Raw genomic sequence first — 230,686 nt, 5'->3', positions numbered from 1 at the left:
GTCAGCAAGAAACATTCTTAAACGTACGTGGTTATGACAACATCATTGTTGCAATCAAACACGTATTCGCATCGCTATTTAACGACCGTGCAATCTCTTACCGCGTGCATTCTGGTTATGACCACCGTGGCGTGGCATTATCTGCGGGTATTCAACGCATGGTTCGTAGTGATGAAGCATCATCTGGTGTGATGTTCTCTATTGATACTGAATCTGGTTTTGAAGATGTTGTATTCATTACTTCTTCATATGGTCTTGGTGAAATGGTAGTACAGGGCGCAGTTAACCCTGATGAATTCTACGTTCATAAACCAACACTAGCTAAAGGTAAACCAGCTGTTGTACGTCGTAACATCGGTAGCAAACAGATCCAAATGATCTACTCTGCTGACGAAGAACATGGCAAGCAAGTTCAAATTGTTGATGTTGAAGCAAGCAAATCTCGTGAGTTCTCTATTACAGATGAAGAAGTAATGGAACTAGCGAAACAAGCTGTTATTATCGAAAAACATTACGGCCATGCGATGGATATCGAATGGGCGAAAGATGCAATCGATGGCAAAATTTATATCGTTCAAGCACGTCCTGAAACAGTACGTAGCCGTGAAGATAAGCAAGTAATGGTTCGTTTCCACCTAGACGCTAAATCAGCAGTCATCTCTGAAGGCCGTGCAATTGGCGGTAAGATTGGTGCAGGTCCAGCTAAAGTTATTTCATCTATTGAACAAATGGATGAAGTACAAGAAGGCGACGTATTAGTAACTGACATGACAGACCCTGATTGGGAACCTATCATGAAACGTGCTTCTGCAATCGTAACAAACCGTGGTGGCCGTACATGTCACGCTGCAATTATTGCACGTGAAATGGGTATCCCTGCTGTTGTTGGTTGTGGCAACGCAACAGACCTAATTGAAAATGGCCAAGAGTTAACAGTATCTTGTGCTGAAGGTGATACAGGCTTTATTTACGAAGGTATCTTACCGTTCCGTGAAACGTCATCAAAAGTAGATAACTTACCGGAAATTCCTGTAAAAGTGATGATGAACGTGGGTAATCCTGATCGTGCATTTGATTTCGCTGCATTACCAAACGAAGGTGTTGGTCTAGCACGTCTTGAATTCATCATTAACCGTATGATCGGTATTCACCCGAAAGCATTGCTTAACTTTGATAAGCAATCGCCAGAGCTACAAGCTGAAATCAATGAAATGATCGCAGGTTATGCATCACCAGTTGAATTCTACATCGCTAAATTACAAGAAGGTATTTCAACGCTAGCAGCTGCGTTCTACCCGAAAAAAGTAATTGTGCGTATGTCTGACTTTAAATCTAACGAATACGCTAACTTAGTAGGCGGTGAATTCTTCGAACCTGAAGAAGAAAACCCAATGTTAGGTTTCCGTGGTGCATCACGTTATATCTCTGAAGATTTCCGTGACTGTTTCGCGCTAGAAACTGAAGCAATCAAACGTGTACGTAATGACATGGGTTTAACTAACGTTGAAATCATGATCCCATTTGTTCGTACATTAAGTGAAGCGGCTTCTGTGATTGATTTACTGGCTGAGCATGGTCTGAAACGTGGTGAAGACGGATTACGCGTTATCATGATGTGTGAAGTACCATCAAACGCATTACTTGCTGACAAGTTCCTACAGTACTTTGATGGCTTCTCAATCGGTTCAAATGATTTAACGCAACTGTCGTTAGGTCTAGATCGCGATTCAGGCATCATCTCTCATCTATTTGATGAGCGTAACGAAGCGGTTAAAGTATTATTGGCTATGGCAATTCAAGCGGCTAAGAAAGCAGGTAAATACGTAGGTATTTGTGGTCAAGGTCCATCGGATCACGAAGACTTTGCTGCTTGGTTAGTTGAACAAGGCATTGATAGCGTATCGTTAAATCCTGATACAGTATTAAGCACTTGGTTATATCTAGCAGACAAGCACGCTAAATAAAGTAGCGTAAGCGACCCCGTATTTAAGTCTTGTTATTTGAATGCGGCTGTTGAAGTTAAAAGCCCCAAATCAGTGTTGATTTGGGGCTTTTTGTTTATGCAGCGTGTTTATCGGTACTTGCTGATGTGTATAGCTGGTATTCGACGTTATTGAGTTGGTTATCAAAGCTAGTTAAAATCATATCGATAGACTCTGTCGCAATATTAAAAAAACGATCTGCTTTGATGGTTGGTCGGTTAATAATAATTTCATTATCAATAACTTTCAGTAAATAAGATATTTTTAATAAATAGTCCGGATTATTTTGAATATTAATACTTTGTTCTAATGACTGACACAGGTAGTTAAGTCGGATTCGCTCTGCGCGTGTACATACTTTTGCTGCCGCAATTCCTGTTCCGAGTGCACGTATTTGTGCGATACTTTCAGCCGTAAATAACAATTCCTGCCATAAAAATTGGATTGATTCGCTATTATTATTGCTGAGTTGATGCAGCTTATTATCAAACGCAATGTCATTAATAAGATAGAGTAAATTCAAGACAAGTTTATTATGCTGTTCAAGGTTATTACGAATATTAAGGTTGAAGTAATCAGCCGCTAAACGCTGCCAGTGATCACGCATTGCTTGCCAGCGATCATTTTCAGACAAGTCTGGGTACATATCGGTTATTTCAATATTAAGCTGATTAATCTTTTCTGTGACCGCGATTAAACGTGATTTAAGCTCAATTTCCCCATGCAAGATACCATTTGATAAGCCTCGGTGCTGCTGCATACGTGTTAATAGTTTACGCATTACATTGAGTTTAATTAAACCATCGAGTTGTAACTGTCGGCGGCTTTGTTGCTGTTGCTGCATTTGCAGTAATAAAAAACCGAGTCCAAGCAAGGTGCAGAGCAACAATGCGCCGCTAAGTACGAAGGTTAATAATTGATTCATCATGCATACCTTAATATCCGTATAGGGTATCTAACTATTCAGGGTATATAACACTAAGCAAGTATAGTACCAATCCTAAGAGGGGGTAATGGGGTTTTCATGCACCAATTTTGGGAAATATACAGGTTAACTCCCTATATTGGTGAGTGGTTATAAGTGAGATCAATTTAGACTTTATCTATAGAGGAGGAATTAAGTCACTCATGTTACACTGCATTTAGTTGAAAATTGTCACAAGGGAATGGATGATGATCCCCGAATTAAGTTATCAGGATGCAGTAAAGTCAGAATACCTCGCTTTTTTGGCCGCGCTAGAACAAAGTAAATTCAGTGGTGATATTGAGAAGTCGTATGCAAGCCGATTAGCAGTTGCGACCGACAACAGTATTTATCAGTTATTACCACAAGCCGTTGTATTACCCCGTAATCATCAAGATTTAGTTATCATGACCCAGTTGTCATTACAGGCTGAATTTAAAACGATTACCTTTTCCCCACGTGGAGGTGGTACAGGTACTAATGGTCAATCATTAACAGATGGTATTATTGTTGATATGTCACGACATATGAATAATATTATAGATATCAATGTTGAAGAGGGCTGGGTACAGGTTCAAACAGGTGTCGTTAAAGATCAACTTAACGAATTCCTCAAACCTTATGGTTTCTTTTTCTCTCCTGATTTATCGACCAGTAATCGCGCGACCATTGGTGGCATGGTTAACACGGATGCTTCTGGCCAAGGTTCTTTGAAATACGGTAAAACGAGCGACCATGTATTGGGCGTCACGGCCGTATTAATGGATGGTACTGAGCTAGTGACTGAAAGCCAATCGGCTGAGGAAGTGAACGAGCAAGCGCAGAGTGATAATTATCTGGGCAAGGTGTGCCATCAAGTACTTGATACGATTACGCAGAAACAACAACAAATTGAAGACACGTTCCCGCCGTTAAACCGTTTTTTGACGGGTTATGACTTAGCGCATCTTTATGATAAAGAAGCTAAATCGTTTGATTTAGGGCGTATCCTATGTGGCTCTGAAGGGTCATTGGCCTTTATTACCGAAGCAAAGCTTAATCTTACTCCGATCCCTAAATTCCGCTGTCTTGTGAATGTGAAATACGACAGCTTTGATTCCGCTTTGCGTAATGCACCGTTTTTAATTGAAGCGAATGCATTGTCTGTGGAAACGGTTGATTCGGTGGTGCTGAATTTAGCAAAACAAGATATTGTTTGGCATTCTGTAAAATCATTGATCACTGACATTCCGAACAAAGAGATGCGAGGGATTAACTTTGTTGAATTTGCTGAAGATGACGGGACGATCCAACAGCAAAAAATAACGCATTTAACCGCTGAACTTGATCGTCTAATGGCGGCAGGAGAAGCGGGCGTCATTGGTTATCAAGTGTGTGACCAATTAAGTGACGTATTGAAAATATACGGCATGCGTAAAAAAGCCGTTGGCTTGCTCGGGGCAACAAAAGGGCAAGCTAAACCTTTAGCGTTTGCAGAAGATACCGCAGTACCACCAGAAAACTTAGCCGATTACATTGTTGAATTTAGAGCCTTGTTAGATAGCTATAATCTGCATTATGGTATGTTCGGTCATGTTGATGCGGGTGTGCTACACGTACGCCCTGCGTTGGATATGCTTGACCCACAGCAAGAAGTTATCTTACGTGAGATATCAGATAAGGTCGTTGCTCTCACTGCGAAATATAAAGGCTTGATGTGGGGCGAACACGGTAAAGGTTTCCGTTCTGAATATGGCCCAGAATTTTTTGGTGAAGAATTATTTACTGAATTACGTAAGATCAAAGCGGCTTTTGATCCTGATAACCGTTTAAATCCTGGTAAAATTTGTACGCCAATTAGTAGTGATGCAAAGCTGGTGTCGGTGGATGCGAAAAAACGTGGTGCATTTGATCGCCAGATCCCTGTGACAATTCGTGACAGTTTTCCACAATCAATCGATTGTAACGGCAATGGTTTATGCTTTAATTACGATACTAAAAGCCCAATGTGTCCGTCGTTTAAAGAATCAGGTGATCGTCGCCATTCACCAAAAGGCCGTGCCGGTTTAATGCGTGAGTGGTTACGTCAGTTATCGTGCCATGAGATGACAGAGCAGGAGCTTGGTCAGCAATTAGTTATCCAAAAAAATGATATTGCTACTTTTACGACGCGTTTAAAAAATAGTTGGAACAAAGCGCGCGGTCGTTATGACTTTTCACATGAAGTAATGGATGCGATGCAGGGCTGTTTAGCGTGTAAAGCCTGCACTGTGCAGTGTCCTGTTAAAGTTGACGTGCCAGAGTTTAGATCGCGTTTTATTGATCAATACCACAGTCGTTATTTACGCCCAATTAAAGATTTTGCGGTTGGGTATTCTGAAAGCTATACACCTGCAATGGCGAAAATGCCAAAGTTCTTTAACTTTTGGTTGGAGCAAAGCTGGTTACAGAGTACCGTGAAACATACTATCGGTATGGTTGATATCCCATTATTAAGCACTCCGACGTTATCGGAATCGCTGCGTGGACATTATTCACAAAGCTTTGATCTGGCATTTTTACAACGATTAAGCGCTGCAGACAAAGCGCAACATGTGCTGATTGTACAAGATCCGTTTACCAGTTTTTATGAAGCTGAATTGGTTAAATCATTTGTTAGTCTTGTTGAAAAATTGGGATTAAAACCCGTTCTGTTACCTTTCAAACCAAATGGAAAACCACAGCATGTAAAAGGTTTCCTTGCTAAATTTGCTAAAACAGCGAAAACGTCAGCAGATTTCTTAAATTCGTTACATGATTTAGGCATTCCAATGGTCGGTGTCGAACCCGCATTGGTGCTTTGTTATCGTGATGAATATAAACAGATCTTGGCTGAAAAACGAGGTGACTTTTCTGTTCAGTTAATACAAGAGTGGTTATTAAACGACAATGTGCAAGCAAACTTGAGTGAGTTGACGACGCATAATAGCGGCGAAGAGCAACCGTATTATTTATTTGCACATTGTACTGAAAAAACCAATAAGCCAACAGCGGAGCAAGAATGGCAGCGTGTATTTAGTGGCTTTGGTTTAGCGCTAGAAACGGTGGCTACAGGGTGTTGTGGTATGGCTGGTAGTTATGGTCATGATGCAAAAAATGTTGCCGCATCAAAATCAATTTATAATCAAAGCTGGAAGCATGCGTTAGCGAAACGGGATTCATCTCGTTGTTTAGCGACGGGTTACTCTTGTCGTAGTCAGGTAAAACGGATAGAGGAAGTGCGACTTTCTCACCCGATTAAAGCGTTATTAAGCGCTATCGGTTAGTCATGCTTAAGTATGAGTAGTACGAGTTAATCATGTTGTACTACTCATACCTTCCCCCTCTTTAGGGTTTAGCGAAGTGTTATTTTATAACTACTTGTCGCATTTACCTTTTGTTAGACACGCTTTTTAATATTGTCCGCGTATGCTGAACTTGTTAATTTTAGTCTGTCTCGAACAAAAGGAAGATGTTCATGCTCATTTCATTACCAATTAAGCAACAATTCAAATTTCCGGTAAAACTCTCTGCGATTCTATTGGCAACGAGTATGTTTTCTGGCTGTGTGTCGATGGCCGAGTTTACCAGTGGTGGCGATAGCCTTGTTTTGTCAGAAGCGGCGACGGAAGAAATGAATGCGGTGAATGCGGCAATGAATGCCGTCGAGATATTATATCAGCGTGGTAACAAGCAAGATCTTAGCTATTATTCACCGATTAACTTTAAGTTAGCGCTTACAAAGCGTGATGAATTATTGAAAATGTATGAAAACTACACCCCGAACAGTGGTAATTGGTTTTCAAATTCAGGTAGTGAAGATATCGAGGTTGAATCTGAGCTATTTGTTCAACGTATGAATAAATCTTTTCAAGCTAAAGCAATCACGGAACCCTTATTGTCGGCTATTCGTGATCATGATGAGTTTATTCGCAGTGTCGAGATAGCAGGCTTTGAAGCACGTATTGATAAACTACGAGATTCAACCATTCGTTATGCGGGACAAGTCGAAACGCGTGGAACAGGGTTGGGCTTAGAGCACCAAAAAACGAAACTAGAGCGAGATTATAAAGCGTTAGAAGTTGATATTGTTAAACGTAAAGTACTGCGTTCACCTACGACTGAATTTAACCAACTGAATCAAGATATCGTCCCTGAAAGTTATAGTCGAGCATTAAATGGGTTATATAGTTTAGAGCGATTAATTGAAAAAGATCCGCGTGATAATACTGCCATCCAAAAACAGCTAAAGCGTACTTACACCAAAATAAAACAAGCAGAGAGTATTGCGAAAGAAGTTGTATGGGTTAAGTCGAGAATTCAAACATCGGCAGAGCGCGTCGTGATTAATTATCGTGAGCATTTAAGTTCATTGAATAGTTATCTAGGTACTGAAGAGTTAACGGCATTAGATTTTCAATCTCAGGTAAGCGGGATCAAAGATGCTGTTGCCTCGAAACTATCAAAGCGTGCTCAAGACAAAGTGAATAACGATCAGGATTTACGTAACCAACTTGCAGAGTTAGGTCGATTATTAACAGGGCAGGATATGAGTAAATACAGTATTAACCAGCAAGTCGACAGCCTTATTTTTGCTGCACGTACCTTGGTTGATGAAAGTGTTGATATGCCGATAACACAACGATAATGACATGATTAAAATAGCGTGTAATTATTTCAAGATGAGCACTGTGTTATACATCAGATGTTCATCTTGAAATTACATACATTAGCGGGGTGTTACACTTAACGTTGTTGTGAGTGTATGACTGTGTCCAGCCGTCACTGTTACCGCTTTTTTACCTATGATTGTCGGTTCTAAACAGAACATGGTTTTATAACCATCATCAGGCATATCTGCAAATGCTTTTGCACCAGATTCCCAAGGGTTCCAAACAACCATGACATTATTACCTTCATTTTCGATATTAATCGTATGTTGAAGTTGCTCATCATGCAGTGCAATCGTTGCGCTTGGGTTTTCACACACAATATCAACTTCGCCTGTTAGTGTGCGTGGTGTTTGTGTGCTTTGATCTAATCCATCAACGGATACAGCATCAGGGTGTGAGATTTGGAAATAGCTGTGTAATGCACTACTATAATCAAAATTATCATTGCCTGTGTTATAGGTTGTCAGGTTTATCGTTAGGGTATCGCTGATAATGAACTCAGCAATAAGGTTAAAGCTGTGCGGCCATAATCTTTTACTTTCTGGGCTATCGGTCAACTGTAGACGAATAAGACAACTGTCATCATTACTTTGGCTGCTCAGCAATTGCCAGTGGCTATTACGTGCAAAACCATGAGATGGGTATTCTTGTGTTTTCGCAAGGGGTTGTACTGTCGGGCTCTCTTTTGCAGGGCCAAACCAAGGCCAGCAAATAGGAACACCACCACGAATCGCTTTCACACCATTGAAAATAGCATCATCACTCATCCATATTACAGGTGCTGAGTTAGTTGGAGTGAAGCTTAATAGGTGAGCGCCAAACAGGCTGATACTTGCAGTTGCTTTGGGGTGAGCAATACTCAGGTATTTAAGACCATTGCTGGTGATAAGGTTAATATGTTCGGTTAACTTTATTTCTTCAGTTATTGTATCGAGATATGACATAAAATCCTCAACATAGAAAAGGCGACCCAATGGTCGCCTTTAGCATTATAATCCAATTTAGTTTGAATTATTAATCAAGTTTGATTATTTAGCGCTCATAAGTAGGATAGCGTTATCTAACATACGGTTAGAGAAGCCCCACTCATTGTCGTACCAAGACATAACTTTAACAAGTTTACCTTGAACTTTAGTTTGAGTCGCATCAAAGTTAGATGTGTGTGCATCGTGGTTGAAGTCGATAGAAACTAGTGGTTCGTTGTTAACAGCTAGTGCACGCGCTAGGATTGGATCCGCAGCTACTGCATCAGTGATAAGTTGGTTGATTTCTTCAGCAGAAGTATCACGGCCAGCTTCAAAAGTAAGGTCAACTAGAGATACGTTGATAGTTGGTACACGTACCGCCATACCTTGGAATTTACCTTGTAGTTCAGGAACTACTAGGCCAACAGCAGCAGCTGCGCCAGTGCTTGTTGGGATCATGTTCATTGCCGCAGCACGTGCGCGGTATAGATCTGAGTGATAAACATCTGATAGACGTTGGTCATTTGTGTAAGCATGGATAGTAGTCATCATGCCGTTAACGATACCAACGTTGTCGTTTAAGATTTTAGCAATTGGAGCTAGGCAGTTAGTAGTACATGAAGCGTTTGAAACAACAGTCATGTCTGCAGTGATTTCGTCTTGGTTAACACCGTAAACGATTGTTGCATCTACATTTTTACCAGGTGCAGAGATAAGAACTTTCTTAGCGCCGCCGTCAATGTGTGCTTGACAAGCTTCTTTACTAGCGAAGATACCAGTACATTCTAGAACTACGTCAACTTCTAACTCACCCCAAGGTAGGTCTTTTGGATTACGTTCTGAGAAAGTCTTGATACGGTCGCCGTTGATGATTAGTGCTTCAGCATCAAAATCAACAGTACCAGGGAAACGACCGTGTGCAGTATCATATTTAGTTAGGTGAGCGTTGATTTTTGAATCACCTAGATCGTTGATTGCAACGATTTCTAGATCTTGTTCTTTACCACCTTCGTAGAATGCACGAAGTACGTTTCTGCCGATTCGACCATAACCATTGATTGCTACTTTAATTGTCATAACTTGTACCCATTAAATTTAAATGTAAGTTTGAATTAATAATCTTGCTTGGTTGTAAATTTACAAGATTTTGATAGAAAGACAAGAATAAATACCAAAATGTATGAGTTGAATCACAAAATGTTGCAAATTTACGAAAATTAGCTGATTTAGGTCACTTTAATTCGTTTTTTTGTATTGTTTATTACGAAAAGTAAATAACCGAGATCACAAATTAGTGCTTTTAGTCGCTATATTGGTATTAACTTTTTCAAGTATGTTCTTTAGTATCATTTGTCGCTGTTGTAAATATTGACTAAGTGTCTTATTTATATCGGTTTTTCAAATTTGTGTTATAAATCAATATTCATTTGTTTGAATAATACAGTTAAATTATGAATATTTGATTAAGTGGAGTATAGACAAGTGTGATTGAAAACCCATGAAACAAGTTTGTTGTCATACGGCGTGACCTCGCATCTTGGTATTGATAGGGTATAATAGCGCTAGGTTTATTATTTAAGGTGTCAAATGACAGCACAACATATTCTGCAATTAGGCCAAATGGTCGGTCTTAGCTGTACTGAATTAAACGCCAATGGCGATGAACAAGCATTACCGACGACGTTAATTGCACAAGCACTGGCTGACTTTGGTTTTGCTGATGAGCTAGACGCAAAATTAGAAGAAGAAGTTAAGCAATTTTGGTTACATGCGTTACCGCCTGCGATTATTGCTGATGAATCGACAATGATTCAATTTGATCTGCATCTTCCTATTGAGTTTGTGACTGAAGATTTAATTTGGGAAATCCGATCAAACCACGTTGTTATTGAAACGGGCGAGTTTACCCCAATTGAATGGTCGCTAAACGGTATTTATCATTTACATGATATGGAAATGCAGAGCTATCAAATTAGCTTAGAGCAACCGCTTGCTGTTGGTGCTTATCAATTGGTTATTCTTGACCAAGGTAGTGAAGAACCATTAGGTACGACATGGGTAGTTAATCCGCCTGCAAGTTTGACGGCTATTATCGCGAATGAGAAATCGATAGCGACAGCTGCATTACCAGCTACAGATATGCTATTGGCACAATTATTTACTCAAGCGAAAACGTGTTTACCAACACTGGTTGAAACCGATCTTGCTATTGATGCGAAAATCGCACAACTACAGTGCTATTTTAATGCTGAGAAAGAAAAGGGTGAATTTGTACAACAGCTGGAAAAAACAGTTGCCGCTGCTGAACTATATCAAGTTAATTTAGCGCAATACTTAACAGCTTATGTGAGTGCTGACACGACTTGTAGCTATAAAGAAGCGCAAACTGTGGAATGGCAAGATGCAAATCGTGATAGCTGTGAATTTTATTTATGGTTATTCGCGCTGACGAACCAAGATCAGGGTACGTCATCGTTACGTCAGGTTGACTTCGCGTATAATCCAACGCATGCAGACTCATTTGCAGCTTGGTTACTTGCAGATTACCAATTGGCTAATAGCCTTGTGGTACTGGGTGAGTCAGACACGGTTGCTAAAAAAGGCATTAATAGTTATCAGCTTCGTCAAGATAACTATGCGGCTTTCCGCGCATTGATTGATTTTACTGCGGTACAATCAGCAGGTATTGTCCTTACTCAACCATTATCATTCATGCAGGAATGGCTAACGCTGGGTGATGCAGGTATCTGGCAGAACCATGAGTTTAATGAATTGTTGAGTATTATCTTATTGAGTTGTGAACGTCATGCGTGTGCTTGTTATTATCAAGCTGATGACGAGCTACCGACAGAACTTACCGATTATCTACAAGCGCGTGGCCTAAACGCATTATCGGTATAACGATAGGCTTATATAAATAACGGGTTAATTAGCCGTTATAATCTGGCTGCGGAGAGTGAATATTGATAGCTCTCTGCAGTAAATGTCTGCTCTTCGATTTGCTCGGCAATCCTCTCTGCCAAGTGTTCTAAACGCGTTTTATCTCTGCCTGCTATTTTATTTCGGTTAAAGAGTGTCAGGTTTATATTTTCCACCTTTAAAATGATAGCCACATGTGACCATAGATAAGCCTGCTTATAATCTCTTTCATACATATATGCTGTGATTAATCCATACAATAACTTTGTTGTCATTTCGGTCTTTTCATCAAGCAGACTAATTCCCTTTAAGAGATTCTCTATCGCTTTATTAACGTTGTTGTCATAGATGTTCGCAAGCGCAAAGTAGAGGGCTGGGTCATTGAACGTTTGTTTTTTAGATAACGCGATGAAGCGCTGTTTAGCCTCTTCATTATTATGTGATACCCAATGATAATTGAGGATATAAGGATCATTGCTGGTGAGCGTTTCTTTTTCTACTGCTAATAATTCATCGTAAGTACTGAGCATGGCTGCCACACGTTGCGCTTTTAATTCGGGGTATTGTCTTGGTTCAATAAGCGCGGCTATTTTAATGCATTCTTGATATTCATTTAGCGATGTTAATAGAGCATATTGATTTTGCTCAGTGCTGCTTTTTGTCGAATCAAAGCGGGCGATGATGAGTGCATCTCTTTCTTTTTGACACCATTTATCTGTGTTTAAATCTTGGCAAATCGCGTTATCGTTTTCGCATATGACGACTACAGGGTCTTGATCTCCACAAGCGCTCAATAAAATAGACAGGATAAATACCGAAATTAAGCGGTTAATAGAAACGACAGAATACATAAAAAGAAGACTAAAAGAGTGATTTCGAAACCCTATCACAGAATGAGTAATAGTGTCTAACCTGTCTTTTTAAATAAGTTGTGTGGCTCAAGCTATCCTTATCACGGTTGATTTACATCGTTGGCGTCTCGGTCACAAAGTGAGCAAGCACAAAAACTAAAGGTAGAACCATTTTCATTGTTAAAAATTTGTGTTTTGAATGAAACCTTAAAAGTAAAAATGCACCTAATTCACATGATTAATTGGCAAGTTAACGGTTATTTTTGTATGATTACCTTATCAAATTGATTAAAAACCAGTCTTTAGTTAAGTGGCTGTTGTTTTAATGTTTCTTAAATGTAGTTGTGATTAAAAGGGAAAAAAGATGCCATCTGAAAGTCATTTATTGAACTGGCAAGAAAGCCAAGAACTCGCAGAATCTATGCTACCGTTGTTAGGAAAATTGTACCGTAATAAAGGCGTAGAAGTTTTAATCTATGGTCGTCCATTACAAAACGCAACAGCAATTGATCTCCAAAAAGCACATCGCGTAGTTAAACGTCATGAAGGACGTATGTTACGTTTCACTGAAACTTTCCCACTACTGCAAGTGATCAGTGAATTACCTATTAGTAATGCTCAAATTGATATAGGCCGTTTAGCTGTACGCTACTGGGCTGAAAATGCTGACACGACAGGTATCGAAGCATTCTTAGGTGCTGAATTAGCACCTGCATTAAATAACGATACTCAAACTGAACCTCGTGATGTTGTACTATACGGTTTTGGTCGTATTGGTCGCTTACTAGCACGCCTACTTGTTGATAAAACAGGTGAGAGCAACTTATTACGTTTACGTGCAATTGTTGTACGTGGCGGTCCTGGTGATATTGAAAAACGTGCATCTTTATTACGCCGTGATTCAGTACATGGCCAGTTCAATGGCACGATTGATATTGATGAAGAAAACAATGCAATCATTGCTAACGGTACTTATATCAAGATCCTTTATTCAAACGGTCCTGATCAAATCGATTACGCTGCACACGGCATTCACAACGCACTCGTAGTCGATAATACGGGTATCTGGCGTGATACTGATGGCCTAGGTCTGCATTTAAAAGCGCCTGGTGCTGCAAAAGTATTACTGACAGCTCCGGGTAAAGGCGACATTAAAAACATCGTTTACGGTGTTAACCATACTGACATTCTACCTGAAGATAACATTGTATCTGCAGCAAGTTGTACAACGAATGCAATCACGCCAGTATTGAAAACAATTCAAGATGCATACGGTATTGCGAACGGTCACGTAGAGACTGTGCATTCATATACCAATGATCAAAACTTGATTGATAACTTCCACAAAGGTGATCGTCGTGGCCGTGGCGCTGCAATGAACATGGTACTAACGTCAACAGGCGCAGCATCTGCTGTAGCAAAAGCACTACCTGAGTTAAAAGGTAAGCTGACTGGTAACGCTATTCGTGTACCAACGCCGAATGTATCAATGGCTATCATTAACTTGAACCTTGATAAAGAAGTTGAAAGAGAATCTCTAAACAGCTATTTACAAGAAATGTCGTTAAGTTCACCACTGCATAATCAAATCGATTTCAGTACATCTAAAGAATTAGTATCAACAGATATGGTTGGTAGTCGTTTCTCTGGTATCGTTGATTCATTAGCAACGATTGCTGAAGGTAACCGCGCAATATTATACGTTTGGTATGATAATGAGTTTGGTTATAGCTGCCAAGTATTACGCGTAATGCAAAAAATGGCTGGCATCGATATGCATGAATTTGCATAAGCAAAGCGTGTTTTAAACTATCGATAAGATAACTATAAAGGAAGCCAATTGGCTTCCTTTTTTGTTTGCGGCAAACTGAACGATTTATACCGAGCGGGTACGCGTAATGATAATACTGAATCAGTCCGTTGTACTTGGTTATAGTTTAACTCTCGGTGTATTTATAGTAGGGTTGCTATATTATTTTACAGGGATAAACCCTGAGTATTAAACCAAGGACGTAGATATGTCAGTTGAAAAGTTACTTGAGAGCATGACTCCAGAAGTGTATGAGAAGCTTAAAACGGCCGTAGAGCTAGGCAAGTGGGAAAATGGTGTCGTATTAACGCAGGCACAGAAAGATAGCTCACTGCAAGCTGTGATGCTATATCAGTCACGATTTAATACTGAACCAGAACATTTTACGATTGGCACGGACGGTGAGATCGCCATGTTGAAAAAAGCAGAGCTAAAAAAGCAATTTAGAGAGAAAAAAGCAGCGCAGGAAGAAGAGATTTTACGCGTTGATGTAGAGTAGTTTGTAGAATGGAATAAACTGTAGACCTAAAAAAACCAGCCTTACGCTGGTTTTTTTAGAGGCTCGTGATTAACGGGCACGGAAGACGATACGACCTTTAGATAAATCGTAAGGTGTTAGTGCTACAGTTACTTTATCACCAGTAAGAATTCGGATGTAGTTTTTACGCATTTTACCTGAGATATGCGCAGTAACAACGTGGCCGTTTTCTAGTTCAACACGAAACATTGTGTTAGGAAGTGTATCTAGAACTGTACCTTGTAGTTCAATGCTGTCTTCTTTTGCCATGAGTCCTCTTAAAATTTAATTATAGCTATATTTGACCGCAAGATGATGCCAGATTTACACTGGTCTGTATATATTATAGATAAGATATTTACGTTTTATTTGCAAAACGCTTTATTATTGACTCTTAACCAGAATTAACCTTGCCACTTTCCTGCTATTAAGCGCTCGTGTGGGTTAAATTTGACCTTGTAGTTCATCTTGTTGCATAAATCTATTTGATAGCCGAGATAAAGCCACTTTTTCCCTGTTGATTTTGTTAAAGCAAGCTGCTGTAAAATCGCATAGGTACCGAGGGAACTCTGTAGATGGTCTGGATCGTAAAAACAATACATCGCACTCATGCTATCGGCCATCACATCAGTGACAGCGACCGCAATCAAATTGTTATCTAGATAAAACTCGATAAAGGTTGGTGTTAACCATGCGCTCGTGATGAACCCTTCATATTGGGATAGGCTGGCAGGAAACATAGCCCCATCACTGTGTAGCGTATTAATATAACGCTCGTATAACGGATAGTAATTCGCTTGCGGTTGGTGACTAACCCGCATTTCAATTTGTTTATTTTTATTAAGTAAACGCTTCTGACTTTTACTTGGCTTAAATAATTGCGCATCAATACGAATTGATTGACACGCCTGACAAGTTTGACAATGTGGTCGGTATACATCATTACCGCTACGACGAAAGCCATTTAATAATAAGACTTCATAGCCAGCTTGATTATGTAATTCATCATCTTGGACAACTAATATTTGCTCTTGTTGTTCATCAAGATAATTACAAGGCATCGGGGGTGTTAAGGCGACTTTAATCATATGCTCATTTCCTATGTATTTGCCTTATTTATTAAGTCTAATACAAGCGTTTGAGGTTGCCATTGTTGTTGGTTTGTCGCTGCACAGGGCGTACCTAGTTGTTTGATGAATGCTTCACGGCTAATTTCTTTTGCGCCAAGTGATGCAAGGTGTTCATTGTGTAGTTGGCAATCAATGAGCTTGCAGCCAATGTTAATAAGATGCTGCTGCAGGCCAATAAACGCGATTTTAGACGCATCTGTTACGGTATGAAACATAGATTCACCACAGAATATATTGCCAATATACAAGCCATATAAACCGCCAACTAATTGTTCACCTTGCCATACTTCGACAGACTGAGCGAAACCCATTTTATGGAGTTGTAAATAGGCATCTTGCATGGTGCCTGTTATCCACGTATCACAGGCGTAATCTCGTGGTGCTGCACATGCTGCAATCACATCTTTAAATGCACGATTGATCGAAAGGGTAAATCCGCTACGGCGATAAGATTTGCGTAAACTGCGCGAAACATACATTTCACCGGGCGTTAATACCATTCGTTGGCTAGGAGACCACCATAAAATAGGTTGGTCTTCTTCAAACCAAGGGAAGATACCGCGTTGATACGCATTGAGCAGGCGTACAGGGGTAAGATCACCACCCATGGCAAGTAAACCATCAGGGTCTATGAGCGCGGTGCTAACGGGTGGAAACTGTGTTAAGTCTTGATTGAGTTCTGGTAAATAGATGGGCATGTCAGGTAGGCCTAGAAAAAGGTGATACCGAGGGTATCACCTTAACAGAATAAAGAGGTTAGTCGCCTAATCCATCAAGAAAACGTTCGGCATCTAATGCTGCCATACAACCTGTTCCTGCTGACGTAATTGCTTGACGGTAAATATGATCAGATACATCACCCGCAGCAAATACACCTGGAATAGTGGTTTGCGTTGCGAAGCCTTCTGTACCTGAGTTTACTTTCAAGTAACCATCTTTCATTGTTAATTGATCGGTGAATAAATCAGTGTTTGGCTGATGGCCAATAGCAATAAAGGCACCCATCACATCAAGATCGTTGGTTTCGTCAGTACGAGTATCACGCATACGAACACCAGTAACACCCATTTCATCACCTAATACTTCATCAAGTGTTTTGTTTAGGTGTAATGTGATATTACCGTTAGCTACTTTTTCTTGTAAGCGCTTCGTTAAGATTTTTTCACTGCGGAATTCTTCACGGCGGTGAATTAAATGCACTTCAGAAGCGATATTTGATAGGTAAAGCGCTTCTTCAACCGCAGTGTTACCACCACCAACAACCGCAACTTTCTGGTTACGATAGAAGAAACCATCACAAGTCGCACAAGCTGATACGCCACGGCCTTTGAATGCTTCTTCAGAAGGTAAACCAAGGTACTTTGCTGATGCGCCAGTACAAATGATTAATGCATCACACGTGTACTCAACATCATTGCCTTTTAATTTAAATGGGCGTTCTGATAAATCGACATCGTTGATATGATCAAAAATGATCTCAGCTTCGAAGCGCTCTGCGTGTGCTTTCATTCGCTCCATTAGTGCTGGACCAGTTAGACCTTCAGCATCACCCGGCCAGTTTTCAACTTCAGTTGTCGTTGTAAGTTGACCACCTTGTTGCATGCCAGTGATTACTACTGGGTTTAGATTGGCACGAGCAGCATAAACTGCTGCTGTATATCCTGCTGGACCCGAACCTAATATAAGTAGACGGCAGTGTTTTGTATTACTCATTACTATTCCTTAATACCAATAATTGATATCAATTGTAAAAACTTTGCGGCGCGGGGTAAATAGAAGAATAAAAATATAATTTGAAAATGCATAATAATGCAAAAATATTGAAAATCGGGATTCAGCTATATATTTTGCATATCATCCCTTTCAATGGAATTAATGTTCTGTTAATGTCTAATTCAGCCAACGAAACGTCTATTTCGCTGGCAATTAAATAAAACATCGATGTTAGCCTATTGTTATGCGGGCTGCATCTTTGTAAATATTATGTTTCTCTATAGACGGGAAAACGTAACATAAGCCTCGTAAATTGAATTATTGTAGGCTATTATAATCTTGGTTAGAATTTAGCTAGTACTTTAAGTTGGTTCTAACTATGGCGTATTCAAATGAATGGATTATTTGAAAAACAAAGTTTTACTGGGATGTAAAAGGGTGGAAACAATAATGATGGAAGTAAAAACTCGACCAATGAAGGAACTAGATCGAATCGACCGTAATATTCTGAATGAATTACAAAAAGACGGCCGAATTTCCAATGTAGAGTTGTCGAAACGTGTAGGTTTAAGCCCTACGCCATGCTTGGAGCGCGTACGTCGCTTAGAGCGCCAAGGATATATTACTGGTTATACCGCAATTCTAAACCCGCAATTTCTTGATGCTTCATTGCTTGTTTTTGTTGAAATTACCTTAAATCGTGGTGCTGCTGATGTATTTGAGCAATTCAACAAAGCTGTTCAAGAGCTAGAAGAAATTCAAGAGTGCCATTTAGTATCTGGCGACTTCGATTATTTATTAAAAACACGTGTATCTGATATGTCAGCTTACCGTCGCTTACTTGGTGAAACACTATTACGTTTACCGGGTGTTAACGACACACGTACTTATGTTGTTATGGAAGAAGTAAAACAAAGCAACCGTTTAGTGATTAAAACGCGTTAATTTGACTCCTCAGGCATAATCTTTAGGCGTAATTATAGATTAACGCCAATAAAGTGATAAATAATCAAACAAGCGGCATGTTGCCGCTTGTTTTGTTTCTAGCATTTAATTAAAGTTGATAGCTCATAGTTTACGTAAACCGTCGCCTTCAAGAGTCAGAAATCAAGATGAACAAATTTAATTTAGCCATTCCATCTAAATATCTTGCCCCATTATCCGGTATCCAGCGTGTTTTTGAGGTCGGATTTATTTTTTCCACCTTTCTTGCTTGTTATGCCATGGTCGCATTAGTCTCGTTTGATCCTGCCGATCCATCATGGTCACAAACAAGTTGGCAAGGTCCTGTTAAAAATGCAGCGGGTTCATTAGGTGCATGGATGGGAGATGCTTTATTCTTTACCTTTGGTATTTATGCTTATGGTATACCCCTCGGATTTGTGTCCCTTGCTTGGTTCATATTTTGGCGACCGAGACAGCTTGATGAAATAGATTTCTTTACTGTCGGTTTACGTATGATCGGCGCATTGCTGCTGCTCATCGGTGTGTGCGGACTAGCATCGGTTAACTTTGATGATCTGTACTACTTTTCATCGGGCGGCTTAGTTGGTGATGTGGTTGAACAGGCTATCAGTGAGTTATTTGGTGTATTAGGTTCAACGCTTATTTTACTGAGCTTTGTTGCGATTGGTTTTACATTACTTACTGGTATTTCTTGGTTAACGATCGTTGATATGTTGGGCGCTGGCGTTATTAACGCATGCCAATTTGTTTTTGATAAAATAAAAGCATTAAGTGAACGACAGCCAGCCGAAGATAAAAATGATGATGCATTAGAAGTATCATATGATGAAGAGCTAAAAACACTGCGTAAGTCACCAGCGTCAGTGAATACGGATACAGTAGATACACGTTTAGTTGAGCCGACAGAGCAAGAATTTGAATCACAATACGAACAACAGAATGCTGAAAACGACGCTGTGGTAAACAGGCCATTTACTGCGGTTGATGATAGTGCATCACGACAAGAACCATCAATGTCAGCATTTGATATATCAGAATTTGATCATGTTCAAGATGATTACCGTGATCATGATAATAATAATAATCCTGTGGCTAATGACGATATTGTTGAACCACAGAACTTTAATGCACAGCACCTTGATAACCATCATGAAGAACAATCATTCGTTGAACACGCGTTAGAAGCTCAATTCGAAGAGCAACAGGCAGAGCCCGCACTTGCGCCAGTATTTCATATTAACAATAACGGCCCTGAAAATGCGTTTGAGATTGTGGGTGATCAAGTTGTATCAACCGACCCTCTACAATTTAAAGAAAAACCAGTGACATTATTACCTGGTTTGGAATTATTAGATAAGCCAGACAAGAAAACCAATCCAATCTCTCAAGCTGAACTTGATCATGTTGCGCGTTTAGTGGAAGAGAAATTATTAGAATTTAATATTAAAGCACAAGTGGTTGATGTACATCCAGGCCCTGTGATCACGCGTTTTGAACTTGATTTAGCGCCGGGTATTAAAGTAAGTAAGATCTCAGCACTATCAAAAGATTTAGCCCGTTCATTATCTGCAATGAGTGTGCGTATTGTAGAGGTTATCCCAGGTAAATCTGTGATTGGTCTTGAGTTACCAAACAAGTACAGAGAGACCGTATTTTTGTCTGATGTGATGTCTAGCCCATCATTTCATGAAGCCAAATCGAAAACATCAATGGTACTGGGTCATGATATTGCTGGTGATTCAGTCGTTGTTGATTTAGCTAAAATGCCCCATTTACTGGTTGCTGGTACAACTGGCTCGGGTAAGTCGGTTGGTGTGAATGTTATGATCATGAGCTTGCTGTATAAAGCATCGCCAGAAGAAGTTCGTATGATCATGATTGATCCAAAAATGTTGGAACTTTCAGTGTATGAAGGTATCCCACATTTATTAACTGAAGTTGTTACTGACATGAAAGACGCGGCAAATTCGTTGCGTTGGTGTGTTGGTGAGATGGAAAGACGTTATAAATTATTGTCTGCAGTTGGTGTTCGTAACCTTGCAGGCTTTAATAGTAAAATACAACAAGCGATAGACGCTGGACAACCAATCCTTGACCCATTATGGAAACCGGGTGATAGCATGGATGAAACAGCACCTGAACTTATCAAGTTGCCTGCAATTGTGGTTATTGTGGATGAATTTGCTGACATGATGATGATTGTGGGTAAAAAGGTAGAGGAGTTGATTGCACGTATTGCACAAAAAGCCCGTGCTGCTGGTATTCATTTGATTTTAGCGACTCAGCGTCCTTCTGTTGATGTGATCACGGGTCTAATTAAGGCTAACATTCCAACGCGTATTGCGTTCCAAGTATCAAGTAAAATTGACTCTCGTACTATTCTTGATCAGGGTGGTGCTGAAACGTTACTTGGTATGGGTGATATGTTGTATCAACCTGCAGGAACAAGTGTGCCGATTCGTGTGCATGGTGCGTTTGTTGACGACCATGAAGTTCACCGCGTTGTTGCCGACTGGAAATTACGTGGTGAACCGGATTATATTGATGAAATTTTAAATGGTGAAGCGACGGCAGATACGTTATTACCAGGTGAAGTGGCTGAAGGTTCATCAGATGTTGATGAATTATTTGATCAAGCAGTATTCCATGTAACAGAAACGCGTCGTGGTTCAGCTTCAGGTGTTCAACGTAAATTTAAAATTGGTTATAACCGTGCAGCCCGTATTATTGAAGAGATGGAAGCACGCGGTATTGTGAGTTCACCAGGCCACAGTGGTAACCGTGAAGTATTGGCGCCACCGCCACCAAAGGATTAGTATATGAGAAGTAAAATGACATTTAAGAAGATTTTAGCAACGGCAGTACTAATGACTGCATCGATGCTAACGCACGCGCAAAGCGTGAAAGAAGAACTACAAAGTCAACTTGCATTATTACAGCCATTCAGTGCTGACTTTACGCAAACAGTAACATCTGCAGAAGGTGATAACTTATCAACGGGGCAGGGGGTCATGCAGTTACAGCGCCCTAATCAATTCCGTTGGGAAACGATCACACCTGATGAGCAGTTGATAGTATCAAATGGTGAAAGCCTGTGGTTCTATAATTCTTTTGTTGAACAAGTTAGTATTTACTCACTTAAAGATGCAATCGCAAACACGCCTTTCATGTTAATTGCAGGGGCAGAACAAACACTATGGGAAACCTACCGCGTAACGAAAAAGGCCGATGTATATACGGTTATTACGCCTAACGACCCTGCTGCGGCAGTATTTACGCTGCAGTTTAAAGACGGTGAAATAGCACAGTTTTCAGTGCAGGAGCAACAAGGGCAGCAAAGCCAGTTTGCTTTAACAAATCATAAGACAATGAACAAGATGGATCCTGCGTTGTTTAATTTTATTATCCCGGAAGATACAGATATAGATGACCAACGCTAATGAATAATACAATGTCACTTGATTTCAGCCCAGATTTCCAACCACTAGCAGCGAGAATGCGACCAGAGAAAATGTCGCAATATATCGGTCAAACACACATTCTTGGTGAAGGAAAACCCTTACATCGAGCGCTATTAGCTGGCCATGCCCATTCGATGATTTTATGGGGGCCTCCGGGTACCGGTAAAACCACGATTGCAGAAATGATTGCGAATTATTGTGATGCCAAAGTAGAGCGTGTACATGCTGTTACTTCAGGTATTAAAGATATTCGTCTAGCGATTGAAAAAGCCAAAGACAATGCGGTTCAAGGCTATCGTACGATTTTATTTGTAGATGAAGTACATCGCTTTAATAAAAGTCAGCAAGATGCATTTCTACCACACATTGAAGATGGCACCATTATTTTTATTGGTGCGACAACTGAAAACCCTTCATTTGAGTTAAATAACGCATTGTTATCTCGTGCGCGTGTGTATGTGCTTAAAAAATTAACGGCTGATGAAATACAACAAGTCGTTGATCAAGCTCTCACAGATGAACGTGGACTTGCGGGTGTTAAGTTTAACTTTGCAGCGGGCGTAAAAGAAAAACTGTGTGATATTGTCGATGGTGATGCAAGAAAGAGCTTAAATTATCTTGAACTATTGAATGATATGGTTGAAGACGAAGGTCAGGGCAAACTGGTTACACTCGAGAGACTGATGTCTGTGGTAGGCCGCAAAGTAAATGGCTTTGATAATAAAGGTGAGCTTTATTACGACCTCATGTCTGCATTGCATAAATCTATTCGTGGTTCATCACCAGACGCTGCGTTATATTGGTTTGCACGTATGCTTGCTGGTGGCTGTGATCCATTGCATATCGCGCGACGTTTACTGGCCATTGCCTCAGAAGACATTGGTAATGCAGATCCTAGAGCAATGCAAGTTGCCGTTTCAGCATGGGACTGTTTTAGTCGTATCGGTGCGTATGAAGGCGAGCGAGCGATTGCACAGGCGATTGTTTATCTTGCATCAGCAGCAAAGAGTAATTCAGTTTATACCGCCTTTACTCAAGCGAAAATGTTAGTACAAGAACAACCTGATTTTGATGTTCCTATGCACTTACGTAATGCGCCGACTAAGCTAATGTCCGATCTTGGTTATGGAGATGACTATCGTTATGCCCATGATGAAGTCGGGGCGTATGCACCCGGTGAATGTTATATGCCAGAAGCATTACAAGGCACGAAGCTATATCACCCTGTCGATCGTGGTGTTGAAAAGCAAATTAAGCAAAAGCTTGATTACTTGCATCAGCTCGATATTAACAGCCCACGTAAACGTTATAACTAATGGACTGTGTTATTAATTAATAAACCAGAGTATTACAGATGAATAATTTAGCATTATACGGTTTTGTTGCACTTGGTGGTGCTAGTGGTGCAATGTTAAGAACCTTCATTGCACAAACTGCTACGGCAGTATTAGGTAAAGGTTTCCCGTTTGGCACTTTAATCGTCAATATTCTGGGGTCGTTATTGATGGGGGTATTGTTTGCCTTACTTGATGACAATATTATTGCAGCTGAACCTTGGCGCCAACTTATTGGTTTAGGTTTCTTGGGGGCATTGACGACATTTTCGACATTCTCGATGGATTCATTGTTGTTATTACAGCAGGGTGAGTGGTTAAAAGCAGGGCTAAATGTATCTTTAAACGTATTCGTGTGTATTTTTGTTGCATATTTAGGTATGCGCTTAGTATTTCGAGCATAAAGACCCGTTTTTTAACTATAAATACGTGATGAAAGTGTAAAATCACGTTAAAATAATATGTATAAACAATACCAACAGATATTTCTATCTAAGAGCCAGTAACGTGCTTTTAGGTTTAAATTAAACAAGCAGAGTAGGTAAAGAATGTTAGATCCTAAATTTCTTCGCGCAGACTTAGAAGAAGCTAAACAGCGTTTAGCGAGCCGTGGTTTTGAACTAGACGTTGATACGATTAAATCGTTAGAAGAGCAACGTAAAGCATTACAGATCCGTACAGAGCAATTACAGAATGATCGTAACGTACGTTCTAAATCCATTGGTAAAGCAAAAGCAAGTGGTGAAGATATTCAGCCACTATTAGCTGAAGTTGGTAAATTAGGCGAAGAACTTGATGCTGCAAAATTAGAGCTTGCTGAGTTATTAGCTCAAATTGAAGCAATTGCATTATCGCTACCAAACCTACCGCATCCATCAGCACCACTAGGTAAAGATGAAGATGACAACGTAGAGTTAAAGCGTTGGGGTCAACCAAAAGAATTTGATTTTGAAATTAAAGATCACGTTGATGTAGGCGAAGCGCTTAACGGTCTTGATTTTAAAAATGCAGTTAAAATTACTGGTTCTCGTTTCATTGTTATGCGTGGCCAGATTGCACGTATGCACCGTGCGATTGCACAATTTATGCTTGATACGCACACAGAAGAACACGGTTATACAGAATTGTATGTACCTTACCTTGTTAATGCTGACTCGCTATACGGCACTGGTCAATTACCTAAATTTGGTGAAGACCTATTCCACACAAAACCTGCAACAGAAGAAGGTCAAGGTCTAAGCCTGATCCCAACTGCTGAAGTACCTGTGACGAATACTGCACGTGATACTATTACGGATGAAGCTGATTTACCTGTACGTTTAACTGCTCATACACCTTGTTTCCGTAGTGAAGCGGGTTCTTATGGTCGTGATACACGTGGTCTAATTCGTCAACATCAGTTTGATAAAGTAGAAATGGTACAACTGGCGCACCCAGAAAAATCATACGAAGCACTTGAAGAGATGCGTCAGCACGCTGAAAACATCTTAATCAAACTTAACTTACCGTACCGTGTAGTAACACTGTGTACTGGTGATATGGGCTTTGGCGCAACGAAAACATACGATCTAGAAGTATGGGTTCCAGCACAGAAAACGTATCGTGAAATCTCTTCAGTATCTAACTGTGAAGATTTCCAAGCACGTCGTTTACAAGCACGTGCACGTCTGAAAGACAGCAAGAAACCTGTATTGCTACATACACTAAACGGTTCTGGTTTAGCTGTAGGTCGTACACTTGTTGCGATTTTAGAGAACTACCAGTTAGAAGACGGTCGTGTTGAAGTACCTGAAGTACTACAAGGTTACATGGGCGGTCTAACGCACATTGGCTAATATGTAATAGCCTAATATAATTGGTTAATAAATTTAATGGCGGGTAGTGTTGCTATACCGCTATGAATGATGAGCTAAATAAAAAGCCTCACTTAGTTATTGCTAAGTGAGGCTTTTTTGTTTCTGCAGTCATGAGTATCGTGGTTACGCTTAATGAGGTGGACCTATGAATAAGTCTGCTTTATTAGCTGCACACATTGATAAACTAAAGACTACAGGCATTTAGCGGGTTTGGGTAAACCGGCAATTTTAGTTGCTTGCTTTGCAGGGCCTTTAGGGAACAGCTTATAAAGGTAAATACTGTTACCTTTATCTTCACCAAGCTTTTTTGCCATCGCTTTAACTAATGCACGGATAGCCGGTGAAGTATTGTATTCAAGGTAAAAGTTACGCACGAAGAGAACAACCTCCCAGTGTGCAGGGCTTAGGGTAATGCTTTCTTGTTCTGCAATAATTGGTGCAAGTGCTTCAGTCCAATCACTTGAGTTAAGCAAATAACCTTGTTTATCGGTAGCCACTTCTTGTTCATTGATAATTAACATAAATATCTAATAATCTTCTTGAGTAAATAAAAAAGCCTCGTTAAACGAGGCTTTTCAATTATGGATATAATTCCAACTTATTATATATCAGTATAACAGGTTTGATAATAACGCGATTAGTCGTCGCTACCCATGATACCTAAAATTTGTAATAAGCTAACAAAGATATTATATAGTGATACGAAGATAGTTACAGTCGCAGAGATGTAGCTTGTTTCGCCACCATGAATGATCGAACTTGTTTGCATCAAGATAGCACCAGATGAGAACAAGATGAACATTGCACTGATTGCTAGGCTAAGTGCTGGGATCTGTAAGAAGATGTTACCAATCATAGCTACGATCAGTACAACAAAACCAGCCATCATCATGCCGCTAAGGAAAGACATATCTTTTTTCGTTGTAAGCACGTATGCAGACAGAGCAAAGAAAGTAAATGCAGTACCAGCAAAGGCCAATACAACAATGTCACCCATACCTGCGCCGATATATCGATTAATTAACGGGCCAACGGTATAGCCTAAGAAACCTGTGAATAGGAATACAAATAAAATACCCATTGAGTTGTTACGGTTCTTTTCTGTTAGATACATTAAACCGTATACACCAACAAGTGTAATGATGAAGCCTGGAGCTGGTAAGTTTAATGTTACTACTGCAGCTGCAATTATCGCTGAAAACGCGAGAGTCATCGCTAATAACATATAGGTATTTCGAAGTACCTTATTCGTCGCGAGTACGCTTGCTTGCGACTGAGTCTGAATCGTACGTTGTTGCATTGTGTCTTTTCCTTAATAATTAACACTGCTAGTTAGAGTATAAGTATACCCTAAAGTTCCGACATAATATGACGATGTAGTTAATTTATAGCCAAATAAGTTAAAAACAAGCCTTATCTATGAAAAATGTGATTAAATTTCAAAAACGCTTTATCTTTAATAAAAAGACTGTATTATACGCTCCATTGCTGCGGAGGGGTGGCAGAGTGGCCGAATGCACTGGTCTTGAAAACCAGCAGGGGTTAATAGCTCCTCGAGAGTTCAAATCTCTCCTCCTCCGCCATCTACATAGAGAAAGGCGCTATCTGAAAAGATAGCGCCTTTTTTGCATTTTGACATCTATTAATTCTAACTATCCCGCAATCAGATTTTCCACGCTCTACACTTGGTTCTCTCGTCATCCTTAAATTAGTCATTTTATTTATCTGTAAGACTAATACAGTACCCATTTGTGTTTCTTCAGTCTCTTGGCTGTTAGTTATAAACCTTGATTAGTTGGAATTTAGGGCAAAGTGTGTGAAAGGTGAGCGGTTGTTTCCTTGTACGTAATTTTTTAACGTTTGTGTGTTTACAGCTGAGCATCATATCTATATTATACGCTCCATTGCTGCGGAGGGGTGGCAGAGTGGCCGAATGCACTGGTCTTGAAAACCAGCAGGGGTTAATAGCTCCTCGAGAGTTCAAATCTCTCCTCCTCCGCCATCTACATAGAGAAAGGCGCTATCTGAAAAGGTAGCGCCTTTTTTGCATCTGAAGCATGCTTAATTCCTAATTCCTAATTCCTAATTCCTAATTCCTAATTCCTAATTCCTAATTCCTAATTCCTACTTTTCACTTTTGTCATTATAGAAGCATTATCTTTTAATCTTGTTTAACTGAATATTTAGTTTATCGATGGATATCATCTAATTTGATGTGTCTTTAAGTATTTGATTTAGCATTTAGATACGAAATTACGCAAGTTGGTTTTATTTTGTTCGGTTGTTGAGGCTGTTATATTTTTACTTTACAACCGCCGCCCATATCTCTATTATACGCTCCATTGCTGCGGAGGGGTGGCAGAGTGGCCGAATGCACTGGTCTTGAAAACCAGCAGGGGTTAATAGCTCCTCGAGAGTTCAAATCTCTCCTCCTCCGCCATCTATATAGAAAAGGCGCTGTTCTGATAAAGAACAGCGCCTTTTTGCTATCTGGCGTTCAATAAATTTTTAATTTCATTTACTCTGCTTGCTCAATCAGAGCTGCACGCTGTGCATTCCACAATTTTCGTTGTTCATAGTAATGATCCCAAACGCACGGACAGCAAGCGCCACCACCACAGCAATCATCGTCGGCAGGTGGGTAAGGTTTTTCTATTGATTGTTGTTTTGGCTTTTCCATGGTTTTATCCTTTTCGTTTAGCATACCCTAAAATGTAACACGTTTTTAACTGTAAATATCGAGTCAATTATGACCGATTAACAATGTGATACCTTTTTGCAATAAAAATATATATGTCATTTACACATTTTTATGGAACTGTAATACAGTGATTAAAATAGCACCCTTAAATGTCAACTATTTTTTATTTTGCCAACTACACCGCATTTTAGGTTTAAAGTCATAAAGTTATTAAATTGCTGATATATAATGCCATATTATTATTTAGTTCGAATATATTAGCTCTTATGGGTCGTTATAGAACAAAAATAACAACCTATTTTTGATCATCTAATGTATTATGTTCTTTAGAAATTGTATGTATGTGTATGCGGAGATATTCTTTTGATTAATGTATTCCTTGTCGATGATCACGAATTAGTCCGTACCGGAATTCGCCGAATTCTTGAAGATGTACGTGGTATTAAAGTCGTGGGTGAAGTTTCATGCGGAGAGGATGCCGTTCAGTTTTGTCGAGAAAACCAACCAGATGTAATCTTGATGGACATGAACATGCCAGGTATTGGCGGATTAGAAGCTACCCGTAAAATTTTACGGAACAACCCTGATATTAAAATTATCGTGTTAACGATACACACGGAAGAACCTTTCCCAAGCAAAGTAATGCAAGCGGGTGGTGCAGGCTACTTAACTAAAAGTGCAGCGCCAGAGGAAGTATTAGGGGCTATTCGTAAAGTGCATAGTGGACAGCGTTATATTGCGCCAGAAATTGCACAACAAATGGCATTAAGTCAATTTTCATCTGCTGATGAGAATCCTTTCCAAAGTTTGTCTGAACGTGAGTTACAAATCATGATGATGATCACGAAAGGACAAAAAGTGGTTGATATTGCCGAACAGCTACACCTTAACTCTAAGACGGTTAATGCTTATCGCTATCGCTTATTCAGTAAGCTTAATATTAATGGTGACGTAGAACTGACTCACCTAGCGATTAGACACGGTATCTTAGATGCAGATACACTATAATTAAGTATTTCTTTACTTAATTTTAATTGAGAAAGATGTCTTCGGGCATCTTTTATTTTATGCCTTCAAAACAACAATTCAATCATCAAGACTTCTTAAAGACTGTTTCACACCAGCCAGGTGTTTATCGCATGTATGACCATAAAGATGTGGTTATTTATGTCGGAAAAGCGAAAGACTTACATAAACGCTTAAGCAGCTATTTTCGAAAAACCGTCGATCGAGAAAAAACCCGCGTATTGGTTACCCATATTGCCAATATTGATGTGACGGTCACGCATTCAGAAACAGAAGCCTTAGTACTCGAACATACCTATATTAAACGCTATCAACCGCGCTATAACGTGTCGTTACGTGATGATAAGTCCTACCCTTATATTTTACTAACAGATCACGAACACCCTCAATTGATGTCTATTCGCAGTAAGAATAAGCGTAAAGGGCAATATTTTGGTCCTTATCCAAGTGGCAGCGCAGTACGTGAAAGCCTACACCTAATGCAAAAGCTCTTTCCGGTACGGCAGTGTGAGGATAGTTATTATCAAAATCGCTCTCGTCCTTGTTTACAGTTTCAACTAAAGCGCTGTTTAGGTCCTTGTGTGAAAATGGATAACCCTGATGAATATAAGCAACAGGTTGAACTTGCAGCTTTATTTTTAAAGGGTAAAAACACGGATGTCATTAATGAATTAGTGATTAAAATGGAGCTGGCTAGCCAAGCGTTAGACTTTGAAGCTGCAGCACGCTATCGGGATCAGATCCAAGCATTAAGAACAATTCAAGAACAGCAATATGTCACATCTGATTTAGGTGAAATGGACGTAATAGGCTTTGCCTTTAAAAATGGTATCGCCTGTGTTCATTTATTATTTGTGCGTGCGGGTAAAGTATTTGGTAGTCGTAGTTATTTTCCTAAAGTACCGGCGAATACAGATAATAGTGAAGTGATCCAAGCATTCCTTTTACAATATTATCTAAATAAAGAAACACAGCAGGCAATCCCTAAAGAAGTGCTGTTAACCGAACTACCTGAAGAGCACGAATTAATTGAATCAAGTTTGAGCCAGTTAGCCGAGCGTAGAATAAAACTAACTAATCCTAAACGAGGTGATCGTTCTAAATTTTTAAGGTTAGCACTTACTAACGCTGAAACTGCATTAACCACCAAGTTAGCAACCAAAAGTACGGTGCTTAATCGGTTTAAAGAATTAGAAAAAGTATTGAACTTCAACGGAAAGATTCAGCGTATGGAATGCTTTGATATCAGTCATACGGGTGGTGAGCAAACCGTTGCATCTTGCGTTGTTTTTAACCGTGATGGGCCAAATAAAACAGATTATCGCCATTTTAATATCAGTGGTATTACTGGTGGTGATGATTATGCAGCGATGGCACAAGCGTTAGAGCGTCGTTTCAAAAAAGTTACTGAAGTAGATAAAATACCTGATATTTTATTTATTGATGGCGGTAAAGGTCAAATGACCCAAGCTGAGCAAGTACTCACTCAATTTGCAGATAACTTTATCAGTAAAAGACCAATGATCATTGGTATTGCGAAAGGGGTGACGCGTAAAGCTGGTTTAGAAACATTAATTTTATCTGGCGCCTTGGATAATGTTGCTGATACCGAGTTTTATTTACCCAGCGATTCGCCAGCTTTACACCTCGTTCAGCATATCCGTGATGAGTCCCACCGTTTTGCTATCACTGGACACCGTGCACGTCGAAATAAAGTTAAACGCACGAGCGCTTTAGAGAATATCCCTGGAGTAGGACCGAAGCGTCGTCAGGTATTACTTAAATTTATGGGGGGATTACAGCAATTACGTCGTGCAAGTAGGGAGGAAATAGCAAAAATACCAGGTATAAGCATTGATTTGGCAGAAAAAATTTATGATTCATTGCATCAATAAGCAAGATATAGGATTATAGTGATGTTTCAATTTAAAAAGCATGAGAATAATGAAAAACATACCAAATATTTTAACTTTGTTTCGCGTGATTTTAATTCCTTTTTTTGTTCTCGCGTTTTATTTACCAATTGAAAATTCGTTTTATATCGCAGCATGGATCTTCTTTATTGCAGGAATAACGGATTATCTTGATGGTTATCTAGCAAGACGCTGGAATGTATCAAGTAAGCTTGGCGCGTTTCTTGACCCAGTAGCAGATAAAATTATGGTTATCACTGCATTAGTGATGGTCGCTGGCGATCACGACCGCATCGTTGCAACTGTTGGCGAACACAGTGCACTATGGGTAATGATCCCAACACTTATTATGATTGGACGAGAACTGGCCATTTCAGGGTTACGTGAATGGATGGCAGATCTAGGCAAACGTGCTAATGTTGCTGTTGGTAACGCTGGTAAGTGGAAAACAAGTTTTCAAATGATGGCGCTAGGTGGTTTCATTTGGCAGCAGGGCCCTTGGATGGTTTATCTTGCTTATATTGTTTTCTATGCAGCGATGGTATTAACAGTTGTTTCTATGGTGCAGTACTTTGCTGCGGCGTGGGGCGAACTAATGAGTGAAGATTAAAGAACTATTTCTATAGACTATCGTTGTTGTTTTAGAGTATCTCGCCATTACGGTGATATTCAACCCTTTTTAGCTAGAAAACAGACAGGTTAGGTTGAAACGTAAGCGTTTTGATTGTCGGTGATAAAAGGGTGTTGACTCTATCTTTTAGGTCTGTAGAATGCGTCAGCACATAGAGTCTACAGCGGTTAAGTAAAACAGCTTAGATAAAATGTGAAAGAAATTGCCCGAGTGGTGAAATCGGTAGACACAAGGGATTTAAAATCCCTCGCTTAATAGGCGTGCCAGTTCAATTCTGGCCTCGGGCACCAATTTCTTTCAGTTAGATATAACTTTAAATATATACTTTAGATATAAAATTTGGCGGGTTGGCAGAGTGGCTATGCAGCGGATTGCAAATCCGTGGACCTCGATTCGACTTCGGGACCCGCCTCCATGATTTAGCTTGTAAAGAGCAAGTGTATTGGTTCAGCACTGTGAACGGATATACTATAAATGTTTAGCAATAAACAGAAAGAATTCAGTGCCCGAGTGGTGAAATCGGTAGACACAAGGGATTTAAAATCCCTCGCTTAATAGGCGTGCCAGTTCAATTCTGGCCTCGGGCACCAACTAATACTTTGATAGTATATATCGCTAAGATAAAAAATTAGCACACTGCGTGACAATGATGTTGTTTCACAGTATATGGCGGGTTGGCAGAGTGGCTATGCAGCGGATTGCAAATCCGTGGACCTCGATTCGACTTCGGGACCCGCCTCCATGATTTAGCTTGAAAGAGCGAATTTATTAGTTTGCACTGAAACTGGTAAATAAGAAGAATTCAGTGCCCGAGTGGTGAAATCGGTAGACACAAGGGATTTAAAATCCCTCGCTTAATAGGCGTGCCAGTTCAATTCTGGCCTCGGGCACCAACTAATTATCTTGCTAAGATATAAAATTAGCGCTCTGTGTTAACAATTAAGATTGTAATCGCAGTAAATGGCGGGTTGGCAGAGTGGCTATGCAGCGGATTGCAAATCCGTGGACCTCGATTCGACTTCGGGACCCGCCTCCATGATTTAGCTTGAAAGAGCGAATTTATTAGTTTGCACTGAAACTAATAAATAAAAAGAATTCAGTGCCCGAGTGGTGAAATCGGTAGACACAAGGGATTTAAAATCCCTCGCTTAATAGGCGTGCCAGTTCAATTCTGGCCTCGGGCACCAACTTTTATAAAAAAACCAGCTTATAGCTGGTTTTTTTATGTCTGAAATCTAGGTTTATACTTCAGTTCCATTTAATCCTCCTCGTGTTATCAATGAATTCAGCCCTTTGCATGTGAGTGTTAACGTTTCATTTTTATGTCCGCTATTCTTTACAGTTGCATCATCATTATAAATCCATACGCTATGTTATTTTATAAATCCATACGTATAATGTGGTTATTGTTAAATAAAGTATTTTATGGATTGTAAGTGAAGAGTCAGAACCAGAGTAAATCTGCGGGATTTACATTAATCGAATTAGTTATTGTTATTATTGTTTTAGGGGTCTTAGCCAGTGTTGCGATACCTAAGTTCATTAATCTTCAGCGTGATGCTAAAATTGCGACACTGTCTGGAATTGCAGGCCAGCTTGAAGACCAGAGTAAGATCGCTCATTTAAGAGCGCAGATGGATAATATACCGGTTAGTAAAGACTGTTTTGGTGACTGTAATGGACACCTATTTTGGGATGGTTCTCGCGAGGCCGGACATTATTTTATTATGACAGCTGATGGAACGAAGTTATACATGGAGTGGGGCTACCCACTTTATACTCCTATTGAAAATAATAGTGTCACAAATATTAACTTTAAATCTGCGATGGGACTCAATGACAGTGAGTTTGTTTTTGTTGAAGGTTATCCACTTAAGATATTTCCCCGACTATGGGCTGATAAACTCGCTACAGTAGAGCTGGATGATTATAAGTGTTACGTTGCATATACTTCTGCAACTTCAGTTGATGGTAATGATATTAGAATTGTTAGTGATGATTGTTAGACTTGGATGATAATAAACAATCAAATTGGTTTTATTTTCAGCCGTTTGAGATGTATTTAATATTTATTGTTGACTCAATATTAGAATCAGGTAAAGTGAGCGCATATCCGGTTAGGCAGCAGCTTAACAGTTTATCACTCAGCCCGAGTGGTGAAATCGGTAGACACAAGGGATTTAAAATCCCTCGCTTAATAGGCGTGCCGGTTCAATTCCGGCCTCGGGCACCAAATTTAGAAAAAGGCTTACCTAACGGTAAGCCTTTTTTGCTTTCTGACGTTTAAAATAATCCTTGTTTCTCAAATCACTAATGCTTATGATACGTAATTAATCTTTATGGATTTTTATGTTCTATGTTACTTAGGTTTTTCCGCGCTTCTATATTGTTATTTATCATGATTGTGGGCTTTAATGCTCAGGCTGATACATATTCAGTATTATCTGTAAATATCAGCGAAAAACCATTATGCCAACAGGAATGTGAATCAGAACAGTCTCCAAACACATTTCCCTCAGATCATTCTTATCAATATGCATTACCTGAACCGACTCGTTATGCGAGTAACGGTGGTTTAACACTGAATGATCCTGAACCTGATTACCAAGTCGAGATCGAATTATCAATTCCGCTATCACCATCATTTGTGATTGGTTACGCGGTTAACATTAATCATGATCTCTATTGGTTAACGGACATGTCTTCTTCTCGAACTCGTATTTCTGGCTGGAAAGACAGTAATTTACTTTATTCTCATCGCCAATACCCTGCCGTTATTACATTTGCTTAGATAAAAAGGTAAGTACTAAACATACTGCTTTTTTGTTGTCTTTATCCGCTTCTAGAACGCTACATCATGATATGAATATCGCTGTTGAATAGCTCTATAAGCGCATTAATTACCTGTATACCAACATGTATTACTTATATTTCGAGTAAGCATGCTGGCATTGATGGACAGCTATCAAATGAAAAAAATAACGAATTCCAAGACACAACGTAAACTACTTAACCACTATGCTGGTTGGAAATACGTTGTACTTATCTGCACAATTTTAATCATGCTCTTAAGTGCGATTCCAACCTTATATGGTGAAGATTCGGCACTGCAAATTAGTCATAAGCAAACTCCAGCGCCGATGATTTATACGCTTAAACAACAGCTCGAAAAAAATCATATTGAAGTAGTTCGTATTGACCAAAGTACTGATCAAACGACGATTGTATTGGCGGAATCAACAGCACAAACACGTGCGAAAGCGGTACTCGAAAAAATATTACCGGAGAGTAATAATACTACATTGGCATTGGTTTCAGCTGCGCCTTCATGGTTACAGCAAATGGGATTACAGCCGATAAAGTTGGGACTTGACTTACGTGGTGGTGTGCAGTTTTTGCTGGATGTTGATATGGAGCCTGTTTTCAATATACGTGCTCAACAGTTACAGGATAACTTGCGGGCGGATTTTCGTGAAAAGGGCATCCGCGGTGTCGGTCTTAGTATTGAGCGTAGTAATGCGCTCGCGATTAAGTTTCCAAGTGACGAAGCAAAAGTGACGTTGCTGAAATTAATACAGAAAAACTACCCTCAATGGAAAGTCACTGAAACGTCAGGTTTGTTTGCTCGGGTTAATATTCCGTTATCTGAAAAAACAGAAATTATTAATTTAACGGTACAGCAAAACTTGCAGACAATGCGTAGCCGTATAACCGAACTTGGTATTACCGAGGCGATGGTACAGCGTCAAGGTGAGCATCGTATCCGTATTGAGTTACCGGGCGTACAAGATCCTGCAACTGCAAAAAATGTTATTGGCGCGACAGCGAGTTTGGCATTTCACGAGTTGAAAACCGTGAGCAGCGGTAGCATGTTGGTCGATAGTGATAACGGAGCGCCAATCCGTATTGCGCGTGATGCTATTTTAGGTGGTGAACATATTATTGATGCCCGCGCCAGTGTTGGTGAGATGGGCGCTGCACAGGTTAATATTACGTTAGATAATGCCGGTGGAAAAAAGATGTCGAATTTTACCAAGCACAATATTGGTAATCCGATGGCGACGTTATACAGCGAATACAGCCGTAATCTTGATGGCACGACCAAAAAAACCAATAAGGTTATTAGTGTCGCCACTATCCAAGCGCAGTTAGGCAGCCAGTTTAGAATAACAGGTGCAGGCAGTATGGGGGATGCGCAGGAGTTAGCTTTATTATTACGTGCAGGCTCGTTAACAGCCCCTGTTACCATTGTTGAAGAAAGAACAATTGGTCCATCTCTGGGGGCTGAAAATATTCAAAATGGCTTTTCTGCATTGGCGTTAGGGTTGGGCTTAACTTTGATATTCATGGCCTTATGGTATCGTCGATTAGGCTGGATTGCGAATGTTGCGCTACTGGCTAATATCATTATGTTATTTGGTTTATTAGCGCTAATTCCAGGTGCGGTATTAACATTACCCGGTATTGCAGGGTTAGTACTGACTGTTGGTATGGCTGTTGATACCAACGTACTGGTATTTGAACGTATTCGTGACAAGTTGAGGGAAGGGCGGAGTTTTGCTCAAGCAATTAATAGTGGTTTTGATAGTGCGTTTAGCACCATTGTTGATGCCAATATTACGACATTAATTATTGCCATTGTACTGTATTCCATTGGGCAGGGGCCTGTTCAAGGCTTCGCGTTAACACTGGGTTTAGGTATTTTGACCAGTATGTTTACAGGTATTTTTGTTTCCCGTGCATTAATCAATAAATTATGGGGTCGTGATACTCGTCATGACTTAAAGGTATAGTCATGAATACAATAACGAACGGCAGTAAATTACGTTATATCAGCAGTGCCATTTCCGTGGTATTTATGTTGATAGCAATAACTTTTATTAGTGTTAATGGACTTAACTGGGGGCTCGACTTTACCGGTGGTGTCATTACCGAAGTACAACTTGATCCTACTATCACCGTGAGTGAGATAACCCCCTTATTACAGTCGGCGCTTAATCAACATGTCAGCGTCATTGAAGGCGGTGAATTAGGACGCTGGATCTTACGTTATGCAGAACCTGCGGTAGGTATGGGCATTCCCGATATTAAGGTTGTGCTTGCGCCCTTGGTGACAGATGTACAAGTACTTAATAGCAGTATTGTTGGTTCGCAGGTCGGGCAAGAACTTGCAGAACAAGGCGGACTAGCATTATTAATTTCAATGTTATGCATTATGGCCTACCTTAGCTATCGCTTTGAATGGCGTCTTGCATCTGGCGCATTATTTGCCTTGGTTCATGATGTTTTATTTGTATTGGGGGTATTTGCTGCGTTTCAACTTGAATTCAACTTAACTGTGTTTGCGGCGATATTGGCGATCATTGGTTATTCATTGAATGATTCGATTATTATCGGTGATCGTATCCGAGAGTTACTTATCTTGAAGCCGACATTAACAATTGCAGAGGTGAATAACTCGGCTATTTCGGCCACTATTTCTCGTACGATGGTGACATCTGGCACCACGTTAATGACAGTTTCGGCATTATGGTTATTGGGTGGTGGTCCTTTAGATGGATTTTCTACTGCGATGTTTATTGGCTTAGTTGTAGGCACATGGTCATCGGTTGCTGTAGCGACGACCCTGCCTGAGTTTTGGGGATTGAATGCCAGCCATTACCAAGTGAGTGAAGTCGAAGAGGTACTTTCAGTCGATAACTCGTCTTATTAATTGCCGTTAATTTAAGCGTGTTGGTTTACGAAGCACTGACACGCTTATTGGTTATTGCAGATCTATCTTTAGATTGTGTGATATAGAGCGGACTATTTTTAGCCTAATTTCTAATTAGCTCCAGAGATGGTTTCATCTTGATTTAGGAATGTGTACTATAGCCATGTCAATTAATTGGCGGATGTTGATTTTTGACGCACTATTAACAATAGGTTAGTTGTGCTTATTATATTTTAAGTTTAAGTAAGGTTTAGCGCAGGCTGTAATATGGATACTACTAAGTCAGTTTTTGTCATTGATGAGAATATTGAACGCAGACAAAATTTAGAAACGATATTGTCATTTCTTGGTGAAGCATGGCAGAGCTACGACTCCCATATTGATATTAATGCAAGTATCGAACTTGCTGCAAACAGTGTGATTGTTTCTTCAGAACACTATTCAAAAAAAGAATTGTCCGCACTACTTGATGCGAATCCAATGAATCCGTTTTTGACCTTTGGTGCTGAAGCAATTGTATCAGAACAAGGTAATCTTATTGGTCACATTGAGCATCCTTTTTCTTATCAACAACTGACGCTATTACTTGGACGTTGCCAATCTTATCGTCAATGTGTCGCGAGTAAATTAGGTCAATCAGCATCGGCTTCAAAAGCATTAATTAAGCAGTTGGTTGGTCGTGGAGATGCAATTCAAAGTGTACGCCATCTTATTACACAAGTAGCGTCAAAAGGCGCAAATGTTTTAGTTTTGGGTGAATCTGGTACTGGTAAAGAAGTGATCGCTCGTTCAATTCATGATGCTTCATCACGTAGCGATGGGCCTTTTGTACCGGTTAACTGTGGTGCTATTCCAGCTGAATTGTTAGAGAGTGAATTATTTGGTCATGAAAAGGGTGCATTTACGGGCGCATTTTCTGCTCGTAAAGGCCGTTTTGAATTGGCGACTGGTGGTACGCTATTTCTTGATGAAATTGGTGATATGCCACAACCGATGCAAGTTAAATTATTACGTGTCTTACAAGAACGTATTTTTGAACGTGTGGGCGGCAGTAAAGCAATTAAAGCCGATGTGAGGGTTATTGCTGCGACTCACCGTAATTTAGAACAGATGATCATTGACGGTGAATTCCGTGAAGACTTATTTTATCGTTTAAATGTATTCCCAATTGAAAGTCCAGCGTTACGCGAACGCCCAGACGATATTCCATTATTGATCCAAGAATTGTTACGTAGACACGAAGCCGAGCACGATGCGACTATCTTATTTACGCAACGGGCAATGGAATCGTTAATGCAGCATTCATGGCCCGGTAATGTTCGTGAGTTATCTAACTTGATCGAACGTCTACTTATCATGACCGCGGGTAATATTGTTGATATTGCCGAACTGCCTGCGAAGTATCGCTATAATGATGACGGTGAAAGCCAGAATGGTAATCATGAACTACCGAGTGAGTTAGCTGAACGTGATGCTATTTCTGCGATGTTTAGTGATGATATCTTTGCTGATGTTGAAGAAGAACCACAAGAAGATGGCTTTTTCTCGATGCCAAGCAGCTTGCCTGAAACGGGGGTGAACCTCAAAGAAATGTTAGCTGAATTTGAAATTGATATGATTAAGCAGGCGCTCGATCAACAAGCGCATGTTGTCGCGCGCGCAGCAGATCAATTAGGCATGCGTCGTACAACCCTCGTTGAGAAAATGCGTAAATACGGATTACAAAAAGAGACCTAACTGGGTGTAAATAAACATAAAATTGTAATTTGTTATAATTCAAACCAAAAAGCTCAACATTAAGTTGGGCTTTTTTAGTTTTAAAACATGGTGTTATGAAAATAAATTAATTGGCACACTAAATGCATTGTTAGGCATGAGTCAATTTTTTAGCGGAGTACTACCATGGTACAAGAATCTTATCCAGGCGAATTAGCAGCACTGCGGGCACACAAAGATCGCAGTGAAAAGTTAGTGCAGGCATTACCGTCAGGTTTAGTGATTCTTGATGGCAATGGTATTGTCATTGAAGTTAACAAAGTGGCTGTGCAATTACTGGGTGAGCCGTTAATGGGCGCACGCTGGATGGATGTAATTCAGCGGGCATTTACTCCTAAAGCAGATGATGGACATGAGATATCATTGAAGAATGGCTGTAAAGTACAGCTTTCTATTACGACACTCGGCTCACAGCCGGGCCAGCTTATCATGCTGACAGACCTAACTTATACACGCCATCTACAAGAGCGTGTAAGCCATATGAAACAATTATCATCATTGGGTCGAATGGTCGCATCACTGGCACATCAAATACGTACCCCCTTGTCTGCGGCATTACTATATGGCTCTAATCTTGCGAACCCCAATTTACCACCTGCATCAAAGCAACGTTTTCAGAGCAAGCTTATTCAGCGTCTTAATGATTTAGAAAATCAGGTTAACGACATGCTGCTATTTGCGCGCACAGGTAAAGATTTAGTGGTTGAAGAGATTTCGCTACAAAATTTATTAGTACAAGTGCAAGCTGGTAGTGAAGCCATGATGTTGCAAACGGGCAGTAAAATGCAGGTGACATTACCTGAACCGGATTTATTAATTTTAGCCAATCGTAATGCACTCTCAAGTGCGATTGGTAACCTAATACAAAATGCATTACATGCGTGTGGGCAAGGTGCCAACCTTGCAATCTCTGCAATTAGATCAGGTGATGACAAAGTCGCTATTGTTGTATCTGATGATGGCCCTGGGATCTCGAAGGCAATGCAAATAAAGATTTTAGAACCTTTCTTTACCACTAAATCACAAGGCACTGGTTTAGGCTTGGCGGTTGTGCAAAGTGTGGTAAAAGCTCACCAAGGTAGTTTGGAGTTAGATTCAACTGAAGGTGAAGGCAGTAGTTTTAGTATAATCGTACCGCTACATCGCGTAGCAGAACCTCAACCAATGGTAATAGGCGGATAATATATGTCCCATTCTCAAATTCTTGTTGTTGAAGATGATCTCGGTCTTCGTGAAGCCTTGGTTGATACCTTATTAATGGCTGGTTATGAATGTGATGAAGTTGATAGTGGCGAAAGCGCACTGATTGCATTAGGTAAAAAGACCTATGATATGGTCGTGAGTGATATCCAAATGGGTGGCATGAGCGGGTTAACGTTATTACACAATATTAAGCAGAAATACCCTGAGTTACCTGTGTTGCTAATGACCGCTTACGCAAAAGTCGACGATGCTGTTGCAGCAATGCGCAGTGGTGCTGTGGACTATATTGGTAAACCTTTTTCTCCGGAAGTTTTGATCAATCAAGTTGGCCGTTATGTACCACCACAAAAGATAGCAAAACGTACACCTTGCTATGGTGATGAGAAAACAGAGCAGTTATTAAGCTTAGCGCGTAAAGTGGCTAAATCAGATGCAACAGTGATGGTGACCGGCCCAAGTGGTACGGGTAAAGAAGTACTATCCCGTTATATTCATGATAATTCGATGCGTTATGATGGTCCATTTGTGGCAATTAACTGCGCGGCGATCCCTGAAAACATGCTTGAAGCAACGTTGTTTGGCTATGAAAAAGGGGCCTTTACTGGTGCGATACAAGCATGTCCTGGTAAATTTGAGCAGGCTCAAAACGGCACGATTTTATTAGATGAAATATCAGAAATGGCGTTAGCGCTACAGGTTAAATTATTACGGGTATTACAGGAACGTGAAGTCGAGCGTTTAGGTAGCCGTAAAACGGTTAAGCTGAATGTACGTGTTATTGCGACAAGCAATCGTAATATGAAGCAAGCGGTTGCCAATGGTGACTTTAGAGAAGATTTGTACTACCGCTTAAATGTATTCCCATTAGCGTGGTTACCTTTAACTGAACGTAAAGGTGATATTTTACCGATTGCAGAGCACTTGCTTAAATCACACTGTAAGCAAAATAATATACCTACGTTAGAGTTACTTGATTGTGCTAAAAGCAAACTGCAGATCTATCATTGGCCTGGTAATGTCCGTGAGCTAGATAATGTTATTCAACGTGCGATGATCTTAGCTGTCGATGGCAAAGTGAAAAATGAAGATCTTATTTTAGAAGATTTTTCGCTTGCTGATTTTCGCGCCTCAGCACCTGAAGGGCAAGCTCCGCAATTGCAGGTTAACGCTGAAATACCAGCACAAACTGCAGAGTTCGCAAATAAGCCATTGGGTAATGAGTTACGTCAGCAAGAATATCAAATTATTTTAGAAACCTTGATTGATTGTAATGGTGTGCGAAAAGACGTGTCAGAAAATTTAGGTATTAGTCCCCGTACACTGCGCTATAAGTTAGCAAAAATGCGTGAGCTAGGAATTGAAATACCAGCTTAATGATTTGAAATATTATCAGTAAACAAGAAAAGGCCGCAATTCGTTGAAATTGCGGCCTTTTTTATTGGCATATTAATTGCTTTGTTAGGGTAGGTCAAAAATATGACAACAAGGATAATCAATGAACATTGCAGCCAATAACCTTTACTCTGAAATGCAAAGCATGTCGTTACAGGCGACTAAATTTGAAGCCGACCCAACAGCGGTAAAAGCACCAACCACGACATCAGCTAGTTTTGGTGATATGTTGCAGCAAGCAATGGAAAATGTGAACGGATTACAACAAAATACCGGTGATTTGCGTACACGTTTTGATCAAGGTGATCGCAGTGTATCCCTAAGTGATGTTATGATAGCATCGCAAAAATCAGGGGTGGCATTCGATGCTACGGTACAGGTTCGTAATAAATTGATCGAATCTTATAAAGAAATAATGAGTATGCCTGTTTAATCTCGGGTAAAGGAGTAACTCTGTGGCTGAAACGGCTTCAAATACAGGTATCGTAAGCAATAACGATATGGGCGATGATCTCGCGCAATTAGATGAGAATGAGCAAAAAAGCTCAGCATTTGGGTTCTTTTCTAATGCTGATATCTTACGTCAAATCATTCTTATCCTCGCATTAGCGATCTCGCTAACCTTAGTGGTATTTATTTTACTCTGGGGTAAAGAACCTGAAATGCGTCCGTTAGGCACGTATCAAACTGCAGAACTCATTGAAACCCTCGAATTTTTAGACCAGCAGAAAATAGAATATAAAATTAATGGTGATACCGTTTCTGTTCCTGCAGAGCAGTACCAAGATATTAAATTACAATTACGCCGTTCAGGACTTACGACAACTGAATTACAAGGTGACGATATCTTAATGAAAGATATGGGCTTTGGTGTGAGTCAGCGTGTAGAACAAGAACGTTTAAAGCTTGGTCGTGAACGTCAGATATCACGCGCATTAGAAGAATTTAAGCATGTGTCAAAAGCACAGGTGCTACTTGCTATTCCAAAAGAAAATGTATTTGCAAAACGCGAGAAAAAACCCAGTGCAACCGTGATATTAACGGTTCGTAATAGCGGTGCTATCTCACAAGAAAATATTGATTCAATGGTGCAATTGGTTGCTTCTGCCGTTCAGGGGCTTGAACCAACGCGCGTTACTTTGACCGATCAGAATGGACGCTTACTTAATTCTGGTAGTCAAGATATGTTAGCTGCACAAGGCCGACGTGAATTTGAAATGGTGCAAAACCATGAACGTGAGTACCGTGAGAAAATCGATTCAATTCTTATCCCAATTTTAGGGGTAAACAACTACACCGCTGAAGTTGATGTATCAATGGATTTTAGCGTAAGAGAACAAACTCAAAAACGTTTTAATCCTGATTTACCTGCTGTTCGCAGTGAGATGTTATTAGAACGTCAATCATTAGGTAACGGGGTTCAGGGAATACCAGGTGCACTGACCAATCAACCACCGCTTGATGCTGATATTCCTGAAGAAGCGGAAGGTGGTAATGCTGCTGCACGTCCAGTCGGTCAATCACAAAAAGAGTCGACTCGAAATTACGAACTTGATACCACCATCAGTCACACTAAATCACAAACAGGTGTAATACAGCGCTTAAGTGTTTCTGTCGCGATTGATTACATTAACAGTGTTGGTGCTGACGGTGAATTAGTTAGAGATCCTCGTAGCCAAGCTGAAATTGCTAATATTCGCCGTGTATTACAAGGCGGTGTGGGTTTTAATGTGAACCGTGGTGATAGCCTCGAAGTGGTGGCGATCCCATTTAATCGTCCTGAATTAGCGATGATGGCTGAACTTCCTATTTGGGAAGAAGAGTGGTTTTGGCGTGCGATACGTGTTGCTGCGAGTTTAATTGTTATTGTGGTATTAATCATGGCGATTATCCGTCCGATGATTAAACGCCTAATTAACAGTGAACCTGAAGAAGATAAAGAAGATTTAGATTTAGGTATCAGTGCAATCGAGAACGATGAAGATATGCAATTGCTGACTGCCGATACCGATGTAGATACTGACTTTGCTATGCGCAGTGGTCATCTACAGTTACCTAATTTACATAAAGATGAAGATTTGCTTGAAGCGGTTCGTGCACTGGTTGCCAATGAGCCGGACTTAACCGCATTAGTAATTAAAGAATGGATGATAGAAGATGCCTGATTCAAATAAACAAGTAGCAACAAAGTTTGATGCAAGTACGTTAACCGGTATTGAGCGTTCTGCGATTTTAATGTTGAGTTTAAATGAAGAAGATGCTGCAACAATCTTTCGCCAATTAGAGCCAAAACAAGTACAGCGTTTGGGTATGGCGATGGCATCAATGAAAGATTTTTCACAAGTTAAAGTGGCTGGCGTACATCGTGCGTTTATCGATGATATCCAAAAATTCACTAATATTGGTGTGGGTAGTGAAGACTTCGTTCGAAATGCATTAACGGCAGCGTTAGGTGCAGATAAAGCGGGTAATCTTGTTGACCAAATTATCATGGGTAGTGGTGCCAAAGGTCTTGATTCATTGAAATGGATGGATGCACGTCAGGTTGCAAATATCATTCATAATGAGCATCCACAGATCCAAACCATTGTATTGTCTTATTTAGAGCCTGAGCAATCGGCAGAAATTTTATCGCAATTCCCAGATAAAGTGCGTATTGACTTAATGATGCGTATCGCCAACTTAGAAGAAGTTCAACCAGCCGCGCTACATGAATTAAACGAGATCATGGAGAAACAGTTCGCTGGTCAATCAGGTGCACAAGCTGCGAAAATGGGTGGCCTAAAAGCTGCTGCAAATATTATGAACTACCTTGATACCAATATCGAAGGTCAATTGATGGATGCAATTCGAGAGTCTGATGAAGAAATCAGCCAGCAGATCCAAGACCTTATGTTTGTATTCGAAAATCTTATCGATGTTGATGATCGTGGTATTCAGGCATTACTGCGTGAAGTAGCACAAGATCAATTACAAAAAGCACTGAAAGGTGCAGATGACCAACTTAAAGATAAAATCTTTAAAAACATGTCGAAACGTCAAGTTGAAATGTTGGAAGATGATCTAGAAGCAATGGGACCAATTCGAGTGAGCGAAGTTGAATCAGCACAGAAAGAGATCCTATCAATTGCACGACGTTTAGCTGACAGTGGCGAGATTATGCTTGGTGGAGGCGGTGGTGATGACTTCTTATAAACACAGAGCTTTGAAGCTAAGCTGCGCTGATGGTATGTCTGTATGAATGATACTTTAAAGTCTGCTTCTGCGCCGTTTGAAGACAGTGGTGAGCATCAAATCGAAGATTGGTATTTACCTGAATTTAAAAATACGCAAGCAGCAGAGTTAAATACCAATGCGTTAGGCATGAAAACGGATTGGTACGAAGGTCGACAAGCACAGAATGAGCGTGTTGAAGAGATAGAACCTGTTCCGATGACAGCTGAAGAGCTTGATGCGATTCGTCAAGCGGCTTACGAAGATGGTTATGCTGAAGGTAAAGAGCAAGGCTATCAAGATGGCTTAGCTAGCGGTACAGCCGAAGGTATTAGCCAAGGTGAAATAGAAGGCCAAGCGCAAGGTCTAGCACAAGGTTTAGCGCAAGGTGAACAGCAGGTTGCAGATAAAGCTGCCGCTTGGGAACAGTTACAAACTCAAATGCATGCACCACTTGCCGTTGTTAATAGTGAAGTTGAGAACGAATTAATTCGAGTCGCGACTGGACTAGCTGAAGAGTTGATTAAAACGGAACTGACGTTTAATCACGATATTTTATTACAAACATTAAAGCTTGCGCTGGATGCATTACCGATACTGGAACAAAAGATTACCATCACACTTCACCCAGATGATTTAGCGGTGATTAATGAGTACTATTCAGCTGAAGAGTGTGCGAAACGTGATTGGGTATTAATTTCAGAACCGATGATGAAACAAGGTGATCTGGTTATTAATAATGAAGTATCTTCGGTCGAATTATTAATGGAACAACGTATAAAACAGATGATGCGTCAATTCCTCATTGCGAATAAGCCGGGCGCATAATGTCTGAACTACTTACCCGATTACAACAATTAAAAACAGATTCACTTGCAAATAAGCCCACTGTTGCGGGCAAGCTGACTCGCGTTGTTGGTTTAACGCTCGAAGCTGTCGGTTGCCGCGCTGCCATCGGTAGTTTGTGTTCTGTTGAAACTGATAATGGTCTAATGGATGCGGAAGTCGTCGGTTTTGATGGCGATAAGTTATTCTTAATGCCCAGTGAACAAGTGACTGGTATTATTCCAGGCGCGAAAGTCACTCCCCTGAACGAGACACAAGGTATTCCAGTTGGAATGGAACTACTTGGTCGCGTATTGGATGGTGTTGGCAAACCCATTGACGGTAAAGGCGAGATCATTACCGGACAAACCACCTCTTTTACTGCTAAGCGTATCAATCCACTGGCGCGTAAACAAATCTCAAAACCTCTTGATGTGGGCGTTAAAGCGATTAATGCCATGTTAACTGTGGGTCAAGGTCAGCGTATGGGACTCTTTGCGGGGTCTGGTGTTGGTAAAAGTGTGCTGTTAGGCATGATGACTCGTGGTTCAACAGCTGATGTCGTTGTCGTTGGCTTGATTGGTGAACGTGGGCGAGAAGTAAAAGAATTTATTGAAGAGATCCTCGGCGATGAAGGACGTGCTCGTTCTGTTGTTGTCGCGGCTCCTGCGGATGCCTCACCATTGATGCGTTTGAAAGGGTGCGAAACCTCATTAGCACTGGCTGAATATTTTCGTGATCAAGGCTTAAATGTCTTATTACTGATGGATTCATTAACTCGTTTTGCCCAAGCACAGCGTGAAATTGCATTAGCGGTTGGTGAGCCACCTGCAACGAAAGGTTATCCGCCATCGGTATTTGCAAAATTACCACAGCTGGTGGAGCGAGCGGGTAACGGTAATGACGAGCAAGGTTCAATTACCGCGTTCTTTACCGTATTAACCGAAGGTGATGATTTACAAGACCCTATTGCCGATGCTTCACGTGCGATCCTTGATGGCCATATCGTATTATCACGAGACTTAACGGATGCGGGACACTATCCGGCAATTGATATTGAAAAATCGATTAGTCGTGTGATGCCAATGGTGACCAGTGACTTCCACCAAGCAGCAGCTCGCGGGTTCAAACAAGCTTATTCGTTATATCAACAGAATAAAGATTTGATTGCCATTGGTGCTTATAGCCAAGGCGCTGATGCCAAAATTGATCGCGCGATGCGTTTGAAGCCTGCAATGGATCAATTCTTACAGCAAGGTATGAAAGAAGTGATTCCGTTCTCACAATGTGAAGAAATGCTCACCGCAATCGCGCCACATTTAGGTGTCGCAGTACCATAATGAAACAGTGTCAATAATATGTCCAAAACTGCATTAGAGCGCGTTTACCAGCAACTCGAGGAGCAAGAAAAAAATGCTTCGCGAGCGTATGCGCTAATCAAACAAGATTCTGAACGTTATCACACCCAAATGCTGCAACTGAGTGATTATCGCAAGCAATACCTACAGAAATTTACCGAGAAAGGTGCTGAAGGTATCTCCGGTGATAGTTATGCGCATTATCATAACTTTATGAAAAAATTAGAACTCGCGGAGTTTGAGCAGAAACAAGCTCTCGATAATATCCAGCAGACGGTGAAGAATAAACATATTGATTGGATGGAAATTCGTAAGAAGCGTGATGCACTCGGGTTATTATTAGATAAGCGTAAAGTTGCAGCACAACTGGTTGAGCATCGCCGTGAACAAAAAGACCTTGATGAATTTTCTAATTTCCAATATTTCAAACGTAAGAACAATTTATAACGGTTACAAAAATAATCTATCACTCGGTGATAAGTGAGCTATCCAGCCTGATAAAGTAAGCTGGCGTGAATTTTGCACTATTTTCCTATACACCTTTTACGTGATGACATTTAGGCTTGAACTATGACTTTCTCTTTACAAAAATCAGCAGTAATGACGGATATGCAAGCGGTAAATAAACAACCGCAGGCCCTCGATACAAAGAGTGATACCAGTGCTGATATGAGTACAGGGAGTGAGCTTAATGCAACTGAAAGCAGCTTTACTCAATTATTTTCTCTCTTTAATAATGAGAATAAAGCAGAGGGAAAATCTGAATCTAAAAATATGCCTGAAGTCAGCGATAGCAAGGGGGGAACAGAAGATAGCGAACCTTTGATGAATGCAGTTGACGAGAAGATTATCACTACTGAACTTGATAATGTGATTGCCGATGAGTCACAGCAACAGGCTGAACCAGAAGCCGAAAGTAATGATGACTTTTTAGCGCGTCTTGGCCAATCATCTATGCTATTACAAGAGACGGCTGTTGCAGATCCGGTTACGCCTATGCCCAATGACGCTAACGGTAATAAATTGCCTCCAAAAGTTAATGAAACGGCTCCTAACACTATATCGGCATCTACATTACTAGATGATATGCAGGAAACGCCCTCCGTAGATATGACTGCTCAGCGAACGAGTAATCCAAACGTAAATAGCGATACGCATATTGCATTAAATGGTGATGTTACTGTTAACGATACTGTGAAAGCTAAGTCACTTGATCGTGAATCAGTTAAGCGTAATCAAGTCGATAATGGTTTGGTCACATTCGATCCAGCCAATCGAGAACTCGTTGATGGTGAGATTGTAAGTGCCGTAGAGACAAGTGAAGCAATGCAGCCTAATGCACAGGTGATGGGGCTTAATATGCCGACGTTACCTACAACTGTGTCAACAATATCTGCAATGACTGGTATGACAGATATGACGGAAAGTGATGCGAGTTTATCGAAAGATGAGGGGCTAAACACGAAAGGTTTGACAACGAAAAATGGCTTACTGGATCGTGACCAATTAGCATTTGCAAATAATTCAAACTTTTCGGCTGCACTCGCTGAAGTGACGGGTGGAAAAAATATTCCTTTTGGTCAAGCGAATGGTGTTGCTGCTAATATGGGGGCTACCGCGAGTGCTATGGTCGAGACTGGTTCTGCATCAGAATTACTGCCTACGACGCCAGCAGAACCGATTGAACAATTAGACTTTGCACAAATCATGGAGTCAGCGCGTAAACCTGAACCATTAGAGCAAGCGACACGCACGATGGCAAAAGCAGCCGGATTAACGGATGTCGAGCAGCAAGTGTTAGAGAAGCGCGTTAACCTAAATAATAATTTAGCGAGCTCAGAGTTAAATGAAAAAATTGCGATTATGGCTGGCAAAGAATTACAAACGGCAACTATCCGTTTAGACCCAGCAGAATTAGGCAGTATGAATATTAAATTGGTTATGCAAAATGATCAGTTAAATGTGACCATTCAAGCGCAGAACCCTCAAAGCCGAGATTTACTTGAGCAACAGATGCCAAGATTACGAGAAATGCTACAGCAGCAGGGGATGACGTTGGGTGATACGCAGGTTCAAGCAGATAGTGGACAGCAGCAACAATCTGGATTTCAGCAGTCAGGACAAGAAAACGGACAAAAAAATAGCAATAACGAAACGAATTACGCGATAGATTCACAGAGTGAAGTCCCTGTCGCCCCTCAGTATTGGCAAGACTCGGCTAAAGGGGTAGACTTTTACGCCTAAGCTGTTTAATCAATGACAGTAATCCGCATTCATTTAGCGTAATATAAAATTCGATTTAGGGACGATAATGGCTGACGACAACGATTTGAAAATAGACGATAAAGGCAAAGGTAATAAAAAAATTATTATTATTGCGGTGATTGTAATATTACTACTTGCTGGTGGCGGTGCTGCTTTTTTCTTTTTAAGTGGCGATGATAATACGAATTCGACTGACACCGCTGAAGTCGCGACTGAAAGTGTGAATAAAAATGTCAATGCGACAGCATATTATGTTGCGATGCCTCGCCCTTTTGTTTTTAATATTACAGGGTTAAAGCGAGAGCGTTTAGTTCAGATTAAAGTACAGCTAATGGTACGTGGTAATGATCATCAAAAGTTAGCAAAAGCAAATGTCCCCTTGATTGAAAGTATGTTGTTGCAAGTATTTAGTGCCACAACAGAACAACAACTCGCGACGTACGAAGGTAAAGAATTATTACGCTCGGATTCATTAAAGAGTGTGAATGATATTTTGATAAAATATACTGGAGTAGGGGTTGTTGAAAAGATCCTATTCTCTGGTTTTGTAATTCAGTAGGTTATGTGTGAGTGATTTATTAAGCCAAGACGAGATTGATGCACTATTACATGGTGTAGATGATGTTGAAGAAGATGAATTTGAGACCGTCGAAGACAGTGGCAGTGTTGTAGATTTTGATTTTTCATCACAAGATCGTATTGTGCGTGGACGAATGCCAACCTTAGAGTTGGTTAATGAACGTTTTGCACGACATATGCGGATCAGTTTATTCAACATGATGCGTCGTACTGCTGAAGTATCGATTAATGGCGTACAGATGCTGAAGTTTGGTGAGTATGTACACACATTATTCGTACCAACCAGTTTAAATATGGTTCGTTTTCGTCCGTTAAAAGGTACTGCGCTTGTGACCATGGAAGCACGCTTAGTGTTTATTTTGGTTGAAAACTTTTTTGGTGGCGATGGGCGTTATCATGCCAAAATTGAAGGTCGTGAATTTACGCCAACCGAACGTCGTATTATTCAAATGTTATTAAAAATAGTGTTTGAAGATTATCATGAAGCTTGGGCGCCAGTGATGGACTCTGAATTTGAATATCTTGATTCGGAAGTTAACCCGGCAATGGCGAATATTGTGAGTCCTACCGAAGTGGTTGTAGTGAGCTCATTTCATATCGAACTTGATGGTGGCGGTGGTGATTTCCATATTACGATGCCGTATTCGATGTTAGAGCCTATTCGTGAACTACTTGACGCGGGTGTTCAGAGTGATAAAGAAGATACTGATGAACGTTGGAGCTCGGCATTACAAGAAGAAATTTTAGATGTGCCAGTCGAGTTAAGTACTAAATTACTCGAAACTGAATTGTCGTTAAGACAGATTATGGAATTAAAAACAGGGGATATCATACCGATTGATATGCCTGAAGAACTTACCGTATTTATTGAAGACTTACCGAGCTATAAAGCGAAACTGGGTCGTAATAAAGATAATGTCGCGGTTAAAATTAGCAAGCAGCTAAAAGTAAGTAATTTAACTAAATCAGATATCGAGCATGTAGCATTACGTGGTGGATTATTGAATTTAGATGATAATGATGAAAAATAAGGTATTGAAATGAGTACAGATCAAGATCAGATGGCAAATGACTGGGCTGCAGCGATGGCTGAGCAGAGTACTGTTGAAGCGACTGAATTAGAAGATTTTAACAATGACGACGCTGGATTCTCGAGCGAACACCAACAAAAGTTAGATAGCATTCTTGATATCCCGGTTGTAATTTCGATGGAAGTTGGCCGTAGTAAAATCAGTATTCGTAATTTATTGCAGTTAAACCAAGGTTCTGTTGTTGAACTCGATCGTATTGCTGGCGAGCCACTCGATGTTATGGTTAACGGTACCTTGATTGCACATGGTGAAGTTGTTGTTGTGAATGATAAATTTGGTATTCGTTTAACAGACGTGATTAGCCAAACAGAACGTATTAAAAAGCTTAAGTAGTATGGATGATCTCGATATGCTGCAATGGCTATTATCATTGCTGGTGGTTATTGCGGTTATCTTGATGCTTGCTTGGATTGCAAAAAAATCACGTGTTTTTGGGAGTAATCATCAACAGTTGCAAGTCGTTGCTACCTTACCATTAGGCCCCAAAGAGCGGATCATGGTAGTTCAGGTAGGCTCTGAGCAGGTGTTAGTGGGTGTGACAGGTCAGCAAATTAGTTTGTTGAAAGAGTTAGATCAACCGCTTGAAACTAACCAACCAGAACTTAATCCATTTGCTACTAAATTAGCTCAGATGATGAAACAACATAATGAAAACTAAGTTTACGATCTTACTGTCGCTGATACTGGTGTTATTTACATCGGCGGCATGGGCTGATAATTCGGTTATGTCAGCCGTTAAAGTGATCACTAATAATGATGGAACACAGGAATATTCGGTGTCATTGCAGATTTTAGCGATGATGACGGCGCTGAGTTTTATCCCTGCCGCATTGATTATGATGACCTCTTTTACGCGTATCATTATTGTCTTGTCTATTTTACGTCAAGCCTTGGGTTTACAGCAAAGCCCTTCTAATCAAGTGCTCGTCGGTATTACCTTATTCTTATCTTTTTTCATCATGTCTCCCGTATTTGATCGTATAAATACCAATGCAGTACAACCTTATTTGAATGAAGAGATCACATCCTTACAAGCCTTCGAGCAAGCAAAGTTACCGATGCAGCAATTTATGTTAGCGCAAACTCGTGTTACTGATATTGATACCTTTATGCGTATTGCTAAAGTGGAAGCGAACTCACCAGAAGAGGTTCCTTTCCGAGTATTAATCCCGGCATTTGTGACCAGTGAATTAAAAACTGCATTTCAAATTGGCTTTATGGTATTCATTCCGTTTTTGATTATTGATTTAGTGGTTGCCAGTATTTTGATGGCCATGGGTATGATGATGCTATCGCCGATGATTGTATCTCTGCCATTTAAGCTGATGTTGTTTGTATTAGTGGATGGCTGGGGACTCATTATGGGGACGCTTGCTGGTAGTTTTGGTTTATGACGATGTTCTATTCAAATACCAATCCATCATTCAGTTTATCAGCCGGCTCATAAATAAAAGGGAATATTATGGCACCTGAAGTCTTTGTTGATATATTCCGACAAGCATTATGGACAGTATTGCTGTTGGTATGTGCGGTTGTTGTCCCGGGTCTATTAGTGGGCCTAGTCGTGTCTGTATTTCAGGCCGCTACATCTATTAATGAACAAACGCTGAGTTTTTTACCGCGTTTAATTGCTACATTATTAGCTTTGATTTATGGCGCTCACTGGGGTTTTGGACGATTGATGGAATTCTTTACTAATATGATGCTGCAAGTACCACAAGTTGTAGGTTAATAGTGGAAATTCTATCGGCTGATATTATGACGTTTATGGCCAGTTATATTTGGCCGTTTGCACGACTCTCTGGCATGGTCATGGTGATGATTGTTAGTGGTGCGAAAACAACGCCGGTCATGATCAGATTATTTTATTGCCTTGCTTTAACTGCCATGGTTGCACCTGTATTACCCCCAATGCCGAATGTGGACTTATTTTCCCTCAGTAGTTTTATGATCATTTTGCAACAAAGTTTGATTGGCATTGCGGTTGGTTTTGTCACGGTGATGCTCATTCAAACTTTTGTTGTTGCCGGACAAATCATTGCAATGCAAACCAGCTTAGGTTTTGCTTCTATGGCTGATCCTTCCTCAGGGCAGACATCACCTGTGATTGGTCAAATCTATATTCTATTAGGCACGCTGGTTTACCTCTCCGTTAATGGTCATTTATTTATGATCGAAACGGTAGTGAAGTCTTTTGAAACATTACCTGTATCTGCATCTGGCTTAGTTGCTGTGCAGTATTATGAGATTGCCGGATGGTTATCAGTGATGATGGCTGCGGCGTTGAGTATGTCACTATCAGCCGTTGTTGCTATGCTGGTGATTAACTTTTCATTTGGTGTTATGACCAAGGCTGCACCTCAATTAAACGTGTTCAGCTTAGGCTTCTCGGTTGGTATGGTCGCGGGTTTATTTATTATCTATTTGTCATTAAAAAGCTTTGTCTTTCATTTTAATGCACAATGGCAACGAGCCGGTGAACTGGTTTGTTCATTACTCAATAATGCTTGCGCGTATTAACCTCCTCCACAACATTAGGGTAAAGGTGCTTCCTCATGGCTGAAAAAGACGGACAAGAACAAACCGAAGACGCCACCGAGAAAAAACTCTCCCAAGCCAGAGAAAAAGGTCAGGTAGTACGTTCAAAAGAACTTGCGACGACCTTAGTTTTAACCGCGAGTGGTGCAGCTTTTCTTGCTTTTGGTGATGCCTTAGCACGTGCGCTTGTGAGCAACATGAGCCGATTGTTCGAACTTAGCCGTGAAGAAATATTCAGCCCTGAAGCGTTACTTGAGATCGTTGGAACCAGTGTTAAACCATTAATGTGGCCACTATTTGGTATCATGATCATTGGTTTTATCGCGGGTATCCTTGGTAATATTATGATGGGGGGCGTGGTATTCAGTGGTGAATCTATTCGTCCTAAAGCATCAAAAATGTCACCGAAAGCGGGCCTAAAAAGAATGCTGGGGCCACAGGCCATGGTGGAATTGATTAAATCAATTGCCAAGGTTGCAGTTGTTGTGACTATTGCAGTGTTTGTGTTAAAAACTCAATTTTTAAAGATCATGGAATTCAGTTTACAGCCGCTGCATATTTCTGTGATTGAATCACTTAACTTTTTGGCCGATGTTTTTATTTGGTTATGCGCCTCTTTAATTATTATTGTCGCGATTGATGTGCCGTATCAATATTGGAAACATGCAAAAGAATTACGCATGACCAAGCAAGAAGTGAAAGATGAAATGAAAGATGTGAATGGTAACCCACAGCTTAAAGGTAAGATTAGGCAGATGCAGATGGAGGTATCACAACGTCGAATGATGAGTAATATTCCCGATGCCGATGTTATTATTACCAACCCGACGCACTATTCTGTGGCGTTAAAATATGAGAAATCCGGTAATGCTGCGCCAAAGGTTGTTGCCAAAGGTGTTGATCAAGCTGCATTTCGTATTCGAGATATGGCGAAAGAACACAAGGTACCGATCTTAGAATCTGCCGCCTTAACGCGTGCGATTTATCATACAACAGAGATAGATGAACCTATACCTGAAGGCTTATTTATCGCTGTTGCGCAGATACTCGCCTATGTTTATCAGCTTGACCAATTTAAGCAGCGTAAGGGCAATCGACCGAAACCATTACCAAAAACTATGGATATCCCTGAAGACCTGAAATATTAGTATCATTTGTGGACTCTAGCACTTAATGCTTTTGCCTTAGGTATGATTATTGCTTTATACTATCGAGCATAATTTTCTGAGGTCATCAAATGCAAGTAGCAACTAACATATCCAAAATCTGGGGTAAAAGAGCCATAGCGCTAGAGAATATTGGCACCCCGATTATTGTGTTAGCTACATTAGGCATGGTTGTATTACCCATGCCAGCCTTCCTCTTGGATGTCTTCTTTTCTTTTAATATCGCCTTGTCTTTATTAGTTTTACTGGTTTCTGTATACGTCAATCGACCGCTTGAATTTGCAGCCTTTCCAACCGTACTGTTAATCGCAACCTTGTTACGTTTAGCGCTTAATGTAGCGTCAACGCGTGTCGTGCTTTTAGAAGGTCACAATGGTGGTGATGCCGCCGGACAGGTTATTGATGCTTTTGGTTCTGTGGTGATCGGCGGGAATTTGGCGGTTGGTCTTATCGTGTTTATGATCTTGATGATTATTAACTTTGCCGTAGTGACTAAAGGTGCGGGACGTATTTCGGAAGTAAGTGCACGTTTTACGCTTGATGCGATGCCGGGTAAACAAATGGCCATCGATGCGGATTTGAATGCCGGTATTATTGATCAAGAACAAGCAAAGCAGCGTCGTGAAGATGTGACGCAAGAGGCTGATTTTTATGGTTCGATGGATGGTGCAAGTAAATTCGTAAAAGGTGATGCCGTTGCGGGTTTATTGATTTTATTTATTAATATTATCGGTGGTTTAATCATCGGTATAATGCAACACGATCTTAGTTTCTCTGAAGCCAGTCGAATTTATACATTATTGACCATCGGTGACGGACTGGTTGCGCAAATCCCATCATTACTTTTATCTATTGCTGCTGCGATTATTGTTACTCGTCAGAATAAAGATGAAAAATTGGGTACGCAAGTCAGTAGCCAAATGGTGGCGAACCCGAAAGCGCTTGCTGTGGTTGCAGCTATTATGACCGTGATGGGGTTAGTACCTGGTATGCCACACCTTGCCTTTATTGGTTTTGGTGTGATTACAGGTGTCTGGGCTTGGTGGTTAATGAAGAAACAAGCTAAAGCTGCAGAAGAGAAAAGCTTGGTGCCTGAAGATGCTGCAATTGAAGCTAATTTAAATGATCAAAAAGACCTTGATTGGGATGATGTTAAGCCTGTCGATACTATTGGTTTAGAAGTTGGTTATCGCTTAATTCCGCTGGTTGATAAAAGCCAAGGTGGTGAGCTATTAAATCGAATTAAGGGTGTGCGTAAGAAGCTATCTCAAGAATTAGGTTTTTTGGTACCAGCTGTGCATATTCGAGATAACCTCGAATTACCGCCAAACTGTTATAGTATTAACATTATGGGGGTATCAAATGGTGAAATCGAAATCTTCCATGATAAAGAGCTCGCGATTAACCCTGGTCAGGTTTACGGCAAGATAGATGGTATTGCAACCATTGACCCTGCTTTTGGTTTGCCTGCTTTGTGGATAAACCCTCAACAGCGTGATCAAGCGCAAACCCTAGGTTATACAGCTGTTGACTCTGCCACGGTTGTTGCGACACACTTAAGTCAGCTGCTCCTAAATAATGCAGCGCAACTGCTCGGTTATGAAGAAGTACAGAATTTATTGGATGTGTTAGCGAAAACCCATCCCAAACTTGTTGAGAGTTTAGTCCCTGAAATTTTACCACTGGGTATCGTGGTTAAAGTACTACAAGGCCTACTTAACGACAATGTACCGATTCGAGATATTCGTACGATTGTTGAAACGATGGCGGAATATGGTACTAAGACACAAGACCCTGAAGTATTAATTTCGGCGTGTCGAGTGAGCTTACGTCGAATGATTGTACAAGACATTAATGGTATCGATAGTGAACTACCTGTAGTGACGCTAGCGCCGGAATTAGAGCAAATATTACATCAGTCTTTACAAGCTGCGGGGAGTGACGGTGCTGGTATTGAACCTGGTTTAGCAGAACGTATGCAGTCCTCACTCACTGAGGTAGCACAAAACCAAGAATTAGCAGGACAACCAGCGATATTACTTACCTCTGGTGTACTAAGATCGACATTGGCGAAATTTGTGAAATACTCAATACCGTCATTACGCGTATTATCATATCAAGAAGTACCTGATGATAAACAGATTCGAATTGTCAGTGTTGTTGGTCAATAACGTGTTAATAAAATAAATTAAAGTAGCGAACTGAACTAAGGATGATAAGTTGAAAATAAAGCGCTTTTTTGCCAAAGATATGCGAGCGGCATTGGCTGAAGTCAAAGAGGTTCTTGGCCCAGACGCTGTTATTATGTCTAACAAAAAGGTTACCGGTGGTATTGAAATTGTTGCTGCTGTGGATTTCTCCGAAAGCAAACCCGCTGCAACAGACAAACCGAGTGAACCTCAACAGGTAACAAATAAAACAGAGCGTCAACTTTCTGAAGATTCCGTCAATTTATCGGCATCAAAATTTAGCTTTAAGAAGCTAATGAAGAATGAACCATCAGCACCGACTGAATCAGAGAAAAAGACCGCGCCTAATGACTCACTAGCCAGTTTATTAGCACGCCAGCAAGAACACCAACAGCAAATGTCACAAGCAATAGGCAGTGATGACAATGCCAGCGAATCCAATAATTGGGATACCAGCTTCTTAAAGAAACCGGTTGCACGCCGCTTTGCTGAGCGTCCTAGTGCTGCGCCAGCTACATTAGCTGAACAAAATGAAATGCGTGATGGTATGGCACGTAAACCACAGCAAAGTGGTTATAAACAATTTGAAGCGGCACCTGCTAAAGCGGATAACCAGCAAGACATTAGTGCGATGAAGGCCGAGTTAGCCTCTATACGAAAGTTGCTTGAACACCAAGTATCAGGATTACAGTGGCAGGAAGTTGAACGTAACGAACCTATACGTGCTATGTTGATCAAGCATTTGGTCAAAATAGGCTTTACAGAAGTCGTTGCTGACCAGTTAGCTAACTGTGTGGCTGAAGACTGTTCGATTGAGTCGGCTTGGGATCAAATACAAGCGCTATTAACGGATAATGTATTAATTGCGCAAGATGATATTTTAAGTAAAGGTGGTGCTGTTGCATTAGTTGGCCCTACAGGGGTTGGTAAAACGACAACAATCGCCAAATTAGCGGCAAAATTTGCCATGTTACATGGTTCTGATAACGTCGCATTGATTACCACTGATACATATCGTATTGGTGCTCACGAACAATTAGCCACTTATGGCCGTATTATGGGCTGTACTGTTAAGGTTGCCCGTGATGAAGCAGAGTTGGCACAATACTTGTATCAATTAAGAAGCAAACGTTTAGTGTTAATTGACACTGCTGGTATGGGTCAGCGTGATAAACGCTTATCTGAACAGCTCGATACATTAGTTAATAATGAAAAAGTCGTGATTCGTAACTATTTAGTTGTTCCGGCGACCGCACAGCGTAGGGTTGTACAAGAAACATTAGAGCACTTTCATCATATCCCGTTATCGGGTTGCATTTTAAGTAAAGTGGATGAAAGTTTAAGTCTCGGTGAGATTTTAAGTGTATTAATACAGCACGAACTACCGATTGCATATATTACCAATGGGCAAAGGGTTCCTGAAGATATAGATTCAGCCAATGCACAGCAATTAGTTCGAGCTGTACTCAATAGAGATACGCTAGAAGAACAAAACGATACGCATTTTTGGTTAGGCGATGATAAATAGTAATGAATAAAAATATTTTTTTCGATCAAGCAAGTGGTCTAAGACAAATGAGTAATAACAAAAAAGTTAAAGTTATTGCCGTCTCAGGTGGTAAAGGTGGCGTAGGTAAAACTAACGTAACACTAAATATGGCGGTATCTCTCGCGGCTCAGGGCAAGCGAGTTATGGTTTTAGATGCCGATCTTGGATTGGCAAATGTCGATGTTTTACTCGGCTTACGCGTACATAAAAATATTTCTCACGTTATTTCTGGTGAGTGTACATTGGATGATATTTTAATTGAGGGCCCAAATGGGATCTTAATTGCGCCCGCTACATCGGGTACTCGTTCGATGGTTGAGTTGTCAGTGCAAGAGCACGCAGGCTTAATACGCGCGTTTGCAGAATTGAAAACACCAATTGATGTACTTTTGGTTGATACCGCAGCTGGTATTTCAGACATGGTATTAAGTTTTTGCCGTGCATCGCAAGATATCCTAATGGTGGTGTGTGATGAACCAACATCTATTACGGATGCATATGCATTAATTAAATTACTATCAAAAGAACACGGTGTTCACCGTTTTAAAATTGTGGCTAATATGGTGCGCAGTTTACGTGAAGGCCAAGAATTATTTACTAAATTGACACGTGTAACGGATCGATTCTTAGATGCAACATTAGAGCTTGTTGCTTGTATTCCGTTTGATAACAGTGTTCGTCAATCCGTTCGTAAGCAAAAAGTAGTTGTAGATGCATTTCCAAAAGCACCTGCCTCACTTGCGTTTAGAGCGTTGGCAAGTAAAGCTGCAACTTGGCCTGTACCGAATAAAGTCGGTGGTCATCTTGAGTTTTTCATTGAGAACTTGTTTGAGAACAAAGCTAGGGTAGAAGATTGAAGTGAATAAAGCATCCGCTTACAGTAACATCCAGTCGCAACAGAGTAATGCTGTTGAGCAATTCGGTTTTTTAGTAAAACGAATCGCTCACCACTTATTACTGCGTTTGCCGCCGAGTGTTCAGTTAGATGATTTAATCCAATCGGGTATGATTGGATTACTGGATGCTGCACGTAATTTCGATGGTTCTAAAGGCGCTAGTTTTGAAACGTATGCTGGTATTCGTATTCGCGGCTCAATGATTGATGAAATGAGACGCGGAGACTGGGTTCCAAGGTCGGTTCATAAAAATGGGCGCGATATTGCAGCAGCCATTGATCGGATTGAAAAACGGACTGGCACGGATGCAAAAGATACGGATGTCGCTGAAGAATTAGGCGTAAGCCTTACTGACTACCATAGTATGTTGATGGATGTTAACAGTGGGCATATATTGGCGGTCGAAGATTTGACGGCGAGTAATGAAGATGCTTATTCAGTTTATGAAGGTAAATCAAGTACCCCTTGTTCTGACTTTTCTGAACAACGTTTTCAGCAAGCACTAGCAAACTGCATTAAGACATTACCAGAAAGAGAAAGCTTAGTTTTATCACTTTATTACGATGAAGAGTTAAACCTAAGAGAGATCGGGGAAGTGCTTAGTGTCAGTGAATCTCGAGTGAGTCAAATTCACAGTCAAGCAATGCATCGAGTGAAAGCGCGTATGCACGCTTGGTTGGATGATTAAGTTTAATTGGTACCGTATTTCTAGTACCTGGATATTGAAGTAATATATTTATGGGAATCAGGGACTGTAAATATTGTAATTACTTATTTTGGAGAACAACTTGAAAAAGCAAATTAAAATTCTTATTGTTGACGATTTTTCTACGATGAGACGTATCATTAAAAACTTACTGCGTGATCTTGGTTTTAATAATACATTTGAAGCCGATGACGGTAATACCGCACTTCCAATGCTAAAAAACGGCGATTATGACTTTGTTGTAACTGACTGGAACATGCCTGGAATGCAAGGTATTGATTTGCTTAAAGAGATTCGTAAGGATCAAGCACTATGTCATATCCCAGTATTAATGGTAACAGCAGAAGCGAAACGCGAACAAATTATTGAAGCGGCTCAATCTGGCGTGAATGGCTATATTATAAAACCGTTTACTGCTGCAACACTAAAAGAAAAATTAGAGAAAATCTTCGAAAGAATTCAATAAGCAAGGATGCGCATGAGTGAACAACAAGAATCGTTGATTTCGTTAGAGAAAGCCAAAGAACTGGTCACACTACTCGAGTGTGGTCAGATTGAAATGGCCAATGACATAATTATCAACATCCAAAATGCAGATTCAGAAGCTCTATTTGAAAAAGTTGGCGTATTAACACGCCAATTGCATGATTCATTAAACGATTTCCAATTAGATACGCGTATTGAAAGCTTAGCAAAAGATGAGTTTCCTGATGCTCGAGAACGATTGAATTACGTTATTGAGATGACAGATAAAGCAGCGAACAGAACAATGGACGCTGTGGAAGCTTGCTTACCAATTGCAGATAGTTTTAATGATCGTATCCAGCAAGTGCTACCGAGCTGGAAGAGTTTGATGAGTCGTGATCTACAACTAGGCCAATTTAAAGAACTTTGTAAATTATTGGATGATTTTCTTCAAGTTTCAGTATCTGATGCCGATAGTCTAAGACAGTATTTAACTGAAATTTTAATGGCTCAAGATTTTCAAGATTTGACAGGTCAAATGATCCGTCGTGTGATTAACTTGGTGCAAGAAGTAGAAGTTAAACTGGTCGAAATGTTAACTATGTTTGGTGAGGTTTCAAAGCCACTGAATAAAGTCAATGAACCAGTTAAAGAAATAAATGGTATCGAGGCCGAAGGTCCAATCATGAATGCGAGTGAACGTGTTGATGTATTAGACGGCCAAAATGATGTTGATGATTTACTGTCAAGTTTAGGATTTTAAGGGAGATATTGATGAGCTTTGATGTTGATGAAGATATTCTACAGGACTTTTTGATAGAAGCATCTGAAATTCTAGAGCAACTCTCTGAACAACTCGTTGATTTAGAAAAAAGTCCAGAAGACTCGGAGTTGCTTAATGCAATTTTTAGAGGATTCCATACAGTTAAAGGTGGCGCTGGATTTTTAGCATTATCAGAACTGGTTGATATCTGCCATGGTGCAGAAAATGTGTTTGATAGCCTGCGTAATGGCTTAAGAGCCGTTACTCCAGAACTGATGGATGTGATTCTTAAATCATTGGATTGTGTAAACGAAATGTTTGTACTGATCCAACAGAGAGAGCCATTAACGGCAGCAGATCCTGCGTTAATCCATCAACTTCATTTGCTTACTCAACCTGAAGTTGCTCCAGTTGCAGTGCTAGAAACTGTTGTTGAAGCAATTCCTGAACCTGTCGTTGCTAAGACTCCTGCTGCGAGTGATAGCACTGAAATCGATGGCATGTCAGAGCTAGAGTTTGAACAGTTACTTGATGAATTACATGGAAAAGGCAGTGCGCCAACAGTCACTAAGACTGCAGCACCTGCGCCAACTCCGGTTGTTTCGACAAGTGTTCCGGCAAGTTCAAATGCTGATTTTACTGATGACGAATTTGAAAAGTTACTTGATGAACTACATGGTGTGGGTCAACACGGTGTTTCTATTACTGAAGCACCTGCACCAGCACCGACACCTGTTGCCGCTACATCTGTAGCGTCGAGCAGTGGTGATATTAATGATGATGACTTTGAAAATTTACTTGATGAATTATACGGTAAAGGTAATGCGCCAAGTGCTGCGACGACAGTAAAAAGTGTTGTTAGTGCAGCTGAGCCTGTCGCGTTAGCTCCAGTCGCTCACTCTGAAACGGCTACTGCAACAGCAATCGTAGCACCCGTTGCGAAAGCAGCGCCTGCCGCTAAAGTAGAGAAAAAAGCGAAACCACAGGCTGATTCAACAGTACGTGTTGATACGCGAACGCTTGATGAAATCATGAATATGGTTGGTGAGCTAGTACTTGTTCGTAATCGCTTAGTCAGTTTAGGTATTTCAAGTAATGACGAAGACATGACGAAAGCCGTGTCTAATCTTGATGTTGTTACTGCTGATTTACAAGGCGCGGTAATGAAAACGCGTATGCAACCAATCAAAAAAGTGTTTGGTCGTTTCCCTCGTGTTGTACGTGATTTAGCGCGTAGTTTATCAAAAGATATTAATCTTGAAATGATTGGTGAAGAAACCGATTTAGATAAGAACTTGGTGGAAGCTCTTGCTGATCCTCTTGTGCATTTAGTGAGAAACTCGGTTGATCACGGTATTGAAATGCCAGAGATACGTGCAAAAAATGGCAAGCCACGCCAAGGTAAAATTACTTTATCCGCATCGCAAGAAGGCGATCATATTCGTCTTAAAATTGTAGATGATGGTGCGGGTATGGACGCCGAACGATTAAAACAAATTGCGGTTAAACGTGGGGTACTTGATGCTGATTCAGCAGCTCGGATCTCAGATAACGAAGCATATAACCTTATTTTTGCTCCAGGTTTCTCAACCAAAGATCAGATATCAGATATTTCTGGTCGTGGTGTTGGGATGGATGTGGTTAAAACGGGTATCAGCCAGCTAAATGGTACAATTTCAATTGACTCAAAACTGGGTACTGGTACAACGATTGAAATTAAAGTGCCGTTAACATTGGCAATTCTACCAACATTGATGGTTGAAGTTGGTAAGCAAATCTTTGCTTTACCGCTGACAAGTGTTAATGAAATCTTCCATTTGGACTTAAATAAAACCCATGTAGTTGATAATCAGCTGACTATTATTGTCAGAGAAAAAGCAATTCCACTATTTTATTTACATGATTGGTTAACCAAAATGGAACCACAAGCTACTAGTCGTAGTGATCGTGGATTAGGACATGTAGTTATTGTTCAGTTAGGTATTAAGCAAGTAGGTTTTGTTGTTGATAGTCTTATTGGTCAAGAAGAAGTTGTTATTAAAGCGTTAGACAACTTATTACAAGGTACGCCAGGTATGGCAGGAGCAACAATCACCAGTGACGGTGGTATTGCTCTGATTTTAGATATTCCAAGTCTCTTAAATCATTACGCAAAACGCTAATTTGTTAATGCAGGGATTCACATCCCTGTGTGCTTTTACATTGAAGTAAACACATTGAAGTAGATAGATTAGATGAAAATAAAGGTTTTAGTCGTTGATGACTCTAGTTTTTTCAGACGTAGAGTAAGTGAAATCATTAATGCAGATCCAGAGATGGAAGTTATTGATACTGCTAAAAATGGTGAAGAGGCCATCACGAAAGCAAAGCTGTTACGTCCGGATGTAATTACGATGGATATTGAAATGCCTGTACTTGATGGGATTTCAGCGGTGAAAGCGATTATGAAAGACACGCCAACACCCATTTTAATGTTTTCATCATTGACTCACCAAGGTGCTAAGTCAACGCTTGAAGCATTAGAAGCAGGTGCGGCTAACTTCTTACCTAAAAAGTTTGAAGATATTGCTAAAGATAAAGCGGATGCTGTTCGATTACTGCAACAGAACATTAAAGAAATAAGTAAGCGTAGAGGCTCATTAAGAACACCTCGTAGCACGTTAAGTTCGCAGTCAAGCATCGTAAAGCCAGCAATAAATACAATTGCTAATTCGACTGTTCGTACTGCAACGTCTGAAAATCGTCTAAATACGACGATTTCACGCCCAAGTTTAGAGTCGAGCCGACTGAATACGGCGAACACGCTGGACGCTAGGCATGTATCTCATGTTGAGAACACAAAACCAGAACCTCGTGTTTTGGCTACGCCAAGTCGCGTGATTAAACGTGCATCAGGTAAAAAATACAACTTATTGGCAATCGGTTCTTCGACAGGTGGTCCTGTTGCATTACAAAATGTGTTAACACCGTTACGCCGTGATTTTCCTCTGCCAATTTTGTTAATTCAGCATATGCCTGCCACGTTTACGTCAGCGTTTGCAGCGCGATTGAATACATTATGCCAAATTACAGTAAAAGAAGCACAGCATGGCGATCGTTTACAACCAGGTGTCGCTTACTTAGCCCCAGGCGGTAAACAAGTTCTGATTGAAAATAAAGCCGGTGGATTAACATTAAAGGTAATGGAAAGTCCTGCTGGTATTAATTATAAGCCGAGTGTTGATATTACATTTGGTTCTGCTGCTCAGTCATATCGCGATAAAGTATTAGCGATAGTGTTAACAGGAATGGGTGCAGATGGTCGTGATGGCGCTAAATTATTAAAACAAAAAGGCAGTACGATATGGGCGCAAGATGCACAGTCTTGTGTTGTTTATGGTATGCCTCAAGCAATTGTTAACGCTGGGTTAGCTGATGAACAAGTTAATCTAGACCAAATTGCAGAACGCATTAATATTGAAGTTGGCTGCCGATAGCGGCAAGCGGACAAGGTAGGGTAAAGTTGAAAGTTTGGACAGTTGCTAATCAAAAAGGTGGGGTAGGGAAAACGACCACTGCAATTACTTTAGCAGGTTTGCTGGCAGAGCAGGGGCAGCGGGTATTATTAATTGATACGGATCCCCATGCGTCATTAACCAGTTATTTGAATTACGAAAGTGATGATTTGACTGTTGGATTATTTGATCTTTTTGTAGCGCCAACGCTTGATGCTGAACTTGTTCATAATGCGACGATAGAAACACCTTATAATGGTATTAATTTATTACCGGCGACAATGTCACTTGCCACATTAGATCGTACCTTAGGGCATCGAGATGGCATGGGACTGATATTAAAAAATATTATCACGTTAGTTGCTGGTGATTATGATTATGTCATCATTGATTGCCCACCTGTATTAGGGGTGATGATGGTGAACGCGTTGGCAAGTAGCGATCGTATCTTAGTGCCAGTGCAAACGGAGTTTTTAGCGTTAAAAGGTTTAGACCGAATGGTAAAAACCTTTGAAATTATGCAGCGTAGTTGTGCGAATAAATTTAAGTATACGGTGATACCAACGATGTTTGATCGCCGAACTAAAGCATCGCTTGTGTCGTTACAGACGCTGCAGCAAAATTATAGTCAAAATGTCTGGCGAGCAGTCATTCCTGTGGATACACAGTTTAGAAATGCCAGCTTAAAACATATGCCACCATCAATGTATACTCGAAGCAGTCGAGGCGTTGCTGCTTATTCGGCATTATTACAAGACTTGTTGGTTGAAGCGAAACAGGACCGCATGTATGGATAAATACAAACGACATTCTGCGTTGGATGATTATTTTTCATCTATGCTATCGGAACCTGTTGCAGAAGAACCACTACAGGTTGAAAAAGAGATCGTGGAACAACCGATGGCTTTTGTTCCTGATTTGGAGTCAAGCTTAAAACTACAGTTGGTTGAACCTGCGCCTATATTGCAAAGTGATTATAAAATACCTGAACCTGATGGTTCAGGTTCATTAACAGACTTGGATCAATTACTCGGTTCTGTTATTGATATAGATCTTGCTGATATTGATTTGTCATTATTAGATAATGAAAAACCAGCAGTCGAGATGGCATTAGACGAAGCGATTGAAGTCGTCGCGACAGATATTGTGACTGACGCTATTCACCATGAACTCGAAGTCACAACACAAGATATTACGATTGTTGAAGATGAGGTGATTGTCGCGAGTGTATCTGAAAGCATCGCAATACCTGATATTGAAACTACATCGACACCAACGGCTGAATCAGTCGCTGAACCAGAATTAGAAGAGAGTATTGACGCAGAACCTGAATGGAAAAATATTGAACTAGAAGAACATTTTCAAGCATTATTTTTTGAGGTTGCTGGGGTTATTTTTGCTGTTCCATTAACAGAGCTTGGTGGTATTCATCAAATCGAGACTGTGAATAGCTTATTTGGTAAACCAGATTGGTATTTAGGTATTATGCAACACCGAGAGCAAAAGCTAAGTGTTGTCGATACTGCGCAATGGGTGATGCCGGAACAGAATATGGGCGAGATAGATTATAAATATCAGATCCAGTTAAGTGAGTCGAATTGGGTACTAGGCTGTGAAAGCCTGCATGGTACAGAAACTTTAAGTAGTAATGATATTAAATGGCGAAGCACGCCTGGCAGCCGACCTTGGTTAGCTGGCATGGTGAAATCACGCATGTGCGTATTATTACACGTAACCGAAATGATTAAATTGCTGGATAATGGCATCAATATTCATGGGCAATAGTAGAAGGAAATAAAACATGAGCCAGTCTCGAAACCTAGTGGAAAATGTAGCTGAAGATGAAGTACTGCAATGGGTTACATTCAAATTAGAGAATGAAGTCTACGGTGTAAACGTAATGCAAGTACAAGAAGTACTGCGTTACACAGAAATTGCCCCAGTACCGGGTGCGCCAAACTACGTGATCGGTATTATTAATTTACGTGGTAATGTTGTCACTGTTATTGATACGCGCGTACGTTTTGGTTTAATGCCATCTGAAGTAAGCGAAAATTCACGTATCGTTATCATCGAAGCTGAAAAACAAGTCATTGGTATTCTAGTTGATGGTGTTGCTGAAGTGGTTTATTTACGTTCTTCAGAAATTGATATGGCACCGAATGTAGGTACTGACGAAAGTGCTAAGTTCATCCAAGGTGTATCAAACCGTGAAGGCGAGCTACTTATTCTTGTTGATCTTAATAAGTTTTTGAGTGATGACGAATGGGACGAATTAAGCGGTTTATAAACTTAATTCCTTGTTCCTATCTAGAAAAGCACTGTAATGATTGTTACAGTGCTTTTTTAATTGCTATTTTATTGAAGGATTCAATATGCTTGCTTTGATTTTGTCTGGCGTTGCGCTTATTGTCGCGATTGCTGCTGTTATTGGCTGTGTTGTATTATTTCGGAAGTTAACAAAACTACAAACAACGCATAGTTTATTGCTTAAAGACTTATCGAAATCAAGAGATTCACTGCAGAAACGAATCATTGAAGTCAGTACTTCAAACATTAATCTTGGTGGTGCAATTAAAGGTGTGGCTTCTGAGTTACAGCAAACGAAATTTCAGCAAGATGAAATGAAAGAAGAGATGACAACACAGGAGCAGCAAGACCCTGATAGCCGTTTTTATACGCGAGCAGTGAAACTTGTTGAGCTTGGTGCAAGCCTTGAAGAAATCATGCGTGAGTGCGAACTACCACGCGCAGAAGCAGAATTATTACTAAGTTTCCATAAAAAATAACTTAAATTGGTTATATTTGCATTGTAATTGATGTTGCTTAATTATGCTTAAAGCTGGAATATGTTAACATTCTTGCAGGTTGATACTGAAAGAATCGAAAAGTATGTTAGAAGTTGCTAAGTTAAGCTGTATTCGTGAAGATAACGTGTTGTTCTCAGATCTTAGTTTCACCGTTTCTACCGGTGAGATAATTCAAATTGAAGGCCCTAACGGCGTAGGTAAAACCAGTTTACTGCGTTTGCTAGCTGGCCTATCATCTCCCGCAGATGGTCATATTAGCTGGCAGCAAATCGATACATTAGAAGATCGAGAAAGCTACCATCAAGACTTACTCTATCTTGGTCATTTACCTGGCGTAAAAGCAGAATTGACTGCATTTGAAAATCTATTCTTCTACCATGCGATGCATAAACCTGTCGCGAAAGAGAAAGTGTGGGATGCGCTAGCACAAGTGGGTCTTGCTGGTTACGAAGACCAATTAGCTTGTCACCTTTCTGCAGGGCAACAGCGTCGCATTGCATTAGCACGTTTATGGCTGTCAGATAAGAAGTTGTGGATACTTGATGAACCTTTTACTGCCATTGATAAAAACGGCGTTAAAGTATTAGAAAATTTATTCCTCGCCCACGCAGATAACGGTGGCAGCGTTATTCTTACGACACACCAAGACCTGCAATTTTCTGCGGGACGCTTACGTAAGATCACCTTAACCCGTCAACACTTAACTGAGTATTAATATGTTTGCTGTTTTTATACAGGTGATAAAGCGTGAGTTGATTACTGCTTTTCGTCGTAAATCAGATATTTTAAATCCACTCTGGTTTTTTATCATCGTTATTACATTATTCCCATTAGGGATTGGTCCTGAGCCGAATTTGTTATTGCGTATTGCACCGGGCGTTATCTGGGTTGCTGCATTATTATCGGCATTGTTGTCGATGGAACGCTTATTCCGTGATGATTTCTTAGATGGTTCGTTAGAACAGTTGATGTTGACGACGACTCCGCTAGGCGTAATTGTGACCGCTAAAGTTGTCGCGCATTGGTTATTAACCGGATTACCTATTTTATTTGTATCGCCTTTATTAGCGGTATTTTTATCACTCGATACTAATACCTTTATTGCCACGTTTATTACTTTGTTATTGGGTACGCCTGTACTTAGTTTTGTTGGTGCGATTGGTGTCGCGCTAACGGTTGGTTTACGTAAAGGAGGCGTGTTACTGAGCCTGCTTATTTTACCGCTATTTATACCGGTATTGATCTTCGCTACCAGTGCGATTGATGCAGCCAGTTTTGGTGTGTCTTACTCTGGCCCCGTGGCTATTTTAGCCGCAATGCTCGCTGCTTCGGTCACTTTTTCACCGTTTGCAATCGCTGCCTCATTGCGAGTTAGCTTGAGTTAAATGTATTAGTTAAAGATAAGTAAAGTTAGTTTCAATCATTGTTTAGGTTCATATAATTGAGCCGTTATTTATGTAGAGAGTTTAATATGTGGAAATGGCTCCATCCTTACGCAAAAGCAGAAAAAAGTTATCACTTAGCCGGTAAAATGCTGCCTTGGTTTGCACTATTTAGTGTCATATCATTGACGATCGGAATGGTTTGGGGCTTTGTATTCGCACCAGCCGATTACCAACAAGGCGATAGCTTCCGCATTATTTATCTTCATGTACCAGCTGCATCATTATCTATGGGTGCATATTTGAGTATGGCAATTGCTGCCTTTATTGGTTTGGTCTGGCAGTTAAAGATGGCTGATATGGCTGTCGCTGCAATTGCACCGATTGGCGCAGTATTTACAGCAATCGCATTATTCACTGGCGCAGTATGGGGTAAACCTATGTGGGGTGCTTGGTGGGTATGGGATGCACGTTTAACATCTGAACTCATTCTATTGTTTTTATACCTTGGTGTTATCGCTATTTATGGTGCGTTTAGTGACAAAATATTAGCGGGACGTGCTGCCGGCATACTTGCTTTAGTCGGTGTCATTAATTTGCCTATTATTCACTATTCTGTGGAGTGGTGGAACACATTACATCAAAAAGCCACTATCAGTAAATTCGATAAACCATCGATGGATACAGATATGTTATGGCCATTACTGATTAACTTATTAGGCTTCGGTTTACTGTTTGGCACGTTGACCTTGATGCGCTTTAGAAATGAGTTAATTACCCGTGAGTCGCACAGACCTTGGGTGAAAAAATTATTTATCGAGGACAAGTAACATGCAGTTTGATAGCTTTTCTGCTTTTTTAGCAATGGGTGGTTATGGTTTTTATGTCTGGCTTGCAGTTGGTTTTAGCATACTGACTTTAGGCTCATTAACCGTTGCTACAATTGTTAAACGTCGCCAAATCATTAACGAAATTAAAAATAAGCACCAGCGTATTCAACGAATGCGTGCAGCTGAAAAAATGGAGAATACTCTATGACCCCAAGACGTAAAAAACGCTTATCGATTGCGCTTGTCATTATCCTAGGCTTAGGCAGTGTGACAGGTCTTGTTCTTTATGCATTGAAGCAGAACATTGATTTATTCTATACACCAAGCCAACTTGTTAATGGTTTAGGTGACGATAAAATTAAACCGGAAATTGGCCAGCGTTTACGTATTGGTGGCTTAGTGATGCCTGGTTCAGTAAAACGTAATATGGATGACCTTAAAGTTAGCTTTGTCTTAAGTGATGACGAAGGCGGCTTGGTTACATTGGAATACGAAGGTATCTTGCCAGATTTATTCCGTGAAGGGCAAGGTATTGTGGCGCAGGGCGTATTAAAGTCGGCAAATGTTATTGCCGCATCTGAAGTTCTTGCGAAACATGACGAAGAATATATGCCACCTGAAGTTGCAGAAGCAATTAAAGGTATTAAGCATATGAAACCAGAATACGGAAACGAAACCAAATAAGGTAGTTTGTAATGATCCCTGAGATTGGACATTTTAGTTTAATTGTCGCAACGGCATTGTCGTTTTTGCTGGCAATTTATCCACTTATAGGCGCGAAAATTAATCATCCTGGGATGATTAATAGTGCTAAACCATTAGCTATTATGCAATTCGTGCTAATGAGTGTTGCATTTGCAGTATTAACGTACTCATTTGCAATTGATGATTTTTCAGTTGGCTATATCGCAACTAACTCTAATACATTGCTTCCATTGCGGTATAAGATTTCTGCTGTATGGGGTGGTCATGAAGGGTCGTTATTGCTTTGGTCTTTGACCTTAGCTATTTGGACTGCTGCTGTTGCGGTATTTAGTCGTGGTATTCCAAAGGTTGCACTGGCTCGCGTGCTTGCAGTGATGGGTATGATTGCGATTGGTTTTAACTTGTTTATCTTGTTAACGTCAAATCCGTTTGATCGTACGCTACCTTATTTACCACTTGATGGTAATGACTTAAACCCACTGCTTCAAGACGTAGGTTTGATTTTCCATCCACCTATGCTGTACATGGGCTATGTTGGTTTCTCTGTTGCATTTGCTTTTGCTATTGCGGCATTGATGGCGGGTCGCCTTGATTCTGCATGGGCGCGTTGGTCTCGTCCTTGGACGCTAGTTGCTTGGGTATTCCTAACTGCGGGTATCGCACTGGGTAGTTGGTGGGCTTATTATGAACTCGGCTGGGGTGGTTGGTGGTTCTGGGATCCAGTAGAAAATTCATCATTTATGCCTTGGCTTGCAGGTACAGCACTTATTCACTCATTAGCTGTTAGTGAGAAGCGTGGTGTATTTAAATCATGGACAGTACTATTATCGATTTCGGCATTTAGTTTAAGCCTGTTAGGTACGTTCTTAGTACGTTCAGGTGTATTGGTATCGGTGCATGCTTTTGCCTCTGATCCTGCTCGTGGTCTGTTTATTCTTGCCTTCTTAATTGCGGTTGTTGGTGGTTCATTACTACTTTACGCAGTGAAAGGTTCAGAGATTAAGAGCCGTGGTAAATACAGTTTGTTCTCTCGAGAAACCTTCTTGTTGGTGAACAACGTATTATTAATTGCTGCGCTATTAGTGGTACTGATTGGTACATTGTTACCGTTAGTACATAAAGAACTTGGTATGGGCTCGATTTCAATCGGTGTACCATTCTTTAATAATATCTTCTTCTACATCATGATCCCGTTTGGAATTGCACTGGGTATCGCACCGTTATTACGTTGGAAGAAGCAAGAGTCAGACTTACGTCCGTTGTTTATCCAGTTAGCGGTAAGTGCTGTGGTAAGTATTGCATTAGCGGTTGCACTACCTGCAATCTTTGCTGATAAGATCAAAATTGTTGCCGTAGTTGGTTTTGCATTAGCATTCTGGGTGATCATAACCAGCGCTATCGAAGTCTATATACGTGCGACTCACCGTCATAGCTTTACTTCTGGCTTAACGAAACTTGGTCGTAGCCATTGGGCTATGGTATTAGGTCACGTTGGTCTTGCAATGATGTTGATTGGTATTTCTGCAACTCAGAACTACAAAATCGAAAAAGACATACGTATGGTACCGGGCGATGAAGTCGTCTTTGCTGATTACTTATTCGAATTTGAACGTATTGGTGAAGCCAATGGTTCGAACTATGAAGGTTATAAAGCGGTATTTAATATCAGTAAAAACGGTAAGTTTGAAACTGTCATGCACGCTGAAAAACGTAGCTACTTCGCACAACGTAGTATGCCTATGACTGAAGCCGCGATTGATTGGGGCGTAACACGCGACCTTTATATCGCATTAGGTGAGCAGTTAGCAGATGATTCATGGGCAATTCGTATCTATTACGAACCGTTCATTCGTTTCATTTGGTGGGGTGGCTTAGTCATGTCTATCGGTGGTTTATTAGCTGTATCTGATCGCCGTTACCGTTTTGTGAATAAACGCGTAGCGAAAGCGTAATAATTAGGACAAAGATAATGACTAATGATGTGAAAAAAAAGAAACAGTTAATGACACGACTAATACCCTTAATCGTATTTTTATGTGTGTCTATTTTCCTTTACATTGGCTTATTTCGTGACGCTACCGTTTTAGAGTCGACCTTTATTGGTCGACCTGTTCCCGAGTTTGCATTAAACGATTTAGTTGAGCCTGAACTGCAACACGATAAAAGTGTGTTATCAGGTAAACCTATGTTGTTAAATGTATGGGCAACGTGGTGCCCAACGTGTTACGCCGAGCATAAGTACTTAAATGAACTTGCTGAAGATGGTGTTTACATTGTTGGCATGAACTATAAAGATGATCGCAAAAAAGCACTCAGATGGTTAGAAGAGCTAGATAACCCATATAAGATCAGTCTTTATGATCCTGATGGGATGCTCGGTCTTGACTTGGGCGTTTACGGTGCACCTGAAACCTTCTTCATCGACAGCAAAGGCATTATTCAATACAAGCACGTAGGTGATATTAATCCGCGTAATTGGAATGGTGAACTAAAAGCTGTTTATGAGCAGTTGAAATAAGGATTTAAGATGAAAAAAATATTCGTATTAATGACTTTAATGCTCAGTTTCAGTGTTGCGGCGGTTATTGATGTCTACGACTTTGAGACAGCGGAACAAGAAGCTTTGTTTAGAACATTAACGGCAGAATTACGTTGCCCTAAATGTCAAAACAATAACCTTGCTGATTCGAATGCCTCGATAGCAAAAGATATGCGTCAAAAAACCTACAATATGGTGATTGAAGGTAAGAACGAAGATGAGATCGTGACTTACTGGATTGACCGATTTGGCAACTTTGTTTTATATAAACCACCTGTAACACTAGGGACTGCCATCCTGTGGGTTGGCCCTGGTCTATTTGTGTTATTTGGTGGCATCATTATTGTTCGCAATAGTCGTCGTAAAAGTAGAATCGCGACTGATGATAACGATGATGAGTTAACGAGTGCGGAGAAAAACCGCTTGGCCAAAATTCTAAAGGATAGCGAGAAATAGCATGTTGTTATTTTGGATAGTAAGTATTTTATTGATGATGGTTGCCGCACTGGCATTTGTTATCCCAGTTAGTGGTGAAAGCAAGCTAACAGGTGCAACACGTGATCAATTAAACAAAGACCTTTATAAAAGTCGTATTAGCGAATTAGCTGACGATGAAGACCAAGGTTTGTTAGACAAAAGCGAAGAGTTTATTGATGAAATGCAACGTGGTCTATTAGATGATGTTGTAGATGAGAAAGCGATAGCAGTAAATAAAGCTAACTCACCATTCATCTGGATTTCGGGTTTGGTGTTCTTAGTTGTTTTCTCTGTATCGGCATATCTTATGTTAGGTGCAAGTGAAAAAGTGACGAATTGGCAAGACGTATATTCTCGTTTGCCAGAGCTAACTGACCGCGTAATGAATGAAGGTGATAAAGTAACAGATCAAGAGATCTCTGACTTTAAACTGGCATTAAGTACCAAGATGATGGCTGAACCAGATAATGAATTTGGTTGGTTATTACTGGGTCGCTTAAACGTTGCCTTGGGTGATTCAAATGCGGCATTCATTGCGATGGACCGTGCTTATAAACTGGCACCAATGAACACATCAATCGTGACTGGTTATGCGCAGGCATTAATGCTGAGCGATGATCCAGAACAAAATAACTTAGCGCGCAAGATTCTGATGGATCTTAAGAAAGAGAAGCCGGGGGATATTGAAGTATTATCGACGTCAGCGTTCATGGCGTTAGAAAATCAAGACTATCTTGGTGCAATCGAGCAATGGCAACGTATGTTACCGTTACTTGCTGGCCAACCTGATCGTATCGAAATGATTCAAGGTAGTATTGAATACGCAAGAAAACAGATTGAAGCGAAAGGTGGTACTGCACCAACGGTAGCTGATGCTGCAACTGATAACCGTCCTGCGGCAGCTGCAAACGAAGCACCAGCGGGTAATGAGCAAGTGACGATCACGATTACTGCTGAGCAAGCTGAACTTAAAGGTTATTTGTTCGTTTACGTCCAGGCAGCTGCTGGCCCTAAAGCGCCATTGGCTGTTAAGCGTCTCATCAATCCTACCTTCCCATTAACTATCACACTATCAGATAGTGATGCGATGATGGCACAGATGAAGATGTCACAATTCCCATCGATTAAAGTGAGTGCTAAGCTTTCTCAAGATGCGGATGTAACGACAAAAGATGATGATATTAACTCTAATATTGTGACGATTAATGAAGGCGATGCACGTTCAGTGACGCTTAATTTAAGTCGTTAATTTAATGAGTGTGTTACTAACTTTGTAACACGATGTTAGCGCTTGTTAATAAGCACTTGTTTTAAGCCCTGGGGAAATTACGTTATGTAATATCCACAGGGCTTTTTTTGTTGCTATTATCATGAAAATACCTATGATACGCGCTCTATTCTTCGATTATTAAATGCGGGTTGACTATGTATAAACTAAATCTTGATCTTGATGACTTCATGCAAAACTATTGGCAGAAAAAACCACTGTTGATTAAAGCTGGATTCAAGGATTTTGTCGATCCAATTAGCCCGGATGAAATTGCTGGTTTAGCAATGGAAGAAGAAATCACATCGCGCATGGTATGGCGTGAAGAAGACAAGTGGCAGGCTGCATGTGGTCCTTTCATTGAGTTTGAACGTATGGAACAAGATGGTTCAGCTATCTTAGTACAAGCGATCAACCATTGGCATGAACCTTCGGCTGAATTAGCGAATACCTTTAACTTCATTCCAAGCTGGCGCTTTGATGACTTAATGGTTTCTTATAGTACTAATACAGGTGGCGTAGGTCCGCATGTAGACCGTTATTGTGTATTCATTATTCAAGGCCTAGGCAAGCGTCATTGGCGTGTTGGTGCTCAAGATATGAATCCACAAGAGTTTGCTGCAAATGGTGCACTGAAGCACTGTGAAGCGTTTGATGCGGTTATTGATACGGTATTAGAACCAGGCGATATTCTTTATATCCCACCTTATGCACCGCATGAAGGTTATGCTGTTGGCGAAGCGATTAACTACTCTGTTGGTTTCCGCGCGCAAGATCAGAAAGAACTGTTAAATGATTTTGGTGATTATCTATTACAACAAGACAAAGAGTTTGTTCGTTATAGCGATCCAAAATTACAACCTCGCGCAGAGCATGGCTCAATTGAAGCAAGTGAAGTGCAAGGTCTAACAGACATCATGACGTCATTAATGGCAGATAAAAGCGTTATGCATGATTTCCTTGGCCGTCATTACAGTGAATCAGCACACGAACTGGATTTAGTTGCACCAGAAGGTGGCTACATTGCTGACTACGCGATCGTAATTGATGAAATCGGTATGGAGTCTTACTTACGAAAAGTAAACGGACTGAAGACATTATACTTTCCTGAAATGCCAACGAGCTGTTTCATTGATGGCGAGCGTTATGATTTCGATGCAAGTATTGCAGCAAGTGTACAAACGCTATGTAACACCACTGAGCAGTCAGCTAAAGAACTTGAAGTATTAATGAAAGATAAAGCATTTGGTCAGCAATTGATTGAATGGGTTAATTTAGGTTACTGGCACTTTGAGTAACGGTTAATGTGCTGTTAGCGTGAGTTAATAAGCATTAGCTAGTAAAAAGTAATAGCACTAAGGCTTGATGGTCTTGGTGCTTTTTTTTGTCTGTAATTTAGCCGCAGTGGTAATCGTTCAGCTAGTAGAAGGAGGGATAAGAAAAGAGGTGAAATATTGTCAACTAAGCAGGGAGCAGCGAGAAGGGCATTTATTGTTTTTCAGGCAAAAAATAACCCCAGCTATTTGCATAACTGGGGTTAGAAGATTAACTAAAAATAATTACTTATTTTTTAGCGTTTTCTTCTTTAACTTTAGCAATTACTGCTTCAGCTACGTTAGCTGGACAAGGGTTGTAGTGTGAGAACTCCATAGAGAACTGACCACGACCAGATGTCATTGTACGTAGTGAACCGATGTAACCAAACATTTCTGAAAGAGGTACGTCAGCTTTAATACGAACACCAGTGTTACCAGCGTCTTGACCAGCGATCATACCACGACGACGGTTAAGGTCACCAATTACGTCACCAACGTGATCGTCTGGCGTGAATACGTCAACTTTCATGATTGGTTCGATTAACTGTGCGCCAGCTTTAGGGATAGACTGACGGAATGCACCACGTGCAGCAAGTTCGAATGCTACTGCTGATGAATCCACTGCGTGGAAGCCACCATCGAATAGTTCGATTTCAACGTCTAGTACTGGGAAACCAGCTAGAACACCAGTGTCCATAAGGCTCTTGAAGCCTTTTTCAACAGCTGGGAAGAATTCTTTAGGAACGTTACCACCAACAACAGATGATGAGAATACGAAACCTGAACCTGGTTCACCTGGCTTGATACGGTAATCGATCTTACCGAATTGACCACTACCACCAGACTGTTTCTTATGCGTGTAGCTATCTTCAATTTCTTGAGTAATAGTTTCACGGTAAGCAACCTGAGGAGCACCAACAACTAGTTCAACGCCGTATGTACGCTTAAGGATATCAACCTTAATGTCTAGGTGAAGTTCACCCATACCTGAAAGGATTGTTTCGCCTGAATCTTGGTCAGTTTCAACTTTGAAAGTTGGATCTTCAGCAACCATTTTACCGATCGCAATACCCATTTTCTCAGTAGAACCTTTATCTTTTGGAGTTACAGAGATAGAGATTACTGGTTCTGGGAATACCATAGCTTCTAGGATGATAGGATCTTTCGGATCACATAGAGTGTGACCAGTTTGAACGTTACCTTTCATACCTACGATCGCGATGATGTCACCAGCTTGTGCGCTAGTTAATTCATTACGGTCATCAGCTTGCATTTCACACATACGGCCAACACGCTCAGTTTTACCTGTAGCAGCGTTAAGGATCGTATCACCTTTCTTCAACGTACCTGAGTAGATACGAACGAAAGTAAGTGCACCGAAACGGTCATCAGAGATTTTGAATGCTAGCGCTTTGAAAGTTTCTTCAGTTGAAACAAGTGCAAATTTACCAGTTGGTTCGCCTTCTTCATCCGTAAGCGGTTGAGGATCAACGTCCGTTGGGCTTGGTAGGTAATCTACTACAGCGTCAAGAATTAGTTGCATACCTTTGTTCTTGAATGCTGAACCACAGTAAGTTGGGAAGAAGTCCATTGTACGTGTACCTTTACGGATACAACGTTTGATTTCTTCTAGAGAAGGTTCAGTACCTTCCATGTAAGCTTCCATTAGGTCATCGTCTTGCTCTACAGCAGTTTCGATTAGCATTTCACGGTATTCTTCTACTTTATCAGCCATGTCCGCAGGAACATCTTCGATTTTGTAGTTTTCTGGAAGACCAGTTTCATCCCAAACGTATGCTTTACGAGTTAGAAGGTCAACAACACCAACGAAATCGTCTTCGATACCGATTGGTAGAACCATAACTAGTGGGTTAGCATCTAGTACGTCTTGAGTTTGCTTAACAACGCGGTAAAAATCAGCACCCATACGGTCTAATTTGTTTACGAAGATGATACGAGCAACTTCTGAGTCATTCGCATAACGCCAGTTAGTTTCTGATTGCGGTTCAACACCACCAGAACCACAGAATACACCGATACCGCCATCAAGTACTTTAAGTGAACGGTAAACTTCTACTGTGAAGTCAACGTGTCCAGGAGTATCGATTACGTTAAAACGGTGATTATCCCAGAAGCAAGTTACAGCTGCTGACTGAATAGTAATACCGCGCTCAGCTTCCTGTTCCATGAAATCTGTAGTTGATTCACCGTCATGAACTTCACCAGTTTTGTGGATCTGACCAGTAAGTTTTAGGATACGTTCAGTTGTTGTTGTTTTACCAGCATCAACGTGAGCGAAGATACCGATATTTCTGTATTTAGATAAATCTGCCATTATGTTCTCTATAATTTATTTATTTAAAGATTCGCGCGGAGTATATCACGTTTTTTTGAGAACAAAAAAGAGCTAGCAGGCTATAAGGCGGCATTTATGGTGTTTTTTTTCATTTCGATATAATAAATTCGCATTAAGGTTATAAAAATCGAACAGGCAGTCAAGATCTTAGGTTTTAATTCTAAAAACAGCTGTAATTATAGCCATGCCTGTTTTTATAGACGGATTAATAACGTGATTTAAAACTGCTTTAATAAGCTTGGATTGTAATCGTCCGGGGTAATGCTCAAATTACGTTCTGCAATGAGATTATCTAACTTGGCGATGTCTGCCGTTAAACTTTCCATCGTTAATGTATTGTTATCTAAATTGTATTGCTGCTTTGATGCGGCGTAATAGTAATTCAGGATAGTGATAGCATCAATATTGGTATTGTCACTTTCACTTAAGGCAGATTTGATGTGGTGAAGTTTACGGTAAATTTGATTGTTTGCTTGTTTAAGATCCCAAACATACATCACTTCGGTTAAGTAAGGATGATGGCGAACAAGGTTAAATACCATTAACAAGCTAATGACACCAAGAATAACACCGACTAAATTGAGTTTAAAATTATTGCCATCAGCAGGGGCAAAAAAGTGAATTAAAATTTGACCATAAATTAATGCAAAAACAATTAAAACAGCGGTAGCTACAACGCTTGCCATATTGAGGTGTTTACGATAACGAACTTTGTCTATCTGTTGTAATTTCATTTACTTTCCGCTCTTTAATGAAGAGTGAATATTCTAACAAATAAGCGCGTAAATAATAATGTTAACCAGAGATTAATGATTAAATTAATGTAAAGTAATTGCTAATATCTTGAGTCGGCAATAATTAATTTAGCAGGGCGAGACAGGTATTAATGAAGTGGGGTAGTAAAGCGCATCGACTTTATGACTAAAGACAATGCGCATAAAATTATGTATAGATAAGCACTAACTATATTCAGCGCTTATTATAAGTAATCACTTAAGCGTTGTTGCTCGTTTTATTTGCAGAACCAGCTGGGCGACGACGGTTGCCTTTGTTTGCTGATGGGTTTACTTCACTGCGTGGACCTGTGTGACGGCGGTTTTTACTTGCAGGCTTGTGACCACGAGCGTTTTCACCAGAGCGTTGACCATCTTGGTGTTCAGCTTTTGGTTTCTTTGCTTTTTTCTCTTTTGGCGGACGAATACCCGGTGTTGTCGGGAATGAATCCATTGGTGCAAAGCCATCGACAACAACACGTTCAAGGTGCTTCTGCGTTAACTGTTCAATTGCGATAAGTTCTTTTAATTCGTCATGACAAACTAACGAGATTGCAGTACCTTCTGCGCCTGCACGACCTGTACGACCAATACGGTGAACATAATCTTCAGGTACGTTTGGTAGTTCAAAGTTAACAACTTGTGGTAATTGATCAATATCGATACCACGTGCCGCAATATCCGTTGCAACAAGTGCTCTTACTGCGCCAGACTTGAAGTTAGCCAGTGCTTTAGTACGAGCGCCTTGACTCTTGTTACCGTGAATTGCTGCAGCGTTGATGCCTTGCTCTTCCAAGTGTTTAGTTAACTTGTTTGCACCGTGTTTAGTTTTGGTAAACACCAATACCTGTTTCCAATCGTTCTCTTTAATCAGGTGTGTTAATAGAAGCGGTTTTTTCTTCTTATCAACTGGATGCATCCATTGTTCAACAGATTTAGCCGCTGCATTACGTGGTGTTACTGAGATTTCAACAGGATCGTTGATTAAGCCTTTCGCAAGTTGGCGAATATCGTCAGAGAAAGTTGCTGAGAATAATAGGTTTTGACGTTTTTTCGGTAATACGGCTAAGATTTTACGAATATCGCGTAGGAAGCCCATGTCAAGCATACGGTCTGCTTCATCTAACACGAGGATTTCTAATTGGTTAAAACGTACTGCTTTTTGATTGTATAAATCTAATAAACGACCCGGTGTTGCTACTAAGATATCGACACCACGACGTAAACGCATCATTTGTGGGTTAATTTTAACGCCACCAAATACAACCGTTGACGTTAAACGTAAATGCTTGCTATATACTTCTACGTTCTCGGCGATTTGCGCTGCAAGTTCACGTGTCGGCGTTAAGATTAATGTACGTACTTGATTAGCACGCGGACGTTCACCTTGGCTTAGTTTTTCTAAAATAGGTAGAGTAAAACCAGCTGTTTTACCTGTCCCTGTTTGTGCCGCTGCCATTACGTCCTTACCTGACAATACAGCTGGTATTGCTTGCGCCTGAATTGGCGATGGTGTGTCGTAGCCTTTTTCTGCTACAGCTTTTAGGATTGGAGCGGATAAACCGAGGTCGGTAAAACTCATATAGTGTCTCTTTATTTATGTGGTTGCTATCTTATGTGCTAATACTATCTGCTAGTGCTTAGTATAACAGCGGTGCTGCAGGGTACATGATAGGTTGCTTAAGTGCAAACAGGTTAATTATAGTTAACTTATATAATGAATGAGGTATAACGGTGTTGACACTGGATCTTAAATCTATATAATCCACCACAGCTTTAAGGTTAGTTTTATGAATGAATTCCATTTCGAAGTTTTTTTTAGTACCTCGTCCTGTTTGATCATAAGTAAGTAGTAACACTTCCAGCAACACCGGCGTTATGCCACTTAAATTACTATCATAATAGGATTACAATTATGTCTAAAATCGTAGGTACAGTAAAATGGTTCAACGAAACTAAAGGTTTCGGTTTCATTCAACAAGAAAACGGCCCTGACGTGTTCGCTCACTTCAGCGCTATCCAAAGTGACGGTTTCCGTACACTTTTAGAAAACCAAAAAGTTGAATTCAACGTTACTGATGGCCAAAAAGGTCCTCAAGCGGAAAACATCGTAGTACTTTAATTCTTCTGAATTAATAGTCACTAAGATTGTTAACTTAAATGGATTGATGATAAGTCGAAAAGTTTAAGTATAAAGGGCATGTTCTTCGGAGCTTGCCCTTTTTGTTTTATCTCCAATAACCACGAAGGGTATTTACTGTGAGCCAAACTAATTTTTCATCTCTAAATTTACGTCCAGAACTCGTTTCTAATCTGGAGACTCTCGGTTATACCGAAATGACACCAATCCAAGCACAAAGCTTACCGACTATTCTTGAAGGTAAAGATGTTATTGGCCAAGGTAAAACTGGTTCAGGTAAAACAGCCGCTTTTGGTTTAGGTTTACTGCAACGTTTGAACGTAGAACGTTTCCGTATTCAAACATTAGTACTTTGCCCTACACGTGAACTTGCTGACCAAGTAGCGAAAGAAGTGCGTAAACTTGCACGTGGTATTCACAACATTAAAGTACTTACATTGTGTGGTGGTATGCCATTTGGCCCACAAATCGGTTCATTAGAACACGGTGCACACATTATTGTTGGTACGCCTGGTCGCGTATTAGATCACTTAAACAAGGGCTCGTTACGATTAGATAATCTAACAACATTTGTGCTTGATGAAGCTGATCGTATGTTAGAAATGGGCTTCCAAGATGCACTAGACGCGATTGTTGAAAAAGCGCCAAGTGATCGTCAAACATTATTATTCAGTGCAACGTTCCCGAAAAAGATTCAAGCAATTGCATCGAAAATAATGACAGAACCAACAATGGTTGAAGTAGCATCAACACATGATGATAGCTCAATCAAACAACATTTTTATAAAGTGAAAAACTTTGGTGAGCGTTTAGATACAGTGCGTGGTTTATTACTACAACACAAACCTGAATCAACGGTTATCTTTTGTAACACCAAGAAAGATGTACAAGATGTTGCTGATGAATTAGGCCACTTTGGCTTTAGCATCATCGCACTGCACGGTGACTTAGAGCAGCGTGATCGTGATCAAGCGTTAGTTCGTTTTGCAACGAAGAGTGTTTCTATTCTTGTTGCTACTGACGTTGCATCTCGTGGTCTGGATATTGATTCGTTAGATGCGGTAATTAATTTCAACGTTGCGCACGATAGCGAAGTGCACGTTCACCGTATTGGCCGTACAGGTCGTGCTGGTAGTAAAGGTTTTGCTTGTACTTTATTCGATGATAAAGAAGGCTACCAAGTTGCACAGCTAGAAGATCGTTTTGGTATGATCACACCTGAAGCATTACCATCTGCAAGTGTACTAAATGAATCACCTATGGTTCCGCCGATGGAATGTATCCGTATTGATGGCGGTAAAAAGCAAAAAGTACGTGCTGGTGATATCCTAGGTGCATTAACAGGTAAAGATGGTATTGATGGTAAGCTAGTAGGTAAAATCCAACTGTTTGACCATTGTGCTTATGTTGCTGTTGATAGCAAAGTTGCGAAAGCGGCAGTACAAAAAATTGGTAAAGGTAAATTGAAAGGCCGTACATTCCGCGCTTGGATCGTACGTTCATTTAACGATTAATCGTTAAGTTTCAGTAATACTTAGAGGACGTCTGCGTTTTATTTACGGTAAACTATTTACAGTAAATAAGGTGCAGGCGTCCTTTTTATTATTAGTGAGGTAAGCACTGCGCTAATCTATTTTATTCAGCTAAACACTGAGCTAATAAGCTTACCGGATGGATAGTTTCTAAGTCCGAGTTCTCTTCAATCTGCCATTTGCACGTTTCACAATCTGTGATTGCAAAGTCTGCATCAGCCTGTTTGATTTGTTCAAACAAACCTTTACCTATCTTCATTGACACTTCATAGTTTTCTTTTTTAAAGCCATATGTACCAGCAGAACCACAGCATTCGCTATTCAGTACTATTACATTTAAACCAGGAATTGTTCGTAACAATTCAATGGTGAAAATAGCCAAGCCACTGCGCTCTAGATGGCACGGCGTATGATAGACAATCGTTTTATTGACGGGCTTTAATTCAGGCATATTACCGTTCATAAACTCACGTAATATAAATGATGTAATGAATTCAAGCTTATTACTTATCTTACTATTATCTACTTTTAAAACATGCGGATATTCTTGTTTTAAGGTCAATGAACACGTTGATGATGTCGATAAGATCGGCGTATTGAACTGTTCGACAGCGTCAGTCATGTGTTTAACATTGAACTCTGCATTCTTACGCGCTTTATCATGAAAGCCATTGGCGATCAGCGGTACACCACAGCATTTTTCTTTCTTCAATAATTTTACGCCAATATTCATGGCATTGAGTACTTTAATTAAATCTTTACCCAACTGCGGATTGTTGTAGTTAACATAACAGCCGTGAAAGTAACTTATTTGACGAGCGAATTTTTCTTGAGTCTCGGCTTGTTTTTTATACCAATGCCTAAATGAACCAAACGAGTATTTAGGTAAAGATTTGTGCTTATCAATAGAAACCGTTTTATCCATGATGGTTTTGATTATTTTCGAATCAGTGATCTTGTTAACCAAAGGTGCAACAGGTGTAGATAATGTGCCGAATAGATCGGTATGACTTAAAATGTAATCACGCATTAGTTTAGGGTTAAGTTTTTTCTTCTCAAATTTCCCCCGAGCTACGGCAATAATATCACCCACATTAACATTGGACGGACACGCTGTTTCACAACGTTTACAGTTGGTGCAGAGTTTTAATGCCTCGTCATAATACTCAGGGCTTTTTATTCTGAGTCGCTCCCCATCTGGGCCTGATTCTTTTGGCCCTGGATAATCAGGGTTAGCTTTGGCAACAGGGCAATATACGGTGCAAATAGTACACTTGATGCATTTTTCAAAACGTGTTGATGCTAAATCCATTGTATTTCTCCCCTTATGCCAAGCTGTTGCTGGTGATTTGTTGTACGTGCGTATTTACGGCAGGTTGTTGTAAAAACTGGTTTACAGCGTGATAAGCGGTGCTGATCGCGACACCACTACCGCAACCTTCTGCAATGGGATCATAGCCACCTAAATTTGAGCCCGCACAAAATAGGTTATTGATTACTTGGCCTTTTAGCATGGGGTTAAATGTATGATTTGTTTTAATGCCCAGTGATAAAAATGGCTGTGAGTTAGCGGCAAAAAATTGTGGGTTGTACCACGTACTACGCTCCTCAAGGCTATTCATGTCTAAATCAAAGATAGGTTCTTGTAATTTATCGTGATGACCAATCAGCCCTTTATTGAAAAAACTACCAGAAGCAAAAATATAGTTATCAGCAGTTAATGGCATCGTTTCTAAGTTACGGGTATAAATACGTTTAAGTGTTAATTGACCATTATCTTCAGCCATATCACCACGGGTTACTTGGTCACCCTTTAATAGCATGCCGCCACGTTTGATAAATAAATCAATCATGGCTTCTTCAAGACGAATACCAAGCATTGATGGTGGCATGGTTGGTACTTCGTGAAAGGTTAAATGAGTGAGTGCATGTAGCTTATTCAGTACCGAAAGCCCCATGCCATTGCCGGTGATTGCTGGCATAACCACTATGTCATCTGGAGTGGCGATGGCTGATAGCTTAACGGCTAACGCATTTATTTCATCATCGTTACTTAAGATACGGGCAATATCAATAGAGCGTAGTTCGCAAGCATTACGTTTCAGCCCCGAGAATCCATCGATGGAAATACTGGTGTGACTAATATCAACACCTTGAAATTCAGGTAACTGAGTTAAATTATCAGTGACCATCTTGGCATTGAAATCGCGGAAATCATCAATTTGTACAACGATAATACGTTTAACATTATGCTCTGATAGTCGCATTGGTAATTGCTGTATATAAGGCTGTGATAACCATGTGGACTTTAGTGTACCAAGCGGGGTAATACGGAAATGATTATCACCGTTATCTTGTTGTATTAATGGTATGCCTGCGCTTGTTAATAGGTTTTTGTACCATTCAACCGATTCAAATACGGTTTTTTTACCGACCTTACTATAAGGATGAGCCGGAAATTCGAGGGTGAATTTATCAAAAATAGCCGAAGGGTTACGAATCATCTTGCCTGTCGGTGTATGTGAAAGCAGGTCGATAGAGCCTGATGAAAAGTGCAGTGCGCTCTGACCATTTGAAATAATGGCTGTTTTTAATCCAGCTTCGAGGCTACGTAATCCTGCAGTATAACCTGCAATACCACCGCCAATAATGATGCTATCAAACTTCATAATAATCCTTATCTTCTTGCTTTTCACCCAACTGATTAATATCTGTGGCGCCAAACAGGCCTTCATAAAGCCAGTAGGTAAACTCAGCTTCGCGTAGTGCATCACCAAATAACACGGGTTTAATGCCTTTCCAGCGCTCTTCAAAAAACTGCATTAATAATTTACTTGATTCATAACCGGTACAATTTGCAAAATCACAAAATAAACTTGAAGCGCGATAAGTACATAATTCGCCTTGGCATGAGCCCATCCCAAGGCGGGTTCGTCTGCGTAAATCGACTAAACTGGTTACGTCTAATTGTTTAATGGCATACTCAATTTCACCAACGGATACCATTTCACATTCGCAAACGATGGATTTTCCTTTTGTGCTTTGGTCAAATGTTGCAACGGCATTTTCACCATGACGGTGTGTTGCTGCTTTGGTAGTAAATACTGTTTTCTTAGGTTTGCTTTCTTTATTAACAACAGAGCCGGGGAGGGGTTGTAAATGTGTTGAGCAGCCACTAGTATTCCCCAGTTTGTCGGCGACAAGATTAGTCGTCATTTCAGCCATGAGGCGACTGGTCATTAATTTACCACCGAGAATACTACTAAATCCTGTTAAGCCATCTCGCTGTTCATGATCGAGTAATACAATCCCACGACTAATGTTTCGGCCATCTCCGCCACCTACATCAACGAGTGGTCGTACGCCAGCGTAAGCACGTAACACTCGTGTTTGAGCCAATATAGGGGCGAGTTTTGCGCCTTCTTCAATTAAGATGTTCACTTCTTTTTCGCTGGTTGTCAGCTTATCGATATCTTTATAGTCAATTTCTTCAGACGTGGTACCGATGAGTGAAATCGAATCACCAGGAACGAGAATATCGGCATCCGCGGGTTTACGACAACGGTTAATGACCAGATCATTAATACGATGTTCGAATACGAGTAGGGAACCTTTGGCTGGTAGCATCTGCACATTTAATTCTGCATATTGGCAAATGTTTTTACCCCAAATACCTGCTGCATTAATGGTTTCTTGGGCATACACTTCAAATGATTCGTTGGTGCGGGTATTAATGCATTTTGCGCCAATGATACGTTCGCCAATACGAATTAATGATTTGACCATTGAGTAAGTGAGTAATTTAGCACCATGATTTTTAGCATCTAATACATTGGATGCACATAAACGGAAAGGGTCAAGGGTGCCATCGGGGACTTTTACTGCGCCGAGTAAGCTGCGGTTAACATTTGGTTCGAGCTCGATTGCTTGCTGTGGTGTTAATCTTTCTGTGCCGATTTCTGCACGCGCGCAAGCGTTAATGAAGGTATCTTGAAAATCCAGATCATCTTCTGGTAACGTAATAAATAACCCGCTCGTTTCTTCGATACAGTGACTGGCTATGCGTTTGAGGATCTTGTTTTCTTGTATACATTCTTGTGCGGATTCAGCATCAGTGACTGCGTAGCGTGCACCAGAATGTAATAAGCCATGATTACGGCCAGTTGTACCAGAAGCGATATCATTCTTATCAAGTAGAATGCAACTTATGCCACGTAATGCGCAATCACGCATAATACCTGTACCAGTTGCACCACCACCAATAATCAATACATCTGTATTAAAACGGGTTACCTTTCCCATAATTCATCCATATATGCAGGTCAATTAACTACTTACAATTATGTACTAGATAGTTTTTGGGAAATTGATCTTAATCATAAATGTTCGAATGAGCGTTTTTGTAACCATTCGAACATCTCGTTTTCGTGAAAGATGTTTTATAGTTGGTTAAATCGCTGACAAATAAAATCAATCAATACTTTTAATCGTGCGGGTTGGTAGCGGTTACGGTGATAAAGTAGGAACAATGGTACGTCAGGCGAGTGCCATTGATCTTGCGCTGACTCTGATATAAGGGCTGGCGCTAAAGTATTGTCATTAATCTCACTCTCGCAATACAGTTCGGGTAAACGAACAATACCATTACCATTTTTTGCAGCGTTAATTAATGCACGACCACTCTTACAGCTAAAGTTACCTTTCACGTTTATCTCTAATTCATGTATGGGGGCATTGTTATGTTGCACTGACTGTTGATGAAAGCGCCAGCGTTTAATACTTCCGGTTAAGCAATTATGCTGTTCGAGATCTTTAGGGTGTTTAATGGCAGGATGCTGAGCTAAATAACTTGGACTAGCCAATACCTGTACCTTAATACTCGTGAGCTTCCTAGCCACTAATCCTGAATCTTCTAACTTCCCCATGCGTACGACTAAATCAAATGCTTCTGAAATCAAATCTACACGTGGGCTGCTAAAGTCCAGCTCAACATCAATATCAGGGTATTGTTTATTAAACTCGCTGATAATGTTGGCTAAGATATCTTCGCCAATAACACCACCGACACAGTTTATACAAATGCTTCCTTGTAATTGTTCTGTGTCGTCTTTCGCTGCTATCACGGCTTGATTGATTGTTTGCAGTGACGTGAGGCATTGCTGGAAAAATTGCTCTCCGATAGGAGTAAGACGTTGTGCACGGGTGGTTCGGATGATGAGTTGTACACCTAGTTGCTGTTCAAGTTGCGCAAGTTGGCGAGATACATGGGCACGTGATGACTGTAATTCTTCAGCTGCTTTAGTAAAACTCCCTTGTTGGGCAATCGTTACGAAAGCGCGAATGTCGGCAAGAGAAGAACCATTTTGCATGCTATACCTATATAGATAAATTCAAACTTAGCTTATTGTAGCTTAATACATAACAGTTATGTTCTTTATTGTGTATATATCAACAATGAACATCTCTATATACTCTCTTTCATCCACTCAGGGACAGCCAATATTAAATATGGTAGATAGGTTGAAAGGCCCTGAGTCTGTAGTTAATTAGCTACAACGTATTAATCAATATAATCACATATGATAAAAATAGAGAGTATATAATGAAAAAATTAGTCGTGATCACAGGTGCAAGTTCAGGTATTGGTGAAGCTACAGCGAAGCGTTTAAGCGCGGCTGGTCATCCATTATTATTAGTTGCTCGTCGTGTTGAAAAACTAGAAGCACTAAACTTACCAAATTGTTTATGTGAAAAAGTAGACTTAACAGTACACGCTGAATTCCATGCTGCACTTGCTAAAGCTGAAGCATTATACGGTCCTGCAGACTTATTAGTGAACAACGCTGGCATGATGCTGTTAGGTCAAATTGATACGCAACCTGCTGAAGAATTCAAAACGATGTTCGACGTGAACGTAATTGCATTATTAAACGGTATGCAAGCAGTGCTTGCACCAATGAAAGCACGTAACACCGGTACTATTATTAACATCAGTTCTGTTGCTGGTCGTAAAACATTCGGTGCACACGCTGCTTATTGTGGTACTAAATTTGCTGTTCACGCAATCACTGAAAACGTACGTGAAGAAGTAGCAATGTCAGATGTACGTGTTATCACTATCGCACCGGGCGCAGTTGAAACGGAATTGTTGTCACACACAACATCAGAAGAAATTAAAGCGGGTTACGAGTCTTGGAAAGAAACAATGGGTAACATTCTTGCACCTGATGATGTTGCACGTTCAATTGAATTTGCTTACGCACAACCACAAGATGTATGTATTCGTGAAATTGTACTAGCAAGCACACGTCAAGAACCTTAATTCTTAATACGTATTGTTAAAGTGCTCATTATTGGTTGGATAACAAATAAACTGGTAATTAGCACTTATTTCATGCTTCGTTACTATATTGCTTAGCTAATATAGCAAGCAACAATAAATGTAACATTAAGGATGATGTGAAATGAAATTATGGATATACAGGCCGACGCAATTACTGGATGCTGTGCGGGATTATAAATTATATGCCGATGGTGAATTTATAACGTATGTGAAACGTGGACAACGTTTTTCTATCGAAGTCCCGGACGATACGCAAACCTTACAAGCAAAGTTAAGTTGGTGTTCTAGCCAGCCTATTCACACCAAAGATCTTTCCCATGGTGCTGTCACCGTTAAAAATGCCTTTTCTCATAATCCACTATTCGTTCTTTTTGGTTCAACGATTTTCGCTACGCTGGGGCGTAAACATTATCTTAAGTTAGTTATTTAACTTTTACCTAACACCTTCGATATATACATACCTGTTAATAGCCGTGGTTGATTAACACCTAAGCTAGGCTTTCCTTTTTTACTCCTCAAATATAATGTGGTTGTGTGAGTCTGACCACAGAATATAGGCACCTCTCATCGGAGGAGGTGATAATCGCATTATGGGAGATTAGTGCTAATAACCGAACTTGGCATGAAGCATTAATCCCTTTCAACATCTATCCTTATGTTTGTTTATACATCAGTAAGCTAAAGCAATGCATAGACTAAATGATTACCTGTAATGGTTTATAAATTGGTTGATTATCTGCGTTAGTGATATTAAAAACCATATCAATACAGTGGTATTCTTTAAAGTATATTGCTTGTTATTATGGAATTAAATATGGATAAAAACCTAAAAGTGAATATCCATAAAGTACTATTCACCTTAAATCGCCATAATCATGTTAATTTAATGTTAAAACCGTGAGCAATGTCAAATAGTTGTTAATGCTTTTGTTAATCAGTTGTTGCATCGTGGATGTTGTATAAAAATTCCCTTATGATTATTTTGTTTTTACAACTCAACAATAATTACGCTGTTTAAACGGCGAATCAACCTGCAAACCCAACATTTACAATAATAAGAATAGACAAGGAAATTAATATGAAGGTTACAAAAATAGCTTTAATACTAGGTCTAGCATCAACATTACCGCATTTAGTTAATGCTGCTACATTAGAGCAAGTGACGAAAAAAGGCGTATTAAACTGTGGTGTTTCTACAGGGATCCCTGGCTTTTCAGCGACTGACTCAAAAGGCGTTTGGAAGGGTATTGACGTTGACTTTTGTCGCTCTGTTGCCGCAGCTGTATTAGGTGATGCATCGAAAGTGAAATTTATTCCACTGACTGCTAAAGAACGTTTCACTGCATTACAAAGTGGTGAAATTGATGTTTTAGCGCGCTCATCGACTTGGACTGCAACACGTGATACTTCACTTGGATTAAATTTTGCAGGTGTTAACTACTATGATGGCCAAGGTTTCTTAATTAATAAAGATCTTGGTGTCACGTCAGCAAAAGAATTAGATGGCGCTTCTTTCTGTATTCAAGCAGGTACAACAACAGAGCTTAACCTTACGGATTACTTCAAGTCTAACAACATGGAATATAAAGCCGTTACATTTGATACGTCAGGTCAAACAATCGATGCATTCAAAAAAGGTCGTTGTGACGCTGTTACATCTGATGCTTCGCAGTTATACGGTTTGAAAATTAAATTAGATAACCCTAATTCTGCAATGGTACTTCCAGAGATTATTTCTAAAGAACCATTGGGTCCAGTTGTTCGTCAAGGTGACGATGAGTGGTTTAACGTAGTACGCTGGACTATGTTTGCAACATTAGAAGCTGAAGAGTTAGGTGTTACAGCAAGCAATGTTGATAAACAATTAAAATCAGCTAACCCATCAGTGAAACGTCTACTTGGTGTATCTGGTAAAGCAGGTGAGAACTTAGGGCTTAAATCTGATTGGGCTTACCAAATTGTTAAGCAAGTTGGTAACTACGAAGAAATGTTCGAAAATAACGTAGGTAAAAATTCACCTCTTAATATTGATCGCGGTATCAATAATTTATGGAATCAAGGCGGTTTAATGTACGCAATGCCAATTCGATAAATTAATACCTCAGTCACTTCTGCTTATTCTCAGTAAGCTATGTAGAAGTGACCTTGGTATATCGGGGGCTTAGCCCCCTTTTTTAAAAGGTTTATTTTGTTATGAATAATTCAAAACTCCCCCCAACCTCCAAAGGTTTATTTAACAGCCCACAAAATCGTGCGATTATTTTCCAAGTGCTTTCTTTGGCTGTTGTAGTTTTATGCATTTTTTACTTCGTTAACAACATGTTTGATAATGTAGCAAAAAGGGGTATTACTACAGGTTTTTCATTCTTAGGTGAAACAGCTGGTTTTGGTATCAGTCAATCGCTAATCCCTTATGACGATACAAGTTCAACCTTTTTAGATGTATTTATAGTTGGTTTATTAAATACGATTTTAGTGGGTGTTATTGGTATTGTTTTAGCGTCTATTATTGGCTTAATGGTTGGTGTTGGTCGTCTATCATCTAATTATTTAGTGGCTAAACTATCACTGGTTTACATTGAAACGTTTCGTAATATCCCTATTTTATTACAAATCTTGTTTTGGTATAACGTGGTGCTTGCAGCGCTACCAAGTCCACGCCAAAGTATTTCTTATTTTGATTCTATCTTCATTAATAACCGTGGCTTTATCATGCCCGATCCGATCTTTGAATCGGGTAGTGGATTTATATTAGTCGCATTTTTGTTGGCGTGTATTAGCGTTGTATTTTTAGCTAAGTGGGCAACTAAACGTCATGACTTAACGGGAGAAGAATTTCCATTAGTGAAGGTCGCGTTGGCAATCATCGTTCTTGCACCGTTATTGGTCTTTTTCATTACAGGTCAACCGATCAGTGCTGAGTATCCCGCTTTAAAAGGATTTAACTTCAAAGGTGGCATCACCATTATTCCTGAGTTACTGGCGCTTATTTTTGCGTTGAGTATCTATACCGCGACTTATATTGCAGAGGCAGTGCGTGCGGGGATTGAAGCTGTACCCCCAGGTCAAAAGGAAGCGGCAAAATCATTAGGTTTAAAAGATCATGTGATCTTGCGTAAAGTTGTTTTACCGCAAGCATTACGTGTGATTATTCCACCTGTGATTAATCAATACCTTAATCTAGTGAAAAACTCATCACTGGCAACGGCAATCGGTTATCCAGAAGTTGTTACCTTGTTCTCAGGGACGACGCTTAACCAAGTAGGGCAGGCTATTGAGATCATTCTTATGACGATGGCTGTGTATCTTGTTTTCAGTATTGTTATTTCACTACTGCTGAACTGGGTTAATGCAAAAATGGAAATTAAAGGAAGATAATATGGCTGTTTATACGATGAAAGAGGCCAAACCTGCACCTTCGACAAGTAAGGGGTTGGTATTCTGGTTACGAGAGAATTTATTTTCTACTATTCCTAATACACTATTAACACTGCTGGGTATCTATTTTATCTATACCACTGTGCCCCCGTTACTCGATTGGATGATCTTCGATGCGACATGGAGCGGTACTAAAGAAGAAGTGGTAAAAGAGGGGGCTCGCTGGATATTTATTATCGAGAAGTTCGACCAATTTATGTATGGCTTCTACCCTGAAGCATTGCATTGGCGTCCGAATTTAGTCGCTATCTTAAGTATTATCTTTGTGTTTTTTATACCGCGCTTAAGCAGTATTAAGATTAAATTTGTCAGTATGCTGCTGTACCCAGTGGTATGTTTTATCTTGATCCGTGGTGGACTCGGTCTTGAAGTGGTAGGCACTGAAAAATGGGGCGGTTTAATGCTGACTATTTTGGTGGCTGCGGTTGGTATTATTGCATCATTCCCAATTGGTATCTTATTAGCGTTAGGTCGTCAGTCAGACAATATGCCAATTGTTAAAACGTTATGTGTTGGTTTTATTGAGTTTATTCGTGGTGTGCCACTCATTACCATCTTATTTATGGCGTCGGTAGTACTGCCGTTATTCTTTAGCGATGGCATCGAGTTTGATAAGTTATTACGGGCGTTAATTGGTATTACATTATTCCAAGCCGCGTATATTGCCGAAGTGATTCGTGGTGGTTTACAAGCTATACCGAAAGGTCAATATGAAGCGAGTGAGTCATTAGGCTTAACGTATTGGCAAGGTATGATTTTGATTATTCTACCTCAAGCATTAAAGATCTCTATCCCGAATTTGGTTGGTTCGTTCATCTCGTTATTTAAAGATACGACCTTGGTACTCATCATTGGTTTGTTCGATATCTTAGCGATGGTGACGCTGACGAATAGTGATACCAGTTGGCTTGGTTTTGAAATCGAAGGCTATGTGTTTGTTACTCTGATTTATTGGGTGTTCTGCTTCAGCATGTCGCAATATTCGCGCGTGATAGAACGTAGATACAACACCGATCACTAACAATTACCGTAAATTTAACTGACCATTTACGTAAGGTAATTGGTATAAGGAAGTATCATGTCAGAACAAGATTATATGATCAGTATGCAAGACGTTAACAAATGGTATGGTGATTTTCACGTACTTAAAGACGTTAACTTAAATATTAAAAAAGGCGAAAAAGTCGTTATCTGTGGTCCATCTGGCTCGGGTAAATCAACCACTATTCGTTGTTTGAATCATCTTGAAAAATTTCAGGAAGGTTCGATTAATATTAACGGCACTAACCTGATTGAGGACGTAAAAGTTGTGCGTCATATTCGCTCGCAAGTGGGTATGGTATTCCAACACTTTAATTTGTTCCCGCATCTTTCGGTATTAGAAAATTTATTATTGGCTCCGACGTGGGTACATAAAAAACCACGTCATGAAGCAATTAAAACGGCGATGGAATATCTAGAACGTGTGAAGATTGCCGACCAAGCGCATAAATTCCCAAATCAGCTTTCTGGTGGTCAGCAACAGCGTGTAGCGATTGCGCGTTGTTTATGTATTAATCCGGAGATCATGCTGTTTGATGAACCAACATCGGCACTGGATCCTGAGATGGTATCAGAAGTGCTAGATGTAATGGTTGAGCTTGCAGATGAAGGTATCACCATGATTTGTGTAACTCACGAAATGGGCTTTGCTAAGAAAGTGGCTGATCGTGTTATCTTTATGGATGCAGGGCAGATTATCGAAGAAAATGAACCGCATGAGTTCTTTGATAACCCGCAATCAGATCGTTTAAAACTGTTCTTAGATCAGATCTTATCGCACTAAGTTAATATCAATTACAAAAAGCCTTATTCTAATTCCATTATTACGATGGGATTGGGATAAGGCTTTTTTGTGTTTTGAATAATAAAGTACAATAAACAATGATAAAACCTGTCCAGAAAAATAAAAAAACGTTAAAATTCTTTTCTTTTGAATTGATGGTATTTAAGAATGAAACGTTTCGTTTTGGCAGTCGTAGTTTTATTGTCTTTTGGGCAGGCTAGTGCAAGTGAAAGATATGATGATATAGAGTTATATCAACTTAAAAAAGAAGTTCGTATGCTCAGGGATGATATACAAAGATTAGAGGTGCTAATCCTTAGATCATCAAAAAAAACGGATAAAGATGATGTGATTGCGGATACGAAAAGTGGCGCATGGGGCTGCTATATTAAAGATCTCAGAGCTGGTGGAGTATACGGTACAGGTCAAACAGAAGCGGAAGCAAAAGGCAAAACGTTAGAAAAATGCGAACAAAAAGGTGGTGTGTGTTGGGAAAGTAACTTGAAATGTTCTTCTGACAAATCATAGCCGAGTAAGCCTAATAAATTGCTAAACCGAAGTATAAGCGCATCGCTTTGAACATTTAATTATTTGGATAATATGAACTTATTTGATTTGAAACACTATTTACTTTCAGTCACCTTGAAGGTGGTTTAGTAGAAGTTGATTATGAAGAAACGGATACATATTCTGTCACTAAACATTATCTGAATAATCACCAAGCAATGTTAGATATACTTTTAGAGGAATAGGATAAGAATATTAAATGAAGCATGTGCAGGTAGATTGATACAGTAAAACCCAGTCACCTTTTAGATAACTGGGTTAGACAGATAAGCCTTACACGTGGGGACGAGTGTGCGCTTTATCTTTTCACGGTAACTTAGTGTTACGCGTTGTTTACTTCTACTGGTGCTGGTGTGCGGATTAAGTGGTCAAAAGCACTTAAGCTGGCTTTTGAACCTTCACCCATGGCAATGATGATTTGCTTATAAGGTACTGTTGTTACATCACCGGCTGCGAATATACCTGCAACAGAGGTTTCACCTTTGGCATTCACTTCAATTTCACCACGCGGTGATAAAGCAACACCACTGTCTTTTAAGAAATCACTGTTTGGCATCAAACCAATTTGTACAAAGATACCTGCAAGTTCGAGCTGTTTTGCATCACCTGTCGCGCGGTCAACATAATTAAGTGCTGTAACTCGCGTACCATCACCGATAACTTCTGTGGTTTGTGCTTGTTTAATTATCGTGATATTAGCCATGCTATTGGCTTTATTTACAAGTACTTGATCGGCACGTAAAGTATCTGCAAATTCAAGTACAGTCACATGCTCAACAATACCGGCTAAGTCGATAGCAGCTTCGATACCAGAGTTACCGCCACCGATCACGGCTACTTTCTTACCTTTGAACAACGGACCATCACAGTGCGGGCAGTAAGCCACGCCTTTGTTACGGTATTCTTGTTCACCGGGTACATTCATTTCTCTCCAACGTGCGCCCGTTGATAAGATCACACTGCGGCTTTTTAATATTGCGCCGCTATCGAGTTCAACATGAATATAACCATCGGTAGTTTTTTCAGCACTTACGACTGCAGCCGCTCGTTGTTCATTCATGATATCCACGTCATATTCTTTTACGTGTTCTTCAAGTGCCGCTGCAAGTTTTGGTCCTTGGGTTTCTTTTACTGAAATGAAGTTTTCAATCGCCATCGTATCCATGACTTGGCCACCAAAACGTTCGGCAACAACACCTGTTCGAATCCCTTTACGTGCGGCATAAATTGCTGCAGATGCGCCCGCTGGACCACCACCTACGACAAGCACTTCGTATGGTTCTTTTTCATTTAATGCGATAGCTTGTTTTTTTGCTGCGCCAGTATCCACTTTCGATAATATTTCAGTTAATGAAATACGACCTTGGGTGAATACTTCACCGTTTAAGTAAACACTTGGCACTGCCATGATATTACGTTCGGCAACTTCGTCTTGGAATGCAGCTCCGTCAATCATGGTTGTTTTAATATTAGGGTTAGTCGCTGCCATCATATTTAATGCTTGTACAACATCAGGGCAGTTTTGACAGCTTAATGAAATGAATATTTCAAAGTTCATTTCACCTTCAAGGTTAGCCATTTGCTCAATCACTTTAGCATCGAGCTTCATTGGGTGACCGCCACTGTGCAGTAGTGCCAATATTAGCGAGGTAAATTCATGCCCCATAGGTAAACCAGCAAAACCAATCGCAGTTTGTTTGATCGGATTGACTACTTGCATAATCGGTTTACGCGCGCTGGCACTTTGATCTTCAATAACAATTACTTTTTCGCTTAGTGACGCAATATCATTGGCTAACGTATGTAATTTTTGCGCGGTATCACTGTCATCAAGACTCAGTACAAGTTGTACTTCTGTCTTTAAATTTTCTAAATACGCCTTTAACTGGGTTTTCATATTTTGGTCTAACATAGTGACACCTTTTTAATTCTGCTTATGGCTATATATGGTGCGCTTTTTAAAACGCGATTAGCAATTTGGTTAATTTAAAAATTTACTTTCTACTTTCTACTTTCTACTTTCTACTTTTTGTTTTGTAGAGCATTCGTGAAAATGTATTTTTAAATGACCTCAGCTATTGCTGCATGCTGAGGTCGACTTATTTTCAGTTAATCAGTTTTTAAAGTGGCCTTTAAATTAGATTTTACCTACTAGGTCTAGTGAAGGCGCTAGTGTTGCTTCGCCTTCTTTCCATTTAGCTGGGCAAACTTCACCTGGGTTAGCAGCTACGTATTGTGCAGCTTTCACTTTACGCATTAAGTCTTCAGCGTCACGGCCAATACCTTCTGCAGTGATTTCCATTGCTTGGATAACACCTTGTGGGTCAACTAGGAACGTTGCACGGTCTGCAAGGCCTTGACCTTCACGCATAACATTGAAGTTGTTTGTGATGTTGCCTGATTGGTCGCCTACCATGAAGTAGTTTATTTTACCGATAGTGTCTGAACTGTCGTGCCATGCTTTGTGAGTGAAGTGAGTGTCAGTAGATACTGAGAATACTTCTACGCCACGTTTTTGTAATTCTTCGTAATGGTCTGCAACATCACCTAGTTCAGTAGGGCAAACAAACGTGAAGTCAGCTGGGTAGAAGAAGAATACAGCCCATTTACCATGTACGTCTTTTTCTGAAATTTCTACGAATTCGCCTTGTTTGAAAGCAGTTGCGTTGAATGGTTTAATTTGAGTGTTGATCATGTTGTTATCCTATTAATGAGTTAATTATTTGATTTGATTCTTGCTGCAATCTTGCTGCGAATCCATGAGAAGGATTATGGGGTAATTTTATGAATAGGTAAATTCAATTGAATCTATGTATTTGATAGTTTATATCAATCACTGGTTTTGAAGCTTATCATGTCGCGTGATATAGTCTTATTGAAAAATGGAGTCACTAAGGATAACGAGCAGATGAATATTCAATCCGCAAAAACTCAATTTGCAAAAATAGAACTCGCAAACATAACGCATTTAACTGCGTTTAAATCTTACGTTGATGAATGTGTTGATGATGGCATCGTACTTTATGAATTTATCTTTAACAATTACGCCGCTTATCTAAAGAAACGTATTGCTTATGCGCGTGGTGAACAGCTCCCGAAAGGGTGGACGCCTATCACGACTTATTTCTGTATCGAGAATGGCGTTATTCTTGGTTCGATACGGGTGAGACAGGGGAGTAACGATTATATTAATAACGTTATTGGTCATATCGGTTATGAAACAAGACCTTCAGTAAGGGGACAAGGAGTAGCGGAATTCATGCTTTCTAATATTCAGAAGACTGTTATGGTTGATGATGTAATTATCACCTGCGATCCGGACAACCTTGCATCACGTAAAGTAATAGAGAGTTGTGGTGGGGTGTTTTTAAATCAGTTCTATTGTGAAGAAGAAAATCAGCACGTATTGAGATATCGTTTAGCGTCAGAATAGGTGCTTTAATAGGGGGAACCCTTGATTAAAAGTCAAACTGTAGTCCGAAACCATACCCCACGTGTTCTTCATACATGACACCATTGGCGACTAATGCAAGGTTGGGCAGTAAATGTGCAACCAGTTCAGCACTGTATTCCATTTCTGACTCATCACCAATGTCGATATAGGCGGCATCAACAATAAACTCTAAATGGCGGCTGAAGTGCATTGCAAGACCGACCGCCGCGTTAAATCCGAATTCACTGTCAAAGTCATCATCTGTAACGGATACAGAATTTGATTTAAGCTCGACTTCTTTACCGAATTCATAAATAGCCCCGCTTTCAACTGTTAGGTCAATTTTAGGTAATAGCGCCAGTCGTGTACCCATATTGAATACGGCTTGCATCGAGGTTGTTGTCATTGAATTTTGCGCATCAATAACCTTCTCTTTACTTAAATAGTTAAAACTTGTTCTGCTAAAGATATAAGGGCTGACTAAGTTGGAAATATTTATTTGATATGTTTCTAATGGTTCATCAGCATCTTCAGCTGTAACTTCTGTGTAGTTTAGTTGGTAATAGCGATAACTAACTGGCGTATAATTGTTATTAGCAAAAGCAGCGCTAGAAAGTAGCGAGGCCAGTGTGAGGCACAGAGATATTAGTTTCATTTTACGTTCCTTGTTAAATGAGCTAAATGGCGGCAAGTTGATTTTTAGTGTGAATATTCGCGTTAGTATACTGATAAATTTGAAGGCTAAAGTATGAATAAATAAGGAGTTTTTGGTTATTGTAATTTAATGAAAAATTGATACTCTGGAATCAGTAATAATTAACTAAAGTCGTGTTACATCTTGTATTACACGAGCATCAATTGATTCATATTAAAAAGGAATTTTATGAATATTAAACAAGCCTCACTTGAAGAATTAAATGATCTGGTCAGTTTATTTGATCAATACATGGTGTTTTATAAGCAACCATCTGCTCCACAAAAGTACCGACCGTATTTAGGTGAGCGTTTGATGAATAATGATGCAACAGTGTTCATTGCGTATAATAAAGTTGGAGACCCTATGGGGTTTGTACTTAACTATCATTCGTTTTCATCGGTGTCGCTGGGTAAGATTATGGTATTAAATGATCTATTTATAGCCCCTGAATATCGTAGACAAGGCCTTGCTAATGAGTTGATTCATCGTGTAGTGAGGGAGGCTCGAAATACCGGTGCAATTCGTGTTGATTTGAATACCGCGCAAGATAATCTATCGGCGCAAGCATTGTATGAAAAGTTAGGATTTGTACGAGACACTGAGTACTTTGCGTATCGTCTAGCGGTAAAGTAATAACAAAAAACCGTTAGCTTCTGATTATATGTCCTTTGATCCAGTCACAAAATTTCGTTAAACAGATCTATTCTTGGTCTGTTTAACAATTCAACCAACCCCCTTGATGAAGATGCGAAGCTATTTATGTATTAGTGCAGCTGATCTTAATTCAATAATATTGAAAATAAATAACTTTGTGGTTTATTCGGTATGTATAAAATATTTTATGTGATAAAGATCTCGTAATATGAGTGGTTAGCTAGTGTATTTTATATTATTCAAGTAGTTATGCTTATTGTTATTATTTATATGGAGTCAGCATGCTGACATTCTTTTTGTCTGACATAAACCTGCCTTATACCGTTGCAATAAGTATTGTTTTTTTGTTCACTTTGATAGAAATATTGGGCTTATTAATAGGCTTAAGCCTGTTAGAGATGCTCGATAATGTTTCTCCTTTTGAATTTAACAGCGACACAAGTGTAACGGTGAGTTCTGGAGGATTAAACGGTGCGCTAGATTGGCTCTGTATTAGTAAATTACCTTTGTTTATCTGGCTGATCCTCTCATTTACTGTTTTTGCCGTTTCGGGGTTCATGATTAACTTCGTGATGCTTTCGGTGTTTGAATGGCAGCCCTCATTATTAATCTCGATACCTATCAGCATAACGTTGACCATGCTGTTCATGCATACTCTTGGTTCTAAACTCGCTCAGTGGTTACCGCTACGTGATAGTTCTGCTGTGTCTACTGCTGAATTTAACGGGAAGTTAGCCAGAGTTACGATTGGCACTGCCACTAAGGGCAATCCTGCAGAAGCTGTTTTGGTCGATGACTTTCAGCAAAAACATTATTTAATGGTAGAGCCTGCATATGAGCATGAGAAATTTACTCAAGGAACCGAGGTCGTCGTTGTTGAAAAATTGACAAGAAGTTGGCTTGCGATCCCATTCAAGTGATTTGCAAATAACGGGGTTGCAAACAATTAAGCAGTCATCACGAAATAGAAAAGTTATCACTTATATTTAGGAATATTATTAATATGGAATTACCAGGAAATATTACGTTCATTCTCATTATCGCGGGTAGTGTGTTTATCGCTATGTTGACGATTGGCCTTATCATTGCGAAGTTGTATGTACGATCAACCAAAGAAGTTGCTTTTGTTAGAACTGGGATGGGGGGAGAGAAAATTGCGAAAGACGGCGGTATGTTGGTACTACCGGTTCTACATGAAACTATACCTGTCAGTATGAATACATTACGAATTGAAGTCGAAAAAATTCAGAAGGATGCTTTGATCACCAAAGATCGTATGCGTGTGGATGTGAAAGCTGACTTCTATTTACGCGTAGCACCGACAAAAGAAGGTATTTCTATGGCTGCGCAAACGCTTGGTATTAGAACCATGCGTGTTGAAGAGTTGAAAAAACTCATGGAATCGAAGTTTGTTGACGTATTACGTGCGGTTGCGGCTGAGATGACAATGACAGAAATGCATGAGAAGCGTTCTGACTTTGTTCAGCGAGTACAGCAAAACGTGATTAATGATTTAGAGAAGAACGGCTTGGAACTTGAGTCTGTATCATTAACGGGGTTTGATCAAACAGACCTACAATATTTTAATAAAAATAATGCTTTCGATGCCGAAGGTCGTGCTTTACTTGCTCAGATTATTGAACGTAAGCGTAAAGAAACCAACGATATTGAGCAAGAAAATAGAATTTTAATTGAACAACGTAATGTACTGGCAGAAAAACAATCGCTCGAAATTGAACAAGAAAAAATGAATGCACAATTAAACCAAGAGCAAGTTGTCGAAATGCGTAAAGCTGAGCAACAGGCAACGATTGTGAAGCAACGAGAGCAACGAGCACAGGAAGAGCGCGAAGCTGAGATTGCAAAACAAAGAGCGATTGAAGCAGCCGAAATTGAAAAATCTAAATTTATTGAAACCGCAGAAATCGAGAAAATAAAAATACTGGAGCAATCAAGAATTCAGCAGCAGCGGGATATTGAAGTTGCGATGCAAGAAAAGCAAATTGCAGTTGCGGTTAAATCTGAAGAAGAATCTGCGGCTCGCGCGAAAGCGGCTGAAGCAGAAAAAAATAAGGTTGAGAAAGAAGAAGCGGTTGTGACTGCGCGTGAAGTTGCACAAGCAAATCGTAATAAGCAAATTGAAGTTATCGCAGCAACGAAAGAAGCAGAACGTGATGCGGTTGGTATTACCGTGCAAGCACATGCAGCAAAACAAGCAGCCGAAGATAATGCTGAATCAATTTTAATTGAAGCAAAAGCATCAGCAGATGCATTAAAACTGAATGCTGAAGCAAATGAAAAAGTATATGCGGTTGAAGCTGAAGGTAAGCGTTCTCGTTATGAGGCGGATAATTTATTAAGTACTGAACAGATCGATTTGCAAAAATCACTCGCAATTTTACAAGTATTGCCTGAATTAATCGCCAATGCGGTGAAACCATTAGAGAACATAGAGGGCATTAAAATTTTGCAGGGTTACGGTGGCAATGGTGGTCATAGCGTTACTGGCACGAGTTCGAACGATGGTCAGTCATCAGCACCGCTCAGTTTATCAGAGCAAGTAACGACCGCTGCGCTAAACTACCGTGCGAATGCACCACTGGTGGATAACATGCTTAAAGAGATTGGATTGGTTGATAAAGAAAATGGCTCGCTGGAGGATTTATTGACGGGTAATCATAATCTGATTAAACAGTCTGTTGCTCAAGCGCCAACGAATGACCCGGTAAACAAATCAGCCAGTGATATTGGCTGATTGAATCACGTATTTAATCATTAAGTTTGTAGATACCCTTTATTTCACGATAAAGGGTATTTTTTTAATAACGAATACCCGCACGTCGGTAGAGAAATCCAAGTAACCAAGCAGGACCGACTAATAAGAACTGCAGATCTTCAAAAAATGAGGGTTTCGCTCCTTCAATTTTATGTCCAATAAACTGAAACACCCAGGCAATCGCAAACAATATGGCGCTAAATATCCATAGCGGTATGGTTAAGTATAGTGTCAGCATATAACACGCGAGTAGGCATAATCCTGTGAACAGTAGCATGCCCAATAAAATGCGTAGTGATAAGGTGTAATAGAAATACATCGCCGGTAACATGGCGAGTGTTGCCCAGTTTAGCCAAAGAGAACCATCCATCCAGTCCATTTTAGGAATAGACCATAGTAAACCAACGATGGTAAAAAAGATGATGGGTACCATGACCCAGTGAATGAGTTTATTGGTTTTGTTTTGGTGGCTAACCCCATATTCATCAAACCATTGTTGCACTGTTCTTGATTGACGTGACATATCTTGCTTCCTTGCTGTGTCGTTGATTAGTTTCGCGTTATGTATTTATACATATTGGAAAAATAGGCTAGCATAAGTCATTAAATGAAAGTGTTATCGGTAAGCGACTTTTGGTATTTCAGGTGATTGGGGCGTGGTTTACTTCGTTTATGCGGGATTATTTTTATGAAGTCCAAGTGCGATGAGACACTTGGACTTATGAATACGAGCTGCGATAAGTTAGTCGTTATTTAACTAATACCGTTGTTAACACATCAAATAACGCATCAATTTCGCTGGTGGTATTGTAGTGCATAAAACCAATACGGATAACGCCACCTTTATCCAAGATATTTAATTGTTTGCATAAGCCAATTGCATAGAAATGACCATTCCATACGCACATATTATGTTGACCGAGCAAACCAGATACATCTTCTGGTGAAGCGTGGTCAATACGGATAGAGAAGGTTGGTGTACGCTCAGCTAATCTGTCCATGTCATTAATGCCATATAGCGTTACGTTGCTGTATTGCGCTAACTTGGCAAGGAAATGTTGGCTAAGCTGCTGCTCATGGACTTGATATAATTCGAAGCTTTGTACAAGTCTTTCACGTAGCGGCAGTGCTTGATCACCTGCATGGGCAAGGTATTCAACTGCAGCAGTAAAACCAGCTAAGGCTTCAAAGCTTTGAGTACCGGTTTCAAAACGGCCTGGCCCCTGATTTGTTGCTGGCTCAACTTTGTAAGGCGATAAACTATGTAACCATTGTGGCGCGACATATGCGATACCCACGTGAGGGCCAAAGAATTTATAAGCTGAACATGCTAAGAAATCACAACCTAATGCTTGTACATCAACAAGTTTATGTGGCGCGTAATGAACCGCATCAATATAAACTTTAGCACCAACGGCATGCGCAGCTGCAATGATAGGTTTGATGTCTACTAATGAACCAGTGGTGTTCGATGCAAATGTTAACGCCACTAGTTTCGTTTTGTTAGAGATTAATGAGATTAAATGGTCGCTATCTAATGTGCAATCATCTTCATTAACGCGGGCTTGATGTACTATCGCGCCTTTATCATCCGCTGCTTGTTGCCACGTTGATACGTTTGAATAATGGTCTAGAGAAGTCACAATAACTTCATCACCAGTTTGCCAATCTCGGCTTATCGCACGGCTTAGTTGGAAGGTAAGTGACGTCATGTTAGCGCCAAATACGATGTTGTCTGGAGATTCGGTATTTAATAATGCTTGGCCGCTGAGACGTGCATTACGCATCACATCAACGGTCTTTTCACTTGAGAAAAAGCGACCGCCAAGGTTTGAATTATATTTACCTAAGTAAGCAGTCATTGCATCAAGCACTGACTGTGGAACTTGTGAGCCACCAGGGCCATCAAAAAAATACACTGGCTCGCCATTTACTTTTTGTTGCAGTGCTGGGAACGCTTGGCGGATTGACTCAAGACATAAGTTCATCGGTTATTCCTTTAATAAAATTATTATTACGTTTAGAACAGTTATTTTTACAAGGCGTAATACTGTTATTTGTAAAAACGTAATACAGTTATTTAGATTGTTAAGTACGTTTATGACAGTTCGAACTACTGTCTTATTCGCTGCTTTATCGCGGACGTTGTCAATTAAGCGGTGAAAACAAATACGTCGCGCAGTCCGGTTTCATCTTGTAAACCAGGTAGTGTTTCAGTCACGTAATGGTAATAGCGACGGTCATTAAAAATGATGAATTGGTTCTCTTCTAGTGTGGTACTCATGTGTGGGTGTTGATCTACTGGCGATGAAAATATTTGTGTGAATGCGCCTGCGATGTTGTCACGTTTTACGCAAAAAATACCGACAAAATCAAAACCATCTTGGTGAATACCTTCAGGTGCTGGTGAGCCAGATTTATCCTGTGAGCACACGACGCGGATCTGATGTACGCCAATCGGCTGCTTTGTTGTATCAACGTTAGTACGCTCAAGAAATGCATTTAACAATGTTTGAAAGTCAGGATGCTGATCAAGTGCTGGAGAGATGTCTTCGAACTTACGTTCAACGTTACCGATAAGACGATTTACATCTGATGATTGCATGAAGGTACTTGAGTTTAATTTTTCAAATTGATCATTAGTTTTTTGATATTGAGAAAATGCACGGAATCGACAGTTACTTTCAAGGTAAGGATCGGCACCTAAATCATTAAAGAAATTACCTAAGTTTTGCGCACATGTAGAGGGTGCCTGAAATGCTTCAATAAGAAATGATCCGTTCATACTGTAAATCCTTGGTTAACCAGATGTAAATGTAATGCTGATTATCCGTGTATCGAACAGAGTTACAAGATAGGGGGCTAACTTCGAACGTATGTTTTACAAAAGTCTGTATATTTGTTAATAAATGAAATTTTGTGGAGGTTTTTTATTTGCAATTTGAAGTTATATTTTGCATTTATTTGGTTTGACGATATTCGGTTTTTTGATATCGAAAATGGTAATGTTAACTAGCGCACAAAAAAGCCCAAGCGTACTGTTACTATTTCTAGTTGAAAGTACATAAACTTGGGCTTAAATTAATTTAACACATGAAGCCATATGTTAAATTATTTACAGTGTGCATGACTATCTATAGCTTAACTATTTACAGTTACAGTTACAGTTACAGTTACAGCTAAAGTTATAGTTCGTTAACGAACTCAACAGCACGACCGATGTAGTTAGCAGGCGTCATTAATTTTAATTCCGCTTTAACTGCATCAGTTAGTTCTAGTGTATCGATGAATTCTTGCATAGCAGGACCATCAACACGACGACCACGAGTAAGCTCTTTTAGCTTTTCATATGGTTTTTCGATGCCGTAGCGACGCATTACTGTTTGGATTGGCTCAGCCAGAACTTCCCAGTTACGATCAAGATCAGCTAGTAGTGCTTCTTCGTTAAGCTCTAATTTGCTCACGCCTTTTAGCGTTGACTCGTAGGCAATAACAGAATAACCGATAGCAACACCTAGGTTACGTAATACAGTTGAATCTGTTAAGTCACGCTGCCAGCGAGAAACCGGTAATTTTGCAGCAAGGTGATTGAATAGTGCGTTAGCAATACCAATGTTACCTTCTGAGTTTTCAAAATCAATCGGGTTAACTTTGTGTGGCATTGTTGAAGAGCCAATTTCACCAGCAATCGTTTTTTGCTTGAAGTGACCTAGGCAAATGTAACCCCAGATGTCACGGTCAAAATCAAGAATGATTGTGTTGAAACGTGCAATTGCGTCATAAAGTTCAGCAATGTAATCATGCGGTTCGATTTGTGTTGTGTATGGGTTCCATACAACACCTAGGCTAGATACGAATTCTTCAGAGAACTCATTCCAATCAACATCAGGGTAAGCTGAGATGTGTGCGTTGTAGTTACCTACAGCGCCGTTGATTTTACCTAAAATTTCAACATTAGCGATTTGTAACATTTGACGGCGTAAACGCACTACAACGTTAGCAAATTCTTTACCCATAGTACTTGGCGATGCAGGCTGGCCGTGAGTACGTGATAATAATGGTACAGCAGCATATTCTTTTGCTAGTACTGTTAGGCTATCGATAAGCTTTTCACAGTAAGGTAAAAGAATTGTTTCACGCGCTTCAGTTAACATTAATGCGTGAGACAGGTTATTGATATCTTCTGAAGTACAAGCGAAGTGGATGAACTCAGAAACTGCATTCAGTTCTGCGTTATCAGCTACTTTCTCTTTCAAGAAGTATTCAACTGCTTTTACATCGTGGTTTGTAGTGCTTTCAATTGCTTTAATACGCGCAGCGTCAGCTTCAGAGAAGTTATCTGTGATGCTGTTTAATGCAGCGTTTGCATCAGCACTTAGTGCTGGTACTTCTGCAATTGCGTCACATTCAGCTAGTTTTTGTAACCAACGAACTTCTACTTGTACACGGTATTTGATTAGACCAAATTCACTAAAAATTGAACGCAGGGCTACTGTTTTACTACCGTAGCGACCATCGACCGGGGAAACAGCTGTTAACGCTGATAATTCCATTACATACTCCTGGGTGTGTTTAGGTTAAATTCGAGCTAATTGTTGCTTAGCTTGCTCTACCATGTGTTTACGATTGAAAACTACTTGGCGACGTTGACCGCCTGTTTGTCGCCATAACACTGCTGATCGAATACCGGCAAATAATACTGCACGGATCTTATCTCTCACCAATGTTTGTTGTAGGAAACTTGCTGTTCCTGCAATTTGGATCTTGGTGCCAAGTGGGCTGATTAGGTCCACATAAATCGACGCCATATTACTTAAAATTTGTGCATCCGTTAACTCATAATGATGAGTTTGGCGCTTAACTTGTGAGATGCGTTCACCTAACATGCCAAGAATATCATTGCGTTTAGCAAGTTTACGCTCTAGTGCGACTAAGCCAATCATGTAGCGTGTTAATGCACTATCTGGGCCTTTAGACGTATTACTTAACTGAGCAATAAGCGTTTTGTAGCCTAATTCTAAGTTTGCGTATTCGCCATAAACTTCAATTGTCTGACTTGGGTCTGTCACGATCACACAACGTAAGGTATTAGTTAATTGTGTATCATCACAATTACCAGTCGTTGCAAGTTGGTGTACTAGCGCAGCAGCCTGACAAACGCCAGCAAAGGCTATATTTGATTCTTGGAAGTTAGTTGACACTGTTAGTCCCTAATTTGAACATCAATAATTGCGCCACCTAGGCAAACGTCATCAAGGTAAAATACCGCTGATTGGCCAGGTGTAACCGCAAGTTCGGGTTTATCAAAAGTTACTTCAATTTGGTCTTCGCTGATTGGTGTCACTAAACAAGGAACATCAGTCTGGCGGTAACGCGTTTTTACAGTACAACGTAATGGCTGTGTTAATGGTTCGCGGCTAACCCAGTGGAGTTGCGACGCCATTAAACCAGTCGAGAATAAACGCGGGTGGTTGTGACCTTGTGCCACAAGCAGTACGTTACGCTCCATATCTTTATCAACCACATACCAAGGTTCTTGGCTGTTGTTGTTTTTCATGCCACCGATATGCAGGCCTTTACGTTGACCAAGTGTGTGGTACATCAGACCTTGGTGTTCACCAATTTCTTCGCCATCAACACTTTCAATTTTACCCGGTTGTGCAGGTAAGTATTTGCTTAAAAATTCAGTGAATTTACGTTCACCGATAAAGCAGATACCAGTACTGTCTTTTTTGTTTGCTGTGATCAAGTCTTGTTCTTCAGCAATACGACGTACTTCAGGCTTTTCTAATTCACCAACAGGGAATAATGAACGCGAAACTTGCACATGATCTAACGTGTATAAGAAGTAACTTTGATCTTTATTACTGTCTAAGCCACGTAGCATTTCAAATGTGCCATCGGCTTTTTGACGACGGCTCACGTAGTGACCCATTGCGATGTAATCAGCAGAAAGTACTTCAGAAGCAAATTGCAGGAATGCTTTAAATTTGATTTCTTTGTTACAAAGAATATCAGGGTTTGGCGTTCGGCCTGCTTTATATTCAGCAAGGAAGTATTCGAACACGTTATCCCAGTACTCAGCAGAGAAATTAATAGCGTGTAACTCAATACCTAATTTATCACATACTGCTTGTGCGTCTGCTAGGTCCTCAGCAGCGGCACAATATTCATCATTATCGTCATCTTCCCAGTTCTTCATGAACAGGCCTTCTACTTGATAACCTTGCTGTTGTAGCAAGTAAGCAGAAACAGATGAGTCAACACCGCCGGACATGCCAACGATTACCTTTTTAGTACTGTTTAATTCTTTAGTACTTGCGTCAATTGTATTATTTGTCATAGGACCTTTTAATTACTCTTGTAGTAATGCAAATAAAGTTAAAGGCTTTTTTGCTAATGTATTAAATATAGAGTTGAAATTGGTGTTCTTGGTACAGTTTTGGACTGCTCTTTGAAAACCAAATTTCAATGGCGCGAATTTTACCATGAAGGCCCGCGCAAAAACAGACTTTGCTGCTAATCCATCATATGAATACTGGTTTCAAGCAATTCACCTGGTTGGATATTATCCAGTGTCCATGGTCCAATGCGGTAACGGATCAAACGCAGTGTCGGGTGCCCGATATGTGCAGTCATACGACGAACTTGGCGATTACGGCCTTCGACGATTGTGATTGCTAGCCAGGTCGTTGGAATATTTTGACGTTCACGAATTGGTGGTACGCGCGGCCACACTGCTGGTTCGGTCATGATTTCAACTTTAGCTGGCAGTGTTGGACCGTCTTTTAAGACGATTCCGTAGCGTAAATCATTAATTTTTTCTGGGCTCGGTTCACCTTCGACTTGCACCCAATACGTTTTCTCTGTTTTTTCACCGGGCTGAGTTAACTTCGCTTGCAAGCGACCATTGTTTGTTAGTAATAGCAGTCCTTCACTATCACGGTCTAGGCGACCGGCAGCGTAGATATCCGGTACCTTGATATAGTCTTTCAATGTTTCACGATTATCAGCATCGGTAAATTGAGTCAACACCATGTAAGGTTTATTGAATACATAAACTTGAGTTGGACCAGACTCTTTAGGTTTAGAATGTTGTGAGCGGTTATTTTTACCACGCGGTTTTACCGTATTGGTATAACTAATTTGGCTCTTTTTCGCCTGTTCAGAAGGGCTTTTTTTTCTACCTAGCGTTAGTTTTGCTTTTTTAGGTGCTACTGCTGGTGTTGATTTTGACATGTGTTCGCTAATAATTAAGATGCTTATAAGGCAATTGTAGCAAATTTTGGCAATCTATTTATAGGGTAATTTAATATAGCGTTATTTACTTTAGGGCCATCTGAGTCGCTAAAATATATTCTTATGATAGCGACTCAGTGTGGTGATTAACAAAGAGGGGGGATTAATAAATTTCAACGGGTAATACAGGCTTTAACCTTTCTGAGAGATACATCGCACCTTGCTTGGTCGTATGTACTTCATCATAGAAGAATGGCAGGCCATTTTTATCGACGACATTACACTTTTTAGTCGGGCAAAATGCGTAAGTCATATTAATAAACTGATAGCCTACATCTTGATTCGCACTAAAAAACGCATTGTTTTTAATGTTACTGCTTGGCAGCGACTTATACACCATCTCGCTTACATCTTGTTTACTTTCAAATGCATTAAGCATCAGTATTGGCAGTGGACGTGCGATCCCCTTGTTGCCGATAATCACTATTTTGACCTTTGGATTTCGCTGTTTTATCGCTTCAATGGCTTGAATGTTATAATCCAAAGCCCAGTTGCGCCAATTCATCGCAATAAAAATAAAGTCAGCATTGAGTAGGCGAGGATCCGCTGTTATTTTTCTGATTTTTGCTGCACATTTGAGTAATTTTTTCTCGCCTATATTTTCAGAGAGATTAATTCTGTCGTAGAGCGTATTTAATGGTTTAGGCAGATGGTAAAAAACACCACATTTAGCCGATATTTTTTGAGCCATAAAATTAACGCGATCATTATTAATGACACTGACTTTTTCATTGATGACATTAACAAAATCAGCAGATTGCGAGTCACCAATAAACAGTACATTTAACTTATCGTTATTAATTTTATTTTTTTTAAGTGTATCCATCATTTGCCAAGTATAAAGCTCGCCTTTGTCACTTTGATTTAAATTGGCTTCAATAATGTATTTTGGCATACCTGAAATGTGATAAAGCAGAAAGGGAATTGATTTGTAAAAACCAACAAAAACGAATGCCGTTATTAGGGTGAAAATCAGCGTGTTTTTTCTATGTTTAAATTGATTACGTTCAATCAAGTAATAACTGGCTGCACCAAAAATAACCGATAATGTTAAACCGATTGGTACCCAGTTCTCTAATTTAAAATATGCCCCATAGACCGCAATAGGCCAATGCCAAAGGTAGATTGAATATGACCACTTACCGAGTGTTTGAAACACCCGATTGTTAGTGATAATACTTGTTTCGCGATCACTGAGCAGGATAAGGTAAGTCCCAAACACTGGGATACAAGCGATGTAACCAGGCCAAGGTGTCATTTTAGTGGTAAAAATAAACGATGATAAAATTAACGAGACGCCGACAATTTCAAGTAATCTTTTTTGGTTACTGTGTAATTTTACTGGGTAGAAATAAGCTACGCCGCCTAACAGCATTTCCCATGAGCGTGTTGGCAAGGAAAAGTAAGCAAATGTTGGCCACATATCTGTCGCAATAGTACAAAATATATAACCTAAAACAGTCCCAACAATTAATAACCGCTTTAAATTTTCGAGTGAAAAATAGCGTTTTAAAAACAGCAGTATAATAGGGTAAATAATATAAAACTGCCATTCAACCGATAACGACCAAGTATGTAACAACCATTTTTCATAGGCACTTTCATCAAAATAACCAGCCTCATAAAAATAGGTGATATTTGATAGGAACGTGACACTGCTGGCGACATGCTTGCCTAAATTTAAATAATCCATCGGTGGCAATAAGAACCAACCAAAGAGCAATAGGATAAAACAGAGAGCTGCAAGCGGAGGAATAATACGATTTGCTCTGCATAAATAAAAGTCAGCTAAGTTTAGGGAATCAGTATTGAGTCCTTTAAAGATAATCCCTGTCATGAGGAAACCTGAGATGACAAAGAAAATATCAACACCCGCAAAGCCTCCGGGCGCGATGCTCGGATTAAAATGGAACAATACGACGGCAATAAGTGCTATTGCTCTTAACCCATTTAAATCGGTTCTAAATTTCACTGCTTTACCTTATCAATTACCTTTATGGCCTGATGTGTTTATGAGCTTTACTTTAATGTGCATCGCAATACTTTATTTTACGTCATTTTAGCTGTGTTGATCTATTTAAAATCACGGTTTATAAAAAGAAAGCACTAACAAACTATGGTTGTGGGGAAATATTGAATAGGTATTACTTGAAATAGGTAGCGTATTTGTTGGGTATGGGCGTTCTGAAAAAGAAAACCCGCAACAGACGAATCTATTGCGGGTTTGGTGCGTAATATTGGTTTACTTAATATTAGCTAAGTTTTGTTTTTAGTAATTCATTAAATGTTTTACTTGGGCGCATGATAGCTTCAATTTTCGCAGGGTCTGCGTTGAAGTAACCACCGATATCTACCGCTTTACCTTGAACTGAGTTTAGCTCTTCGACAATTTGCTGTTCGTTTTCACTAAGTGTTGCAGCAAGTGAAGTAAACTGAGCTTGCAATTCTTTGTCTTCAGACTGTTCTGATAGGCACTTAGCCCAGAATAGAGAAAGATAGAAGTGACTGCCACGGTTATCTAATTCACCCGTACGGCGTGATGGTGATTTACCGTTGTCTAATAACATTTCAGTTGCTTGATCTAACGTTGCTGCAAGTATTTTTGCTTTCGTGTTATTCGCTTTCTTCGCTACTGATTCTAGCGACACGGTTAACGCAAGGAATTCACCTAGCGAATCCCAACGTAGGTGATTTTCTTCAACAAGTTGCTGTACATGTTTCGGCGCTGAGCCACCTGCGCCTGTTTCGAATAAACCGCCACCTGCCATTAATGGCACGATAGACAACATTTTAGCACTTGTACCTAATTCCATAATTGGGAATAGATCTGTCAGGTAATCACGTAAAATATTACCTGTTGCTGAAATAGTATCTAGGCCACGAGCTACACGTTCTAGGGTATAACGCATTGCACGAACTTGTGACATGATTTGGATATCTAATCCTTCAGTGTCGTGATCTTTAAGGTATTCGTTTACCTTAATGATGAGTTCGTTTTCATGTGGGCGGTAAGGGTCAAGCCAGAATACAACCGGTGTATCTGAGTCTCTTGCACGCTCAACTGATAATTTAACCCAGTCACGGATAGGAGCATCTTTAACTTGGCACATACGCCAGATGTCGTCTTTCTCAACATTCTGAACCATTAGTACTTCGCCAGTTGCGATGTCTACGATACGTGCTTCACCCGTCGCTGGCGCTTCGAATGTTTTGTCGTGCGAACCGTACTCTTCCGCTTTTTGTGCCATTAGGCCAACGTTTGGCACACTACCCATTGTGACTGGATCGAATGCGCCATTTGTTTTACAAAATGCGATGATTTCTTGATAAATACGTGCGAACGTTGATTCAGGGATAACGGCTTTGGTATCTTTTGGACGACCATCAGCCCCCCACATTTTACCACCACCACGGATCATAGCAGGCATAGATGCATCTACGATCACATCGTTTGGCGCGTGTAGGTTTGAAATCCCTTTATCTGAATCAACCATTGCTAATTCTGGACGGTGTGTGTGGCAAGCATGTAAGTCACGACGAATTTCTTCACGTTGTGAGCTTGGTAAACCGTCGATTTTTTCGTAAAGGTTTGATAAGCCGTTATTAACATTCACGCCCAGTTTTTCAAATAGGTCGTGGTGTTTTGCAAACGCGTCTTTATAGAAAATTCTTACCGCATGACCAAATACAATCGGGTGAGATACTTTCATCATCGTTGCTTTTACGTGTAAAGAGAACATCATGCCCGTTTCGTAGGCATCTTGCATTTCTTGTTCGTAAAATTCACATAATGCTGTTTTGCTCATAAACATACTATCGATAATTTCGCCATCTAACAGCGAGATTTTATCTTTAAGCACGATTGTTTCGCCAGCTTCTGTTAGTAGCTCCATTCTTACGTCGCGAGCACTATCTAGTGTGATCGATTTTTCGCCGTGGTAGAAGTCACCTTCACGCATGTGTGCAACGTGAGTTCGAGATGCTTGGCTCCACTTACCCATTGAATGAGGGTGTTTACGTGCGAAGTTTTTAACTGCTTTTGGTGCGCGGCGATCTGAATTACCTTCACGAAGAACAGGGTTTACAGCGCTACCAAGAGCTTTAGAGTAGCGTTGTAAAATTAATGTTTCTTCATCTGTTTTCGGGTCTTCAGGTAAGTTCGGAATCTGGAACCCTTGCGATTGTAATTCACTAATTGCTGCTTGCAACTGTGGCACAGACGCACTGATATTTGGCAGTTTAATAATATTAGTGTTTGAATCTTGCGTCAGACGACCTAGTTCACTGAGGTTATCTGGTAATTTTTGTTCTTCGCTCAAATAATCTGGAAACTCAGCCAGGATTCTGGCTGCAACCGAGATATCACTTCTTACTACGTCAATACCGGCAGTTGAAGTGAATGTTTCGATGATCGGTAGAAGTGAGTAAGTCGCCAATAACGGCGCTTCGTCCGTTAAAGTGTAAATAATCTTTGAATTTTCTTCAGACATATTATTCCCTGGATTACTAGCATATGGTCCCTCTACTAAAATTCGGAACATCTGATCTAGTGTCTTTCAAATAGCGTAGATTCTAGAGGGATTGATAATTGTTATAGCTAGGTTGCAGAAATCGCAACAGCTGTTATCCTAGCAGATGCTCCGTATCTACTTTTTTCATAATACCATATAAACTGTATAAACAATCTTGTTTTACGTCAAAACACTTGAAATCATACCACTTTGTCATTATTTTTAGCGTTGTGTTAGCTGAGTTTAAGTGATGTAATCAATGCTTGTCGCACTAATAGAATTGTTTTAAGTAACCTTGTCTTAACTAAATTCCTACAAATTCAGTTGTTTGTCATGGATTTACAGCGTATGGATATTTATTCTATATCGCAGTCGTTAGAGGAATTTAGATTGGAATTTTTAAAATAAAAACCCTGAGCGTTAAAGCATCAGGGTTTCATTTATATGATCTGTGTTGTGATTAATCGTTACGATTAATACATCAAACTATATAGCTTACGACGATAGTCGGCTACTAGCGCAGCATCTGTCATTACAGATAATAGCTCCAAGTAAACCTTTCTTGCGCCACCTTCTAAGAAATCATACTCCGTACTTAAAATCTTAAATAACAACACCATTGCATCGTTATGCTTGTTTGCTGTTTGTAGTTGAATCGCAAGATCATAAGCAATTTGTAAATCATCAGGGTTTGCTTCATGGGCAGCAGTTAATGATACGATTTCAGGTGTTTCAGCTGATTTTTTTGCCGTGTCTAAATGTGAACGTAAAGTCTGGTATTGGTGACTTTGCTGTTCTGCTTCTGCAAACGTATCAAGTAGTGCTTCAGCTGCTTCAACTTGATGTGAACCTAATAGCGCTTGTGCATAAGCTATTTTAATATCAACATTATCTGATGCAAGTTCGTAAGCTTGACCCATTAGCGGTACTGCTTCAGCAAACTTACTTTCCATTAATAACATTTGTGCTTGTTGCAGCAACACTTGTTCTTGTTTTGGTAAGTGACGGCTGATGATTTCACGGATCGCCGCTTCTTCTTGTTCGCCAACAAAGCTATCAACTGGTTTCGCATCTTTAAAAATAGCGACAGTTGGTAAGCTTTTGATACCAAACTGCTGTACAAGTTCAGGGTGACGATCACAATTAAGTCGAGCCAGTATTATTTGGCCATTTAAGCTTTGCGCTATATTTAATAGACGCGCACTTACTTGATTTTCAGGTGCACGTTCAGACCAAAAATCAATGACGATTGGTTGCGAGTATTTACCTTGTAGTAGGATTTCTTGAAAGTTTTCACTGGTAAGTTCAAGGATATAATTCTGCACTGATTAGCTCCATCAAATTGCGTATCGGTATAAATTTCGTATATGAAAGACATATGGGGGATAAAGTTACCATAATCAAGTCTAGAGTATCTGTCTATGAGTGAGACATAGATCACTGTAGTCGAACGAAAATCAGCATATATTTATAGGTTAGCGGTATCAAGGACGAGATCATAATGAGTAAAGCTTTATTTATAAATGGAATTAGTTGTGCGCTGCTGAGTTGTCTTAATTTACCAGTTGCCAGTGCTAGCACTGTTATGTCACAAGAAAAGAGTGGTCTAACACAGTCAATGCTGAATGTGTCACACCAAGTCACTGATGCAACAATCAAACGATTATATCAAGGTCGCTTAGGGTTGGCTCCCGACACCTTGTTGAATGCGCAACAAATTACGCGCCAGCGAGTCGCTTTTGCGTTGTCAGAAATTTTTGCTGTATCAAGTCAAGAACAGTCATTGACTAAATACGATGATGGCTTAGCGTGGTATTACGATCTTTTAGTAAAACACAGCTTTGGTAATTACCGTGATTTATTACAAGATGTTACCTTGTCTCCTGCGATGGGTGTTCACTTATCTATGCAGGGAAGTCGTAAAGCTGATCTGAAAAATAACACTTTTCCTGATGAAAATTATGCGCGTGAAGTCATGCGACTATTTAGTATCGGTTTATTTCAATTAGATCTTTCTGGGCAAGCTATTTTGGATGCGCAGGGGAATAAAAATTTGAGCTATAAACAAGCTGATGTTGAGAATTTGGCGAGAGTTTTCACAGGTTGGGATCTTGTTGAGAATAAACGTTATGGCCATGGCCGTTCAGGTCGTTATGATACGTTTATGGAATTATCACCGAAACAGCATGATTACACCGAAAAAGTGATATTCGGGCAAACAATTAATGCCGGTATGAAAGGCAGTGAAGAATTATCACTGAGCTTAGACTTATTGTTTAATCACCCGAATGTAGGGCCTTTTATTAGTCGTCAACTGATCCAAGGTTTGGCTTCATCAAATCCATCTCCTGATTATGTTAAGCGCGTTGCCATGGTATTTAATGATAACGGAGCGGGTAGTCGTGGCGACTTAGATGCTGTCGTTCAAGCTATTTTACTCGATGAGGAGTCTCAAGGGGCGACAATATCCCCGGTATTTAAATCTTAGTTAAGCCACATATTTATCAATATAAAAATAAAATAAGTAGTTAAAGCATTGGGGTAACTCGATGTTTTAGCTACATTGCTACAATTATCCCGCCTCATATTTTTCAAATATCTATTTTATTATTTTTGATTAAATCTAATTTTAGTTATACCTACCTCTATATTAATACATCATAGGGTATTTTAAGTCCCAATTACTAATATCAAATTATTTTATGGAATATTATGTCCGTAAGCGGACAGAATGATGTTTATGTGAATGTTAGGGTTACAGAAACCTAAGACAAGTTCGTCATAAGCATTAAGGTCATATAAGTTGATACAGCGAGAGATTGCCAAAAATATAATTTGGCCGACGACATTGTCAAATAATACAAAGTGCAAACTAATTGACATTGCACAATATAAAACAGAATTCACGGATCATAGACAAATGCTATCAGATGGTGTTTGTTATATATATCAAGGGACTGCTGCTGTTTGCATGCAAGCTAAAAATTTAAAAACCGTTAATAATGTGGTGATGGGAAAGCAAGAATGGTTTGGTGATTGCCAGTCTGTGAACAATAACCTGTTATTTTTTTCATTATCTGAGATAGAACCCCTTAACTTGATCGTATTTCCACAAGAGCAATTAGACCGCTTGATTGATATTGATCTAGAAGTGACTAAATGGCTATATCATGTTGTTAATGCCTCGCAACAGAAGTGGCGACAATCACAATTGTTACTCTCTGAAAATAAACAAATAAAAATTATTTATTTGTTGATTGAATTAACGATGCACCAAAAACAAATTAAGGGTGTATTACCTAAAATTGCTATTTCCCAACAACAGATCAGCATTATTACGGGTATTTCGCGGCAGCGAGTGAATGAAGCGCTTAAGCAATTAGAAAGTGCTCAATGTCTAGAGTTAGAGAGGAACAGTATTTATATCATAGACTTTAAAGGGCTATGCAAACGGTTAGACCATATAGATTTAAGTATTCGAGATCCTAGATACTTGGATACAGTAGAACTTAACACATTGAGTATGGTTTAACATGAGATACCTTTTACTTGTGCCTCTTATTTCTACCGCGTTGTCTTTGAAAGCATGGGGTTCACATCGTGAAATTTTAGATGTTGGGTTAATAAATCAAGGACGCCTTCCGTATTTTTCAGTCCCTACGGATACGGCCCCTACGGAAGGGCTATATATTGATATATTGGATGAAATAGGGCGAGAGGTTGGAATTATATTTCGCTATCGATTTTTTCCTCAATCTAGAATTCGGCATTTGATGAATCATAATCTGCTTGATGTTGAACCTGGCATCGCGGAAGCTTGGCGTACAGATAAGCTCGAATTCGAAAACAGTATCTATAGTCATGCCATTTTAACCTCGTCAGAAGTCATGGTTTATAACCCGAAGAACTTTCAAACCTCACCTGATACACGTTTTTTAATGACGTTGTCGCGCTGCTCTATTCTTGGTTTTTCTGATTTAGATTCACTCAAAGAGAAGCAATCGAATGATCAGAAAATCATAACAGAAATGCAGTTATTACAAATGCTCAAAAATAATCGCTGTGATTTTGCTGTGTTTCCCGAAGACGTTGTCAAACCACATTTAAGCATGTTTGGATTAAGGGTAACGGACAGTATTGCCACATTCGATCTTAAACTGCGCTTGACGCAACGTCATCGCGCATTATTACCGCGTATCAATCAGGCTATTGAAAAGATGGTAAGTACAGGACTCATGGCCAAAATATTGATGAAGTACAGAGGTTCAGATGATTAAAAGAATGGGTAAGCTTAAGTGTATTATTATTTTTGTATTACTGATGATCGTCTCCATGGTGTTGCTTGGTATTAATTCGACATCGACAGATGAATTGCTTACAACTGAGTTTGAAGTTGCAGAAGAAATATCGTTAATCGGTTCTGCGTTGGTTTATAACATGAACTATAACCAACTTGGATTGATTGTTAACAGCATGATTAAAAGCAGAAAAGATATTGTGAGTGTGACGATTATTGATGATGTGAGCCAAGGGGTTATCTTTAGCTATTCGCTTAATGGTGATATTAAAACATTTAATGGATTCTCGACGGGATACTTGAGGGGGTACTCTTCGCCGATTGTGCATGAAGGTCAGCTTATTGGTTCCGTTAATGTTGAATTAAAACCTATCGCGTTAACATCAAGCAGTAATTATCATCATAAAACGGGTTTTATTATTGTTTTTTTCCTATTGGTCATGATGTTCCTTAATTTAGTATTCTATGCGCTACTTAAATTAAGTATGTCGGGCTCTAGGCCTGTGCCCTTTGGATCTAAAAAGTTTGTTTATCTGGTCCTTTCATGCATGTCAGGATTTATTTTGATGACTGTGGTTGGTGGTTATTTCATTATCGAAAAAAACCGTAAGATCATTGAAGAACGGGTTGAGATCTATCTACAGGAAACGATTACGGATTTCGGTCGAGACATGGAAAGAACAAGAAGAACACTGGAATCGATTTATAATCAGATGACACACTCAGATGAGTTTCAACGTGTTTATCGTGATTTGGTTTATGCGTCATACAGTGATGAGAATGTATTATATGAGAGTAACTATAATGAGTTGCTAAACATTATCACCCGCTATAATGATTTTGGTATTAGTGGTGATTCATCTTTCTTGATTATGAATGTAGAGGGCGATGTTATTGCACAGCAAGGGAATGACCTTACTGTGGATGATATAGATAAAACCATTAATAGTGCTTTTATCGGTGCCCTTAGCGGTAATGCAGAATTCTTACCTCCGAAAAAAACAGTGAATGAAAGCCCTCCTTTATATTACGCAGACTTATATTTTTCTTATCCAATATGGGATGAGTTTGGTAATGTTATCGGTGTTTTCTTTAGTGCCATCCCTAAAATATCCTTTGTTTATTACGATATATCTCAATACAGTTTTGGGTTATCTGGTGAGCTTGTCGCGAAAAATAATGATGATTATATTGTCTCTAATTGTCGCTTTCCAAAAGCCAGCACGCTGGACTGTGGCTATATGTATTCGAATTTGAGTCATGATCGGCATATACCAGAGCATAAAGGCCACTTAGAGTTAGTTGAAGATTACCGTGGTGAAGAGTCTTATATTGTCTCTAATTGGCGGGATGATTTTAATATTACCTTGATATCTAAGATCGACAGTGAAGAAGTGCTCAATAGCTTTTATGAATTTCAGCGAGGGGTCATTCTGATTCTGGTCGTGATGAGTTCATTTACAATTTTCACGACCATGTATACGTTATTTTTAGGTAAAGAAGCGAATGATAAACTGATTAAATCAAACTACAGTATTATCAAGCGGCTTGGGCACGCAGCTGAATTTAAGGATAACGAAACGGCGATGCATATCGTGAGAATGAGCTATTACGCCAAAATAATAGCGACTAATCATGGTTGTGATAAAGACTGGGTTGAGTTGTTATTTAATGCTGCGCCTATGCATGATATAGGCAAAATTGGCGTGCCGGATTATATATTGCAAAAGCCGGGTAAGTTAACCCCTGATGAATGGACAATCATGCGTCAGCACCCAGAGTTTGGCGCTCGCATTATTGGCACGCAAGATAACGAGTTGTTAAGAATGGCTCATGACATTGCCATTGCTCATCACGAAAAATGGGATGGTACGGGTTACCCTTATGGTATTAAAAAAGAAGAAATCCCTATTTCAGCCCGCATTATAGCGATCGCAGATGTGTTTGATGCGCTGACATCTGAACGTATTTATAAAAAAGCATGGACATTTGAAGACGCGGTGATGCTGATCAGCAGTGAATCCGGTAAGCACTTTGAACCGAGTTTAGTTAGTACATTTATGCGTTCGCTGCCCGAGATTAGTGATATTAAAACGCAATATATTGATAAACATGAAGAGAATATCCATGAATGCTAGATATCACATAAATCAGTTATTTGTCGGTATTATCGTCGTACTGTCTTTTTCATTACAAGCTAGTGGTAAGACTGCTCTTAATGTGAATAATTGTTCAAATGGGCAATCGTTAAGTCTTACCATGTCAGAGATAAAAGTACTTCCAAGTCACGAGATAACGACAAGAGTACCGTGGGATAAACAGGTGAAGCGTTACAGAGGCCTTTATCTTAACCACGTAATTAGTCTTGTTAATAGCGACGTTTTTCAAGAGATTAATGTGCATGCGAGAAACATATATAATGTGTTCATGTCAGCGGAAGAATTAAATAAGTATCAATATATGCTGGCTTATACCGTGGATGAAAAGGCGATCACAATACGACAAAAGGGCCCTTTAATACTGATAAGAGACTTAAGCGGTATTGCTATGGATGATATGAATGCACTCGATATTGTGGTTAACCTTGTTTGGTTTGTAGAGACAATCAATATTCATTGTGGAACAAGGTAATAATGAAAACGAAATACAAAATAACAACATTTTTGGCTTTGGTTTTTATTGTGTTGGTTGAAATTGCGCTGATTAGTTTTATTACCTTTGAGTATAAACAAAGTAATAAAGAAGCTGCACGTAATGTGGAGTCTATACGGGCGTCATATTGGGCGTCATGGTATTTTGGTAAAGAGCTATCTCGATTAGATACACAGTTACGAGAAGCTATTTATTTAAATATTAGTGATATCGACCGCGTGCAAGAAAAATTAGATTTCTTGATTGTAAGCTATGATTTTCTAGCATCAGATAAGAAGATATCGCCTTTATTACAAGCTTACGCGGTTAAAACACTACAGTTGAATATTGATAGATTAGACAAGGTGGCATTACAGATTTTAGCAAGTGATGATCCTGTGAAGCAATATTCTATTATTCTCGATGTCGTTGAAACGTTACAGAGGGGGCATTATCAGATTGTGTTTTTTGAGTTAAAGGGCGGCGATCTTAAAATGTTTACCAGAGAAATAGAGAGTCATCAGCAATCTCTTTTATACATTATCTATGGCACTTTTTTGATTGTTACTATGTTACTTATTTTTTGGTCGATGACTTACTTGAACAGTAAGCACACGAAAGCACAATCGAATCTTGATGCGTTAACATTACTCCCTAATAGAAAACGATGTGTTGAGTTAATCAGATTGAAAATACAGAAGAAAGAGCCTTTGTGTTGCTTTTTTATTGACCTTAATCACTTCAAACAAATCAATGATACATTGGGTCATCACGCTGGGGATGAAGTGCTTAAAGTCATAGCCAAAAGAGTCTCTTATAGTATTAGCGGTAATGATGTATTTGCACGTATTGGTGGTGATGAGTTTATTCTGATTTTGTGTCACTACGGTGATCGCTTAAATGTTGACACGATTGTTGAACGGATCATGGACCAAATACAGCAACCGATTCATGTTGGAGATAACATTGTCAGTGTCGGTTCTGCGATTGGTATTTCTTTTTTATCTGATGAAATAGATACGGTGGATAAATTATTTTCGACGGCAGACTCTGCAATGTATTTAGCAAAGGCATCAAAAGACGTAAATTCGAGTGATTATAGATATTATTGACTGTACCCATATTATGTATGGCGTTGTAACTTGTCCTTTCAAAACGTTCTCAACTAGACTGATAATTTAACTTTATATCCGTTTTGTTACTGACTAGGTGGGAATTAAATATGGCTAAGATTGCAATCATTCAAGAAGCGCCTTATGTGCTTGATAAAGTTAAGACGGTAGAGAAAGCGGCACAAGTTATTGATACTGTCGCAGCACAAGGTGCCGAACTCATCGTTTTTCCTGAAGCGTTTATTCCCGGCTATCCCGCATGGATATGGCGACTGAGACCTGGTGGAGATTGGGGAGTCAGTGAGGATTTACACACTCGGTTGCTTAAGAACGCGGTAGACCTTTCTTCGGATGATCTTGCGCCTATCATGAACGCAGCAAAATCGAATAAGGTGACCGTCGTTTGTGGGTTGAATGAGCGAGATTATAAAAATAGTCGAACGACCTTATACAACACTGTTGTTACGATTGATGCGCAAGGGAATATCGCTAATCATCACCGTAAGTTAATGCCGACTAACCCTGAACGCATGGTGTGGGGGTTTGGTGATGGGCATGGTTTAAATGTGATTGATACACCTGTGGGCAGGGTTGGTAGCCTTATTTGTTGGGAGAGTTATATGCCGTTGGCAAGGTATGCTTTGTATTCTCAGGGTATTGAGATCTATATTGCTCCAACTTATGACAGTGGCGATGCTTGGCTAGGTACGATGCAGCATATTGCCAGAGAGGGAAAATGCTGGGTGTTATGCTGTGGTGTGGCATTGGAGAGGCAAGATTTACCGAGTGATTTTCCTAATATCGAGCAACTCTATCCAGTGACCGATGAATGGATTAATCCCGGTGATTCAGCAGTGATAGCGCCGAGTGGCGAAATTGTATCGGGCCCCTTATCAAAAGAGAAAGGTTACCTTGTCGTTGATATTGACGTCGAACTGTCTACAACCTCAAAGCGGGCGCTAGATGTAGCAGGGCATTATTCAAGACCGGATGTATTTACGCTGGAAGTGAATAAAGCACGCCAATCACCCACTCATTTTAAAAATGAAAGTAAATAATATATTTACCGAGCCAGCTTTACTTACCTGCTACTAACGCCCTATAGATATGTAAATTCATATGTGTATATCTTTATGGTTTCCGATTATATTGTGGATTAAAATTCTGTAAATCTAAGTTTGTTTGAATTTTAATCCCGTTTTTGATATTGTCTGACCGATTTTTATTTATTGGCCATCAAATTTCACATTTATAGCCATTTATTTTCTACTTTTGATACAAAAGTATTGCAGGATATGCTCAAGCACTAATTATGGATAGTACGTTAAATAAATACAGTTCGACAAATAAATACAGTATTGAAACCACTGATTACCAAGTTGGTCAGGACAACATTCAAAAATGGGGCTTTGATATACATAATACTGTATTCGGTATTAGCGCCGGTTTGATTTTCCTACTCATCTCAGCCCTCCTCTACGTAGACCCTTCCACAGCTAAAGAAATACTGACGAATGTTAGAAACAGCATCATGGCAGAATTTGATGTGGTCTTTATGTGGTCAACCAACTTCTTTGTTCTTTTTACTATGTTATTGATTATATCGCCGTTTGGTAAGATCCGTATCGGTGGTAAAGAAGCAAAAGCAGATCATTCAACCCTATCTTGGTTGACGATGCTATTTGCTGCTGGCATGGGGATTGGTCTGTTGTTTTGGGGTGTTGCTGAACCAACCGCTTATTTCACTAATTGGTGGGGTACACCATTAAATGTAGAGCCATTCACCGCGGAAGCAAGATCATTAGCACTGGCGGCAACGGTTTATAACTGGGGTATTCACGGCTGGGCTGTTTACGGCGTGATTGGACTTGCTCTGGCTTTCTTTTCTTTTAACAAAGGTTTACCACTATCTATTCGTTCGGTATTTTATCCGATCATTGGTGATCGTGCATGGGGCTGGACAGGTCATATTGTTGATATCATGGCCGTACTTGCGACATTATTCTCGTTAGCGACATCACTTGGTTTAGGTGCACAGCAAGCGGCGAGTGGTATCAATCATGTATTTGGTACTGAAGGCGGTCTTGGTTTACAGCTCGTTGTGATTGTACTTGTTACCTTAGTGGCAATATTCTCTGTGATACGTGGTATTAATGGCGGCGTTAAAATATTGAGTAACATCAATATGGTGTTTGCATTCGCACTATTAATCTTTGTATTGATTATTAGTTTTGATGTGATCATTGTGACTATTCCTGAAACTTTTACTGCTTACGCTGAAAACTTCGTTGCTTTAAGTAACCCGCATGATCGAGACGATCTAGCGTGGATGCAGGGTTGGACTGTATTCTACTTTGCATGGTGGATCTCATTAGGGCCATTCGTCGGTATGTTCATTGCGCGTATTTCTAAAGGTCGTACAGTACGTGAGTTCTTGTGTGCAGTGATTTTTGTACCGACGTTAGTGACGCTGATATGGATGGCGACGTTTGGTGGTATTGCTATCGATCAAGTGATGAATAAAGTTGGCGAACTTGGTATTAATGGTTTGACTGATATTTCATTATCATTATTCCACGTATACGATGTACTACCGTATGGTAAAGTGTTGTCAGTATTATCGATTGTATTGGTATTAATCTTTTTTATTACGTCATCAGATTCAGCATCGCTAGTTGTCGACAGTATTACGTCGGGCGGTAAAGTGGATGCACCTGTTCCACAGCGTATTTTCTGGGCTGTTATACAAGGTTCAATTGCAGCAACCATGCTTTGGATTGGTGGTACCGACGCACTACAGGCCCTACAAGCGGGTGTTGTAACGACTGGATTACCATTTGCCTTGTTAATGTTAGTTATGTGTGTGAGCTTAATGAAAGGCTTGAACTCAGAGCGTCATTTATACAAGTAATGGCCTTGCTTAAAATTTAAGTGTTAAAACTTAATATGATGAATACCAACGGTCTCAAACTTATGTTTGAGACCGTTTTTTTTGACCGAATGGCAGCCATTCAGCAGTAGCTGTATAATTAGCACTGCAGCGGGGTAGGGCAGACTGTTTCATTGTCGCGACAAATGAAGAGATTAATCTCGGTGATTTGGTGCTGTTGTTTCCGTAATGAGATATACCTATATATATGTAAATGCATACATATAGTTTTTTATGGTTTTAACCCTATTTAGCGCTTTAAACCCCTATAAAGCTAAGTTTGTTTGAATTTTAATCTCGTTTTTGATACTCTTTTAACCGATTTTATTTCTTGGTTCGATCATTTCTTGGATTTGATGGCCATTTCGTTTTTACTTTTCGATCAAAAAGTATTGCAGGATATATGCTCAAGCATAATTTATGGATAGCTCGTTAAACAAAAATAGTACGTTGAATAAATATAGTATTGAAACCACTGACTACCAAGTCGGTCAAGATAATGTGCAAAAGTGGGGGTTCGATATACATAACCCCGTGTTCGGCATTAGTGCCGGCCTCATTATTTTCTTCCTCTCTGCACTCCTCCTCGCTGACCCCACTACCGCAAAAGAAGCACTAAACAGTGTTAAAAATGGCATCTTAGCTGATTTCGATAGTTTCTTTATGTGGTCAACTAACTTCTTCGTCTTTTTTATTGCAGTATTAATCATATCGCCGCTTGGTAAGATCCGTATTGGTGGTAAAGAAGCAAAATCTGAACATTCAACTATCTCATGGCTAGCAATGTTATTTGCTGGTGGTATGGGTATTGGTCTGTTGTTCTGGGGTGTTGCTGAACCAACGGCTTATTTCACTAACTGGTGGGGAACGCCATTTAATGTTGAACCGTTAACTGCTGAAGCAAAGTCATTAGCACTTGCTGCAACGATTTATAACTGGGGTATCCACGGCTGGGCGATTTACGGCATTGTGGCACTATCTCTGGCTTTCTTTGCGTATAACAAAGGTCTGCCGTTATCAATTCGTTCTGTTTTTTATCCTATTATTGGTGATAAAGCATGGGGCTGGGCTGGTCACGTTGTCGATATTTTAGCGGTACTTGCTACGCTGTTTGGTTTAGCGACGTCGTTAGGTCTAGGTGCGCAACAAGCGACAAGTGGTATCAACCATGTGTTTGGTACTGATGGTGGTATTGGCATGCAGTTGATTGTCATTGCCTTTGTGACATTAATTGCGATCTTCTCGGTTATCCGTGGTATCGATGGCGGCGTTAAAGTATTGAGTAATATCAATATGGTATTTGCCTTTGCGTTATTGCTTTTTGTTTTGATCATTGGCTTTGATATCATCACTGTATCAATTCCTGAAACATTCGTTGCTTATGCCCAAAACTTTATTGGCTTAAGTAATCCACATGGTCGTGATGATACTGTTTGGATGCAAGGTTGGACTGTATTTTACTGGGCTTGGTGGATTTCATGGTCACCATTCGTAGGTATGTTCATTGCGCGTATTTCTAAAGGTCGTACGGTACGTGAATTCTTGTCTGCGGTTGTCTTTGTTCCTACATTAGTGACATTGGTATGGATGGCAACATTTGGCGGTATTGCAATCGACCAAGTGGTTAATAAAGTGGGTGAGTTGGGCGCTAACGGCTTAACTGATTTATCATTATCTTTATTCCATGTATACGATGCACTGCCGTATGGTGATGTACTATCAATATTGTCGATTATCTTAGTATTAATCTTCTTTATTACGTCATCAGATTCTGGTTCGCTAGTAATCGACAGCATCACATCAGGTGGTAAGATCGATGCACCTGTGCCACAACGTATATTCTGGGCTGTGGTAGAAGGTACTATTGCTGGTGTTATGTTATGGATTGGTGGTTCTGAAGCGCTACAAGCCTTGCAAGCGGGTGTAACCATCACAGCGTTACCGTTTACGTTTGTATTGCTGTTTATGTGTGTGAGCTTGATTAAAGGCTTGAACTCAGAGCGTCACTTATACAAGTAATGACTTAGTTTAAAGTTGCATGTAAAAACGTTAGCTTTAAAAGTTTAATATGATAAATGCCAACGGCCTCAGATGTATATTTGAGGCCGTTTTTTTTGGGTTGATCGCAAATATCAAACAACATAATTTAGATCATTCGTGTTACGTTATATTTTAAGGTATAGATTATTTTAAACGTAGAGGAAAATACGGATGAATAAAGTCATTCTAAAAGGATTTATTATAGTCCCAACAGCTGATTTACCTGCGGTTAAGCAAGCTCTTATAAGTCATAAAGAACTCACTCGTAATGAACCCGGATGCTTGATGTTTAATGTTACGCAATCTGAAACTAATCTTAACCGATTTAATGTATATGAAGAATTTATTGATAAGACGTCGTTTGAGCAACACCAGATCAGAGTTAAAGACTCGGCTTGGGGTAAGGCTTCCGCTAATGTTAAAAGACATTATGAGATTTTGATGTAATTAATATTATTTAGCATTAATTATATAAAATTTATAAATAGCTATGATAGGGTCGAGCCCTGTTATGTTTAGTTATCTAATAAAAGGTTTTATTGATGTCACTTGAATCGGCAATTACATTTTTTATCGCTATATTTATTTTTGGTATCACACCTGGACCGGGTGTTTTTGCTATTTTGGCGCGCGCTATGGTTGAGGGGCCAAAGAAATGTATCATGCTCGCAATGGGAATGATTGGCAGTGATGTCATTTATTTGATTCTAGCCTGTTTTGGTCTTGCGACTATTGCTGAAAATTGGTCTGAAGTCTTCACTGTTATTCGCTATTTAGGTGCCAGTTATCTGATTTATCTTGGTTATAAGATGATTAAAGCCTTACCTCAGATTAAAAGTGATATTCAAGCTGAGACACAAGCCCAGAAAGACAATGCTATGTTGGCCAGCTTTACCCAAGGATTTTTGATTTCAGCATCAAACCCGAAAGTGATCCTGTTTTATATTTCATTTTTACCGACGTTTATCGATTTGACAGTATTAACGGCTCAAGATATTGCATTGGTATCTGTTTTATCATCCATTGCACTAATGTCTGGATTAATGTTGATTGCGTTCGGGGCGAGTAGAATGGCGAAAATGTTGAAGACACCTGTGGCGCACCAACGACTCAATCGCGGTGCTGGTAGTATTATGATTGCGGCTGGTGCGTACTTAGCAGTAAGTAAATAAACTATTCAGAGGCGTAGCCTTGTAGGTGATAAAGGGATCTACTTACATTCATATAAGGTCACTGTTGGTCGATCACCTTTAACGCCTGAGTATTTGTATTCTATATAGCAATTACCTGAACCCGTCTCTTTCAACATTTGGAGATCCGCTGGATGGGTGATATTAGAAGCGAGAGTAATAATTGTGGTGGTCTTTTTGTTTTTAGCATTACGGTAAAACATAACGACGTCATCAAGTTCTCCATTAAGGTCACTGACACCATCCAACATAGAGTCCCAGTTATTCATATAGCCTTGATCTGGATAACCATATTGAAACTGGCAGTGAGCGCACCACGATCTTAGTTGTAGGCTATCATTGTCTAAGCGCGTATTACTGTTAACAAATCTGGCGCCTTCTAAACCGTCTATAGCGAGTTTACTGTAGGCGATATCAATAGCACTCAGCATCGATCCCTTAACACCATTTAAGACATTTGTTTTGGCATCATCTTGAAGATTGATAAACTTAGGCATCGCGGCTGCGGCTAAAATACCGAGTACAATAATCACAATCACTAATTCAATTAATGTAAAACCTTTGTTATTTTTCATTTCAGCATCCTTTGATTAGGGATGCATGGTAACAAGTTGTTATTATTAGGTGTGTCACTAAGCGGACACTGCTAGCAATTACTGACCATCGCTTCATTTTTACGCACCAATTTGGTGCGCTACATTGTCTCAAGCACTACAATCGAGCTTTACAATCGAGCTTTCATCGAACTTAAACGTCTATTAGCCTTTGTTTAAAGCATTATTAATATACTTTCATTAGGATCGCAGCTTAGTTACCTCCAAACGATAGACTTGGCTAACTTTTTGCTTTATCAATAGTATGAACATGCGTAAACAAGGATGATTATATGCAGAAGCTAAAGAAAATACCCAAATGGGTTAAAACCACCTGTCCTTATTGCGGTACCGGTTGCGGTGTCGAAGCGCAAGTAAATCAAGATAATTCAGTGACTATTCGTGGTGATGAATCACACCCGACCAATTTAGGTAACCTTTGCTCAAAAGGATTAACGCTAGCCGATACCCTAGTCCCAGAAGGACGTCTTACCGAATGTTATATTCGTGGCCAAGCGCAGAGCATGGAAACCACACTCAGCTATGTTGCGTCATCATTTAATAAAGTGATTGCCGAACATGGCCCTGATGCTGTTGCTTTCTATGTATCAGGACAGCTATTAACGGAAGACTACTATGTTGCTAACAAGTTGATGAAAGGCTTCATTGGTAGTAGTAATATCGACTCAAATTCACGTTTATGTATGTCTTCAGCTGTGGTCGCGCATAAGCGTGCATTCGGCGAAGATTCAATGCCAGCTTGTTATGCGGATATTGAAGAAGCTGAGCATATTTGTTTAGTCGGTTCGAATCTGGCTTGGTGTCATCCTATTTTATTCCGCCGTATTAAACAGGCGAGAATGGCTAACGCTAATTTGAAAGTAACCGTGATAGATCCACGTCGTACAGATAGCTGTGATATTGCCGACCTGCATTTAGCCATTCGTCCTGGTACGGATGTCGCGCTTTATAATGGCCTTTTGGAGTTTCTCGATCAAGAAAACGCCTGTGACCTTGCTTATATCGCCCAACATACCGAAGGCTTCGAAGCTGCACTTGAGTCGGCTTATCAATCAACACCAAGTTGGTTTGAACTGGCTGAATTCTGTAATCTCGAACTCGATACTATGCTGGCCTTCTTCCATCGTTTTACCGATATTGATAAAACCTTAACGTTATTTAGCCAAGGTGTGAATCAGTCAACCAGTGGTACGAACAAAGTAAATGCTATTATTAACTGTCACTTAGCGACAGGTCGCGTGGGTAAACCGGGTGCCAGTCCATTTTCTGTGACCGGTCAGCCAAATGCGATGGGTGGCCGTGAAGTTGGTGGCCTTGCCAGTATGCTTGCTGCGCATATGGACTTTACACCAGAGAGTCATAAGTTGGTGAGTGAGTTTTGGCATACTGATAAACTGGCCACCAATAACGGTGCTAAAGCCATTGATATGTTTGATCAAGTGCATCAAGGTAAAATAAAAGCCATTTGGATTATGGGTACAAACCCGGTTGTTAGCCTGCCTGATTCAGACAAAATTCAACAAGCGTTATTAAATTGCCCGCTGGTGGTTGTATCGGATTGTATTGCTAAATCAGACACCATTGCCTGCGCGGATGTATTATTACCGGCGCAAGGTTGGGGTGAAAAAACCGGTACAGTGACCAATTCTGAGCGTTGTATCTCCCGTCAACGTGGCTTTTTACCTAGCTTGGGTGAAGCGAAAGCTGATTGGTGGTTGCTGGCTGAAGTCGCTAAGCGTATGGGATTCACGAAAGAATTTAGTTTTGATAGTGAAGCCGACGTATTTGCGGAATATGCTCAGATGACTGGTTTTAAGCAAGATTCCTTACCGCGAGGCTTGGATATCGCGGTATTGGCTACACAAGATTACCAACAGCACCAGCCAATGCAATGGCCGATACATGGAGATAAGTCAGAGGCTAGATTATTTACTAATGGGCAGTTTTCAACACCCTCTGGTAAAGCTAATTTCATTCCGCTTTATTACAAATCAGCCGCAAGTGAAGTCTGTAAAAATTACCCTATGATCTTAAATACGGGTCGTAATCGTGACCAATGGCATAGCATGAGCCGAACTGGGTTAGCGACCAAGCTTAATGGACATATGCCTGAGCCGCTATTATCAATTAACCCGCAAGATTTAACGGAACGTGGGATCTGTGATGGCAGTTTAGTCGCGGTTGAGAGTTTGCAAGGCAAGTTATTAGTACGCGCACATGCAACGGTGAGTCAGAACCCAGGAGAATTATTCCTACCTATTCACTGGAGCCGTCAAAACGCCAGTGCGGGGGCTATCTCAAGTTTAGTCGCGGGACATACGGATCCTTTATCTGGTCAACCGGAAAATAAATATACCCCTGTGAGTGTCAGTGCTTGGAAGCATGCATCACGTGCAGCATTGTGGAGTCAGCGTCGTCTACAGGTTGCGAAGATATTACCTATGGTCGATTACTGGGTTGAACGTCGTTTAGAGCAAGGATTTTTATATTATCTTGCGAGTGTGACAGAGCCAGCTGCTTTCTTTCAACAATTAAAGTTAGTCCTGAATAATGATTATATGACTAAGCAAGTTGATTATGAAAATGCTGCCGAACAAAAGTATCGTTTTGCCATGAGCTTTCAAGGCGATCATAAAGACAGCTTAGACATTAGTTTAATGGTAACGCCTGCAAATGATGCTGATGATGATTCATGGTTGGCGAGTTTAACCATGCTTAGTCCTGATGTGGGATTACGTGCAACACTCAAGGGGGAAGCGGCAACACCTGCAAGCCGCATGATCTGTGCATGCCATCAAGTGACTGAACACGATATTATCGAGGCGGTGAAAGCTGGTGCAGATACGGTTGAAGCAGTTGGAGGTTGTAGTAAAGCGGGGACGGGGTGTGGTTCTTGTATCCCCGAAATTAAACGGGTAATGGCAAGTTGTGAGATCGAAGTTACGCTGGTTGATTAAGTGCCCATTAAGGTAAATGGGGTAATGAATGATGGCATTAAGAGTGAGTACTTAATGCCATCGGTTTTAGTGATTAACTGGTAGTACGTAGAGGTAAATCGTTATAAAGTGGCAAGCACTACCCAATAACACGAAGATATGCCAAATCGCGTGGTTATATGGAATACGTTTATTGGCATAGAAAATAGCGCCAATCGAATAGGCAAGTCCGCCAGCGAGTAACCAGTACAGTGCGCCAGTCGCCAGTTTTCCTAATAATTCATCGCCTGAAAAGACAATTAACCAACCCATTGTAAGATAGAAAAATAGTGAGACTTTTTTAAATCGCTCAGCCCAATATACCTTCGCAATAATACCAAATATAGCCATACTCCAGACCACACCAAAAATACTCCAGCCAAGTGTGCCACGGAGTTCAATGAGCAGTAATGGTGTATAAGTGCCTGCGATTAACAGGAAGATAGCGCAATGGTCGAGCGTTTTTAGTTTCGCTTTAAGTGCGGGGTTCGTTGCATAATGGTAAGCACTAGAGGCAAAGAACAGTAAAAACATTGAGATACCGTAAATGCTAAAACTGGCAATACGCCAAGGATCAGCTTGTTGTATTGATGGCACCAATAAAGCGATAAGTGCTGCGATACTCAGTAATGCGCCGATGAAATGAGAGCAAGTATTCGCGGCTTCTTCCTTTACACTATAAGGTGCAGCTACGGCATCGGTAGCCGTTATTATTGGTGTCGAACTATGTGACATATACGATCCTCTGTTAAGTTGTCCAACCAGTTAGGCTTACAAGTGTACGCTTAAATTATTTTAATTTAAAGTGAATAAATTTATTCTAGTGTTTTTTAGTATTAGAAAATGATTAATTTTATAAATTAAATACTATTATCAAGCATGTATGTTTAACATATTATTCAAAGTTTCGTTATTTTAGACCTTGGTTATTGTAGAGGAGTGTTATGACAGTATTAAAATGGATAGTAAAAATAGGGATGTGGGGATTACTGATCTCAAGCACTGTTGCTGTGAGCGGTTATTTTTATTGGTCGAGGCCACTGCAAAACTACCCTGTACTCGACATCAAGATACAAACATTATTGCAGAATAAAGTGAAAGAAACGTCTGCGTTGGCTCAGTTTGGCGGGCAAATATGGACAGCCAACGACAGTGGTGATGGTGCTAATTTATACCAAATTAATGAGCAAACGGGGCAGGTGATTAAACAGGTGCATGTTAATGACGTGATTAGTTATGACTGGGAAGAGTTAGCTCAAGATGCCGATACGCTCTTTGTGATGGATTGCGGTAATAATCGAGGTACCCGTGATAGTCGTACCATTATCAATATTAATACTGGCGATTTAATGACAGCTGATGATGGTGCTAATGTAGCGGCTGTCAATACAGCTCGTTTTTCAATGGCAGATAAACCCGAAGAAGCGTTAACGATGTTCATACATGATTATGATTGTGAAGCGTCAGCAGTCGTCGACGAAGAGTTATGGGTGCTAAGTAAAAATTGGGTTAATTTGCAAAGTCGTTTGTATCGAATGGAGCTAACTGAAATAGCTAAGAGCGCTGCGAATAATAGTGTTATTCAAGTGACGCCAACGCAAACATTAAATGTTGATGGGCTCATTACGGCAGCAGATTATAATGCTGCGACGAATCAATTAGTTTTACTGGGTTATGATGACAACCTTATTTATAAACACCCCTTTATTTGGATTGTAGCCGTTGAGAACAAAGATTTAAATTGGGATAGGGCAAAACGTTTTAATTTGGCGCATTACGGCCAATGGGAAAGTATTATTTGGCAAGGTGAAGAAGAGCTATTACTCACTGCTGAAGCGAGTTGGGGTACTCCTGCTCGTGTCGGTATCGTTGCATTAACTTCGCCAACACTATTAGATTAATATCGCGTAAAGGAGTATTCTACTAGCGAAAATTACCGATTTGAGCGCGATATATTAGCGGACATACCACTACTATGGGGGTATAATCCTGCTCATAAATAGTGCTCAGTGATTAAATGATTAGCTAGGCGCAGTATGCAATACAATTTACAAGATCAACATCAGTACCAAGACTTGATTAATACGTTTAACGACACCTTTTCAAATGAATTTAATACCCGATTAGTGAAAGGTGGTGATGAGCCGATATATATGCCGGCTAATACTGACTTCGAACAATATGTCAGTTGTGATCACCACCGTATTATTTTTGCCCACGGTTTTTTTGCGAGTGGGATGCATGAAATTTCGCATTGGTTAGTTGCAGGGTTAGCACGTCATCAATTAGTTGATTTTGGTTACTGGTATATTCCTGATGGGCGAAATGCGCAGCAGCAGGCTGAATTTGAAAAAGTAGAAATAGTGCCACAAGCGATTGAATGGATTATTTGTGTTGCAGCAGGTTATCAGTATCGAGTTAGTGCTGATAATTTATCTGGTATTGTGATTGACCGATTAGCTTTTCAGCATAAGATCCACGATCAAGTACGTTTATATTTAGAAAACGGTTTATCAGCGCGAACACAAGCGTTAGTGACAGCACTACAAGCATTTTATAATACAAAGCCGCTGGTATTAGCAGATTTTGATTATCGAGGTATGTATGAACGTGAAGCCGTTTAAGCTGGGTATTATTATTAATCCAGTTGCTGGCGTTGGTGGCAGCGTTGCTTTAAAAGGCAGTGATAATGTCACGCAGCAAGCACTGAGTTTAGGTGCTATACCGCAAGCAAACAACCGTATGTTACAAGCATTAGGTCAGTTTACTGATCTTGCTCAGCGTTTTACGGTGGTGACTGCGGGTGGTGAAATGGGTGAACGTTGCAGCTTAGAACTTGGTTTTAATGTTGAAGTTGCTTATCGACCTGCCAGTGAAATGACGACTGAACAAGATACATTTTCGGCTGTCGATGCATTATTAACACAAGATATTGATTTGTTATTATTTGCTGGTGGAGATGGTACGGCACGTAATATTTGCGCAACGATTAATGACGCGGTACCTGTATTAGGTGTGCCTGCAGGTTGTAAGATCCATTCTGGTGTTTATGGTGTTACGCCTAAAGCAGCGGGTTGCGTAGTTCGTCGACTTATTTTAGGTGAGCTGGTTACGTTAGCTGATGCTGATGTTATGGATATTGATGAGGTTGCATTTCGTCAAGGTACTGTGAAAGCAAAACGGTATGGCGAGATGATGGTTCCGACAGATTTACGCTATGTTCAAAGCGTAAAAATGGGTGGTATTGAATCAGATGAATTAGTGTTAACAGACATTGCTGCAGATGTGATGGCTGATATGGAAGATGAATATTACATAATGGGTTCTGGATCGACAGTCGCTTTTACTATGGCTGAATTGGGTCTAGATAATACGTTATTAGGTGTTGATGTTGTGCATCAGCATGAATTGATTGCTTCGGATCAAACGGCTGCGCAGTTATTAGCGTTGACAAAAAACAAGCCCTGCAAATTAGTGATCACGTTAATTGGTGGTCAGGGTCATATTTTTGGTCGTGGTAATCAGCAACTGTCGCCACAGTTGATTAAACAAATAGGCAAAGAAAATATTATTGTGTTGGCAACCAAAGCAAAGTTGTCAGCATTAGCAGGACGTCCCTTAATTGTTGACACGGGGGACGTTGAATTAGACCAAGCATTATCTGGTTTTATTCGTGTAACTACAGGTTATCGTGATTACATCATGTATCGTGTCGCCAACCCAGAGTATGAGGATTAATCATTGTCTAAAGCTACTTATCAAAGCAAGCTAATGGAAAAGCTTGATGGATTTGTAGAACAAGGAACGTCGGATCAATTATTTGCGGCTGAATATTTACATGGCCACGTTACTTTTGCTACGGCGAAGTGCGAAAATATAGGTAAAATCTATCCTCACGATATTAAGTTTCAAGTCGTGAACAGTTTACGAGATGCACTTGTTGCTAATGAGCTAACCCCTCAAAAGCAAGCGCTTGTACTCGGTATGTGGGATGCTATCAATAAACATTGATATTCGATAAATGATTATGAACAATTAGACTGTTGATAGGTATTACTACAAATCAACGTCGCTTATCATTTTAAACCAGCAATCATATTGCTGGTTTTTTTTCGCCTGCTGTTTTTATTAAATAACATCGTTTAAAAATAGGGTAAATATACGCGAATATTAATGATAATTTAGTTACGTATAGTGGTTAAATCTGCTTTCAGTTTGAAGGTTGAAATGTTGTAAATTGCCAACTAAATTGAATAATTAAGTTAATTTTGTGGTTTTCCTTAGACGTTAGATATTATCTGAGTATGACCTATGTCTTATTTCTATAAATATGTTTATAGAAAATTGAACTTGTTTTTAAAATAAGCATTTAATAAAAATGTACTTATTTTACATGTGCTTATGAAAATATAAAAATTAATGATGCGATATTCGTTATGGCAATGATATTTTCTTATTTAGTTTTTAATGTCACCTTGAGTTATTTATATGCACTATAAATCTAAATTTACCCTGTAATCCGCATCTTTAGTTCTATTTTTTGTCTTATTATGATTAATTACGCTGCTTTGTTTTGTCTGGTTGTACCTGTTGTTTTTTTACGTTATAACTTTCCTGCACTCAAATCGAGACAGGTTGTCACTAACGGGTGCGCATTTTGCGATAACTCAAAAATAAAGGACTAGATATGTTAAAGAAAACTCGGACTTTCCTCTCTATCTTAGTTGGAACCTTGTGTTTCATCGTAGCACCTGTACAAGCTGATACATCGGGTAAAACTAAATACCCGGTCGTGTTAGTACATGGACTGGCTGGATTTGATAGTGTGTTAGCAGATTATTTTTATGGTGTTAAAGGGGCGTTAGCGGATGTTGGCGCGACAGACGTATATACACCACAAGTCAGTGGTTATGATACCAGTGAGGTACGTGGCGAGCAGTTGTTAAGCTACCTTGAAGAATTAAGAGCCATTACTGGCGCGGAAAAATTTAACTTGATAGGTCATTCTCAAGGTGGAATTGACTCACGTTATGTGGCATCGGTACGACCAGATATTGTCGCCTCGGTAACATCTGTAGGTTCTCCACATCGCGGTTCTGGTACTGCAGACTTAATTAAGGATTCACCACTCGAAGGCCCTGCTATGGCCATTGGTAATGCGGTTGCGAGCTTATTATCTATTGCGACAGGCAATAACGATAACCAAGCGAATGCGATGGGATCACTTGAAGCGTTGAACTCTAAAGATGCTGCTATTTTCAATGCGAAATATCCAGAAGGGTTAAGACAAGGTGAGTGTAAAGCAACGCCGAGTTATAACGCTGGATCGTGGTGGTGGCCAAACTGGGTTTATGATTACTCGGTTAATGATGGCGAGCATAACGTAAATGGCGTTTCGTATTACTCATGGGGCGGTACTTATAATCCATTATTGAACTCTAATGTGATTGACCTTGCTGATGGTTTATTGGCAGTGACTTATCTTACGATTAACGAATCGAATGATGGTGTTGTTGGACGCTGTTCGACACACTTAGGGCAAGTTATTCGTGATGATTACACTATGAACCATGCTGATGAAATCAATGGTATGTTTGGGTTACGTGGCTTAGGTAGCACCAGTCCATTACCTTTATATGCGGCACATGCTAAACGTTTAACAAGCGCTGGTTTGTAACTCCCTGTTCTGTTGAATGAGACGAAGTACTGTTAACTTATTACGGTACTTCGTTACGTGTCATATGGAGAACTTGTTATGCTACTAAAATTTATGTCACTAAAAGTTATGTCACTAAAACCGAAGTCTTTTATTACAATTACAGCATTCACATGTGCCATCGTACTTGCGGGTGTTTGGCTATTCTCAGATGAAAACAACGCTGATGTTCTTGTCGTTACTCCCTTGCCAGCTGTAGAGCAGCCGTCTACGTTGGAACAAGATATTTATCCCTTACCCTCACAAGACATTAATGCGATGGTTAACACCTCCGCTCACAATCGTGATCAACAAAATGATGTTAACGCAGAGCAAATCCCCCCTATACCAGTAAGATTACCAAGTTCGTTATTAGGGGCTACATTACCGCTCTCACTTGACGTTAGTGATGTTGGCGATTTGATTATTAATAAAAAAATTCAGCATTTATTCGACTTTTATCTGTCTGCAATGGGTGAAGAAAGTTTAGATGTTATTGTCGCCAGAATAAAACAGGCATTAACATCACAGTTGGTGGAACCTGCGCTTACTCAGGGCATCACGATATTAACGGGTTATTTGCAGTACCTTAATGAGGTTACTGCGATCAAGCAGCAATTTGAGCAAAGTATCGACCCCGCGACAGCAGGGGAATATGCACTTGAGAGTGTAATTCAAGTACGAGAGATGGTGTTGGATGCGCGTTCGACTTATTTAGAACTTGATGTTATCGCTGCTTTTTTTGGTCAAGCCGATGAATACGAAACTTATATGTTGAGTGTGGCAAGTATTAATCAAAACAGTGAATTAAGTACGGTAGAGAAACAAGCGGCTAAAGCTGAACTCGATACAACCGCACCTGAGTGGTTATTGGAACAACAGCGTAATGCTAACCAATTAAATGATTATCGAGAGCAGTATAAGGCGTTACAGTCGCAAGGAGCGAGCGAAACTGAATTACAGGATTTTACGCAGGAATCATTTGAACCAGAAGTGGCAGACAGATTAGCAAGGTTGGGTGAGGAGCGTCAGCAATGGCAGGTGAAGCTAAAAAACTACAGAGAAGAGCTTGCTGTTATTACTGCTAGCACAACTTATAATGAGAGTGATAGTCAGCAACAACAGCAAGAGATTGCACAATTACGCGAGGTTTATTTTACCTCGCAAGAAATTAAACGAGTCAGTGCATTAGATAGTATTAACAGCCGTAATAGTACGACCACTGCGTTGTAGGATTACCATTGAACGGCCAGAAAGCTGATAGTGGTCGTTTACATTTAAGGTTGCTAACTGCATCGAGCTGGTATCGCACACGCGGTGCCAGATAGGTGGTACATTAGGTAATTTAAAGTCGACAGCAACGTCTGCCTGATTGAATAATAATAATAATTCATCACCGTCTGAACCTAAACCTAGGTGTAGTCCTAGGCTTGTTTGATGCTCCCAGTCGTGTTGCTGCATGACGTCGCCATTACTGCAATACCAACTAATACGGTGATCATTACGGCCATCACCGGTAAAAGCATTAATGAAGGGCAGCATGTATTGCTTACGCATTTTTGCCATTTCACTTAACCAGTCTTGGAAGTCTTGCTTTACTTCATCTATTTCCCAGTTTAGCCAGCTAATGTCATTATCCTGGCAGTAAGCATTGTTGTTACCCCCTTGAGTATGAGACACAGTATCAGCCGCTAATATATGTGGAATACCAAAGCTGAACATTAAGGTTGTGATCAGGTTTCGTTTTTGTTTTTCACGAAAAGCGATAACAGCAAGGTCATCGGTATTACCTTCAATACCGCAATTGTATGAACGGTTATCTCCGTGACCATCTCGGTTGTTTTCACCGTTTGCGATATTGTGTTTATCATTGTAAGAAACTAAATCTTGTAGGGTAAAACCATCATGATAGGCAATGTAGTTCACAGGTAATTTATGTGGCCAGCGGCTGCCACTAAAAAAGTGGCGCGACCCCATTATGCGTGTGGCAAAATCTTTTAAATAACCATTATCACCACGCCAAAAACTACGTACTGTATCGCGAAATTTGTCATTACATTCATTCCAACCATCCGGAAAATAGCCTAGTTGATAACCATCAGGCCCAATGTCCCAAGGTTCTGCAATTAATTTACACTGTTGTAAAACAGGATCTTGCGCGACAGCGTGGAAAAAGGGAGCTTGCTGATTAAAGCGATCACCATTACGGCCGAGTGTCGCGGCTAAATCAAATCGGAAACCATCAATATGATATTCCGTTGCCCAATAACGTAGGCTGTCCATGACTAAATTAAGGCTAGCTTGATAGGTTAAATCGACACTGTTCCCACAACCCGTGTAGTTTCTAAGACCGTTCTCATCACGTAAATAATAGCGATGATCAAGGGCTTTTAGATTGAATGTAGGCCCATCTTGGCCACCTTCGGCTGTGTGATTGAATACCACATCAAGAATAACCTCAATACCGTGTTTGTGTAACTCTCGGACGGTGGACTTTAATTCGGTTACGGCATCATTTTTTGCAAAGCGTGGGTCTGGTGCCATAAAAGCAAGAGTGCTGTAGCCCCAATAATTTACACCTTGTTGATTTAATAGGTGTGGTTCGTGCATACACACAGCGACTGGTAAAATTTGTACGCTGGTAATGCCTTGTCGTTTTAATAATTCAATATTAACAGGATCGGCGAGGGCTTGATAAGTGCCCGGTTCAGCTGATGTTATTGCCGGATTTAATTGTGAAAACCCTTTAGCGTGTGTTTCGAGTAAGACTGTTTCTGTTAGTGGTACACTTGGTCGAGGCACATTTTGCCAATCAAAGGTGTTATCTGTCACCACTGCTTTTGGCATATGCCAGCTTTTTTCAGCATTATAAGGTGGTTGATAATAAGGTGCTTCACTCACGGCTTTGGCATAAGGGTCGAGTAATAGCCAATCTTGGCCGTCAATGTTGGTCGAGAATCCATATTCCTGACCGGCAACAATATTGCAGATAAAGATATGATGGATACCTGCGTATTTGTTTTCAATAGTGAAACTGCGTTGCGTCTTTCCATCAAACAATACCAACTGCAGACTGCTACAGTCTGGTGCATGTATCGCGAAATTACAGCCTTGCTTTGTTAAGTCGTTCGCTTGCTGTACGTGAGCACCAAGGGGATAAGGTTTTGACATAAATTCACTCTTCTACTTAATAAGATGTTATGCAAGTGCGCCCAATAAAAATATGTATGCACTGAACATCTCGTTTGTTAGCTAGGTCACATTTATAAATTAGCTTCATCTTATGTAATTCAGATAGTTAAAAGGAGCTTTTACACAAATAAACATGATCAAGTTAACACTATATTTCATATGGTCGTTTTAAATGTGTTAAATCCCTCCACTTAATATGGTTATTTACTTAAGTGGTATTATTAATGTGTATTTTATTAGGATAGAAAACGCAGAAATGATTAGCAGAGAGTAACGGGAAAAAGAGTATTAATGTGGGAAAGACAGGTTAAAAGGTGTTTATAAGCAGTCGGGGAGCAATGCTCCCCTTATTATATTTGGTTTATTCGTGTGGCATGTAATTAGCGGTTTTTATGCTGCTTTACTAATTCATCTTTTGAGATAAAACCATCATTATTTGTATCGAGTTTATCAAAGTGTTGGTTCATTTCGTCTTTTGATATTTTACCGTCATTATCAGTGTCCATTTTTTTGAACATATTGCCTTTATGGTGTTTGCCACGTTTTGGTAGTTCATCTTTGGTAATGAATCCGTCACCATTTGTATCTAATTTATCAAAGTTCTCAGCGAGGCGGCCTGTTGCTTCATCTCTTGAGATCTTACCATCATTGTTAGTGTCCATTTTTTTGAACATTTTACCTTTATGATGTTTACCTTTGTTTTTCATGTCAGATTTAGTGATGAAACCGTCGTTGTCGGTATCGATCTTATCGAAATTTTCGGCCAAGCGGCCTGTCGCTTCATCTTTTGAGATCTTACCGTCATTGTTGCTGTCCATCTCTGCAAACATCTTGCCTCTATGATGCTGCCCTTTTTTTGGTAAATCTTCTTTACTAACGAAACCATCGTTGTCGGTATCAAATTTATCAAAGTGTTCAGCTAAACGACCCGTTGCTTCATCTTTAGCAACTTTGCCATCTTGGTTGGTGTCCATTTGTTCAAAAGATACATGATTGCGTTGCTTGCTGTCGCTATCTGCATAAGCAAACGTAGTGGTTGTCATCGCTGTTAATAATGCGGCTGTAATAAAGAGTGTTTTTTTCATGATAAGCTCACTTTGTTGCTGTTGTTAGGACATACAAGGTTAACTCTGTGTGAGTTAACCTGTTGATGGAGTAACTATAAGCAACAAATGCGCAGGAATTATGGAGAAAATATGGAGATTCATCGTTATATTAAAAAATAGTCAATTATGCTCGTGTAAATCGATAACCAACACCATAAATAGATTTAATATATTCATTGTTCGGATTGGCATCTTGCAACTTTTTACGTAAGTTTTTGATGTGACTGTCAATGGTACGGTCGGTGACTAAACGGTTATCGGCATATATTTTTTGCATGAGTTGATCACGATTAAACACCTGTTCTGGGTGCTGATTAAAAAAGCTCAGTAAACGAAACTCAGCGGGTGTTAATGTTAACGCCTGCTCATTAAAAGTGACCTTCATTTGTTTATCATCAATGATGAGGCCATGTTGCGGTGGTGTCGATACTTCGACGGTTCGGCGCAATACATTTTTGATACGTGCGACGACTTCACGAGGGCTGTAAGGCTTACAGATATAATCATCCGCACCTAATTCTAATCCTAATAAGCGATCAATTTCATCTACGCGTGCAGTCGCCATGACGACAGGTACTTGGCTAAAAGTACGTAATTCACGGTAGATATCCAAACCATCACGATGAGGAAGCATGAGATCGAGAATAAGCAGGTCTGGTGTGTTTTGTTTCACCCAGTCAATAACCTCAAGGCCATTATCAATAATGTGAGTCTGAAATCCGGCTTGCGTGAGGTATTCACACAATACGATCGCCAGTGACGGTTCATCTTCAACCACTAGAATCGTTTTTGCTGAAATAGTCATGGATTAGCTGTCCTTAGTCGGGAGTGAGATGGTTATTTTAAGTCCACCAAGTGGAGAATGTTGCGCGCTAATATGGCCATTGTGCATATTGACGATATTTTGGCAAATAGATAAACCGAGTCCTGAACCGCCATTGGCACGGCTGCGAGATTTATCGACACGGTATAAACGTTCGAATAGTTTGGGTAGTGCTTCGTCGGGCACGGCTGGCGCACTGTCTTCAATCGTGAGTAAAATATTGTCGTTTGTTTGCTGTAAATTAATTTGTATTACGCCATCTTGATTGGTGTAGCGATAGCTATTTTCAAATAGGTTTCCGATTAGTTGAGCCAGTGATTTGGCATCGGCGTTTAATAATGCTGGCTGGTTATGATTGTATAAACGTTCTATCGCAATGTGTTTATCGGCTAAGCGAACTTCATTTTGATTCGAAATATTGTTAATGATATTGGTGATATCAACTGTGTGTGATGTGTCGATTAATACGCCACTGTCAGATTGTGACAATGAGTATAAGTCATCGACTAAGCGGGTGAGGGTGATTACTTGGCTATGTAATGATTTAATGTATTTAGGCTCAGGCTGACGAATACCATCTTCAATCGCTTCTATCTCACTAAGTAAAACGGCAATAGGGGTGCGTAGTTCGTGAGAAATATCTGATAGCCATTGCTCACGTGATAACTTTTGTGATTTAAGTGTTGTGGTGAGTAGGTTAAACGCCAAAGATAATTCAGCCAGTTCATCCTTACTTTTCACTTCAATTTGATAATCAAAATTACCATTGGATAATGACTTAGCCGCCTCGTGTAAACTTGTTAATGGTTTTAAAAAATGACGTACTAATAAGGCGGCAACGATAAATGAAAATAATGCTGCCCAAGCCGCGATCCAATAAAAATTATCGAGTTGTTGACGTAAAAAACGCTCTGCTAAATGGCCTTTAATATTTTCTCTTTGGAGAATGGATAACCAACCGATTTTTTGCCCATTCTGGGTTATCGCAACCTTAGTAACTTGTATGTTGGCATGTAAGCGGTTTAAATTTTTACGGTTGCCAATAATAGACCTACCGCTGTTATCTAATAAATTAAGACGGGATTCAAGTCGATTGTAATTGGATCTGGTTTTTCTTGAGGCCATTTCAGAAAAATCTTTTGGCTTTCTTGGGTGCTCTCCAATATTTCTTAATAGTTTGTCCCATAATTCGGGTTGCTGTTGTAGTTTTCGCCAACCTTTCTTGGGTGAATAATATTCACTGATATTTTCAGCCATGCTTTCAATTCGTTCTATTTCACTTTGATTCAGGTAACTTTGAAAACCATTTTGAAAACTATTGTTGATCAGTAATGCCATGCCAACCATCATCAGCATGCTGATGAGCATTAATGAGATAAACAATTTATGGAATATGGTTAAACGCATTTAAGTGACCTGTGGATGAGTGAATCAGGATCATTATATGTGTTTGCGGGTGATTCAGGGAAGTAAAATGTGATAGTAGCTGGATTGAGGTATTTTTGAATGGAAATAACAAGTCGCGGCCGAAGGTGTTATTTTCTAGCTGCGACTTGTTGGTATTATTAAAATTGTTTCTACCGTTAGATATTATGTTGGTTAACTTTTAGTGATACCAGTAATCGATAATTAATAAATCCATATCAGTATCAACATTTTCAACCTTCTGAGGGTAAGCATAAATCCCCCAGTTATAAGAATCCAGAGCATCTCTTTCTTCTACGTCACGTTTGGGCACATAAGCTGATATTTCAGTTGATTCTTCGTGTGTGGTGTAGACATTTTTAGCGACATCTTTCATGTGACGAATATCGATAGCGACAACACCTAGCACTGTATTCAACTCTGCGCCAGTGCCGCCTGTAAGGCTAAACGTATTGGTACTCTGTTTACCTTGGATAATGCTAAGTTCATGGCCACTGTCTTCAAAGTTGGCGCCATTTTCATCAGCCCATATCACGGGTTCTTCATTCATCCACATGTCGGAAAACTTCTCGAAGGGTGGGTAGGTCGATGGTACGCCAATGGTATGCTGGAAATAATCATTACGATTAAAACGTTTGAAAGATTCCTCTTCTGCAATACTTTCATTATATCGATTAATACCCATGACATGTAATATTGGTCGACGTGGCGTATAAACCTCCATTGTCTCACCAATGACATCGAGATCTGGTGCACCAATAATTTCATATTTATATATGTCATAAGGGGTTAGACTCATTAGCAACGCATCATCAACAAGACCAAAATCGATGGTATGTGTACCTGTTGTATAAGTGTAATTGTCTTGAACCCGCATTTGAGAACCTTTTAACATGCCTTTGAAAGCGACTTCGGCACCAAGACCAAATAGTTCAAACTTCACTTTTAGGCCTCCTTTATATTGAAATGAACTACCGCTACCACTGCCACTACCGTCACCTTTCGTTCCGGTATAGGCAATTGATATCTTGGTATCATCACCGTGAATTGACCCAGTATAGAAAGGAGGGTAAGCCATCGCACCATAAATGATAGGATCTGAAAACGCGACATAATGTTGGTCTTCGCCAAGGTAACTCAATTTAAGTCGTTGTCCTAAAAAATCCCCCATTACTGGGCGTGGGTAGTTTGACATGTAGTCTTGAGACTCAATGGTAAAGTCGTCATTGCTGCCGTCACTAGCGTATAACTTGGATGCGTCAAACAGGTTTATGTTGTTTTTGGTCAGATTGATTGGGAAGTTTCCGACTTCATCCATCATTTCATCTGAGACACTGAGTACATGCGAGAAAGCATTGCCGGAATGGAAGCGACGCTCATTGTCTGGTTTATCTTGTGTCACTTGATAAGGCATGACAAATAGTTCTTCACGTTCATCATCGGTAATGTCAGCTTCAGTGTCACCGTCGGCGCCTTCGATTTCCTCTTCTTGACGTAGTGTGAAATTACCTACAGCAAAGCTGGCAAATTTAAAGGTTGAGCCGGACGATAGTTGATTCGCCCAGCGGAAGATATTTGTGTCTACCATATGCAGGAATTTATGTGCACCAGGTTCATCCTCGCCCCAGTTATATTGTAGAACATGTCCTCCATACACGATAAGTTCGCCTTTAGTCCAGCCAAATGGGTCCCAGGTTGTGATCTCTGGGTATGTTTGACGAGAGTAATTCCAGTTGCCTTTATCTGCGGTGAAAAAGAAAGTTTGCTCGCTCCAGTCTCCACCTGCAAAGGGGTCGGAAGCTGAATTTGATGGGTCCCAATACACGACAGCTAGTTGATCCCATTCTTTGGTATCAAGATTAAGCAGATTCCAAGGGCCACCACCAATCACGATCTCATTAAGAGGATCGAGGTCGATGTTTGCAATAGTCACCGCTGTTGGGTTTACCTGTACGCGTTCATTGACATGGTTGCCGTAATATATATTTTCTAATTTACGTGTGTAGTAATTGGCAACAGTTCCGTTTGGATTAAGGTTGTATGCGCGTATATACGGTGTCGGCGTATTTACATCATCTTGATCTTGAAAAGAATAGGTCACGACAAGTTCATCGCGGTTATCACCGTCGATATCACCAGTGGCCAGAGATACTTTCTCAATATCAGTGGTATTTCGGCTTATATCTTCTGCGAGTTCGTAACCATATTTATAAGCATTACCATCAATCGCTCGCCATATCTTTACTTCACCACAAAATTGAGTAACAAGAACATCATCAATTAAGTCACCGTCGGTATCTGCTGTTTCCGTTTGGATCCAAGAGCAGGTGTTAGCATATTTTAACTTTCCGTTCAGTTTTGGAGATTTATTCGTGGTATACAGCGTGCGAGTATTTGTAAGCAGTTGATTGTCACCAGTGAAGTTATTACCGCGTGTGCTATCTTTTACTGCCACTATATTTACTTGTAGACGTTTTCCATAAGTATCTGAATTCTCGTAAAAGACATTGATTATCTCTTCTTGGTTATCACCATCAAGATCGCCCATTACTGTATCAAATACAACCATATCGTCTTTGTTGAAATCTTTGGTTTTAACATTGGATGTTAATTCCACTGGCGAGTTACTCGTTGGCATCCGGGTGTAAGGGGCAAAGGTATGGGTATTTTGACCATTATCCGATTTTCGGGGATGTAAAGAGTAGAGTAAATCCTGATGATGAGTAAAGATAATATCATACGTATAAGGTTGGTAGGCTGAGTCATATTCGTCAGCTGCAGGGTTGTAGGGCAGCGGTAGATTAGTTGGTTTCATTCCCCAGCTGTCTAATTTTTTAATATATTCATCATTATCAAAATCATCATTATTTTGAGTCATTTCTCCTGATGTTACTAACTTTTCGTATTCAGCAGCCGCATAGACGACTCGTTTACTTTCAGCCATTGCAGTGCTCGTGTTACTGAGTATCACTGCGGATACGAGTAAGCCAAGGCATGTTTTCATAGTCATTATTTTATTCCCTAAAAATAACCTATTTTTATAACCGTGGTGCCGAGCTAATTGATATTTGTCAGCGATGTATTTCAAAAGGGATAGTGACATGACAATGTTGCAGATTTGTTTAAATTGTTCTTATTTCGACAGAATATGGGTGATAAAAGAATATCGTTAAACACCTTTATATTTCATTGTGTTTAATGATGAAATAGAGGTTATTTATAAAATGAATAAGGGAAGGTTAAATGAGAAAACCACCAACAATAGATATTGTATGGTGGCTTCAAGTTTGGAGTAATCTTTGAGAGTGCTATACGTTGAAGTCGCAATATACTTTGAGAGAGTATTAATTAATTGCTAATTCAATCGGGCTATTTTGAACTGTTTCTTCATAATAACTCGTTGTGTCTTCGATATTTAAATTGATAACCTCAATTAATAATTTTCGTTGTTGGTTTAATAAGAACACTGCGCCGGAGTATTCGCATTGCTCTGAATATATTTGGACTACACGACTTCCTGCTGAAGGTGCGAATTTATTCCCCCCAGCTTTGTTGTATCGAGTGTATATATTGATATGGCATGAATCCTTTCCTTGTGATGTTATCGTTATTTGTTGTTGTTTCGCTGCTGTAAAATTGTGGTCTACAGGCGCTTCAATATCAGTCACTTTATTATTACTTCCTTCTGCTGTAATAAAGCTATCTTCATTAACTTCTAGTGCTTGTTTTGGGCCGTCAATTGCAGGTACGGACACATTGCCCGACGGCGAGTCACTTCCGCCACAAGCTGAAATGAAGACAATATTACAAAGTATGAGTGTTTGAATAAATTTCATGTTCTGCTCCTAATCGACGATTCTGTGGAAAACTGGATTATCAAACCAAAATTCATTAAAGGTACCGCCACTGGTAATAAACAGATTGAACTCTGGATAAGCTGACGAGATATCTATTGATTCAAGTGGCGCTTTCCATTCTGTATTACCAATTTCAACTGCCCAAGGTAAGTTATTTGAATTCCTGTATGTCGTTGTTGGTGGGTTTGAAACATCATCGAGAAGGCCGAAGTAATCCGTGCTACCTAAATCTGTTATTGGCATATCAGGTAAGTGAATTTCTAGATCTCGTCCTACAGGTCCACCAAAGAAGTCATTTCGATTGCGGTTTTCTGTCGCAAAGATAAATGGATTTAATGGCATTGCAGGCATACTCGCCACGTTAATAGGGGTGACCATCGGAATTTTTATTTCAAATGTAAAAGAACTGCTGTTCCCCATACAACCCGATTCAGTATTAAAATATTTATTCCCACAAGACGATACAAACGCACTTTTTAAGTTATCAGACACAACGACCACAGCATCGGTTTGATAGAGTTCTAGCACCCCTGTTGTTGGAGATACGACAGAGTTATAGTTCACTTGCAATGAACTCTCATCCACATTACTGCGTAGAATACCTGGTAGATGCACAGCAAAGCCGTTGAAATAAGTTGCGCCATAGTTGACTAACTGACCTTGGATATCAACGCGAGATACTTCATTATTTTTAATCGTTTGCACAACTCGGTAGTAGATAACGACATCATTAAAATCGTAATCTCCACGTTCCGGCCAGCGATCTTCATATGCAAGGGTGACAAAGTCATCTTCACTTGGATAGTAGACACTTGTCGTATTACCATTACTCACTTGAACGGGATAATCTTCGACTTCACCATTTGCATAACCACCAGTACTTGTTATGTTGTCTTGGTCACCGAGACGGAATCGAGCCCATGTGCTGCCGATCGCTGCGGTTGCTGGCACGGTTAACGTCAGGTTATGTAGATCTGACGTTAAATTTAGGTCATCAAATACATGTTCACCGGCATCTTCAAAATCACCGTCTTGATTCCAATCAATCCAGCCGTTGAAATAAGCACTTTCCTGACCGCCATTGATAATGGCCATTATTTGCGCATCTAAACCTGTAATGAGTGCGGTTTGAAACAAAATACCATCTTCATCAGAGAGGTTATCCGTGTCATCTGAATTAGGGAATAAATTGGCGTCACTTTCTGCATCAACTGTGTCGCCGAGTATATAGTTACTGTAGTCGGTGAGATGTCTCGCACCATTGACACCTAAGCTTGTTCCGTATGAATCTGGCGCATCACCATAATCTGTATCGGTTGATATAACAGGCGCATCTGAACAACGAGCACCATCATTACTGTTACTCGCATCGGCTTTTGCAAAGTACACTGATGCACCGGTAATATTATTCGGGTCGGTTATGTCTGTACGGTAAATATTACCGTCTTTATTACGTAGGAAATACAGATAACCCGCAGAGTCAAAATAAGCGGCACCAAATGCACTACCTGGTGAAGTGAAGCCTGTATTTGCTACATTAGTAGCAACACCTGTCGTTGGGTCTATTTGATATAGTTTCCCGCTTTTACCTTCGACCGCGTATATATTGCCATCTGTTGGATGAAAGGCAAAATCAGCAATTCTAATTGTTTTATTCGATCCTACGACTTTTGTTATGGTGAGATAGTCGGGAGCATTGCTGTCTAAATTAGTGTAATAGAGCCCAAGGTAGCGGCGGTAAAAATAAAATTTATTATCTTTAATGTCACCGACATAGAAATTATTGTTGGGTGGATTAGTAAAGTTTAATACAGTCGCTTTAAAGTCACTATCCAGCTTTACTAGCGCTAGTTTATTGCGGTCAAAACCATAGATATAATGGTCAGTGCTGTTGAAAGCAATCGCATTAATAGAATCAGCCCCTAAATCGTCGTCTGTTTGCAGCGTTGATACTAAGCCTGTGCTGAGGTCAACAGATTTGTAATGTGTAGCACCGTTCTTGTATTGGGATAAAAACGCTTCTGTAGGGCAATCATCAAAAGGAGCCGATACAGCGTCCAAACTATAAAGAAAGGTAGACATCAGCAATAGAGTCTTATACTTGCTATTCATAAGCAGTCCCTTGATTGTGAATTAGTTGTTAAGTTCAGTTAGTAACTTGTTATAGCATATTCTGTGCCAGTATTTTTATATAAAAGAAACATATGGTTACAATTATGTTATTTTTTCATGGTGTAAATATTTGCATTTTGAAAATGCAACATTCGCATTTTGCAATTATTTCTTCGCATTTTGCGAATGTTACAACTCGCTTATTAAGTCATTTTAATCAGGTTGTGATATTGTTTTTTTGTATAGATAATGACTTGATAGGCAGGCTAAAATGATAGATAGAATATTGAGTATAGTTTCATTTTTTAAGACAGAAGTGGTTTAAATTGATAATGAATAGAAAGCTGGCACTGCAACAAATAATAGCGTTTGGTGAACAACGAAATGAAGCCGTGATGGCGTTGGCTAAATATGGCAGGGAACCGGATTTTAAGGTTATTAAAGTCGGAGTACCTGAGTTGCAATATGTATTAAATAAATATGTGATAGGCGATATAACAGCTGACGATTTAGAGCTATGGGCTAATTTTATTGAGTGTCGTGACGAACTTGATTATAGCGCTATTGAGGGGTACATCTATGCGCTCGCTGACCCTGAGCAAATGGGGGATATAACGCTTGCTCATATAGAACGCATGATCATGGTGATAGCAGCTAATTAAGAAAGTTCACTTTGAAAATCAGGATTAATTTATGAATTATTGAGTTTGCTATCTAGGTCACATTTATAAAGGCGGGATTATTTCATGTAATTCAGGTAGTTAAATTACGATATTGGTACTTAAACATGATCTAGTTAACACTGTATTTCATATCAATTTTAATAAATCACGTAAATACGCCCTATTTCGGTGACCTTCCTCATAAAAACGACCTACCCACTATTTTCTCAGCCTTTTTCATCCTCCTTAAATTAACAGGGGGTGGAGGAGGTCGAATATTTTAAAAATCCTTACTATGAATTTGTCTTCGGGGCAGAGCCTATTTGGGTCATTGCCTCTAAAAATGAAACCAAACTCATTCAAGGATTTAGATTATATGAAAAACTTAAATCGTGTTGCGATTGCTGTATCTGCAGCCTTACTTTCTTCAGCCGCTGGCGCTGTTGATTTTAATGGTTACATGCGAGCTGGTACTGGATTAAGCGGTAATAATGGCGAAAATGTTAGTTTTGAGAAAAACAAAATTGGTCGTTTAGGTAATGAAAATGATCTTTATGCTGAGTTTGGTTTTCGTCAAGAGTTACCAAAAATCGAAGGGATGGAAGATCAGAAGTGGGTTGTTGATGCAATGATTGCACAAGGCAACTCTGGTAATAATGGTTGGGAAGATGGCGACTTCAACGTAGCGCAATTTAATGTGCAAGCGACAGGCCTGATTGCGAGCGATAAAGAAGCGACGATGTGGGCTGGTAAGCGTTATTACCAACGTAAAGATATTCATATTACCGATTTCTACTACTTGAATACATCTGGTGGTGCTGGTGGTGGTATTGAAAACTTAAGTGTTGGTCCTGGTAAATTATCAGCCGCTTGGATGTTAGATGACGGTAGCCAAAAAACAGATGAAGATGAATATGGCTACGTTCCTCATCCAACGGATCCTAATGGTGAACCTGTATGGGGAGTTATTGGTAAAAAATCAGAATCTGTAAATGGTCATATTTTTGATGTTCGCTATTCAGGTCTTAATTTATGGAACAATGCGACATTAGAAGTTGCAGCGGTATATAACTTTGCCAATGAAACGGAAGGCCAAACGGTGAAGGCTGATGATGGCGTGATGTTAACCGCTATTTTACAGCAAGGTTTAAGTAACGGTTTTAACCAAACGGTACTGCAATATGGTACTAGCTCTTACGGTACGCAAATGGCTGGGCTAGGTGGTGGTGCTTGGTTTGATCGTTCGGGTGAGCAGAATGATGCAACAGGTTATCGTGCGATTAACTGGGGTGTGATGATCTTTGGCGACAAGATTGAAGTTGGTCATCAGTTAATGTATGCCAATTCTGCTGATGTTGGTTTAGCGAAAGAAGAGCATGAGTTATTCAGTGCCGTGGTTCGTCCTATGTATAAGTGGAACCAGAATATGAAAACGATTGTTGAATTAGGTGTGTTCTCAGAATCAAAAGGTTCTGAAGATAAAGGCGGCAGCAAAGCGACAATCGCACAAGCATGGTCTATGGGCGAGAGTTTCTGGGCTAGACCTGAACTACGTGTATTCGCGTCATATATCACGGACGATGAAGGTACGACTCTAGGATCAAGTAAAGGCGATAGCGACTATACTATAGGTATGCAAGTTGAAGCTTGGTTCTAATACCTCGCGACGTCGAGCATAGTAGAAAAGCAAGATAGTTAAGGGGATTCATTTTTGTTTGCAGACAAAAACCCCTAATAATTAAAATGCCTAGCAGTGAAAGCTGTTAGGCTTTTTTTGTTTTATTAGCTATGAATATAGCGTTAATTTGTTCATTTAAGTTACATTTTATCGCTGTTTTTTATGTATGTTTATAGTTACTTAATTGTCATCACATCGTTACTCATCTGTGAGATTTAGCTGTGTGGCAGTCTGTTATTGTTAGTGTAACTTTTACGTATCAAAAAAGGTTACATATGAAACTTAAGCTATTATGCGCGCTACCTCTACTTGTTATTTCTGGTTGTGCTTATTTGCCGGATGATGAAATTGTCACGACTCAACTCGATACGCCTGAATCCATTTTACAAACAGAGAGAGGGTTATTTGTTACTAATGTAATCAATGGGGGAAGTAATGCTACAACGCTCGAACCTGGCGGTTATATAGCGTTAATTAATCATGATATTTCATTAGAGCCTATTTTACTTCCTAAATATTTAGATGGGGTCCAACTATATCATCCTAAGGGATTAGTAAAGGATACAAATAGTGACACTATTTTTGCTGTTGATGTCGACCAATTAGTTAAGATTGAACATGATGGGTCTAATTATCACTATACATCTTATGATTTAACGAATGTAGATCAGTCACGGTTTGATTCAAAAGGAACTGCAGATCTCACCATTATCGGAAATACTATTTTTATAGCTTCTTTCAATACACAAACGCTAATTAAATTGAATAAAAACTTTAAAGAGCCAGCTACTTTTGTTACCGATAATGCGGGTAATGATGTGATATCAAATTATCCTACTGGTTTGGTTTCTTTTAACGAAAATGGAACTGATTATATTTTTTCCGGAGATTTTCCTGGGGATAGCACCGGAAGACTGACTCGTTTTGAGGTTACATCTAATGGGGATTTTATTAACCCTTACGTGATCGCAAATACGGGGAATTATGATGGCTTATATGTAGACAACGATAAGTTATATGTTGGATTTTGGGGGAATGATGGTTCAGGTGATAGTAAGTCAGGTGCAGGTGTTCAGGTGTATGATTTAACACAGTCGAATGTACCGCTTTTGAATACAAACATTCAAGATGGACCGTCAGATGTAGCTGTGGTTGAAAATAAGTTGGTTGTATCTGATTTTTTAAATTCAGTGATTCTGAGATCAGAAAAATAGTTCGTTGTTGAATTTAGCCTCCTGTCGGAGGCTTTCTTAACTTAGACGTTAATTATTTGAATATAAAACTAACTCGTCGTTTCTTGATACAAGCGCTGACACGCTAAACCATCTTTATGGAACAAGTGGCAACGGTGTGCTGGAATACCGATGTCTAACTTCTCGCCCGCATCAATAGATAGAGTATCTGCCACGCGATAAATAACATCGTCATTACAGCCTTCAATGTGCAAGTAAACTTGCGTTTCATTACCCAGTTTTTCTACCACGATAGTTTCACCCGTGATCACCACATCGGCACTTTCAACAGGGACTAAATGTTCTGGACGAATACCGAGGGTCATTTCATCTCCGGCGTTCACTGTTTTACCATCGACAGGGATCCAAATACTCTGGCAATTAGGTAGCAGTACTTCGACACGGTCAGCTTCAGTCGCTTGAATATTGACGTTAATGAAGTTCATTTTTGGTGAGCCAATAAAACCAGCGACAAAAATGTTTTTAGGGTAATGGTAAATATCTAATGGCGCGCCAACCTGAGCAACATTACCACCGTCAAGTACGACGATCTTATCTGCCATTGTCATCGCTTCAACTTGATCATGGGTCACGTAGATCATCGTGCAACCTAATTGCTTGTGCAGTTTCGCTAGTTCAATACGCATTTTTACACGTAATGCCGCATCTAAATTTGATAGTGGCTCATCTAACAAAAATACTTCTGGTTGTGATACCAAGGTACGGCCAATAGCAACGCGTTGACGTTGACCACCGGATAACGACTTTGGCTTACGATCGAGTAGTGGCGTTAGTTGCAGAATGTCTGCGGCATGTTTCACACGATCTTTGATTAGCTGTTTATCTGCTTTTGCTAACTTCAAACCAAACGACATGTTATCGGTTAAATCTAAATGTGGATAAAGCGCATAAGACTGGAATACCATGCCAACACCACGTTTCGACGGTTCAACATCATTCATGCGTTTGCCGCCAATAAACAGATCACCAGACGTTATATCTTCAAGTCCAGCAATGCAACGCAGTAAAGTTGACTTACCACAACCTGATGGACCAACGAATACAACAAACTCACCATCATTTATTTCAAGATCTACGTTTTTAGAAATAAGTACATCACCATATGCTTTACATACATTGTTTAACGTGACATTTGCCATCTCGTTAGTCCTTTTTATGATTAATTAGAATATCTTACACAGCATTATTCGATGTTGATAGTGTGTTTTATATGACCTTTATCTGCATCATCCTTGGCAAAAACTTTTAGGGTGGAGAAGATAGGAGGAGTGCATAGATCACATTTTAATAATGGTTGACTAATTATCACTCTAAATAGGTACCTTGTCGCGTTTTAGTGTGCGAGCCATCGCATTTTTATCGCCTTATTTGACCAACTCAGTAAAATTAATCGTTCAAGTTCACGCTTTTGGTTTTACCTGTACTAGGCGTAGGGTAAAGGAGGATGTTCACTATGGTGTTTTACATCACTATACCCTCCAACGCAGACAACTTGTCTGGTAAGTTTGAAAGCTAATTTAATAAGGATATAAGTGATGAGAAAAACCTTAACAGCGGTAGCACTACTAACTGCAATGAACTCTTTATCTGCCTATGCTGCTATTGAAGAAGGCCAGTTAACAATCTGGATTAACGGCGATAAAGGTTATAACGGTCTTGCTGAAGTAGGCAAGCAGTTTGAAGCTGATACTGGCATTAAGGTGACAGTTGCGCATCCAGATAGCTTACAAGACAAGTTCCCACAAGTAGCTGCAACGGGTGACGGTCCTGATATCGTATTTTGGGCTCATGACCGTTTTGGTGGTTATGCGCAAGCGGGTTTATTAGCCGAAATTAAACCATCGAAAGAACTGAAAGACAGCATGATTGACTTCACGTGGGATGCGGTTAAATACAACGGGAAATACATCGGTTACCCAGTTGCGGTTGAATCTCTTTCACTCATTTATAATAAAGATTTAGTTAAAACTCCACCAAAAAATTGGGAAGATGTAGCGACATTAGATAAGCAACTTAAAGCGCAGGGTAAATCTGCCATTATGTGGAATCTAAAAGAACCGTACTTCACTTGGCCGTTAATGGCGGCAGACGGTGGCTATGCATTTAAAACCAATGCTAATGGTTATGATGTGAAAGATTCAGGCGTGAATAATGCGGGTGTTAAAGGCAGTATGCAGTTAGTGCAAAACCTCATTGCTGATAAGGTTATTTCACCTGATATGGATTATTCAGTATCTGAATCAGAGTTTATTAAAGGCAATGTTGCAATGACTATTAATGGCCCTTGGTCATGGGGTAACGTAGACAAGTCTGATATTAATTATGGTGTTGCTGAATTGCCACAATTTAACGGCAGTCACTCTAAACCGTTTGTAGGTGTATTAACAGCGGGTATTAGTACTGCGTCGCCAAACAAAGATCTCGCGGTTGAGTTTATCGAAAACTACTTATTGACAGATGAAGGTCTGGCTCAAGTGAACAGTGATAAGCCATTAGGTGCTGTTGCATTGACGTCATACCAAGCGCAGTTAGCGACTGATAGCCGTATTGCTGCAACAATGAATAATGCGATGAACGGTGAAATTATGCCAAATATCCCACAGATGAGCGCATTTTGGAGTGCAACTAAAAATGCCATCATTAACATTGTTGATGGTCGTCAATCAATTGATGCTGCGTTAAGTGATGCTGAAAAGCAGATGACAAAGTAGTTCAAGGCTTTTTGTTTTAGTACTTTTTGTTTTATAACTTCCTGTCTTAATACTTTGTGAATTAACGATAGGAAGTCATGAGATATGAGGAGAGATTATCTCTCCTTTTGCTGTTTATGAGGTAGGTTCTTCCATGCAGACTGTTAAAGTAGCTGACATTCTCGGTGATGATACACCGGATGATCAATCGGCTTGCAACAAAGTCAATTCTCGATTTTTTTCTCCGCATTTTATTAAATGGTGCACCCTCACGCTTATTGGGTTAATGAATGGTTATGCGTCGGTATTGATGTATTCACGTGGTGAGACGTCATTTGCGGTCTTAACGCTTATTCTAACCTCGTTGGCTTTGTATATTTTTGGTAGTAAAAAGACCTACGCACACCGTTATATTTATCCGGGTGTGGCGGGCATGATCTTGTTTATTATTTTCCCTCTGGTGTACACGGTGGGTATCGCGTTTACTAATTACAGTGCTAAAAACCAGCTGTCGTTTGAACGTGCACAATCTGTTTTGCTGGATAATACCTATCAAAGTGGTGACAGCTATAAATTCGATTTGTACCGCAGTGAAAATGGTTATCGCCTTGCCGTTAAAGACGGTACGCAATTATTAGTGACGGATGAAATTAATTTAACGCAACCAAATAGCCGACGTTTGGTGCTTAGCGCAACAGATAGCGTGATTGGTAGCAAAGCGAAAATAAAAGACATTATCAAAAATCGCGCGATGTTAAACACCGTGGATTTAGTGTTGCCCAATGGCAATGCAATTCGGATGAGTGGGTTACGTAAATTTGCAGCTGTTCAGCCGCTTTACAGCCTCGAAAAAGACGGGACAACACTCGTTAATAATAAAGATAAAACCGTGTTAATTCCGAATATGGAAACAGGCTTTTATCAAACCATTGATGCGCAAGGTAACTATGTTGGTGACCCGTTATCACCTGGATTCACAGTGGTGATTGGCACGGCAAACTTTGAACGTATTTGGCAAGATGACGGGATTAAAGAACCGTTTATTAGTATTTTCTTTTGGACGATTATTTTTTCTGGACTCTCTGTTGTTGCCACCGTGATTATTGGTTTAGTGCTGGCAAGCATTGTGCAGTGGGAAGCATTACGCGGTCGTGCTATTTATCGCATGTTGTTAATTTTACCTTATGCGGTGCCATCATTTATTTCTATTCTGATTTTTAAAGGTTTGTTCAACCAAAGCTTCGGTGAAATTAATATGGTGTTAGAAGCTATGTTTGGTCTGTCGCCAAGTTGGTTCTCTGACCCTGTTTCGGCCAAAGCCATGGTATTGATGGTGAATATTTGGCTTGGTTTCCCGTACATGATGATTTTAAGCATGGGTATGTTGAAATCGATTCCAGATGATTTATACGAAGCATCGGCATTGGATGGCGCAGGACCACTGCAAAACTTCAAGAACATTACTTTCCCAATGATGATGAAACCATTATTACCATTAATGATTGCCAGCTTCTCGTTTAACTTTAATAACTTTGTATTAATTCAATTGTTAACGCAAGGTGGACCAAACATGATTGGTACGAGTGAGCCTGCGGGTTATACCGACTTGTTGGTTAACTACACTTATCGCATTGCTTTTGAAGGTGCTGGTGGCCAAGACTTTGGTTTAGCTAGTGCAATTACCACGCTTATCTTCTTGTTAGTGGGTGGTTTAGCGCTCTTTAACTTACGTTTCACCAAGCTGTCAGAAAAATAATCAGCGCAATAACTAACAAAAATAAGGAGTAATAATATGGCGATGGTACAAGGGAAATCATTAAAATATCGAGTGTGGGCTGCTCATCTAGCACTTTGCGCATTATTGGTGGTGATTATTTTTCCATTGATTATGGTAGTGGCAATTTCATTACGTGAAGGTAATTTTGCAACGGGCGGCATTATCCCGACATCCCCGACCTTAGATCACTGGCGCTTAGCGCTAGGCTTCTCGGTAACAAATGCGGATGGCAGTATTACACCACCGCCATTTCCTGTGTTGTTGTGGTTGTGGAACTCGGTAAAAGTTGCGTCTATATCGGCGGTGATGATTGTGGCGTTATCGACAACGTCTGCTTATGCGTTTGCACGCTTACGTTTCAGCGGTAAAGACACGATCTTAAAAGCGATGATGATTTTCCAGATGTTCCCTGCAGTATTAGCACTGGTAGCGTTATATGCTTTATTCGATAAGTTAGGTCAGTATGTGCCTTTCTTGGGACTGAATACCCACGGTGGTCTAATCTTCGCCTACCTTGGCGGTATTGCACTGCATGTATGGACGATTAAAGGTTATTTCGAGTCGATTGATGGTTCATTAGAAGAGGCTGCCGCATTGGATGGCGCTACGCCTTGGCAAGCATTCCGTTTGGTACTATTGCCTTTGTCGGTGCCAATCTTAGCGGTGGTATTCATCCTTGCGTTTATCGCTGCGGTAACAGAAGTGCCAGTGGCCTCGCTATTATTGTCTGACGTGAATAATTATACCTTGGCGGTTGGTATGCAACAGTACTTGTATCCGCAAAACTACCTTTGGGGTGACTTTGCTGCAGCTGCTGTGTTGTCTGCATTACCAATCACGGTTGTCTTTTTACTTGCGCAGCGCTGGTTAGTGGGCGGTTTAACGTCTGGTGGTGTGAAAGGGTAAACGTAGTGAACCTGCTATGATGCCTATTTAACGATTACCTCTACAGTTATAATGAAAGCCAGCGGACGATACACGCTTTGTTAAAAAGGTGTTTGTCCGCTGGCTTTATTTTTTGATATGTTGAAGGCTATTTAAGAGTTATTCGCAACGCGTGATATTTTTAGAAGCATTTGAGTGTTTAGGATACGAGGGGTTAACATTTATTACAGCGGCCCTTGAGCGTTAGGCCTATATTGTCTACAATGGCGCACTTTTATTTATAACAGGTCACGAACATGAACGACACTACATCGAAACCAGCTTTACCAGATCACCTTTCGGGTAACCCTCGCAGCCCACACCATGATGAAGCTGTTTTTCAGTACGACATTGGTATTATGCTTAACGGCAAAGAGCGCTTCGATGTTGAAGAATATTGCATCAGTGAAGGCTGGGTAAAAGTGCCATCGCACAAAGCATTAGACCGTCGTGGTCAACCGCTTATGATGACGATGAAAGGAACTGTTGAAGCGTTTTATAAATAAACGATATCAATGAAAAATCGATAGCTTAGTCAACAGTAATCCCCTTACTGTTTTGCATAATAATTAAGTTATCGTTAAAGGGCCTATAGAAATGTAGGCCCTTTATATTATTAATACCCGATCATCTTCAATAAGTTCTCTGCTGTTTCAATTGCTTCTTTACGATTGGCAATATTTAATTTCTGATAAAGATTACGAATATGCGTTTTAATGGTTGTTGACGCCACATCTAATTCTATGGAAATTTGCTCATTGCTATAACGAGAATAAATTAATCCCAGAACTTGCCACTCGCGGTGAGTCAGTGGGCTCGTTCGAATAAGCTCTGGTACTTCGTGGCTGTTTAGCAGTTTATGTACAAAATCTTTATCAAAATAAACCGCGCGGCTATGGCGTTTTATCGACATTTCAGCCAGTAATTTCTCTGCACGATAACGTTCTAACTCTGCCATCTTACCTTGCTTTAATAAGCCGTTCAGCAGCTCTGCAATGACTTTGGCATCAATTAAAAAGTCGCAAATAGAACTCGTCGTATTAGCTAACGTCAGGGCAATTTTTAATTTCTCTAATGCCTTTTCTTGATTGTTTGATTGGCTATAAAGTACGGCTTCTAACGTCGCATTTTTTTGCTGTTCAAATACCAATTGATAGTCTGTCGCGGCTTGTTGTAAATGATCTAGAGTCTGGAGCGCTTGCGTGTAGTTTTCTGTGAGCATATAAGCTCTGGCAACATTACGTCCGTGGCTTTGTGTAAAGTGATTACACGCATTTTCTGCGACAGGCTGGCTTTGTGTTAGCCATTGTTCTGCCTTGCTGTGTAGGCCTTTTGCTTGCCAATATAACAATTGAGAAAAATTGGCATTTGCTATCCAGTCGGCATGATAATCTGACTGGTCGATAAGCTCGCCACATAAGTCGATATAACGACCTGCTTTATCGAGTTCACCACGGGATAAATGCACACGGGCTAAGATGGCATACGACTGTAAATGTTTTGATTGGCTATATTCTGGCAGTACATTTAAGCCTTTGTGCGCAAATTCTTCAGCGAGATCTAAATGATTCCAACGCCAATAAATTTGACTGCGAATACGTTGTGAAAATTCGTATAAAGGCAGTTGTTGTAAGTGCTGTTTTTCAGCCAATTGGTCGGCACTATCGAGTAATTCAAATGCAGATTGGATATGACCTTGTGCAATCAAAATCTCACTTTGTTGTAATAGAGTCCAAAGAGCTTGTGGGTAAACGTGGTATTGACGCGCCATGCGTTCTGCTTGTTGCATCACGGATAACGCGCGATCTAAATGACCGAGTACATGGTTTACTTCACCAATCACTGAGGTGGCGACAATTCGACTACGATAATTGCTTGGATCTAATTGTTCCAAGGCATTTTCAGCCAGTTGTAGGGCCACTTTAGGAGTGTTCTGATTCATGGCCACTTGTGCTCGCAGGGCATTAAACTCGCCTTGTTGTGCTCGTGTCAATTCGATATTACGTTGCTTTAACTCAGTTAATGCTTGTGCTAATAAATCACCTACTTGATCATAACTGTGTTGGCTTTGCGCTAACCAAGCTTGTAATAATGGTAAACGGGGACTCTGATATAAGGTATCAGGTTGTAACTGACCAATGGTCGTTTCTAAGTTTGCTAACTCACCGCGATTAAACATGTGCCAGCCGTGTGTTGATAAAATATCAGCAATTAAGGCGCTGTCTTTAGCTCGTTGAGCGTGGAATAACGCTTGCTGGGCATTGTCGTGTTTAAGCCAAGCGCGAGCTGCATCTTTATGTAATTGCTTACTGCTCTGCGCAAGCTTGGTTCGACGCTGGTGTTTTAAAAAATCAGCAAATAAATTTTGGAAGCGGTACCAGTTTTGTTCGCCTTCTAGCGAATGTAAAAACAAACCGTGTTTATCTAACGACTCTAATAGATTGTTTGCTTCAATATCATCTAAGAATTCGGTGATTAAACTGGTATTAAAAATATTAAAGACAGAGCATTGCATGAGAAATATTTGTAATGGTTTGTCTAATAAATTAAAGACTTCTTCAGCAAGGTAGTCCCACAAGTGAGAAGGGTTAAGTTGTGATAACCATTCTGTCGATTCGGCTAAACTATGCTTTTTTTGTTTCACCTGCAGTGCGATTAGTTGCAAGGCCGAAGGCCAGCCTTCAATTTTTTGTTGAACAGCTTGGACTTGTTCAGGGCTGATTGAAAAGTTAATCCGTTGTTGGAAAAACTGGACTATTTCCTCGTCATCAAATGCAAGGTACTCACTGTCTAATTCGATTAATTGGTCACGTACACGCAGGTTTGCGGTGTTTAATGGCGGTAAAGTTCGGCTGGTGACAACGATGGTGCAGTTATTTGGCATGTATTTTAAGAAAAAACGCAGGCCCTCGTGTATCTCATCGTTATTAATACAATGGTAGTCATCCAATACCAAATAAAATTCACTTTGATAGTGCGCCAACTCTGCAAATAATTCACTGAATAAATTGGGCAGTGAGCTGTACTGTCGACGTTCAGCTAATGCTTGAGAATTGATACAGGATTGCTCGGTAACTTTGTTAATCGCTTGAATAAAATAGTTCACAAAGCGGAACGTATCGTTATCGGTTTCATCGATATTAAACCAACCAACTTGGCTTTGATCTTTGAGCCATTGTGCAGCCATCGTGGTTTTTCCATACCCAGCTGGAGAGCGGAACAATACTAATTTATTAAAGGGGGCATCTTGTAGCTGTGTGAGTACACGTGTGCGTGAAATTGAATTATGTAAGCGACTTGGCCTGTTTAATTTAGATGCGATCCACATAGTTACTCTTTATAGTTTCGATTAGTATCGTATAAGGGTAACCCAAAAGGACTATTGAAATGGTGATGTAGCCTTTTGTTGTTTCATTTTGTTACATTCAAACAGCACAATAATGACATTTATATCACCGAAAAATTGTGATGAGGAGTAACTTGTGATTTTGCTTTGATAATATCGATAAGGTTTTCACATGACTGCGATGGTATTTACTCATACTCAAGTTGCAATTCCGGTTCAATCAGACTTAGATTATGTACTAAAAAATGATCAAATAACGATGCAATTTACAGGTGTTAATAACCAGCGAATTGATGATCATTTTCCTGTACTACAATTCCCGATTCAAATTGAGACGAATGCTAAAATTCTCGGTGATGGTTTTCAAATGCTTGCTCAAACGAGTGGGCAACTTAACGCATTGAAAGATATTGGTCGTTGCCCTGATAATAATGTGAGTTATCGCTTATATTCAGCGCAGGCTCAGAAGCGTTTCTATAATTATCTGGTGATAGAAGAAACGGATGGATTTACGCTTTTTGGGTTTACTTCTTGTCATCGGTTTGCTGGTTATTTTGAGATCAATCAAGTGCAAACGGTTACCACGGTCATCGCTTATCTTGATGGTGAGCATACCCAGTCACAAGATTGGTCTACGAATTTGATGGAAGCTGTCACGGTGATTAAATCGAATTCACTTGCAGATGCTTATGCTTGTTACGTTGCAAAAATTCAGCAAAATCATCCCCTCCGCCCCGGTGTTAAAGTTGATGCACCAATTGGTTGGTGCTCTTGGTATGCGTATTATGCACAGGTAACGCAGCAGCATGTTTTGGATAATGTTGATGTTATGTGTCAGACCCAGTCTGAACTTGAGTGGGTGCTGTTAGATGATGGTTATCAGGCGTTCATGGGGGACTGGTTAACACCATCAGATAAATTTCCTCAGGGTATTAAAGCTTTATTACGATCGATTAAGGAAAAGGGGAAAAAACCAGCAATTTGGCTTGCTCCATTTATTGCGCAACCTGAGTCGAGCGTTTTTAAAGAGCACCCAGACTGGTTTGTACGGCATGCCAACGGTGAATTATTAAAAGCGGAAGATATTACGTATGGCGGCTGGCGTTGTACGCCTTGGTATATACTTGATACTTCGAATATTGAGGTGCAGCGTCATTTAACTGCTGTTGTTCGAACCATGAAAGAAGACTGGGGTGTGGCGTTATTTAAATTAGATGCAAACTATTGGGGGAGTTTACGTGGCCAACGAATGCAAGCGGGAATGACGGGAATTGAAGCGTACCGTCTAGGGATGCAAGCTATCATTGATGGTGCTGGAGATGCGCTCATTCTTGGTTGTAATGCGCCAATGTGGCCGTCCCTCGGATTAGTAGATGCAATGCGTGTTTCTGATGATGTTGAACGTCGTCCAGAGCGTTTTCAACAGATAGCCAAAGAGACGTTTTATCGCAGTTGGCAACATCGGCAATTATGGCAAATAGATCCTGACTGTATCACTTTAATATCATTAACCGACCAAGGTACTGAGCAAGCTAACTATGAATTTCATCGCGATGTTGTTTTAGCCGCGGGAGGAGTTACATTATCAGGTGATCCCTTACCCGCCTTAAATGACTTTGCTAAACAGACATGGAAAGCATTGCTGGAACGTCAACAATTGAGTCAAGAATCCGCGCAGTTTCAATCGCTTTCCATTTGTCATAGCTGGTTGCTTTTAGCACATCAGCACGAACTTCATTGTTTATTTAATTATGCAGAAAGCAAGGCTACTGTTCATACACTTAAAGTTGATTTTACGGCTATTTGGCGAGATTTTTGGACTGGTGAGCTTTTGCATGCTGAACCTACAAATACATTTACAGTAAGCCTTGATAAAGGACTTAATAGTCGCGCTATCGTAGCAATGCGTGTTTAATAATCGTTTTTATTCTTATACTTTGAGACTGTTTTATTAAATCTTATTCGCTTGCTTTATTTCCTTCATATTTAGGCAAGCGAATTGAGATTAAGAGAAGTAAATAACACGATTCAAATCACTGTTATTCACATATCCCCCCCCATAAATTGCGAACTCTATCACGCTCACTGATAAATAAACGCGTCTACGCCTAAACTACTCCTCCTTTAATTTATAAGCGTAGGAGGATGCTGATATTTACCGATTAAGACAAGATGACCACATTGACTTTTTACTTAATTTTAAATTTTTGGTTAGCCTTAAAACCGAATGCAGCATAAATATTAGGATGTATGATGAAATCGACAGTAAATAAAAGCTTTGATAAGACAGCATTTCAAGCCGCGGTGAATAAATATCTAGCAACCAAATTGGTCACATCACCCGATCAAGCAAGTGCCTATACTTGGCGTTTAGCAATGGAATATGCGTTGGCAGAAACAACGACCATGAATTTACTGGCGACAGAACAAGATAGCAAAATAAAAAATGCCCGCAGTGTTAATTACCTTTCTCTCGAATTTTTAATTGGCCGCCTTACAGGTAACAACCTGATCAGCATGGGTTTGTATGAAGACGTTACGGCTGCGATGGCAGAGTTTGGTCAAAACCTCACTGACTTATTAGAAGAAGAACGTGATCCTGCGTTAGGTAACGGGGGATTAGGTCGTCTTGCTGCTTGCTTTATGGATTCACTCGCAGCGGAAGAATACCCTGCAGTTGGTTATGGATTGCATTATGAATACGGCTTATTTAAGCAAAGTTTTAATGAAGGTCGCCAACAAGAAACACCAGATGTATGGCGTGATGACGCGGGTTATCCTTGGGAAGTTATTCGCCCAGAATTAGCTCAAAAAGTTGGCTTTTACGGTTACGTAGAAGAGTATACAGATAGCAGTGATATCACGCACCGACGTTGGGTCCCAAGTTTAAATGTTGAAGGCATGGCGTGGGATTTACCGATTGTGGGCTATAACAATAACTCTGTGTATCCGTTGCGTTTGTGGGAGTGTCGAGCACCAGCGCCGTTTAACTTAATGCGTTTTGACGAAGGTAATTATGTTGAAGCACAGGCTAGTAATATTCAAGCGGGTAATCTGACTAAAGTATTATACCCAAATGATAATCATGATAAGGGTAAAGAGCTGCGACTAATGCAGCAATACTTCCACTGTGCTTGCTCGGTAGCGGATATATTACGCCGTCATAAAGCAGCTGGGCATGCCATCGCTGATTTAGCTAAATTAGAGTCAATTCAACTTAATGACACACATCCGACAATTGCTATTCCTGAGCTATTGCGAATATTGCTAGATGAACATAAGTTAAGTTGGGATGACGCGTGGGCGATTAGCTCAAAAACATTTGCTTATACTAATCATACCTTGTTGCCTGAAGCGCTAGAAACATGGGGTGAACAATTAATGAAAACCTTGTTACCTCGTCATATGGAAATTATTTTTGATATTAATTTACGCTTGATGGGCGCTGTATCAGATAAATGGCCGGGTGATATTGAGAAGCTACGTAAATTATCAATCATTCAAGAAGGTGGCGAACGTCGAGTGCGCATGGCGAACTTATGTGTTGCCAGTACGTATGCTGTGAACGGTGTTGCTGCGATGCATTCAGCTCTCGTTAAACGTGATTTATTTCCAGAGTTTAATGAGTTGTTTCCGGGGCGATTACATAATGTCACCAACGGTGTGACCCCACGTCGTTGGTTGAAGTTCTGTAACCCGCAGTTGTCGGCATTAATCAGCAGTAAAATTGGCACTAGTTGGATCAAAGATTTGGACCAATTACAGAAGCTAGAAAAATTTGCCGATGACAGTCAATTCCAAGCTGACTTTATGCGTGTTAAAAAAGCCAACAAGCAACGTTTAGCTGATTGGGTTGCTGAGAATATGGGGATCACGCTGAACCCGGATGCAATCTTTGATGTACAGATTAAGCGTCTGCATGAATATAAACGTCAGCACCTTAATTTATTGCATATTTTGTCTTTGTATCACCGTTTAATTAACGATGCTGATTTCAAAATGCAACCAAGGGTGTTTATTTTTGCTTCAAAAGCAGCGCCAGGGTATGAGCTAGCTAAAGAAATTATCTTTGCGATTAACAAGGTAGCAGAAAAGATTAACAATGATCCGCGAATAGGTGATACCTTGAAAGTAGTATTTCTGCCTGATTACCGCGTGAGTTTAGCGGAGATCATTATCCCTGCTGCGGATGTATCAGAACAGATTTCAACGGCTGGTAAAGAAGCATCGGGTACCGGTAATATGAAAATGGCACTTAATGGCGCATTAACGATCGGTACGATGGATGGTGCGAATGTTGAGATCCGTGAAGAAGTGGGTGATGACAATATCTTCATCTTTGGTTTGAATGTTGATGAAGTACAAGCACTGCAGGCTCAAGGTTATAATACGTATCATTATTATGACTCAGACAAGTTGTTGCGTGAATCATTAGACTTATTACTGGGTGATGAGTTTACACCTGGGCAACCAGGATTACTGAATGCAACACGTCATAGCTTGTTAGAAGGGGGAGACCCGTATTTGGTACTTGCAGATTTTGCTGATTACGCTCAGACGCAAGCACGCATTGATAAGCAATATTGTGATCAACAGGGTTGGGCAAAAATGGCAATTTTAAATACAGCGCGTAATGGTAAATTTAGCTCTGATCGTAGTATTCGTGATTATGCTAACAACATCTGGCAATTAAATGCGGTTAGTCGCTAAATATTCATGGAGGATAAAATGGAACAAAGTAATGTGCTGAAAGAAGTTGCTAAACAAGCGGGTATCGCAGATAGCTATACCAATGCTTGGGGTAATAATGAATTCGTGTCTACTGAGACGCTAACAAGTTTATTAGCTGCACTTGGCTATGATACGACATCTGATAAATCGCTATTAGCGTCGGCAGAGAAAAAGCAGCAAAAATTAATTTTAGACACAGTTAAAGTTGTTAAAGATGGCGAACCGATTCATATCGAGTTGAATTTAGGCGCAAGTGCGCGAATCAGTGACTTTAGCTGGCAGTTAGAAACAGAGCAGGGCGAAGTGATTGAAGGTTATTTACAGTCACAAATTATCGCTGATTTACGTCACGAAGGGGGAGCTATTACGTTCTCATTACCGAGTGATTTAGCATTGGGTTATCATCAATTACAGGTATTACGCCGTCGTCGTAAATCACCGTATGAAATGACGTTAATTGTTACGCCAAAAGCGTGTTACAAACAGCCTGCTATTGAACAAGGCACGAAGTCTTGGGGCCCTAGTGTACAGTTATATACATTAAAAACAGATCATAACTGGGGTGTTGGTGATTTTGGTGACCTGAAACAGTTGGTTGCGGATATTGCAGCACGTGGTGGCGATTTTGTTGGCTTAAATCCGATCCACTCGTTATTTCCTGCGAACCCTGAAGGCGCGAGCCCTTATAGCCCGTCATCTCGACGTTGGTTAAACCTATTATATATTGATGTGAGTGCTGTCCCTGAGTTTGCATTATGTACTGCTGCCCAACAGCGTGTTGGCAGTAGTGAGTTCCAGCAAGGGTTACATGCGGTACGTGCAACAGAGTGGGTTGATTACAGCGAAGTATCACGTTTAAAAATGAGCGTGTTACCTCTGTTGTTTACCGAGTTTCAGCAGCGCCATTTAGCGAATGATAGTCAGCGCGCGCAAGCGTTTGCCGCGTTTGTAGCTAAAGGTGGTCATAGTTTATTACATCAAGCGACATTTGATGCACTGCATCAACATTTACACGACAAAGATGATAGCGTTTGGGGTTGGCAGGTATTCCCAGCGGAATTCCGAGATATAAACAGTCCGGCTGTGGCTCGCTTTATTAAACAAAATCAACCTGCGATTCAGTTATATATGTACCTACAGTGGGTTGCGGATGAGCAGATTGCTGATGTACAAAAATTTGCGTTAGCACAAGGCATGAACATGGGTCTTTACCGTGATCTTGCTGTTGGTGTTGCGGATAGTGGCGCAGAAGTATGGGCTGATACTGGTACATTATGTCAAGACGTTAGTATTGGTGCGCCACCGGATGTATTAGGGCCATTAGGACAAAACTGGGGCTTGCCACCGTTAAATCCTGCGGAGTTAATCGCGACAAGTTACGATGCCTTTATTCAATTGTTACGTGCCAATATGCAGCATTGCGGTGCATTACGTATCGACCATGTATTAGGTTTATTGCGTTTGTGGTGGATCCCGAAAGGTGAAAGCGCAACATCTGGGGCTTACATGTATTACCCAGTGCAAGATATGTTAGCGATTTTGGCTTTAGAAAGTCATCGTCATCAATGTGCAGTGATCGGTGAAGATTTAGGTACCGTACCAGATGAAATTGTTAGCTTGTTAAGTGATGCGGGTATTCATTCTTATAAAGTCTTCTTTTTTGAAACAGCGGAAGACGGTGGTTATTACTCCCCAGCACATTATCAGCCGCAGTCAATGGCTACCTTATGTACTCATGATATGCCGACGTTACGTGGTTTCTGGCATTGTGAAGATCTAAAATTAGGCCACACGATTGGTTTGTATCCAGACCAATCACAATTAAATGGCTTGTTTGATGACCGCAGTAAATCAAAACAAGAAATTTTAAATAGCGTGTCATGGCATGGTAAGTTAGCCGAGAGTGTCGGTCGTAATGCGAGTTATGTACCAATGGATCAGGCGTTAAGTAATAGCTTACAATTACACCTTGCTGCAGGCTCTAGCAGTCTGTTAAGTTTGCAGTTAGAAGATTGGTTAGAAATGGACAAACCGGTGAATATTCCGGGCACGACAGATGAGTATCCTAACTGGCGTCGTAAATTATCAACGACGTTAGATGATATGTTTAGCTGTCCAAATGTTAATTACTTAACCACCGCATTGACTGCGACACGGGCAAAGGCTAGTCGTGAACATGCGATCGATGAGTCTGCATAGTCTGTTATTAAGTTAGCGAATGCGAGTCATTTTAAATTATAAATTCAACAAGGAGTCTGGTTTACCGGCCTCCTTGTTTTGCTTCAATGCAGGAGAAGGAAATTTCAATGCAATTGGTTGCTAATGTGGCGGTGATCCACAATCTTGAAGAATATCCTGACTTGATGCCAAGTATGGATACTCTACACTCACCAAAATTAATGCATAAAGAAATGGGCGCGCAATGCGTCAGCTTTATGCATGCTGGTGAACAAATATCAGGTGTACGTTTTCTTGTTTTTGCACCACACGCCAGCAAAGTCAGTGTGATTGGTGATTTTAATCACTGGAATACTAACGACCATGCTTTGCGTCAACTGGATGCGGGATTATGGGGGGTATTCATTGCAGATCTTAATGTAGGTGAGCGTTATAAATTTGCAATTGTTGATAGTCAGGGTAAAAGTTTGCCGCATAAAGCAGACCCATGGGGATCACATGCCGAGCAATATCCGTCGTTTGCCTCTTTGGTATATAGACAAGACAATTACCAGTGGCAAGACAGTGCATGGCAACAGCGAGCAGTGACAGAAAAACATAAACAGGCATTATCATTTTATGAGTTGCATGTTGGTTCGTGGTTACGTAATGACGATGGTGAGTTTTTAACATATCGAGAGTTGGCCGCAAAGCTGATCCCGTATTTACAGAAAATGCATTATACCCATGTCGAATTGATGCCAATATCAGAGCATCCGTTTTATGGTTCGTGGGGTTATCAACCGATAGGTATGTTTGCGCCTACGAGCCGTTTTGGCCATCCCGATGATTTTAAGTTCTTTGTTGATCAATGCCATCAAGCGGGTATTGGCGTCATTATTGATTGGGTGCCTGCTCATTATCCTGAAGATGATCATGGTCTCACTAATTTTGATGGTACAGCACTGTTTAATGATCCTGACCCAAAACGAGGTTGGCATCAAGACTGGAAAAGTTATATCTATGACTGCGGCAAGGATCATGTTCAGCGATTCTTAGTGTCGAATAGTTTGTATTGGTTAGAACAGTTCCATATTGATGGTCTGCGTGTTGATGCGGTTGCCTCAATGTTATACCTCGATTATTCCCGTAATGATGGAGAATGGATACCAAACTGCGATGGCGGTAATCATAACTACGACACCATTAAAGTATTAAAATGGATGAACGAAGAAGTGTATAACCATTTTCCTAATGCTATGACGATTGCTGAAGAGTCAACGGCATTTTCTGGTGTATCTAAGCCTACTTTTTTAGGCGGACTAGGCTTTGGTTTTAAATGGAATATGGGCTGGATGCACGATAGCTTGAGTTATATGCAAGAAGACGCTATCAATCGTCAATATCATCACGATACCATCACGTTCCCGTTAGTTTATGCGTTTAGTGAAAATTATGTCTTAGCCTTATCCCACGATGAAGTGGTGTATGGTAAGGGATCATTGCTGGGTAAAATGCCCGGTGATGAATGGCAGAAGTTTGCCAACCTACGTGCTTACATGGGTTATATGTACGGACAGCCGGGTAAAAAACTCAATTTCATGGGGACAGAAATAGCACAATCTCGCGAGTGGAACCATGATGCGGAGTTGGATTGGGCGTTATTACAAGAACCTAACAATGCGGGTGTACAGCAGCTAATTGCAAACTTAAATCAGTTATATCAACATGAAGCGGCGTTGTATCAACGTGATTGTGATCCATCAGGTTTTGAATGGCGATTACAAGATGATAACGCTGACAGTGTTTTAGCCCATGAACGTATTGGCGATAACGGCGAACGTATTTTAGTTATCAGTAACTTTACCCCGATACCAAGAGATAATTTCCGTTTGGGAGTGCCGAATGCTGGGCGTTATGAGCTGCTATTAAATACGGATGCTGAGAGTTATGCAGGCAGCAATTACCCCGTCGTATTGAGTGCAGGTAGCGATAAAGTGCAGAGTCAAGGACTGACGGACTCACTACGGTTAACGTTACCACCGTTATCGACTGTATTTTATCGTTGGTATCCAGTGAATTAGTACGAAATTGTTTAAAATCGTATGAATGAATAAAACCAGCCTTGTGCTGGTTTTTTTAGATGTTTAGCTAAATGTTACTCTGTCGAATTGACATTTATTTGACATCGGTTGGTTAAAATAAGGGTGTTATAAGCTAAATTAAGTATGTTCAGGTTCGATCGTACTTACCAAGGAATATCCAAATGCCTAGTCCTCTCGATATATTAAAGAATAAGAAAATTTTAGTGGTTGAAGATAATACCGAACTACAGGGTATTCTCGCCGACTTCTTGGAAATCAAAGGGGCTCATGTTGATTTTGCCGATAACGGTGAGCTTGGATTACAACTCGCTTTGGATAATGAGTTTGATGCAATCATTTTAGACGTCATGCTACCAAAGAAAGATGGTCATCAAGTTGCTACTGCATTACGAGAACTGGGCTGTTCAACACCTATTTTAATGCTTACCGCGTTAAATGGACCTGATGATTTGATGAAGGGCTTTAATTCTGGCGCGGATGATTTCGTGACAAAACCATTCAATTTTACAGAACTCGAATTACGCCTATCAGCAATGATTAAACGCTTTCGGGGTGAGGTTGCCAGTAATACGGTTGCATTTGGTGATCTCGTGGTTAATCAGAGTACGCATCAAGTTACGCGCGCAGGTTCGGCACTGACACTCACCCCTGTCATGTATCAGTTATTAGTGAAGCTCATTAAGTCTGCACCGGAAGTGGTTTCTCGCGATGCTTTAATTGATGAAGTGTGGGGAGAGGATGTGCCAGATAAGGATTTATTACGTGGTCATATCTATTTACTTCGTGCTGAGTTAGATAAGCCATTCGCTCACGCTATGTTAGTGACAGTGCCGAAATTAGGCTTTAGGTTGGAAAAGTAAATGAAAAAACTATATGCTTTTTTATATCGAAAACCGCTGGGTAATTCTATTAAAGATGCTAAAACACGACTCATTTTTATTTTTTCTATTATCGCCTTAACATCTTCATTTTTCGTGTTCTTTTCATTTTCGTTATACCTTGTTTTTAACGAAGACAGACAAATAGAGCTTCACTTAAAGTCATTTGAACGCATCGCTAAAGATCAGTACCCCCTAGTTAAAAGTGATACTACTCGGCTCGGTCCTTATGTATATGTTTATTATAGTGAAGACGCATTAGCGGATAAAATTAGAGCTGAATTACCTTATCAAGAAGGCGTCGTTACTAAGATTAATTCATTTTCACATGATGGCTTTATGGTGTATTACGCTCCTTTTATAAATGCCAGCGGACAGCCTATCTCGCTGTATTTGACGGTCGGTACGCGGGATATGGATTTTGGTGATGATAACTGGAAAACACTGATGCTAATATCACTGGGATTGATGGTGTTTTTAATTGTATTTTTAAGCGTGGCATTGCGCAGGGTATTTGGTGATTTAATGGCACCCGTTGCAGAATTAGGTGAGCAACTACGGGAAGGTAAAGAAGCTGATTTTGTTGTGTCTAACCGCGCGATAGACGAATTAAAGCAATTTAAAGACCACCTAAACAGTTATAAAAAAATGAAAGAGCGTTTGGTTAAACAAGAGATGATGTTTGCTAAGTATGCCAGTCATGAGTTGAAAACGCCGATTGCGATTGTCTTAGGCGCGGCAAACTTACAGGGTATGAAGGACGATGCCGCCTTTCAGGATAAGCAAAGAACGCGGATCTTAACAGCGGCGACAAATATGCAATCGACCGTTGAGGTATTGCTCAATATTGTTAAGCAAGAAAATGCGAATTGCAGTAAAAAATTATACCTAATACCAGCGGAAGAGGTTGCTATAAACAAGTATCAAACGTTATTACAACCGGGCGTTGAATTGACAATCGATGTGGTAGAGCACTGCGAAATTAATCTGCCACCAACGGTGTTAGCCATGATACTGAAAAATTTAATCAGTAATGCGGCTCGCTTTACGTCACTGGGTGGGATTGAGGTATCAGTGTGTTCTGATCAAATCACTGTTAGCGATTCAGGTTGTGGGTTACAAAGTGATGGTAATACAGAGCATGGATTAGGTTTGCTGATTGTAAGACGTTTGTGCACTAGTTATGGCTGGCAGTTCTCATTAACAGACAATTCTGCTGGAGGCTGTTGCGCAAAGTTATGCGCGAACAACTGATGTACTTTAAATGGTGACTGCCAATACTAAGGAAAGTATTTTCTAGCGTATTCAGCGGACTTAGCAAATATAATTAGCGAAGGAATGATCACGACAAACCCCACTGCAAATATTAAGTTATTGTTTTCAAGTAACTCATAGCCAGAATAAAAAGCAATGCATGCCAGTAGTGTAATGTGTAGCTGGTGAAGCTTTTGGTAACCAATTGAAAATTGGGTATATTTACGAATTAACATAATTGCTCATTTTTTGTTATTATTTTTTATACTAAATATTATACAGATGCTGATTTCATAATCATTCACTAAGTACTATAAATCTATAAAATATGCATTTATAAGTAGTATTACCAATCTAATACTAATGTATTAAATTGGTAATAATAATGATTGAAATCATGCGCTTTACATATACATCAACTAATCTTGTTTAAAAAGGAGAATGGTTGATGAAGTGTATTAGCGGAAAGTTAAGTTTAATTATGTGCGGTATGGTGTTGTCTTTACCTGCGCTTGCTGAAAAAGAAGGTACATTATATCTAAACCCTGCCGTTGGTTATCACATGTACGGCTCTGAGCTTAACCTTGAAGACAGTGCAGCGTTGGTGATTGGTGGTGAATATGTCATTAGCCCTAAATTTGGTGCTGAAGTGAGTTATCTTTATGGTAATTCAGATATCGATGGAACCAGCATTGATGTTGATAATTCTCAATATACCCTTGATGGCCTTTATTACACACCAGAGATGGGTAATTGGCAGCCCTTTGTTAATGCGGGTGTTGGTCATGGTAAATTTGATGCCGGATCTGGTGATAGTAAAGAAACGCAGCTTAATGTTGGTGTCGGTAGCCGTTATCATTTTAACGACAAATGGTCTGCGCGATTACAGGCTAAAATGATTAACAGTTTGGATGATGAACGTTGGGATTCGTTGATCACTGCGGGTATTAGTTATGCTTTTGGTGGCGAGCCTAAACCGACACCTATTATCGTATTACTTGATGGTGATGGGGACGCTATCCTTGATGAAAGTGACCAATGTCCAGCAACGCCAAGTGGTGTCTATGTGGACGACCGTGGTTGTGCGCTTGATCGTGATAATGATGGTATTGCGGATTATTTAGATCAATGTCCTGATAGTGAGTCGGTTGAAAATATCGATGAAAATGGCTGTGCAATCGTATTAGAACAACCGGAATCAATAAAATTAGAAGTTCATTTTGCCAATAATTCGGCTGAGATTCCTGATACCGCTAAAAGTGAGATTAAAAATGTGGCGGATTTAATGACACAGTTCTTGGGGGCGACAGTTGAAATTGAAGGACACTCTGATGCGAGTGGTAATGCCGAGTATAATAAAACCTTATCACAGCGTCGTGCAAATGCCGTTCGAGACATTTTAATCAGCGAATATGGTATTGATGATTCACGAGTATCAGCGGTTGGGTATGGACAAGATCAACCGATTGCAAGTAATAAGACCAAAGAGGGACGCTTGGCTAACCGCCGTGTAATGGCTGAAATCAGCTATAAATAAAAGGGTTTGATAATTAATGATATACAAGCCAGCAACAGCTGGCTTTTAAGTTTCATAAATTAAGTAATTAAGTAATTAAGTAATTAAGTAATTAAGTAATTAAGTTTGTCATCTTAGTGTGCTGTATGTGCTTCATATAGCTCGGCGTCTACCTCTTCACCTTTTACTGGGCGTGGCACGATTTCAAATTTTTCATCAAAGTTAACTAACGCACCCATTAGTTTGTTTAATACGGTTTTGTCACCTGTCAGACCTGCTGACTTTGATTCAAATAACGTCTCTAATGTTGTTTGCTCTAAAATAATTTTAGTAACATCACTGCGATTAACGTACAGAGTTGCATCTGCGTTTATCGCGTCCTGTATTTTTATATTACTTAAGTTACCGTTAGACATTTCTACAAAGAACGTTTGTTTAGTATCAGGTAAAACAACATTGAGTGTGAAGGGGGTGTTTTGTGCTTTTAATGAATCTACTCGTACAGCCATGTAATCGAATAAATTTTCAATTGTCATATTTGCAAGTACGTCTGGAGATGCCGTTTTAGGTGCGCCAGGTTTAGTACCGATACGCAATTCTTGTGCGCCAGTTAGATAAATATTTCTCCAGCCAGCACCTTCTGATTGGTAACCAAGTTGTTCATAAGTATCGGCTAATAGCTGACGTGCATCTTTATTCTTTGGCTCAGCTTGAATGACTTTATTCAGGACGGTTGCCACAAAACGGTATTCGCCTTTATTAAAGTCGATTTGTGCTTTTTTAATGATGACGTCACTGCCGCCCATGTAATCAACAAATTTCACAGACTGTGGTTCAACGGGTAGTGGATTCAGATTCGAAGGATTCATATCAAAATAGCCTAAATACATGTTATAAACCGCACGGGCATTGTGTGAATAAGTACCGTGATAACCATTGGTATGCCATGCTTTTTGAATACTTGATGGCATCACATCATATATTTTGTCACCTAAATCTTGCATGACATAACCATCATTCGCTAAGCGTAGCGTTTGGTTGTGGGTAAACCCGTAAGCATCTCGTTGCATTTTTAGGAAGTCAGAAATTTCTTCTGTTCCCCATACCGGAGCTGAATGAGAAGAAAATAGCACATCTGTGTCATCACCCCATGTGTGTAACATTTCATTGATTTTTTTAGACCATTTCAGACCATCACGTACTTTAGCGCCACGCAATGTGTATAAATTATGCATGCCTTGATACGTTAATTCACCTGTCCAAAGTGTTTTGATGCTTGGAATATACGTCACCATTTCAGATTCGGCTTCGGTTCCTGATGCATCCATAAAGATCATTTCTAACCCATCAATAATTAATGTTTCAAATTCACCCTTATGGTTTAGCTCGTAATCTGGTTGAACATAGGTGATCGAACCTTGCGATAAACCTTTTGCAAGTGCAGCATCAACAATACCGTGGTCATGACGGCTTAACGTTGCACCATACTGATATGCGGTACGGCGAGACATGGCATTACCTGCTAATACATTCTCATCAACAATTTCTTTCGTGATATGTTTTGAACCGTATACTTTCACATCTGGAAACGCGTCTTTAATCGCACGAGAACCACCGAAATGATCGGCATGAGAATGTGAATAAATCATTGCAACAATCGGTAAATCACCGTCTTTAGGTACATTTTCTTGGAAAAATTTAAGTGATTGTGCCGCTGCTTCTTTCGTTAAAAGTACATCGTATGCGATCCAACCATTATCACTACGAATAAACGATATAGAGGCTAAATCAGCCCCTCGAACTTGATAAACTTCGCCCGGAACGACTTCATATAGGCCCGTTGCGGCTTGGTTTAATACTGCTTGACGCCATAACGATGGATTTACTGATGAAGGTGATTTATTAGCGTTCGCCACATCAGGGTCGATAAAGTCAAAGCTATTGCGGATGATGTCACCTGTCTCTTGATCAAATGTGGCAATCAAGCCTCGGTTATTATTTTCAAAAGCGCGGGTATCTTTATAGTTCAGTGTTTTAGAAAAATCTTGGTTATATTTAATTGTTGCTTGAGTAGCGGCTTTACCACCTTGATTGCCAATATCACTAAAGTGTTCATGATCATGTTCTGCCGCCATTGCGCCAAATGAAATTGAAAAAATTAAAGTGGCTAGTGTTGTTTTTTTCATAATGTCATTACTCATATTAACGATAAGATAAGGCGGTATGTATTGCCCCGTGTTGATGAGCTCACTATAAAGACATTCATTATAAACAAAAACAGGGTGCAGCTTATCCTTACTATAAGTAAAGCTGATACTAAATAAGGCTTTCTTTGATTGTATTACGCAGTGCCTTGTGAACAGGATCTTTAATGAAACGTTTGTGATAAATCATATGATACTCAATATCCCGAATCGTAAAGGGGAGCGGTAAAACCTGTAAATGTAAAGACTCCGCTAGATGAGATAGTCCTGCTGGTATTGCTGCAACATAAGGTGTTCCCTGTACAGCTAGCATCATGTTTGCCGGGCTAGATACTTGCATTTTAATATCTCGTTCACGCAATATAGGTGTTTGACTAAAAAACTCCACAGCTCGCATGTTATGACGTCGTAGGTTCATGACGACATGGCCAGCTTGTCGGTATTGTTCGGTGGTTATCTGACCTTGAATGTCGGGATGGCTTTGGCAGCAAACTAATATTAATGGCTCTGCATGGATTAACTCAAAACAAAAACTGTTTTCTTTTTGGGTTATGTTATCAATGGCTAAATCAATGGTACGCATACGTAAATCATTAAACGTTTTTTCTTCAGTGTCTCCAGATTCAATTAACTGGGTATTCGATAAGTGTTTTAATTTTAAAAGAATGCTCTCTGGTGCTGTTACAATAAACTGTTTTTTAGAATCAATAGCATTATCAACAACATCAACAATGCTCACGACCTGTTGATAAAATTGTTGTGCGCTGGTTGTTGCTGTTAAGTTTCGGCCACTGCGTATAAAGAGTTGATAACCTAAATATTCTTCTAAGCGTTTGACCGAGGCACTGATAGCGGGTTGTGATACATTCAAAAAATCAGCCGCTTTAGTAAAAGAGTTAAACTCATAAACTTTAATAAAAGGCTTAATTAAATTCATATCAAATTCTTTCATCTTTCCTCCCCCTTATTTTATTGATCATTAATATTAACGTATTTAAGTTGTTTGGTGCATTAAGTCAGATGCTAGGGTACCGAGAATGTATTATTTCATTTTAATATCACATACGACCAACACTTTATTTGGTGTTAGCGGTATTTTTGTATTAAAAACACTGTAATAGCGATATTTTTTGTGTCAACTTATGGCAGAGAACGATGCCTGTCCTATATTTAATAAGGGATAGTTTTCAAATGGAGTTGAGTGTCGCGTGATTAGTAAGAAAAGGTTTCTCGTTATTGATGATTCTGTCATCACAATTTCTTTAATACGCTGGATGTTAAACAGTGCGGGTGTGGCTAATGAGTTTATTGATAGCACCACGGACAGTTTAAAAGCCATTCGTTTACTGTCTCGACGTCGTTATGATGTGGTTGTCTGCGATTATAATATGAATCACCATATTGATGGTGCGCTTATTTTTGATGAAGTTAAACAGCGGAAGTTACTTGAACCTAATACGATATTCATTTGTGTGACAGGGGATAGTACGCTCTCTGTAGTCACACATTTTATTGAATTAGAACCCGATGATTATTTGTTAAAGCCTTTTTGTGCAAAAGAGTTTATCCATCGTATTGAAATGGTATTAGCGCGTAAAGCTGTTATCGCCCCCTTACTATCTGGTATGGATAATAAAGATTATCAGTCAGTGCTCGATTTATGTGATAAGTACCGCGCCAAAAATACACCGTATATGAGCTATATTAATCGTATTTATGGCGATTGCTTATTACGCTTAAAGCGGCATGATGAAGCGCTGGCGTTTTATCATCAATCCTGTAAAGACACTAATTCTCTTTGGTCCGAAATCGGCTTAGGTCAAACTTACCAATCATTAGGCGATGTCGATAAAGCCGAAAATATTTTCAATAAAATATTAATAAAGCATCCTCGTCAGCCTGTTGTGCGTCAAAGTCTTGCCAATTGTATGATGGTCAGAGACCGATTACCTGATGCTATTCATGAGTTTAATGCGGCACATAAAATTAACTCTGCCAACCCACAACGCGAGCTAATACTCGCTAATTTATACACGGCTTTACAGCAGCATGACAAAGCCGCTGCTGGCTTTCAGCGCTTTATTACCAAGGTCGAAGATACCAGTCGATATAGTTACGGTATTGAGGTGAACACGTATGTTTCACTTTTATTAGCGAGTTTATATACCGAATCGGAGCAATTACATGATGAATTGGTGAGTCAGGCACAATATAAAATTCATGCATTTAGTGCGAAAGCAGAAGGTGACCGACTCGCTGAATTTAATTTATTAATCGGACTGGGTATTCTTGCTTATATCAATGGCGATATTAAAAATGCCTTGATAGTCGTGCATAAAGTGCAAGCGTCAGAACTATCAATTATCGATTTTTATACCGAGCTAAACATCATTCGATTGTATGGATTATGCGGTATTCCAGAGTTATATGATGCCTCGGTCTTACGTGCTCAAACATTATGTGAAAAAACCAATGATGATATCTTAATGTTAAGTCAGGTTAAGATGTTAAATGGGGTGAAAAATGAAATTCAGCAACGCTTAAAAGAAGGTAAAATTCTGACAGAAAAAGCACAAGAGCAGCGACAAGAAAATGCAGCGAATCTTGCTATTAAATATGCATACAAAGCGTTTCATCGTGTTCCGTTTAATTATAATAACTGTCGTTTGATTATTGAATTAACGGCATTAGCAACCCCTTCTGAGTCTCATTCTGAAACGAGTATTCATGAACGTGAAAGCATCCTTAAATCCTGTGATTGGATCTATGTTAATGATAATCGACCGACGACAGAAGAAAAACGCCGTACACATGAATTATTTAACTTAGCGATAGATAAATTAAGCCTTAAGGTATAGGGCCCACTTAATACTTATCCATTTTGATGCTGCTTTAGGTTAATCAATGACGCTTTTATTAAATATATTATTTTAAATGCGGGGAAGGTATCACTTATCGACTTGTATATGTCTATGACACATTTATAATGGCCACAAAACAGTAGTTTATTAGCACATTATAAAATCAAGGGAATAAGTTTGTATGAAAGAAATTACATTTAGATGGATCGATAAGTACCTTATTCACCTTAAACTTCAAGAAAAATTCTACTTGCTGTTCTTATTACCCTTGTTCGCTGTCATTAATATTTCCTTCGTACTTGTCGGTGCTGCCGATAAGCAAAAAGAGGAGATTGTGACGTCACAACTTTATAGTACGGCGAGTCTGTTAAGTAAATACCAAGTGAGTGAAGCCGATGCGCGTTCACTACTAGCAAACAGTAACTTACAACTTGGCCGTGGTGAATTGTCTACGGGCATTAGTGGTATGGATTATTCACTCGCAGTGAAAGACTTACCTCATGTGTTTGATTATTTATCGAATGTTCAAATCGGTTTAACTATCGGTGTGTTATTGATTGTTTTAGCTTGTGTTTATTACATCATGACATTTATTGGTGGTGCCATGTTTGGCATGAACCGCGCGTTGAACTTATTGGCTAATGGTGACTTAACTCACCGAATGAATTTCTTACCTGTACGCGATGAATTTAGTACGATAGCGATCACAATTGATAAGGTTGCTGAACGTGAACTAGAAATGGTCAAAGCCACCAAAAATGTGAACATATTGATTCAGCAGATCAGTGCTGATTTAAGCCAAAGTAGTAAATTAAGCGAATCTGAATCAGCGGCGCAACAACGTAATCTTGATTCATTAGCGAGTGCGACAGAGCAAATGGCTGCGTCGATTCGTCAGGTAGCAACGCAGGCACAACAAACATCAGCACAGACAGATGAAGCACAGCAAGTGACGGAGTACGGCAGACAACAAGTTGGAGATACTAAATCTGCAATGTCTACGCTAGCTCATGATATTGGTGATGCAGCTGCGTCTATATCTGAGTTAAATGCGAATGCAGCCCGTATCGGTGATGTCGTTACTACCATTGATGCTATTTCTGAGCAAACTAACTTGTTAGCACTCAACGCAGCGATTGAAGCCGCGCGAGCGGGTGAGCAAGGTCGTGGTTTTGCTGTGGTTGCAGATGAAGTAAGAACACTTGCAGCACGTACACAAGGTGCAACGGTTGAGATCCAACAAATGATTGGTTCGTTCCAGCAGAATAGTGCACAACTGCTTACGATTATCGATACCACAGTAAATAAGGCGCAAACGAGTCAACAATTAATGGATTCTGTTGATAATGAAATTACTCAAATAGCGCAGCGTAACCAGCAAATATCAGATCGTAGTACCGAGATTGCGGCGGCTGCTGAACAGCAAGAATCTGTTGCTGTTGATATTGCAGCAAATGTTGAACAAGTTCGTAATCAATCGAATCAAATTGGTGATGTGATATTACAATCAACAGCGGGTATCTCGAAGTTAAATCAGCAAGCGATTGCCTTAAGTAATTTAACGGCAGGCTTGAAAGTATAATCAAACAGTCAGGTATTGATTATATTGTGATTTTCAGCAGATAAAAGACACGATCAAAACCAGCTTCCGAGCTGGTTTTTTCGTTTTAACCTTTTTGCGCCCTGCTCAATCGAGCCAAGTCGGCATTTTTATTGATTAAGTCTTGGAAGAAAGGATTGTTGCATAAATCTTTTAAGTTACCCTTATAAAACTGTATACGCGATGCTGTCGGGTAACGCTCAAAGTGTAAATCGTGGAAGAAAGACGCGATAGCAGGCACTCGGATAGGGATCACTACCGACGTAAATTGAGCCATTAGCGCAACGGTCATCTCAATCGCTATCATGCTATCTATCGAGCAAAATGATACTAACACACCCGCATCATTTGAGATGTAGTGACCGATTATCGTGTTTTCGCTCATGAACAAATCGACATTATACTGAGAGGTTGGAAATGCATCCATTGTATCCGCTAGTGTTTCATTATAAGCGGTAAAATGACCTTGTTGTATCACATTGATTTGTTTTTCGGTTAACGCTGAAAATTTAACACGCATAGTTCCCGACATCGGCAAGGGGTAAAAAGAAGGTCGATGACCAAGGTCGATCATTTTCGCTTTATTCACCAATCGTTGTTCAGCTTCATTCATTTCATAGGAGATAGTGAAAAAGCGCGCAATAGCGATACGACGAAATAATGAGGGTTCTCGTTTACCACTTTCCCATAAAGATAAGGTGGTCTGTGTTATATCAACAAACTCTTTATGAGAACTGGCCAGCTGCGAGATAAAATCGAGTTGAGACAATCCCTTGGCCTTCCGAGTTTGGCGAAGTGTCAGTCCAAACTCTTCTCTTTTAAACATTGATGGTACTTGCATGTGAGATCCGCTTCATTAGTTCACGTTAGCTTGGTTTCGGGTAGTTAATACTCACGTATTCAGGTTCTTCAACGCCTGCTTCTTGATTCAATACACGTGTTAGTACGAAATAATAGTTCGTCAAAGCATTGGCAAAGCGGGGCAGGGTTTCTGGAATTTTCTTACCTACTTTATCAACCAATACTAATTGGCGTACGACTTTCTTACTCAAACTACGACACTGATGTAGCTGAATAACTGGCCCTGTTCCTCTCGGTAATACAAAGCGTTTCGCATTATCAGTGACTTGTGCTTTAAAGTAATTAAGGTCTGTTAATAGCGCTTGAATATCGTCTTCAAAGATCCCACATTTTCCACGAATAGATCCGTTTAAATTAAATATCTTTGGCTGTAATCGCTCAAGTGATTCACGTACTTCAGTATTGGTGACTTGCGATAATGCCAGCCCTGTATAAGTACACAATTCATCGGTTAAGATTTCAAAATCACACAGTGGACTGTCTTCAAAGATGAACGGGTAGCAAAGTTCATCGATATTACCCGACGCTTTTAATGTCATTACGTTATCGCTTAATCAAAATTATAATCCGCTACCATAACATGCCTTATGATTGACGGGGTATAAGTGATTAGGCGAATTTTCTTTACTTAACCTATGTAGAATATCTGCCTGTAGCCACGTACAATATGCAGCATCTTTGGAATACGGTTTAAATCCGTAACGGGCGCGCCACTGTGTGGTGTAAATAGCAGAGTCAATTGTGCTAATTACACTAAGTCAGATACGAAGAGCACGGTTTACATGAGGTTAACCGTTTAAATTTGTACGCGATTTACAGGAGTTAGCTAGTATTAAGCATATTTTCTATACCTTCATTTTACTGATTTCATTTTCATCACTGGCGAATACCAGCTATCCATTGACGGTTGTCGATGGGCTTGGCAAGTCGATTGTTATTGAAAAGCAGCCGCAAAGAATTTCATCGAAAACCTTATTCACGGATGCAGTACTGTTAGATTTAGTCGATGACGCGTCGTTATCGAGCTTAACGGATCTTGCCATCAATCCTAATTATTCATTAATTATTGATCGTTTGCCTGACGGTGTGCCGTTATTAGGGCTGAATATTGAAATGATCATCGCCAATCGCCCCGACATTCTCTTTGCCGCGAATTGGAGTGATCCTGCCAAACTGAGTATTTTAGAGAGTGCAGGCATTACCGTATTCCGTCTGCAAGCCCCTAAAAATATCAATGAGATTGAAGCTGAGATAGCGCGCGTGGGTCAGATCGTCAATAAAAACGCACAAGCGCAGCAAATTATTACCACGATGCGGTCTCGCTTAAAGGCTGATATTATTTCGACTGAGCACAAATTAACGGGGATGGATTACAACCCGTGGGGCACGTCAAGTGGTCAAGATTCGTCATGGAATGGGCTGTTAGAGCAAGCGAACGTAGTGAATATTATTAAAGATTATGCAACGGATAAATACGGGCAAGTACCGATATCGAAAGAAATGATTATTGCGTTAAACCCAGAGGTATTATTCATCCCTGCGTGGGTATATGGCGATGACAATACAGCGAGCAAGTTTAAGCAAGATGTATTATCAGATCCCTCTCTGCAATCGGTCAGTGCGATTAAACATAACCGCGTTTATCAAGTACCCCATGCGTTACGCGGTGTGTATAGCCAGTACTATGTGGATGCTATTCGCTTTATTAATCACTCTGTCTATAAGTAGTCTCTATGCCTTTTTATCGTTTTACATCAGTACAGGTGCTGCTTTCTATTGTCCTTTTTTTAGGTCTATTTTTTCTGTACCTCAGCTTGGGCGCTATCCATATTCCCATTGTCGATATTTTAGACCTGTTTAAATCCTATTTGATTGGTGGCCGCGAGTTAGCGCTAAAAGAACAACCTTTGGCGAGCGCTATCGTGTTACATATCCGTTTACCCCGTGCTTGTGCGGCTATTTTAGCGGGTGGCGCATTGGCACTTGCAGGGGCGTGTACACAAGGGTTATTCAAGAATCCATTGGCGAGCCCTGATGTGTTGGGGGTGAGCTCTGGTAGTAGTTTTGGTGCAGTGCTTGCGATAGTAACGGGTTTGTCAGTGATGAACCCTATGTGGTTACCTGTTTTTACGACCGTGGGGGCATTGGTTGCTGCGGGATTAATTTATGTATTAGCGTCGCGTCATTCTTCAACCCAAATTCTATTTCTTATTTTAACGGGGTTAGCGCTGTCGAGTTTGCTGGGCGGTGCAAGAATGGGCTTGCTGTTAATGGCTCAGCAATATGAAATGAGCCAATTTGTGTTTTGGGCTATGGGTGGATTAGACGGTCGCGTGTGGTCGCAACTTATGTGGCCAGCGCCGATTATCGCGCTTGTATCGGTTTTGTTGTTAAGAGAAAGTCGGTCTCTGAACCTGTTGGCTCTTGGCGAAGAAAGTGCGCATAGTTTAGGTCTCAATGTTAAAAAGACACGATTCAAATTATTGATGTTTGCTACCTTGCTCACCGCGATGTCGATTGCGATCGCGGGGCCTATTGGTTTTATCGGCTTGATGGTGCCGCATTTAGTGCGTTTAATTGTCGGCCCTGCTCATGAAAAGCTGCTGCCTTTCTCGGCCATCTTTGGGGTTATATTTCTGCTGATATGTGACTTGTTAGGTCGATGGATTATTGCGCCAAATGAGTTAAAAGTGGGGGTCATAACCTCCTTTATTGGCGGATGTTATTTCATTGGTTTAATTATTCGTTTTCAGCGTAAAGGGAATTTAGCATGAGTTCAGCATTACTAAAGGTGTCTGGCCTTGGTTATAAAGCAGGATCGAAAACGCTGTTAAATGACATTTCATTCTCGATTAACGCAGGCGAGCTGGTGGGCATTATTGGTCCTAATGGCGCGGGTAAAAGTACCTTGATGAAATGCGTGAGTGGATTTCAAGGGATCTCGTCTGGTGAGGTGTTTATTAAACAACAATCATTAACGACCTTACCGCACTTAGAACGCGCCCGTCATTTAAGTTATTTACCGCAATACAGTGAAGCCGCGTTTCCGTTTAGTGTGATGGAAACAATCGCGTTAGGGTTTCATGTTAAACAGCAAAGCCAAATCGTGTCAGCCAAAACAATTTCGCAGCAAACAATAGAAACCTTAACGCTGCTGGGGATTGCTCACTTACAAGACCGCTTAGTGACAGAGCTTTCCGGTGGTGAAAAGCAGTTGGTTAATTTTGCGCGTTTGTTAGTGCAAGATGCGCCGTTAATGTTACTTGATGAACCCACTGCCAGTTTGGACATTGGCCATGAATCACAATTGATGAATGTGCTTTACCAAGCGTGTCAAAAAGGCAATTCAGCGCTGGTGGCTATCCATAATTTAAATACAGCAGCAGAATTCTGTGACCGATTAATCTTGGTGAACCAAGGTGCGATCATGGCGGAAGGTAAACCGAATGACGTATTAACGAAAGATAATATTGCATATTTATATCAAGATTTGGTGATGGTGTCACAGCATCCTCGCTCTGGTAATACGATTGTGTCGCCGTATAAACGGTGATGTTTCTGACTCATGTGAATTTATGATTAGGCTGGGTAATTGCACATTATATCAGTCGTTTAGATTATGTTGTGAATTCCAAAATGGAAATAAGTGTTCCCGTTAATTTCACTAACGGAAAGTAATACGCTTCATTTATAATAACCTTACATTAATCATGGAGGTTCATTATGTCTCAGGCTCGTTTATACAGTATCATCACTGATAGTAATTTATCGGCAAAACAAAAATCGCATTATTTAGCGTTAGAGGCTGAAGCAAGCCTACCTTATTTGGCGATAGATGAAAAAGCGCAACAAGCGATTGATGCAGGTATTTTGTGTGACATGTTTGAAGGGCATGCACCGTTCAAACCTCGTTATGTATTACCTGATTATGCAAAATTCTTATCTCAAGGATCTCAATACCTAGAATTAGACGCGGCCACTAACTTTGATGAAGCCTTAAATTTACTGACTATTCTGTATCATCACGTGCCTTCAGTGACTTCTATTCCTGTGTACCTTGGTCAGTTGGATACCGTGTTAATGCCTTATATTGGCGACCTTAATGAACAACAGATTTATCAAAAAATAAAGCTATTTTGGATCATGCTTGATCGCACTCTGCCAGATGCTTTTATGCATGTAAATATTGGTCCAACAGATAATATTATTTGCCGTACTATTTTGCGTGTTGATGCTGAGTTAAAACAGATCGCACCAAACTTAACGTTTATGTACGACGTTCAAGTTACCCCTGATGATTTACTGCGACAAGCAACGGATAACATTTGTGTTTGCAGCAAACCACATATTGCTAATTACCCTATACACGCCGAGACGTTTGATCATACAGGTTTTGGTATTGTGAGCTGCTATAATTCTTTGCCGTTAGCGGGAGGGGCAAATACATTAGTACGCATGAACTTAAAAGAAATTGCGAAAAAAGCACAGAGTAAAGCGGACTTTATCGAGACTGTATTACCGGAGTATTGCGCGATTATGTTCGACTTAATCGATGCTCGAAGCTGTTTCTTACATGAAGAGTCTAACTTCTTTAAAGGTTTTCTAACGACAGAGGGACTTATTGATGAAAGCCGATTCGCACCTATGTTCGGTATTTACGGTATGGCGGAAGCTGTGAACGTATTAATGGAAAAAGAAAATATTAATGCGCAGTATGGCCATGACGATATTTCTAATCAGCTTGGGCACGCCATATCTAAAAAACTTGCCGAGATTGTTGCTGCAACAGATGTTAAGTATGGTTATAAGGGGAAGGCATTATTACATGCACAGGGTGGTATTAGCTTAGATAAAGACGTAACACCGGGTGTACGTATTCCTTATGGTACAGAACCGGATCCTGTGACTTATGTGCAGGCTAATGCACCTCATCATCAATATTACAGTTCTGGAATCAGTGATATTTTAACGATTGATGAAACGGTAAAAACAAATCCGTTAGCGATGTTTAATTTAGCGAAAGGCACATTGCAGTTGGGTTATCGTGAGTTTACAGCAAATGTTGCTTCAAATGATTTAGTTCGTGTGACGGGCTACATGGTTAAGCTTTCTGATATCGCTACATTTGACGCTCAAGGCTCTCGTACTAATACGACATTCTTAGGTGCCGAGGCTGCAAAAAACACCGGTATTTTGGATCGAAAACCACGTGTTGCTGCACTTGAAACAACCCCGAGCTATGCAAATTAATGATTCAGTCCATGCCGATTAACTTCGATAAAAAAGGAATAGTCAGTAAAATACTGACGTTTTCTTGTGTCGATGGGCCTGGTAACCGCCTTGTGATTTTTTTACAGGGCTGTAATTACGATTGTATAACCTGTCATAATCCGCACACGATTAATCATTGTGATGATTGCGGTGACTGTGTTGTATCTTGTCCGACAGAAGCACTTAGCCTTAAGATCAATAAAGTCACATGGGATGAGTCGCGTTGTACTGGTTGTGATAAATGCATTGAGGTTTGTCCAAATAAGTCGAACCCGAAAACAACGATTTACTCGGTAAGGCAATTAATTGAATTAATTACTAAACATCACCATTTTTTAAATGGCATTACGGTATCGGGTGGTGAAGCAACCTTACAGTTAGGGTTTGTTCTAGAATTATTTAAAGCCGTCAAAGCCTCTAAAGAGCTTGCTCAGCTGAGTTGTTTTATTGACAGTAATGGGAGTTTATCTGAAACAGGTTGGTATAAGCTTCTACCGTATATTGATGGTGCTATGATCGATTTAAAAGCATGGCAAGATGCGACACATTTGTGGTTGACTGCAAGAGGAAACCATCGTGTTATACAGAGTATCAACTTATTGGCTTTAAGTGATAAGTTGCATGAGGTTAGGTTACTTTATATCCCTGATAAAACCGACTTGCTCAGTGAAATCGATGCTGTTTCAAAATATTTAAGCATGTTGCCACAACAGGTTAATATCCGCCTTAATGCTTTTCAACATCATGGCGTTATTGGCGATGCTTTAATGTGGGATAAGTGCAGTGAAGAGCAGATGCAACAGTTTAGTAGTGAACTGACTAAGCGATTAGGGCGGGAAGTACTTGTCCCGTCAATCTATACCTGATACCTATACCTAATATCTGCACCTAATATCTAGGTTTAACATCGACTCGACTTAATATTAACGTGGGATGTGTAGCGCCTGCTTTATATTGTTAAAGAGCCAGCATAACGCAGGCTCGTTTAACGCCAATTTATTAAACACCATGCTATATACAACTTGCCCATAATCAAACGGTAATGGTTTCGCGACCAATCCTTGTGCCTGACTTGCCACTTCAAACCATTTTTTAGAACAAGTGAACAAAAAATCAGATTGTTTGCAAACGGTTGCAGCACTGCCAAAATCTGCCACTGAAATGACGGTATTTCTAGCGTGGTGTTGCTGCTTTAAAAATTGTTCAAAGTAAGGCTGGTTAAGTTCTTTATCAAAGATCCCTATGTGCTTATAACTAAGGTATTTTTCAGTGGTTAACGTTTGCTGTGCGAGTGGATGTTCAGGTCGCATTACACAAATCATTTCGTCTTCGATGACCGTTTCCCAGACCAACTGTTTTTCATTACTTGGTGGCTGACTTTTATCATGGGGTAGAATGATAACATCCACTTGTCCATTTAATAATGCATCAAAACCTAACTGTTCTTTAGAATGAATTTCGACTTGTGCGCTCGGTGTTTGTTGAGTGAGTATGTTGGTGATCGTTGGCGCAAATATTTCAAAAGTGCTTTCTCGCATAGATAATGAAAATTGACCTGCAAACTGTGAAGGTTCAAAGCTAGCTCTATTTAATAATCCATTCATATTATTGATAATGAGATGCAGTGTTGGAGCGACTTTAAGTGCGTAAGGGGTCGGAATAAGCTGAGTACCATCACGATAAAACAATTCATCGTTTAATAGTACACGCAGTTGTGAAAGGGTTTTACTGACACTGGATGAACTCATACATAATATATCGGCACTGCGGGTCACACTGTGAGTCGATAGCATGACATGTAAAACAGTCAGGTGCTTAAAGCTAATACGAGAAAGTTGAATGAAATCCATAAAAGTCCGGCAGGTAAGTATTGATATAATAGGGGATATTATAAAGTACTTAGCCGTTACAGAAATTATCAGAAATCAGAGTTACGACATTCAAATCGCAAAAATACAGACTGCTACTTGTGAAATGGCGAAACAATATAGTATAGTTCTCAGACGTTTATAAGTCCTTGTAGCTCAGCTGGATAGAGCAAGCGCCTCCTAAGCGCTAGGTCGGAAGTTCGAATCTTCTCTGGGACACCATTTTTTATTCATACGCACCAACGTGCGTATGAATTGCTCGTACTAGTAGCTTACTCGCACCTTAAAATTATTACAGTTTTACGATCACATCTTCCATTGCTAAACGTGATTTAGGTGGCGCAATGTTATAATCATTTTCCGCATCACGATAACCAATTGCCAGTGCCACATCTGTTACGTAACCATCTAACTCTACCGCGAATTCTTTGCTGACTAATTCAGTATCAATGCCTTCCATCGGTGTTGAATCAATATTCAAACGAGCCAATGTATGCATGGTATTACCCAGTGCAAGATATGTTTGTGCTTTCGTCCAAGCCGATGTATCGCCATCTTCACCTGTGTTTAATTCAACAAAAGCAAACGCACCGAATGCACCTTCTTTATCTTCAGGTTTAGTACGTTTATCTTCGATACCTTTATCAATCACGGCTTCGTAGTTTGCGCGTGTATATTTTGGATTATGGGCAAAAATAATAATATGTGATGCAGTCATAACATGTGGTTGGTTAAACTGAAATTTATTGGCAAAGGTATTGTGCATACGTTGTTTTGCCGCATCGCTTTCGATAACAATAAACTTCCACGGTTGTGAGTTAATTGATGATGCTGATAAGCGCATTGCTTCCATTATTACAGCTAGGTCTGCTTGAGATACTTTTTTTGATGCATCGAATTTTTTAGTGGTATAGCGGCTGCTTAAATCTTTGATAATTTGGTGTGTCATTGTAAAACCTTAATAATGTGTACTTACAAGTAAGAGATTATGTTTAAGTTGAATTCGTTTTAAGCGATTTTAGTGAGTTCGTTTAACTTAAAATCCACTACGGCACCTTCGCTTACTTGCACATACATTTTTAAATGTGGGCTATTAAGGTGAGCTTGTAATAAAGCCGGAGTAGCCCAAGTCTCAATGAAAGTAAACAGTGCTGGATTGTTGTTGTCTTGGTGTAAGTCGTATTGGATACAACCTTCTTCCAGTCTAGTCGGTTCAATCAGTTTCAATAGCGCTGTTTTGATGAACTCAATTTTATCTGCTTTCGCTTCGATGTTAGCAACAATCGTTAATGGCGTTGTCATCTATATTTTCCTTTCATTGATCATATATTGCGTTAGTGAGGACATTATCATTGATTATTGCTACTCTAAAAAGAGGGTAATATAACTAACAGTTTCAAAAATTATTTGATAATGAATATTCAAGATCTCACTCTTTTTGTGCGAACCGCGCAAACATGTAATATCACCGCATCTGCATTGCAGTTGGACATGAGTCCGGCTGCCGCGAGTGCTGCATTAAAACGCCTAGAGAAACAACTTGGGGTGCAACTCTTTATTCGCTCGACACGTAAACTGCGTATTACTGCTGAAGGTGAGCGCTATTTAGTGCATTGCACAGAAGCGCTAGCGGCATTAGAGAAAGGTAAAGCGTCATTAAACGAAATGCAGGGGAAAATTGCCGGTGAAATACGACTATCAACGTCATCTGATTTAGGCAGAAATATCGTATTACCTTGGCTTGATGAAGTGATGGATGACTATCCTGAATTGTCCATACAACTGAATGTTGGTGATAACTTGGCTGACTTTTTTCATGACAAGGTTGATATGGCTCTGCGGTATGGTGAGCCTGATGATTCCTCGATGGTGGCGTTTTTGATTGCTAAGATAGACCGTGTTGTCTGTGCATCCCCAGAGTATTTAGCGCAATATGGTGAACCTAAACACCCCCAAGAATTATCCCAGCATAATTGTTTGCTCTATCGTTTTGGCGACCGGGTTTATGATACATGGCCGTTTACGGATAACGCAGGAAAGTACGCTGTAAAAGTGTCGGGTAATCGATTAAGTAATGATGCAGATGTAGTTCATCGCTGGGTTGTCGCAGGGAAGGGCATTACCATGAAGTCGCGATTAGATATGGCGGCAGACTTACGTACTGGTCATGTTGTTGAACTGCTTCACGATTTTAATTCACCGCCTATTAGTTTATGGCTAATTTGTCCTAATCGCACACAAGTGACGCCCGCGATGTTGATGTTACGCGATCTGTTACGCAGTAAATGTGAAGCGGCATTAAGTTAGCGAGGCTTGGTAGTACATCTCGCCATTAAGGTATGCTACAGTGATTTCATCTATATCTCGTTAATCAAGCTGTATAACAAGGATTTTTATGACTATTGGTATTGGTGGTTCAACTGCTGAATTAGAATTAGCTAAACTGGCAGATATGACTGCGGGCGTTGCGGCGATCTCATTACAAGAATTTAATGATCGTATCGAACAAGCACAAGCAATAATGCAACGCGAAGGTATTAACGCTATTTACCTTAATGCAGGTACAAATTTGTACTACTTCACTGGTATGCGCTGGGGTGCGGGTGAACGATTAGTTGGCGCTATATTACCAGCTGTGGGTGACGTACAGTTTATTGCACCTCGTTTTGAACAAGATACCATTAATGAATTTATGGTTGTAAAAGGCCCATTACATTGCTGGCATGAACATGAAAATCCAGCGCAATTATTTGGTGAGGTCCTTGCGCAACTTGATATTACCGACGGTACTGTCGGTATTGATGAAGCAACAGCCTTCTTTATGTTTAACAACATTCGTCATGCGAACCCACAGTTTGAATATATCGATGCGAAGGTTGTGACTGCAGGTTGTCGTCAACAAAAGTCAGACACTGAAATTGCTTTATTACAACGTGCGAAAGATATGACGTTAGAAGTACACAAAGCAGCTGCACGTATTTTACGTTTAGATATTTGTACGACGGAAGTAGAAGAGTTCATTCATCAAGCACATAAAGTGGTTGGCGCACCTAAAGGTTCTTATTTCTGCATCGTATTATTTGGTAAAGCGAGTTCGTTCCCGCACGGTGTTAAAGATGCGCAGTTCTTGAAACAAGATGATGTGGTATTGATTGATACGGGTTGCCAGCTACATGGTTACAATTCAGATATCACTCGTACTTATGTATTTGGTGAAGCAAGTGACGAAGTACGCGCTGCTTGGTTAAGTGAAAAGAATGCCCAACAAGCTGCGTTTGATGCCGCTCAGATTAATGTACCTTGTCAGGATGTGGATGCTGCCGCACGTGTATCACTGGAAGCTGATGGTTTTGGTCCGGGTTATGATTTGCCGGGACTACCGCACCGTACTGGTCATGGTATTGGCTTAGATATTCATGAATGGCCATATTTAGTGGGTAACGATACTACGCCGTTAGCTAAAGGTATGTGTTTCAGTAATGAACCTATGTTAGTGATCCCGGGTAAGTTCGGAATTCGTCTAGAAGATCATTTTTATATGACTGACGCAGGACCGGAGTGGTTCACGCAACCATCACATTCGATTGATGACCCATTTGGTTATGAAGCTTAATTGCTTATGTGTTAATTTTTTATAAGTTAAGAGCTTATAAGTTAACTTTTTATAAGTTAAGAGTTTATAAGTAAGTGTGACTTATAAATGAAAATAAAAAAGCCCGTTAGACGAATCTAGCGGGCTTTTTTCATATTTGGCATTAGGTATTAACGGTTTTATTCAGTACTTTATTATCTAAAGTTAACTATTTACTGTTTGCAACGTGTGTTGCAATCACATCCATTAATGTTGGCGATAGGCAGTCGTAAGACTCAAGGCCTAATGCGTTCAGTTGTGCTCTGATTGCAGCCATGTCTTTTGGATCTGTACCTGTTTCAATGATTGATGAAACAAATGCAGCGAACTCCGGTGCAGACCAACCTTTATCAGCAGACAGTTCAGTATGAACGAAGTCTAGACCGAAGAATGGGTGTGTTTTATCTTCAATGCGACCGTACATATGTACGCCACAGCCATTACACGCAAAGCGTTGGATTGTTGCAGTATCATCAACCACTTTCAGTTTTGAACGGTTGCTTGTTACGCTTAATTTATCTTTTGAAACAACAGCTACTTGTGAGAATAAAGCACCTTTAGGTTTCCAGCATTTTGAACAACCACAAGCATGGTTATGTGCTGTTTGGCTATCAATTTTTACTGTTACTTTATTGCTGCTACATTGGCACTGTAATGTACCGCCGTTGAAGTTGTTTGCTGTTGGTGCAATACCACCATCCATTGCTGGGTGGATCTTGATATTGCTTGTTGTGCAAAATGCACTTTTACATTTTTTGATGATTTTATTTATCATGTTCAATTCCAATTAGTTTGATGCAGGTGCGAAAGATGAATCTGCACTTCTGTGTGCGGTATAGATAGCTTCGCCATTACTCTCTGCATCAAATATCACGACTGTATATGGTGAGAATAGTAGTACATCACCAACTTCTGCAACGTACTTGTTGTTGTCTGTATCACGAACAACAATCTTACCTTTGGTGATTACTTTGTATTCTACTGAATCGTAAGCGTATTCAAATTCAACACCAGGTTCCATTGTAAAGTGACCAATCGTTAATGCGTTGCTATTGTTGGTAACAGCAACTTCAGCCATGTCACTTTTTAGGCCTTCAACTTCAAGTAATTTGCTTAAGTCATTTAATTTGAATGAACCAGACTTTAAAAGAAAAATACCTGGTTTGTTTGTTAATGTAGACATTTAATATCCTTTATTTAATCACGTCACATGAGTGCTGATTATTGAGTTTGGAAAGTTGTTTCGGTTTCGATGAGGGCATTCTACATTTGGGCGAGAACAAAACAATACGCTGAAATGGTAAAAGATTGTTACCTTAAAGGTAATAATGTGGCTGTAAGTTGTTGTTGATTTACTGATTGATGTTGAATTTAAAGGTAATTGTGATGGTATATTGATTTTATATGCTGCCATCATTTAAATATTTAGGTGAGGATTATGTGTAATTTGATGTGAATATTGAGTGTAAGAACCTAATCTGGATTGGTTAACTGCTTCGTGTAGGAGGATAATAGTCTATTCAGTGCTAAATAGACTACTGATTTTCTTAAATCATATAAGGAGGGTTATTTAAAATGTATCCATCTCCATACTGTCAGGTTGCTTCAATACTACTTTTAGATGTTTCATTACTACAGGTGTTTTCACTTGGTGCTGCATTTTTACCGCCTGTATAAACGCTTCATTTTCATGATTTATATAATCCATTAATCCATCCGCTAATTGAATATAGAAGTGCGCTTTAACAAATTTTCGTAGCGTCTTTTCCGTTACTTCGGAGTTAATCTCTTTAGAATATATATCAGCGGTGTGATATAGCGTTAATGCGGCGTCTAAAATCTCGCCTGAGGTTTTATCATGACCGAGTTTTTTGATACCAGCGCTAAGAAGTGAGCCTACATAAGGTGCCTTTCCCACCACGTAAGCAGCCGCAGCTACAGCAATTTTTTTTGCATTCTTCTTTCTCATTCGAGCTGAGAACTCAAGCTTTACCGTGTCAAACGCCTTATGAACAAATGAGTCTATCGCTTCTTGTTCAACTTTTAACTGACGATCTAATTCTATATTTGAAAGCATAATATATCCTTACGTTTAGACGAGTGATTACCGAAAACCACAGTGAAATAGAAAATGTAAATATATTAATAATTATATTTTTAATATATTTAAGCAATGCTGAATTGTTATATTTAAATATAACAATGAAATACTTCAATTAAATAACTGTACTGCTATTTAATATTATTTCAATGTATTTATTTTGATTTTTAATTAGGAAAGCAATTAGTGTCACTACTCTATAATTGCAGTTGTTATAATTTAATTGTTTAGTTTTTGTTGTTTTAATAACTGTTTATTTAAAAGTGAATAAATTAACTTTACTGTAGGTTATTAATTTGAATAATTTAAAACAATATGTTTACGTGATAAAACTGTGATAGGTTGTGATATTCTCGTGAACACCTCTGCTTATAAGTTGTTGATTTTAATGCGATTGGAGTTTTGTGTTGTCATTTTTAAATTAAATTAAATATATCTGTATAATTATCCCCCTTCTTTTTTAAAGCATTTTTTATTATATTGCCTATCCCCATTGGGTTATTAAACTTACGTTGGTTACATCCCTTACATCCCCTTACTATAAGTTTATTTACAACGGATCCTCCTGTTGGAACAATGGGTCTAAATTAAATAGGTCAGAACAAATATGTTATTCAATCAGACATTACATGAGTCACTTTTATTACCAATTGATGATGACCAATTTTGTGGGATTTATTTAAAATCAGACAAACAAAAATTTAGACCGCTTAGAAATGAATTTAATGTTGCGCAAACATCTCAACGTCAATTAATGCAGACACCTGATCCTGCAGAAATGGATAGTTTACAAGATGCCAACATTGAACATTGGCGTTCGTTATCAAGCAGTTTGGTTGAAATATTTAGAACGACATCTAAAGATATTGAGCTAGCGGGCTGGATGCTAGCAGCTCAGATAGTCATTGACCCCGCGTTAAACGGGTTGCGTGAAGCAAGTCAATGGTTACAAGCACTTGTTGAAGGGCATTGGGACAATGTTCATCCCGTACTCCCTGACAATAAAATAAAGTCAGAAAGTGACAAGTTAAAAGAAATTAACGCATTCAAAGTGAAGGGTTTTGTACAACTAGTCGGTGAAAGTGAAGACAGCAGTTTAGTGTACTCACCTTTCTTAATGTTACCGCTAATTGGAGACTTAAATTATTCACGTTATTTAAGTGAAGAGCGTAAAGGCGGTTTACCTGAACTACGTCAGCAGTACCAAAATGTGGCGATGGGTGAGCGGGCTAAAGTAACTAGCTTAATGCAAAATTTAGTGTTGATACGAGAGGCTATACGTGCCGTTGAAACACATGTTGCTAGCGTATGTAAGCAGTATTTACTACCTCAACCTGGTTTTCAATTTGTAATCGGTGTTATTACGAAAATATTGAAAGCGATGGAATACATCTCTGGTTTGAAGAATGAAGAAAAACGCGAGACTAAGGCTGATACACAATCTGAAACCGATGAAGTTAATCATGTTGATGGGAGTGAACAGGGTATGTCAGAGCAAGAAAATAACGCTACTGCTTACGGTGCAATCGGCACGTTAGCTGGCCAGAATCAAGCTTTTAGTCGTGATGATGCGTTTCATCAATTACGTACTTTAGCGGATTATTTTAAGAAGTCAGAGCCACATAGTCCGGTCTCTTATTTGTTAGAAAAAGCAATTCGATGGGGCTATTTGTCTCTGCCTGAATTGATGTCGGAGTTGTTGTTAAATCAAGAGGATACGATTAAGCAGGTGTTTCATTTCTCTGCACTTGATGAGAATGGAGACACGAATGTTATCGCGCCTACTCACAACAATGTTTTACCAGCATCGAATCTTAAAGGGGCTGTTCAACACACAATGAATACGGTTAGTGCAGCATCGAACCACTCTGTTTCGAACAATGTAGCTAACGTATCTGTAGAAAAAACTCAAGAAGAACCAGTATCTACCTCGAGCAGTAATTCTCTCTGGTAATTGGTTTTCAATCCCAAGTAGAAATAAGTGAGGAATATCATGGCTAGTATATATATGAGAGTTGATGGCGTTAAAGTTAAAGGTGGCGCAACAATTGAAGGTTTACCACAAGATGGTTGGTTTGCTTTGAATTCATATAGCTGGGGCGCTGTGCGTCAAGTAGCAATGGAAATTGGTAGCGGTAACAATGCTGACTCAGGCATGGTTGCTATGAGCGAAGTAAGCATTACAAAAGAACTTTGTGGCGCTTCTGAAGATCTTCTGTCGTTCCTATTCAGTCCAGGTGTTGAAGGTAAAAACGTTGATATCGTATTTACTAAAGCGGCACGTGATGGTTCTGGTGCTGAAATCTATTATCAAGTAGGCCTGAAGAAAGCACGTGTTGTTTCATACAACCTAAGTGGCAGTGATGGTTCTCAACCGTTTGAAAGCATCTCACTTTCTTACATCCAAGTTGATAAGAAACATCGTCATGAACTTGATGGCGGTAAGCTAGAAGACGGTGGTCTTGTTTCTTACAACGTTCCACAAGGTAAGTTAATTTCTGGAACTAAATAATTTTGACCGGTGTGTTGCTTAGGTGGCACACCGCTTTATTTTTGTTAAAAATAAAAGGTAGGGAAGCATGGCTCTCAACTCACAACATAAGCGTATAAGTAAAAACCGCGTCAGTATCACCTATGATGTTGAAACTAATGGCGCAACAGAAACCAAAGAATTGCCCTTTGTCGTTGGTGTTATTGGTGACTTCTCTGGTCATAAAGCTGAAAGTGATAAAATTGACCTAGAAGAACGTGAGTTCACTGGTGTTGATAAAGATAATTTTGATGCTGTGATGGGACAGATTAGCCCGTCATTGTCATATAAAGTTGACAACAAATTAGCAAATGATGATAGCCAATTTGAAGTTAACTTGAAGTTAAGTTCGATGAATGATTTTCATCCTGAACGCTTGGTTCAACAAATTGATCCCCTAAAACAATTGGTTGAAACACGTAACCAGTTAAAAGAATTATTAAGCAAAGCGGATCGCTCACGTGATCTAGAACGCTTATTGAAAGAAGTACTACAAAGTACAGATTCAATTCAACATTTAGCTGAAGAGCTAGGTGTAAAAACTGGGGAGACTGAATAATGAGCACGGAACAACAAGCTGCAACAGAACAAGCCGGTGCTGTAGAAGGTGAATTAAACTTTCTTGACCGCGCTATTTCAGCAACAACACAGACACCTGCAGACACAACAAAAGAATTGCTATCTGTACTCACTTCACAAGCGCTAGACGGTACTGTTACTTGGGATAAAAACCTAACGCTAACAATCGAAAAAGCGATTTCTGCATTAGACGTAAAAATCTCAGATCAGCTTTCAACAGTGATGCAAAACAAGGCGTTCCAAAAGCTGGAAGGTACTTGGTTAGGTCTGCAAAAATTAGTTAAAAACAGCGAATTAGGCCCAGACTTAAAAATTAAGCTTGCGGACTACACAAAAGACGAATTATTAGAACAATTTGAAGATGCGCCAGCGATTGATCGTAGCCGCTTCTTTACGATGATTTATCAAGAAGAATTTGGTACTGCCGGTGGTCAACCTTACGGTGCCTTGCTTGGTGATTACGAATTTGGTTATGGCGATGAAGATGTCGCGTTAATGCGTTATATGGGCGAAGTTGCTGCAGCATCTCATGCCCCATTCGTTGCTGCTGCAAATGCGAGCATGTTTGATTTTGATTCATTCGTTAACTTTAACGAAGGCAAGCCAGTTGCCGCAGGTTTTGATTCTCCAGCTTACGCTAGCTGGAATGCATTCCGTGAAAGTGATGATTCGCGTTATGTTGCATTAACACTACCAAAAACAATCGCACGTCTACCATACGGTAAACAAACAGTACCTGTTAAGTCATTCGATTTTGAAGAGTTGAAACATGACGCAAATGGTAACGCTTACCCTGAAACGCAAGATGATCTTGTGTGGAGCAATGCTGCATTTGAATACGGTTTATTGTTAACACAAGCTTATACACAATTTGGTTGGTGTACTGCTATCCGTGGTAACGATAATGGCGGTAAAGTTGAAAACCTACCGAACTTTACTTACTACACACCAGCGGGTGATTTAGTTCAACAATGTCCATCTGAAGTAAATCTAACAGATGAACGTGAAAAAGAACTGAGTGACTTAGGTTTCTTACCGTTAGTGCATTATAAAAATACGAGCTACGCGGTATTTATGGGTGCTCAAACGGCGCATAAACCAAAAACGTATACCGATCCTGATGCAACATCAAACGCTGCTATTTCAGCTCGTTTACCTTACACAATGGCAAGTAGCCGTATCGCACAGTACCTAAAAGTAATGGGCCGTGATCGTGTAGGTTCTAACTTAGATCCGGATAACATTGAAAAAGAATTAAGCAACTGGATCCACCAGTATGTTAATCCAAGTGCTATTGGCAATGAAGCAAAATCAACACATCCGTTGGTTGAAGCAAAAGTAACAGTTGAAGAACAAGTGGGTCGCCCTGGTTGTTATTCTGCCGTGGCTTATCTACGTCCTTGGTTACAAATGGAAGAGCTATCATCGTCATTACGTATGGTTGCTAATATTCCAGGTTAATAGTTGATGCCCGGGGGAATTCCCTCGGGTTGTTGAGGTTGTTATGAGTACATTAAATATAACATCATCCGCCAACGTCCTGACGGATGCAGGGCTGTGGCGGATGCTGTTAAACCATGCTCAGAACGATAATCGTTCAGAATTCAAATCACAGTTAAGCAAACTGATCACGCAACTTGATGATGTGATGAGCGAACAGCTTTCTGCCATTATGCAAGCACCTGATTTCAAAGCGCTAGAAGCACACTGGTTAGGGCTACATAGCTTAGTTTTGCTGCCTGTTTCACAACGCCGTGTACACGTTAAGTTATTAGATCTTAGCTGGGACATGGTGTCTGCCGATCTTAATCAATCTTTTGATGTTACTCGCAGTGCGCTATATCAAAAAATATACGCAAAGGAACTCGATACCGCAGGCGGTCACCCGTTTGGATTGTTGGTTGTTGATCATCTGATTCAATCTGATTTAGACGACGATGCTGATTTTGATGATCTATACACGTTACAGCTATTAGGTGAATTAGGCGAACGCGCACTGTGTCCTGTCAGTCTTGGCGTTGACCCCTATTTCTTTGGTGACGAACCTGCGCGATTAATGCCTGATCATCAGCGTATACAGCGTATTTTAAGCAGTTCAGATTTACAAAGTTGGCAGTTATTACGCTCTCATAGCGCGAGTCGTTTTTTAAATTTGGTGTTACCAGAATACCATTTAAGAAACCCTTATCAGCATTATCAAGCAGGGTTTGTGTTTAACGAACGCGCATTGACGGAACATGTCTTGTGGGGAAATGCAGCCTATTTATTGGCTGCAAACGTGATCCGTGAATTTGATCGTATTAGTTGGTTTGGTTTTTTACGTGCTTACGATGAAAACGGACGTTACGGTGCGATCGTACAAATGGGGCATGACCTGCAAGATCCATTGTTGTCACGGATTGATCTGTTTAGTGAAGATGATGACTTTTGGTCGACACAAGGGTTTGTACCTTTATCAAGTGTTTATCTTAGTGGTCAAAAAGGTATTTTCAGTAATCAGTCTGTGTGGAAGGCAACGACTGAAACTGAAAAAATGAGTGGCATGTTACAGACCAACCTCATGGCTTGCCGTTTTGGGCATTACATTAAAGCGCAGATCCGTGACCAAATTGGTAGTTTTGATAGCCCGTCTACATGCCAGCGTTCGTTAGAGAAATGGCTAAATCAATATATCAGCGGCGTTGATTTTGGTGACGAGTCTGTTATGGCCCGTTATCCCCTTAAACGTGCGGATGTTCACTTTACTCAAGACGTGTTTGATCCAACCAAATATCGTTGCCAGATCAACCTGCAACCGCAATATCAATATGAAATGTTAGACACACACATTGTTCTGCTTACAGACGTACCCGCAACAAAATTAGGGGAACAATAATCATGAGTTTATTTGCAAAAATGAAAGGTGATTGGACTGCGAATATTGATGATCTTCGTGATGCCATTATTGAAAATATCGCGTCATTACTCTCTGCTAAATCGCCAATTTGGGGTGACGATGATGTGGCGAAATACACGAACGAATCTATCGCGCTATTAGGCATGAGTCATGCGGTAAGAGGGCAGAATAGAGCCAATAGTGAACATATTTTACAAAATGTGAAGCAGTTAATTACGACATTCGAACCCCGCATTAAGGAGCTTAATGTTGAGTTAGAAGAAGAGTCTGTTGTTACCAATAAACTGAAGTTTAGAATCGAAGGCGTGATTGTTAGTGAATTTGGTGAAGAGCTTGTCGTATTTGATTCAAGTTTAGATTTTACCACAAGCAGTGTCGACGTAAGGAAAACTAACTTTGTCTGAATCATTATTAAGTTACTTCGAGCAAGAGTTAGCATTTATTCGTCAAGACGCGGGTAATTTTGCGCAACGTCATCCGGGTGCTGCTAAATCGCTTGGGATCAGCCGCGACAGTATTGATGATCCGCAAGTGACGCGTCTTATTGATAGCGTAGCCCTGTTGAATGCCCGCTTGCAACAGCGTTTAGATGAAGATTATCCGCAGTTAACGGATAGCTTGTTACAACTTTTATTTCCTCATTATCTACGCCCTGTACCAGCTTATAGCATGGTGAAAATGCAGCCTCATGAAGAAGTGACTGCAAAGTATAGCTTACCGCGCGGTACGCATTTAGGACTTGATGATGTTGATACCGATACTTTAGTGTTCCGAACGACACAAGATGTTGATCTATATCCTATCAACTTAACGGATTGTGTCGCCTCTATTGCGCCCTTTGATATTCAAAAACCCAAAGGTGCTGAGCATGCGAAAGCGATGCTTGAACTGACACTTACCACGACAGATCCAACGATCCTGTTTTCTGACTTAGATCTAACAGCTTTATCGTTATTCTTACGCGGTGAAACATCAACAATATTACGCCTTTACGATCACTTGTTTTCTGGGATCCAGCAGATCGCCATTCAATATGATGACAGCGTTATTTTATTGGGGGCGGACGCCCTTTTACCCGTTGGTTTTGAAGAACAAGAGTTTGTCTTGCCTTATAGCGTGCGCAGTTTCGGTGGCTTTAAGTTATTAACCGAATTCTTTATGTTCACAGAACGATTTCATGCAATTAAGTTAGCGCTATCATCGGTGTTGCAAGCGGTTGATACCAATACAGTTAAAATTCAGTTGTTTTTAGACGACATGCCGGTGGAGTTGGCCCGTAGTTTAGGCGTGAATAATTTTCATTTATTTTGTTCGCCCATTATTAATTTGCAGTCAATTACCGCCGAACCGTTACGTGTCGATTTTACTCAATCGCAGTACCCAATCATGTTGGATGTTGGCGGTCAGGCGCAGTTGCAGTTATTTTCGGTCGATGATGTGACGGACGTAACTGAACAGAAACCCCGAAATGTACCACCGCTCTACGGTGAAAAATTTAATGGGTCTGAAATAGGACTGCGTTGGCAGTTGTCGCAGTCTGAAAATATGAGTGACCAGTCGGTATCGAGTGCGTTACGTGTTGCAAATTTAGATCACAGTCATGTGGATAACGCTGCACACACTTGGTTAATTTCGACCACTTGCACGAACGGTAATGCGGCGAGCCAATTGACGACGTCTTGTCAGCTACATTGTCACGATTCAATTTCGTTACCTGCTGATTTGACTTTGTTACGTCGTCCGACCAAGCAAACTAATATCAACACTGGTGAGCAAGGTGCATGGCCGTTATTGGCACATTTACATTTTAACTATCAAGCCCTGTTTGGTAGTGATGATCCCGTGTCGGCCTTAAAAACCATGCTGCAACTTTATAACCACAACAATAGTGCTAAAAACAGCGCTTATATCGAATCAATTCAAGGCTTATCACAAGCACATATTGTTGCACCAGTACGTATTTCCGGAAAAAGCTGTTTTGCTAATGGCACGCGATTGAGTGTGACAATCAACCCTGCGGGTCTTGCTGGCGGGGTTGAGCTACTTGCTCAATTGTTGGATCGTTTTTTTGCGTATTTCTCTGGTTTTAACAGTTTTACACAAGTGGTTATATTGCTTGATGGTCGCGAAGGCGAATACCGTGTTTTCCCACGGAGGCTTGGATGCAAAAATCTATATTAGGCTCGTTACGTTGCGCGCCTTATCAGTTTGAATTACCGCAGGCAATGCAGCTCGTGAAGCATCATGCGGCTAATTTAGGTACGCGTCCAGAGCTTAATTTTATTACGCATTTACTGCCGTCATACCATCAATCAGACATCGTTGAGGTTCAGCAATACACGGACAACTCATGGCATTTTACGTGTGATTTACCTGCGCTTTCTGGTAGTCAGGGGGTTATGCCTCGGTATAACTATAGCGAAGCATTACGTGAGTCATTTGAACAAGGAAATAGTGCGTTAGTCGATTTTTTGGATGGCTTTAATAATCGTTATTTTCGTCTTTATTGTCAGACTGCGATCAAGAACAACATCGTTATCCAAGCGGAAGATGCGCACTTTAGCTGGAACCGTCACCACCAATCTCTCACGGTGATGCTCTCTAGCCTTGCGGGTGACACGAGTATTAATACTGCGTTACCACAAGGACACCTTATTCAATACACCGGGTTAATGGGATTGAAGGTGACATGTTTAACAACACTTAAGCACTTATTAGCAGATTACTTCGGGTATGAATTTGAAGTTGACCATGGCGATATTGAATATCAACCGTTATTAGGGTGTTGCTTGACGCACTTAGGTGCTACCGGACAAAACAATCAGTTGGGTTTCGATGCCTTGTTGGGGAAAAGTGCAGTCACCGCATTTCAACAACTTGACGTTAAAGTGAAACCCAATCATCACGACTTTGAAAAGCTCAATCAAAATGAAGTATTGAACGATGCCATCGACGCATTTATTCGCCATTACATGGGCTCGAATATCAAAATCAACTTAGCAATGAAAGTGGCGGGACAACAGCTACCTGTTTGCCAGCTAACGCGAAATGCGAGTAATGGTGTGCGATTAACCCAGTCTGCGTGGTTGGCATCAACCGAAACAACACAACAGTACGTGGTTATGCCACTCAAACAAAAATAGGAAACTGCATGATTAACGTTGAATTACAAAAACTAGTAACGCGATTAACACCAACATTAAAGAGTGCACTCGAGCAGGCTGCTGCAGATTGTATGGCTCGAACACATTTCAGCGTCGATGTTGAACATTGGTTTTATCAATTATTAAATGAGCCAAAATCAGGTTGGCAAAGCGTGTTATCGCAAAGCGGTATTGAACGTGAACAAATTATTGATCTGCTTAATCGTAACTTAAATTGCTTAGCCCGTGGTAACGATAGCTCGCCATCGCTTGCGCCGTCGTTAATTGAACTGCTTAAAGATTGCTGGTTATTAGCATCGCTTAACCACAGCAACGCATCAATTAATGGTTATCACGTGTTGCTGGTACTTAAACAGCGTATTGAACAAGGTGGATACAACGGTGAATTGACCACATGGTTGAACACAGTATCAATTGAATCATTAAAGAGTGTTGCTGCAAAGCAAGGTGCTGAAATAAAAGCGGGTGCAGTACAGCATAATGACATGGCTCAGAGTGAATCTGTTGGTACTGTCGCACTTGATAAGTATACGCACAATTTAACCGAAGCCGCGCGTAAAGGCGAGTTAGACCCTATCTCTGGACGTAACCCTGAGATCCGTAAATCGATTGATATTCTGTGTCGTCGTCGTCAAAACAGCCCAATCCTTGTGGGTGATCCAGGTGTTGGTAAAACTGCGATTGTTGAAGGCCTAGCACAGCAAATTGTTGATGGTAACGTACCGCCGTCATTGATGAATGTAGAGTTACGCACGTTAGACCTGTCTTTATTGCAAGCCGGTGCAAGCATTAAAGGTGAGTTTGAAAACCGCTTGAAAGATGTATTAACGGAAGTGAAGCAATCCGAACGTCCTATCATCGTGTTCATTGATGAAGCGCATACGTTAATTGGCGCAGGTGGAGCTGCAGGACAAAATGATGCGGCGAATTTATTAAAACCTGCTCTCGCGCGTGGTGAATTCAGAACGATTGCTGCAACAACATGGGCTGAATATAAGCAGTACTTTGAAACCGATGCTGCGCTAACGCGTCGTTTCCAGCTTGTTGCCGTGGGTGAACCAAGCGAAGAAGATGCTATTCAAATGCTGCGTGGTGTTGCGGGCAGTTTGCAAAAACACCACAAGGTAACGGTATTGGAAGAAGCTATTGAAGCCGCTGTTCAGTTATCAATACGCTTTTTACCAGAGCGCCAGTTACCGGATAAAGCGATTAGTTTATTAGATACAGCGTGCTCGCGTATTGGTTTGAGCCAGAGTGCATTACCGCAACAATTAGATAGCTTAGCTGAACAGATTCGTTATGCGAACAATGAACGTAGCTCGTTTGAATATGAAGACGCGATGTATGCGAACGGCACTGAAAAATTAGTGGCGATTGAACAAAAATGTAATCAACTTGAGATTGAATACGAAGCGTTAAACTCGCGTTGGACGCTAGAAAAAGACTGTGTGACCGAAATTTTAAGATTGCAGGATGTGATTGCAGAACGTTTTCTTGCAGGCGAACAGGTTGCTGATACGCCAATGCAGACACTGTTAAGCGAAAAAATGACGGAATTACGCAGTATTCAAGGTGAGTCACCTCTGGTTATGCCACAAGTCGATAAGCAGACGATTGCTGAAGTGATAGCGTTATGGACGGGGATCCCCGTGGGCAACATGGTTAAAGATGACGTGAAACGTTTACTTAATCTTGAAGCTGAGCTTGGGCAACGTGTTATTGGTCAACATGCGCCAATTCATGAAATTGCTAAAGCGATCCGTATGTCTCGTGCTGGATTAACTGACCCACGTAAACCGGTCGGTGTGTTCTTAATGTGTGGCCCAAGTGGTGTGGGTAAAACAGAAACTGCGTTGGCATTAACGGATCTACTTTACGGTGGTGAGAAAAATATCACGACTATCAATATGACTGAGTTTAAAGAAGAGCACAAAGTATCAATGCTGCTTGGTTCGCCTGCTGGTTATGTTGGTTACGGTAAAGGTGGTGTGTTAACCGAAGCGGTTCGTAAAAACCCTTACTCGGTCTTGTTACTGGATGAAATGGAAAAAGCGCACCCAGGCGTTCACGATCTATTTTATCAAATCTTTGATAAGGGTACGATTTCAGACAGTGAAGGTCGCGAAATTGACTTCAGAAACACGCTTATCATCATGACATCTAACGCAGCAGACAGTGCGGTTGTTGATGCCTGTCAGATAGAGCGTCCAGAAGTATCGACACTGACTCAGACGATCTCGCCTGTACTACAGCAGCATTTTAAACCTGCCTTTATTGGTCGCACAACTGTCGTGCCATATTTCCCACTTAATGATGATGAGATGGCAGAAATCGCGCGTCTTTCTTTACGTCGAATCGAGAAGAGAGTAAGCAGTTACTACAGTGCTGAGTTTAGTTATGACAGTGACTTAGTGGATTACTTAGTGAGCCAGAATAACTCGCCAGAAACAGGTGCGAGAGCCATTGAGCAAATCATCAATCGTCGATTAGTACCAGAGTTGGCGACGCAATGTATCACCAGAATAAGTGAAGGGGAAAGCATCAGCAGCGTCAATATTAGCGTTGTCGATGGTGCAGTGGCAATTGCCATTCAATAACCCTGAGGCGTGATTAATGTTAATCACGCCATCGTTTAACTTTTGCAGTAAGAAGAGAATATTTTGGAAAAAAGCACATTCACAATCGAACAAATCCAATGGATCCGACGTTCACTTAAAATTGCCGTTGTGCATGGTGGTGAAAAAACACAACCGGATAGCTTTATCTATAAAAATCTGAGCCCGCGTTCAACAAAAACGTATCAGCCAGTAGCTTATGATATTGCCGATGCGTTACGTGAGTCGGGCTTTGAGCATATTGATGTACTACCTGAAAACATGGATTTACCGCAACGTTTAAAAGCACTAAACATTGATTTGGTGATCACCAATAGTGGCGGCCTGCAAGGCTTTGATTCTATGTGTCACTTACCGTCTATGTTGGAAATGCTGGGTGTGCCTTATGTGGGACATGCGCCAATGACGGCTGGCTTGCTTGATAACAAACATTTGTTTAAGCATGAAATAAAAGCGGCTGGCATTCCAACAGCACCTTTTATTACGATTGGTTTAGACGAGTGTGTTACCGATGCGGTTAATAAAGATAAGTTAGATGAAATGGATGCTGATTTCGGTGGCCGATTTATCGTAAAACCTGTGTCAGGCCGTGCATCGGTACATGTTTATCCGGTGTTTGATCGTGCAGAGCTGGCGGCTAAAGTGAAAACGGTGCAGGCCGCGACGAATAATATCGTGATGGTTGAACCTTACCTGTCGGGTCGTGAGTTTGTCGTTGCGGTTGCTGGCTCGGTGATATTTAAAAACGACAAGCTAAACCAATTGGATTCACCTTTTGCCTTTTCTGTGACAGAGCGCGTGCTGGCGGATGATGAGCCTATTTTTACGTCGATGGATGTAAAACCGATTACTGGTGATCGCTTATTAAAAGTGGATGAACCTGAGTTACGTCAGTCATTAATTGATTTAGGTAACAAGATTTATCAGCAACTGGGGTTGGGTACGTTAGTTCGTGTTGATTTACGTATGGACTGCAAGGGCAAATTATATGTGCTTGAAGCGAATCCAAAGCCAGATTTAAAACGTCCTGAAGGCGATAAACTGAGTATCGTTTGTCATGATATTCATAATGAAGGCATGAGCTATCAAGATCTGATCCAATCTTTGGTTTTCAATCGCTTAGTGTATTTACAAGCTCAGCGCCCTGAATCGTTATCCCATTGTTTTAATGATGACTTCTTTAGTCTGAAAAGCGCTTAGGAGCGATAGTGAGAACCGTTAACGATAATCTTCGGCTTACGTTTGGTGTAGCGGTAGTGACGATGTCATTACTGCTTATACTGGTTGTGGGTTATGCACAAGCGCTAAAAAGTCATCGTGAATTATCGACCGACACCATTTTAGCGCAAACGCAAGCGGCTAAATTAGGTATCGAACAGATACTTAATTCGGGCGTGCCTTTACCTGAAATTGCAGGTTTAAATCTGGTGCTAAAGCCGATTGTAAGCTCGAATTCATCGGTTACTGGGTTGGCGTTATTTGCTGGTCGCGATGAGTTGTATCATGCGGGAGAAACCATTCTCGATGATAACTACATTACCATTCCACTCAATAATAAATTCACGCAAGTGGGCTATTTAAAAATTGCATTTAGTCCTGAAAAAGTAGAAGAGGTCGTGACTGATGTTTTTCAACCTATGGTGTGGTTGATTGCCTTTTTACTGGTTTTATTTATTGTGTCAGTGCTTCGAAGCCAGCGCCGAAAAGTGTATTTAACGAGTTTTATTGCCGTGTTTTTTAGCATGGCGATCAGCGTGGTGTTGCTTGTAGGTAGTTTATATCATGATGGTTTACGCAATAAGGCGGTGTCGTTAGCGGATATTGTGAGTCACCGTTTAGCGCCTGTACTGGAATATAATATTGATCAACAGATGGTGACTGGGATTGATAGCATGCTGGATAACTTCCGCAAAGCGAATCCTGAAGTGGCTACCATTGCCGTGTATAAAAATGCCGAGTTAGTGGCTGATTCTCAATATAACCAAAGCAGTATGTTACCGATGTTGGGGCGTACTGGGTGGTTAGATTATAGCTTAACGACCTCTGAATTTGCAGAGGTGCACCTTACTTATCAATCAAGCGTCGTACTGGGTCAGCTAACGAAAGTATTAAAAAATTTCGCTATCTTATTTTTTGCTTGTGGCTTGGTTTGTTTTGCCTTTATCCGTTTACTTGGTGGCGATGCAAATCAATCTTCATCAGATCAAGTGCTTGAACGTCTAAAGCCGTTGTTTTTAGGTGCTGTATTAATGGAGTCCTTGATGGCGCCAATTATGCCGCAGTTCTTAACGTCATTGGCAGAATCGTCAGGGCTTGATGCAAGCACATCCGCTATTTTCTTCACGCTCTACTTTTTAGGTTTTGCCTTAACACTATTGCCTGCTGCACGTTTAATTGAAACCTATGATATTCGCACCGTACTGATATGTGGTGTGTTGTTATCGACGTTAGGCGGCGGCATTTTAAGTGTTAGTGCTGAGGGCAGTATTGTGAGTGTATTGATTGCACGCGTTGTGTCGGGTGTGGGTCAAGCGTTCGTGTTTATTTCAGTACAGGGTTACATTTTACGCTTCAGTGATAAGAAAAATAAAACCCAAGCGGCAGGCATTATTGTCTTTTGTTTTAACGCTGGGTTTATTGCTGGTGCTGCGATTGGCGCACTGTTAGCTAATTACTTTGGTGATCGTGCCATTTTTATGATGGCGACCGCAATTGGCGCTGTGATGACATTATTTAGTTTTGTATTACCGAGTATGAAAGCGTCGACGAAAGCCTCGGGGTCGTTGTTCAATAATATCGCCGTTATGATGCGAGATTCTTGGCGGTTAATGAAAGTTCCTGCGTTTATCCGCACCATGTTATTGGTGGGCATTCCGACGAAAGCGGCGTTAACAGGTGTTGTTTCTTTTGCGGTACCGCTAATGCTTGCAGAGCGTGGTATCAGCAAGGAAAGCATCGGCCAAGTGCTAATGACGTATGCGGCTGTGGTGTTATTGGTGAGCCATAAAGCGGGGCCTTGGGTCGATAAATTAGGTAGTAGTAAATTTGCATTGAGCGTGGGTAATCTACTTGCCGGAGTCGCACTTATTATTCTTGGTACGGCATTTGAAATGGAGGACAGCCTGATGATTGTTGTCTTTACCACTATTTCAATGATGTGTATGGGGTTATCGCATGGTCTTATTAATGCTCCCGTGGTGACGCATGTTGTGAATGCGATGGCTGATAGACAAGAGGTGGATTCTGTTATTGCTGCGACATATCGTTTTCTTGAACGACTGGGGCATGTATCAGGGCCACTTATTGTTGGGCAATTATTATTCTGGGTTGGCGTGGCTTATGCGCTGATCACGCTGGCTATTTTCTTTGTCGTGATAGCCGTGTTGTTTTCTATATTCGATAGACAAATATCTAAGGCGGTAAACGTATGATCCGAATCTTATTAATTTGGGTAGCATGCTGTTTACCAACATATGCAGCGACGGAATGGCCAACATGGTTAGGCGAAGAGTTACAACCTAAAGCCGCCAGCCATTGGCGTGCTGATTCTGTTGCTGAAGGGGTGTCATTTGTGCCTGCGCGTTCATTATCTAAAATTCTGGTGATCGTATCACGTAAGGCTTCTTCTTATGATGTGGCATTAAAAACACTGTTAAACGTATACAGCACGCAATTACCGCAAGTGCAGTGGATGGTTAAGCGCTTACCAGCAGATGATGCCATGTTAGTAAACTTGCTGCATCGCGCCGAGAGCGAAGTTGACTTGGTATATACCTTAGGTTCTAAGGCGACCGTATCTGTGCACAAAGTGTATCAAGGTGGGTTATTACCGGTTGTTTCTGTTAACTCAAAAGATCCGGTGTTATTAGGACTTACGGATGACTATGCCGGTACGGGTAATAACTTTGCGTTCACATCATTGAACCTATTAACGGATGTGACCCTTCGCATCATGCAACGCTTTAATCCGCATTTAAAACAAATTGGTATTTTGTATTCACGTACCAATCAAAGCGCCTATCTAACGCAATTCCTGCCAATGAAGAAATTTGCTGAAAAAGTAGGGCTTACCGTTGTACCTATTGTTGTTGATGAGTCTAAATCGACCATGGGATTAAAGTCGGTAATGGGAACGGCAATGACCACGCTTAAACAAGCGGATCCTGAACTGGATAATACCTTACTTTGGTTAACGGGTAGCTCGTTGTTACTCGCGCGTGTGGATGAAATTAATCAACTTTCAGAGCAATTAGCGCTGATTTCTGCAGTACCTGATGTAGTGAATGGAACGGAGGGCAGTGCGTTAATGTCGTTCGGCGTTAGCTTTGTGAATAATGCGACACAAGCGGCCTTGTATGGTATTCAAATTTTAAAAAGGGAGATTGCAGTTGGGGAACTTCCTGTCGGTGTTATCTCGCCTCCGGATATTTCAATTAGCTTTAAACAAGCTGCCCGTATTAATCAATCAATCCCTTTCGAACTGATGGAAATGGCCAGCGATGTATATGGCATAGAAGGCAGAATGATCCGTTCTAACGGCATGTCGGTGGAGGACGGTCAATGAAAGTAATACACAAGGTAAGCAGAGTAATCATGAACATAACGCCGTTAACACTGGCGTTTAGCTTGTTTTTGGGTGTTTCATTTATGGCAAAAAGTGAAATACGTCCAGAACGATTACTGTTAGCAACACAAGTGTGGAGTCCTTATCAATACCAAGAAAATGGTGAAATGAAAGGACTTGGTATCGTGAAATTAAAATGTATTTTAAAAATGATGAAACAGCCTTATCAAATCACCATGACAGATTGGGACCGCTCTCAAATCCTCACGGAAGTTGGGGAGTTACATGGCCTTTTCCTCGCGTCTAAAAATGACACTCGTGATAAATATGCGGAGTATTCAGCGCCTTTAATGAATCAAACATGGAGTTGGTTTAGTTTGTCAGACGCGATTGATACCAAGGCTCCTCAGTTTAAAAAAGAAGTACCTGTGACCGCATTATTTGGTTCTAACAAATGGCTGTGGTTACAGAAACAGGGTTACCGCGTAGAGAAGAAACCACGTCGTGCTACCGCGCTTATAGAGCTGTTGCTGTCTGGCGAAGTTGGAGCTGTATTGGCGAATGATGTGGTGATGGAAAATGCCATTAACCAATTAGGTATTAGTCATCGCGCAATAACCAAAACTGTGGTGAACGAGAAGCCACTTGGTGTGTATTTTTCGAAGAAATTCACCCAAAAATATCCACTGTTTATCAATGAATTTAACCAAGCCATTGTGGCGTGTGAGGGTCAATAATATGCCGTTATCATTACGAATTATCAGCTCTCCTGATGGAGAACCGATTCCAGAATGGACTGTCAACTTTCCAGATGAAGGAGGGAGCATTGGCCGTGCTTATGGCATGACGATGCAATTATCAGATGCGTCGAGAGAAATCTCGGGTACACATGCACTCATTAATCGTAGCAGCCGTGGTTATCAAATTATGGATGTGAGCACGAATGGTGTGTATCTAAATGGTGCGACAAAACCGTTAGGTGTAAATAACCAATCGACATTGAATGATGGTGATGTGGTGAATGTGGGTAAATATCGCCTAATGGTGTCTTGCTTCACACCGGAGAAAGCGGTTGCAAAAGCGTCGCAGCAGCCTGGAACACAAGGTGCAGATAAACAGTCTCCACTGAATGGTTGGGATGAGGATCCGTTTGGGGATGTTTTACCAACTGCGGGTGTTAATACGCGTTCGGCCGATGAACATAAGAACTCAGCACCTGAACAGCTTGATGATTTTACGATGCCTGAATGGGATTTTACTGATCCTAAAGAAGAGTTGGAAGGCATATTTGAAGACCCGTTTGTCGCGAATGAACCAGTAAAATCGAAAGGGCAAGGCATCCCTCAAAACACCTGGTTAGGTGATGACAGTTTTTCAGATGATCCCTTTGGTGATGACATGCTTAATACCGCATCCGTTGTGATTGATGAAGGCCAACCGTTTACTGATTCGAGTTCACTGTCGCCTTATTCTGCGTTGGAATCACAGCAATTGATGCTATTACAACTTAAGCAACATGACTTGATGGTGCAATCAGCCGAAATGGCGTTAGAGCGGTTACTGTCAGATATTTCGCCAGCGGAGCTAGAAAGTTTCTTTGATGATTTTGCGCCACGACGTTTTTGGCAAAAGAAAGCGAATTATTGGACGCTATACAAACGCTACTTTACTCGCCAAAAAGAGAATAAAGAATGGCAGATGAAATTTAAAGCGTATTTCAGTGAAAGTTTACGTATTAAGCAGTCAATGGGAGACAAGTAATATGCAACGAGTGCTTGTTTTTTTTATCTGTACTTTGTTTTTGAATGCTTGCAGCTGGCGAGAGATACAGCCATTGCAAGTGGTCGTTAATATTGAGGCTGAAAACAACATCAACCCTAATATTAATGGCTTGGCGTCACCCCTTGAAATTCGAATCTATCAACTGGCAGACAGTGATGCGTTTACGCAGGCGAACTTTATTGATTTGTATAGTGACGATCAAGGCGTATTAAAGGCGGGCTTATTATCGAAACGTCAGCTCGACAGTATCTTACCGAGCGAGACACACAAGGTCGCGCTGCCACAAAGCAGCGAAATTAAATATGTTGGTGTGGTGGCTGCTTTTTCTAATTATAGAGAAGCCAAGAGTACCGCAATTTTGAGTGTGCAATCTGGATTTCCGATTGTTGTAAACATCAGTATTGACGGCGTAAACATTACCGTGACAGGCGAAGAGGATTAATAATGGATAAGAAAAAAGTAGTTTGGTCTGAAGGGATGTTTTTAAGCCCGCAACACTTTCAGCAGCAAGAGCGTTATCTTGAAGAGTTCACCAAACAATATTGTAGCCTGATGAATCCTATGCGCCACGGCTTGGCTGAGTTAGAACTTGATTATTCATTAGTTAGTATTGGCAAGGTTGGGATCAAGCGTGCGAAAGGTATTTTTCCTGATGGCACGCCTTTTGATATTCGTAATGGATTAGCGCTTGATGTTCCTGCAGGCGCGATTGATAAATTAGTGTATTTAGCGATGCCAATTTATCGTTCTGGTGTGATGAATGTGGGTGATAAAGGTGATCAACACCGCCGTTACCACCGTACTGATTACGATGTATTTGATACGACTCGAGACAATGCCGATGCGTTGCAATTAGAGCTAGCAGACTTGAATATCGTACTCAAGCTTGAAGGCGACGAGTTACAAGATTATACCCAAATCCCGATTGCACATATTACGGAACATAAGTCTGATGGTGGTATTGAGCTAAATCGTGCGTTTATCCCTATGTCACTTTACTTTACGGTGTCTGAATATTTAAAAGATAACGTGAACGATCTGTATGCACAGATGAAATACCGTGCAAACACTATCTCACAGCGTCTACAGGTTGACTCTGTTAACAAAAGCTACCAAGCCTTAATCCGTGATTATTTATGGTTACAGGCGTTGGGGCGTTGGTTACCGACGATTAAATATTGGCTTGATAGTGGCACAACATCACCGCAAGAAATTTATCAAACATGTATGTCGATGGCAGGTGAAATGCAGGGGTTAGATACTCAGATGCCGAAGGAATATGACAGCTGGAACAATGGCCACTTATATCACCTATTTTCGACTTTGTTTGCTGATATGCGTGTGCTGCTACGTGAAGTTCAACTTGATAGTGTGACGACATTAGTTTGGGATAAGAGCTTATTTGATAAACGTCGTTTACTACGAACGCTAGTTCAGGATTCCAGTCTTTATAATGCGGGACGTTTTATTTTGGTTGTCTCGTCACCGTTAGGCGCAGTGCAGTTAAGCAAACAATTTCCGCTCGCGGTTAAATTGGCTGGGAACAGCATGGTTGCTGATCTTGTGCGTAACGCCTTATCTGGAGTGCCAGTACGCGCATTGCCTATTGCACCATCTGAACTGAAATCACGTACTGATGTGGCTTATTTCGAGTTAGATACGCAATCTGACTTGTGGCAACAACTGGTGAAGAAAGACGAACCAATTGCATTACATGTCGATAATCGCATTGGCGATGTTGATATTGAATTGTACGTAATTCGTTAGGGGGCGCGATGACATCATTATTTAATGAACAACCGACAATTTCCATTCGTCGTACTAATAGTCCGCGTAAAGCCAAGAAAGTCAGTAATGAAGTGCAACTTGATTTAAAAGGCTCGGAAAAGTTAATCGCTCAATTAGCGAATTATAACAACCCCCTCTTAAAAGAATGCAGTGAATTGCTGGGTATTTTGGCCTGTGTAGACAGACAAACTTCCCCTTTAGACATCAATGCCTTTCGTCAACAATTGTTGGATGGCATTGCTGACTTTAAACGTAAAGGGCTGTTTTTAGATTATCATCCGAGTGTGATTGAAAAGGTCTGCTTTATATTATGTGCGGCGTTTGATGAATTGATTTTGTATACCTCGTGGGGCGAAGTGGCTCGTTGGGAAAATCACTCACTACTCAGTAAGGTATTTAGTCAACGTGATGGTGGTGAGGTCTTTTTCCAACTGCTTGAACAAGCAAGTCGTCAACCTGCAAAGCTGGTGGACTTTTTAGAGCTGCAATACGTATTAATTATGCTCGGTTTTTTAGGTAAGTATCGTCATGATAATCGACAAAAAATGAATGAACTGCAGTCTGAACTTTACAGCACGATCCGACACTACCGCAGTGAATCCATACTCGAACCCCCGACACCTATTGTGATGCCGGAAGCGACCACTCCTTGGCGGTTTATTAGTGCGGCTAAATTATCTTGGATTGGCGTACTACTGATTATCAGTACGTATTGTTTTTCTGAATTTTGGTATGACCAACGCAGTCAATCAACTTTAATCGCATTTAGCTCACTGAATATGGCTGGTTTTATTAATAGCACCAATAACAATGATTTGATTTATACCAGCACACTCGAAGACTTAGGTATTGAAGCTGAAGAACCTGAGGATGTAAAACCGACTGCGTTTATCGATACGATCTCATGGAATATCGTGATTGCGAATTTTGCGACAAAAGCCAGCGCAACACGGTTAGAAAAAGACATCGAGGCCATTGGTTATAAAGTGGAGCTAAACGAAGTACCAACTGGTGTGGAATTACTGATCCCGAATAATAGTGACTTAGCAAAAGCGAAACTGTTGAAAAATGAAATAAATGCGCGCTTTGGATTAAATGCAGTAATACGCCGCAGTAATAAGGTTGATGATAAATGATGAAAAAAATAACATTAAAAATAGCGTGCTTGCTTATCGCGTTAGCGTTATTGATTTGTACCGGATTGAGCTGGGTATATCTCCCGGCCTCAGATGAAGGTGATGAATTATTAAAACTTGTGGTTGCTATTGTTGGTGGATGTTTGATTGTGGTTGCTCTCATCATTGCGGTTTGGCAGCACTTTCGAGAAGAAAAGTCAGCAGTGCATGAGCAAGTTATCTTATTTAAACAAGATGTGAAAATAATTAACTCATTGTTTAAATCAGCGGTTAAAAAGCTAAAAGGGCACAAGGGCAGTAAGCTACGTAGCTTATATGAGTTGCCTTGGTATGTTGTTATTGGCGGTGAAAATGACGCTAAAAGTAGCTTACTGCATCAAAATAATCTAGAACCAGTGAACTATCGAGATCGTGATAAAAGTGAAACATCACAATATATGCGATTTTGGAGTAATGAAAACATGGTGGTGATTGAAGTTGGCCATCGTTTATTTGACCGTGACGGCATTGATGATGCGTTGTGGCGTGTGTTTGCACAGCAATTAATGAAATACCGACCTCGCCAAGCCATTAATGGTGTACTGGCGGCGATTAGCTGTGAGCGATTGTTAACAGGAGATAAAAAAGAACGTTTATCCCTTAGCTCAAATTTACAAGATGCTATTTTAACTCTCGGTGAACATTGTGGGCTCCCATTGCCTGTTTATACATTATTCACGAAGGCAGATTCGATTACCGACTTTGTTGAATTTTTCTCGAGTAACTCAGGCTGCGATATCGACCGACCTTTGGGGATAACATTCCCAAACACTGATGATCACCGATTTGAAACCAGTATGTTTGAACTGGAATGTCAGCAATTACTCGATGTGTTAGCTCAGCAGCAATTTCAATCATTACGAGAAACACGTCAAGAAGATGCGCACTCTGTTGTTGCACTGCCATATCAATTACGTCTTTTCTTTGAGCAAGTCAGCGAGTTCTTAGAAGGGATTAGTCGTGAAAATCGGGTTCGAGACATTGTGTGGTTAAGGGGCATGTATTTATGCTCGACACAGCAAAATGGCAACAGTCATGACTTACTTACTCAACTTGTTGCGAGTAACAGTGCCTTTAATGCAAATTCGACACGAGTACAGTCATCTGGCCGTAAGCAGTTATTTTCAACTGCCGTATTACAGCAGAGTGTCTTACCTGAATCGAGCCTTGTTGGTGTCAATCAACTGCGCCATTATAGCTATCTTGTTTCACGAACGTCGATGATGCTTGGCTTTATCGGGGTGATTGTCGTGCTTGGTTTATTGCTACGCGATAACTGGAATAAAGATGAAGATTACCGCAACCATGCTGTCACTCAATTAACCCTGTATCAGCATAATATGGAACGATTACGCAATACTAATGTTGGTTTTGAAGACATTATTCCGGTATTAAATGAATTACGTTTGGTTGTTGAAGAAGGGCGTAAACCAACGCCTTTGTATCAACGTATCAGTATTAATCAGCCTAAAACGACGGCGCAGATCTACTCGAGCTATGAAGATCAATTACAGATGTTCTTGCTACCTCAATTGGCTGAAGTACTCAGCAGCGAACTGTACGTGTACGTTAACCTAGGTAATTCGAGTAAGATATTTGAAGTGTTGCGTTATTATCAAATGCTATTTGATAAGCAACGTCTCGACACGACTGAGTTATTGGCTTATTTGGTTGAAACACTCAACGAGCAAGGCGATATCTCATTAGATAATATTGAAACCTTAACCTTGTTAATGGAAGATTTATTTAATAGTGATTATGAGCAAGTACTTGTTCAGAGTGATGATTTAATTTCGGTTGCAAAGCAAAATTTAGAGGGCTTATCACCAGAACGTTTGATCTACACTCGCATCAAGTCATTACCTGAATACCGTAATCGCGTTGATACACGTCGCCAATTAGGGGATAAGTTTGATGTGTTATTTCAATTCAAAACGGGGTTTAACGGTTATTTATTACCTGAGTTATTTACGCGTCAGGGGCAGGCTAATATCGATTTGAGTGCGAAATCAAGTTTGCTTAAAAAACAATTGAATGAATTTAAAAGCATTCAAGGAGATATGTCGGGCGGATCTATTTCTGAGCTTGCGGAGTTGAGCAAGAAGGTCCAGCGTTTGTATTATGCCGATTATGTATATCAGTGGAAAGAGCTGATTAACAACATCGAAGTGAAGCAATTTGATTCGATTGATGACCTTGCTTATGCGGTTAAGACAGCGCGTTCACCTGCGAATAGTCCGATTATTGATGTGCTTGATGCGCTTGTTGTGAATACCACGCTTGCGAAACAAGCAGAAGATGCACCTGATGCGAAGGTTGTCGGTCAATTAGGTTTGAAAAAAGCGGCCTCGGTATTGAAGAAAGTTGAAAGAGTTAATCGTCTTGCGGGCGATAAGCTATTACGTTTACAACCTTCATATGTTGTTAATGAGGCGTTTAATCCTTATTCAACATTCATGGTGAGCAAAGGTAAAACGACACCTGTAGATGAATTGATGGCTGAGTTAGATCAATTAAATGCGTATTTTGATACAGCGTTATCAAGTGGTGATCCAAGTCGAGCGCTATATCAGTATGCACAAGCACATGCGACAGGTAGCCAAGATGTACTGGTTAATTTCCGTCGACAATCAAGTCGCTCGCCAAATCAAGTGGCAAGTTGGATCAAATCTTTGTATGCGCAGTCATGGAAGCGTGTGATCAACGGCAGTGCTGATCACGTTAATCAGCAATGGAAAGAGCAAGTTCATGGGTTTTATCGTCAGGCGGTTGAAGGACGTTTTCCGTTCTTGTTAACAGGACGTGGCGAAGTTGCTATTGATGATTTTGCATTGATGTTCAAGCCTGAAGGTCGTATCGATAAGTTCGTGAGTGAAGTGCTTCATCCCTTCACGTATTGGGATAATGGTACGTTAAAGCTGGCTGAATTTGATGGCGAAAAACTGCCCATTAATACGAAGAGTTTACAGCAGCTTAAGCAAGCAAAAACGATTAGAGAGTTGTTCTTTGGTGCTTCGGGACAAGAACTGGCAATGACGTTGAAGTTAAAAGCGAGTTCGATGAGTACCTCTGTCACGCAATTTAACATCATGGAAACGGAAAATATATTTTCATATCGCCATGGTCCTCGATTATGGCAAAGCATTGCATGGCCATCGATTGGTGAAGATGATTACATGTCGGTTAATTTCTTCAGTGGTGAGAATCGTGTTGCCAGTAAATCATATTCAGGACAATGGGCACTGTTTAGAGCTTTGTTTGATGGACGTACAAGTGCAACGGGTGACCGACGCATTAAGAAGTTAACCTACAAACTTAATAATGAAGATATCGTCTTGCAATACAGCCTAAAGGGCAGTAATCAAATCTTTGATAAGTATTTGTTTACTCGCTTTAGCTTACCTGTGCGTTTATAAAGGATGGTGGACGTGATAAACGGTCGACTGGCTTCTCGTTTCACAGTGATCAAGTTACTGTCGTCGACGACATGGTTAGTTCGAGATAACCAATTTGCTTCAGTATCAGATTATAGGGTGCTGAAGCAGGCTGAACCCCTCGCTATAGAGCGAGAGTGGCGCTGTTTATCACATTGCCATTCATATTATATTCGCCCTGCTTTAGCGTATTTTGAGGCGGAACATTTATTATTACTGCCATTTATTGAGGGAGAGTCATTACTCTCCTTCACTGTGCATCAAATAAGTGAATTTTTGCCACTGATACCACAAATAGTGCGGGCGATTATGGCGATGCATGCGCAAGGTTGGGTGCATGGCGATATTAAACCATCGAATGTTATTTATAATGCTGATAAGGGTGAAATATCGTTAATTGATTGTGGCTCTGCACTACCGTTAGGTGCGACATTATCGAATTTGTCATCGTGGCAGGTGACGCCCGGATTTTGCTCTGTAGATCGTTATGAACAGTCGCACATCGTTATGCCAGAGGATGATTGGTATGCTTTTTATCAGTGGTTATTACAGTTGTATAATTCGGATTTGAGCGTACAGGAACAGCGGTTATTAACACGCTGGCTTAATTGGCTGACAAAAATGAAAGATAAGCCTAATATCGATTAGGCTTAAAATTATCCACCAATTAACACGGTTGGCATCCCCATGATAATGGTGCCTCCGTGTGCTGTTGTATCGCCCATTCTTGCCGCGGGTTTACTGTTAACTAAGACGGTTGCGCTGCCTTTTACTACACTGTCTGGAGGTCCCACGCACATACATATTTGCCCTACGGTTGCAGCGGGTAAATTACCAATTAATACTGTTGTCGGTAGGGGAAGCAGCGGCCCGCCAACATGTGGGATTGGTACTAGTGCCGGGGTTTGCATTGGACATACATGCATGTCGGTCGCGCGTGCTGCTGGTAACATATTATTCTCCTAACTTACCATTGCCACCTTGGGCAATATGTAATCCAAGTTTAAAATAGTGTTCATATCGCTCTGTGGCATGTTCGCCATCGGGTAGGGCCGCGATTAAGTTAACTGCGCCTGCGACGGCTTGTGAATATAAGTATTCAGGCGGTTGAACGATAGGTTCATTCGGTGCTGTCATGCTACCACCACTCCAGAATGCTGCCTGAGCAACCCAACCAGCTCCGGTTTGTAAGTCTGCTTTTTTTGCCATGTCTTCGGCAAATCGACGTGCAGTTTCATCGGGTTCATGCACCCATGCCTTAGCCGAGCGGATCGCATTCGCTTCATCTTCGTTCCAGTCATTACGTTGACTTGCACAGCAACATGCCCACCAAATTGCTTCTCTGACTGGTAATGCGTGCGCAAGGAATAAAGCGGTATCAGCAAAGAGTTCAGCAGCAATCGCCACCTCGATGACTGCTGCGGGTGTCTGATGCTGCTCTGCGAGTGCTGTTATCTCATCACTTGCTTCATACAAAGATAAAATATCTTGTGCATGTTGATGTGGGATCTTTAAATAATGCATTAGTTTACCTTCGCTATTGCGCCTTGTATTTGAACCATGGCACCTGCTTTTACCTGTGTCATTGCACTGCCATTAATACCGACAAGTGCGCCTTTGATGTCTGTTTTCGCCTTGCTTTCGACAGTGACGATAGTTGCTTTGAGGGTGGCGCTACCTTGTCCGTCGATGGCTATTTGTGGTCCTGCTATTTTTACGCCGCTAGGGCTGATTTCGATACTACTGCCACCGACTGAGAGCTTTATTTTTGTCTTGCCTTTTAGCTCAATCGTTTGGCCATCAATTTTGATTGCAGAAGTTGCACTGATATTGGCTTTCTTACCTGCATCGAGGCTGATGTTTGCATCAGATGAGATACTGGTGTCTTTTGCCGATTTAGTTGATAAGGCATCTTTACTTTCAAGACTTGTAGCTTCTTTACTGCTGATGTTTATTGTTTTCTTGACGGTTAATAACGATGTGCCAGTGACGGTTTGTTTGCTGTTTTGTTTTACATTGATGGTCAGATCTTTTTCGGCTTGTAAAAAGATCTCTTCTTTGTCTTTTTTGTCTTCGAATCTGAGTTCATTGGCTGTACTGGCATTGCCTTTTGGTGTACTTCTGGTTTTGATGCCTGATTGTGTCGCAGCGCTGTAGGGCGGTTTATTTTTCCCTGTGTAGATAGACCCACAAACAACAGGGCGGTCAGGGTCGCCATCAATAAAGTTAATTAATACTTCGTCACCAACGCGTGGGATAAATTGCACACCAAACCCGTTACTGGCTGTCGCTTGAGAAACAGGTACCCAGCATGAGCTTTTTTCGTCTTTTTTTCCCTGTAGATCCCAATGGAACTGGACTTTAATTCGTCCTTGTTTATCTTGATTTGTTTCTTCACCACTTGGCCCAGTGACTTCTGCACTTTGCACACTGTGGATCTGGGGTTTTGGTAAGAAGGCTGGACGCCATAAAATAGAAGCAGGCATACATTTAAATGTATTGTTGTATTCGGTTTTATGACCGCTTTCTGTTGCCGAGAAGTGATGTTCTGCTTGCGTCACTACGTATTCTTGATTGTGTTCACTTTCACTGTGGTCAGTTAATGTAAAGCGTAATCCAGCTCCTAATGCAGGGATGGATGATTGTGCCGTGATCTTGACTTTTTGTGTGTCGATGCTTTCCATCTGGCGCTTGGCAGAATCTCTGATGGTATTTTTATCGGGATGACCTTGACCAAAAAAGTATTGTGTTAGCGCGTTGTTTTTAACGCTATTGCTCGTGGTTCTATTGCCACTCGATAGACATTCGGCGAGTTCGGCATTGTGATCGCCAAGTGATAACTTGCTGACGCCAAGAATGTTACGCGCATGCCAATGTGTGATGGCGTGTGTTTTATCTTTAGCGCCTGTAATAAACGGAATTTTGCTGTTATCTAGATTTGCAAAGTCTTGGTTGTTATCACCGATGATAATGCACGGCTGACTGCCGTTATGATCACTGTGATAATGCCAACCTTCGCTTGCCATCATTCGTCTTAGGAAGCCGTAATCATTTTCGTTAAATTGGATACAATAGGTGTGTTTACTGCCTGCATTACGCATTGATAGTTTGAAATAGCTTTTTAAACCGGAGTCAGACAAGACTTTTTCAATGATCTGCTTGCTGGTCATGTCTTGGAAAGTACGACTCGAAACGCGATAGTTAAATACGGATAATGGATCTATCGCTTCGATACGGTAGGTATAAAGTTCTTTTGCAGGATCAAAACTGAGACTTTCTATCGATGAGACTAAAGCATGAAAACGACGTGCTTCTTTTCTGTTGCCTTCGAGCCCAGGTGAGTAACTAAAGTCAATTGCTTTGCCTAATAAGGATTCTGATATTTTGTCTTTGGATATTAAAGTCGCGGCATAATCGGAGCGTGAAAATATCTGCTCTGAAACGGTTAAGTCGGAGACAATATAAGGGCCCTTACCGTCTAACTTAGCCAGTATCGGCCTGTGTTTTTGAGTATATGCTGAAGCTGTCATAATGAACCCTCGTTACTATTTTTTACCATGCGATGGCTACTATTTGTTATATCAATTCACCCTAAATCCTAACATAAGAAAAAGTAATGCTGGATTGCTTTTATGTAAGCGTTTGTGAGCGTTGTAGCTTGCGAGGAAGGGCGGAATACTGTGTATTGTAGAGACGAAAAAAAGGAAGCATTTCTGCTTCCTTTTATGACGAATGATGGCATGTGAGTATGGCTATTCGTGGTAATATTTTTCGACGATATTAAATCGACTGATTAAGCGAAATATGCGTCTAGCTCTTCGCTACCACCGATGTGTTTACCACCGATGAAGATTTGTGGCACTGTGCTACGACCTGTTACTGCACGTAGACTTACCGTTGTTGCGTCTTTACCTAGTACGACTTCTTCGTAATTTAAACCTTGGTCGATTAAGGCTTGTTTTGCTTTTGTGCAGAATGGGCAACCAGGTTTTGTGAATACAGTTACTGATTCTTGTACTTTGTATTCTGGTGCTACGTAACCTAACATTGTATCTGCATCAGAAACTTTGAACGGGTCGCCTGGTTCGTCAGCTTCGATGAACATTTTTACTACCACACCGTTTTTAACCAGCATGCTGTAACGCCATGAGCGCTTGCCAAAACCGATGTCAGATTTGTCTACTAACATGCCCATACCTTCAGAGAATTCACCATTACCGTCTGGAATGAAAGTGATGTTGTCTGCTTCTTGACTATCTTTCCATGCGTTCATTACAAACGTATCGTTTACTGATACACATAGGATGTCATCAACACCGTGTGCTGAGAATACGCTAGCAAGTTCGTTGTAACGTGGTAAGTGACTTGATGAACATGTTGGTGTGAATGCACCCGGTAGGCTGAATACAACCACTGTTTTGTTTGCAAAAAGTTCTTCTGTTGTGCGATTAACCCATGCATCACCTTGGCGAGTTGGGAATGTCACTTGTGGAACTGCTTGGCCTTCTTTCGATTCGAATGTTGTCATCATATATTCCTTAATGTAGCTATTAATTAAGCTAACTTATGTTTGTTATAAAGTGGTTTGATATAAATTTTCTATCATTTATTTTTATAAAAGTATTCGGTTAAGACGTTGTCTCTGTTTCGTCTTGATGTAGCTATTATGCAAAAAAACCATAAATAGGGCTAATCGATTGAATCTTTATATTTGATAGGTAATAGCTATTGTAAAATCTATCAATAATCAAATTTTGATTGGTTTTAACTATGGTCTGAACCATGCACTGGTTACTCACTGAGTTATGTGCAGAACTTTAAGCACCCAGACTATATAGCGGTGTTCATTATGATGTTTGATAATATAATGGATAACATCCTATTTAACACCATCCCAAGGTTGCTATATGCTTAATTTAATCCGTATATTTATCAAAGTTGTAGAGCTTGGCAGCTTTTCTAAAACTGCGGGGGTACTTAATATGGCGCCTTCTTCTGTGGCGCGTAATATTGATAATCTTGAAAGCGAAGTTGGGGCTACTTTATTTAAGCGCAGTACTCGGCAGTTATTATTAACGGAAGATGGTCAGCAGTTTTGTGAACGTGCAACAAGGTTGTTAGCTGACGCGGATGATTTGTTATCGTCGATGCATCAAATAAATCTAGAACCAGAAGGGTTACTGAAGATCTCGGCATTTGAGAGTTTTGGTCGTCAATGTATCTCCCCTTTATTACCGGAATTTTTGGCGCGCTACCCTAAGGTGAAAATTGAGATTGAGTTAGACAATCAAGTTATCGATTTGAATGGTGAAAATGTGGATCTAGGCATTCGTATTGGCCGTCCAAGTGATTCTAATTTACATGCGCGTATGTTATTTACCAATCATACTATTTTGTGTGCATCTCCCGAGTACCTTGCTAAGTTTGATCAGCCTAAAACACCGATGGATTTAAATGAACATAACTGCCTGACATTAACTAATAGCCGTCAGCGCTGTTGTTGGTACTTCAAAAAAAATAAACAAATAACCAAGGTCGCAGTACAAGGTAATTTAAGCTCTAAAGGCGGTAGTCCGTTATTAGAAGCTGCACTACATGGTGGTGGTATGTTGTTAATGTCAAAATGGATGACTGCGGATTATATTAAAGCGGGTAAGCTGGTGGCTTGTCTACCACAGTGGGAAGCATCTGCATATGAAGGGGCCAGTGCAGAGGTATATGCTGTTTACCATGGCAGTAAATTTCAGCGACCTGTATTAAGAGCATTTATTGATTTTTTGGTGGAAAAAGTAGGTGATTGAATACTACAAAGTATGAAGGGTAAAAGCCCCGATAAATATCGAGGCTTTTGTTTTTGTGCTTTTAGCCTGTGATTACTCTACAGTAACAGCCTTAGCAAGGTTACGTGGTTGATCCACGTCTGTCCCTTTAATCAGTGCTACATGGTATGAAAGCAACTGCATAGGTAGTGTGTAGAAGATAGGGGCTGTAATTTCACTTACATGCGGCATTGTGATGATCTTCATGCCTTCTGATTCAACAAACCCTGCATTAGCGTCAGCGAATACATAAAGTAGACCGCCACGTGCACGAACTTCTTCAATATTTGATTTTAGCTTTTCTAGTAGCTCGTTCGTTGGCGCGATAACAACAACAGGCATGTCAGCATCAATAAGTGCTAAAGGACCGTGTTTCAATTCACCCGCAGCATATGCTTCTGCGTGAATATATGAAATCTCTTTAAGCTTAAGCGCAGCTTCCATTGCGATAGGGTAGAACTCGCCACGGCCTAAGAATAACGTGTGTTGTTTGTCAGCAAAATCTTCTGCTAATGCTTCAATGTCTTTATCAAATGACAGTGATGTTTCTATTTGTTTAGGCAGAGCATGTAGCGCAGCTACAATTTCAGCTTCTTTTTCAATGCTAATAACGTTTTTCTGTTTACCTAATGCTGTGACTAACATTAACAATGCAGAAAGTTGAGTCGTGAATGCTTTTGTCGATGCAACACCGATTTCAGTTCCCGCACGAGTCATGAAAGCAAAGTCTGATTCACGTACTAATGAAGAGCCTGCTACGTTACAAATTGTCATTGCAGACATGTAACCTTTTTCTTTAGCAAGGCGCAGCGCTGCTAATGTATCAGCCGTTTCACCTGATTGTGATAACGTGATAAGTAGGCTATTAGGGCGAGTCACGAATTTACGGTAGCGGAATTCAGAAGCAATTTCGACATCGCAACTTACGCCAGCAAGTGATTCAAACCAATAACGTGCAGTCATGCCCGCATTGTATGATGTGCCACAGGCGATAATTTGGATGTGTTCAACGTTTGCTAAGATCTCAGCCGCATTAACACCAATGCTTTCTGTAATAACACTGTGAGCTGAAAGACGACCTTCCATTGTGTTTGTTAGTGCTTTAGGTTGCTCAAAAATCTCTTTTTGCATGAAGTGACGGAATTCACCTTTATCTGCTGCGTCGTGTTCTGCATTAGATTCAGTTACTTCACGTGTTACTGGCTCACCATTTGCGTCAAATACAGATACATCACGGCGAGTGATTTCTGCTACATCACCTTCTTCAAGGAACATGAAGCGGCGTGTTACGTTAAGTAATGCAAGTTGGTCAGATGCTAAGAAGTTTTCACCCACACCTAAACCGATTACAATTGGACTACCAGAACGTGCAACAATTAATTTACCAGGTTCAAGACGGTTAAGAACAACAGTGCCGTAAGCGCCATCTAACTGTGCCGCAGTTTTTTGTACTGCATCAAGTAGGCTATCTGTAGAACGTAGTTCCCATTCAACAAGATGCGCAATAACTTCAGTATCTGTTTGAGATTGGAAAACATAACCACGTTGTTGTAGTAGGATACGCAGTGCTTCGTGGTTTTCAATGATGCCGTTATGTACAACCGCAATATCACCCGATACGTGTGGATGTGCATTCGCTTGTGAAGGTTCACCGTGTGTTGCCCAACGTGTATGTGCAATACCAGTGCCACCAATCGGTTGCTCTGCATCAACTGCACTTGCAAGCTCTTTCACTTTACCTAGGCTACGAATACGTTGTAGGTTGTTATCTTGATCTACAATCGCAACACCAGCTGAATCATAACCGCGGTATTCTAAACGACGTAAACCTTCAACTAAAATTTCACTGATATCTCTTTGCGCTACTGCACCAACAATGCCACACATGGTCTTCTCCTAAATTTATAAACTTTTAAACAAGTAATAACCACGTGATAGCGCTCTGCTTATCTGTCCGTGATGACGTTCGTCCTTATAAACTTGTTTTAATGATGTTAGAGCGAAACTTTTATCATTAAAGTATTCAACCGTAACCAAAATTTGATGGATTAGTTACGTTTCATTTAAATATAGTGCCTAACAGTAATTTATCTACTTTCATTTACGGATTAGGTCGCTATATTGAGCAATGAATACTGATTAAGTTTCGAAGTTGCGTAATTTTAGTTTCGTTTGTTTCGTTTGTCCATATAAATTATCACCAATGAATGATTTAAAACAAACTAATGAAACAAAACTAATGAATTAGGCTAATAAATAAAGAAAAGTACGATATTAGAATGAAGGTTTATTGTGGTGCTTGTCGATATGATGGGATGTTGTGGATTATTGGGCAATAAAAAACCCAGCACATAGGCTGGGTTTGTGTCTATCTAGCTATTTATTCGCTTAGATATTCGTTTAGTTTAGTGTTGAGCTTTGTGCTCACCAGTGCCAAAGTGCCAATCATAGTGGAAGCTTTGACTTGCATCTTGATCTTTACGACGGTAAGTGTGGCCACCAAAGTAGTCACGCATCGCTTGAATTAAGCTTGCTGATGAATCTGCTTCACGGTAACAATCATAGTAGCTCATTGCTGCACTGATTGATGGCATTGGCATACCTTGCATGATTGCTTTCGCTAATACTTCACGCCACGCCATTTGGCTGTCAGCTAATGTATTAGTGAAACGTTCAGCTAGCATTAGGTTTAATAGCTCAGGTTCAGCTTGGTAAGCTTTAGAGATATCATCTAAGAAGTGAGCGCGGATCACGCAACCTGCACGCCAGATTTTTGCAATAGCAACGTAATCAAGTGTCCAGTTATGTTCTTTTTCTGCTGCCGTCATCAATTCAAAACCTTGTGCGTAGCTACAGATTTTTGAACAGTATAGTGCGTCAGACAGTTTCTCTAACCATACGTTACGGTCTTCGATAGAAACTGCAGGGCCTGCAAGTTTCGTCGCGCCAACCTGACGGATAGATTTTTGTGTGCTTAGGCAACGTGCAAATACAGATTCTGCAATTGCGTTTGCTGGAACGCCAAGCTCTAGTGCTTCGCGTGCAGTCCAGTTACCAGTACCTTTTTGGCCAGCTTGATCCATGATCACGTCAACCATAGGTTTGCCAGTCGCTTCATCAACAACTTTTAGGATGTTACCTGTGATTTCGATAAGGTAGCTTTGTAGCTTACCTTTATTCCATTCACTGAATACTTCGCCAACTTCAACAGCAGACATACCTAAGATTTGACGCATGAATTGCACAACTTCTGCAATCATTTGCATATCTGCGTATTCAATACCGTTGTGTACCATTTTAACGAAGTGGCCAGAACCGATTGGACCAATGTATTCTGCGCAAGGCTCGCCTTCAGGTAATGGCTGGTCTACTTGTGTACGTGCAATTTCAACACCTGTTACAGGATCTACTTTTGCAGACATTGCTTGCCACATTGGTTTTAACCATTCCCAAGCTGCTTTATCGCCACTTGGCATTAATGATGGACCAAAACGAGCACCCACTTCACCACCAGAAATAGCACAAGTGAAGAAGTTAAATTTGCCAGCATAAGAATCTGCACGGGCAATAGAATCGCGCCATTGGCTGTTACCTGTATCAACAACGATGTCACTTGCTTCTAAGCCAGCTTCAATTAAGTCGTTACAAATAATATCAACGACAGGACCCGCTGGAACAGAAAGCACGATGCGACGTGGTGTATCTAGTTGCTTAATTAGCTCTGCAAGATCGGCAACAGCAATCAGTTTTGCTGCTGTTAGGGGTTGATGACGCTTAACGATGTCAGTACGACGGCTTTCGTTAATGTCAAAAGCGGCAACGGAAAATCCGCGCTCTGCTAAATTTAATGCCATGTTGGCACCCATTACGCCTAAACCTATTACTGCAATATCAATATTATTATTCATCTGGTCCTCTGTGCCTTAGCAAGTCATGAAGGTGAGAATTGGCTAATGCCTTATCGTTTAAGGCATGATATAGAAAGTAGAAAAAGATACAATGTTAACGCTATCGTTATTTTTCTTTTTCATATAATTCGCTATTTTTTAGTGATCCAATTTTAAGTCATCAAAATTTATATGCTTAATCGGCTCATCGAGATGAGATCTACCTCACATAATCATTAGTATTTTGGGAGTAAGCCTGTCTCTTTCCTGCTCAGTTATACAAGTTTAGCTAAGATTATTAACATGTTTATAGAATTTAAAGTCGAATACGATTAGCAAATTTGATATAGAGATTAATTGCTAAAATGATTGACAGTTATGTTAAAAAATACACAGTTTTACCGTTTTAAAGTTAATTAAAAAGTTTATTTACCCCTAATTGTAGATAGGTATAATGAGGTAAGTATTTTATAAATAAGGATATAGGGTGTATGAGTTCCAACAGTCGTAAGTCTGGTCGAGTGACCCTACAGGATGTTGCAAATAAAGTTGGTGTGACCAAAATTACCGTCTCTAGGGCGATTCGTACACCTGAGAAAGTGTCAGAATCATTACGTTTAACTATTCATAAAGCCATTGACCAAATGGGCTATGTACCTAACCGTGCAGCGAGTATGTTAAGTACTAAGCAGAGTAAGACGATAGTATTAATTGTCCCTTCACTTTCTAACGGCGTATTCTCGGATGTTGTGCGCGGTATCAATGATGTGATGCTAGGAGAGGGGTTTCAGATATTATTGGGCCACTCAGGCTACTCACTACTAGAA

The 230,686-nt window shown here is 40.3% G+C and carries 192 protein-coding genes and 12 tRNA genes (2 of these 204 only partly in view); 146 read left to right on the top strand and 58 right to left on the bottom strand.

Annotation, left to right across the window (positions count from 1 at the left end; all coding sequences use genetic code 11):
- Positions 1–1,964, top strand: partial view of a phosphoenolpyruvate synthase gene (gene ppsA / locus HWV00_RS15640; protein ID WP_211682748.1) — the 3' portion only. Its footprint begins 412 nt before the window's first position; 1,964 of the gene's 2,376 nt are visible here — the last part of the coding sequence; the start codon falls outside the window, past its left edge; it ends in the stop codon at positions 1,962–1,964.
- Between the two features lie 94 nt (positions 1,965–2,058).
- Here ppsA and HWV00_RS15635 read toward each other — a convergent pair whose 3' ends face one another.
- A complete protein-coding gene (locus tag HWV00_RS15635) occupies positions 2,059–2,910 on the bottom strand; it encodes a nitrate- and nitrite sensing domain-containing protein (protein WP_255554643.1) in 852 nt (283 codons plus the stop codon).
- Between the two features lie 245 nt (positions 2,911–3,155).
- Here HWV00_RS15635 and HWV00_RS15630 point away from each other — a divergent pair, with 245 nt between their 5' ends.
- Together HWV00_RS15630 and HWV00_RS15625 are read left to right on the top strand one after the other, a co-directional pair.
- On the top strand, positions 3,156–6,230 hold the full coding sequence (locus HWV00_RS15630) for an FAD-binding and (Fe-S)-binding domain-containing protein (RefSeq protein WP_211686627.1): 3,075 nt from the start codon (positions 3,156–3,158) through the stop codon (positions 6,228–6,230).
- A 191-nt stretch (positions 6,231–6,421) separates the two neighbouring features.
- The gene (locus HWV00_RS15625; protein ID WP_255554642.1) at positions 6,422–7,591 is read left to right on the top strand and encodes a hypothetical protein; all 1,170 of its coding nucleotides are present in this window, start codon (positions 6,422–6,424) and stop codon (positions 7,589–7,591) included.
- An 81-nt stretch (positions 7,592–7,672) separates the two neighbouring features.
- Here HWV00_RS15625 and HWV00_RS15620 read toward each other — a convergent pair whose 3' ends face one another.
- Together HWV00_RS15620 and gap are read right to left on the bottom strand one after the other, a co-directional pair.
- Entirely contained in the window at positions 7,673–8,560 is an 888-nt protein-coding gene (locus HWV00_RS15620) for a D-hexose-6-phosphate mutarotase (RefSeq protein ID WP_211682744.1), read from the bottom strand.
- Between the two features lie 84 nt (positions 8,561–8,644).
- On the bottom strand, positions 8,645–9,658 hold the full coding sequence (gene gap / locus HWV00_RS15615; RefSeq protein ID WP_211682743.1) for a type I glyceraldehyde-3-phosphate dehydrogenase: 1,014 nt from the start codon (positions 9,656–9,658) through the stop codon (positions 8,645–8,647).
- 510 nt (positions 9,659–10,168) lie between these two features.
- Between gap and HWV00_RS15610 the strand changes: the two genes are divergently transcribed.
- Positions 10,169–11,482 (top strand): hypothetical protein, encoded by a 1,314-nt coding sequence (locus HWV00_RS15610; RefSeq protein WP_211682741.1) that lies wholly within the window; start codon positions 10,169–10,171, stop codon positions 11,480–11,482.
- A 35-nt stretch (positions 11,483–11,517) separates the two neighbouring features.
- On the opposite strand, the gene HWV00_RS15605 is transcribed toward HWV00_RS15610, so the two are convergent.
- Positions 11,518–12,351: a DUF2989 domain-containing protein gene (locus HWV00_RS15605; RefSeq protein WP_211682739.1), complete on the bottom strand. Its 834-nt coding sequence runs from the start codon at positions 12,349–12,351 to the stop codon at positions 11,518–11,520.
- Positions 12,352–12,715: 364 nt separating this feature from the next.
- On the opposite strand from HWV00_RS15605, the gene HWV00_RS15600 reads away from it, so the two are divergent.
- Both HWV00_RS15600 and HWV00_RS15595 read left to right on the top strand, forming a co-directional pair.
- Positions 12,716–14,143 carry a glyceraldehyde-3-phosphate dehydrogenase gene (locus tag HWV00_RS15600; RefSeq protein ID WP_211682737.1) on the top strand — a complete coding sequence of 476 codons (1,428 nt, stop codon included), beginning with the start codon at positions 12,716–12,718 and terminating at the stop codon, positions 14,141–14,143.
- A gap of 226 nt (positions 14,144–14,369) precedes the next feature.
- Positions 14,370–14,660, top strand: a complete 291-nt coding sequence (locus HWV00_RS15595; RefSeq protein WP_211682735.1) for a YeaC family protein — start codon at positions 14,370–14,372, stop codon at positions 14,658–14,660.
- A gap of 69 nt (positions 14,661–14,729) precedes the next feature.
- Here the strand turns inward: HWV00_RS15595 and infA are convergent, their stop codons facing one another.
- The 4 genes from infA to trxB form a co-directional block, all read right to left on the bottom strand.
- Entirely contained in the window at positions 14,730–14,948 is a 219-nt protein-coding gene (infA, locus tag HWV00_RS15590) for a translation initiation factor IF-1 (RefSeq protein ID WP_006032603.1), read from the bottom strand.
- Positions 14,949–15,082: 134 nt separating this feature from the next.
- Positions 15,083–15,766 carry an arginyltransferase gene (locus HWV00_RS15585; protein WP_211682734.1) on the bottom strand — a complete coding sequence of 228 codons (684 nt, stop codon included), beginning with the start codon at positions 15,764–15,766 and terminating at the stop codon, positions 15,083–15,085.
- A gap of 11 nt (positions 15,767–15,777) precedes the next feature.
- Positions 15,778–16,506, bottom strand: coding sequence for a leucyl/phenylalanyl-tRNA--protein transferase (aat, locus tag HWV00_RS15580; protein WP_211682732.1), 729 nt, complete (start codon positions 16,504–16,506; stop codon positions 15,778–15,780).
- A 58-nt stretch (positions 16,507–16,564) separates the two neighbouring features.
- Positions 16,565–17,521 carry a thioredoxin-disulfide reductase gene (trxB, locus tag HWV00_RS15575; RefSeq protein WP_211682730.1) on the bottom strand — a complete coding sequence of 319 codons (957 nt, stop codon included), beginning with the start codon at positions 17,519–17,521 and terminating at the stop codon, positions 16,565–16,567.
- A 450-nt stretch (positions 17,522–17,971) separates the two neighbouring features.
- On the opposite strand from trxB, the gene lrp reads away from it, so the two are divergent.
- The 6 genes from lrp (at position 17,972) to serS (ending at position 25,117) form a co-directional block, all read left to right on the top strand.
- Positions 17,972–18,466, top strand: a complete 495-nt coding sequence (gene lrp / locus HWV00_RS15570) for a leucine-responsive transcriptional regulator Lrp (RefSeq protein WP_019440948.1) — start codon at positions 17,972–17,974, stop codon at positions 18,464–18,466.
- 167 nt (positions 18,467–18,633) lie between these two features.
- Positions 18,634–21,303, top strand: coding sequence for a DNA translocase FtsK (locus HWV00_RS15565; protein ID WP_211682727.1), 2,670 nt, complete (start codon positions 18,634–18,636; stop codon positions 21,301–21,303).
- 3 nt (positions 21,304–21,306) lie between these two features.
- Entirely contained in the window at positions 21,307–21,927 is a 621-nt protein-coding gene (gene lolA / locus HWV00_RS15560; RefSeq protein WP_211682725.1) for an outer membrane lipoprotein chaperone LolA, read from the top strand.
- A complete protein-coding gene (locus HWV00_RS15555; RefSeq protein ID WP_211682723.1) occupies positions 21,927–23,264 on the top strand; it encodes a replication-associated recombination protein A in 1,338 nt (445 codons plus the stop codon). Before lolA ends, HWV00_RS15555 begins: the two co-directional genes overlap by 1 nt.
- Positions 23,265–23,302: 38 nt before the next feature.
- Complete coding sequence (gene crcB, locus HWV00_RS15550; protein ID WP_211682721.1) at positions 23,303–23,686, top strand: fluoride efflux transporter CrcB; 384 nt, start codon at positions 23,303–23,305, stop codon at positions 23,684–23,686.
- A gap of 144 nt (positions 23,687–23,830) precedes the next feature.
- Positions 23,831–25,117: a serine--tRNA ligase gene (gene serS, locus HWV00_RS15545; RefSeq protein ID WP_211682719.1), complete on the top strand. Its 1,287-nt coding sequence runs from the start codon at positions 23,831–23,833 to the stop codon at positions 25,115–25,117.
- Between the two features lie 212 nt (positions 25,118–25,329).
- On the opposite strand, the gene HWV00_RS15540 is transcribed toward serS, so the two are convergent.
- Together HWV00_RS15540 and HWV00_RS15535 are read right to left on the bottom strand one after the other, a co-directional pair.
- A complete protein-coding gene (locus tag HWV00_RS15540; protein ID WP_211682717.1) occupies positions 25,330–25,659 on the bottom strand; it encodes a TusE/DsrC/DsvC family sulfur relay protein in 330 nt (109 codons plus the stop codon).
- A 116-nt stretch (positions 25,660–25,775) separates the two neighbouring features.
- Positions 25,776–26,438: a Bax inhibitor-1 family protein gene (locus HWV00_RS15535; protein ID WP_211682715.1), complete on the bottom strand. Its 663-nt coding sequence runs from the start codon at positions 26,436–26,438 to the stop codon at positions 25,776–25,778.
- Between the two features lie 192 nt (positions 26,439–26,630).
- Here HWV00_RS15535 and HWV00_RS15530 point away from each other — a divergent pair.
- From HWV00_RS15530 to HWV00_RS15520, 3 genes are all read left to right on the top strand, one after another.
- Positions 26,631–26,721, top strand: a tRNA-Ser gene (locus HWV00_RS15530).
- A gap of 328 nt (positions 26,722–27,049) precedes the next feature.
- Positions 27,050–27,140, top strand: a tRNA-Ser gene (locus tag HWV00_RS15525).
- A 347-nt stretch (positions 27,141–27,487) separates the two neighbouring features.
- Positions 27,488–27,578 (top strand) — tRNA-Ser (locus HWV00_RS15520).
- A 78-nt stretch (positions 27,579–27,656) separates the two neighbouring features.
- Here the strand turns inward: HWV00_RS15520 and HWV00_RS15515 are convergent.
- Complete coding sequence (locus HWV00_RS15515; protein ID WP_211682713.1) at positions 27,657–27,818, bottom strand: oxidoreductase-like domain-containing protein; 162 nt, start codon at positions 27,816–27,818, stop codon at positions 27,657–27,659.
- 384 nt (positions 27,819–28,202) lie between these two features.
- Between HWV00_RS15515 and uvrY the strand changes: the two genes are divergently transcribed.
- From uvrY to HWV00_RS15240, 55 genes are all read left to right on the top strand, one after another.
- Positions 28,203–28,847 (top strand): UvrY/SirA/GacA family response regulator transcription factor, encoded by a 645-nt coding sequence (gene uvrY / locus HWV00_RS15510; protein ID WP_211682712.1) that lies wholly within the window; start codon positions 28,203–28,205, stop codon positions 28,845–28,847.
- A 35-nt stretch (positions 28,848–28,882) separates the two neighbouring features.
- On the top strand, positions 28,883–30,760 hold the full coding sequence (gene uvrC / locus HWV00_RS15505) for an excinuclease ABC subunit UvrC (RefSeq protein ID WP_211682710.1): 1,878 nt from the start codon (positions 28,883–28,885) through the stop codon (positions 30,758–30,760).
- Positions 30,761–30,809: 49 nt separating this feature from the next.
- Positions 30,810–31,388 carry a CDP-diacylglycerol--glycerol-3-phosphate 3-phosphatidyltransferase gene (gene pgsA / locus HWV00_RS15500; RefSeq protein ID WP_211682708.1) on the top strand — a complete coding sequence of 193 codons (579 nt, stop codon included), beginning with the start codon at positions 30,810–30,812 and terminating at the stop codon, positions 31,386–31,388.
- 225 nt (positions 31,389–31,613) lie between these two features.
- A tRNA-Leu gene (locus HWV00_RS15495) sits at positions 31,614–31,699 on the top strand.
- Positions 31,700–31,750: 51 nt separating this feature from the next.
- Positions 31,751–31,824 (top strand) — tRNA-Cys (locus tag HWV00_RS15490).
- Positions 31,825–31,913: 89 nt separating this feature from the next.
- Positions 31,914–31,999: transfer RNA gene (locus tag HWV00_RS15485), tRNA-Leu, on the top strand.
- A 78-nt stretch (positions 32,000–32,077) separates the two neighbouring features.
- Positions 32,078–32,151: transfer RNA gene (locus HWV00_RS15480), tRNA-Cys, on the top strand.
- A gap of 65 nt (positions 32,152–32,216) precedes the next feature.
- Positions 32,217–32,302 (top strand) — tRNA-Leu (locus HWV00_RS15475).
- A gap of 69 nt (positions 32,303–32,371) precedes the next feature.
- Positions 32,372–32,445, top strand: a tRNA-Cys gene (locus tag HWV00_RS15470).
- A gap of 65 nt (positions 32,446–32,510) precedes the next feature.
- Positions 32,511–32,596: transfer RNA gene (locus HWV00_RS15465), tRNA-Leu, on the top strand.
- A gap of 249 nt (positions 32,597–32,845) precedes the next feature.
- Complete coding sequence (locus HWV00_RS21595) at positions 32,846–33,415, top strand: type IV pilin protein (RefSeq protein ID WP_211682706.1); 570 nt, start codon at positions 32,846–32,848, stop codon at positions 33,413–33,415.
- Positions 33,416–33,556: 141 nt separating this feature from the next.
- Positions 33,557–33,642 (top strand) — tRNA-Leu (locus HWV00_RS15455).
- Between the two features lie 123 nt (positions 33,643–33,765).
- Positions 33,766–34,200, top strand: coding sequence for a hypothetical protein (locus HWV00_RS15450; RefSeq protein WP_255554634.1), 435 nt, complete (start codon positions 33,766–33,768; stop codon positions 34,198–34,200).
- Between the two features lie 163 nt (positions 34,201–34,363).
- Entirely contained in the window at positions 34,364–36,202 is a 1,839-nt protein-coding gene (gene secD, locus HWV00_RS15445; protein WP_211686624.1) for a protein translocase subunit SecD, read from the top strand.
- Between the two features lie 2 nt (positions 36,203–36,204).
- Positions 36,205–37,122: a protein translocase subunit SecF gene (gene secF, locus HWV00_RS15440; RefSeq protein ID WP_211682705.1), complete on the top strand. Its 918-nt coding sequence runs from the start codon at positions 36,205–36,207 to the stop codon at positions 37,120–37,122.
- A 267-nt stretch (positions 37,123–37,389) separates the two neighbouring features.
- The gene (locus HWV00_RS15435) at positions 37,390–38,859 is read left to right on the top strand and encodes a sigma-54 dependent transcriptional regulator (RefSeq protein WP_211682703.1); all 1,470 of its coding nucleotides are present in this window, start codon (positions 37,390–37,392) and stop codon (positions 38,857–38,859) included.
- Positions 38,860–39,024: 165 nt separating this feature from the next.
- Entirely contained in the window at positions 39,025–40,080 is a 1,056-nt protein-coding gene (locus tag HWV00_RS15430; RefSeq protein WP_211682701.1) for a PAS domain-containing sensor histidine kinase, read from the top strand.
- Positions 40,081–40,083: 3 nt separating this feature from the next.
- Positions 40,084–41,475: a sigma-54 dependent transcriptional regulator gene (locus HWV00_RS15425; protein WP_211682699.1), complete on the top strand. Its 1,392-nt coding sequence runs from the start codon at positions 40,084–40,086 to the stop codon at positions 41,473–41,475.
- A 121-nt stretch (positions 41,476–41,596) separates the two neighbouring features.
- Positions 41,597–41,926 carry a flagellar hook-basal body complex protein FliE gene (fliE, locus tag HWV00_RS15420; protein ID WP_211682697.1) on the top strand — a complete coding sequence of 110 codons (330 nt, stop codon included), beginning with the start codon at positions 41,597–41,599 and terminating at the stop codon, positions 41,924–41,926.
- Positions 41,927–41,948: 22 nt separating this feature from the next.
- Complete coding sequence (gene fliF / locus HWV00_RS15415; RefSeq protein ID WP_211682695.1) at positions 41,949–43,658, top strand: flagellar basal-body MS-ring/collar protein FliF; 1,710 nt, start codon at positions 41,949–41,951, stop codon at positions 43,656–43,658.
- Positions 43,651–44,688, top strand: coding sequence for a flagellar motor switch protein FliG (gene fliG / locus HWV00_RS15410; RefSeq protein ID WP_211682693.1), 1,038 nt, complete (start codon positions 43,651–43,653; stop codon positions 44,686–44,688). The genes fliF and fliG overlap by 8 nt, the downstream gene beginning before the upstream one ends.
- A 42-nt stretch (positions 44,689–44,730) precedes the next feature.
- The gene (locus tag HWV00_RS15405; RefSeq protein WP_211682692.1) at positions 44,731–45,534 is read left to right on the top strand and encodes a flagellar assembly protein FliH; all 804 of its coding nucleotides are present in this window, start codon (positions 44,731–44,733) and stop codon (positions 45,532–45,534) included.
- On the top strand, positions 45,534–46,871 hold the full coding sequence (gene fliI / locus HWV00_RS15400) for a flagellar protein export ATPase FliI (RefSeq protein WP_211682690.1): 1,338 nt from the start codon (positions 45,534–45,536) through the stop codon (positions 46,869–46,871). Before HWV00_RS15405 ends, fliI begins: the two co-directional genes overlap by 1 nt.
- A gap of 18 nt (positions 46,872–46,889) precedes the next feature.
- On the top strand, positions 46,890–47,336 hold the full coding sequence (gene fliJ, locus HWV00_RS15395; RefSeq protein WP_211682688.1) for a flagellar export protein FliJ: 447 nt from the start codon (positions 46,890–46,892) through the stop codon (positions 47,334–47,336).
- Positions 47,337–47,459: 123 nt separating this feature from the next.
- On the top strand, positions 47,460–49,133 hold the full coding sequence (locus tag HWV00_RS15390) for a flagellar hook-length control protein FliK (RefSeq protein ID WP_255554633.1): 1,674 nt from the start codon (positions 47,460–47,462) through the stop codon (positions 49,131–49,133).
- Between the two features lie 67 nt (positions 49,134–49,200).
- Positions 49,201–49,713: a flagellar basal body-associated protein FliL gene (gene fliL, locus HWV00_RS15385; protein ID WP_211682686.1), complete on the top strand. Its 513-nt coding sequence runs from the start codon at positions 49,201–49,203 to the stop codon at positions 49,711–49,713.
- 7 nt (positions 49,714–49,720) lie between these two features.
- On the top strand, positions 49,721–50,764 hold the full coding sequence (gene fliM / locus HWV00_RS15380) for a flagellar motor switch protein FliM (RefSeq protein ID WP_211682685.1): 1,044 nt from the start codon (positions 49,721–49,723) through the stop codon (positions 50,762–50,764).
- 9 nt (positions 50,765–50,773) lie between these two features.
- Positions 50,774–51,157 (top strand): flagellar motor switch protein FliN, encoded by a 384-nt coding sequence (gene fliN, locus HWV00_RS15375; RefSeq protein ID WP_211682683.1) that lies wholly within the window; start codon positions 50,774–50,776, stop codon positions 51,155–51,157.
- A 1-nt stretch (position 51,158) separates the two neighbouring features.
- Positions 51,159–51,482, top strand: a complete 324-nt coding sequence (gene fliO / locus HWV00_RS15370; protein ID WP_211682681.1) for a flagellar biosynthetic protein FliO — start codon at positions 51,159–51,161, stop codon at positions 51,480–51,482.
- Entirely contained in the window at positions 51,472–52,218 is a 747-nt protein-coding gene (gene fliP / locus HWV00_RS15365) for a flagellar type III secretion system pore protein FliP (RefSeq protein WP_211682679.1), read from the top strand. Before fliO ends, fliP begins: the two co-directional genes overlap by 11 nt.
- Positions 52,219–52,286: 68 nt before the next feature.
- Entirely contained in the window at positions 52,287–52,556 is a 270-nt protein-coding gene (gene fliQ / locus HWV00_RS15360; RefSeq protein WP_017220968.1) for a flagellar biosynthesis protein FliQ, read from the top strand.
- A 2-nt stretch (positions 52,557–52,558) separates the two neighbouring features.
- Positions 52,559–53,344 (top strand): flagellar biosynthetic protein FliR, encoded by a 786-nt coding sequence (gene fliR, locus HWV00_RS15355; protein WP_211682677.1) that lies wholly within the window; start codon positions 52,559–52,561, stop codon positions 53,342–53,344.
- Positions 53,345–53,379: 35 nt separating this feature from the next.
- On the top strand, positions 53,380–54,510 hold the full coding sequence (gene flhB, locus HWV00_RS15350) for a flagellar biosynthesis protein FlhB (RefSeq protein WP_211682675.1): 1,131 nt from the start codon (positions 53,380–53,382) through the stop codon (positions 54,508–54,510).
- A gap of 89 nt (positions 54,511–54,599) precedes the next feature.
- A complete protein-coding gene (gene flhA / locus HWV00_RS15345; protein ID WP_211682673.1) occupies positions 54,600–56,699 on the top strand; it encodes a flagellar biosynthesis protein FlhA in 2,100 nt (699 codons plus the stop codon).
- 49 nt (positions 56,700–56,748) lie between these two features.
- Positions 56,749–58,245 carry a flagellar biosynthesis protein FlhF gene (flhF, locus tag HWV00_RS15340; RefSeq protein ID WP_211682671.1) on the top strand — a complete coding sequence of 499 codons (1,497 nt, stop codon included), beginning with the start codon at positions 56,749–56,751 and terminating at the stop codon, positions 58,243–58,245.
- Positions 58,246–58,247: 2 nt separating this feature from the next.
- Positions 58,248–59,123 (top strand): MinD/ParA family protein, encoded by an 876-nt coding sequence (locus HWV00_RS15335; RefSeq protein ID WP_211682670.1) that lies wholly within the window; start codon positions 58,248–58,250, stop codon positions 59,121–59,123.
- Position 59,124: 1 nt separating this feature from the next.
- On the top strand, positions 59,125–59,850 hold the full coding sequence (locus HWV00_RS15330) for an RNA polymerase sigma factor FliA (RefSeq protein WP_211682669.1): 726 nt from the start codon (positions 59,125–59,127) through the stop codon (positions 59,848–59,850).
- 100 nt (positions 59,851–59,950) lie between these two features.
- The gene (gene cheY / locus HWV00_RS15325) at positions 59,951–60,334 is read left to right on the top strand and encodes a chemotaxis response regulator CheY (protein WP_211682668.1); all 384 of its coding nucleotides are present in this window, start codon (positions 59,951–59,953) and stop codon (positions 60,332–60,334) included.
- 12 nt (positions 60,335–60,346) lie between these two features.
- On the top strand, positions 60,347–61,096 hold the full coding sequence (locus HWV00_RS15320) for a protein phosphatase CheZ (protein WP_211682667.1): 750 nt from the start codon (positions 60,347–60,349) through the stop codon (positions 61,094–61,096).
- An 11-nt stretch (positions 61,097–61,107) separates the two neighbouring features.
- The gene (locus tag HWV00_RS15315) at positions 61,108–63,258 is read left to right on the top strand and encodes a chemotaxis protein CheA (RefSeq protein ID WP_211682666.1); all 2,151 of its coding nucleotides are present in this window, start codon (positions 61,108–61,110) and stop codon (positions 63,256–63,258) included.
- A gap of 72 nt (positions 63,259–63,330) precedes the next feature.
- Positions 63,331–64,572, top strand: a complete 1,242-nt coding sequence (locus HWV00_RS15310) for a chemotaxis response regulator protein-glutamate methylesterase (protein ID WP_211682665.1) — start codon at positions 63,331–63,333, stop codon at positions 64,570–64,572.
- A 26-nt stretch (positions 64,573–64,598) separates the two neighbouring features.
- Positions 64,599–65,387: a ParA family protein gene (locus HWV00_RS15305; protein WP_211682664.1), complete on the top strand. Its 789-nt coding sequence runs from the start codon at positions 64,599–64,601 to the stop codon at positions 65,385–65,387.
- A complete protein-coding gene (locus HWV00_RS15300) occupies positions 65,380–66,375 on the top strand; it encodes a chemotaxis protein CheW (protein ID WP_211682663.1) in 996 nt (331 codons plus the stop codon). The genes HWV00_RS15305 and HWV00_RS15300 overlap by 8 nt, the downstream gene beginning before the upstream one ends.
- 16 nt (positions 66,376–66,391) lie before the next feature.
- Positions 66,392–66,880 (top strand): chemotaxis protein CheW, encoded by a 489-nt coding sequence (locus tag HWV00_RS15295; protein ID WP_198437953.1) that lies wholly within the window; start codon positions 66,392–66,394, stop codon positions 66,878–66,880.
- An 85-nt stretch (positions 66,881–66,965) separates the two neighbouring features.
- Positions 66,966–67,379: a DUF2802 domain-containing protein gene (locus HWV00_RS15290; protein WP_211682662.1), complete on the top strand. Its 414-nt coding sequence runs from the start codon at positions 66,966–66,968 to the stop codon at positions 67,377–67,379.
- A 103-nt stretch (positions 67,380–67,482) separates the two neighbouring features.
- The gene (gene ccmA, locus HWV00_RS15285) at positions 67,483–68,115 is read left to right on the top strand and encodes a cytochrome c biogenesis heme-transporting ATPase CcmA (RefSeq protein ID WP_211682661.1); all 633 of its coding nucleotides are present in this window, start codon (positions 67,483–67,485) and stop codon (positions 68,113–68,115) included.
- Position 68,116: 1 nt separating this feature from the next.
- Positions 68,117–68,785, top strand: coding sequence for a heme exporter protein CcmB (gene ccmB / locus HWV00_RS15280; protein ID WP_211682659.1), 669 nt, complete (start codon positions 68,117–68,119; stop codon positions 68,783–68,785).
- Positions 68,786–68,871: 86 nt separating this feature from the next.
- Entirely contained in the window at positions 68,872–69,612 is a 741-nt protein-coding gene (locus HWV00_RS15275; protein ID WP_211682657.1) for a heme ABC transporter permease, read from the top strand.
- Position 69,613: 1 nt separating this feature from the next.
- A complete protein-coding gene (ccmD, locus tag HWV00_RS15270; RefSeq protein ID WP_211682654.1) occupies positions 69,614–69,820 on the top strand; it encodes a heme exporter protein CcmD in 207 nt (68 codons plus the stop codon).
- A complete protein-coding gene (gene ccmE / locus HWV00_RS15265; RefSeq protein WP_211682652.1) occupies positions 69,817–70,296 on the top strand; it encodes a cytochrome c maturation protein CcmE in 480 nt (159 codons plus the stop codon). Before ccmD ends, ccmE begins: the two co-directional genes overlap by 4 nt.
- 11 nt (positions 70,297–70,307) lie before the next feature.
- The gene (locus tag HWV00_RS15260) at positions 70,308–72,269 is read left to right on the top strand and encodes a heme lyase CcmF/NrfE family subunit (protein ID WP_211682650.1); all 1,962 of its coding nucleotides are present in this window, start codon (positions 70,308–70,310) and stop codon (positions 72,267–72,269) included.
- Positions 72,270–72,286: 17 nt separating this feature from the next.
- On the top strand, positions 72,287–72,835 hold the full coding sequence (locus HWV00_RS15255) for a DsbE family thiol:disulfide interchange protein (RefSeq protein ID WP_211682648.1): 549 nt from the start codon (positions 72,287–72,289) through the stop codon (positions 72,833–72,835).
- Positions 72,836–72,844: 9 nt separating this feature from the next.
- On the top strand, positions 72,845–73,312 hold the full coding sequence (locus tag HWV00_RS15250; RefSeq protein WP_211682647.1) for a cytochrome c-type biogenesis protein: 468 nt from the start codon (positions 72,845–72,847) through the stop codon (positions 73,310–73,312).
- Position 73,313: 1 nt separating this feature from the next.
- Positions 73,314–74,582, top strand: a complete 1,269-nt coding sequence (gene ccmI, locus HWV00_RS15245; protein ID WP_211682644.1) for a c-type cytochrome biogenesis protein CcmI — start codon at positions 73,314–73,316, stop codon at positions 74,580–74,582.
- Positions 74,583–74,758: 176 nt separating this feature from the next.
- Positions 74,759–75,898, top strand: a complete 1,140-nt coding sequence (locus HWV00_RS15240) for a cupin domain-containing protein (RefSeq protein ID WP_211682642.1) — start codon at positions 74,759–74,761, stop codon at positions 75,896–75,898.
- Between the two features lie 265 nt (positions 75,899–76,163).
- On the opposite strand, the gene fusA is transcribed toward HWV00_RS15240, so the two are convergent.
- From fusA to HWV00_RS15225, 3 genes are all read right to left on the bottom strand, one after another.
- Positions 76,164–78,251: an elongation factor G gene (gene fusA, locus HWV00_RS15235; protein ID WP_211682640.1), complete on the bottom strand. Its 2,088-nt coding sequence runs from the start codon at positions 78,249–78,251 to the stop codon at positions 76,164–76,166.
- Positions 78,252–78,490: 239 nt separating this feature from the next.
- Entirely contained in the window at positions 78,491–79,006 is a 516-nt protein-coding gene (locus HWV00_RS15230; RefSeq protein WP_211682638.1) for a DUF3087 family protein, read from the bottom strand.
- A 259-nt stretch (positions 79,007–79,265) separates the two neighbouring features.
- Positions 79,266–80,627 (bottom strand): DEAD/DEAH box helicase, encoded by a 1,362-nt coding sequence (locus HWV00_RS15225; protein ID WP_211682636.1) that lies wholly within the window; start codon positions 80,625–80,627, stop codon positions 79,266–79,268.
- A gap of 333 nt (positions 80,628–80,960) precedes the next feature.
- Here HWV00_RS15225 and HWV00_RS15220 point away from each other — a divergent pair, with 333 nt between their 5' ends.
- Positions 80,961–81,167: a cold-shock protein gene (locus tag HWV00_RS15220; protein WP_211682634.1), complete on the top strand. Its 207-nt coding sequence runs from the start codon at positions 80,961–80,963 to the stop codon at positions 81,165–81,167.
- A gap of 137 nt (positions 81,168–81,304) precedes the next feature.
- The gene (dbpA, locus tag HWV00_RS15215; protein ID WP_211682632.1) at positions 81,305–82,699 is read left to right on the top strand and encodes an ATP-dependent RNA helicase DbpA; all 1,395 of its coding nucleotides are present in this window, start codon (positions 81,305–81,307) and stop codon (positions 82,697–82,699) included.
- A 121-nt stretch (positions 82,700–82,820) separates the two neighbouring features.
- On the opposite strand, the gene glpC is transcribed toward dbpA, so the two are convergent.
- From glpC to HWV00_RS15195, 4 genes are all read right to left on the bottom strand, one after another.
- Positions 82,821–84,029, bottom strand: coding sequence for an anaerobic glycerol-3-phosphate dehydrogenase subunit GlpC (glpC, locus tag HWV00_RS15210; RefSeq protein WP_211682631.1), 1,209 nt, complete (start codon positions 84,027–84,029; stop codon positions 82,821–82,823).
- Positions 84,030–84,042: 13 nt separating this feature from the next.
- Entirely contained in the window at positions 84,043–85,386 is a 1,344-nt protein-coding gene (glpB, locus tag HWV00_RS15205) for a glycerol-3-phosphate dehydrogenase subunit GlpB (RefSeq protein ID WP_211682629.1), read from the bottom strand.
- Positions 85,376–87,019: an anaerobic glycerol-3-phosphate dehydrogenase subunit A gene (gene glpA / locus HWV00_RS15200; protein ID WP_211682627.1), complete on the bottom strand. Its 1,644-nt coding sequence runs from the start codon at positions 87,017–87,019 to the stop codon at positions 85,376–85,378. Before glpA ends, glpB begins: the two co-directional genes overlap by 11 nt.
- Before the next feature lie 137 nt (positions 87,020–87,156).
- Entirely contained in the window at positions 87,157–88,086 is a 930-nt protein-coding gene (locus HWV00_RS15195; protein ID WP_211682625.1) for a LysR family transcriptional regulator, read from the bottom strand.
- A 233-nt stretch (positions 88,087–88,319) separates the two neighbouring features.
- Between HWV00_RS15195 and HWV00_RS15190 the strand changes: the two genes are divergently transcribed.
- From HWV00_RS15190 to HWV00_RS15160, 7 genes are all read left to right on the top strand, one after another.
- The gene (locus HWV00_RS15190; RefSeq protein ID WP_211682623.1) at positions 88,320–89,039 is read left to right on the top strand and encodes an SDR family oxidoreductase; all 720 of its coding nucleotides are present in this window, start codon (positions 88,320–88,322) and stop codon (positions 89,037–89,039) included.
- A gap of 142 nt (positions 89,040–89,181) precedes the next feature.
- Positions 89,182–89,490, top strand: coding sequence for a hypothetical protein (locus HWV00_RS15185; protein WP_211682622.1), 309 nt, complete (start codon positions 89,182–89,184; stop codon positions 89,488–89,490).
- Between the two features lie 648 nt (positions 89,491–90,138).
- The gene (locus tag HWV00_RS15180; protein WP_211682620.1) at positions 90,139–91,152 is read left to right on the top strand and encodes an amino acid ABC transporter substrate-binding protein; all 1,014 of its coding nucleotides are present in this window, start codon (positions 90,139–90,141) and stop codon (positions 91,150–91,152) included.
- A gap of 101 nt (positions 91,153–91,253) precedes the next feature.
- Positions 91,254–92,438 (top strand): amino acid ABC transporter permease, encoded by a 1,185-nt coding sequence (locus tag HWV00_RS15175; protein WP_211682618.1) that lies wholly within the window; start codon positions 91,254–91,256, stop codon positions 92,436–92,438.
- A 1-nt stretch (position 92,439) separates the two neighbouring features.
- Positions 92,440–93,519: an amino acid ABC transporter permease gene (locus HWV00_RS15170; RefSeq protein WP_211682616.1), complete on the top strand. Its 1,080-nt coding sequence runs from the start codon at positions 92,440–92,442 to the stop codon at positions 93,517–93,519.
- 57 nt (positions 93,520–93,576) lie between these two features.
- Positions 93,577–94,323, top strand: coding sequence for an amino acid ABC transporter ATP-binding protein (locus HWV00_RS15165; protein ID WP_370630463.1), 747 nt, complete (start codon positions 93,577–93,579; stop codon positions 94,321–94,323).
- A gap of 168 nt (positions 94,324–94,491) precedes the next feature.
- A complete protein-coding gene (locus HWV00_RS15160) occupies positions 94,492–94,851 on the top strand; it encodes a hypothetical protein (RefSeq protein WP_211682614.1) in 360 nt (119 codons plus the stop codon).
- Between the two features lie 361 nt (positions 94,852–95,212).
- Here HWV00_RS15160 and ahpF read toward each other — a convergent pair whose 3' ends face one another.
- The gene (gene ahpF / locus HWV00_RS15155) at positions 95,213–96,802 is read right to left on the bottom strand and encodes an alkyl hydroperoxide reductase subunit F (RefSeq protein ID WP_211682613.1); all 1,590 of its coding nucleotides are present in this window, start codon (positions 96,800–96,802) and stop codon (positions 95,213–95,215) included.
- A 225-nt stretch (positions 96,803–97,027) separates the two neighbouring features.
- The gene (gene ahpC / locus HWV00_RS15150; RefSeq protein ID WP_211682611.1) at positions 97,028–97,585 is read right to left on the bottom strand and encodes an alkyl hydroperoxide reductase subunit C; all 558 of its coding nucleotides are present in this window, start codon (positions 97,583–97,585) and stop codon (positions 97,028–97,030) included.
- A gap of 213 nt (positions 97,586–97,798) precedes the next feature.
- On the opposite strand from ahpC, the gene HWV00_RS15145 reads away from it, so the two are divergent.
- On the top strand, positions 97,799–98,323 hold the full coding sequence (locus HWV00_RS15145; protein ID WP_211682610.1) for a GNAT family N-acetyltransferase: 525 nt from the start codon (positions 97,799–97,801) through the stop codon (positions 98,321–98,323).
- A 25-nt stretch (positions 98,324–98,348) separates the two neighbouring features.
- Here HWV00_RS15145 and HWV00_RS15140 read toward each other — a convergent pair whose 3' ends face one another.
- Positions 98,349–98,978, bottom strand: a complete 630-nt coding sequence (locus tag HWV00_RS15140; protein WP_211682608.1) for an outer membrane beta-barrel protein — start codon at positions 98,976–98,978, stop codon at positions 98,349–98,351.
- 228 nt (positions 98,979–99,206) lie between these two features.
- On the opposite strand from HWV00_RS15140, the gene HWV00_RS15135 reads away from it, so the two are divergent.
- The 3 genes from HWV00_RS15135 (at position 99,207) to HWV00_RS15125 (ending at position 102,429) form a co-directional block, all read left to right on the top strand.
- Complete coding sequence (locus HWV00_RS15135) at positions 99,207–99,653, top strand: N-acetyltransferase (protein WP_211682606.1); 447 nt, start codon at positions 99,207–99,209, stop codon at positions 99,651–99,653.
- 302 nt (positions 99,654–99,955) lie between these two features.
- Complete coding sequence (locus HWV00_RS15130; protein ID WP_211682604.1) at positions 99,956–100,594, top strand: YqiJ family protein; 639 nt, start codon at positions 99,956–99,958, stop codon at positions 100,592–100,594.
- An 83-nt stretch (positions 100,595–100,677) separates the two neighbouring features.
- Complete coding sequence (locus tag HWV00_RS15125; RefSeq protein WP_211682602.1) at positions 100,678–102,429, top strand: flotillin family protein; 1,752 nt, start codon at positions 100,678–100,680, stop codon at positions 102,427–102,429.
- Between the two features lie 64 nt (positions 102,430–102,493).
- On the opposite strand, the gene HWV00_RS15120 is transcribed toward HWV00_RS15125, so the two are convergent.
- The 10 genes from HWV00_RS15120 to HWV00_RS15075 form a co-directional block, all read right to left on the bottom strand.
- Entirely contained in the window at positions 102,494–102,973 is a 480-nt protein-coding gene (locus tag HWV00_RS15120) for a DUF962 domain-containing protein (protein ID WP_211682600.1), read from the bottom strand.
- A 226-nt stretch (positions 102,974–103,199) separates the two neighbouring features.
- Positions 103,200–104,438, bottom strand: a complete 1,239-nt coding sequence (locus HWV00_RS15115; protein WP_211682598.1) for a cysteine desulfurase-like protein — start codon at positions 104,436–104,438, stop codon at positions 103,200–103,202.
- 164 nt (positions 104,439–104,602) lie between these two features.
- Positions 104,603–105,235: a 2OG-Fe dioxygenase family protein gene (locus HWV00_RS15110; RefSeq protein WP_211682596.1), complete on the bottom strand. Its 633-nt coding sequence runs from the start codon at positions 105,233–105,235 to the stop codon at positions 104,603–104,605.
- 400 nt (positions 105,236–105,635) lie between these two features.
- Positions 105,636–107,003 (bottom strand): adenylosuccinate lyase, encoded by a 1,368-nt coding sequence (gene purB / locus HWV00_RS15105; RefSeq protein ID WP_211682594.1) that lies wholly within the window; start codon positions 107,001–107,003, stop codon positions 105,636–105,638.
- Positions 107,004–107,027: 24 nt separating this feature from the next.
- Complete coding sequence (gene hflD, locus HWV00_RS15100) at positions 107,028–107,651, bottom strand: high frequency lysogenization protein HflD (protein ID WP_211682592.1); 624 nt, start codon at positions 107,649–107,651, stop codon at positions 107,028–107,030.
- Positions 107,652–107,653: 2 nt separating this feature from the next.
- The gene (gene mnmA, locus HWV00_RS15095; RefSeq protein WP_211682589.1) at positions 107,654–108,793 is read right to left on the bottom strand and encodes a tRNA 2-thiouridine(34) synthase MnmA; all 1,140 of its coding nucleotides are present in this window, start codon (positions 108,791–108,793) and stop codon (positions 107,654–107,656) included.
- 176 nt (positions 108,794–108,969) lie between these two features.
- On the bottom strand, positions 108,970–109,689 hold the full coding sequence (locus tag HWV00_RS15090) for a pseudouridine synthase (protein ID WP_211682587.1): 720 nt from the start codon (positions 109,687–109,689) through the stop codon (positions 108,970–108,972).
- A 163-nt stretch (positions 109,690–109,852) separates the two neighbouring features.
- Entirely contained in the window at positions 109,853–111,721 is a 1,869-nt protein-coding gene (locus HWV00_RS15085) for an acyltransferase family protein (RefSeq protein ID WP_211682585.1), read from the bottom strand.
- A 280-nt stretch (positions 111,722–112,001) separates the two neighbouring features.
- The gene (locus tag HWV00_RS15080) at positions 112,002–114,239 is read right to left on the bottom strand and encodes an NADP-dependent isocitrate dehydrogenase (RefSeq protein ID WP_211682583.1); all 2,238 of its coding nucleotides are present in this window, start codon (positions 114,237–114,239) and stop codon (positions 112,002–112,004) included.
- A 494-nt stretch (positions 114,240–114,733) separates the two neighbouring features.
- Complete coding sequence (locus tag HWV00_RS15075; protein WP_211682581.1) at positions 114,734–115,585, bottom strand: tetratricopeptide repeat protein; 852 nt, start codon at positions 115,583–115,585, stop codon at positions 114,734–114,736.
- 176 nt (positions 115,586–115,761) lie between these two features.
- Here HWV00_RS15075 and HWV00_RS15070 point away from each other — a divergent pair, with 176 nt between their 5' ends.
- From HWV00_RS15070 to HWV00_RS15020, 11 genes are all read left to right on the top strand, one after another.
- On the top strand, positions 115,762–116,748 hold the full coding sequence (locus HWV00_RS15070; RefSeq protein ID WP_211682579.1) for a DUF1800 family protein: 987 nt from the start codon (positions 115,762–115,764) through the stop codon (positions 116,746–116,748).
- Between the two features lie 360 nt (positions 116,749–117,108).
- Positions 117,109–117,792 (top strand): Crp/Fnr family transcriptional regulator, encoded by a 684-nt coding sequence (locus tag HWV00_RS15065; protein ID WP_255554621.1) that lies wholly within the window; start codon positions 117,109–117,111, stop codon positions 117,790–117,792.
- A gap of 1 nt (position 117,793) precedes the next feature.
- Complete coding sequence (locus tag HWV00_RS15060; protein WP_211682575.1) at positions 117,794–118,537, top strand: ABC transporter substrate-binding protein; 744 nt, start codon at positions 117,794–117,796, stop codon at positions 118,535–118,537.
- Positions 118,530–120,695 (top strand): HD domain-containing phosphohydrolase, encoded by a 2,166-nt coding sequence (locus HWV00_RS15055; protein WP_255554620.1) that lies wholly within the window; start codon positions 118,530–118,532, stop codon positions 120,693–120,695. Before HWV00_RS15060 ends, HWV00_RS15055 begins: the two co-directional genes overlap by 8 nt.
- On the top strand, positions 120,685–121,188 hold the full coding sequence (locus HWV00_RS15050; RefSeq protein ID WP_211682574.1) for a hypothetical protein: 504 nt from the start codon (positions 120,685–120,687) through the stop codon (positions 121,186–121,188). Before HWV00_RS15055 ends, HWV00_RS15050 begins: the two co-directional genes overlap by 11 nt.
- A 2-nt stretch (positions 121,189–121,190) precedes the next feature.
- Entirely contained in the window at positions 121,191–122,300 is a 1,110-nt protein-coding gene (locus HWV00_RS15045; protein WP_211682572.1) for a GGDEF domain-containing protein, read from the top strand.
- 110 nt (positions 122,301–122,410) lie between these two features.
- Positions 122,411–123,358 (top strand): carbon-nitrogen hydrolase family protein, encoded by a 948-nt coding sequence (locus HWV00_RS15040; RefSeq protein WP_211682570.1) that lies wholly within the window; start codon positions 122,411–122,413, stop codon positions 123,356–123,358.
- A 254-nt stretch (positions 123,359–123,612) separates the two neighbouring features.
- Positions 123,613–125,211, top strand: coding sequence for a BCCT family transporter (locus tag HWV00_RS15035; RefSeq protein WP_211682568.1), 1,599 nt, complete (start codon positions 123,613–123,615; stop codon positions 125,209–125,211).
- Between the two features lie 438 nt (positions 125,212–125,649).
- The gene (locus tag HWV00_RS15030; protein WP_211682566.1) at positions 125,650–127,248 is read left to right on the top strand and encodes a BCCT family transporter; all 1,599 of its coding nucleotides are present in this window, start codon (positions 125,650–125,652) and stop codon (positions 127,246–127,248) included.
- Between the two features lie 192 nt (positions 127,249–127,440).
- Positions 127,441–127,716, top strand: coding sequence for a putative quinol monooxygenase (locus HWV00_RS15025; protein WP_211682564.1), 276 nt, complete (start codon positions 127,441–127,443; stop codon positions 127,714–127,716).
- 95 nt (positions 127,717–127,811) lie between these two features.
- Positions 127,812–128,441: a LysE family translocator gene (locus tag HWV00_RS15020; RefSeq protein WP_211682562.1), complete on the top strand. Its 630-nt coding sequence runs from the start codon at positions 127,812–127,814 to the stop codon at positions 128,439–128,441.
- Between the two features lie 38 nt (positions 128,442–128,479).
- Here HWV00_RS15020 and HWV00_RS21590 read toward each other — a convergent pair whose 3' ends face one another.
- Entirely contained in the window at positions 128,480–129,034 is a 555-nt protein-coding gene (locus HWV00_RS21590) for a type II secretion system protein (RefSeq protein ID WP_211682560.1), read from the bottom strand.
- A gap of 311 nt (positions 129,035–129,345) precedes the next feature.
- Here HWV00_RS21590 and HWV00_RS15010 point away from each other — a divergent pair, with 311 nt between their 5' ends.
- Positions 129,346–132,030 (top strand): nitrate reductase, encoded by a 2,685-nt coding sequence (locus HWV00_RS15010; protein ID WP_211682559.1) that lies wholly within the window; start codon positions 129,346–129,348, stop codon positions 132,028–132,030.
- 66 nt (positions 132,031–132,096) lie between these two features.
- On the opposite strand, the gene HWV00_RS15005 is transcribed toward HWV00_RS15010, so the two are convergent.
- The gene (locus HWV00_RS15005; RefSeq protein WP_211682557.1) at positions 132,097–132,783 is read right to left on the bottom strand and encodes a hemolysin III family protein; all 687 of its coding nucleotides are present in this window, start codon (positions 132,781–132,783) and stop codon (positions 132,097–132,099) included.
- Between the two features lie 209 nt (positions 132,784–132,992).
- On the opposite strand from HWV00_RS15005, the gene HWV00_RS15000 reads away from it, so the two are divergent.
- The 6 genes from HWV00_RS15000 to HWV00_RS14975 all read left to right on the top strand — a co-directional run bounded on the left by HWV00_RS15000 (position 132,993) and on the right by HWV00_RS14975 (position 138,976).
- Positions 132,993–133,949 (top strand): hypothetical protein, encoded by a 957-nt coding sequence (locus HWV00_RS15000; protein ID WP_255554615.1) that lies wholly within the window; start codon positions 132,993–132,995, stop codon positions 133,947–133,949.
- Positions 133,950–134,084: 135 nt separating this feature from the next.
- On the top strand, positions 134,085–134,672 hold the full coding sequence (locus HWV00_RS14995) for an elongation factor P hydroxylase (protein ID WP_211682555.1): 588 nt from the start codon (positions 134,085–134,087) through the stop codon (positions 134,670–134,672).
- Positions 134,653–135,786, top strand: coding sequence for an ATP-NAD kinase family protein (locus tag HWV00_RS14990; RefSeq protein WP_211682553.1), 1,134 nt, complete (start codon positions 134,653–134,655; stop codon positions 135,784–135,786). Before HWV00_RS14995 ends, HWV00_RS14990 begins: the two co-directional genes overlap by 20 nt.
- Before the next feature lie 3 nt (positions 135,787–135,789).
- Positions 135,790–136,059 (top strand): YfcL family protein, encoded by a 270-nt coding sequence (locus HWV00_RS14985; protein WP_211682551.1) that lies wholly within the window; start codon positions 135,790–135,792, stop codon positions 136,057–136,059.
- A 676-nt stretch (positions 136,060–136,735) separates the two neighbouring features.
- A complete protein-coding gene (locus HWV00_RS14980; RefSeq protein ID WP_211682549.1) occupies positions 136,736–137,725 on the top strand; it encodes a triacylglycerol lipase in 990 nt (329 codons plus the stop codon).
- A 78-nt stretch (positions 137,726–137,803) separates the two neighbouring features.
- The gene (locus tag HWV00_RS14975) at positions 137,804–138,976 is read left to right on the top strand and encodes a lipase secretion chaperone (protein ID WP_255554611.1); all 1,173 of its coding nucleotides are present in this window, start codon (positions 137,804–137,806) and stop codon (positions 138,974–138,976) included.
- On the opposite strand, the gene glgX is transcribed toward HWV00_RS14975, so the two are convergent.
- The 7 genes from glgX to HWV00_RS14940 form a co-directional block, all read right to left on the bottom strand.
- Positions 138,932–140,914: a glycogen debranching protein GlgX gene (glgX, locus tag HWV00_RS14970; RefSeq protein WP_211682547.1), complete on the bottom strand. Its 1,983-nt coding sequence runs from the start codon at positions 140,912–140,914 to the stop codon at positions 138,932–138,934. The two genes, HWV00_RS14975 and glgX, sit on opposite strands and share 45 nt — an antisense overlap.
- Positions 140,915–141,315: 401 nt before the next feature.
- Entirely contained in the window at positions 141,316–142,020 is a 705-nt protein-coding gene (locus tag HWV00_RS14965; protein ID WP_211682546.1) for an EF-hand domain-containing protein, read from the bottom strand.
- 145 nt (positions 142,021–142,165) lie between these two features.
- Entirely contained in the window at positions 142,166–142,846 is a 681-nt protein-coding gene (locus HWV00_RS14960) for a response regulator (RefSeq protein ID WP_211682544.1), read from the bottom strand.
- Positions 142,847–142,849: 3 nt separating this feature from the next.
- A complete protein-coding gene (locus tag HWV00_RS14955) occupies positions 142,850–144,271 on the bottom strand; it encodes an ATP-binding protein (protein ID WP_211682542.1) in 1,422 nt (473 codons plus the stop codon).
- A gap of 199 nt (positions 144,272–144,470) precedes the next feature.
- A complete protein-coding gene (locus tag HWV00_RS14950) occupies positions 144,471–147,299 on the bottom strand; it encodes a hypothetical protein (RefSeq protein WP_211682540.1) in 2,829 nt (942 codons plus the stop codon).
- A gap of 334 nt (positions 147,300–147,633) precedes the next feature.
- Positions 147,634–148,125, bottom strand: a complete 492-nt coding sequence (locus HWV00_RS14945) for a hypothetical protein (protein ID WP_211682537.1) — start codon at positions 148,123–148,125, stop codon at positions 147,634–147,636.
- Between the two features lie 9 nt (positions 148,126–148,134).
- Positions 148,135–150,258 carry an LruC domain-containing protein gene (locus HWV00_RS14940; RefSeq protein WP_211682535.1) on the bottom strand — a complete coding sequence of 708 codons (2,124 nt, stop codon included), beginning with the start codon at positions 150,256–150,258 and terminating at the stop codon, positions 148,135–148,137.
- A gap of 332 nt (positions 150,259–150,590) precedes the next feature.
- Here HWV00_RS14940 and HWV00_RS14935 point away from each other — a divergent pair, with 332 nt between their 5' ends.
- The 3 genes from HWV00_RS14935 to HWV00_RS14925 all read left to right on the top strand — a co-directional run bounded on the left by HWV00_RS14935 (position 150,591) and on the right by HWV00_RS14925 (position 153,812).
- Positions 150,591–150,920, top strand: a complete 330-nt coding sequence (locus tag HWV00_RS14935; protein WP_211682533.1) for a hypothetical protein — start codon at positions 150,591–150,593, stop codon at positions 150,918–150,920.
- 376 nt (positions 150,921–151,296) lie between these two features.
- A complete protein-coding gene (gene lamB / locus HWV00_RS14930) occupies positions 151,297–152,577 on the top strand; it encodes a maltoporin LamB (RefSeq protein ID WP_211682531.1) in 1,281 nt (426 codons plus the stop codon).
- A gap of 296 nt (positions 152,578–152,873) precedes the next feature.
- A complete protein-coding gene (locus tag HWV00_RS14925; protein ID WP_211682529.1) occupies positions 152,874–153,812 on the top strand; it encodes a hypothetical protein in 939 nt (312 codons plus the stop codon).
- Positions 153,813–153,880: 68 nt separating this feature from the next.
- On the opposite strand, the gene malK is transcribed toward HWV00_RS14925, so the two are convergent.
- The gene (gene malK / locus HWV00_RS14920; RefSeq protein WP_211682527.1) at positions 153,881–154,990 is read right to left on the bottom strand and encodes a maltose/maltodextrin ABC transporter ATP-binding protein MalK; all 1,110 of its coding nucleotides are present in this window, start codon (positions 154,988–154,990) and stop codon (positions 153,881–153,883) included.
- Between the two features lie 396 nt (positions 154,991–155,386).
- On the opposite strand from malK, the gene malE reads away from it, so the two are divergent.
- The 4 genes from malE to HWV00_RS14900 all read left to right on the top strand — a co-directional run bounded on the left by malE (position 155,387) and on the right by HWV00_RS14900 (position 159,748).
- A complete protein-coding gene (gene malE, locus HWV00_RS14915) occupies positions 155,387–156,562 on the top strand; it encodes a maltose/maltodextrin ABC transporter substrate-binding protein MalE (protein WP_211682524.1) in 1,176 nt (391 codons plus the stop codon).
- Between the two features lie 133 nt (positions 156,563–156,695).
- A complete protein-coding gene (gene malF / locus HWV00_RS14910) occupies positions 156,696–158,297 on the top strand; it encodes a maltose ABC transporter permease MalF (RefSeq protein WP_211682522.1) in 1,602 nt (533 codons plus the stop codon).
- Positions 158,298–158,333: 36 nt separating this feature from the next.
- Positions 158,334–159,224: a maltose ABC transporter permease MalG gene (gene malG, locus HWV00_RS14905; RefSeq protein ID WP_211682520.1), complete on the top strand. Its 891-nt coding sequence runs from the start codon at positions 158,334–158,336 to the stop codon at positions 159,222–159,224.
- A gap of 275 nt (positions 159,225–159,499) precedes the next feature.
- The gene (locus HWV00_RS14900) at positions 159,500–159,748 is read left to right on the top strand and encodes a DUF3297 family protein (protein ID WP_211682518.1); all 249 of its coding nucleotides are present in this window, start codon (positions 159,500–159,502) and stop codon (positions 159,746–159,748) included.
- A gap of 110 nt (positions 159,749–159,858) precedes the next feature.
- On the opposite strand, the gene malT is transcribed toward HWV00_RS14900, so the two are convergent.
- Entirely contained in the window at positions 159,859–162,570 is a 2,712-nt protein-coding gene (gene malT / locus HWV00_RS14895; RefSeq protein ID WP_211682515.1) for an HTH-type transcriptional regulator MalT, read from the bottom strand.
- Positions 162,571–162,760: 190 nt separating this feature from the next.
- Between malT and HWV00_RS14890 the strand changes: the two genes are divergently transcribed.
- From HWV00_RS14890 to HWV00_RS14860, 7 genes are all read left to right on the top strand, one after another.
- Positions 162,761–164,503: a glycoside hydrolase family 36 protein gene (locus HWV00_RS14890; protein WP_211682513.1), complete on the top strand. Its 1,743-nt coding sequence runs from the start codon at positions 162,761–162,763 to the stop codon at positions 164,501–164,503.
- A gap of 338 nt (positions 164,504–164,841) precedes the next feature.
- Positions 164,842–167,298, top strand: a complete 2,457-nt coding sequence (locus tag HWV00_RS14885) for a glycogen/starch/alpha-glucan phosphorylase (protein WP_211686612.1) — start codon at positions 164,842–164,844, stop codon at positions 167,296–167,298.
- A gap of 18 nt (positions 167,299–167,316) precedes the next feature.
- On the top strand, positions 167,317–169,518 hold the full coding sequence (malQ, locus tag HWV00_RS14880) for a 4-alpha-glucanotransferase (RefSeq protein ID WP_211682511.1): 2,202 nt from the start codon (positions 167,317–167,319) through the stop codon (positions 169,516–169,518).
- Between the two features lie 107 nt (positions 169,519–169,625).
- Positions 169,626–171,560 (top strand): 1,4-alpha-glucan branching protein GlgB, encoded by a 1,935-nt coding sequence (gene glgB, locus HWV00_RS14875; protein WP_255554605.1) that lies wholly within the window; start codon positions 169,626–169,628, stop codon positions 171,558–171,560.
- A gap of 182 nt (positions 171,561–171,742) precedes the next feature.
- Complete coding sequence (locus tag HWV00_RS14870) at positions 171,743–172,441, top strand: response regulator transcription factor (RefSeq protein WP_211682508.1); 699 nt, start codon at positions 171,743–171,745, stop codon at positions 172,439–172,441.
- Positions 172,442–173,713, top strand: coding sequence for a HAMP domain-containing sensor histidine kinase (locus HWV00_RS14865; RefSeq protein ID WP_211682506.1), 1,272 nt, complete (start codon positions 172,442–172,444; stop codon positions 173,711–173,713).
- 448 nt (positions 173,714–174,161) lie between these two features.
- On the top strand, positions 174,162–175,250 hold the full coding sequence (locus tag HWV00_RS14860) for an OmpA family protein (RefSeq protein WP_211682504.1): 1,089 nt from the start codon (positions 174,162–174,164) through the stop codon (positions 175,248–175,250).
- A gap of 113 nt (positions 175,251–175,363) precedes the next feature.
- On the opposite strand, the gene HWV00_RS14855 is transcribed toward HWV00_RS14860, so the two are convergent.
- Together HWV00_RS14855 and HWV00_RS14850 are read right to left on the bottom strand one after the other, a co-directional pair.
- The gene (locus HWV00_RS14855) at positions 175,364–177,430 is read right to left on the bottom strand and encodes an alkyl/aryl-sulfatase (protein WP_211682501.1); all 2,067 of its coding nucleotides are present in this window, start codon (positions 177,428–177,430) and stop codon (positions 175,364–175,366) included.
- 115 nt (positions 177,431–177,545) lie between these two features.
- Positions 177,546–178,385, bottom strand: a complete 840-nt coding sequence (locus HWV00_RS14850) for a LysR family transcriptional regulator (RefSeq protein ID WP_211682499.1) — start codon at positions 178,383–178,385, stop codon at positions 177,546–177,548.
- 256 nt (positions 178,386–178,641) lie between these two features.
- On the opposite strand from HWV00_RS14850, the gene HWV00_RS14845 reads away from it, so the two are divergent.
- On the top strand, positions 178,642–180,291 hold the full coding sequence (locus tag HWV00_RS14845; RefSeq protein WP_211682497.1) for a response regulator: 1,650 nt from the start codon (positions 178,642–178,644) through the stop codon (positions 180,289–180,291).
- Positions 180,292–180,475: 184 nt separating this feature from the next.
- Positions 180,476–181,876 (top strand): methyl-accepting chemotaxis protein, encoded by a 1,401-nt coding sequence (locus tag HWV00_RS14840; protein WP_211682495.1) that lies wholly within the window; start codon positions 180,476–180,478, stop codon positions 181,874–181,876.
- An 85-nt stretch (positions 181,877–181,961) separates the two neighbouring features.
- Here HWV00_RS14840 and HWV00_RS14835 read toward each other — a convergent pair whose 3' ends face one another.
- Together HWV00_RS14835 and HWV00_RS14830 are read right to left on the bottom strand one after the other, a co-directional pair.
- The gene (locus HWV00_RS14835; RefSeq protein ID WP_255554604.1) at positions 181,962–182,735 is read right to left on the bottom strand and encodes a helix-turn-helix domain-containing protein; all 774 of its coding nucleotides are present in this window, start codon (positions 182,733–182,735) and stop codon (positions 181,962–181,964) included.
- Between the two features lie 25 nt (positions 182,736–182,760).
- On the bottom strand, positions 182,761–183,294 hold the full coding sequence (locus HWV00_RS14830; RefSeq protein WP_211682493.1) for a cobalamin adenosyltransferase: 534 nt from the start codon (positions 183,292–183,294) through the stop codon (positions 182,761–182,763).
- Between the two features lie 361 nt (positions 183,295–183,655).
- Between HWV00_RS14830 and HWV00_RS14825 the strand changes: the two genes are divergently transcribed.
- The 5 genes from HWV00_RS14825 (at position 183,656) to HWV00_RS14805 (ending at position 188,892) form a co-directional block, all read left to right on the top strand.
- On the top strand, positions 183,656–184,483 hold the full coding sequence (locus HWV00_RS14825; RefSeq protein WP_255554601.1) for an ABC transporter substrate-binding protein: 828 nt from the start codon (positions 183,656–183,658) through the stop codon (positions 184,481–184,483).
- A 5-nt stretch (positions 184,484–184,488) separates the two neighbouring features.
- Entirely contained in the window at positions 184,489–185,529 is a 1,041-nt protein-coding gene (locus HWV00_RS14820; protein ID WP_211682491.1) for an iron ABC transporter permease, read from the top strand.
- Positions 185,526–186,308: an ABC transporter ATP-binding protein gene (locus tag HWV00_RS14815; RefSeq protein WP_211682489.1), complete on the top strand. Its 783-nt coding sequence runs from the start codon at positions 185,526–185,528 to the stop codon at positions 186,306–186,308. The genes HWV00_RS14820 and HWV00_RS14815 overlap by 4 nt, the downstream gene beginning before the upstream one ends.
- Before the next feature lie 167 nt (positions 186,309–186,475).
- A complete protein-coding gene (locus tag HWV00_RS14810) occupies positions 186,476–188,005 on the top strand; it encodes a YjjI family glycine radical enzyme (RefSeq protein WP_211686606.1) in 1,530 nt (509 codons plus the stop codon).
- 11 nt (positions 188,006–188,016) lie between these two features.
- Positions 188,017–188,892: a YjjW family glycine radical enzyme activase gene (locus HWV00_RS14805; RefSeq protein WP_255554597.1), complete on the top strand. Its 876-nt coding sequence runs from the start codon at positions 188,017–188,019 to the stop codon at positions 188,890–188,892.
- A 57-nt stretch (positions 188,893–188,949) separates the two neighbouring features.
- Here the strand turns inward: HWV00_RS14805 and HWV00_RS14800 are convergent, their stop codons facing one another.
- Positions 188,950–189,876 carry a LysR family transcriptional regulator gene (locus HWV00_RS14800; protein WP_211682485.1) on the bottom strand — a complete coding sequence of 309 codons (927 nt, stop codon included), beginning with the start codon at positions 189,874–189,876 and terminating at the stop codon, positions 188,950–188,952.
- Positions 189,877–190,039: 163 nt separating this feature from the next.
- Between HWV00_RS14800 and HWV00_RS14795 the strand changes: the two genes are divergently transcribed.
- A tRNA-Arg gene (locus tag HWV00_RS14795) sits at positions 190,040–190,116 on the top strand.
- Positions 190,117–190,186: 70 nt separating this feature from the next.
- Here HWV00_RS14795 and HWV00_RS14790 read toward each other — a convergent pair.
- A complete protein-coding gene (locus HWV00_RS14790) occupies positions 190,187–190,843 on the bottom strand; it encodes an NAD(P)H-dependent oxidoreductase (RefSeq protein ID WP_211682483.1) in 657 nt (218 codons plus the stop codon).
- A 59-nt stretch (positions 190,844–190,902) separates the two neighbouring features.
- Positions 190,903–191,196 (bottom strand): putative quinol monooxygenase, encoded by a 294-nt coding sequence (locus HWV00_RS14785; RefSeq protein WP_211682481.1) that lies wholly within the window; start codon positions 191,194–191,196, stop codon positions 190,903–190,905.
- 111 nt (positions 191,197–191,307) lie between these two features.
- Here HWV00_RS14785 and HWV00_RS14780 point away from each other — a divergent pair, with 111 nt between their 5' ends.
- Together HWV00_RS14780 and HWV00_RS14775 are read left to right on the top strand one after the other, a co-directional pair.
- Complete coding sequence (locus HWV00_RS14780; RefSeq protein ID WP_211682479.1) at positions 191,308–192,201, top strand: LysR family transcriptional regulator; 894 nt, start codon at positions 191,308–191,310, stop codon at positions 192,199–192,201.
- Positions 192,202–192,289: 88 nt separating this feature from the next.
- Positions 192,290–193,507: a Xaa-Pro peptidase family protein gene (locus HWV00_RS14775; RefSeq protein WP_211682478.1), complete on the top strand. Its 1,218-nt coding sequence runs from the start codon at positions 192,290–192,292 to the stop codon at positions 193,505–193,507.
- Positions 193,508–193,694: 187 nt separating this feature from the next.
- Here the strand turns inward: HWV00_RS14775 and gfa are convergent, their stop codons facing one another.
- The 3 genes from gfa to HWV00_RS14760 form a co-directional block, all read right to left on the bottom strand.
- A complete protein-coding gene (gfa, locus tag HWV00_RS14770) occupies positions 193,695–194,300 on the bottom strand; it encodes an S-(hydroxymethyl)glutathione synthase (RefSeq protein ID WP_211682476.1) in 606 nt (201 codons plus the stop codon).
- A gap of 12 nt (positions 194,301–194,312) precedes the next feature.
- Positions 194,313–194,708, bottom strand: a complete 396-nt coding sequence (locus HWV00_RS14765; RefSeq protein ID WP_211682474.1) for a hypothetical protein — start codon at positions 194,706–194,708, stop codon at positions 194,313–194,315.
- 387 nt (positions 194,709–195,095) lie between these two features.
- The gene (locus tag HWV00_RS14760; RefSeq protein WP_211682471.1) at positions 195,096–195,602 is read right to left on the bottom strand and encodes a hypothetical protein; all 507 of its coding nucleotides are present in this window, start codon (positions 195,600–195,602) and stop codon (positions 195,096–195,098) included.
- A gap of 631 nt (positions 195,603–196,233) precedes the next feature.
- Between HWV00_RS14760 and HWV00_RS14755 the strand changes: the two genes are divergently transcribed.
- The 19 genes from HWV00_RS14755 to HWV00_RS14665 all read left to right on the top strand — a co-directional run bounded on the left by HWV00_RS14755 (position 196,234) and on the right by HWV00_RS14665 (position 220,801).
- Complete coding sequence (locus tag HWV00_RS14755) at positions 196,234–197,580, top strand: ImpA family type VI secretion system protein (protein ID WP_211682469.1); 1,347 nt, start codon at positions 196,234–196,236, stop codon at positions 197,578–197,580.
- Positions 197,581–197,619: 39 nt separating this feature from the next.
- On the top strand, positions 197,620–198,138 hold the full coding sequence (locus HWV00_RS14750; RefSeq protein WP_043993693.1) for a type VI secretion system tube protein Hcp: 519 nt from the start codon (positions 197,620–197,622) through the stop codon (positions 198,136–198,138).
- A gap of 67 nt (positions 198,139–198,205) precedes the next feature.
- Positions 198,206–198,715, top strand: coding sequence for a type VI secretion system contractile sheath small subunit (tssB, locus tag HWV00_RS14745; protein WP_211682467.1), 510 nt, complete (start codon positions 198,206–198,208; stop codon positions 198,713–198,715).
- Positions 198,715–200,196, top strand: coding sequence for a type VI secretion system contractile sheath large subunit (gene tssC / locus HWV00_RS14740; RefSeq protein WP_211682465.1), 1,482 nt, complete (start codon positions 198,715–198,717; stop codon positions 200,194–200,196). Before tssB ends, tssC begins: the two co-directional genes overlap by 1 nt.
- Before the next feature lie 43 nt (positions 200,197–200,239).
- Positions 200,240–201,610 carry a type VI secretion system contractile sheath domain-containing protein gene (locus tag HWV00_RS14735; RefSeq protein ID WP_255554592.1) on the top strand — a complete coding sequence of 457 codons (1,371 nt, stop codon included), beginning with the start codon at positions 200,240–200,242 and terminating at the stop codon, positions 201,608–201,610.
- 2 nt (positions 201,611–201,612) lie between these two features.
- Complete coding sequence (tssE, locus tag HWV00_RS14730) at positions 201,613–202,035, top strand: type VI secretion system baseplate subunit TssE (RefSeq protein WP_211682463.1); 423 nt, start codon at positions 201,613–201,615, stop codon at positions 202,033–202,035.
- Positions 202,028–203,812, top strand: coding sequence for a type VI secretion system baseplate subunit TssF (gene tssF / locus HWV00_RS14725; protein WP_211682461.1), 1,785 nt, complete (start codon positions 202,028–202,030; stop codon positions 203,810–203,812). Before tssE ends, tssF begins: the two co-directional genes overlap by 8 nt.
- A complete protein-coding gene (locus HWV00_RS14720) occupies positions 203,794–204,774 on the top strand; it encodes a type VI secretion system baseplate subunit TssG (protein ID WP_211682458.1) in 981 nt (326 codons plus the stop codon). Before tssF ends, HWV00_RS14720 begins: the two co-directional genes overlap by 19 nt.
- Positions 204,775–204,782: 8 nt before the next feature.
- Complete coding sequence (gene tssH / locus HWV00_RS14715) at positions 204,783–207,392, top strand: type VI secretion system ATPase TssH (RefSeq protein WP_211682456.1); 2,610 nt, start codon at positions 204,783–204,785, stop codon at positions 207,390–207,392.
- Between the two features lie 63 nt (positions 207,393–207,455).
- Positions 207,456–208,610: a D-alanine--D-alanine ligase gene (locus HWV00_RS14710; RefSeq protein WP_211682454.1), complete on the top strand. Its 1,155-nt coding sequence runs from the start codon at positions 207,456–207,458 to the stop codon at positions 208,608–208,610.
- Positions 208,611–208,618: 8 nt separating this feature from the next.
- A complete protein-coding gene (locus tag HWV00_RS14705; protein ID WP_255554591.1) occupies positions 208,619–210,841 on the top strand; it encodes an MFS transporter in 2,223 nt (740 codons plus the stop codon).
- Positions 210,838–211,974, top strand: coding sequence for an ABC transporter substrate binding protein (locus HWV00_RS14700; RefSeq protein WP_211682452.1), 1,137 nt, complete (start codon positions 210,838–210,840; stop codon positions 211,972–211,974). The genes HWV00_RS14705 and HWV00_RS14700 overlap by 4 nt, the downstream gene beginning before the upstream one ends.
- Entirely contained in the window at positions 211,971–212,711 is a 741-nt protein-coding gene (locus HWV00_RS14695; RefSeq protein WP_255554589.1) for an ABC transporter substrate-binding protein, read from the top strand. Before HWV00_RS14700 ends, HWV00_RS14695 begins: the two co-directional genes overlap by 4 nt.
- A gap of 1 nt (position 212,712) precedes the next feature.
- Positions 212,713–213,735: a type VI secretion system-associated FHA domain protein gene (locus tag HWV00_RS14690; RefSeq protein WP_211682450.1), complete on the top strand. Its 1,023-nt coding sequence runs from the start codon at positions 212,713–212,715 to the stop codon at positions 213,733–213,735.
- Between the two features lies 1 nt (position 213,736).
- Positions 213,737–214,198, top strand: a complete 462-nt coding sequence (gene tssJ / locus HWV00_RS14685; protein ID WP_211682448.1) for a type VI secretion system lipoprotein TssJ — start codon at positions 213,737–213,739, stop codon at positions 214,196–214,198.
- Between the two features lie 2 nt (positions 214,199–214,200).
- Positions 214,201–215,523: a type VI secretion system baseplate subunit TssK gene (gene tssK, locus HWV00_RS14680; protein ID WP_211682446.1), complete on the top strand. Its 1,323-nt coding sequence runs from the start codon at positions 214,201–214,203 to the stop codon at positions 215,521–215,523.
- 8 nt (positions 215,524–215,531) lie between these two features.
- Positions 215,532–216,680, top strand: a complete 1,149-nt coding sequence (icmH, locus tag HWV00_RS14675) for a type IVB secretion system protein IcmH/DotU (RefSeq protein ID WP_211682444.1) — start codon at positions 215,532–215,534, stop codon at positions 216,678–216,680.
- A complete protein-coding gene (gene tssM / locus HWV00_RS14670; RefSeq protein WP_255554587.1) occupies positions 216,677–220,135 on the top strand; it encodes a type VI secretion system membrane subunit TssM in 3,459 nt (1,152 codons plus the stop codon). Before icmH ends, tssM begins: the two co-directional genes overlap by 4 nt.
- A gap of 12 nt (positions 220,136–220,147) precedes the next feature.
- The gene (locus HWV00_RS14665; protein ID WP_211682442.1) at positions 220,148–220,801 is read left to right on the top strand and encodes an RIO1 family regulatory kinase/ATPase; all 654 of its coding nucleotides are present in this window, start codon (positions 220,148–220,150) and stop codon (positions 220,799–220,801) included.
- A gap of 8 nt (positions 220,802–220,809) precedes the next feature.
- Here the strand turns inward: HWV00_RS14665 and HWV00_RS14660 are convergent, their stop codons facing one another.
- The 4 genes from HWV00_RS14660 to HWV00_RS14645 form a co-directional block, all read right to left on the bottom strand.
- A complete protein-coding gene (locus tag HWV00_RS14660) occupies positions 220,810–221,106 on the bottom strand; it encodes a PAAR domain-containing protein (RefSeq protein ID WP_211682440.1) in 297 nt (98 codons plus the stop codon).
- Between the two features lies 1 nt (position 221,107).
- Positions 221,108–221,677, bottom strand: a complete 570-nt coding sequence (locus HWV00_RS14655) for a Twin-arginine translocation pathway signal (protein ID WP_211682438.1) — start codon at positions 221,675–221,677, stop codon at positions 221,108–221,110.
- Complete coding sequence (locus tag HWV00_RS14650; protein WP_211682436.1) at positions 221,677–223,683, bottom strand: type VI secretion system Vgr family protein; 2,007 nt, start codon at positions 223,681–223,683, stop codon at positions 221,677–221,679. Before HWV00_RS14650 ends, HWV00_RS14655 begins: the two co-directional genes overlap by 1 nt.
- Positions 223,684–223,946: 263 nt before the next feature.
- Positions 223,947–224,681, bottom strand: a complete 735-nt coding sequence (locus HWV00_RS14645; RefSeq protein WP_211686596.1) for a glutathione peroxidase — start codon at positions 224,679–224,681, stop codon at positions 223,947–223,949.
- A gap of 379 nt (positions 224,682–225,060) precedes the next feature.
- On the opposite strand from HWV00_RS14645, the gene HWV00_RS14640 reads away from it, so the two are divergent.
- Positions 225,061–225,954, top strand: a complete 894-nt coding sequence (locus tag HWV00_RS14640; RefSeq protein WP_211682434.1) for a LysR family transcriptional regulator — start codon at positions 225,061–225,063, stop codon at positions 225,952–225,954.
- A gap of 72 nt (positions 225,955–226,026) precedes the next feature.
- Here the strand turns inward: HWV00_RS14640 and glmS are convergent, their stop codons facing one another.
- Together glmS and gndA are read right to left on the bottom strand one after the other, a co-directional pair.
- Positions 226,027–227,859, bottom strand: a complete 1,833-nt coding sequence (gene glmS, locus HWV00_RS14635) for a glutamine--fructose-6-phosphate transaminase (isomerizing) (protein ID WP_211682432.1) — start codon at positions 227,857–227,859, stop codon at positions 226,027–226,029.
- Between the two features lie 518 nt (positions 227,860–228,377).
- Complete coding sequence (gndA, locus tag HWV00_RS14630; RefSeq protein WP_211682430.1) at positions 228,378–229,880, bottom strand: NADP-dependent phosphogluconate dehydrogenase; 1,503 nt, start codon at positions 229,878–229,880, stop codon at positions 228,378–228,380.
- Between the two features lie 470 nt (positions 229,881–230,350).
- Here gndA and HWV00_RS14625 point away from each other — a divergent pair, with 470 nt between their 5' ends.
- On the top strand, positions 230,351–230,686 hold the start of the coding sequence (locus HWV00_RS14625) for a LacI family DNA-binding transcriptional regulator (protein WP_211682428.1). The gene runs 678 nt beyond the window's last position; the window shows 336 of its 1,014 coding nt (coding positions 1–336); its start codon is at positions 230,351–230,353; its stop codon lies beyond the right edge, outside the window.

This window comes from Moritella sp. 24, assembly GCF_018219155.1.
GTDB lineage: Bacteria > Pseudomonadota > Gammaproteobacteria > Enterobacterales > Moritellaceae > Moritella.
The sequence above is the reverse complement of the archived record's forward strand: the minus strand, read 5'-3'. Positions and strand labels throughout refer to the sequence as shown.

Bases quoted from the DNA above. Each gene is read 5' to 3' on its own strand.
- lolA (WP_211682725.1), top strand. From the start codon at position 21,307: ATGAGAAGTAAAATGACATTTAAGAAGATTTTAGCAACGGCAGTACTA.
- HWV00_RS14645 (WP_211686596.1), bottom strand. From the start codon at position 224,681: ATGACAACATTCGAATCGAAAGAAGGCCAAGCAGTTCCACAAGTGACA.
- tssK (WP_211682446.1), top strand. From the start codon at position 214,201: ATGGATAAGAAAAAAGTAGTTTGGTCTGAAGGGATGTTTTTAAGCCCG.
- malT (WP_211682515.1), bottom strand. From the start codon at position 162,570: ATGTGGATCGCATCTAAATTAAACAGGCCAAGTCGCTTACATAATTCA.
- ccmI (WP_211682644.1), top strand. From the start codon at position 73,314: ATGTTGTTATTTTGGATAGTAAGTATTTTATTGATGATGGTTGCCGCA.
- HWV00_RS15425 (WP_211682699.1), top strand. From the start codon at position 40,084: ATGTCCCATTCTCAAATTCTTGTTGTTGAAGATGATCTCGGTCTTCGT.
- HWV00_RS14760 (WP_211682471.1), bottom strand. From the start codon at position 195,602: ATGCTTTCAAATATAGAATTAGATCGTCAGTTAAAAGTTGAACAAGAA.
- HWV00_RS15315 (WP_211682666.1), top strand. From the start codon at position 61,108: ATGAGCTTTGATGTTGATGAAGATATTCTACAGGACTTTTTGATAGAA.
- HWV00_RS15220 (WP_211682634.1), top strand. From the start codon at position 80,961: ATGTCTAAAATCGTAGGTACAGTAAAATGGTTCAACGAAACTAAAGGT.
- HWV00_RS14755 (WP_211682469.1), top strand. From the start codon at position 196,234: ATGTTATTCAATCAGACATTACATGAGTCACTTTTATTACCAATTGAT.
- HWV00_RS15035 (WP_211682568.1), top strand. From the start codon at position 123,613: ATGGATAGTACGTTAAATAAATACAGTTCGACAAATAAATACAGTATT.
- HWV00_RS14835 (WP_255554604.1), bottom strand. From the start codon at position 182,735: ATGCAAGTACCATCAATGTTTAAAAGAGAAGAGTTTGGACTGACACTT.
- HWV00_RS15255 (WP_211682648.1), top strand. From the start codon at position 72,287: ATGACTAATGATGTGAAAAAAAAGAAACAGTTAATGACACGACTAATA.
- HWV00_RS14790 (WP_211682483.1), bottom strand. From the start codon at position 190,843: ATGACACACCAAATTATCAAAGATTTAAGCAGCCGCTATACCACTAAA.
- HWV00_RS14735 (WP_255554592.1), top strand. From the start codon at position 200,240: ATGAGTACATTAAATATAACATCATCCGCCAACGTCCTGACGGATGCA.
- HWV00_RS15160 (WP_211682614.1), top strand. From the start codon at position 94,492: ATGAAACGTTTCGTTTTGGCAGTCGTAGTTTTATTGTCTTTTGGGCAG.
- HWV00_RS14850 (WP_211682499.1), bottom strand. From the start codon at position 178,385: ATGAAAGAATTTGATATGAATTTAATTAAGCCTTTTATTAAAGTTTAT.
- HWV00_RS15625 (WP_255554642.1), top strand. From the start codon at position 6,422: ATGCTCATTTCATTACCAATTAAGCAACAATTCAAATTTCCGGTAAAA.
- HWV00_RS15055 (WP_255554620.1), top strand. From the start codon at position 118,530: ATGATTAAAAGAATGGGTAAGCTTAAGTGTATTATTATTTTTGTATTA.
- tssB (WP_211682467.1), top strand. From the start codon at position 198,206: ATGGCTCTCAACTCACAACATAAGCGTATAAGTAAAAACCGCGTCAGT.
- HWV00_RS15240 (WP_211682642.1), top strand. From the start codon at position 74,759: ATGTATAAACTAAATCTTGATCTTGATGACTTCATGCAAAACTATTGG.
- glgX (WP_211682547.1), bottom strand. From the start codon at position 140,914: ATGTCAAAACCTTATCCCCTTGGTGCTCACGTACAGCAAGCGAACGAC.
- uvrC (WP_211682710.1), top strand. From the start codon at position 28,883: ATGTCTTCGGGCATCTTTTATTTTATGCCTTCAAAACAACAATTCAAT.
- HWV00_RS15535 (WP_211682715.1), bottom strand. From the start codon at position 26,438: ATGCAACAACGTACGATTCAGACTCAGTCGCAAGCAAGCGTACTCGCG.
- HWV00_RS15225 (WP_211682636.1), bottom strand. From the start codon at position 80,627: ATGAGTTTTACCGACCTCGGTTTATCCGCTCCAATCCTAAAAGCTGTA.
- HWV00_RS21590 (WP_211682560.1), bottom strand. From the start codon at position 129,034: ATGAAAAATAACAAAGGTTTTACATTAATTGAATTAGTGATTGTGATT.
- HWV00_RS15540 (WP_211682717.1), bottom strand. From the start codon at position 25,659: ATGTTAATTATCAATGAACAAGAAGTGGCTACCGATAAACAAGGTTAT.
- HWV00_RS14660 (WP_211682440.1), bottom strand. From the start codon at position 221,106: ATGTTACCAGCAGCACGCGCGACCGACATGCATGTATGTCCAATGCAA.
- HWV00_RS15260 (WP_211682650.1), top strand. From the start codon at position 70,308: ATGATCCCTGAGATTGGACATTTTAGTTTAATTGTCGCAACGGCATTG.
- HWV00_RS14690 (WP_211682450.1), top strand. From the start codon at position 212,713: ATGCCGTTATCATTACGAATTATCAGCTCTCCTGATGGAGAACCGATT.
- fliI (WP_211682690.1), top strand. From the start codon at position 45,534: ATGTCTGAACTACTTACCCGATTACAACAATTAAAAACAGATTCACTT.
- HWV00_RS14990 (WP_211682553.1), top strand. From the start codon at position 134,653: ATGAACGTGAAGCCGTTTAAGCTGGGTATTATTATTAATCCAGTTGCT.
- HWV00_RS15190 (WP_211682623.1), top strand. From the start codon at position 88,320: ATGAAAAAATTAGTCGTGATCACAGGTGCAAGTTCAGGTATTGGTGAA.
- HWV00_RS15000 (WP_255554615.1), top strand. From the start codon at position 132,993: ATGACAGTATTAAAATGGATAGTAAAAATAGGGATGTGGGGATTACTG.
- ahpC (WP_211682611.1), bottom strand. From the start codon at position 97,585: ATGATCAACACTCAAATTAAACCATTCAACGCAACTGCTTTCAAACAA.
- HWV00_RS15050 (WP_211682574.1), top strand. From the start codon at position 120,685: ATGAATGCTAGATATCACATAAATCAGTTATTTGTCGGTATTATCGTC.
- HWV00_RS15250 (WP_211682647.1), top strand. From the start codon at position 72,845: ATGAAAAAAATATTCGTATTAATGACTTTAATGCTCAGTTTCAGTGTT.
- HWV00_RS15115 (WP_211682598.1), bottom strand. From the start codon at position 104,438: ATGAACTTATGTCTTGAGTCAATCCGCCAAGCGTTCCCAGCACTGCAA.
- HWV00_RS15435 (WP_211682703.1), top strand. From the start codon at position 37,390: ATGGATACTACTAAGTCAGTTTTTGTCATTGATGAGAATATTGAACGC.
- gap (WP_211682743.1), bottom strand. From the start codon at position 9,658: ATGACAATTAAAGTAGCAATCAATGGTTATGGTCGAATCGGCAGAAAC.
- HWV00_RS14885 (WP_211686612.1), top strand. From the start codon at position 164,842: ATGAAATCGACAGTAAATAAAAGCTTTGATAAGACAGCATTTCAAGCC.
- pgsA (WP_211682708.1), top strand. From the start codon at position 30,810: ATGAAAAACATACCAAATATTTTAACTTTGTTTCGCGTGATTTTAATT.
- HWV00_RS14870 (WP_211682508.1), top strand. From the start codon at position 171,743: ATGCCTAGTCCTCTCGATATATTAAAGAATAAGAAAATTTTAGTGGTT.
- HWV00_RS15295 (WP_198437953.1), top strand. From the start codon at position 66,392: ATGAGCCAGTCTCGAAACCTAGTGGAAAATGTAGCTGAAGATGAAGTA.
- HWV00_RS15025 (WP_211682564.1), top strand. From the start codon at position 127,441: ATGAATAAAGTCATTCTAAAAGGATTTATTATAGTCCCAACAGCTGAT.
- HWV00_RS15145 (WP_211682610.1), top strand. From the start codon at position 97,799: ATGAATATTCAATCCGCAAAAACTCAATTTGCAAAAATAGAACTCGCA.
- HWV00_RS15110 (WP_211682596.1), bottom strand. From the start codon at position 105,235: ATGAACGGATCATTTCTTATTGAAGCATTTCAGGCACCCTCTACATGT.
- HWV00_RS15630 (WP_211686627.1), top strand. From the start codon at position 3,156: ATGATCCCCGAATTAAGTTATCAGGATGCAGTAAAGTCAGAATACCTC.
- HWV00_RS15185 (WP_211682622.1), top strand. From the start codon at position 89,182: ATGAAATTATGGATATACAGGCCGACGCAATTACTGGATGCTGTGCGG.
- purB (WP_211682594.1), bottom strand. From the start codon at position 107,003: ATGGAATTATCAGCGTTAACAGCTGTTTCCCCGGTCGATGGTCGCTAC.
- HWV00_RS15090 (WP_211682587.1), bottom strand. From the start codon at position 109,689: ATGTCAAAATCAACACCAGCAGTAGCACCTAAAAAAGCAAAACTAACG.
- tssM (WP_255554587.1), top strand. From the start codon at position 216,677: ATGATGAAAAAAATAACATTAAAAATAGCGTGCTTGCTTATCGCGTTA.
- HWV00_RS15130 (WP_211682604.1), top strand. From the start codon at position 99,956: ATGCTGACATTCTTTTTGTCTGACATAAACCTGCCTTATACCGTTGCA.
- HWV00_RS14655 (WP_211682438.1), bottom strand. From the start codon at position 221,677: ATGCATTATTTAAAGATCCCACATCAACATGCACAAGATATTTTATCT.
- ccmB (WP_211682659.1), top strand. From the start codon at position 68,117: ATGTTTGCTGTTTTTATACAGGTGATAAAGCGTGAGTTGATTACTGCT.
- HWV00_RS14820 (WP_211682491.1), top strand. From the start codon at position 184,489: ATGCCTTTTTATCGTTTTACATCAGTACAGGTGCTGCTTTCTATTGTC.
- malK (WP_211682527.1), bottom strand. From the start codon at position 154,990: ATGGCAAATGTCACGTTAAACAATGTATGTAAAGCATATGGTGATGTA.
- HWV00_RS15010 (WP_211682559.1), top strand. From the start codon at position 129,346: ATGCAGAAGCTAAAGAAAATACCCAAATGGGTTAAAACCACCTGTCCT.
- fliJ (WP_211682688.1), top strand. From the start codon at position 46,890: ATGTCCAAAACTGCATTAGAGCGCGTTTACCAGCAACTCGAGGAGCAA.
- glpB (WP_211682629.1), bottom strand. From the start codon at position 85,386: ATGAAGTTTGATAGCATCATTATTGGCGGTGGTATTGCAGGTTATACT.
- fusA (WP_211682640.1), bottom strand. From the start codon at position 78,251: ATGGCAGATTTATCTAAATACAGAAATATCGGTATCTTCGCTCACGTT.
- HWV00_RS14840 (WP_211682495.1), top strand. From the start codon at position 180,476: ATGAAAGAAATTACATTTAGATGGATCGATAAGTACCTTATTCACCTT.
- HWV00_RS14785 (WP_211682481.1), bottom strand. From the start codon at position 191,196: ATGACAACGCCATTAACGATTGTTGCTAACATCGAAGCGAAAGCAGAT.
- gfa (WP_211682476.1), bottom strand. From the start codon at position 194,300: ATGATAAATAAAATCATCAAAAAATGTAAAAGTGCATTTTGCACAACA.
- HWV00_RS15060 (WP_211682575.1), top strand. From the start codon at position 117,794: ATGAGATACCTTTTACTTGTGCCTCTTATTTCTACCGCGTTGTCTTTG.
- fliN (WP_211682683.1), top strand. From the start codon at position 50,774: ATGAGTACAGATCAAGATCAGATGGCAAATGACTGGGCTGCAGCGATG.
- HWV00_RS15070 (WP_211682579.1), top strand. From the start codon at position 115,762: ATGAGTAAAGCTTTATTTATAAATGGAATTAGTTGTGCGCTGCTGAGT.
- tssC (WP_211682465.1), top strand. From the start codon at position 198,715: ATGAGCACGGAACAACAAGCTGCAACAGAACAAGCCGGTGCTGTAGAA.
- HWV00_RS15125 (WP_211682602.1), top strand. From the start codon at position 100,678: ATGGAATTACCAGGAAATATTACGTTCATTCTCATTATCGCGGGTAGT.
- HWV00_RS14780 (WP_211682479.1), top strand. From the start codon at position 191,308: ATGAATATTCAAGATCTCACTCTTTTTGTGCGAACCGCGCAAACATGT.
- HWV00_RS14750 (WP_043993693.1), top strand. From the start codon at position 197,620: ATGGCTAGTATATATATGAGAGTTGATGGCGTTAAAGTTAAAGGTGGC.
- ccmD (WP_211682654.1), top strand. From the start codon at position 69,614: ATGCAGTTTGATAGCTTTTCTGCTTTTTTAGCAATGGGTGGTTATGGT.
- HWV00_RS14940 (WP_211682535.1), bottom strand. From the start codon at position 150,258: ATGAATAGCAAGTATAAGACTCTATTGCTGATGTCTACCTTTCTTTAT.
- HWV00_RS14975 (WP_255554611.1), top strand. From the start codon at position 137,804: ATGCTACTAAAATTTATGTCACTAAAAGTTATGTCACTAAAACCGAAG.
- HWV00_RS14775 (WP_211682478.1), top strand. From the start codon at position 192,290: ATGACTATTGGTATTGGTGGTTCAACTGCTGAATTAGAATTAGCTAAA.
- HWV00_RS14960 (WP_211682544.1), bottom strand. From the start codon at position 142,846: ATGACTATTTCAGCAAAAACGATTCTAGTGGTTGAAGATGAACCGTCA.
- HWV00_RS15610 (WP_211682741.1), top strand. From the start codon at position 10,169: ATGACAGCACAACATATTCTGCAATTAGGCCAAATGGTCGGTCTTAGC.
- HWV00_RS15045 (WP_211682572.1), top strand. From the start codon at position 121,191: ATGAAAACGAAATACAAAATAACAACATTTTTGGCTTTGGTTTTTATT.
- HWV00_RS15020 (WP_211682562.1), top strand. From the start codon at position 127,812: ATGTCACTTGAATCGGCAATTACATTTTTTATCGCTATATTTATTTTT.
- ccmE (WP_211682652.1), top strand. From the start codon at position 69,817: ATGACCCCAAGACGTAAAAAACGCTTATCGATTGCGCTTGTCATTATC.
- HWV00_RS14925 (WP_211682529.1), top strand. From the start codon at position 152,874: ATGAAACTTAAGCTATTATGCGCGCTACCTCTACTTGTTATTTCTGGT.
- infA (WP_006032603.1), bottom strand. From the start codon at position 14,948: ATGGCAAAAGAAGACAGCATTGAACTACAAGGTACAGTTCTAGATACA.
- HWV00_RS14720 (WP_211682458.1), top strand. From the start codon at position 203,794: ATGCAAAAATCTATATTAGGCTCGTTACGTTGCGCGCCTTATCAGTTT.
- HWV00_RS15175 (WP_211682618.1), top strand. From the start codon at position 91,254: ATGAATAATTCAAAACTCCCCCCAACCTCCAAAGGTTTATTTAACAGC.
- trxB (WP_211682730.1), bottom strand. From the start codon at position 17,521: ATGAGTAATACAAAACACTGCCGTCTACTTATATTAGGTTCGGGTCCA.
- glpC (WP_211682631.1), bottom strand. From the start codon at position 84,029: ATGGATTTAGCATCAACACGTTTTGAAAAATGCATCAAGTGTACTATT.
- HWV00_RS14700 (WP_211682452.1), top strand. From the start codon at position 210,838: ATGATCCGAATCTTATTAATTTGGGTAGCATGCTGTTTACCAACATAT.
- aat (WP_211682732.1), bottom strand. From the start codon at position 16,506: ATGCCCATCTATTTACCAGAACTCAATCAAGACTTAACACAGTTTCCA.
- HWV00_RS14815 (WP_211682489.1), top strand. From the start codon at position 185,526: ATGAGTTCAGCATTACTAAAGGTGTCTGGCCTTGGTTATAAAGCAGGA.
- HWV00_RS15555 (WP_211682723.1), top strand. From the start codon at position 21,927: ATGAATAATACAATGTCACTTGATTTCAGCCCAGATTTCCAACCACTA.
- mnmA (WP_211682589.1), bottom strand. From the start codon at position 108,793: ATGACAAATAATACAATTGACGCAAGTACTAAAGAATTAAACAGTACT.
- glpA (WP_211682627.1), bottom strand. From the start codon at position 87,019: ATGGGAAAGGTAACCCGTTTTAATACAGATGTATTGATTATTGGTGGT.
- HWV00_RS15585 (WP_211682734.1), bottom strand. From the start codon at position 15,766: ATGATTAAAGTCGCCTTAACACCCCCGATGCCTTGTAATTATCTTGAT.
- HWV00_RS15180 (WP_211682620.1), top strand. From the start codon at position 90,139: ATGAAGGTTACAAAAATAGCTTTAATACTAGGTCTAGCATCAACATTA.
- HWV00_RS15120 (WP_211682600.1), bottom strand. From the start codon at position 102,973: ATGTCACGTCAATCAAGAACAGTGCAACAATGGTTTGATGAATATGGG.
- lamB (WP_211682531.1), top strand. From the start codon at position 151,297: ATGAAAAACTTAAATCGTGTTGCGATTGCTGTATCTGCAGCCTTACTT.
- HWV00_RS15275 (WP_211682657.1), top strand. From the start codon at position 68,872: ATGTGGAAATGGCTCCATCCTTACGCAAAAGCAGAAAAAAGTTATCAC.
- HWV00_RS15405 (WP_211682692.1), top strand. From the start codon at position 44,731: ATGAATGATACTTTAAAGTCTGCTTCTGCGCCGTTTGAAGACAGTGGT.
- secF (WP_211682705.1), top strand. From the start codon at position 36,205: ATGAATACAATAACGAACGGCAGTAAATTACGTTATATCAGCAGTGCC.
- HWV00_RS15300 (WP_211682663.1), top strand. From the start codon at position 65,380: ATGGATAAATACAAACGACATTCTGCGTTGGATGATTATTTTTCATCT.
- HWV00_RS14830 (WP_211682493.1), bottom strand. From the start codon at position 183,294: ATGACATTAAAAGCGTCGGGTAATATCGATGAACTTTGCTACCCGTTC.
- HWV00_RS14695 (WP_255554589.1), top strand. From the start codon at position 211,971: ATGAAAGTAATACACAAGGTAAGCAGAGTAATCATGAACATAACGCCG.
- HWV00_RS14900 (WP_211682518.1), top strand. From the start codon at position 159,500: ATGAACGACACTACATCGAAACCAGCTTTACCAGATCACCTTTCGGGT.
- HWV00_RS15635 (WP_255554643.1), bottom strand. From the start codon at position 2,910: ATGATGAATCAATTATTAACCTTCGTACTTAGCGGCGCATTGTTGCTC.
- fliO (WP_211682681.1), top strand. From the start codon at position 51,159: ATGGATGATCTCGATATGCTGCAATGGCTATTATCATTGCTGGTGGTT.
- HWV00_RS15080 (WP_211682583.1), bottom strand. From the start codon at position 114,239: ATGTCTGAAGAAAATTCAAAGATTATTTACACTTTAACGGACGAAGCG.
- flhA (WP_211682673.1), top strand. From the start codon at position 54,600: ATGCAAGTAGCAACTAACATATCCAAAATCTGGGGTAAAAGAGCCATA.
- HWV00_RS15195 (WP_211682625.1), bottom strand. From the start codon at position 88,086: ATGCAAAATGGTTCTTCTCTTGCCGACATTCGCGCTTTCGTAACGATT.
- malG (WP_211682520.1), top strand. From the start codon at position 158,334: ATGGCGATGGTACAAGGGAAATCATTAAAATATCGAGTGTGGGCTGCT.
- HWV00_RS15605 (WP_211682739.1), bottom strand. From the start codon at position 12,351: ATGTATTCTGTCGTTTCTATTAACCGCTTAATTTCGGTATTTATCCTG.
- HWV00_RS14860 (WP_211682504.1), top strand. From the start codon at position 174,162: ATGAAGTGTATTAGCGGAAAGTTAAGTTTAATTATGTGCGGTATGGTG.
- HWV00_RS15135 (WP_211682606.1), top strand. From the start codon at position 99,207: ATGAATATTAAACAAGCCTCACTTGAAGAATTAAATGATCTGGTCAGT.
- HWV00_RS14945 (WP_211682537.1), bottom strand. From the start codon at position 148,125: ATGAAATTTATTCAAACACTCATACTTTGTAATATTGTCTTCATTTCA.
- HWV00_RS14955 (WP_211682542.1), bottom strand. From the start codon at position 144,271: ATGCGTTTAACCATATTCCATAAATTGTTTATCTCATTAATGCTCATC.
- HWV00_RS14980 (WP_211682549.1), top strand. From the start codon at position 136,736: ATGTTAAAGAAAACTCGGACTTTCCTCTCTATCTTAGTTGGAACCTTG.
- malQ (WP_211682511.1), top strand. From the start codon at position 167,317: ATGGAACAAAGTAATGTGCTGAAAGAAGTTGCTAAACAAGCGGGTATC.
- secD (WP_211686624.1), top strand. From the start codon at position 34,364: ATGGACAGCTATCAAATGAAAAAAATAACGAATTCCAAGACACAACGT.
- HWV00_RS15230 (WP_211682638.1), bottom strand. From the start codon at position 79,006: ATGAAATTACAACAGATAGACAAAGTTCGTTATCGTAAACACCTCAAT.
- glgB (WP_255554605.1), top strand. From the start codon at position 169,626: ATGCAATTGGTTGCTAATGTGGCGGTGATCCACAATCTTGAAGAATAT.
- HWV00_RS15515 (WP_211682713.1), bottom strand. From the start codon at position 27,818: ATGGAAAAGCCAAAACAACAATCAATAGAAAAACCTTACCCACCTGCC.
- crcB (WP_211682721.1), top strand. From the start codon at position 23,303: ATGAATAATTTAGCATTATACGGTTTTGTTGCACTTGGTGGTGCTAGT.
- HWV00_RS15170 (WP_211682616.1), top strand. From the start codon at position 92,440: ATGGCTGTTTATACGATGAAAGAGGCCAAACCTGCACCTTCGACAAGT.
- malE (WP_211682524.1), top strand. From the start codon at position 155,387: ATGAGAAAAACCTTAACAGCGGTAGCACTACTAACTGCAATGAACTCT.
- glmS (WP_211682432.1), bottom strand. From the start codon at position 227,859: ATGTGTGGCATTGTTGGTGCAGTAGCGCAAAGAGATATCAGTGAAATT.
- HWV00_RS14640 (WP_211682434.1), top strand. From the start codon at position 225,061: ATGCTTAATTTAATCCGTATATTTATCAAAGTTGTAGAGCTTGGCAGC.
- tssE (WP_211682463.1), top strand. From the start codon at position 201,613: ATGAGTTTATTTGCAAAAATGAAAGGTGATTGGACTGCGAATATTGAT.
- HWV00_RS15030 (WP_211682566.1), top strand. From the start codon at position 125,650: ATGGATAGCTCGTTAAACAAAAATAGTACGTTGAATAAATATAGTATT.
- fliG (WP_211682693.1), top strand. From the start codon at position 43,651: ATGCCTGATTCAAATAAACAAGTAGCAACAAAGTTTGATGCAAGTACG.
- serS (WP_211682719.1), top strand. From the start codon at position 23,831: ATGTTAGATCCTAAATTTCTTCGCGCAGACTTAGAAGAAGCTAAACAG.
- fliE (WP_211682697.1), top strand. From the start codon at position 41,597: ATGAACATTGCAGCCAATAACCTTTACTCTGAAATGCAAAGCATGTCG.
- HWV00_RS15290 (WP_211682662.1), top strand. From the start codon at position 66,966: ATGCTTGCTTTGATTTTGTCTGGCGTTGCGCTTATTGTCGCGATTGCT.
- flhB (WP_211682675.1), top strand. From the start codon at position 53,380: ATGGCTGAAAAAGACGGACAAGAACAAACCGAAGACGCCACCGAGAAA.
- fliQ (WP_017220968.1), top strand. From the start codon at position 52,287: ATGGCACCTGAAGTCTTTGTTGATATATTCCGACAAGCATTATGGACA.
- ccmA (WP_211682661.1), top strand. From the start codon at position 67,483: ATGTTAGAAGTTGCTAAGTTAAGCTGTATTCGTGAAGATAACGTGTTG.
- fliL (WP_211682686.1), top strand. From the start codon at position 49,201: ATGGCTGACGACAACGATTTGAAAATAGACGATAAAGGCAAAGGTAAT.
- HWV00_RS15430 (WP_211682701.1), top strand. From the start codon at position 39,025: ATGGTACAAGAATCTTATCCAGGCGAATTAGCAGCACTGCGGGCACAC.
- HWV00_RS15600 (WP_211682737.1), top strand. From the start codon at position 12,716: ATGCCATCTGAAAGTCATTTATTGAACTGGCAAGAAAGCCAAGAACTC.
- HWV00_RS15450 (WP_255554634.1), top strand. From the start codon at position 33,766: ATGTTACTTAGGTTTTTCCGCGCTTCTATATTGTTATTTATCATGATT.
- HWV00_RS15165 (WP_370630463.1), top strand. From the start codon at position 93,577: ATGTCAGAACAAGATTATATGATCAGTATGCAAGACGTTAACAAATGG.
- HWV00_RS15005 (WP_211682557.1), bottom strand. From the start codon at position 132,783: ATGTCACATAGTTCGACACCAATAATAACGGCTACCGATGCCGTAGCT.
- HWV00_RS14800 (WP_211682485.1), bottom strand. From the start codon at position 189,876: ATGGATTTCATTCAACTTTCTCGTATTAGCTTTAAGCACCTGACTGTT.
- gndA (WP_211682430.1), bottom strand. From the start codon at position 229,880: ATGAATAATAATATTGATATTGCAGTAATAGGTTTAGGCGTAATGGGT.
- HWV00_RS15040 (WP_211682570.1), top strand. From the start codon at position 122,411: ATGGCTAAGATTGCAATCATTCAAGAAGCGCCTTATGTGCTTGATAAA.
- HWV00_RS15320 (WP_211682667.1), top strand. From the start codon at position 60,347: ATGAGTGAACAACAAGAATCGTTGATTTCGTTAGAGAAAGCCAAAGAA.
- HWV00_RS15310 (WP_211682665.1), top strand. From the start codon at position 63,331: ATGAAAATAAAGGTTTTAGTCGTTGATGACTCTAGTTTTTTCAGACGT.
- HWV00_RS14995 (WP_211682555.1), top strand. From the start codon at position 134,085: ATGCAATACAATTTACAAGATCAACATCAGTACCAAGACTTGATTAAT.
- HWV00_RS15140 (WP_211682608.1), bottom strand. From the start codon at position 98,978: ATGAAACTAATATCTCTGTGCCTCACACTGGCCTCGCTACTTTCTAGC.
- HWV00_RS14890 (WP_211682513.1), top strand. From the start codon at position 162,761: ATGACTGCGATGGTATTTACTCATACTCAAGTTGCAATTCCGGTTCAA.
- HWV00_RS14950 (WP_211682540.1), bottom strand. From the start codon at position 147,299: ATGACTATGAAAACATGCCTTGGCTTACTCGTATCCGCAGTGATACTC.
- HWV00_RS14805 (WP_255554597.1), top strand. From the start codon at position 188,017: ATGCCGATTAACTTCGATAAAAAAGGAATAGTCAGTAAAATACTGACG.
- HWV00_RS14765 (WP_211682474.1), bottom strand. From the start codon at position 194,708: ATGTCTACATTAACAAACAAACCAGGTATTTTTCTTTTAAAGTCTGGT.
- fliP (WP_211682679.1), top strand. From the start codon at position 51,472: ATGAAAACTAAGTTTACGATCTTACTGTCGCTGATACTGGTGTTATTT.
- icmH (WP_211682444.1), top strand. From the start codon at position 215,532: ATGACATCATTATTTAATGAACAACCGACAATTTCCATTCGTCGTACT.
- HWV00_RS14650 (WP_211682436.1), bottom strand. From the start codon at position 223,683: ATGACAGCTTCAGCATATACTCAAAAACACAGGCCGATACTGGCTAAG.
- HWV00_RS15335 (WP_211682670.1), top strand. From the start codon at position 58,248: ATGAATAAAAATATTTTTTTCGATCAAGCAAGTGGTCTAAGACAAATG.
- HWV00_RS14965 (WP_211682546.1), bottom strand. From the start codon at position 142,020: ATGAAAAAAACACTCTTTATTACAGCCGCATTATTAACAGCGATGACA.
- HWV00_RS15595 (WP_211682735.1), top strand. From the start codon at position 14,370: ATGTCAGTTGAAAAGTTACTTGAGAGCATGACTCCAGAAGTGTATGAG.
- HWV00_RS15565 (WP_211682727.1), top strand. From the start codon at position 18,634: ATGAACAAATTTAATTTAGCCATTCCATCTAAATATCTTGCCCCATTA.
- ahpF (WP_211682613.1), bottom strand. From the start codon at position 96,802: ATGTTAGACCAAAATATGAAAACCCAGTTAAAGGCGTATTTAGAAAAT.
- tssH (WP_211682456.1), top strand. From the start codon at position 204,783: ATGATTAACGTTGAATTACAAAAACTAGTAACGCGATTAACACCAACA.
- malF (WP_211682522.1), top strand. From the start codon at position 156,696: ATGCAGACTGTTAAAGTAGCTGACATTCTCGGTGATGATACACCGGAT.
- tssJ (WP_211682448.1), top strand. From the start codon at position 213,737: ATGCAACGAGTGCTTGTTTTTTTTATCTGTACTTTGTTTTTGAATGCT.
- HWV00_RS14935 (WP_211682533.1), top strand. From the start codon at position 150,591: ATGAATAGAAAGCTGGCACTGCAACAAATAATAGCGTTTGGTGAACAA.
- lrp (WP_019440948.1), top strand. From the start codon at position 17,972: ATGATGGAAGTAAAAACTCGACCAATGAAGGAACTAGATCGAATCGAC.
- HWV00_RS15620 (WP_211682744.1), bottom strand. From the start codon at position 8,560: ATGTCATATCTCGATACAATAACTGAAGAAATAAAGTTAACCGAACAT.
- HWV00_RS14865 (WP_211682506.1), top strand. From the start codon at position 172,442: ATGAAAAAACTATATGCTTTTTTATATCGAAAACCGCTGGGTAATTCT.
- HWV00_RS15390 (WP_255554633.1), top strand. From the start codon at position 47,460: ATGACTTTCTCTTTACAAAAATCAGCAGTAATGACGGATATGCAAGCG.
- HWV00_RS14855 (WP_211682501.1), bottom strand. From the start codon at position 177,430: ATGAGTAATGACATTATGAAAAAAACAACACTAGCCACTTTAATTTTT.